Raw genomic sequence first — 230,686 nt, 5'->3', positions numbered from 1 at the left:
TTGCACGATCCACTGGTTCTCCTTGTGTCGGCCTTGCGAGCGGTAGAACCCCATCGTCTCGTTCAGCACGGTGAGCAGCCCGGCGTCATCGCCGGCGTTCTCCGCGTCGATCATGGCCTGCTCCAGGTACGGCCCTGCCTTGGCGGCGGCGTGCGCGTCGAAGATCGCGTCGAGCCCGGCGAGGAACCGTTGCGTGTCAAAAGGCTGCTCGGAAGGTCGGGGTTCGTCCCCGGCTTGGTCCGGTGCCGCGTCATCGTCGAACGCGGCCATCAGCTTCGCCATCAGTGCATCATCGTCCATGTCATCTCCTTGCCATGAAACCGGTTTCTACCAGTCTAGGAAGCCTTGGTGATGACGTTTTCGGCGTGTGATGTGAGCTATATAACAAACCCCCGCTCTCAAAACTCGCAGATATACCGGTGATTCAGCGAAATTCCACTTGTATCTGCGAGTTTTGAGAGCCTATATCCCGCGAAACTCACACCGTGATCTCGCGCATACGCTCCAGCGCGTCGGTGTGCGTCTCGTGACGCATGGAGTATATGGTCAGCAGCGCCACCGCGATGACCGCCAACGGCACGCCGCCCAATGCGGTGAAGTGGTAGTTCATGCCTGACAAGTTCAGCATGCCGCCGCCGACCATCGAGCCGACCGCGTTGCCGAAGTTGAACGCCACCTGCACGGCCGCGCCGGCCAGCAGCTCGCCGCCGCCCTTGCCGGATTCGGTCATCAGCAGCTGCTGTGGGGCGGAGATGAAGAACAGGCCGAACGCGATCCAGAACGTGAAGATGGCGGCGCTCACATGGTTGCCGGGCACCAGGAACACCAGCAGCAGACCGACGCCGGAGATCGCCTGCCCGAGGGCTGCGGTTCCCGCGTGACGCCAGTTGTCGGTGATGCGCCCGCCGATGATGCCGCCGACCACCATGCCGAATCCGGCGAGCATCATCAGGAACGGCACCATGTCGCTGTCGTATCCGCCGGTCTTCTGCAGCCACGGCGACACGTAGCTCCACCAGCAGAACACGCCGGCGTTGCCGGTGAACACCGCGCCCAGAATCAGCCACGGTCCAGGCTTTCGGAGGAACCTGAACTGGCCGGCCAGACCGACGTCCTTCACCGGCGCGATGGCGGGAACCCAGGCAAGCGCGAGGAACACGGTCATCGCGGCCCAGACGCTGAGCACGATGAACGCAAGCCTCCATGACAGGAACTCCGACATCAGCGTGCCGGCCGGCACGCCGATCATGTTGGCGACGGTCTGACCGGTGACCATGACGGAGACGGCCTGCGCCTCCTTGCACTTGTCGGCCACGGTCTTGGCGATCAGCGTGGCGGTGCCGAAGAACGCGCCGTGGGGCAGTCCCGAGATGAAACGGGCAGCCAGCAGCATGGGCGCATTGGCGGAGAACGCCGACAGGGCGTTGCCGACGAAGGCGATCGCCATGAACATGATGATCAGCTGCTTCGGCGGGATCTTGCGCCCGAACACCAGAATCAGCGTGCCGATGCACACGCCGATCGCATAGGCGGAAATGAAATGGCCGGCGGTCGGGATATCGACGTGCATCGCCTCGGCGGTCTGGGGCAGGATGCCCATCATCACGAATTCGGCCGCGCCGAGGATGAACGCGCCGGAAGCCAAGGCAAGCAGGCTTTTCTTCATGGTTCCCTCTTCATCACATCTCGCGGGCGTGCCCGCGCGTGGGTGTCGTTTGTTGTGATTGTCGCTGATGGTTGTGGTGGTCCCGCAGTGTGAGACTGCGGGAGCTGCCAAGCCACCGGTAAGAAGAAGGCCAGACCGCTGATGCGATCTGGCCTTCATGTTGTCGGGCTGGCGGGATTTGAACCCGCGGCCTCTTCGTCCCGAACGAAGCGCGCTACCAAGCTGCGCTACAGCCCGTTTTGGCAACGCAGGCTATAATACAACGAAATCCCGGACAAGCCAAACCGGCGTGGCGTGGCATCCCGAAAACCGCGGAATATCAACGGACTCTCGGCGTGTATCGCCGTCTCATTACACTGTGACATTATGAGTCAGACGCAAGAAACCCCCGAATCCCTGAACGACGACGAGACGGCGCCCGCTGTTCCCGTCATGACCACGGTCGAACGTGCCGAGATGCTGCTGCGACAGGACGCAGCCATCCGCGACCGCATCGGCGCCGGCGCAACTTTGGACGAGGCCGTCGATCCCTCCAACAAGGAGTTCGGCCCGCTCGCGCACCCCGAGCAGGTGCAGATGCGCGTCGCCAAGCGCGCGATGATGCTTGAGGCCGGCATGCAGCCCTACCCGGTGCACCTCGACGTGACCGACACCATCGAGGCCGTGCGCGCCAAGTATGACGGCAAGCTTGAAGCCGGTCAGGAGACCGAGGACGTGGTCGGCATCGCCGGGCGTGTCCTGTTTCTGCGCAACGGCGGCGGCCTGTGCTTCGTGCAGCTGTCGGCCGGCGACGGCACGAAGATCCAGGGCATGATCTCCAAGAAGGAGATCGGCGCTGACTCGCTCAAGCAGTTCAAGCAGCTCGTGGACCTCGGCGACCACCTGTACCTGCGCGGCCGCGTGATCGCGTCCAAGACCGGCGAGCTGTCGGTGTTCGCCACCGAATGGGCCATCGCGTCCAAGGCGCTGCAGCCGCTGCCCGCCCTGCACAAGGACCTGAACGACGACACGCGCACGCGCAAGCCGTACATCGGCATGATCGCCGATGAGAAGGTGCGCAACATGGTGCGCAACCGGTCCAAGGCCGTCGCCTCGCTGCGCCGCACGTTCGATGACCACGACTTCCTCGAGGTCGAGACGCCGATGCTGCAGACTATCCACGGCGGTGCCGCCGCCCGTCCGTTCACCACGCACATGAACGCCTTCGACTTGGATCTTTATCTGCGCATCGCGCCGGAACTGTTCCTCAAGCGCTGCCTCGTGGGCGGCATCGACCGCGTGTTCGAGATCAACCGCGACTTCCGCAACGAGGGCGTCGACGCCACGCACGCCCCCGAGTTCACGATGGTCGAGGCCTACCAGGCGTACGGCACCTACGACACCATCGGCCAGCTGGTCAAGGAGCTCGTGCAGAAGACCGCGATGGACGTGTTCGGCTCCCATAAGGTCACGCTGCTCGACGGCACCGAATACGATTTCGGCGGCGACTGGAAGACCATCAGCATGTATGATTCGCTCTCCGAGGCGCTCGGCGAAGAGATCGTGCCGAACGGCGGGCCGGACAACCCCGGCACTTCCGTGGAGCATCTGGGCGAGATCGCCGACAAGCTCGGCGTGGAGCGTGACGACGTTGAGAACCACGGCAAGCTCGTCGAGCACCTGTGGGAGCACTTCTACGAGGACAAGCTATACGAGCCGACCTTCGTGCGCGACTTCCCGGTCGAGACCTCCCCGCTGGTCAAGGGCCACCGCAACAAGGCCGGCGTGGTGGAGAAGTGGGACCTCTACGTGCGCGGCTTCGAGCTGGCCACCGGCTACTCCGAGCTCAACGACCCGATCGTGCAGCGCGAGCGTTTCGTGGCTCAGGCCAAGGATGCGCTGGCCGGTGACGAGGAGGCCTGCGACATCGACGAGGACTTCTTGGAGGCCCTCGGCGTGGGCATGCCCCCGGCGGGCGGCATGGGCATGGGCATCGACCGACTGCTCATCGCCCTGACCGGTGCCACGATCCGCGAGACCATCACCTTCCCGCTGGTCAAGCCGCTGGCGTTGCAGTAAACGTGCGGCGGGCCGCTGCCGGCCTTGCGTGCGGACTGCGGCGATGACCGATTGAAATGATATGGCGGGGCTCCACGCGTGTGTGCGTGGAGCCCCGCCTGTTTATGTATCGATGCTGTGCCGACAGCCCCCCGCCAGCGGGACGTGCTGATGTCGGCGGATGATCATGACGACATATCCACGGAATCCGTGAAAGGCACGTACACTGGACTGCATGACTGTGAAACTGTGGATATCCGGCGCACGCCCGAAAACCTTGACGACCTCCCTGTCCTCCGTGGTGGTGGGCGCATGCTGCGCGTATCCGGTGATCGTGGGCGATCTCAACTGCGCGCAGACCCGGTCCGACACGTCGCAATGCGCGGCGGTCACCGCCGATGCGCAGGCGATGATGTCTCGGTTCTGGCTCGTCACGCTGCTGTGCGTGTGCGTGGGCGTGTTACTGCAGATCGCGGTGAACTACGCCAATGACTATTCCGATGGCATCCGCGGTGTCGATGAGGGCCGCGGCGGCAGTGAGAAGAAGACCAAGAAGCCCATGCGGCTGACCGCGTCCGGCCTGGTTCCGGCGAAGCATGTGCTCGTCGCCGCCGTGGTGAGCGCTCTGCTGGCCTGCGTGTGCGGCCTCGTCGCCGTCGTCCTGTCACAGGCGTGGTGGCTGCTGCTGGTCGGCGTGCTTTGCCTGCTGGCCGGCTGGTTCTACACCGGAGGCAAGCATCCGTACGGATATGCGGGATTCGGCGAACTCTCGGTGTTCCTGTTCTTCGGTTTGGCCGCCGTGCTTGGCACGCAGTATGCGCTGAGCGGTTCGGTCAGCGTGCTCGGCGTGTTGTGCGCGGTCGTCGCGGGGCTGTTGTCATGCCAGATACTGATGGTGAACAACCTGCGTGACATCAACGAGGATCGCCGGCATGGCAAGCGCACGCTCGCAGTGCGCATGGGGGAGCGTGGCGCCCGCGTGATGCTGGGCGTCTGCTGCGTCGTCGCATGGGCGATCGGCGTGTGGGTGGTGATGCTGCTGTGGACGCCGTGGGGCGGCATCCTCATGCTGTCCGGCATCGGCGTGCCGTGGCGCATGGTGACCAGCACGGGCCGTAAGGAATTCCGCAAAGCGCTGTCGGACGCCTGCTTCCAGCCCCCGTTCTTCGCCGTCATCCTGCTGATTTCGCTGATGGTGTGAGTATTCCTGCGCAAGCGCTCGGCGAAACGGTGGACAAAGGCTCGAATTTGGCCGGGCTGAGCGGTAGACTGCGAGTTATGACTTACAAACTAGTACTGCTCCGTCACGGACAGAGCGCATGGAACAAGACCAATCAGTTCACCGGATGGGTGGACGTCCCGCTGACCGAGCAGGGCGAAGCCGAAGCCAAGCGTGGTGGCGAGCTGCTCAAGGAGAAGAACGTCCTGCCGGACATCGTCTTCACCTCCCTGCTGCGTCGTGCCATCAACACCGCCAACATCGCACTGGATGCCGCCGATCGCCTGTGGATTCCGGTTCAGCGTGACTGGCGTCTCAACGAGCGTCACTACGGCGCTCTGCAGGGCAAGAACAAGACCGAGATTCGTCAGGAGTACGGTGACGAGAAGTTCATGCTGTGGCGTCGCTCCTACGCGACCCCGCCGCCCGAGATCGACCCGAACGACCAGTACGCGCAGAACCACGACCCGCGTTACGCCGGTGACCCGGTTCCGGAAGCCGAGTGCCTGGCCAACGTCGTCGAGCGTGTCAAGCCCTACTTCGAGTCCGCCATCGAGCCTGAGCTGCGCGCCGGCAAGACCGTGCTGATCGCCGCCCACGGCAACTCGCTGCGTGCCATCGTCAAGATGCTCGACAACCTGTCCGAGGACGAGATCGCCAAGGTCAACATCCCGACCGCCATCCCGCTGCTCTACGAGCTGGACGAGAACTTCAAGCCGGTCAAGCCGCGTGGCGAGTACCTGGACCCGGAGGCCGCCGCCGCCGGTGCCGCCGCCGTCGCCGCTCAGGGCCAGAAGTGATTCTCTGACCCGGCATTAGCCTGATGCATAGGGCCGTTCCCTCATGGGAGCGGCCCTTTTGCGTATCCGGCCACGAGCCGACGTGTGTGATGTAGGCCGAGGGGGCGTCTCCTCGGTATGCGAAACGCTGCTCGGCGTATTCGGCGCCGTGGCACCGGTCGTGGTCGGCGGCGTGTTGCGGTTCGTGCCGGGCGGGTTCACGCTGATCGCCGCCGTGGTGTGCGCGCTGGCCACGGCGGGCATGGTCGTGTCCGTCTTCTCGCCGATTCGCACCATTCCCGCTTCCGCTGACTGGGAGCGCAGCGAAGCGTGACTCGTGCGGGGTGCCACGCTGCGAGGGCGCGCGCGGTGACGCAACTCACGCACGGTGACGTCGCGATGGAGTCTATGATCCGGGTTCCAAGCCGCGCACCGCCCGTCGGGGCATACAAAAACGGCGAGCAGCCGTGGCCGTCTCGCCGTTCATGGGACTCTCCGTGGAGAGAAGTTCAGTTATGGCGGAATGCCGGTGACGGCATCGCCGCGGTCGTCGTCACTCGACGGCGCCGTCCTCGTCGCGCGATGGCTCCTTGCTCGGATCGAAGCCGGACACGATGTACACGACGCGGCGGGAGGCTGACACGGCGTGGTCGCCGAGACGCTCCATGAAGCGGCCGAGCAGCACGACGTCGATCAGCTGCTGACGGCTGCCGGTCCACTTGTCGGACAGAGCCAGGTCGAAGGTCTTGTGGTGCAGCGCGTCGAGCTTGTCGTCGTCGAGGATGATCTCCTCGGCGGTTTTGGCGTCGCGGTCCTGCAGCATGACGACGATGCGGTCGGCGGTCATCGACAGGAACTGCTGCATCTCGGTGAACAGCTCCGTGGCCTCGGCCGGCAGCGCCGGTTCGGGGTAGATGCGGCGTGCAGCTTCGGCGATGTGCTTCGCCAAATCGCCCATGCGCTCGAAGGTCGCGGCGAGCCGCAGCGTCGATACGACGACTCGCAGGTCGGTCGCCACCGGGTTCTGCTTGGCGAGCAGACGGATGCACTGGTCGATGACGCTGGATTCGAGGGCATCGATCTCGATGTCGCCGTCGATGACGCTCTGGGCGGCTTCGATATCCTGCTTCAGCAAGGCGTCTCCGGCCCCGTTGATGGCCTTGCGCACGTCTTGCACCATGCGATCGAGGTCATCGGCAACGGCCTTGAGCTCCTCGTCAAAAATAACGCGCATTGTTGTAGCCTTTCATGCTATGTAGTTGCTCTTGATGGAACCTCTATCAAGTGTAAGCCGCATAAGTTGTGTTTGCCTAGCGCTTGGCGGTCAGGTTCTTGAAATTGTCTCAAAATTCATTGGCTAGTTCACCCGGAATTCACGTTCGCCGCATGTCGCCTCTCGGTGTGAGACAATGGAACCATGCCTCAGTTTCAGCCGTCGGTATGGATTTTTGTAGTTTTCGCGCTATTGGCGCTGGCCGCATTGGCGGGAATCGGCTTTTTCATCGCGGACCGGCTGCAGCCCGTCATCATGAACGCGCTGCGCAGCAATGACCGCTTGCCGTCGTTGCAGTCTCGGCGTCGCGGCGCGCGCCGCCGTCAGGAGGATGACGAGCCGGCCGATGATCTGGATGACTCCACCCAGCTGGTGCTGTCGATGCTCTCGCTGGCGTCGGTCGTGGTGGACGATCAGGACGAGGTGGTCCGTGCCAATCCTGCGGCCTATAGACTCGGCTTGGTGCGTGATGACACGCTGATCGAACCTACGTTGCTTGACGCGGTGCACAAGGTGATGAAGGACGGTTCCCGGTGCTCGTTCGACCTGGAGACTCAGACGCCGGAGCAGTTCATGACGATGAACGGATTCGGTGCCGCGGCTGCCGATGACGGCCTGACCGCAGAGGCCTCGTCTCGGCCGAACTGGCTGAAGGTGACGGTGGGACGCATCGGCGACCATCTGGTGCTCGTGCTGATCAACGATGTCAGCGAGTCGATCCGGTTCGCTCAGATTCGAGACTCGTTCATATCGAACGTCTCCGAACAGCTGCTGCAACCGACCCGCGCGCTGGAGCGGCTGGCCGATTCGTTGGAGAGCGCGGACGTGAGCCACGAGCAGCTGGCGAACCACGCGCGGCAGGTGCGGCATTCCTGCGTGCGGCTCGACCGCATGATCTCTGACCTGCTGATGCTGATTAAGGCTCAGGAGCCGGTGACGGCTTCGGAGGCGAACCGTTGCGACCTGTTCTCGCAGGTTTCCGGGGCCGTGGATGATCTTGCCGGCGCTGCGCGGGATGCCGGGGTGCAGGTGCGGGTCGGCGGCAAGAGCCCCGTGATGATTCACGGGGAGGCCGATCAGATTCGCATGGCCGTGCGCAAGATGGTGGAGAATGCGATCGTGTATTCACACCCAGGCGGGGCGGTCGGCGTCTCCGTCGCCCTGTCTCCGGACGGGAAGAACGCCGTGGTGCGTGTCATCGATCATGGCGAGGGCGTGCCGAAGGCCGATCTGCCCCGTATCTTCGAACGGTTCTACCGCGGTTCCAACCAGAACGAGCGCACGGCCGACGGCATCGGTCTGGGATTGGCGATCGTCAAGCATGCGGCGCTCGCCCATCACGGCGATGTGACGGTGTGGAGCGCTCCCGGGCAGGGCAGCACGTTCACGCTGTCGCTGCCGGTGGGGGACTGATACGGCTCAGTTGCCGAGACGCCGGTAATCCCAGCGGTCGAAATGCTCCCATACCAGCATCATGACGCCGATGACCAGTCCGGCCGCGCACATGATGAGCAATTGCAGCACATCCAGCCCGCACGCGAGCAGTATCGCGCTGACGATCAGCGCGACCGACCACAGCACGCAGCCGATGAGGAACGTCTTGCGCAGGTCGACGCGCACAGGTTTCGGTGCCGGCTTGCGTACTTCAGGATTGATGATGGCTGCGAATTTCATACCTATATACCTTAGCGCATGGGATGAATCGGGCGGGTGGCGGTACATACACCGGCACCCGCCCGAGCGTTCAGTCCTTGATGATCGGGCGGCTCTTGCTGCCGCGTCCGTCACAGGTGCTCGACGACGTAATCGATGCATGCGGTGAGCGCGGCCACGTCCGACGGCTCCACCGAGGGGAACACGCCGATGCGCAGCTGGTTGCGCCCGAGCTTGCGGTATCCGGACGTGTCTACGATGCCGTTCTCGCGCAGCGCGGCGATGACCTGTTTGGCGCTGACCGCGTCATCCAGGTCGACGGTGACGACCGCATTGGAGCGCGAGCCCGGGTCGGCGACGAACGGCCGGGCGTATTCGCTGCGCTCCGCCCACTCGTACAGCAGCGCGGCGGACTGCGCGCAACGTGCCGTGGACCAGGCCATGCCGCCATTCTCGTTGAGCCAGCGCACCTGGTTCTCCAGCATGATTAGCGTGGCGACCGACGGCGTGTTCAGGGTCTGATCCTTGCGTGCGTTGTCGAGCGCGGAGGTCAGCGAGAGGAATGGCGGAACCCAACGGCGGGAGCCTTCGAGCTTGGCTTCGCCCTCGACCTGCTGCGCACGTGTGATGGCGCGCGGCGACAGCACCGCGATCCACAGGCCGCCGTCGGAGCCGAACGCCTTCTGCGGGGAGAAGTAGTACGCGTCGGTCTGGCTGACATCCACCGGCAACGCGCCGGCAGCGCTGGTGCCATCGACCACGACGATCGCGTTCTGCTCGTCGCTGCCTTCCACGCGCCGCACCGGTGCCGACACGCCGGTGGAGGTCTCGTTGTGCGCCCACGCGTAGGTGTCCACGCCGTCGGTGCGCTCGGGGAGCCGATAGGTGCCCGGCTCTCCCGCGAAGATGACGGGGTCGTCGAGGAAGGGCGCGCTCTGCGCCGACTTGGCGAACTTCGTGCTGAATGAGCCGTATGTGCCGAATGCGGCCTTGCCGGCGATGAGCGACGCGCAGGCGATGTCCCAGAAGGCGCTTGCGCCGCCGTTGCCGAGCGCGATCTCATATCCGTCGGGCAGGGAGAAGAACGAGCCGAGTCCTTCACGGATGGAGGCGACCAGGGATTTCACCGGCGTCTGCCGGTGTGAGGTGCCGAGGAGCGTCTTGCCGCCGCGTTCGAGCGCGTCCACCTGCTCGGGGCGGATCTTGCTGGGGCCGGAGCCGAATCGTCCGTCTTCGGGCTTCATTGAGGACGGGATGTTCACGATATTGTCCATATGCTCAACACTAGCCAATGATGCGGATTGATAGGAGTCGGCGTTCATGTGTCGGATGCGGTCGGGTTGCCGATGGCCGCACCCCGCGGTAAGCTGGTCAACCGTGATGAACGTGCGGCGTCTTCGGAAGGCCGCATCGCGATGATATTAAAGGAGCAAAAAGTATGAGGCATGCTGCGCATAAGGCCAATAAGGATTCCGTTCAGCGCACCAGCCCCTCGGCGTTATTCCGCTCCTCCCGGGGTTCCCACACGGCCAGGGCCGTGCGTGCCGTGCAGGCGGCCAACGGCGATGCCGTGGCGCTCGCCATCGACCCCGTTTTTGCAGCCAAGCTGAACGAGGTCGCCCCGATGACCCGCCGGGCCATCCGCGAGACCGCGAAGGCCGCGCAGCGCAAGTCGTACATGATGTCATCCGCATCCCTTGCGGCTCTGGTCGGCACTGCGGCCACCGCCTTGGCCTTTTCCAATATCCAGCAGTCGTCCAACTCTCGTCTGCTGGCCGACGATCCCGCCACGACGACCACTCAGCTGGCCCGCGTGACCGGTTCGACGGTCTCGCGTTCCGAATCCCGTACCGAGCTCGGCCCCATCGCCTCCGACCAGACCGCAGCCGCGGCCACGAGCGGCGCGGCCGACGCGAAGACGAGCAACACGATCGCCGACGCCAAATTCGTGCAGACCACCAATAACGGCAACTGGGAGCTGAACGACAAGAACTCCGCCATCGACGTGAGCCAGCTGTCCCGCTCCCTGGCGAACAACCCGCAGGTCGCGGTGCTGGTCGACCAGGATGCCGGCAAGCTGCCCGAAGGATTCAACCCGAACCATGCCACGGGCGACAGTGGTCTCGCCTATGCGTTCAGCCAGTGCACGTGGTGGGCGTACCTGCGTCGCCATCAGCTCGGCCTGCCCGTCGGATCATATTTCGGCAATGGTCAGGACTGGGCGAACTCCGCTCGTGCGCACGGCTACTGGGTGGACAACACGCCTCGCCACAAGGGCGACGTCATGGTGTTCCGCGCGGGCCAGGAAGGCGCGAGTTCCGTGTATGGCCATGTCGCCATCGTGGAGAGCATCAACGCTGACGGCACGGTCACCGTCTCGGAGTGCGGCGCTTCGCTGAACGGCAAGCCGGCATCCCGCACCCTTTCCAACGTGAACGACTTCCAGTACATCCACTACTGATTTTCGGCGGGTCTTCGGTCCCCGCCAGTGAGATTCATCTCTATTATTCTCCCGGGAGTGTCGCGCCGGTCGTGTGAAGATTGCCGGTTTTCCCGTGATGTCGCCGATATGGCGTGATTTCCTATCGTGAATGTTCTCAGGCGAAGATGCATGCCTGTGTGCTACAATCATGCCTCGATGATGATTTGCAAGAAGATTATTTCGACTATCACCGCCGCAGCAGCTGCGGTGGCGTTGTTCACGGTATCGGTGCCTGTCGCCTTGGCCGGTTCCGATAATGCGAGCAGGAAGGCGATTACCTCTTCTCGCTCGTTCCCGAAGATGAACACCGCGCGTAAGGATCTGCTCAAGGAGATCGTATCGGTCAGCTCCGATGACAGCGAAAGCTGGGGCGGTGTGGAATCCCTGAACGTGCCCGAAACCAAGTCCACGGCCGAGAAAAAGGCCGAGGAAGAGGCCAAGAAGGCCGAAGAGGAGCGCAAGGCCGCCGAGAAGGCCGCCGCCGAAGCCTCCCGCCTGCAGGCGGCGGAGGTCAGCCGTTCCCGCGCATCGGCCGCGACCAGCAGCACCAGCTCATCGTCCGTCTCCAATGACGGTGCGGTCGATGCCCCGGTCAGCGCCAATGGTGCCGGCGTGGTCGCCTACGCCTCCCAGTTCCAGGGCGTGCCCTATGTGTACGGCGGCACCACGCCGTCGGGATTCGACTGCTCGGGCTTCACGCAGTACGTGTACTCCAAGTTCGGCATCAGCCTGCCGCGTATCGACTATCAGCAGCGTGTGTGGGCTCAGGCTCACGGCACGACGGTCAGCGATCCCCAGCCGGGCGACCTGATGTGGAGATCCGGCCATGTGGGCATCTACGTCGGCAACGGTCTGATGATTCACGCGCCGCGCCCCGGCAAGAGCGTGTCCATCGTGCCCGTATACGCTTCCTTCGAGTATTATCGAATCATCTAAGCCGGTTGCTTCCGGTCGAAGAGTCTTCGAACGATATTTCGCACTGCACAGCGCCTCCATTGGGGCGCTGTCGTGCTTTTTCGACAGGTGATGCGGCGACGATGCCGTGCCCGCTTCCGCTGCGCTGCCGCGCGTTATGACACACCGACGCCAGGAATGTGGCATTGTTCTCAATCGGCAAAATGACTGATGTTCATCCCGCATCCTGACGCGTACGCGGTATTCTAGGAACTATGACCCGATGCGCCGCTGCATCGGTGTTACCTTAAGGAGGTTGCCATGATCAACGAAAAGGCGATTCTGGTTGGGGTGGACGGTTCTCATGCCAGTTACAAGGCCACGTGGTGGGCCGCCAATTTTGCCAAGCATGCGGGATTGACGCTGCAGATCGTATGCGCGTATTCGCTGCCCAGCTACGCCGCAGTGTCGTTCGACGCCACGTACACCGCGATGGGTGATGACAACGCGGCGCACAGCGACGCACAGGAGATTCTTTCCAAGGCCAAGGCCATCGCCGATGAGCAGGGCGTCGAGGCGGCGACGCTGATCGTCACCGGTGACCCGGCATCCGTGTTCGTCGAGCTGTCGCGCAACTACAATCTCATCGTCATCGGCAATCGCGGCAAGGGCGGACTGGCCGAGCGCCTGCTCGGCACCACCAGCTCGTCGCTGCCCGCGTACGCGTACTGCCCGATCGTCGTCGTGCCCTATACCGACGACGACGGCAACCTGATGCACCTGAACAACACGATCACCAAGGTGGCGGTCGGCTCCGACGAGTCGAAGTGGGGTCTGAAGGCGCTGGACATCGCCGCCTCGTTCGCCAACATGTGGGGTGCCGAACTCGACGTGATCTCCGCCGCGCCGAAGGTGCAGGGCTCGGACGGCGACAAGGCCGTGATGGAATCCTTCATGGAGGATCTTGAGGTGCGTATCAAGCCGATCGAGGAGTCCTACCCCGATCTGAAGATCACCCGCACCGTGGTGCCGGGCAACGCCGTGCAGGCGCTGACCAAGGCCAGCTATGACCATGACGTGGTCGTCGTCGGCTCCCGCGGCCGCGGCGGGTTCACCGGCCTGCTGCTGGGCTCCACCAGCCAGGGACTGATCCAGCACGCCGTCGGCCCGGTGTATGTCGTACCCCGCAAGTACGTCGAAGCCGCGGAATCCCGTCTTGACACGGTTCCGAGCTCGCCGGCCGATGTCGAGCCGAAGCCCTTGGAGTCCATCGGCGGTGTCGAGGAGCTGCCGGTGCCGGCCGCGCAGCCGGAGGTCGTCGAGCAGATCGATTCGGTCATCGACCCCGAGCACAAGGCCTGATTCGGCTCTGATACATGCAGTGGCCCCGCCGGACTCGATGCCCGGCGGGGCCACGATGTTGTTGTGCCGGCGCTCGTGCCGCGGACGCGGTAGCATGAACTCCTCCGTGCCGTTATATGACAGGGGAGGAGCCCCGCGATGCCTCAGCGGCGAACCGTCACGTCCATGCGCACCGGCGTCTCCTGCACATAGGTGTGCTTGACGGTGCAGCCCTTTTCGATGTGGCGCGTGACACGCTCCTTGAGCTTGTCCGCATCCTCTTCGCTCAGCTTCGCGTCAGTGGCATCCACTACGACCTGCTCGTTGAAGTTGATGTAGGCATCGCTGTCGGCGTCATATGTGCCGTCCACGACGATCCTCGCGCCCTTGCCGTCACCGAGTGTGTGCTCGATGGCGAACTGGCTGGACAGCGCGGCACAGCCCGCCAGCGCGATCTTCATCAGGTCTCCGGGGGTGAACACTCCGCGGCCCTTGCCGAACTTGATGTGAGCGCCGTCATCGCTGAACGCATCCCATGAACCATCCTTGTTGCGCTCGACCCAAAGTCGCTTGCCCATGCGTATCTCCTCGTGTAGTCGTCATGACGCGCCTGCCGCGTCACACATACCTCTAATGTAGACCACAATCGTTCGCCATGGGTCGTGATGCGCGTTCGGCTGGACGCCCCTCCGGCCCGAGCACGTCTGCTCGATGGGTACTTTGGTCTGATCTGGGTCTGGTTTGGGGCGTCTACCCCCGTCTCGTCCGGCGTTTCATCTCCGAATCGCCTGTGCATGCCATGTTTCGGCGTCACGCTGTGCGGGTACCGTCACGCTGTGCGGGTTCGCGGCGTGACGGTTTCTTGGAAACCGCTGGAAACACTGGGGTTTGTGGTACCGTCACTGTGTGCGAGGGCGCACACAGTGACGGTACCCGCGCAGCGTGACGCTACCGCATCCATCGCACGCTGCCGTCCGTCGTCTCCGCCACTCGCGTCGGGCTGTTAGCCGCTGTCGTTACACTGGGGGCATGGCTTTGACACCGGAACAACTCGCAGATATCCGCACCCGTATCCCCGCCCGTCCTCACAGTGACGTCCCCACGCCGTACGAGGATTTGGTGCGCCGGATCATGCTCGAAGGCACGCTCAAGTCCGATCGCACCGGCACGGGAACGATATCCCTGTTCGGGCAGCAGATGCGTTTCGACCTGTCAGAAGGATTCCCGCTGCTCACCACCAAGACCGTGTTCTTCAAGGGACTGGCATACGAGCTGCTGTGGTTCCTCAAGGGCAGCAGCAACGTGCGCTGGCTGCAGGAGCACAACGTGCACATCTGGGATGACTGGGCGGACGAGAACGGCGACCTCGGTCCCGTGTACGGTGTGCAGTGGCGCAGCTGGCCCGCGCCGACCCCCGAAGACCCGAATCGCACCATCGACCAGATCGGCAATGTCCTCGACCTGATCCGCAACCACCCCGACTCCCGTCGCATGGTGGTCAGCGCATGGAACCCGGCCGAGGTCGAGAATATGGCGCTGCCGCCCTGCCACGCCCTGTTCCAGTTCTACGTGGCCGACGGGCGGCTCAGCTGCCAGCTGTACCAGCGTTCGTGCGACATGTTCATCGGGGTGCCGTTCAACATCGCTTCGTATTCGCTGCTGACGATGATGATCGCGCAGCAGGCCGGCTTGGAACCGGGCGAATTCGTCTGGACCGGCGGCGACTGCCATGTCTACGACAATCACGTCGACCAGGTGCTGGAGCAGCTGTCGCGCGAGCCGTACCCGTATCCGAAGATCGAGATCCGCAAGGCCGATTCGCTGTTCGACTACCAGTACGAGGATTTTACGATCGTCGACTACCGGCACCATCCCACCATCAAGGCGCCGGTTGCGGTCTGAACCGACCGTTACACTATTGTCCCAGTCCGATTCAAGGAGTGAATGAAATGGAGCATGATAGTAGCCGCAACGGCTATCACGAACCGGAGCCCGGGTTCGCCGGGCAGGAGAAAGCCGATGATTGGGGTGATGACTTTCCCAAGACGTTTTCAGTGAACCTGATTTGGGCCGAAGCTGACGACAAAGACGGCCGTCCCGGTGCCATCGGGTTCGACGGCGGCATGCCTTGGCATCTGCCGGAGGATATGAAACGTTTCAAGGAGCTCACCGTCTCTCACCCGGTGATCATGGGACGCAGGACATGGGAGTCACTGAACGTGAAGTACCGTCCGCTGCCCAATCGTGACAACATCGTGGTATCGCACAATCCCCAGTATCTGGCGCTGGGTGCCACGGTCGTCACCGATCTGGATGCGGCGCTCGACATCGCGCGGCAGGAGGCCATTCCCGACGACGGGCTTGACCGCAGCGAGATCTGGGTGATCGGTGGAGCGCAGGTCTTCCAGGAGGCGCTGCCTTTCGCCAGCAAGGCGTTCGTGACGAAGATCCAGACCTCAGTGGACGCAGACACGTATGCGCCCGATATGGACGCTCTGGTCGACGCCGGCCTGTGGGAAGTCGCCGACCCCGGCCATTGGAAGAGAACGCAGAAGGACGACAGCGGAATCAAGCGGTACCGCTTCGTCACCTATCGCAAGATCGGCTGAATCGCCGCGCGCGCAAGTTCACCGGGCGCCTTACGCACAGGCACCCATCGGAAACCATCAGGAGCCATCATGACACAGCAGCACCCATACACCGTGATGACCGTGTGCACGGGCAACATCTGCCGTTCGCCCATGGCGGAGATCATCCTTCGCGCCGAATTCGAGTCGCGTGGGATAGGGGAGGACCGCGTGCGCGTCCTGTCCAGCGGCGTGAGCGACGAGGAGTACGGCCATCCTATCGACCCGCGCGCCGTGCGCGTGCTGCGGGCCGACGGGTATGATATCCCCACGCATCATTTCGCCCATCGCGTCACGCGCGAGGAGATCGAGGAAACCGACCTGTTCCTGCCGATGACGGCCTCGCATATGCGCGCGCTGCTGCGGCAGCTGCCGTCCTCCAAGCGCGCCGAAGTGCACATGTACCGCAGTTTCGACCCGAACCTGCCCAAGCCGGCGGCCGGCCGCGAGGACTCCATCGACCTGGTGGATCCCTGGTATGGCGGGTCCCGCGAGTTCCAGGTGGCCATCGGCCAGATTCAGGAGGTCGCGCCGTACATCGTCGATTGGGTGGAACGGCAGATCGGATGACGGCATGCGGCCGGCCGCCGGAGCGCGACGGCACGCGACGAGATGCGATGAAACGCGACGCACCTTGGCATGACTGCCGGGCGCGTCGCGTCATATTCGCCGGATTGCGCCGCGGCGAGCCGGGGCGGATACCGTTCGCCGGATTATTCTGGTGCATTGACAGCCGGTTTCGCGGGGATACCCGCGTATTCCATCGGAACATGTATCGGAACGTTCGAGGAGGAATGATGAGCAGACTGAACGGCAGACGTGCCGAGGCCGAAGCGCAGGGGTTGCGCGTCAACGTGGCGATTCTGGGCGCCGGGCGCATCGCGCATTCGATGGCGCGAACACTGGTGGCGATGGCGGCGGACCCGCGGTATGCCGGTCTGGTAGCGCCGTATGCGGTCGCCGCGCGTGACGGGGGCAGGGCCGCGGCGTTCGCGGCCGAATACGGGTTCCCGGTGTCGTATGGCTCGTATGACGAGCTGCTGGCCGACCCGGACGTGGATCTGGTGTATATCGCCACGCCGCACAGCCTGCACGCCGAGCAGGGCATCGCCTGCCTGAAGGCCGGCAAGAACATCCTGGTCGAAAAGTCGTTCACCGCGAACGCCGCGCAGGCCCGTGCGCTGCTCGATGCGGCCGATGGCAGCGGTCTGCTGTGCACGGAGGCTATCTGGACGCGCTACATGCCGTCGCGGGCCATCGTCGACCGGATCGTGGCCTCCGGCGCGATCGGCGAGCTGCGGTCGATTTCGGCGAACCTGTGCTATCCGGTGTCGGGCAAGGCGCGTATGAGCGATCCCGCGATGGCTGGAGGGGCGCTGCTCGACGTCGGCGTGTACCCGCTCAATTTCATCGACATGGTGATGGGCGGCCACGGCGAGGTGCCGGTCGAGCGCGTCGAGACGTCGATGACGCCATACGCCCCGACCGGCGTGGACGCGCAGAACTCGACCACGCTGTATTACGCCAATGGCGTGATGGCGGTGTCCACGTCGTCGATGCTCGCCTGCTCCGACCGTGCGGGCTGCATTTGGGGCGACAAGGGGTACGTGGTGTGCCGCAACATCAACAACATCGAAGCGATCGACGTGTACGGCGCCGACCATGCCGTGGCGGAGCATTACGATGTGCCGGCGCAGCTGACCGGTTACGAGTATCAGGTCGCCGCCGCGGCGAACGCGATTCTCGACGGGCGCGAGGAGTGCGCCGAGATGCCGCACGCCGATTCGCTGCGCATCGTCGAGCTCATGGACGAGCTGCGGGCAAAGTGGGGGCTGAAGTATCCGTTCGAGTGACGGTTCTGCGGCAGGTTGGGCGGCGGGTTCCTCATCCATCCTTGACGGGACTCGCCGCCAGGCATGCTCCTAGAACACCAGCTGTATCAGCAGCATATACACCGCGGTGCCGCCGGCGGTCGAAAGCAGCATGTTGCGCTTCCACAGATGCAGCAATGTGATGACGGCACAGGCGATGAGTTCCGGAATGCCGTGCGAACCGGTCAGGATCGGCGTGTTGCGTAGCGCGTATACCACCAGCAGGCCGGTCATGGCATAGGGGAGCGCCTTGCCGAAGTATTCGACGAGCTTGGGTGGTTGCTTGGATTCGGGGAACACCAGAAAGGCGGATTCTAGCGGTGGTTGCAACACCAAAAAAAACACCAGGTGTTGCAACCACCGCTAGAATCCGCCAGAAGTGATATCGTCGAACTCGCCATGTCGACGCCCCGCGTCGAAATCGCCCTCGCCGGGCACTTCATCATTCATCACTGGCATGGTTCCATTATCACGACATTATGTCGCAGAACGAATACGGCACCCCGGCAACGCGAGTGGTCGCCGGGGTGCCGGAGCGCGGGGTGCCAGAATGCCGAAGCGGTGTATGGGTGCCGCCCGGCCCAGGTGGGTCACACCCGGGCCAGTTTCTTGCTCCTGAGACGCAGCACGACATCGGCGGAGTCGGCGACGCGCTTGGAATGCGTCACCACGATCACGCATTTGCCGAGCTGATGGGCGGCGTGCTGCAGCAGATGAATCACCTCGTCGGTCATCTTCGGGTCGAGGCTGCCCGTCGGCTCGTCCGCGAGGATCGCGCGGCCCGGGGCGACCAGCGCGCGGCCGACCGCCACCCGTTGACGCTGGCCGCCCGACAGGTGCATGATGTTGCGCTTGGATTCCTCACGGCTCAAACCCAGTTCCTCGAGGATCTTCATATCGGCCTTGGTGCTGACCAGCCGCAGGTTCTCTTCGGGGGTGAGGTAGTCGATCAGGTTATGGTCCTGGAACACCAGGGACACGTGCTCTCGACGGTGCTTCGCATAGCCCGATGTGGCGATGTCCTCCCCTTCGAAGCGGACCACTCCCCGGGAGGGGGCGTCCAGGCCGGCCAGCAGCGACAGCAGCGTGCTCTTGCCGGCGCCGGACGGGCCTGTGATCGCATACATCTTCCCGGATTCGAAATCCGCGCTGACATCCGAAAGAACAAGGATCTTCGCCGCGCCGTAAGCGTAATCGACATGGTCCAGTTGCAGACAGTTAGACATAATTGGTGACTCCTAACGCATAGAGGAAAGAATGGATTTCGGGGATTTGGACAGCACGGCGGCGCATGACACGGCAAGGGCCACGGCGATGACCGCGCATCCGAGCAGCAGGATGAGCAGCGTCTGCTCAGGCGGCAAGGCCTCCACGTGCAACGATTCCAACGGCGCGACGCCCGAATCGCGCAACAGTCGGGAAGACACGTATCCCGACAGCATGGCGCCGGTGCCCAGCGAACACAGGGCGGCGACCGCCGCCATGAGTCCGGTTTCGATGGCGAGTTGTGCGACTATCCGCATCTTGTCGATGCCGAGGGCCAGAAGCGTGCCTATCTCATGGATGCGTGAGCGAATCCAGAAGACCAGCGCCATCGCCAGCACCAGTACGTCCGCGAGGCAGACGGACAGCAGCACCATGCGCACCAGATCACGCACCGTCTGCACGGATTGCAGGACGCCGGAGAGCCGGGCCGAATCGTCGGTGACGTCGTACTTGCCACCGGCCATGGTCTTGGCCTGACTGACCGCCGCGGACAGGTCCTGCGGATTATCCGACAGGCATCGGATCATGTCGATCCGGTCGTTTCCGGTCAGAGCGGAAGCTACTCGCCTACCCGAATAGATGAGGTTCTCGGAAGTGTCCGAGGGCAGGGGGCTTTGGGCCTGCACGTTGCCGGAGAAGATCCCGGCCACACGCACCGTGGCGTTGCGCCCCTCCTGCCGGAGACGGAATGTCGAGCCGATCGATAGGCCGTTCTGCAGCGCGAAGTCGCGGTGGACCAGCACATTGTCGCCGTCGCCAGAGATATGGCGGCCCTGCTCCAGGCGGTACAGGCCGCTCTGGAATTCCTCTGACAATGAGGAATCGGTGGTGCCCAGCACGCTGACCTGCATGGCCAGATCGGAGTCCAATCGGGGACCCTGCCGGGGCACGACCGGGCGTGCGCCATCCACCTGCGCCAAGGTCTTCGTCGCATAGGCGGTCTTCGTCACACCGGGGATACGCGAGAACCGGCTCGCCTCCTCGGCGCTGATGGGATTCTCGCCGGCGCTGACGGTAAACCCTATGCCCATGCCCGCGCCGATGCTGTCGGACATGGTGCGCAGGGCCGTCGAGACTCCGACCTGCGCCACCAGGCTCGTGAAGACCATCAGCATCAGCAGACCGATGATGCCGCTGCGTACCGGCTTGCGTACGATCGCCAACGTGGCACGCTTCCACACATTCATGCTCATCATCGAATCTCCGACAGGTCTCGCGGCGATTTGCGCAGCATCGGTATGCACGCCACCGCGACGCACACCAGCATCACCGCCAACAATCCGAGCGCCACGTACAGCATGGCGGTCCCGTCGACCGACACCGTGAGCGAATCCAGGGTGCGCACCGACATGCTGGATTCAAGATCGCCGCCGACCTGCCCCATGCTGCTCAGCTCCTTCGCCGCGGAGGCGTTCACGGAATGGAGCGCCGTGGTGCCGAGCCATTGGGCCATTCCCTGCGCGCACAGCCAGCCGAGGGCGAGGGACGGCAGACCGATCAGCACCATCTCGGTGAGGTATTGGGCGACCAGGGAGGGCTTGCCGACACCAAGGGACACCAGTATGCCCATCTCCTGACGGCGGTCGTTCATCCACAGCAGCAGCATGAGACTGAGCACGAGCACGGCCGAGACGGTCACGCCGATCAGGGCGCCGCGCATCATGGAGCGCACGCCGCGGGCGGCATGCAGCATGCTCGACGAATACTGGTCGTTGCGTGTGATCTGATAGTTGTTCCAATCCACCGGGAGTTTCTTTGCGGCGTCCATGGTCTTCTCCACGTCAACGCCCTTGGACAGCACGAAGGTGGCGTCCTGGTATATTTCCTTGCTGTCCTTGTACTGGTACAGATCGCGTGTGGTATCCAGATCGGTGTAGATGGTGTTGGCGGTGAGTTCCGCTCGGCTGGATACCTTTCTGGCGCTGTCGCCCTTGAATATGCCCACGATGGTGGTCTTGACGGTCGCCGTCGAATGTGATTCGTTGTCGGCGTCGTAGGCGTTGGCCTTGAGCGTGAGCGTGTCTCCGACTTTGAGCCCGTTGGCTTTGGCGAGATCCTCATGGATCATCGACGTGTACTTGTCGGAGGCCTTCAGATGCCGTCCTTCGGCCATGCCGAGCGTGCGCGACGTGAACACGTTGAGTTTCGACGAATCATTCGTGCCTATGACGTTGGCGGCGTTGCCGAACTGCTGCTCCTTGGTCGCATCGTAATCATCGCCGCCGGGGACCTTCGCCACATTCGCCCCCACGAGATCGGCAGTGGCGTTCTGACGGACCATATACGAATCGACTCCGGGCAGTTGGGCGATCCTGCGCACGTCGGCGGGACGCACCATGCCACCTCCGCGAGGCGTGAGCATGCTGCCCTGCAGGTTGCTGGCCAGCACGAATCCGCCGACCGCTTCCTTCTCGATTCGTCCGGCGGCCTGTTGAGCTGCTCGAGAAACCGCGATCGTGGATAGCATGCTCGCTGTTATGATGGTCAATACTATGAGGAGCACTATGGTTCGCACTCGTTTTCTGAGCACATAGCGCACCGACCGTGCAACGAACGTCATCAATACCTCCTGTGGGCCTTGGGCTTTTCGCCCAGAATGCGAAACATGCCGCGTTTCGCCGGTTAGTTAGCCGCGACAATACATGATGCACCTCAAGATACGGGTAGATATACGCCTTGGGCGAAAGACGGAACAGCGGCGAATGTCGGTTATTCTGGATTTTGGTCCATCTCGGGGCGCGTCGATGCGTCGGCCCGCGAGGAATCAGCGCTCGCGCCTCGCCTTCGAGGCGGCGAACACGAGGAGCGGCAGGGCGGCGAACGCATAGTTCTCGCATTGGATGTACAGGTATGCGACCAGGACGAGCCAGCAGATGACGGTCTTGTGCCAGACGTCGGATTCGCCCGAACACGCGCCGGCAACGCCATCATCACTATTACCCCCGGCAACATCAGCAACGTCGGCAACGTCGGCGACACAAACACCGTGCGCCAGCCCGTCGGACGATGCGCCATCCGCACCGCCACGGCATACCGTCCGCCCGCGCGTCATGCAGACCAACGAGGAGCCGATCAGCATGGCCAGCCCCCTACCTCGATGTGGCCGCTAGATGTCTTACGCTCCCTTCGTGAGAGCATTGATAAATGAAAACGGCAGCCTATGAATCGAGTAGGCTGCCGTGCTGATAGTGTCCGCCGACGATGATGAGGATTTCGGAATATACGGATCACGTACCCCATCATTGGCCATTTGAGTCTGCAGGCGCGGCCGGAAGGTGGATTGAGAATCCTAATTCTTTTACCTGACACGCTATAAGAATCGTAAGGTGACGGGAATGTTGCTGCACATGCCCGCCACCCCCTATGCATTGCCCCTGTTGCCGGAATATGTGCAGTCTACCAGTCATGGGTAAACTTCCACGCCGCCAATGCCGCTAACCCCGCCTTCCCGGGTTATGCTGTAGTAAAACCCTTTACTAAAGTTTGCGGGGAGGATGTCATGGCCACGCTCAAGGAAGTCGCGGGACGGGCCGGGGTGTCGCAGAGCACGGTGTCACGCTTGTTGAACGACCCGTCGTTCTCCATCAAGGAGGAGACGCGTCGGCGTGTGTTGCGCGTGTGCGAGGAGATGGGGTATCGCAACGTGTTCCGTCCCGCGATCGCGGTGTTGGATGCGCCTCCGTCCGGGGAGGAATTGCAGGACGCGTACTTCGCCGATCTGCGGAAGGTTCTTGCGGAGCGTGCGGAGTCGTTGGAATTGGACCAGCTCACGTTCATCCGGTCCATACACGAGTTGACGGAACGCGCAACGGAGTTTGATGGGTTCATCACCGTGGGAGCCACGGTGTTTCCCGAAGCGGACCTGCGCGCCCTGCATATGGTGCTCCCGCATGGCGTGTGCATCGACACGAATCCGGCGCCGCGCCTGTTCGACTCCGTGCGTCCCGATCTGTCGCAGACGATGCTGGACGCCTTGGACGCGATGATCGCGGCGGGCCGCAGTCGTATCGCGTTTCTCGGCGGCGTGGGCAGCATCATGGGCATGCATGACTATCCCGAGGACATTCGCGAGCTGTCGTTCCGTCAGTGGGCCGCGCATCTGGGATTGGAAACGGACGGATTGGTGTATTCGTCCGGCACGTTCACCGTGGAGAACGGCTATCGTCTCGCGGAGCAGTTGGTGGCTGACCATCGTGAGGCCGGCAGCATGCCCGATGGTTTGATCGTGGCTGCCGACGTGCTTGCGGTGGGGGCGTTGCAGGCGTTGAACGCACTGCGCGTGGAGGTTCCCGACGAGTTGGCCGTGGTGAGTGTGAACAACCAGTCGATCGCCCGGTACACGTCGCCGCCGCTGAGTTCGTATGCGATCGATCAAAGGGAGTTGGCCCGCATGGCGTTCTCCACCCTGATCGATGGGTTGAAGCATGAGCGGCGGGTGCATCGTCACATCCTGCTGACGACCGAACTGGTGCCGCGCGCAAGCTTCGTTCCTCAGGCGTAAGACGTCGTCTCGAAGACGGGCGGCACCGGCGTCGATTTTGCTGGAAGGAGTTTACTCCACCTGGCGGCCGGCGCACCAGACGTGTTGGGCGGTCCAGTCGGTGGGGTCGAGATGGTGATCTGGCGGATGCAGCCGAGCTTGCCGGCGGCGAGGTCGGTGCCCGAGGTGTCGAGCATGCGGTCCACGAGTTCGGGCACCGGGTCCTTGAGGCAGTTCGGCTCGTGCGCGCCCTTGCACTTGAGGGCGAGGAACGGGCCTTCGAGGTGGCAGCCGAGGATGTCGGGGCGGGTTGCCATCTTCTCGCGCACGGTGCGGATGTTGCGGCAGATCACGTCCATCGGGTTGGTGATGAGCGAGAGGACCTGGCGGGTTGATGCCGACCGTGCGGCAGGCGTGCTCGAACGCCTCCTCGCCGGTGCCGTCCGCGGCCGCAGCGCCCGTGGCCTCGATCGCCGCGTCGTAGGCGGGGCCGGCGGCGGCATGGTGGTGCATGCCGCCGCCCGTTGCCGGTCAGATGAGTTCGAGGTTCACGTCGAGGGTGAGCGGCCTGCCGGCGGGCAGCTGGTAGACCGTGTGGACGGGGGCTCCCCAGGAGTCGTCTCCGCCGACGCCCATCTGGGCCGCGAGCAGGCGCAGGTAGTTGTGGCGCGGTTCGGGCAGGTCCTCGTGGCGGCGCGCGGCCTCGATCATGTAGGTGTTCCAGGGCAGCAGGCTGGCCGTGAAGTGACGGTCGCCGCGTTGGGTGACGCGCAATCCGTGGCCTTGGATGTCGGTGGCTTCGAGCCAGCGGACGTCCTCGTGGCTGCCGGTTTCCTGCACCATGAGATACGGCGCCATGCTCGCCTTCGCGGTGGCGTCCCAGATGCCGAGCTTGCCGCCCTGCTTACGGTCGCGGTAGGTCTCCTCGGGGCCGGGGCCGTAGTAGCGCAGACGATCGTATTCGCCGGGCAGCTCCCATTCGATGCCGAACGCGGGCAGACTGGCCATGTCAGTGGCGTTCCCGGGATATTCGACGGTCAGTTGCATACGCATATCGGAGTTGACATGGTAAGTGACGGACACGGGCGTGTGGTTCGGATCGGCAAGCTCGTACTGGTATTCCGCTACGAGACCGTCATCGCTTTCATGGATTTTCGTTTCGGTTACGATGGCGTATCGGCCGGCCGCGAACCATGCGGCACGGTCGAAACCGGAATGGTTACCGCGATCGTTGTCGGTCAATGGGCGGAACGTGACGAGTTCGGGGCGACGGATGACCATTTCCCGGTCGTCGCGCTTCCAGGAGACGATGCCTCCCTGAGTGCGTGACAGGAGGATTTCCTCGTCGTCGCGGCGGATGCCGGCGTTCCATCGGCTGAGCGTGCGAGTTGCGCGGCCGTCGTCGTCATGGCTGGTCTCGGTGATGTCCTGTTCGGGGTTGAGCGTGCCGGTGAGTTGGCCGAACGCGAGCTCGTAGCCGGCCGGCGCCCATGCGGTGGCTTCGGCGAGCAGGAGATCGACCTCGTAGGTGACTTCGCGCGTATCCCCGTCCGCGTCGATGTCCGGGAAGGCGATGTCATGGTGTTGGGTATCTCCTGCGGCCACGTCGAAACGGTAGTCGGCATGCCAGATCTCATGCCCGTCTTCGAGGAGCCGTGCGGCGAACACGTAGCCGTCGGTGCCGGCGAACAGGTTGCGGTTCTCGATGGTCACGCCGTGCCCGTCGGGGGCGAGCTTGACCGGCGAATACAGCTGCTTGACCTCCTGCGCCTTGGGGCTGGGCGTGCGGTCGGCGAACACGATGCCGTTGCCCACGAATTCGTAGTCGGTTGGACGGTCGCCCCATTCTCCGCCGACGCTGAGGCGTTCGCTCCCGTCGGGCAGACGCTGGACGAGCCCCTGGTCGATGTAATCCCAGATGAACCCGCCGGAGTAGCGCTCGTACCGTTCGAGGTCGATGAACTCGCTCAGACCGCCGCACGAGTTGCCCATGGCATGCATGTACTCACAGCTGACGAACGGCTTGCTCGCCTCGCCCCGTTCGTCGCCGTGTTCGAGCCAGTCTTGGATCTCGGCCGGCTTGGCGTACATACGGCTTTCGAAGTCGCTGATCCCGTCGTAGGCATGGTTCCAGTTGACACCTTCGTAGTGGACGGGACGACCCGGATCAAGTTGGTGCGCGTGCGCGCTCATGGCCTTGAGGACTTCGCCCGCGTAGGATTCGTTGCCCAGCGACCAGACGAGCACGCTGGGATGGTTGCGGTCGCGCAGGATCATGCTGTCCAGCCGGTCGATGCACGCGCCCAGCCAGGCCTCGTCGTCACCGGGGACGGAGGTTCCCACGGGGATGTCGCCGGGGCTGTTCCAGCTGCCATGGGTCTCCAGATTGGTCTCGTCGATCAGGTAGATGCCGTATTCGTCGCACAGTTCGTACCAGCGTGACTGGTTCGGATAGTGCGAGGTGCGCACCGCGTTGATGTTGTGGCGCTTCATGAAGCGGATGTCCCACAGCATGTCCTCTTCGGTGATGGCCCGGCCGCGCCGGCAGTCGAACTCGTGGCGGTTGACGCCGCGGAACACGAGGCGCTTGCCGTTGAGCTTGAGGATGCCGTCCTCGATGGCCACATGCCGGAAGCCGATGCGAGTGCGAGCGGTCTCCAGGACCTTGCCGTCCGCGTCGAGCAGGGTGACGGATAGCTCGTACAGGTCGGGGCGTTCGGCGCTCCATGGTGCCGCGTCATCGATCTCGGCCTCGGCGTGCAGCGTTCCGTCCGCTTTCGTGACGATGTGCCAGACGATGGTGCCGTTCTTGTCCCATAGTGCGAAGTCGGCCGTCGCGGCGTTCGCGGCACCGTCGATCAGCACATCCAGCGAGAGCGAACCCCTTGATGTGGCGAGATCCCAGTCGGCGTCGGCATGGAGGTCGGCGACGTGGGCGGCGGGCCTCGCGTTGAGTTCGACGGAGCGGAACAGGCCGTGCAGACGCCAGAAGTCCTGATCCTCCAACCAGCTCGCGCTCGAATACTCGTAGCAGGCGACCGCCAGCACGTTGCCGTCCACCTTGATCGCGTCCGTCACGTCGAACTCGCTGGGTGTGAAGGAGTCCTCGGCGTAGCCAATGAACGAGCCGTTGAGCCACACGTAGATGGCTGTGGCCGCGCCCTGGAAGGTAAGCGTCACCGGGCGCCCTTCGCGCACGGCCTGGGCGACTTCGCCATCTGCGTCGAACTCGCGCCGGTAGACCGCCACATGGCCGTGCTCGGGGATGGCCGGGGCCTTCGGGTCCTCATGTCCGTCCCACGGGTACTGCACGTTCACGTACTGCGGGGCAAGCAGCCCCGCAGTCTCCAGATGCGAGGGCACCTGCACGCGTGAGAACGACGAATCGTCGAATCCGGGCGCGGCGAACAGAGGCGACACGTCGCTGATCCAGTCCGGCCCGTCGCTCGTCCCATCGGGGAAACGGCCCGTCGGCGCCGTCTCGACGCGGACCCGCCATTCGCCGTCAAGGCTCTGCCTGAGATCCGTGCTCTCGCCGTCGACTGGGGAGCGAGACCAGCACGCATGATCGGAATGGGCGTCGAGCCGGTGAACCGCGTACACGCGCGGGTCGGCGAGCCATGCCGTCGTCGGTATGGACGGGGAGACGATCGGATCGCCGTTCTTCCGCTGATCGTCGGTTGTGTTCATGATGTCCTCGCTTTCGCATCGGATTGCGTCGCGTCGTTGCCGCCGCAGTGAGGGAACCTCGTTGAATCGGGTTCCTTGTACAACAAGGATAAATACTGTTACTTGATTGCGCAAATTCTTTCCAGCATTTCGCGGCACAAGGCCTGCAACATGCAAAATACGTGGATTTCTTAAGATTCAAGCACATCAAGCAGGCTTCAAACCTTACTCATCCACACGGAGTGCCGGTTGCAGAACGTTGGCATGATTTGCGACACGCGGTATAGTTTTCTACTTTTTCAAGAAAGTTCTATACTCACGCTTTGCGGGATCGGAGCGGTTCACGCGCACGGATTCTTTACAGGTCGCAAGGAGGCCACCACACCATGAGCGGATCCACCACACAACACACGGAAACGACCGGAAGGCCGCAGCCCACGCGGAACACGGGTCAGAAGATCGCATACGCATTCGGTAACCTGGGCCAGGCCGCGTTCTACAACACGATGAGCACGTTCTTCATCACGTTCGTGACCACCGCGCTGTTCATCGACGTGGACAAGACGCTTGCCAAACGCCTCATCGCGGTGATCACCGGACTCGTGGTGGTCATCCGCATCGCGGAGATCTTCCTCGACCCGCTGCTCGGCAACCTCGTGGACAACACGAACACCCGATGGGGCCGGTTCCGCCCGTGGCAGTTCATCGGCGGCATCGTGCCCGGCATCCTGCTGATCATGGTGTTCACCGGCCTGTTCGGCCTCGTGGACGTGAACACCGGCGTGTTCATGGTCCTGTTCGTCATCGTGTTCATCCTGCTCGACGTGATCTACTCGCTGCGCGACATCTCCTACTGGGGCATGATCCCCGCGATCTCCTCCGACTCGCACGAGCGCAGCACGTACACCGCGCTCGGCGCGTTCACCGGATCCATCGGCTACAACGGCGTCACCGTCATCGTCGTGCCCGTCGTCAGCTGGTTCACCTGGAAGTTCACCGGCCAGTGGGAGCAGGGCCGCACCGGCTGGGCGGCGTTCGCCATCATCATCGCCGTGCTCGGCTTGCTCACCGCGTGGAGCGTCGCGTTCGGCACCCGAGAGAACCAAGGCGGGCTGCGCGCCAAGGCCGAGGCCAACGGCAACCCCATCGAGGCGTTCAAGGCCATCGCCCAGAACGACCAGCTCCTGTGGGTGGCCCTCAGCTATCTGCTGTACTCCGTGGCCAACGTCGCCACCACCGGCGTGCTTTTTTATCAGTTCAAGTACGTGCTCGGAGCTCCGGACAGCTTCTCCATCGCCGGCATCATCCCGGTCATCACCGGACTGGGCACCACGCCCCTCTACCCGGTGCTCAACCGCCGCATCCCGCGCCGCTGGCTGTACACCGCCGGCATGGCGCTCATGATCGCCGGCTACACGCTGTTCATCATCGCGCCCATGAACTTGCCCGTCGTCATCGTCGCGCTCGTCCTCTTCTACCTTCCCGCGCAGACCATCCAGATGACCGCCATCCTGAGCATGACCGACTCCATCGAATACGGCCAGCTCAAGACCGGCAAGCGCAACGAGGCCGTCACCCTCTCCGTGCGCCCGATGCTCGACAAGATCGCTGGCGCCCTGTCCAACGGCATCGTGGGCTTCGTGGTCGTCGCCGCCGGAATGGTCGGTAACGCCACCGCCGCCGACATGACCGCCGCGAACATCCGCACGTTCAAGACCTGCGCCTACTACCTGCCGCTCGCCGGCATCGTCGCCAGCCTCGTCGTCTTCCTCCTGACCGTCAAGATCGACGAGAACATGCACGCCCACATCGTCGAACAGCTCGAAGGACGACTCGCCTCCGAGGAAGCCGACAAGCAGTAGGGTCGAGCTGAGGTGAATCATGCAGGATGAAGCGTTCATGATTTCCGAAGTAAATGATCCCGATATCTGCACCGCATACCGCGTTGGTGGCGGCTGATAAAAGGATTATGGCGGGCTCCTTGTCAAAGGAGCCCGCCGTTCTTATTTGAAGGAAATAGAAGGTGAGAAAATTGGGCGCTATTGCTGTTCTCGTGGGTGGGGTTTCTCCGTTGGGTTGTTGGGGGAGTAAGAGAAGAGCGCTTTTTGGGTAGGATATTTTCGACCAAGATAAGCAAACAGCCGCAAAGCGCCTGATGAACGGCTTCGCGTCGCCGGGACGGTGCTCGAACTCCAGCGACCACAGGTAGTCGGACCATGGTTGCGGGAAGTCGCGGCATTCGCTGGCCTTCTTCCGCGCCTCAAGATGCTGCCCGTCCCCGCTCATGGCCGCACCGCCTCTGCCTGTGCGCCGGCTTTCGCCTTGCGCCGTCCGGCGATGCCGTGGGTGGCGTGGTTGCGTTTGTCGTATGCGCATACCGGGCATGCCTCCTGCGAGATGACGCCTTCGATGTGTTCCTGACACAACGAGGTGCGCAGCAGCGCCGCCCCGTAGATCGGTACGCCCAGTCCATCGTCGCGACGATCTCACCGTACGGCCTGTCGATCAGCAGCGAGTGGACGGCCTTGCGATCGGCCATGGTCGCCGGAACGGGTTCGGGCTTCGGATCAGCGACCGGCTTCGTGGAGGCTGATTCGGCGTTGAGGGGAGCATCCCCGAAGGGGATGAGGGGAGAATTGTTTATCACTTGTCTATTGGGTGACTTTCTGTCCAAGATTCCGGGACAATTTGTCTTCGGCTCCACGTCCCTCACCGCGCACGGCCTGTCCCAGACGGCGCTCACGGAGCCTCTGAAGATGACCAGGGGCGGAGTCAGCGCGAAGATGAAGAACAAGAACACGTGGAGCATCCCCGACATCGCGGCGCTGGCCGACTACTTCGGCGTGCCCGTGATGTCCCTGCTGGACGACACGCTCATGCGTCAGATGCTGGGAGAGAGGAACTTAGGTGCATCTTTGGTGGCAGCGACCACCGCGCGATTTCCTGTTCGAGCAGCTGAAGGCCAAGCTGATGGCCTGAAACCGTTGGAAACAAAAGACTCCGAGCCACGATACCTCGTGGAACCCGGAGCTGGTGAGTACCCCCAGAGAGAGTCGAACTCTCGTTGTCAGATTGAAAGTCTGGTGTCCTAACCGTTAGACGATGGGGGCTGACAACTCGATATACATTACGTGAGCTGCGGAGATAATGCAAATCCGCGACACGCCGTAATCGGCGTCACACCGCGATATAGGTGAGGTCGTGGATGACCCGGCCCGCGGCGAGTCCCTTCTTTTCGAAATTGGTGAGCACCCGGTCGTCGAATCGCTCCGATTCGGTGAAATCGGCGTGCGGCATGTCGTCGGCGAGCTCGGCGTTGCCCTTGCCGACGTGCCCGGTGGGCAGGCTGACGGCGATCGTGCCGGCGTTGCGGAAGTCCGTGCGCCCGTCCATCACCTCGTGCACGTGCAGGGCGTAGTCTTCGATGTCGGTCGCGATGCGCCACGCCCCGCCGTCGGCTAGCGCGCCGTGGATGGACTGCGCGAGCTGCGGCTGCACGATGCGGCGCTTGTGGTGCTTCATCTTCGGCCAAGGGTCGGGGAAGAACGTCCAGACCTCGGCGATGGAGCCGGGGGCGGTCGCGGCGAATAGTTCGGGCGCGTTCACCTGCGCGATGCGAAGGTTGCCGAGCCGCTGCTTGCCGGCGAGCAGCAGCGTGTGCGCGACGCCGGGGTCGTACACCTCCAGCGCGAGGAAGTTGACGTCGGGGTGCGCGGCCGCGGCGGCGACGATGTTCTCGCCTTGTCCGGTGCCGATTTCGACGATCAGCGGATTGGCGTTGCCCCAGGTCACGGCGATGGTGTCGCGGTCGAGCGTGAAGTCGTCGCGCACGTCCAGCGACCCCTCGCCGTCGTTGATGTCCAGCAGATACGTGTCGGCGTAGTTGTCCCACGCGCGTTGCAGCCGCGCGTCCAGACGGCCGGATCGCCGCACGAACGACAGTACCGGACGCGGGGTGAAAGTCGGCTGTTCGATCTGCTCTGGCACGGTTTCCTCGTTTCTGGTCGGTCGTGGTATGTGCCATATTATCCCGGGGCCGTTGACCTCCTTCGTGGCCGCCGTGCTTCGATGGGCCGTCTCGCCTGTCATCTGTGCATGGTCTGGAATGTCGGTAATGTTTCAATGAACATATTTTGTTCTCTTATGTTCATGTGCTACGATAAAACTGTTCGGAAAAATAACAAAAGCGAGCATAATCAAACATTCAACTATCGTTAACCATTGGTTATGGTCAGTCGTCGCGGATGCCGATGGTTATGCTCGCGGTCACGAAAGGACAGACATGACAGTTCTCGTTACCGGTGGGTGCGGATACATCGGTGCCCACGTCGTCCATGCGCTCCATCAAGCCGGCGAACGCGTTGTCGTCGTCGACGATCTGAGCTACGGAAAGCCCGCCCGCATCGAAGGCGCGCGGTTGTATGGCATGGATATCGCCGCGCCGGGCGCCGGCGACCGCCTCGCCGAGATCCTCGACGCCGAAGACGTCGATTCCGTCATCCACTTCGCCGCGCGCAAGCAGGTCGGCGAATCCGTCGAGAAGCCGCTGTGGTACTACCAGCAGAACATCAACGGCATGCTCAACGTGCTCACCGGCATGACCCAGTCCAAGAACGCCAAGAAGCTCGTCTTCTCGTCCTCCGCCGCCACCTACGGCGTGCCGCCGGTCGACGTGGTGCCCGAGGACGTCGTCCCTATGCTGCCGATCAACCCCTACGGCCAGACCAAGCTGTTCGGCGAGTGGATGGCCCGCGCCTGCGAGCAGCCGTTCGGCATCCGCTTCTGCGCGCTGCGCTACTTCAACGTGGCCGGATGCGGTCCGGTGGAGCTGGAGGACCCCGCGATCCTCAATCTCATCCCGATGCTGTTCGACCGCCTGAAGAAGGGCAAGGCGCCGGCCATCTTCGGCGACGACTACCCGACCCCGGACGGCACCTGCGTGCGCGACTACATTCACGTCTCCGACCTGGCCGACGCTCACATCGCCGCGCTGAAGTACCTTGACCGCGACGAGCGCAAGTACGACGCCTTCAATGTGGGTACCGGCGAGGGCACCTCCGTGCGCCAGATCGTCGACGAGGTCAAGAAGGTCACGGGCCTGCCGTTCACCGAGGCCGTGATGGCCCGTCGCGCAGGCGACCCGCCACACCTGATCGGCTCTCCGAAGCGCATCAACGAGGAGCTGGGCTGGCACGCCAAGTACGACGTGGAGGACATCGTCAAGTCCGCGTGGGATGCGTGGCAGGCCAACCCCGAGCACCACATCGACGTCGCCACCTGGAAGCAGGTCGGCTGAACGGGTGGCCGGGTGACTGGGTGGCCGGTCGGGCTGCTGGGCGTTGACGGTCGGCTTATGGCCGGACGTACCGCCGTCTGAATGATGACTCGACCGAATACGGGGCCGGTTCGCGTCGCTTCGTCTGCGGATGGGGCGGTGCGGTCGGCCCTGGTCTGTCCGATCGTATTGCGCCGGTTCGGGGATGGCGCTGTGATGCCTTGGCGTTGAGATGAAAGCGTTGACAGGATATACTGGGCGTAGCGCCGGGCGGTGAGCGGCGGCGGGAACGATAGCGACCGAAGGAGTCCTGAGATGTCATCGAATACGCCAAGTGCCATGCCGACTGACGGTAATGACGGGCAGGTGCCGACGCAGGCCGGGTATGAGCAGGCGGGCGATGGTTCGTGGGCTCCGGGTGCCGGTGCCGCGGATGGTCAGGTGCCGCCGTATGGTCAGGGTGAGTATGGTCAGACCGGATATGGCCAGCCGGATTATGGTCAGACCGGGTACTCGGGCCAGCCAGGGTATGGCCAGCCTCAGCACAGCCAGGCCGGCAGCTATGGAGCACCGGGGTATGGCGCCCAGCAGCCACAGTACGGGGCTCCCTATGGCGCTGCGCAATATCCTCCGTATCCTCTGTATGGCGCGAACCCCTATGGCGTGCCGGCATACTATGCGCCGAACGATCGATGGAACACGATGTCGATTGTCGGGTTCGTCCTGTCGTTCGTGTTCTGCCCGGCCGGACTGATTCTCTCGATCATCGCCCTGCGGCAGATCAACCGCACGCAGGAACGCGGCAAGGCGTTCGCCATAGCGGGCATCGTCATCAGCGCGATTGCCATCGTGATCGTTATCATCACCATCATTCTTGCGATCGCGGTGGGGGTATACATGGTGAATCATCCGGAAATCTGGAACGGGTCGTACTGCATCAACGGCGATTGTGTCTACAAGGATTACGGCGACTCCGCCTTCACCAGTCTCGCGATCATGCCGTTGGCAGCGCTGATAGGGTAGGTGCGGGAAGTGCTGGAAATACTGGGAATCGCGTTCATCCTCGGTGGTGTTCGGGCCTGTCTGGGAGGCTCTGCGGGCGCTGCGACACGCCGAAGTTGCATATCGCCCAGAACTCTGTAATATATCTACTCGTTGCTTACAAACAAGCATATGGCCCCGTAGCTCAGTTGGTTAGAGCGCCGCCCTGTCACGGCGGAGGTCACCGGTTCAAGTCCGGCCGGGGTCGCTGGAATGTGAAGACCCGGTTTTCGCCGGGTTTTTATGTTCACTGGCTCTGTAGCTCAGTTGGTAGAGCGAGCGACTGAAAATCGCTAGGTCAGCGGATCGATGCCGCTCGGAGCCACCACGGAAAACCCGTCACCCTTTGGAAACATTGGGATGGCGGGTTTCTTGCATCTGGTCAAGAAGTCGGGCGGGTCATGGGTCTTACCCGATTGCGTGGGCTAGGGTCAGCATGCGTCTCGGTCCTGCATGCCCCCAGCACCCTCCCTCCTCCCGGTCTCTTCCCCCTCCCTCACTCTTCCCGAAATTACGGGTTGAAATCGCCGCAATCCGTGATTCCCCGTGCCAAATCGCCGTTTCTGGACCTTAAAACGGCGATTTGGCACGGGGAATTGCCCGGAACGGCGATTTCAACCCGTAATTTGCACCCGGTGCTGGTTGAAGGCGTTACCCGCGCTAGAGTAAACCCGTGAGCATGATTGAAGAAGGCAAGAGCAAGCGTGGCGCGGGCGGAAATGTCAGACGGCGCCGTTGGGCACGTTGATCGCCGGGCTGATTTCGCCGCGTGTCGGCTCGCTGCTGTTCGCCGCATGGCTTGCATTGCTGGCCGTACGCGGCGCATGGACCGCCATCAAGGTGACGAGTGCCGTGCATCATTCCTGAGCGGAGCGCAGCCGGGCGTCTGATTGATGTGCAGGCATGAAAGCGCCTCTTTGCATCGTCCCCAGCATGAGCATTCTGGCCACGTCGTCCGTGTGTGGTCCCATCCGCGCCGCGCCAAACGGGATTTTGGCCGGATGGGGGTGTCGTCCGAGTGTCTAGTCCGAGCGATGTCCCGTTTCAGCCCGTGCGGATGGGACTTTGGCGGGATGAATGAGGGCGGCGGGATGCGGGGCGGCTCATAATGTGGTACGGCGTGTACTGCTTTGTGGGACTTGCGATGAAGAAACTTACGCGGTGACAAATGGGATTTTTCGTAGGGGTAAGGCCGCGGGGGCGATTGTATGCTACAGCGCTATACCGCAACTGTTCTCTGCTGTGTTTGCGTTACCTTCCCAGCATGTTTCCAGTTTTCGAGGTACGATAGGAATTGTCATAGCAGATACGCCGAGCGCAACGCCCGCGCGTCATTCAAAGGAGAGCCAGCATGGTATATCGCATGATCTTCAATCAGACCGCGTATTTTGGCCGTGGAGCCATCAAGGAGATTCCGGCGGTCGCGAAGTCCCATGGCTTCACCAAGGCGTTCATCGTAACCGATCCGATCCTGCTGAAGACCGGAACTGTCAAGAAGGTCACCGATGTGCTGGACGAGGCCGGCCTGCCGTATGAGGTGTTCGACAACGTCAAGCCGAACCCGCCGGTCGAATGCATCCAGGACGGCGTCAAGAAGTTCGCCGAATCCGGCGCCGACTTCCTGATCGGCCTGGGCGGCGGCTCCCCGCAGGATACCTGCAAGGGCATCGGCATCATCACCGCCAACCCGGAGTTCGCCGACGTACTGTCCCTTGAGGGCGTGGCCGACACCAAGAACCCGTCCGTCCCGATCTTCGGCGTGCCCACCACCGCCGGCACCGCCTCTGAGACCACCATCAACTACGTGGTCACCGATACCGCCAACAAGCGCAAGTTCGTGGCCGTCGACCCCCACGACATCCCGATCGTCGCATTCGTCGACCCCGACCTGACCGACACGATGCCGCGCGGCCTGAAGGTCGCCACCGGCCTGGACGCCCTGACCCACGCCATCGAGGGCTACATCACCCCGGGCGCATGGAGCCTGTCTGACTGCCTGAGCATGCAGACCATCCGCATGATTGCCAAGAACTTGGCCAAGTCCGCCGACGGCGACGTGCCGGCCGGCGAGCAGATGGCCTACGCCTCCTACATCACCGGTATGGCCTACTCCAACGTCGGCCTGGGCCTCGTGCACGGCATGGCCCACCCGCTGGGCGGCCGTCTCGGCGTGGCCCACGGCGTGGCCAACGGCATCCTGCTGGCCCCGGTCATGGAATACAACAAGGACTTCACCGGCGAAAAGTACCGTGACATCGCCGACGCGTTCGGTATCGAGGACGCCTACACCGGCGACCTTGAGAAGGTGCGCGAGGAGGCCGTGCAGGCCGTCCACCAGCTGACCGTGGATCTCAAGAACCCGACCACGATTTCCGAGGTGGGTGCCACCGAGGCCGACTTGGCACCGCTCGCCCACGACGCCTTCAACGACGTGTGCACGCCGGGCAACCCGCGCAAGGCCACCGAAGAGGACATCCTGAAGATCTACACCTCGCTGATGTGATAGAGCGACACGGGACCGGTCCGCGGCGGCGCGTCCATCCGCCGGCCGGCCCCGTGAGCGGGAGAAAGCCGCGATAATCCGCAACGGATACGGCTAACAGATGATGGTGGGGTTCCGGCACATACCGTGTTGGAACCCCACCATCATCTGTCGGCTGGCGTCAGCCGACGTCATTCAACGTCATTCGACGGCGTCCACCTGCTCGGGATTGTCGAAATGGCTCTTGACGAGCTTGATCTGCTCGTCGAACCAGATCTTCTCGGCCGGGTTGATGTCCTTCGCGGCCAGATGCTGCTGATAAATCGGGTACAGCATGTGCAGCCACGGGTAGAGCGCATACAGGCGCCGCTCGGTGTGGTGCTCGCGCCAATGGTCGGGATGTGCGGCGAATGTGTTCTTGAACCGTTGCATGTACCGGTGGAACGACGCGAAGGACGTGTCCATGCGCCGTGCGGAGATGCCGCAGATCATGCACTGTGAGTACACCGTCTTGAAACCATGGTTGAGCAGATGCAGCGACACGTCGATGTCCTCGTGCATCACGTCCTCCGGGTCGCGGCAGACCTCGCCCGAGATGGCGTGCCATGCTGAGGCGCGAATCGCCATGTTCGAACCGAACAGCAGCACCTGATCGTTGTCCGCCCGGTACGTGTGCCGGCGGATGTGGTCGTCGCCGGCGAGCCCGGCACCCTTCGCGGGCATGTCGTAATACACCACCGGTCCGGTCGCGCCCATGGCGTCCGGATCCTCGGTGAAGATGCCGGACACGACCTCCACCCAGTCGGGTTTGAGCATGCAGTCGGCGTCGATGCGTCCCAACACGTCGCCGGTTGCGGCGTTCAGACCGAAGTTGCGGGTCGGGATCAGTCCTTGATCCTCGTTCTGCTGCAGCAGGATGACCGGAGCTTCGGGATGGTCGCGCTGGAACTGTTCGACGATGTCGCAGGTGCGGTCCGTGGAACGGTTGTTGACGACGATCACTTCATGTGGTGCGACGGTCTGGCGCGTGGCGTTCATCAGGCAGTCGGCGATGCGCTCCTCCTCATTCCACGCGGGGATGATAATCGAAACGTTGAGCATACTTACAGGATAAGCACCTGTGCGTACACTCCCGCTGGCTACAATAGGGTCTCATGAGTGAAACGGATGATCAGAAACTGGATTTGGCGTCGGTGTTCCCCGCCAAAGGGGATTCGCGTCGACCGCCGGATTGGTGGGGGCGCGCGCTGTTGTACACGGTCATCGCGGTGTTCGCCGCGATTTTCGTGTGGACATCGTGGGGCAAGATATCGACCATCGTGCTGGATGTCGTCATCTCGATATTCATCGCGCTGGCGGTCGAGCCGCTGGTGGTCTCGATGGTGCGACACGGCTGGAAGCGTGGCCCCGCGTCGGCGGTGAGCCTGATCGGCCTCGCCGTGATCGTCATGGCTTTGCTCACGCTGTTCGGCAACATGTTCGTGCAGCAGCTGATCTCCATGGTGAAGGGGCTTCCGTCGATATACACGGAGATCGTGGACGCGGTGAAGCAGTACACGTCGTTCGACATGCCGAAGATAGAGAACCTCGGCATGGAGATATTCAAGAACGTGCAGACGTCGTGGATCACCGATTTCGCCGGTCAGGCGTTGACCACCACGATGGGCGTGTTCAGCTTCCTGTTGAATCTGCTGACCGTGTTGATGGTGACGTACTATATTTCGGCCGCGGGCCCGAAGATGCGCCGTAGCCTGTGCCAGTGGCTCGGACCGAACACGCAGCGCCGTTTCCTGCTCGGCTGGACGGTGGTGCAGGAGCAGATTTCCGGCTTCCTGTTCTCCCGCTCCATCCTGGCCGCCATCAACGCCACCTGCACGGCCGTTTTCCTGGAGATTATCCACGTGCCATATTGGCTGCCGCTGGCGTTGTTCTGCGGTATCGTGTCGCAGTTCGTGCCGACGGTCGGCACGTATATCGGCGGCGCGCTGCCGGTGCTGTTCGCCTGGGGGTCGAATGGCCTGTGGTACGGGGTCGGTGTGCTGGTGTTCATCATCGTGTACCAGCAGATCGAGAACCTGATTCTCTCGCCGAAGGTCTCGCAGCGCACGATGGACCTCAACCCATGCGTCGCGTTCCTCGCCGTACTGGTGATGGGCGCGTTGTTCGGCGCTCTGGGCGCGTTCCTCGCACTGCCGGTCACGGCGAGCATGCAGGCCATCTTCAAGGTGTACACGAAGCGCTATGCGCTGGTGGAGTCGCCGCTGATGAGCGATCCGGTGCCGGGGAAGAAGTCTAAGGTCGTGGAGGGCGCCGAGGCGTTCAGTGAGCGCGTGATCAAGCCGATGAGCGACCATATGCCGCGCGCCGCCAAAGGATCGAGCGCCCATGTGCCGATCAGCGACGAGCTACGTGCGCTGCGCGACCAGATATATGACCTTGACGAGGCCAACGAGACCGAGGATTCCGAAACGATTGCCATACCGAAGGACGTGCTGTCGCGCAGCGTGCGCGAGGGGGCGAAGTCGGGCAACGCCGTGAAATTGCGCGGAGTCGGTGACGGTACCGCACAGGCGCATGGCGATGATGGTAGCAGCGACGGCTCTGCAGAGCCCGGCGCCGCGAAGACCTCCTCCGATAGACCGTCCGACAGCGAATCATCCGGCACCGCCGCGAAGCCGGCAGCCGACCGTCCCGCAAAGACCGCCCGCCCACGCCGTGGTGACGGGTCTACCGACAATCCGCGAAGCAGGTGGCGCTAATGGCATTGCTGACCGTAATCGACGTGCTTATGATGGTGGTGGGCGGCGTCGGCATCATCTACCAGGCCATCTGCGTCATCATGTCTCTGTTCTCCAAGCCGGTGCACTTCCCGGACGCGCCGATGGACAAGCGCTACGCTGTGTTGATCTCCGCGCGCAACGAGGAGAACGTCATCGGCAACCTCATCGACTCGCTGCACAACCAGACCTATCCGAGCAAGCTGATCGATATCTGGCTGGTGGCCGACAACTGTACCGATCGCACCGCCGAAGTCGTCCGCGAGATGGGATGCCATGTCGTCGAACGCCACGACACGGAGCTGATCGGCAAGGGATACGCGCTGTCGTACCTGCTGAGCACCATGATTGACTCGGGTGTGGCCGACGACTACGATGCCTATTTCGTGTTCGACGCCGACAACCGGCTCGACCGTCATTACGTCGAGGAGATGAACAAGGCCTTCCAGTCCGGTTTCCGCATCCTGACCAGCTACCGCAATTCGGTCAACCTGGCCGACAACTGGGTGTCGTCCGGTTCGGCCCTGTGGTTCATCCGCGAGTCGCGATTCCTGAACAATTCGCGCATGATCCTCGGCTCCAGCTGTCATGTGGGCGGCACCGGATTCATGTTTTCTCGCGAGGTGATGCGGCGCAACAGGGGATGGAAATTCCATCTGCTGACCGAGGATCTGGAATTCACGATGGACTCCATCCTGCACGGCGACCGCATCGGATACTGCGGCACCGCCATGCTGTACGACGAGCAGCCGGTCACGTTCCAGCAGAGCTGGCGTCAGCGACTGCGCTGGAGCAAGGGATTCCTGCAGGTGTTCCGGTATTACGGCATGGCGCTGATCAAGCGGGCCGTGCGTGAGCGTGATTTCTCGTCCGTCGATTTCACCCTGCTGCTATGCCCGTTCACGGTGCTGGGCGTCATCCGCATCGTACTGGGCCTGCTGTTCGTGGCGTTCGGATTCGTGACGTGGCAGAGCCAGCTCAGTGCGATTGCGGGATGGGCCTTTGACATCGTGCTGGCGGTCGTGACGATGATGGCGCTGGCCGCATTGACGATCGTCGCGGAACGCGACCACATCGGCGCCACCAACAAGGAGCTGTTCGCCTATGTGCTGAGTTTCCCCATCTACATGCTCAGTTACATGCCGATTTCGTTCCAGGCCATCTTCTCCAAGGCTCAGTGGAAGCCAATCGTGCATAAGGGCTGAGCGGGTTTGGGCCGTGCTTCGACCGGCGTTCGGCAGCGATGTCTGACTCCGCCGGCCGGGCCGATGCTGGCTGCCGCCGACCCGTCATCGATCTGCGGGATGATTGGTCTATACAACTGCATGGTCTATGCTTGAGTCATGAGTATAGACAATCAGCCGCAGATTGGCGGTTTTCCCGCGCGTGCGGCATCGTCATCCGTCCCCTCCCGTCCCGCGGTTGCGACACTGCCGCCGCCCGACCCGCGCGCGGCGGTCTCCATTCGCGGCCTGTACAAGCGCTTTGACCGCAAGATTGCGGTCAACGGACTGTCCCTCGACATCCCGGTCGGCTCGTTTTTCGGCCTCGTCGGCCCGAACGGCGCGGGCAAGACGACCACGCTCAACATGGTGACCGGCCTGCTGGTCCCCGACGCCGGTACCGCGATGATCCTCGGGCAGGACGTGTGGCAGGACGTCAACGCCGCCAAACGTGAGATCGGCGTCATGCCGCAGCCCGACCAGATATTCGACCGGCTCACCGGAATGCAGCTGCTGATCTATTCGGGCATGCTGCGCGGCATGAAGCGCGATGTGGCGCACAGTCGCGCCGGCGACCTGCTGAACGCCTTCGATCTGGTTTCCGCCGCGGACACGATGGTGTCCGATTATTCCGCGGGCATGACCAAGAAGATCTGCCTGGCGTCCGCGATGATTCACAGCCCGCGCATCCTGGTGCTTGATGAGCCGTTCGAGTCGGTCGACCCGGTGTCCAGCGCGAACCTCAAGGACATCCTCGCCGAGTACGCGTCCACCGGCGGCACGGTCATCATCTCCTCGCACGTGATGTCGCTGGTGGAGAAGATGTGCACGCACGTCGCCGTCATCAACGCCGGGCAGGTCCGCGCGGCGGGCACGATAGAGCAGGTGTCGGCCGGCGAGGACCTTGAGGAGCGGTTCCTGCAGCTGGTCGGCGGCCGGCATGCCGCGGCCAAGCTGTCGTGGCTCGACGGCGGATACGCGGCGAACGGCGTCGCCCCTGCCGACTCGTCTGCGCCCACCGCCCCGTTCCCATCGCCCGAGGAGTCATGATGGAAGTCGTTTTGACCATGGTGCGTCTGCGCTGGGCGCTCACCCTTGCCACCCTGCGCAAGTCGACGTGGCAGACCATCGGCTATGTGCTCGGCATCGTATTCGGCATCGGCGCCCTTGTGGGAGTCGGCGCTCTCGCGTGGTTCCTCGGCGGCCCCGTATTCGATATGGCGGGTCATCACATCCCTGCGGGGTGGATGTACGGGGTGCTGCACGTCGCGGTGATGTACGGGTCGACGTTCGCCGGCTTCATCATCCTGTTCATTCAGTTGATGCTCGTCGGCGACGGCTCGACCATGGCTCCGCACCGGTTCGCGCTGTACGGCATTCCCGACCGGAAACTGCAGCTCGGCATGCTGCTCGGCGGCCTGAGCGGTCTGCCTGCGATCTGTGGCACGCTGGCACTGATGCTGTGGTCCCTCGCATACCGGTGGATGAGTGTGGGCATGGTCGTCATGCAGCTCATCGCCGCCCCGCTGGCCATCATCACGATGATGTCGCTGGCCAAGCTGGTCATTTCGGCATCGACGACGCTGGTGCGCTCGAAACGTGGCAAGAACGCGTTCTACCTCATCGCGATGATCGTGTTCATTGTGCTGTGCCAGCTGCCGAACATCATCGTCAACCCCGCCGATTCCGGCAGTCTGTATGATTTTCCGTCATTGACGGATCTGAGCGTGGCCGACGCTCTGAGCTGGACCCCGTTCGGAGCCGCGTTCCAGTTGCCGTACGACCTATTGACCGGTAACCCGCTCCTGTTCGTGGCGCGTCTGGCGATCCTGGCCGTCACGTGGGTGGTGTGCTTCGTCGGCTGTGTCTGGTGCCTGCGTCATGACCGCGTGACCGCGGGTGCGCCCGAGCGTGCCGCGAAGGTCCGCGGCATCGGCGCGTTCGGCTGGATGCCGGACAGCACGTCCGGCGCGATGTCCGCCCGTCTGCTGACGTATCTGCGCCGCGACCCGCGTCAGATCCTGCTGTTCGTGATGCCCGTCCTGTTCGTGGCGTTGTTCGCGCTCCAGTCGCGTGGCATCACGATCGTGATCTGGCAGGGTCTGATCTGGGGCGGATGGATGATGCAGATGACCGAGGGCAACGGCCTGGCATACGACGGCCGCGGTTTCACGATGGAGGTGCTGGCCGGCGTGCGCGGCTGGGACGACCGTCGGTCCCGCATGCGGGTGTTCGCGTCCATCAACGTGATATATATGGTGGTGCTCGGTCTGGCCTGCTTCGTGTTGACCGGCGATTGGCGCACGGCTGACGGCCTGCTCCTGGGCGTGACGTTCATCTGTCTGGCGTTGGGTGTCTCGTTCAGCAGCATCGGCGTCGCGGAGATCACCAACTGCTCGCTGATGTATCCGGTGCCGTCGATGGACAAGCCGTTCTCCACGCCGCAGGGCCGTGCCGTCGCCCAGGGATTGTTCCCGTTCGTGCAGCTTTTCGGCTGTCTGATTCCGATGCTGCCGACGATTCTCGTCGCGATCGTGCTCGTTGTGGCCGATATGGGCGGTTGGCTATGGGTCATGGCGCCGGTCGGTCTCGCCAATGGCGTGGCGGCCATGGTCATCGGTTCATGGCTTGGCGGTAAGCTGTTGGATGCGCGCGCGATCCGTGTCGTCCAGACGTTGGATTCGTTCGCGTCGCTGCAGCGCTGAGCCGGTTCGGGCGGCGCCCTTGCGGCGATGATGTAACGTCTGTCTAAGGAGTTCGCTCGTGGCATCAAAGGCTGCGGCCCGACATCATATGATTCGGCATCTGCCGATGACGCGGCGTACCGTCACCGTCGCGGTGTCCGCCGTCGTCGCCGTTGCGGTGATGGCGGGGTATTTCGTGGCTGACATCTATGACGTGGCACCTGGCATCCTGACGTTGCGGGGAGTGGACAGCGTCGCGATTCCCGACCCGCAGGACGCGCTCACGGGCGGCACGGTCGCCGCCGGCGTCGACGCGTCCATGCCCGTCGACGCCCAGGCCGCGAAGACCATCCTCGACGAGTTCTCCGCCAGCGAGGGCGTGGGCAAATCCTTCTCGCTGGCCATCGCGGACGGCAAGGGCAACATCGTAGCCGAGCATGACGCCATGATTCCCCGCCAGCCCGCATCGACCCTGAAGACACTGACCGCGTTCGCGGCGGCGACCACGCTGGACATGGGCTCCACGCTCGACACCAAGACCTATCTCATCCAGGGCGACGACAACCGCAAGACCGTGGTGCTGCAGGGTGAGGGCGACATGCTGCTGTCGGACGGGGAGAGCGATCCCTCGCACATCAACGGCCATGCCGGGCTGGGCACGCTGGCGCAGCGCACCGCCGAGGCGTTGAAGCAGCGCGGCATCACGCAGGTCGACCTGCTGTACGACGATTCGCTGTTCGGGCAGGATCGTACGCCGGCTGGCGTCACGGAAAACAACGCGGAGCACCGGTACTATACGGCGATCTCCACGATGGCCGTCGACGGCGGACGCACCTGGACCGACATGGTCAAGCCGGCCAATCCCGACGATTCCAGCCAATACCCGGTGCTGTCCCAGCAGCCTGCGCTGGACGCGGCGACGACCTTCGCGAAGCGGCTCGCCGACAACGGCATCACCGTGATGTCCGGGCCGACCGCGGGCGCGGCGCCAAGCGGCACTTCAGCGCTGGCCTCGGTCAGCTCGGCGCCGCTTAACGAGGTCATGGCGTTCATGCTGAGGCATTCCGACAATACGCTAGCCCAGCTATTCGGCCGTCTGACGGCGCTCAAGCGTCAGGCCGGCAACAGCATCAAGACCGACACGCAGGCCGTCGCCGACACGCTCGCCGAGCAGGGCATCGACACGTCCGGCCTGCAGATGGCCGACTGCTCCGGTCTGACGCCGGGATCGAAGGTCAGCGTGACCACGCTGATCGAGATGCAGGAGCGCAATCTCACCGCCGGCATCGCTACCGCGGCGGCGGAGGGACTGTCCATCCCCGGCCTGGTCGGCACGGCGAGGAACCGTATCGTCACCGGCCCGGACAACGGCCTGTTCCGCGTGAAGACCGGCAGCCTCGACGCCGTGACCTCGCTCGCCGGCAACGTGTCCCGCGTCAAGGGCGGCGTGCTGTCGTTCGCCGTGATCGTCAACGACCCGGAGAACCAGTGGTCGGCCATCGAGGCGATCAACGTGATGGCCGCCAAACTGGCCAAGCTGTAAAGGTTTCGACCCATGCCATATACCGCTGTGATGCGTGCCGCGATCGGCCGGATGCGATCCATGCTGGTCGATCTGGGACTACCTAGGCAGGATCCGCGCTTCGCCGAGCACGGCGATCATACCCCCGCGCCCGATGCCCCGCTGGTGCTGGTGGCCTGCTCGGGCGGTCGCGATTCGATGGCGTTGGCGGCGGTGGCCGGCATCGTGTGCGCGTCGTGGGGCATCAGATGCGGGGCCGTCGTGGTCGATCATCGGCTGCAGGAGCATTCGGATGAGGTGGCTCAGTCGGCGGCACGGCGATGCTGCGGGCTGGGGCTCGCCCCGGTCACGGTGGTGCCGGTCGAAGTGTCGGGGGACGGTCACGGCGTTGAGGCCGCGGCCCGCGACGCGCGATACCGTGCGCTGGCCGATACGGCCCGACGGGAATCGGCCGCATGCGTGCTGCTCGCCCACACCGGCGACGACCAGGCCGAAACCGTGCTGATGGATGTGCTGCGGTCCTCCGGACTGGATTCGCTCGCGGGGATGCCGCGGATCGTCGAGCGTGACGGCGTGCGGTTCGCCCGCCCGTTCCTGCGTCTGACCCGCGCGGACACGACCGGCATCTGCGAGGACCTCGGGATCACATGGTGGGATGACCCGACCAACGGCGACCATATGGCTGCGGACGAACCGTTGCCGGACGATTTCCCGTTGCGCTCGCGCGTCCGCCACACGCTGATTCCCTATCTGAACGCGTTCGCCGGCGGCGATATCGTGAGCAGGTTCTGTGACGGTGCCGAACTCGCATCCATCGAGAAGTCGTATCTCGACGGTATCGCGGAATCGGTTGCGGCGCACGCGGTGACGTTCGCCGGGGATTCGTGCGGGAGCGTCGACGGAGACTGCGAGCTGCTGCGGATCGACGCGAAAGCGTTGGCGCGGGAGCCGCGGGCGATCAGATTGCGCGTGATCGCGCACGCGCTCGCGGCGGTCGGCATCGAGGCCGGGTTCCGTCACGTCGACGCCGTCGACCGGCTGATCTCGCAGTGGCACGGTCAGGGTGCCGTGGCACTTCCCAGCGGTCATTCAGCATTTCGTCGGAAACACGTCATTCGCGTGTGCCAAGATGGTCTCCATGCAAATCGCTGATGTTCAAGACGAGATCGACCATGAGCTGATCACCAAGGCTCAGATCGCAAGCAAGATACACGAGGTGGCGGCGCAGGTAAGCAAGGACTATCAGGGGCGTGACCTGCTGCTGGTCGCGGTGCTCAAGGGTGCCGTGAACACCATCGCCGCGTTCTCGCAGGCGCTGAGCATTCCCGTGCAGATGGATTTCATGAGTCTTTCGAGCTACGGGTCGGGCACCGAATCGAGCGGGACGATCGCCATACGGCAGGACCTGTCCTGCGATGTCCGCGGTCGGCACATTCTTATCGTCGAGGATATCGTTGATTCAGGGCGTACCTTGGCATGGCTCGTCGAGGAACTCAAGCGCCGCGGCGCGGCGTCGGTGGAGATATTCGCGCTGCTGGAGAAGCCGTCGCGCCGCGAAGTGGACGTCGACGTGCGGTATCGCGGCTATGAGATTCCCGATGAGTTCGTGGTCGGGTTCGGCCTGGACTATGACGAGCGATTCCGCAATCTTGACTCCATCGCCGTGTTGAAGCCCGAAGTGTATCAAGGAGAATAATCAGGTATGAGCTATCCTCAAGGCCCTCAGCAGATGCCGCCGAGTGGCAATGGCAACCGCGGCAACGGCAATCCGTTCAAACGCAATTCGCCCAACGACCCCAACGGCAACCAGAAGGGAAACAACTCAGGCGGCCCGCAGCCGTTCTGGAAGTCCCCGTGGCTGTGGGGCGTGCTGCTGGTGGTCATGGCGGTCGCCGGCTTCCAGCTGTTCGCCGGCGCCGGCACGCAGACCATCGACACCAAGGACGGCTTCGCCCTGCTCAAGACCGAGAACGTCGCGTACGCCAAGATCATCGACAACAAGCAGCTGGTGCAGCTTGAGCTGAAGAGCAACTTCACGAAGACCGATCCGGACACGAACAAGCCGCACAACTACGGCAAGAAGGTGCAGTTCTACTATACGTTCGCGCAGGGCGCGCAGGTCGTGCAGGCGGTCGAGAAGGCCGACCCCTCCAAGGGGTGGACCTCTAACATGCAGCAGACCAGCATGGTCAGCTACCTGATCAGCTCGATATTGCCGTTCATCATCATGATCGCCGTGTTCTGGTTCCTGATGAGCCGCATGGGCGGCGCGTCCGGCATGTTCGGCATGGGCGGCAAGAAGAACAACGGCAAGCTGCTCGAAGGCCAGACGCCGTCCACCAAGTTCTCCGACGTGGCTGGCGAGGACTCCGCCGTGCAGGAGGTCGAGGAGATCAAGGACTTCCTCAAGGATCCGTCGAAGTACAAGGCCCTGGGCGCCCGCATCCCGCGCGGCGTGCTGCTGTACGGTCCTCCCGGAACCGGCAAGACGCTGCTCGCCCGTGCGATCGCAGGCGAGGCGGGTGTGCCGTTCTATGCGATGGCGGGCTCCGACTTCGTCGAGATGTTCGTCGGCCTTGGCGCCTCCCGCGTCCGTGACCTGTTCGATGAGGCGAAGAAAAACGCCCCGGCCATCATCTTCATCGACGAGATCGACGCCGTCGGACGCAAGCGTGGTTCCGGCATGAGTGGTGGTCACGACGAGCGCGAGCAGACGCTGAACCAGCTGCTCGTCGAGATGGATGGCTTCGACAGCGACACCAACCTGATCATCATCGCCGCGACCAATCGCCCCGACGTGCTCGACCCGGCATTGCTGCGCCCCGGCCGCTTCGACCGTCAGGTGTCGGTGGAGGCGCCGGACCTCGAAGGCCGCGAGGCCATCCTCAAGGTGCATGCCAAAGGCAAGCCGTTCGTGCCGGACGTCGATCTGCACATGGTCGCCGTGCGCACGCCGGGCTTCACCGGCGCCGATCTGGCCAACGTGCTCAACGAGGCCGCGCTGCTGTGCGCCCGTGCCGGCGCCCAGCTGATCGACAACCGTGCCATCGACGAGGCCATCGACCGCGTCCAAGCCGGCCCGAAGCGTCAGTCGAAGGGCATGGCCCTCAATGAGCTGCGCAACACCGCATACCACGAGGGCGGCCATGCACTGGTCGCCGCCGCACTGCACAACACCGATCCGGTGACCAAGGTGACGATTCTGCCGCGTGGCCGTGCGCTCGGCTACACCGCGGTCATGCCGACCACCGACCGTTACTCGCAGTCGCGCAACGAGCTGCTCGACCAGATGGCGTACGCGATGGGCGGACGCACCGCGGAGGAGGTCGTGTTCCACGATCCGACCACGGGCGCGTCGAACGACATCGAGAAGGCGACGAAGATCGCCCGCACCATGGTCGTGGAATACGGCTTCTCCTCGAAGCTCGGCGCCATTAAGTGGGCCGACACCGACGACCAGAGCGCCGATTTCGATGGTCTTGCGCCGCACAAGTACTCCGAGCGCACCGCCGAGGTCATCGACGAGGAGGTGCTCGGCCTTGTCGAGACCGCGCACACCGAGGCATGGAACATCATCAACGACAACCGCGATGTGCTCGATGAGCTGGTTCGCCAGCTGCTCGTCAAGGAGACGCTGAATGAGAAGGAACTGGCCGCGATCTTCGCGAACATCAGGAAGGCTCCGGAACGTCCGGTGTGGCTGTCCGACCAGCGCCGTCCCGATTCCGACAAGCCTCCGGTGGAGATTCCGGAGTCGCTCAAACGTTCCGTCGGCATGAAGCCGGGGGAGCGGTGATTTCGTGCCCGTGCGCCCGACGGTCCCGCAAAGGGGCTCGCCGGGCGCACGGGTGTTTGCCGTTTGACGGCAAACGGTGTGCCTGCCCCGGTTCGGCGGGCATGACGACTATATAAGTGGTGAGGGAAGCTGGAGGATATATGGCGATTGACGAAGAGGGCGTGCGCAAGGCCGTACGGCTGTTCCTGACTTCGATCGGCGAGAATCCCGATCGCGAGGGTCTGCTGGAGACGCCTGACCGTATCGCACGTGCCTGCGAGGAGATTTTCTCAGGGCTCGGACGCAGCCCGCAGGAGGTGCTGTCCAAGCGTTTCCCGGTCGAGACCGATGAAATGGTGCTGGTGCGCGACATCGAGCTGTTCTCGGTGTGCGAGCATCATCTGCTGCCGTTCCACGGCGTCGCGCATGTCGGCTACATCCCGTCCAACGGGCAGGTCGTCGGATTGAGCAAGCTCGCCCGACTGGTGGAGCTGTACGCGCGTCGCCCGCAGGTGCAGGAACGCATCACCCAGCAGGTCGCGGACGCGCTGATGGAATACGCGGACGCCAAGGGCGTCATCGTCGTGACCGAATGCGAGCACATGTGCATGGCGATGCGGGGCGTGAACAAGCCCGCGTCGCGAACCATCACATCGGCGGTCCGCGGCGTGATGCGCACCCCGGCCACCCGTGCCGAGGCGATGAGTCTGATCATGGCCAAGCACTGATCCGGCTCATCGCCGTGACTGGTCGGCATCGCCGCCGTTTCGGCGATTGACGGATAGGAGAATTCATGACTGAACTGCAGCGGTTGCATGATACCGACTGCACACTGCTGATGGGTGTGCTCAACATCACCGAGGACTCGTTTTCGGATGGTGGCCTGTGGCTGGATCCGGGCAAGGCCCGCGACCACGGCGACGACATGCTGCATGCGGGAGCCGACATCATCGACATCGGCGCGGAATCGACGCGCCCCGGCGCCAAGCGCGTCAGCGAGAAGGACGAGCTCGACCGTGTGACCGGTGCCGCGAAGGCGCTGATCGCCCACGGAGCGGTCGTCTCCATCGACACCACACGCTCTGCCGTGGCGCAGGCCGCGCTGGATGAGGGCGCGCAGATCATCAACGACGTGTCCGGCGGACGACTGGACCGAGATCTGCCGCACGTGGTGGCCGACCATGACTGCCTGTACATCGTACAGCATTGGCGTGGCTGGCTGGCCGGGTCGAAAGGCGGCGCCGCGCCGGACGCCGACACCTCGCACTACGAACACGACGTGCTCAAGGACGTGTATGACGAGCTGATGTCTCAGGTCGATGCGGTGCTCAAGGCCGGTGTCGCCCCGGAGCGGGTCATCATCGACCCCGGTCTGGGATTCTCCAAGCCCGGCATCGAGCATAATCTGCCGCTGCTCGTCGGACTGGATCTGTTCAAGCGGTCGGGATATCCGGTGCTGATCGGAGCCTCCCGAAAGCGGTTCGTTTCGGCGGCGTTGAACGATGCCGGCATAGGCGAGCCGACGATGGACGACCGTGACAATGCCACTGCCGCATTGTCGGCCCTGTGCGCGGAACACGGCGCCTGGGCGGTCCGCGTGCATGACGTGCGCCGCAGCCGCGCCGCCCTGACAATCGGCTCCCTCTGGCGACAATACCAAAACTAACCCTCCTCCCTCAGCCGGAGGGCCGTCGGCGAAACTGACTGGGGTGGTCACCCACCACCAACCTAAACGAAAGGATGCAATCGTGGACACGATTCGCCTCACCGGCGTTCAAGGCATGGGCACGCACGGCGTGCTGGACTACGAGCACCAGCGCGCGCAGCCCTTCATCGTCGATGCCGTGCTGCATCTCGACCTGTCACGTGCCGGTTCCAGCGATGACCTGCATGACACGGTTGATTACGGGCGCGTCGCCAAACGGATCGTATCCGTCATCGAAGGCGAGCATGTCGACTTGATTGAGCGGCTGGCGGCTCTCATCGCTGACGCCGTGATAGCCGACCATCCCGCAGTCCAAGGCGTAACCGTCACCGTGCATAAGCCCAAAGCTCCGATCACCGTGCCGTTCGCCGACGTGAGCGTCACCATCGAGCGATGGCGGAGCGGACGGAATACGGACGGCAAAACTGGTCGAGCTGATGAAGGCCGTGTCACGCCCATGCACCACGCCGTGATCGCACTCGGCGGCAACAAGGGCGACGTCGCGGCGTCGATGCGGTCCGCGATCGCGGATATCGACGGCCTTGAAGGCACACAGGTGACTGGGATATCGCCGTTGTACCGCACCGCCGCATGGGGCATGCCGGATGGTACCCCGGATTTTCTCAACGCTGTCATCGAGGTCACGACCGAACTGGACGCGGCGAGTCTGCTTGGCCGCCTGCAGCATATCGAAGTTGCTCATGGACGCACGCGGGAACAACATTGGGCGTCGCGCACACTGGATCTTGACATCATCGATGTCGATGGCCTCGTCAGCGAGGACCCGAATGTGACTTTGCCGCATCCGCGTGCGTGGCAGCGGGCGTTCGTTTTGGCACCGTGGCTGGCTCTTGATCCGGCCGCCCGGCTCGCGGGCCCGCACGGGGGAGAGATTGCTGATTTGCTGCACGAGGCCGGTGACCGCGAGGACGTACATCGCATCGACGACAGTTGGATGACCGGCATGGCCGACGATGCCCTGGTGCAGCCGTCCGGCAGCGCAGCCGACATACCGCAATTCGATGGAACCGTCGACGGTTCGGCGCGGAAACCGGGCGACGGCGATACCGCTACCGTTCAACCGGCCATGCACACGGCCGTCATCTCGATGGACAGTTGCAGTAACGAGGCCGAAACCCTGTTCCGCACGGCGATTGTCGCATTGGAGGGCATTCCCGGTGATCAGGTCGAGGGCATCTCGCCGCTGTATCATGTGAGCCATCTGCATGGGTCGGATGCCATGTCGGCTGTCATGCAAATGACGTGCCGGATGGACGCGAAGGCGCTGATTGCCACGCTCGGTTCCGTTGAGGAGTCGTTGAACGGGGATGTCGACCTCGATCTGGTGGATATGCCGGGAACGGTCTGCGATGAGCCGGACTGCCGGGTGCCGTGGCCGTCAGCCCGCACCCATGCTTCGGTGCTCGCACCGTGGATGGACATGGACCCGCAGGCGCGGCTCGGCGGCGACCCGGTGTCGTATCTGCTGGCCATGGCACCCGACGCCGACCGTGTGGGACTGCTGTCCGACACTTGGATCGTAGGGAGTACGGAATGAAGATACGTCGCACCCCATGGTGGCAGTATGTCGTCGCGCTGCTGCTCGGTCTGATCGCGGGCTGTCTGCTTGTGCAGGTCAGTGAGTCCTCGGGGCTTTCGTTGTTGGGGGCGCCATGGTTCGTGTCCGTGGTGCTCCTGTTGCTGGGCATTGTCGTGCTGGTGATGGCGCTGCAGGTGCATCAGTACGCCACCACCGATCCGCAGAAGCGGGCCCGACTCAAGCCGCTCGACCCGACCAAGGCCGTGTACACGCTTATGCTGTCGAAGGCGCTGGGGCTGACCGGCGCTGCGCTGGCCGGCTGGTATGTCGGGCAGATTCTGCTGGTACTCGATCATATCGAGGCGGATTACTATGCGACGGCCGTGGCGCAATGCGCCGTCGCCGCCGTGATATGCCTGGCGGACATGGTGATCGGTATCGTCGGCGAATGGCTGTGCCGGCTGCCGCCCATGGAGGGCCCGGAGAACCCCAAGATGAAGGCCGCCAAACGCCGCCGCGGCATCGCCTCCGCCACCGCCAAAACCCGCCACTAAGCCCCTTCCCGCTGGCGGGAGGTGCCGCGTAGCGGCTGAGGGTGGTCCGGTGCCAATCAGGACTACGGATCCCGCACTCTGATCACCGGCAATCTCCGTGCCCCTTCAATAGGTGAACACCCCCGTCCGCGATAAACGGAGGTTTCGCAGGTGCAGGAATAGGATCGCCATGGAGAGAGCATGGAATCCGCGGTTCCGCTGATCGGAACGCACATTCTGTGATGGGCCGTATCCGAGAGGGAAAAGCATGAAGTCCTGCATGCACTGTGGGCAGTGCACTTGAAGCAGACGCCAAATTCTGCGCGAAATGTGGAACCAAGGTCGAGAATGCCGTACCGGTGTCTGGCCCGGCTGCCCAGACCGGTCCGGCAGTTCAAAATGGCACACCAACGACGGTTCAGCCTCATTATCAGCCGCAGCCTCATTATCAGCCTCAACCGGGATACTGGCCGCAGCCGCAATTCCCGGCACCGAACCAGTCTCAGCCCCAGCCTCGATACCCGCCCGCACTCATCGTCCGTGGCCTCACTGCTGTGGCACGCGGATCATGGCCTCCTGCGCCATCGCGGCGACGAGCTCGCCGTCCTGCGTGTACACCTTGGCCACGCCCAGTCCACGCCCGTGCGCGGCGGTCGGCGTATCCTGCACGTACAGGTGCCACTGGTTGATGTCCACGTCGCGATACCACCACATCGAATGGTCGATCGACGCGTACGAGATGCCAGGCGTCGAGATGCTCAGCCCCGCCCTGCGCAGCACCGGTTCCATCATCACCTGATCGCAGCCGAGCGCCAGCATCGCCCGATGCATTACCTGCGGCACGTCCACCACGCCGTCGGCCTTCATCCACACCAGCTGCTTGCCTGAGTCGTGCGCCGCGCTGTCCTTGTCGGCGCCGAGCATGATGGTCGGCGTGACGTGGCGGATGTCGAACGGCGACTTCTTCGCATAGAACTTGGCGAACGGCGATTTGTCGGCATATGGTTCCATCAGCTCCTTGGCACTGGTGAGCGTTTCGGGTGCCGGCACGTCCTGCGGCATCGTATCGGAGAACTCCACTCCGGACTGCCCCTGTTCCTGGAAGCTTGCGATGGCGGTCAGGATCGGCCCTTCGGACTGCGTCACGTTGACCCTGCGCGCCGAGAACGACCGGCCGTCCCGCAGGGTCTCCACGTCGAACAGCAAATCCTGGCGTATATCGCCCGCCGCGATGAAATACCCGTGCACCGAATGGGGGAGCCGGCTGGGCGAGACCGTCTTCGACGCGGCGATCAGCGACTGCGCGATCACCTGCCCGCCGTACACGCGTCCGGTGGGGAAGTACAGGCTCTCCCCGCTGATGTAGGTATGTCCGCGGTATTCGGAAGGGTCGCCCAGTCTCAATACCTTTACCAGATGATTCAACGGTGTCGTTCCGTCTTCGTGCGTCATTGCCGCTCCCTTCCAGTGACGTGCCGGGACGTATATCATGCGGTATATATACGGTCCGTTTATATGTTCATGCTTTCGCTCGGCTCCCAGCCGGTTTCGGTACTCACAGCAGTGTAGCGTGACCAGGTAAATTCGGTCGGCCGGTTTTGTAACGAGCGTAAGCCGATGATGAACGCGATGTGACGTGGAATATGGGTGCCGGGCGTGGAAAAGGCTGGAACGCAAGGCGACATTCATGCATCTTGCTAATTTTGTTAACACAGTGTACGTTTAATCGGTGATGATGTTGTGACGGCTTTGTCTTGCTTTGCCGGCTCGGCATCCATTGGAGACGATGAAGCTCTCCTGTCATAACCGCAACAAGAGAATAAAGGAAGTTTCAATGGAGAAAAGCTCCAATAGACGTTTCGGTGTGCGTACCGTTGCGGCCATTGTAGCCGGCCTGATGGTCGGTGGCATGTGCACCGCGATGACGGCCAGCGCCGCCGACGATAGTGCAGCCGGGTACAGTGCCACGGCTCCCGTGAATCTCACCCGCCCGGCCACCGTCCCGAGCATGGACGGCTGGACCGACGGCACCGGCGCATGGACGCTGGGTGAAGGCACCCGCGTCGTGTCGAGCGATGCACTGGCCGCGCGTGCGCAGAGCCTGGCATCCGAGCTGACCAAGTTCACCGACGTGGACATCAAGGCCGCGACCGGTTCAGCGACGGGCAAAGACATCTCGCTCACGTTGGATGCATCGAAGAAGGCCGAACTGGGTGATGAGGGATTCAAGCTGAACATCGGCTCGAAGGGCCTTGAGGTCATCGGCGCGACCGACATCGGCGTGTTCTACGGCACCCGTTCCGTCTCGCAGATGCTTCGCCAGGGCCAGCTGACCCTGCCCGCCGGCACGGTCGCCACGAAGCCGAAGTACAAGGAGCGCGGCGCTACGCTGTGCGCCTGCCAGATCAACATCTCCACTGACTGGATCGACCGTTTCCTGTCGGACATGGCCGACCTGCGCCTCAACTACGTGCTGCTGGAGATGAAGCTCAAGCCGGAAGAGGACAACACCAAGAAGGCCGCCACATGGTCGTACTACACGCGCGACGACGTCAAGAAGTTCGTCAAGAAGGCGAATAACTACGGCATCGACGTGATTCCGGAGATTAACTCCCCGGGCCACATGAACGTCTGGCTGGAGAACTACCCGGAGTACCAGCTTGCCGACAACTCAGGCCGGAAGGATCCCAACAAGCTCGACATCTCCAACCCGGAGGCCGTGAAGTTCTACAAGACGCTGATTGACGAATACGACGGCGTATTCACCACGAAATACTGGCACATGGGCGCCGACGAGTACATGATCGGCACCAGCTTCGACAACTACAGCAAGTTGAAGACGTTCGCCGAAAAGCAGTACGGAGCCGGCGCGACACCGAATGATGCGTTCACCGGCTTCATCAATGACATAGATAAATACGTCAAGGCCAAGGGCAAGCAGCTGCGCATCTGGAACGACGGCATCGTCAACACCAAGAACGTCTCCCTGAACAAGGACATCGTCATCGAATACTGGTATGGTGCCGGCCGCAAGCCGCAGGAGCTCGTCCAGGACGGATACACGTTGATGAACGCGACCCAGGCCCTGTACTGGTCCCGTTCGGCGCAAGTGTACAAGGTCAACGCCGCAAGACTGTACAACAACAACTGGAACGTCGGAACCTTTGACGGCGGACGACAGATCGACAAGAACTACGACAAACTGACCGGTGCGAAGGTGTCCATCTGGCCCGACAGCTCATACTTCCAGACCGAGAACGAGGTCGAGAAGGAGATCTTCGACGGCATGCGCTTCATCTCGCAGATGACCTGGTCCGATTCCCGCCCGTGGGCGACGTGGAACGATATGAAGGCGGACATCGACAAGATCGGCTACCCGCTGGACATCCGCGAATACGACTACACCCCGGTCGATGCCGGCATCTACGACATCCCCCAGTTGAAGTCGATCTCCAAAGGTCCGTGGGAGCTCATCACCACGCCTGACGGCTACTACCAGATGAAGGATACAGTGTCCGGAAAGTGTCTTGCGCTCTTCACCGGAAGCAAGCATCTCGATGTCGTCACCCAGGTCGGCGCGAGGCCGGAACTGCGCAACTGCGCCGACGTGTCCGTCGGTCAGGATCAGCGCAACACCGCCAATGAGCGTAACACGCAGAAGTGGCAGATCCGCGCCGACAAGGATGGCAAGTACACCATCTCCCCGGCGCTGACGCAGCAGCGTCTCGCCATCGCCACCGGCAACGAGCAGAACATCGATCTGGAGACCCATCGTCCCGCCGCTGGCACCGTCGCTCAGTTCCCGGCTGACCTGGTCAGCGACAACGCGCTGTTCACGCTCACCGGCCACATGGGCATGTCCGCCACCGTGGACTCCAAGACCGTGAACCCGGCCTCCCCGTCCAAGATCACCGTCAAGGTGAGGGCCGCATCCAACGCGAACACCGGTGACGTCACCGTCACCCCGGTCGTGCCGGAAGGCTGGGAGATCAAGCCCGGAAGCGTCAGCCTCAAGTCGATTCCGGCCGGCAAGGCCGCCATCGCCTACTTCAACGTGGTCAACACCACTGGGACGGGCGACGCCACCGTGCAGTTCAAGCTCACCAACACCAAGACCGGTGAAGAGCTCGGCACCACCAGCGTGGCGCTGACCGGCAGCCTGACCAAGGACGTGGAAGCAAGCGACTACGCGGCGAGCTCTCAGGAGACCACCGGCGAGCATGCTCCCGTGGGCAACGCCTTCGACAAGAACGCAAACACGTTCTGGCACAGCAAGTACTCCAACCCCAGCGCCAATCTTCCGCACTGGCTGGCGTTCAAGGCGTCGCCCGGCGAGGGCAACAAGATTGCGGCCATCACCCACCTGTACCGTCAGGACAAGCTGAACGGCCCGGCCAAGAACGTCGCAGTGTACGTGGTGGCGGCCAGCGACGCCAACAGCGTTGCCGATGTCACCAACTGGGGTGAACCCGTCGCCACGGCTGAGTTCCCGTACACCAAGGAACTGCAGACCATCGCGCTGCCGAATACCATTCCGTCCGGTGACGTGTACGTCAAGTTCCAGATCAACGACGCATGGGGCCTCACCGAAACCAGCGCAGGCGTCACCTGGGCGGCTGTCGCCGAGCTGGCTGCGACGGCCAAGGCCACTCCGGTCGAGCTCACCGAGCCCGAGCAGCCGAAGGACAACCCCGAGGTGACGGAGACTCCGGAGGCTACGGGTGTGACCGTTTCTGGCGATGGTGTTGCCAATGGCGCGCTGTCGCTGAAGAAGGGCACCACCGCGCAGCTGACCGCGAAGGTCGCGCCGGATGACGCGGACCAGGCGGTGACGTGGGCCTCCAGCGATGACAAGGTCGTGACGGTCGACAAGACCGGCAAGGTGACCGCCGTCGCGAAGGGCGTGGCGAAGGTGACCGCGACCACGGCGAACGGCAAGTCCGCCTCTGTGACCGTCACCGTCACCGAGGACTCTGAGGTGCCCGGCCCGACTGGCCCGACCGAGCCGACCAAACCGGGTACGGAGAAGCCGACCACGAAGCCGACCACGAAGCCGAACGACGGCAAGCTCAGCGCCACCGGCGCCGACACGGCGGTGCTCGCCACCATCGCGGCTCTGTTCGCGCTGGCCGGCGGTGCGGTCGTCGCGGTTCGTCGCCGCAGCGTCCGCTGACGCTGATCGGTTCTGACCGATCAATAGCCACAGGAGGCCCCTCACCAACCGTGAGGGGCCTCCTCGTATATGTTATGCGCCATGGTCTCGCCCCCCCGGCGCTGCGCGTCACCTCCCGCCAGCGGGAGGATATTTGGCGAGGGGCCGAAAACGCGAGAAGCCCCCTTGCGGGGGCTTCTTCATGACTTAATCAAGTGTCACACGCGGGTCAGCTTCTTGTGCAGGCGGTGCGGGCGTGCCGCGTCCTCGCCGAGGCGGGCGACACGATTCTCCTGGTAGGCCTGGAAGTTGCCTTCGAACCAGTACCACTTGGCCGGGTTCTCGTCATCGCCCTCCCACGCCAGGATGTGCGTGGCGATGCGGTCGAGGAACCAACGATCGTGGGAGATGACCACGGCGCAGCCGGGGAAGCCAAGCAGCGCGTTTTCAAGGGATTCCAGCGTCTCGACGTCCAGATCGTTGGTGGGCTCGTCGAGCAGCAGCAGGTTACCGCCCTGCTTCAGGGTCAGGGCCAGGTTCAGTCGGTTGCGCTCACCGCCGGAGAGTACGCCGGTCAGCTTCTGCTGGTCGGAGCCCTTGAATCCGAAGCTCGCCACATAGGCGCGGGTCGGCACTTCGACGCCGGCCACCTCGATGAAGTCGAGTCCGCCGGAGACAGCCTCCCACAGGTTCTTGTTCGGGTCGAGGCCTTCACGGTTCTGGTCGACATAGCTGATCTTCACGGTGTCGCCGATCTTCAGCTCGCCGGATGTCAGCGGCTCCAGACCGACGATGGTCTTGAACAGTGTGGACTTGCCGACGCCGTTCGGACCTATCACGCCGACGATGCCGTTGCGCGGCAGCGTGAAGGACAGGTCGTCGATGAGCACGCGGTCGCCGAAAGCCTTGTGCAGGTGCTCGGCCTCCAGCACCACGGAGCCCAGACGCGGGCCGGCCGGAATCTGGATCTCGGAGAAGTCGAGCTTCTTGTTGTTGCGCGCCTCGTTCTCCATCTGGTCGTAACGCTCCAGACGCGCCTTGTTCTTGGCCTGACGGGCCTTGGGCGAGCTGCGCACCCATTCGAGCTCGTTCTTGAGGCGCTTGGCGAGCTTGGCGTCCTTGGCGCCCTGGATCTCCAGACGCTTCGCCTTCGTCTCCAGGTACGTGGAGTAGTTGCCCTTGTACGGGTACAGGTGGCCGCGGTCGACCTCGCAGATCCATTCGGCCACGTTGTCCATGAAGTAACGGTCGTGGGTGACGGCGATGACGGCGCCCTTGTACTGGTGCAGGAACTGCTCCAGCCACAGAATCGACTCAGCGTCGAGGTGGTTGGTGGGCTCGTCGAGCAGCAGCAGGTCGGGGGCTTCAAGCAGCAGCTTGCACAATGCCACACGGCGACGCTCGCCACCAGAGCACACGGAGACCGGGGTGTCCATGTCGGGGCACTGCAGCGCGTCCATGGCCTGTTCGAGCTGTGAGTCGAGATCCCAGCCGTTGGCCGCGTCGATCTCGGTCTGCAGCTTGCCCATCTCGTCCATCAGCGCGTCGAAATCGGCGTCCGGGTTGGCCATCTCCTCGCCGATGGCGTTGAAACGCGCGACCTTCTCGGCGATCGGTCCGAACGCCATCTTGATGTTCTCGCCCACGGTCTTGGTGTCGTCCAGCGGCGGCTCCTGCTGAAGGATGCCGACCGTGAAGCCCGGTGTGATGTAGGCCTCGCCATTGCTGACGGTCTCCAGTCCGGCCATGATCTTCAGCAGCGTCGACTTGCCCATGCCGTTCGGGCCGACCACGCCGATCTTCGCGCCCGGCAGGAAGCTCAGGGTCACGTCGTCGAGGATCACACGGTCGCCGTACGCCTTGCGAGCCTTGATCATCTGATATACGAATTCAGCCATATAATACCTAACCATTCACTAAACGTTGAAATTCCAACGTTTTGCTGGACCCTGATCCGGTAATGACACAACCGGTTTCGGGGGTGTCCCGAACGGCAGTCATTCGTGTCATCCGCCCGGCCGTTTCCGTGTCGCCACGGCCGTTCCGGTCCACGCAAAAGCACCTTGTGGATTATCCCATACGCCATCGTCATGGCGCAACAGCGCGAACGCGTGCATGCGGCGTGTCCCGACGCCGCCAGAATGAGTCCACGGGGGGGAGGGAATGTCATGAGGCGTTTCGGAAAGGCCATGGCGGCGTTGGCCGTGGCCGCATGCACATTGTTCGGGGGCGTCGCCACCTCGAACGCGGCGGATGTCACGAATAAGGACAATCCGATCACGTTGTCCAACGTGAGGGTGTCGGATGTGGGAGCGCAGACGGCGAACGTGTCGTTCGACTACAAGATCGACCCTGCGCAGGTGGACGAGATCAAGGACGTGTGCTTCTCTATCGAGGTGCAGCGTATCACCGACATCACCCCGATAGAGAAGGCGAACTCAAGTGCGAATACCATCGGGGGTACTGGATTCCCATATATCATGGATTGCAGCACGGGCGTTTCCGATGATGAGCTGACCGCAGGCTCGTACGACAGCATCTATGGCTTCCATGGCGATAAGGAGTACAAGGGCGTCTTTAACGACAATGACCTATCGACTGATGGGAGCAAGGTGGCTTTCAAGGCCTCTGGCCAATGGTTCGCCAGGTATTTCAACAAGAACTCCTGGAATGGCAAGGCTTCCGGCAGTTTTGATTTCCCATTGATTGGCTTGACTCCCAACACCGCGTATACGAACAACGCAAAGGGCTCTGATTTTCCTTCGTACCCCTATCAGGAAGTCGTTCAGGACACGTCGAACGAATTGCTGCGTAATGGCGTGCATGTGAAGACCCCGGTGGATATCCGGCAAGTCGCGCTGTACGCGCAGCCCATCTACAAGGATTCCAATACCAAGGTGAGCCATTGGGTGGAGGACAACGAGAACGCGTTGAAGTTCGTCCCCGATTTCACGACGAAGTCCGTCGCGGCTGCGAAGCCTGCTGAGACGTTGCCTGATAAGACTGACGTGAAGGCTGAGGTTGCCGGTGGCAAGGTCGAGCCGGGCAAAACCGCCCGCGTGTACATCGATAACCTGAAGGATGTGGCGAAGGGCAAGGCGGATGCGAACAGCCTGTTCTGGTACGCGTACATCTATTCCACCCCTCAGGCGTTGACCGGCCCGGACGGCGCCCCGTTCGTGACGGTGAAGAAGGAGGAGAAGACCGGCAAGTACTACTTCGACGCGCTGATCCCCTCCAACCTGCCTGACGGCGAGCACAAGATCAGCGTTCAGGACGAAAACGGCACCGTGCAGGCGTGGACCCCGGTGACCGTGGGCGACACTTCTCCCACTCCGACTCCGGTTGACAAGTCCAAGCTGAACGCGGCCGTGGGTGACGCCGCCAAGCTAGCTGAGAAGGATTACACCAAGGATTCCTGGGCTCCGTTCGCGAAGGCGCTGGCCGACGTGAAGACTGTCGCCGGTAAGCAGGATGCGTCCCAGGCTGACGTGGATGCTGCCGTGAAGGCCTTGGCTGACGCGCAGTCCGGGTTGAAGAAAGCGGAGACCGTTCCCTCGAAGCCAAGCAAGCCGGACAATGGCGACAACGACAAGCAGTCCGACAGCAACAAACCGGCTGCAACCAAGCCGTCTGCAAGTGACAAGAAGGCCGATTCCAAGAACGATGGCAAGAAACAGAGGTTGGACAAGACCGGCGTTGACGTGCGGTCGTGGCCGGTGCGCTGGTCGCCCTGGCCGTGCTGGGTGCCGGTTTTACAGCGGTGAGGAGGATCCGCTGCTAAACACGTAGCCGGTTTGCCGAACCACTGACATCAGGGGTGGGCATGTCCTTTCATGGCATGCCCACCCTTTCGTCGTATGCGGGCTGAGTGTTTTTATGCAAGCGTCTGTTGGAAACGATGCGGGAGATGGCGGTTATTTTGCTTGTTTGCGGCGTAACGCTTTGAGGTAGTTCTGTTTGAATGAGCGCCAGTCTCCGAACATTTTGTGATCGGTTTCGGTGTTTTCTCCGGCTTTGAATTTCAGCGCGGTCAATTCGATGGCGCACATGAGATCGGCTGCTTGTTCGAGGCGGTAGTCTTTAGGGTCGGCTTTGCGGTAGATGACCGCTTCCTTGGAGAGTGCATAGCCGATGGATGCCTTCAACGCGTTGGTAACGACCTGCTGTCCGTTGTCGTAATAGATCTTGATGGTGTCGTACGACTGGAATCTGTCGAGGTGTGTCAGCAGATAGTTCGCCAGGTCTCGCCGCAGCTGAGCCTCGAAACGACGTTTGTCGTTGTCGAACTCGCTTTTGCGGTGTGCGAACGTCACGTAGGTGAAGGGCAGATTCCGTGCGAGGGTGAAGAACGCGACGAACAGGCGCTTGCGGTCGGCCATGCTGAGGGTCTCGTAGTCGGCGTGCCCGTTGAGCAATGGTCCTGCGTGGAAGGGAATGTCTGGCAGTGAGGCATCCGCGAGGTGTTGCTCATAGCGTTCGATGTGGGGCATGACCGGTTCTGACTGGTCATGGAACACGAGCGTGATGAGATAGTACTTGGAGAGTTTGCCCCATTCGCCGGACTCGTCGACCATGATGCTCAACTCGCGCATCGCCGGCCTCCCCGGATGAAAAAGAAGTGCCGGGGGAATACCCCCGGCGGCTTGGAGCCTTCCTTATTGCTAAGAGAAAGCAAGCCTAGTTTACTGGTCTTGTGTGACGATGTCAATCCGTTCTCTGGGTTCAAGGGAGGCGGTGATGGTCACGGGTGGGCCAACGATGGTTTCTGGTCTGGGGTGAAACGATGAGGTTTCTGATTTTGATTGAAGCTTGTTTCGGTTTCGCCGTTGGTTCGGGGATTGGTCTGTTGAGTAGGCTGTGCCCGTGGCTGAATGGGATAGGTATGCATTTATGCTTACGGTGTTGACGTGAATCAACGGAGCAACGGGCCAGGACATGTGTCTAGTGTCATCCGTTCCGAACGCAGTGAATTGCATGATCATCTGAATGGAATCCGACTGATTGATGACACAACAGGTGACACAGTCTTGACACAAAACGCTCGGGAACCACCGGGTTGGTTCCCGACACACTTTTGTGTCAGCGGACACGCCAAGGAAACGTTGAAATAGCAACGATCACGAAGGCTGACCCATCTGAACAATAAATGCGAACCTGTTCGACCGGGTGTTTCCTCACCCGACGGTCGTCGTGGATCCCAGCGGCGAATGGATCGTGTGCGATCCCGACGGTCGGCTTCCCGATAAGTGATTCGGTCCATCTGCAGTGTGCCGACGAACCCATGAGCGGGCTCGTCGGCGGGCTGATATGTCAGTGGTTTTCGACGGGTGGGCGTGATTAGTGGGTTTCGCCCATGATGTCGGTGGCATCCTCATCGACGCTCACTGCGGCTTCGATCGCGGCCTCGATGGCCTTGGCCATTGTCGCGATTTCCATGGTGGGCGTGCCGCTCGGCTTGCCCACGCCCTGCGCGGTCGCGTACGGCACGTGGATGAAGCCACCCTTGACTCCGGGGAACCTGCGGTCGAGCAGGTACAGCACGTTGTACATGATGCTGTTGCACACGTAGGTGCCAGCCGTGTACGACATGAGCGCCGGGATGCCGCTCGCGTTGATGCGCTTGACCATGGCCTTGACCGGCAGCGTGGCGAAATACGCGGTGTCGCCATCCTCGCGCAGCGGGGTGTCGAATGGCTGCTCGCCGTCGTTGTCGGGGATGCGGGCTTCGGCCAGATTGATCGCGACCTTCTCCACGGTCACGGCCGAACGGCCTCCGGCCTGACCGATGCACAGCACGTAATCGGGCTTCTCGCGTTCGATGGCCTCCTCGACCACCATGGCGCTGCGCGTGAACACGGTCGGAATCTCCAATTTGACGACGCTCACGCCCGCGATGGATTCGGGCAGCAGCTTGACCGCTTCGAATGCGGGATTGACCGGCTCGCCGCCGAACGGATCGAATCCGGTGACCAGGATCTTGCTCATAATGGCTCCTTTGCTTGAAATATACGGATGGAATACGGTGTCACTGGGCGATGAGCATGTACACGATCTGCACGACGATCATCACCATCGCCGGCAGCACCTGCTTCTTGATCACGCCCATGCGGTCCTTCATGTCGAGCATCGCAACGGGCACGATGTTGAAGTTGGCCGCCATCGGCGTGCACGAATGGCGCGCCGCAGTAGCCGCAGGTCAGTGCGAGGATGCCAATCGCCGCCGGGTCGGCGCCATAGGCGAGCACGAACGGCGCGCCGATGCCCACGGTCATCACGGTGATCGCGGCGAACGCGTTGCCCATGATCATCCACGATGATGATCAGGATCGCATCGAGCTTGAGGGCGAACCCTATGATCACGATGACGATTCCCAGCAACACGAGATAATTCGGTTCCATATGGAAATCCTTCCTGTACTGTACACGCATGAGGTTGCGGCAGTGTGCCCGAGGCGTGTGAATAGGACAAATCTACGATTATAGGGCATCGCACATGCGGGGGGGGAAGAGACGGTGGTGGATGGCCGCCGGCGTAAGTGGTACGGCCGCAGGTTCCGCGGTATAGTGACGGGTCTCAGCGCATCGTCGAGAAGACGATGACTGGTGGGGAAGGCCGGAATGAATTTCGGCATGACGTTGGCGTCGTTGGCGGCGCTGCTGGCGGCGGCCATTGTGGGCTGGTGCGTGCTCTATCCGGCGCTGTTGATCATGGACGCGCCGCGATGGCTGCTGTCCGTCTCCTCGCTGGTCACTTTGGAAGGTGTGTGGTTCTTCTTCTCGTTCGCGGCTCTGCTGGTATATTCCACGCTGTACCGCCTGCTGCCGCGCAAACGTGTGTATGACTACATCATCATCCACGGTGCCGGGCTCATGCCGGACGGTGCGCCGACCCCGCTGCTGCGGGCGCATCGATAAGGCCGTGGCGTTGTGGGAGAAGCAGGGCAAGACGGGCGTGTTCGTCGCCTCCGGCGGACAGGGGAGCGACGAAGTGGTGTCCGAAGCCGAATCGATGCGGCGGTACCTGACGGAAAGCCGCCATGTTCCCGCCGACGCGGTGCTCATGGAGGACCGTTCCACCACGACCATGGAGAATCTTCGTTTTTCGAAGGAGATCATGGATGCGCGCAGCGGCGTGCAATCGGTTCCCGGGCGCCGTGGCCTCGCCTACCGTTGCGCGCTGGTCACCAGCGATTACCATGTGTTCCGAGCCAGCGAATACGCGCATCATATCGGGCTGAAGGCGGATGGGGTCGGCAGCCATACGCGTGGCTACTACTGGCCCACGGCGTTCATCCGGGAGTTCATAGCCGTTGCCAAGGCGCATTTGTGGCCGTACTGTGCGCTCGCCCGGCCGGGCATTGACCGGTTGCCGTGTGCGACCGGTCTTTATCGGGCGCTTGGCCGCGACACGCCCGTGGTCGAGTAATCCTGTATTATATTCTTTTGTGCCCGATGACGGCACGAACGGCCCCGTAGCTCAGTTGGTTAGAGCGCCGCCCTGTCACGGCGGAGGTCACCGGTTCAAGTCCGGCCGGGGTCGCTTTTTCTTTTTCTGCTCAGTTTTTTCTCCGCACTGCGGCTGATTCCATCTTCAATTACGGGTCATGGAACGGGAGTATCGTCAAATCAAACCCGGGGCGGCACAAGGAGCGATGGCGATGACGGGACTGGATGAAGCGCGTCCGACGCGACGCAATGACGAGCGCACGGTCGCAGGGCGGCATCGCATGATGCGCCGCGCCGATCGCGAGGTGACCGATTGCGAACAGATCGAGGGAATCGTCGCCGCATGCCGTATCGTGCATGTGGGCTATGCGGATGCCGAGGGACTTACGATCGTGCCGCTGAATTTCGGATACGAATGGCAGCAGGATGGGGACGCCGGCACCGGCGACGAACTGGCCGGATTGACCCTGTACATCCACTCGGCGTCGATCGGCCGCAAACTCGACGCGATCCGGGCTGCGGGAAACGCGTTGGATGTGGCGTTCTCGATGGAGACTGATTGTGAGGTCATCGCCGGCCGCACCCCGTGCAACTGGGGCGAGGCGTTCAAGTCGGTGATCGGCAACGGCGTGGCCAGCGTGATCGACGACCTGGACGAGTGCCGCAAAGGGCTGCGGCTGCTGATGGGGCAGCAGGCGGGCATGCCGGATATCGAGTTCACCGATCAGCAGGTGCGCAGCGTCACGGTATGGAAGATCGAAGTGCGCCATCTCACCGCGAAGATCCATACCAAGCCTGAGCCGCGGAACGCGCGGCGTCAAGCTGCCGGTGAGTGACACTGCCAAGTTGCCGCCGTGGTTGCTGCCAATGGGCTGTTCCGCGGCGTCACCGTGTGAGGGTACCGTCACGCTGCTAGGGCACGCACAGTGACGGTACCCACGCACAGTGACGCAATAACCCACGCACGGTGACGGCGCACAGCCAAGGCACAGGCGCGGGATATGCGCGAATGGGCCGGTGAACCTCCGACAGCAGCCTTTACCTCGCGTCGAACGCGCGGCGGAGCCAGTCGAAGGCGAGCCGCGGCCAGATCTGCACGGCCGGCACGACGTTGTTGAGGTCGCCCTCGCCCGGCGAACCGGCACGTGCGGTGTCCACGGTGGCGAGTGACAGTCCATGCCCGCCCTGCGGGAACAGGTGCGCCTCGGCGCTGACGCCGGCGTCACGGCAGGCATGGATCATCAGCAGTGAATTCTCCACAGGAACGGCCTGATCGGTGATGGTGTGCCAGATGAACACCGGCGGCATGGTCGCGTCGACATGCTTCTCGATCGACAGCAGCTCCAGCAGCGACGCATCGTCTTTGCCGTCACCCAGCAGGTTGTCGAAACTGCCGCGGTGCGCGAACCGGCCAGACGTGATTACCGGATAGCACAACAGCAGCGCGTCCGGGCGCACGGCAGCCGGATCATATCCGGCGTCGCGCAGCTCGGCATCGCTGGAAACCGTCGTCAGGTTCGCGGCGAGATGACCACCGGCCGAAAACCCGATGGCCGCCACGCGCCCGGCATCCACATGCCATTCGTCGGCATGCCCGCGAATCATCGACATCGCCTCGGCCATCTCCAGCAACGCCACCGGGTACCGGCTTGGCACGCAGGAGTATTTCAGTACGAACGCCTGATATCCGGCCGCGAGGAATTGCAGCGCGACCGGTTCGGATTCGCGGTCGGATCCGATAGCGTACCCGCCGCCGGGAATGATCAGGATCGCCGGCCGGCGCCGGTCCGGGTCCATCTCCGGACTGTTGTCGATCACATAGCCGACGAGTTCGGCCCGCGAGCCGTCGATGCCGTCGATGACCTGGGTGAAATGCTGCATGGTCTCCCTTCCCTGTCGCCGCTCGGTCTGGCGCGAGCGAGGATTCGCCGCGTCCTCTACCAGCATGATACGCGCACGATACGCGGATGCGACTTATGCGGATTTGCAAATCGTGCTACGGTGACGGCTGTTTCAAAACCGCATGACATTCGTCGAATCGGCTCGCCCGATGCCAGTCATGCGGTTTTTCGTTGCCGTCGCAGGTCCGGACGTTAGGGACTTCTCGACGTGTACGCAGGGCCCGGCCGTGCGCGCCGCTCGCTCGACGGGGACGGGAAGAGTACAAGAGAGGTCATGTTGTCCGCGATCCAGACAACTTCAAAAGAAACAACCCTGCAAGAATACGCGGCCGCAGAACACGGCTCCGCACATGATATTCCCGCCGAATCCCCGAAATTCAGGCATCCGCACAAGGTGATGCTGGGACTGTACATCGGCGCGTTCCTGGGCATGCTGTCGGAAACGTCGATGAACATCGCGCTGCCGGTCTGGTGGACGAGTTCTCCGTGTCATCCGGCACCGCCCAATGGATGGTCGTCGGCTATATGCTGGCCATCGGCGTGGCGCTGCCATGCGTCGGCTTCCTGCTCAAATGGGTCAAGGCCAAGACGCTGGTCATGGCGGCGTCAACTGACCGTTAGTTGCGCGCCGCCGAGGCCGTCCGAATGCAGCGTCCAGCGGATGGATGCGGCGCACTCCAGGAATCCCTCGTCGTGAGAGACGAGCAGCAGCGCGCCGGGGTATCCGGCCAGCGCGTGGGCCAGCGCCTGAATCGAATGCAGATCCAGATGGTTGGTCGGCTCGTCCATCACGATCAGATGCGGGTGATCTCGCAATCCCAAGCACAGCAGCAGCTTGCGCAATTCGCCCGGCGACGGGTTGCCGCCGGCGAGGAGGCGGCTTGGGTCGACGTTGAGCTGCGCGAATGCCGACAATACATCACCGCGGTCGGTGGGCGTCAACGCCGTGAGCCGGCGCATCGCCTCCCGGGCATCCTGATCCGTCGTGTTCTGCGTGATCGTCAGCCGGGGGAGCGGGACGCCGGAATACTGCTCCCGCATCGCGATCGTGCGCAGCAGCGTGCGGACCAGCGTGGTCTTGCCGGTGCCGTTCGGCCCGCTGATGCCGATCCGGTCATGCGGTCCGACGGTCAGCATCGGTATCTCCAGGCCCGCTGTCTCCGATATCGCTGCCGCGCCGACTCCATCCGGCGATTGCGGCGCGTACGGGATGATCTGGGGCTCCAGCCGCACAAGCTCCCGTCGGTTGCTTGATTCGGCATCCATCCAGATGTCTCCGTCATAGCGCTTCGTGGCGGTGACGACGGCTGCGGCCCGTTCCCGGGCGGCGGCCACCTGTGCGTCGATGCGGGCGCTCGCGGGGCCGAGTCGGCTGGGGTTATGGCTTTTCTTGATGCGGCTGCGCGCGTCATGGTCTTTCGGATTCACGAGCCGGTGCGCTTTGGGCGCGCCGGCTATCTCGCTCGTCGCCGCCCGTCGGCGCTGCTCCTTGACCGCGTCGATGCGCGTGGATTCGCGCCGGGCGTCGCGCGCCATGTCTGCCGCCGCCGCCCGCTCCCGTTGCGCATCCATGGATGCCGCGGAGTAGTTTCCCGGCCGCACGCGCACCACGGTGATGTTACGACCGCGCACATGATCTCGTTCGAACAACGCGCAGCTGCTCGCCACCGCGTCAATCAAGGCCACGTCGTGCGAGACGAGGATGCCGATGCCGTCATACGAGCGCAATGCCGCGATGATGCGCTCGCGGGTCGGCCGGTCTACGTGGTTCGTCGGCTCGTCCAGCACCAGCACGTCGGGATCGGTCGCCAACGCACATGCGATCTGCAGGCGTTTCGCCTCGCCGCCCGACAGGGTGCCGGGCCGCCAAGGCCAGTCGTCGCCGATGCCCAGTTCACGGCGTATCTCCATGGCTTGCGGTGACCAGTCGCAGGCGAAGTCCTCCAGATTCTCCGGTGTTTCGTCGGTGTTTTGTGGGCAGTAACCGGTATGCAGGCGGTTCGGAGTCGGCGATATGCGCCCGGCATCTGGCGAGAGCCGGCCGATCGCGAGCTTGGCCAGCGTCGTCTTGCCGATGCCGTTGTCGCCGAGCACGGCGGTCCATCCGCGTGCGAAAGTGACGTCGATGCCGTCAAGCAGCGGCTCCGATGTGCCCGGATAAGTGAAAACGATGTTCGTCAGGGTCAGTGCAGGTATCATTGGGTTCCTTGTTCTCGATGAAATGGGGGGGAATTCACATAAAGCGCGGATGCAGAAACCGGATCGGCGCAATCTTGCCGATGCGGTTTGCGGATCTGTGATTGGTGTGAGTTGCGATCGCGTACGCCGAGGCACGGCTTCGCTCATGAAGCCACTCGGCGACGCTCATCGAGAAATCAAAACGATACTACCTTTGCAACGCGGCTTTCCTGGCATATCGGAATGCCGCCCAATATGAACGACAGCAAGACTACCACATGCTGTGATGCGGCTGGGCCGGAGGGTGTGGCGAGGGAGGATACGGCGATGCTCGAACGCTGCTGGTGATTCGGCAATTTTCTTGTTGTATCGTGCAAGATTTTTCCGGGACGCGAATAGAACTGCATGGGAGGCCCAATTACTAACTTGTCTAGTATTCGGTATCCTTTGTTTCAAGCAATGAGACAAGTCGGATATTTCATGCCACGAACCGGCAAGAACCCACGTTTTCGACATTTCGTGGCATTTCCCACCGCGAACGCGCATTGTCTTAGGGTGTCGGCCGTTGTCGGTCAAGGTAAACGGGATCTGTGATCCGTGTCCGGTGCAAATCTCGCATAACGGCAGGCACCGCGTTCGGCTTCATGCGAGAGGTGGAGATGAAAGGGACGTGATTCGGTCCGGAGGTCGTTGCGAAGGTCTTTTCGAAGGGGACCTCGTGTACAACGTGCGCATATCGGGCGAATGCGGCAGTTGTGCACGAGGCGCCTTGGGAGACCTATGCATGTAGATGTGTGTCTTGTTGGAATTCCAACGTTTCTGGAATTGCGGTTGGTGTACAACAGTGGATGAAATCGTTGTCATGCACTGTTGTACACGTCTGGCGTTGGACAACGCGTGCATTATGCCGTTTCGCGGGAGTTGTGCACGTATCAGAACCCGTAAGCCCGCGTGCGGTTCATGTTGGGATGTTGCACGCGTCGCGATTGCGTCTGATCGTCATCTCTCATCGCGCGTCTTAGCGCAGTGCCAGGTTGGCGGCGCCGATCAGGCCGGCGTCCTGCCCGGCGGTGGCGGCGACGATGCTCGCGTGGCCACGGTATGCGCTGCCCTCCAGGAACCGCTGGTAGTTGTATCGCGCCGGCTCCAGCAGGATGTCGCCGACCGCCACTACGCCACCGCCGATCACGAAGACGTCCGGGTCGAGCACCGCGGCGGTGGCGGCCATCGCGCGGCCGAGCCATTCGCCGATTTTGCCGAAGGCGTACAGGCCGAGCACGTCGCCCTCCTGTGCGGCCTGCGAGACCATCGGGCCTTCGAGCTTGTCGACGTCGCCGCCGCACAACTCCATCAGGCGTTCGGCGTCCTGCGGGCGTCGGCGCACGGCGGACTTGGCGAACCGTTCCAGCGCGCTTCCAGACGTGTAGCGTTCCGCGCAGCCGCGAAGCCCGCATCCGCAGGTGTCGCCGTCCGGCACCATCGGCAGGTGTCCGAGTTCCGCGGCCATGCCGAACGATCCGCGGTACAGCCGTCCGTCGATGACGATTGCTCCGCCCAGTCCGGTACCTACGGTCAGCGCGACCATGTTCGAGCTGCCCTGGCCCGCACCGTGCACGTATTCGCCCCAGCCGGCGCAGTTGGCGTCGTTCTCGACGACGACCGGCACGGCATGGTCGATGAGCGCGCCGATGTGCTCGGACAGGTCGTAGTTGATCCACGCGGGGATGTTCGCGGCGAAGGTGAGGGTGCGGCGGTCCGCGCCGACGTTGCCGGCCGCGGAGATGCCGATGGCCTGGATGTCGTCGTGGCCGGCGGCGACGGCCTCATGGTAGATGTTGGCGATGTGGTGGTTGATGGCGTCGGCGTCCATCGGTGTGGGAACGCGCCAGCGATGTGTGATGGCATCGTTTTCATCGCATACGGCTGCGGCGATTTTGGTTCCTCCGATATCAATGGCTAGCGTGGTCATGAGATCTCCTGTGATGTTTGATGGTGAGTAAGTATGGCAGATATGGTATCGAGCCGGTATGACCATTCTGCCGGGCGTGTTTTGCCTGGTGTATGTACCCTGTATGCCGGGCTTTACGGGGTGACGTGCCGGATCGTGCATCATACCGCTCCTGTGCTGAGAACGGTGTCATCTACTCAACGAACCCAACGGGCAGTCGGTCGGCACCGCACGGGAATGCGATGTAAGCGCGTTCCTCGGCGTCACCACGCCGAGCGTCACCAAACTGGTCAACGACATGACTTCCATCGGACTGCTCGACAAGCACGCCGACCCCTCCGACCGCCGTGCCGTCACACTCACGCTCACGGCGCGGGAACTCGACCTGCGCCGAACCTACGTCGAGGAGTACCACGCGCATCTGGGCGACGTACTCGCCGAGACGACGGCCGGCCCGATCCCGCGGCCGCAGCCCATCCGCCGCGCATCCGGCCGCATCCGGGTACCGGAAATCAAGGAAAGGACACAGTGAGCACATCAACCGCACGCCTGCCCCGCGGCGGCAAAGAGCCGGTCGCCACGAAACTCGTCATCGTCGTGGTGTCTTTGGCCATCCTGACGTTCCTCGGCATCCTGTCGGAAACGTCGCTGAACAACGCCTACTCCACACTGATGGAGGAATTCTCGATCAGCGCATCGGTCGTGCAATGCCTGACCACCGGCTACCTGCTGTTGCTGTCGGTGTCGATCCCCAGCTCGCCGTTCATGGTGCGCAAGTTCGCCACGAAGACCCTGTTCATCATGGCGATCGCGATCTTCACCGCCGGCACGGTGCTGGGAGCGCTCGCCCTGTTGCCCGGCGCGGTGCTCGGCGCCGTGTCGGCCACGGTGGTCGGCGGCATGCTGAAGCGTCATTCTGTATCCGATCACTGTGGTTCAGCCGCTGCCGGCCGGGTCGCGTGCCACATGGCAGGCGGATCACCAGATCAACGACCTGCTCATCGATGAGAACTTGGACATGGTGGAGCGGCTGCGTGGCGTCGCCGACGAGCTTGGCACGAACCTGCCGGTCCTGTCGATGGCATGGATCCTGCAGCATCCTGAAATCAGCTGCGTGATCGCCGGGGCGAGCAAGCCCGGCCAGCTGGAGAACAACCTCAAGGCATCCGGCTTCCAGATCCCCGCCGACGACATGGCCGAGATCGACCGCATCACCGGCTTCCACCGCTTCGAGCGCCACGTCGGCTGACGTGATTGGGCTTCCCCGCTGTCTGGTGCCGGCTCGCGAAGCGGATCCGGGAGAGCGTGTCCGAGAATGATTTTGCGAGCCGGCTGAGCGAAATCGATGATTGATCAGAGCACGGCGTCCATGGCCTGCCTGAGGTCGGCGATGATGTCATCGGCGTTTTCGATGCCGCAGCTCAGGCGTACCAGGTCGATGCCGACGCCGGCCTCCTCAAGCTGCTCCTCGGTGAGCTGGCGGTGGGTGGTGCCTGCCGGGTAGAGCGTGCAGCTGCGCGCGTCCGCCACGTGCGTGGCGATCGAGATCATCCGGAAATGGTCGAGCAGCGAGGAAACCGTGTCGCGCCCGCCGGGCACGCCGAAGGAGATCACGCCGCACGTGCCGTTCGGCATGTACTTGGCGGCCAGCGCATGGTTGCGGTCGCCTTCCAGCCCCGGGTAGCTCACCCATGAGATGCGCGGGTCGGCTTCGAGGAACCTCGCCACGGCGAGTGCGTTGGCGCAATGGCGTTCCATGCGCACGGCCAGCGACTCCAGGTGCATGCCCATGATCCACGAGTTGATCGGCGCCGGCGTGGAACCGAAGTCGCGCATGAGCTGCGCGGTGGCCTTGATGATGTAGGCGGCCGGGCCGAAGTCGGTGGCGTAGGTGACGCCGTGGTACGAGTCGTCGGGCGTGGTCAGTCCCGGGAACTTGTCGGCGTGGGCCATCCAGTCGAAGCGACCGGAGTCGACGATCGCGCCGCCCACGCAGGAGCCGTGGCCGTCCATGTACTTGGTGGTCGCGTGCGTGACGATGTCGACGCCGTAGTCGAACGGGCGGCAGTTGACCGGCGTGGGGAACGTGTTGTCGACGATGATCGGCACGCCGTGGTCGTGCGCGGCGGCGGTGAACTTGTCGAAGTCCAGCACGATGAGCGCCGGGTTGGAGATGGACTCGCCGAACACGGCCTTGGTGTTCGGCCGGAACGCGGCGTCCAGCTCCTCGGGCGTGCAGTCGGGGCTCACGAACGTGCATTCGATGCCCATCTTGCGCATCGTCACGTTGATGAGGTTGAACGTGCCGCCGTAGATCGCGGACGAGGCCACGATATGGTCGCCCGCGTTGCAGATGTTGAACAGGGCGAAGAAGTTCGCCGCCTGGCCGGAGCTGGTGAGCATCGCGGCCGCGCCGCCTTCGAGCTCGCAGATCTTGGCTGCGACCGTGTCGTTGGTCGGGTTCTGCAGACGGGTGTAGAAGTAGCCGGATTCGGACAGGTCGAACAGTCGGCTCATCTGCTCGCTCGACGTGTACTTGAACGTCGTGGCCTGGATGATCGGGGGAGTGCGGGACTCCCCGTTGCCTGGCTGGTATCCGCCCTGGACACAGGTGGTGTCGATGTGCGTCATAGTGCTCTCCTTCGCGCTTGAAACCGCTTGGCGTGCATGGGATGCATGCGTAATGTTGACGTGACCAGACCATTGTAGTGCGTGTCGGCGCGTGCCAGGCGGCCGGGGCGTCGCGTGTGAAGGGGAGCGCGTAGAATCGATGGCATCACGGGAGGCCGCCATGGGGAACATCGTCGATGACATCCGCGCGAACGAGGACACGTTCGCCGACCGTCCGTTCAACGAGGTCGACAGTCTGGCGCTCGCGCAGCTGTCATACGCGCGGATGCCCGTCAACGTGCCGAGACTCGATGCGGAGGCGACGGACGTCGACCTCGCCATGGTGAGCGTCAGGGACCTGCTACGCGCGGAATGCTATGACGACATGTTCGGCAAGGTGTGGTCGCCGTCGATGAATGTCGACCTGTTGCGGGCGATGTGCGAAAGCCCGCGCTGGCGGGATCTGCGCGTCGGCGGCTACGTGGACGAGTTCGACCCCGAGACCACCAAGCAGTTCTCCGCCTGCGTGTTCGACGTCGGCGACGGCTCATCGTACGTCGCGTTCCGCGGCACCGACAGCACGATCGTCGGCTGGAAGGAGGATTTCGCGATGGCGTTCCGTCGTCCGGTCGCCGCGCAGGAGTCCGCCGCGCGGTATCTGGCCGACATCGCGGGGCGCCGGGACGGCCCGCTCATGGTCGGCGGCCATTCCAAAGGCGGCAATCTGGCGGTGTATGCGGCCGCAAACGCGCCTGCCGCGGTGCAGGAGCGCCTTATCGCCGTGTTCTGCCATGACGGGCCGGGCTTCGACGCCGACTTCTTCGATACTCCCGGTTATGCGCGGGTCGCGCCGCTCGTCGACAAGTCGGTGCCGGAATCGTCGATCGTCGGCATGCTGTTCGAGATGCGCGAGCATGTGGAGGACGGCTATACGATCGTCTCCAGCGACGGCGCCAGCATCATGCAGCATTTCGCGTTGAACTGGCAGGTCGAGCGCGGCGAGTTCGTGCACGCCGGCGGCCTGTCCGCGAGCTCCCGGTATCTGGCGCGCACGATCAACGGGTGGATGGCGAAGTTCGATGACGAGCATCGCCGCCGGTTCATCGAGAACCTGTTCGCCGTCCTTGAGGCCGGCGGGTATGACACGTTCGGCGAACTCACCTCGCATTGGACGCAGTCGTTGCCGGTCATGCTCGCCGCCGTCCGCGGCATTGACGCCGAGGACCGTGACGTGATGGCAGACGTACTCAAGGGGTTCGCCGCGACAGCCGCGACGTCGGTGATCGCGACGAAGCAATGACCGCCGCCGTGACGGCGGTCGCCCGCGCGGCGGCGACGGGGAGGCGGCCAGGCGCATGCGCGGCGCCGGGTACGCCGTATTGAAGGACCCCGACAGGCTGACCGCCGGGCAGTCGGAGGCGTTCAGCAACAGGATCAAGGTCACCGTCCACATGGCCTACGGCTTCCACCGCGTCACCAACCTCATCGCCCTGGTCATGCCCAGATGCGGCGGACTCGACATCCGACTGCCACAACCCGCAATCTAACCCACAAAAACATCAGAAGCCTCAGAGAAGATCACCGTGATCCATGGGGGCGGTGGAAGGGGGCTGTTATGTCGGAACGTACCTGCAATATCGCGGGATGCCATAATCCTGCGGAAAGTAATGGTCTGTGCGCGCACCATTTCACGCGGGCGCTGGGGTACGGGCAACTGCGCGTGGCCAATCATGCGGCGTCCTTGTCGGGCGCGGTGCCGCGCGGGGAGGCCTGAGCACTCGGATCGCTGTAGCGCGGGCCATCGTGCGACCGCGTCGCGCATCGTGATTCATGTCCGCTATGTTGACGAGCGGCTGCGGGCCGTGCCGCTTTGACGTATTCTCCCTGAGTCGGGATGTCCATATATGCGGGGAGTTGATGCGGTGGTGATTGCCGGTTTTTCGCTGATGACGATGCTGCTGATCCTGCTGGCCGGCATCGGTGCCGGATTCGTGGGATATGCGGTCGGCGCGTCTTCGCTGGTATCGTATCCGGCCCTGCTGGCGCTGGGTATTCCGCCGGTCCTCGCCAACGCGAGCAATACCGTCGGCGTGATCGGCACCGGCATCGGTGGCGTGCTGGGCGCCCGCAAGGAGCTGCGCGGGCAGCGGCTGCGTTCCATCACCTACGTAAGCATCGGCGCGGTGGGAGGCGTCGCCGGCGCTGCGCTGCTGCTCAGCCTCGACCCGAAGATCTTCGAATTCGCCGTTCCGCCGCTGATCCTGTTCAGCTCGCTGATCATTGCAGTCAATCCGCGCGGCCGCATGCAGGCGCGGCAGGCCGCGGCGGACGTCATGGCCCAGGCCAGATCCCTGACGACGCCGCAAGGGCAGGGGAGCGACGGCGCGCCCGCGTCGGCTCCCGCATCGACGCAACCCATGTCCAAGGACCCATGGTGGATATGGCTCGGCGTCGCGTTCGTGGCGGTATACAGCGGATATTTCGGTGCCGGTGCCGGCACGTGCGCGCTCGCGGTGCTCGACGCAGGCAAGATCGGTCCGTTCCATCAGATCAATGCGCTCAAGACGCTGATCGGCACCGGTGCGAACATCAGCGCGTCGGTCATCTTCATCGTGCGCGGCGTCGTGGACTGGCCTGTGGCCATCCTGCTGTGCGTCGGCTGCTTCATCGGCGGATACATAGCGTCGCCCGTCACTCGCAGGATCCCGGCCCGGATCATGCGCATCGCGGCTGTGCTCGCCGGCATCGTACTCACCGTTGATCTGGCGATGAAAACCTACCTGTGACGAATCGGAAGCCGTCGAATGCGACAGTATCCGGCATAATATCGCATTTCTCCGTTCAGAGAGTTTTCAGAAAAGAGCCAGACAAGATTCGACGGTCGTGGCGTTCTCTCTTAGCGTCATGATGATGACCTCCGGCGACTTCACGCTCACCGGCTTCTCGTCGGACACCGCCATCGCCAACGCGGCGAACGGCACGTTCGCGATGTCGTCCGGCGAAGTGTTCGGCTATGGCGAGTCAGACAACGGCAAGGTCATCATCTCCAAGGCGCTCGCCGACTTCAACGACCTGAAGGTCGGCGACGAGATCACCGTCACCAACCCGTTCGACACGTCGACGACCTACACGTTCACCATCAGCGGCATCTACAAGAACAGCACGTCCAGCAACACCAGCGCGATGGGCCCGATGGGCGGCACCTCGCAGGACGCCGACAACGCGATATACACATCCGTCTCCACGCTTAAATCGCTTGGCTTGGACGCCGACACCACCGCGAACGACGATGACAACAACACCACGACCCAGCTGAGCTACACCTACGTGCTCGGCAGCGCCGACGACTACGAGACCTTCGCTCCGACGTCCGGAAGGCCGGACTGGACGACACCTGCACCGTGCAGTCCGCCGACGTGGAGAACCACGAATCGAGCCTCGTGCCGCTCGACAACCTCGCCAAGTTCGCCCTCACGCTGCTCATCGTCGTACTGGCGGTCGGTGCGGTCGTGCTCAATCTGTTCAACATCTGCGAACGCAAATACGAGGTCGGCGTACTCACCGTCATCGGCGTGAAGAAGGTCAAGATGGCGGCGTAGTTCGCAATCGAGCTGCTGATCGTGACGATGTGCGGTATCGCGCTTGGCGTGGCCGGCGGGGCCGTGGCGTCGGTGCCCGTGTCGAACCAGCTGCTCGCCGCGCAGGAGACCCAGACCGCCAGCCAGGAGGAGCAGTTCGGTCGCGGCTCCGACATGCGGCGCTCCGGGCAGCAGCTCTGATTCGGGTGGTTCCGATTCGACTGGTACGAGCGGCGACTCCGGCAGCGCGTCGCCATCGCGCGGGCGTTGAGCTATGGTCTGTCGATTGTCCTCGCCGACGAGCCGACCGGCAATCTCGACATGGCCACGCAGGAAGGAGGGCAAGTGCGTGACCAGTCCAGAAGTCGCCGCGGCCTCCGACGAGGTCTATCAGCTCGCCAAGTTGCGTCGCCGCTGACCGCACGATTGCATGCGACACGCCCGGAATGCGTAGCACAATCGCAAGGTGCGAATCGAAGAACGGCGCAATGGCAATGCATGGCCAGTGACGATTCGATGATTGTGCTACGCACTCCGGGCGTGTCGCACGGTGGTGTGGTGTCGCACGGTGGTGTGGTGCCGTGTGGTGGCACCACTACCGCGCCTTGCGGCCGACCCGCTCCAGCAGACGCCCGTTGAGCCGGATCTGCGACACCAGTATCGCCAGGAAAATCAGCGCGAATCCGGTCGCCGCAGCACCACTGACAGTCTCTCCATAGAACAGCACCGAAAACACCATGCTGAACACGGTCTCCAGGCACATGATGATCGACGCCTGCGAAGGCGGGGTCACCTTGAGCCCGACGTTCTGCATGATCTGAGCCAGCATCGTCGCGCCGAGAAACAGGTAGACCAGGCATGCGAGGACGCCCGGCGCAAGCCATGAGGCGTTCGGCGCCGGTTCGCTGAACGACGCGCCGACTATGAAGCACACGCCGGCCGTCACGAACTGCGCGAACGTCAGCGCCACCGGGTCGATGACGCGGCTCCACTTGCCCAGACACACCAGATTGAACGAAAAGATCACCGCGCACAGCAGCGTCAACAGGTCGCCGGTGCCAATCGTGAGCCCGCCCAGCCCGGACCCGAGCGACACGAAGCCGACGCCGGTCAGGCACAGGGCGGCCGCGACGATGTTGCGCGCCGCAGGGCGCTGCCGCATCAGCAGCCATGAGACGAACGGCACCAGCACGCAATACGCCGAGGTCAGGAATGCGCTGCGGCCGGGTTCGATCATCGTCAGGCCGACCGTCTGGCTGATCATCGTGCCCCAATACGTGAGCCCGGTCACCAGCCCCGGGATGATGATGGATTTGTTCAGATACGGTACGATTCGCTTGCGAAACAGGATCAGCATGATCGTCGACGCGCCGACCAGCCGCAATCCCATCAGCCATTGCGGCGTGACGACACCCATCGCGACCTTGGCTATGGGATAGCTGCCTCCCCACAGCATCGCGCAGCACAGCAGCATGACCCGCCCCATCGTCGGGGACAGTCCTTTCTTCATCGTTGAACCTCTCTCAATGAGTCGATATGGCATTGGCGCGCATTGGCACGTCATCGGCGGCCCGATAACATGGTAATAGCGAAACCGCCGCGCCGCGCCGCGTCCGGCCCGGCATCCTGGGGAGGGGGTGCTGATATGGTGGACACTCCGTCAGAAGCCGCGTAAGTGATCGGCTTCGTTGTTGAAAGGCTATTGTGCCGAAACGTCACCATGATTTCGCGGCTGGTTCCGCTGCGCGTTCCGTTATGCATACCGATACGGACACTGTTGATATAGATGATATCGATGCCGCCCTTGATGCTTCCGCAGATGACAAGGAGCAGGATACCGCTCCGACGTTCGCCGAGCTCGGCGTGCCCAAGCCGCTGGTGCACGTGCTCGCCATGGACGGCAAAGTCACCGCGTTCCCGATTCAGGCGGACACGCTCGCCGATTCGCTGAACGGCGTCGATCTGCTCGGTCGCGGGCAGACCGGCTCCGGCAAGACGCTCGCATTCGCCATTCCGCTGGTCGCCCGCTTGAGCGAGCGCAGCGTCACCGAAGTGGCCATGAAGGAATTCGAGCAGATTCGCAAGGCGTCCGACGAGAAGGCCGCGCGGGAGCAGGCGTCACTGCCGCGTCCGCGCGGACTGGTGCTCGCGCCGACCCGTGAGCTCGTCAACCAGATAGACGAGGTGATTCAGCCGCTCGCCGAGGCGTACGGCATGAGCACCGTCACCGTGTATGGAGGCGTGAGCTACGCCCGTCAGGTCGCGGGGCTTCGTGCGGGCGCCGATATCGTCGTCGCTTGCCCGGGACGTCTTGAGGATCTGCTGCGTCAGGGCAAGCTGTCTCTGGATGCCGTGGAGATCACGATTCTCGACGAGGCCGACGAGATGGCCGACATGGGATTCCTGCCGCCCGTCACGCGTCTGCTGGAGCAGACCGATTCACGCGGTCAGCGTATGCTGTTCTCGGCGACGCTCGACCACGGCGTGGACGCGCTGGTCAAGCGGTTCCTGCCGGATGCGAAAGTGCATGCGGTCAGTTCCGTCGTCTCGCAGGTTGACACGATGACCCATCACGTGTTCGAAGTGTCGCAGGGCAACAAGCATGAGGTGATTCGTCTGCTGGCCAGCGGCACCGGCAAGCGCATCCTGTTCACGCGCACCAAGTTCCAGGCCAAGAAGATGGCGAAGAAACTGATCGACGAGGGCATTCCCGCGGTCGATCTGCAGGGCAACCTCAGCCAGAAGCAGCGTGACCGCAACCTGTTGGCGTTCGAGAAGGGCCTGGTACGCGTATTGGTTGCCACCGACGTGGCCGCTCGCGGCATCGACGTCCATGATGTGACGCTGGTCGTGCAGACCGATCCGCCGGCCGACCCCAAATCGTTCCTGCATCGTTCCGGCCGCACTGCGCGCGCCGGCGAACAGGGTGACGTGGTGACGCTCGTCCTGCCGAATCAGGCCCGCAGCACTCGCCAGATGATGAAGCGCGCCGGCATCCGAGTCAAGTCGGTGGCAATCACGCCGGCGTCCGAAGATCTGACCGAGTTGGTCGGCGAGCACGCGCCGGTCGTCGAGGGCTGGTCGCTGGACAAGGCGCTTGAGGCTTTGCGCCGTTCCGAGCGCGCCGGCCGCTCCGATCGCAAGGGCGGTCGCGGTGGTGAGGCGCGCGGCGGGCGGGGACGTTCCGGCCGCAAGTCCCGCGCCCGTGGCGGCGAGCATGATTTCTCCCGTCCGTCCGCACGCCGTGACGGCCATCGTCATGACGGCGCCGAAATGGAGGGCCGCGAGAGCGCCCAATACCGGTTCGACCATCGGGACGAATCGCAGATGTCGATCATCGGCGAGGGCAAGCCGCACGGCAAGCGCAAGCACACCACCAAGCGGGACCGTTTCGACGGATACGGGCGCTCCGGCTTCGATGACGGCCGTTTTGACGACCGGCGTCAGTGCCGTGACGCTGAGGGTCGCAAGGGCGGCAAGAAGCGCCGCGGCAACGACTTCGGCGACGATTTCAACACGCCGTTTGACGGTCGCGAGGCCGATCGCCGCAGCAACCGTCGCAACGGGCGTTTCCACGACACGTCGTTCGAGGACCGCAAGGGCGGCTCGCACAACAACGACGGTGACAACCGTCGTGACGGGCGGAACCGCAGGAGCCAGAGCGGGCCGAACCGTGCCACGCGCAAGGCCGCGGGATTCCGCAAGTCGCACGGCAAGCGCAACGCGGCGCCGTTCCGCCGTGGTCGCTGAGCAATCATTGACCGGACGGGCGTCGGCGGCATTGACGTACCTGTCGATACTGCCGACGTCCGGCCGTCATATATGACCTGTCTTAGCCGTGCCATGACGGGTGACCAAGGTGTGGATGCTCGCCCCTGACTAGCTGCGTTCGGGGGGTTACAATGGGGGCGTCGATGTGAGCAGTCGGGGAGGTGCGCGATGGCAAAGCATATGCGCCCGCCGCGGCGCAGGACGGGACGTATCCTGCGCGGCATCGTGCCGCATGCCGGCGGTCGTGTCGGCCCTCGTCGGCGGTCGAACCCGCCTGGCGGCCGAATAATATCCACCCGTGAGCTGACGTATGTGCGCCGCCGTCTGACGGTGCTGATCGCGATGTTCTCCGTGGTGACGATGGTGGTGCTATTGTCCGTGCGTGGGTGCTCGAACGATGGCGATGGCTCGTCCGGCAGCGTTTCATCAGCCGGTGCGGCCCGGTCCGGTGCCACGGTCGACCCCACCGACGGCAGTGTCGCCGATGACGGCTCCTCCGACGAAAGTTTCTCCGACAAGTCGGGGTCCGGCAGGGTTCGTTCCCAATCGGCGTCTCGGAGCATGTTCAAGGCGGCCGTGCCGGCTCCGGCCCAGCCCGAACGTGACCTGACTGCCCAGGCATCCGCCGCGCTGGCCGGTGTGTTTTCCGGCGCGAGATATTCCGTCTCCGTGGTCGATCTGAGCAATGCCGGCACACTCGTCGACATCGATTCCTCCCAGGTGTTCGCATCGGCGAGCACGTACAAGCTGTTCGTGGCGCATTCGATGGTGACGGCCGTGGAATTAGGCGAGATGACATGGGATTCGCCGCTCAACGGCATGACGCTGCAGCAGTGCCTGACCACGATGATCGTTGATTCCGACAACGAATGTCCCAAGGCATGGCTGATGCGCGATAACGGCACCGGCTACGACAAAGTAACGCAGCAGGCGAACGCGCTCGGCGCGAAGAACACGACATTGCATTATCTGGACGTGCGCACGACATCGGCCGATCTGGCGCTGATCCTGACCAAACTGTATCGGGGCGAGATCTGGAACGACGACGACCGGGACATGGTGATCGGCCTGATGAAACGGCAGCAGTACCGCAGCGGCATACCGGCCGGCATCGGCGGCAACGGAACCGTTGCCGACAAGGTCGGATTCCGCGACTCGTACCTGCATGATGCGGGCATCGTATATTCCGGCAAGGGCGACTATGCGTTCGTCATCATGACTTCCGGCTCGTCGTGGACGGCGATAGCCAACGCCAGCGCCGCGCTGTATCAGCTGCTGTGAACGGTTGCCGCCGGAGATGGTGACGGCCGCCGGCAGATGCGGCGGCCGTATGAATGAATCGGTTTTTCAGCGGTTCTCGACGCTGATGCGCTGCGTGAGCGCGTGCGATTCGCCGGGAGCGAGCTCGATGGCATACTCGCGGCAGGCGGCTGCCTCGATGGCTACGAAATCGCGCCATTCGCCGGGCTGCATGTCGCCGATTTCGGTGTCGGCCGCGGTTCCCGGGTTCCATGTGACGGTCTGCTTCGTGCCATGGGCCTCGATGACGATGACGCGATCCCATGCCGGGTCATCCAGACGCAACGTGTCGGTGGAGTAGTAGATGCGGTCGACCGTGGTGCCGTCGAAGGTCACCGGCTCATCGGGCTGCACGCGGGGAGGGTACCCGGCGACCGTGGCGTCGAGATAGTCGGAGCCCTCCAATCCGTGTAGGCTCACCTGGGTCAGGTCGCCGACATGGAAGTGCGTATGCAGCGCGGTCTCATAGCGCAGCGGCTCGGTACCGTCGTTGGTGACGGTCAGCGTCATGGTCAGCTCCTTGCCGACTTCGATGTCGTAGACCGCATGGAACCGCGGGGAGGCCCCGGAATGCAGCTGGGCGAGCAGTTCGGGCGTCGCGTCGGCGTCGGACAGCGTGTATCGGATGCGTCGGTCGTCGGTCGCGTCCTCGTCCACATGCCAGACAGTGGTGCGGGCGAACCCGTGCTTCGGCTTCTTACCGGCGATTTCGCCATGCTCGAAACCGAGTGCGAACCATGGCAGTACCACGGGCACGCCTCCGCGGATCGGTTTGCCCAGATAGACGGCCTTGGGCTGCCATACGGCGGGATGGCCGCCCGCGGGCGTCCAGGAGAGCACGTGAGCGCCGAAATCGCTGATCTGCGCGGCACCGTCTTCATTGGCGACGTTGCGAATAGTAAACGTAGTAATCATAGATCACAGTATATGCCGATGCCGGCCTTTGAAAATACTTACCTTGGTCATAGCTGTTTTTTATATAAAATGTTTGAACACCTTTGAACACTTTATGATGAAATACCAAGATTCTGAAAAGTAAGCCTGTTATTCTTCCTCTTATTGACATTGTGAAACAGACAAATCGGGATTTGTGGAGGTAAAGAGAATGATTACAAAGCATGTTGTTGTGCTACCTTATGATAAAACACTGGGCGCGGGATTTTTGTGAAATCAAGAGTGAAATTCAGGAAGCTCTTGATCAACTGGCTCTTGCAATAGAACATGTTGGCAGCACTTCAGTGCATGGTTTATCAGCGAAACCGATTATTGATATTGATGTCGTCATTAAAGATTACTCCATGCTTGACGCTGTAATCTCTGCCTTAGAAAGAATCGACTATCACCATGAAGGAAACCTTGGTATTGCCGGACGGGAAGCATTTAAATATGAAGGCAAAACCCATTTGCGGAAGCATCATCTATATGTATGCCCGCGAGATTCTGAGGAACTGAAAAGGCATATTGCTTTCCGTGAATATTTGCGTTCTCATCCGGAAGCTGTGCGTGAATACAGTAGAATTAAAGAAGAAGGCGCTGCGCTCTATCCATTTGATATTGAGAAGTATATCGAACATAAGTCACCGTTTGTCGAAAAAATCTACTCAGAAATAGGGATATGACAAATTTCAGTTTGTATGCAACAAACGTTTGAACACTTTTTGAACACCGCAACCGTGATGAAGTCTTCAAAGCCCCTTTCTATCAGTATTTGAGATTAAGTAAAACGGTTCGATTCCGGTCTGTGGCATTGATGAAAAGTGAGAGAAACGTTGAATTTACAGCGTTTCTCTTATTTTGTTATTGTATAAAATTGTAAAACTAAGATTGCATTTCAGATATGGATTTGAAACCCCTCATAGCTGAAAATACCATTCCCTTGTTTTAATTTCCCTTCATTTGACAAGTTGTGAAAAGCTGTCTCTATCTTGTCAATTATAGTAACTGGAATAGATAAATGATGATGTCCTGGCAAAATTCGACTTATCTTTAAAGATTGAATTTTTCTAACAGACTTCCAAAATTCTTGTGGGTTTGTTGATGGATAAAAAGCATCAAGGCAACCGCTATATATCAAATCGCCGGAATACAGATATTTTCTATCCGCTTCATAGAAACAACAATGTCCGGGAGAATGACCGGGCGTGTGAATAACTACCAACTTTCTGTTTCCTAAGTCAATACAATCTTCATCATGTAAAATCATTTGCGGAACCCCTTGAAAAATCTGATATTTCTCTACATTAAAATCCGAGGGGAAATCACATGGATTGCACATAATATTGTTTTTTACCACTTGCAAAGGTATAGGGAATTTGACCGATAGCCATTCTTTTTCTGCTTCATGAACTGCAATAGACCGAAAATATTTATGTCCACCGATATGATCCCAATGAACATGAGTAGTGATTACTGTAACGGGCAGTTTCGTCAATCCATCAATAACCTCTCTGATGTTGGAAACACCTAAACCTGTATCAATCAGAATGGCTCTTTTTGTCCCACACAATAGATAACAATGTGTTTCTTCCCAGTGTCTGTATTCGCTGATGACGAATGTATCTTGGTCTATTTGTTCGACGGTAAACCAACTGTCCATATACTATTCTCACTCCCTAAAAATTCTTTAGGTTAGAATCGATGATGGGGTAAACGAAAAAGCAGTTTTGGCATTCCAGTGAACTGCCCCTTCGTTTACACCATTTTCGATTTGACCTAATTGAACAAAGTGGGCGTCCGTGTAGCTGCTACCTATGGACTTTCAATCTTTTGTTCTTATACATGATTATACAGGATTTCCTGTGCAGAAGTTACAGAAATCAAGTGTTTTCAGATAAATAGGTACAACAACAAAACCTCAAACATTGAGGCTTCAGAAAACATATGAAAGAACAAGATTTTAACATCTTTGCGGTACTCTAAGCTGTGGTTTTCCAAGATGCCCACCACAGGATTTACATACACAAATGTTTATCTCATAAAGTTGTTTTAATATTTCCGGCATTTCCTTACCACGCAGCTTTGAGAGATACTTTTGGCAGCCAAGAAGATTCCGGCACAAAGTAAGTTTCTTGCTTTTAGTACGAGAACATAACAAACCATAATGCCGAATTCTGACAAAACGTTTTGGCGGTACGTGCATCAGAAACCGTCGTATAAATTCAACACCGGAAAGGGTCAGTTCTTTCCATTGTCCTTTGTTCCGGTAATCTTTTACAGAAAAACGGCTGTTCTTTACTCAATGCTCTGTCGACGGCGAAGTTGGCGCGGATTCACTGCATGCTGGACATCGGAGACTGATATGAAAAAAAATAATCGACGGATCAATCAGCCGACCGGTCTGGCCGCTGATGAATACCGTTGCTGAACTGTGATTGAAAGATATATCCGTATGCCTCAGGCATATGACATGAGTTACGTGAGGAGCTGTTACTGATGAAGCAGTCAAACGTCATCAAGGGCACGCTCGCCGTCGTGGCGCTCGTTGCGGCGCTGGTGGTAGGTGTCGCCGTGCATATGCATTCCGTCGGCTCTCCGACTGCTGGCCACTCGACGCAGAATACGGCGAAGACCGCGACGGAGACCACGGCGAAGACCGCAAAGTCCATCACCGCCGACTATCCCGGCTACTCTTCCGTCGAAGAGGGCGTCAAGGCCGCCGGTCTGGTGGTCACCGGTGTCCCGCTCGACTCGCGCGAGCGCATCCTGTATCCCGAGATCGATTTCACGTCCGGAACGCCTGAAACGAACCCGCAATACGGGCTGACGGAGGACGACATCGACATGGACGCGCTGGGCGTGCCGGAGACCGTCACCCGGGTGCGTGTCACCAAAGTCATCAAGGGCGACGCGAAAGTCGGCGACATCATTGAGGTCGCGCAGGTGGGCGGCGTCGACAAGAGCGGCATCGTTCGACGCGAGACGTCAACCACGCTGCTGAACGAGGCGAAGGCGAGTGGCACCGCCGAGTTCCTGCTGCTACTCAACGAATATGACGTCGTCTACAATGCCATCAACCCAATCTCCGGAGTGCTTGACGTCGATACCGATGGGCACGTCACCGCGTTGAAGTCGTCTGGCGAGTCCGGCGGCATCGGCGAATCCCTGAAGGAGTACACGAACGCCGTCTCATGACGGCTGGTCCGGGATCATCCTGAAAACCGCGGCCCCGCTGGCCGCGTTCCGATTCACATGCGGAATGCGACTGGCGCGGCCGCGCTGTCCATATATATCCGCCAAATGCTCGCTTTCAGAGTGACCGGTCACATAGTGGTTGCCCGATGCATGCATAGTGAGCGTTTTTGTTTCCTCGCAGCGCGAAAAATGACGACGCGGGACTACAGTGACACGGTGATTGCCATATCCGGCAAGTCGCAGTCGTTGGGAAAAGAGGCGAAACATGGGCAGTGGAAAAACCATGTTGGTAAGTGAAATGGCGCAGGCGGTCCTCAGAGAGGACGCGCCGGTGTGCATCGAAGCCTTCGACGGATCGACGTTCGGGCCGGAAGACGCCGACCTGCAGGTCCGGGTCACCAGTCCTAAGGCCATCTATCAGTTGGCGAGCAACCTGAACGAGATCGGTTTGGCCCGCGCATACATCCTGGGCTACTTCGACATCGAAGGACTGGACGTGGCCGACCCGTATCCGCAGCTGCGCAAGCTCGTCGAACTGGCATCGTACATCCGAAAGCCATCTCCGCTCGAACTGGCGCGCATGGGGGCGGCCGTTCTCAGCCACGGCTACCACAAGGTGGAGGTGCCGCAGTCCGAAGGCCCCTCGAAATTCGAACGCATCAAGTCCGGTCTGTTCCCGCACACCGAAAAGGCCGACTCCGAGACCGTCAGCTTCCATTATGACCTGTCGAACGAGTTCTACGCCGACTTCATCGGACCGTCGATGACGTACACGTGCGCGGTGTTCGACACGCCCGACATGAGCCTGGATGACGCGCAGCGCAACAAAATCGACCTGGTGCTCGACAAGCTGGACCTCAAGCCCGGCGACCGCATGCTCGACATCGGATGCGGCTGGGGCGCTCTGGTCATCGCCGCAGCCAAGCGCGGCATCAAGGCACTGGGCGTATCGCTGTCGCACGAGCAGATCGAGTACGGTCAGGAGTGGATCAGGCGCGAAGGGCTGGAGGATCTGGCCGAGCTGCGCGTGATGGACTACCGCGAAGTGCCGGAACGAGACTTCGACGGCATCACCTCGGTGGGCATGATGGAACATGTGGGCGCGAAGAACTACCGCCACTACTTCGATGAGATGTTCAAGCTGCTCAAGCCGGCCGGCCGCCTGCTCAACCACCAGATCACGATCTCCAAGGACAAGCCGAACAACCGGCCCGGAACGGACGAGTTCCTCGACCGATACATCTTCCCCGACGGCGACCTCGCCTCGCCCGGGTTCATCGAGTCGGCGCTGCACGACGCCGGCTTCGAGGTCGTCAACCAGGAGAACCTGCGGCAGCATTACGCGCTGACGCTGCATCATTGGAACGCCAATCTCAAGGCCAACTGGGCCGACGCCGTCAAGCAGGTCGGCTACGAGCGGGCGAAGGTGTACGGCCTGTATCTGGCCGCGTGCGAGTTGAACTTCGAGCTCAACGGCATCCAGGTGCATCAGTTCCTCGCCGTCAAGCCCGACAAGGAGGGGCTGCCGAAGGGCAACTGGTACCCGCTGCGTCCGTGGTGGGCGGCCTGAGCCTGGACGTGTCGCCCTGTTGGCGTCATAAATTTCCGCCAGCAGGATGCACGCATTGCCCCCGCTGGCGGGCTGAGCCGTTGAACAAACGGCGGATTACCGGTACAGCGCCGGCTGCTCGTTGAGCGTCACGGGGATGCGCCCGCCGTGGTGCAGGCTGTCCAGCGCGGCGTCGGCAACCACGTTCGCCACATAGCCGTCCCATGCGGTCGCCTCCTTGCCGCCCGGCTGCCGGTCGGCCTCGATATTCGCGAAGAACCGGTCGAACTCGCGGTCGTATGCCTCGATGAATCGGTCGAACCAGGCGGACGAGATCGCGTGGCTGATCTGACCGGCCTTGCGCACCTCCGGCGTGGAGACATCCGGCAGCGAGATGATGCCGGACTCGCCGACCAGGCGGCATTGGATGTCGTAGCCGTACTGGCAGTTGACGTTCGCCTCGGCTGTGGCGAGGGCTCCGTCGGAGAACTCGACGATGGCCAGCTGCGGTTCGCGCAAGGACTCCCCGTTCGGGTTGAGCGTGTTCATCCGGGCGAACTTCATCTCAACGCTGGTGATGTCGCCGTCGAACATGTAATGCAGCATGTCGAAGTTGTGGATGAGCGTGTCGTTGATGACGTTGTCGGTGCCGTAGTAGCTCGTGGATGCCTGCGCGTTGTAGTGACGCATGCCGGCCATCAGCAGGGCGCCGATCTGTCCGTCGCCGACGAAGGTCTTCATCGCGTCGTAGCCGGGGTCGAAGCGCCAGTTGAAACCGACCTGAATGGTTTTGCGGCCCTTGGCCACCTCGGCTTCGACGACCTTCCAGCTGTCGGAGCCGTTGATGGTCATCGGCTTTTCGGTGAACGTCGGCTTGCCGATCGCGATAGTGTGCAGCAGCGGGTCGAGATGCACGTCGTTGCGGCTGGCGATGACGACGGCGTCGACGTTCGGATCGTCGATCAGTGCATCGGCCGAATCGTAGATCGTCGCGTCGAGGCGGTTGTCTTCGATGGCCTGCTTCGCGTTGCCGAGCACGGTGTCGTATACGCCGACGACCTGCGCGTTGCCGCATTTGTCCGTGATCCGACGCACGTGGTCGCGGCCCATGGCGCCGCATCCGATGAAACCGACATTGATCATGGTTGATACTCCCTTGTTGACTTGTTGATGATGTGATGGTTGATGATGCGCGGGCGGCGGTCATGCGTTCTTCGTGATGCCGATCAGGATGCCGCCGAGCGCGATGAGAATCATGCCGGCGATGACGAACGCCATCTCCTTCTTGGTCTTCTTCTCCTTGAGAATGAACAGGCCGCCCAGCGTGGCGACGATGACGTTCATCTGCGATAGCGTCCAGCCGACCGCCAGACCGTTCATCTCATTGGACAGCATCACGGTGAGGTTCGCGGTGGCGAACAGGGCGCCGGTGCTCATGTTCATCCAGCTCTTCTTGCCGAACACGCCGATTTCGGGGTCCATCGCGTCCTTGCCGCTCATGCAGAAGGAGATGATTGTCGTGCCGAGCACCATGAACACGGCCTGCGGGAACAGCATGTCCCAGCTGGAGACCGAGAAGAACTTGCCGGCGGCGGCGTAGCTGGTATACAGCAGTGAGGAGATCAGGGTGATGAGCAGGCCGCGCTTCAGGTTCGACGGACCCTTGTCCTCGCTCTTCTCCTGGAAGGCGGTGCAGGCGACGCCGACGATGATGACGACGAGCGCGCAAATGCCGAAGCCGAACTGCCAGCCGTGCGTCCATTCATGGAAGAACAGCGCGCCGAGCAGGGTGGTGAACACCAGCTGCATGCCAGTGGACAGCGGCATGGCGCGGGCCACGCCCAGATAGTCGAAGGACTTGATCTGCAGTATCTGCGCGATGCTCCACGGGATGCCGTTGATGGCCGCGGCCGCGATCAGCGTCCACGACCAGTTGATCGGGTGGAAGATCAGCACCACGATACCGAACAGCAGCGTGGTGAGCACCATGCCCATCTGCTTGTTGGCGGTGGTGCCGCCGACCTTCTGCATGACAATGCCCTGAAAACCCCAGCCGAATGCGGGGACCAGGGCCAAGAGGATAGGCCACATGTTCGTATCCTTTCATCGCGCCGGCATGACACACATCCGCGTCTGTCATGATGGCGTTAACAACAATGTTTCAAGTCCGAGTCTAAGCGTCGGTCGCGGGAAAACCGGGTGCCGATGCGGTCGGTTCGCGCCAAATATCGGTAAGAACGCGCCACTTTGCCCCGCCGATGGTTCAGCGAATCATTCTCAATAAGAAAAGTGTGAGGAATGCGCACAGTACCGAACAAAACGAACACAGAGAGATCCGCGTCATGTGGCCGGTATCCGACTCCTCATGTTCGTTTCGCCGGCCAGCGGGCTCACACGTTTTCCGTCGGACGCAATTCGGTGCGCAAAAAATCCTGACGATACCGACTCGGACTGACGCCGAACGCGGCGGAGAAATGCTTGCGCAGCGAATCCGCGTTGCGCAGTCCCGTTCTCAGCGCGATCTGCTGCATCGGCAGATCGGTGAGCTCCAGCAGTTCCTTGGCGGCGTTCAGACGCTCCGTCAGCAGCCAGATGCTCGGCGGCACCCCCATGACCTCGCTGAACCGGCGCTGGAACGAGCGCGTGGAGGAGTGGGAGGTCTGCGCAAGCGTCGTCAGCGTCCAGTCATAACTGAGATGCTCGCGGACTCTGCGGGTCAGCGCGATGATCTCGTCACTCTGCCGGGACGGTCGCGGCAAGACGGACGGAGCGCCGTCGCTGCGCCGGGTGGCCACCGAACGGGGGTAATGCATCATCAGCATGTTCGCCTCCGCCGTCGCCAGGGACTGCCCGGCATGTTCGGCGAGCAGCGCGATGCACAGATCGAGACAGATGCTGCCGCCGGCGGACGTCCAGATGCGCTGCTTCGCGTTGTGCGTCAGCAGACGGTCCTTCTGCACCAGCGCCTTGGGAAACTGCGCGGCCAAATCGTCGAGGAACGGCAGGTGCGTGGTGCATTCCACGCCGTCGAGCAGACCGGTCCATGCCAGCGCGAACACGCCCGTGCACATGGCCGCGATCTCCACGCCCTCGCGGTGGGACGCGACCAGCCAGTCGCGGATGGCGAGCGCGTCGGCGGGATCGGCTGTGAACAGCCATGCCTTGGCGTTCCCGGTGCGCCTGTCGGTGGCGATCTCATGCGGGTTGGCGAAACCGGGGATGATGATCAGATCAGGTTTCTCGTGGTAGTCGCGCAGCGCGGTGGTGGCGATGGACATACCGTGGTCGAGTGCCTTGGAGCTTGCATTCGCGATGAAGTCGATGACCGGACGGTCGGACGAGCCGTACATGACGGAATCGTCGTCGAAGATCTGGATGATGGAGATGACGTCGAACGCCCACATCGTGCCGGGCAGCGGTACCGCAATGCGCATGTGCGTTCCTTTCCGCGTGTCCCGGCCCGATTGCCGGCCCTGCCGACATGATAGCCGTGGCAGACGATGGGCGGCTGGGAGGGTGTCGCAAGTCCGATGGTCTGCTATACAATAATATGGTTGGCCTCTTCGCCAACGTGGGGCTGTAGCTCAGTCGGTTAGAGCATCGGACTCATAATCCGCCGGTCCAGGGTTCAAGCCCCTGCGGCCCCACTGAAATCCATGCCTCGGCGTATACTTCTGTAGGTTCCGGTTCACGCCAGCCATCGGGGCGCGGCGACCCGGGTCCCCCGAATCCTCTAGGAGACAAAACCATGCAGCAGGGTATCCATCCTGATTATCATGCCGTTGAAGTCCTGTGCTCATGCGGCAACACCTTCGTCACTCGTTCCACCTACAAGGGCGACCACATGACGGTCGACGTGTGCTCGAAGTGCCACCCCTTCTACACCGGCAAGCAGAAGATTCTGGACACCGGTGGCCGCGTCGCTCGCTTCGAGAAGCGTTACGGCAAGAAGACCAAGTAGCGTATCTGACGCCAGTCCCGCACGGGTTGGGCGCGCTTCGGCGCACCCGCTCGGGGGACTGGCGTTTTTGTATCTGTAATGGCGTCGCGACAGCGATGATGACGCGGTGCCGACCGTTGTTACTATCCGGAAGGACAAGCCAGACATGGCAGTCGAGCAGTTCCCCGCGGCACAGACCGCGTTGGAGGAATACCAATCCATCGAACAGCGGATGGCGAGCCCCGAGGTGGTGACGAACCCCGATAAGATGCGCAAGCTGGGTCGTCGTCATGCCGAACTCGGCGCGATTGTATCCGCGTATCAGTCATACACGGCCGTGCGCGACGACCTTGAGGCCGCGCGCGAGATGGCGGGGGAGGACCCCGAATTCGCCGATGAGGCCAAGCGGCTCGAAGCCGAGCTGCCGGCGGCCGAGGAGAAGCTGCGGAACGCGCTGATCCCGCGCGACCCCGATGACGCCCGGGACGTCATCATGGAGATCAAGGCCGGTACGGGCGGCGAGGAGGCGGCGCTGTTCGCCGGCGACCTGCTGCGCATGTATCTGCGATACGCCGAGAAGCGCGGCTGGGCCGTCACCGTGCAGTCCGAGAACACCACCGAGCTCGGCGGCGTCAAGGACGTGCAGATCGCCATTCGCGCCAAGGGCACGCCCGCGCCGGAGGACGGTGTGTGGGCGAGCCTGAAATACGAGGGCGGCGTGCACCGCGTGCAGCGCATCCCCGTCACCGAATCGCAGGGCCGCATCCAGACCTCCGCGGCCGGTGTAATCGTGTTCCCCGAGGCCGACGAGGACGACGACGAGATCGAGATCGATCCGAAGGACCTGAAAATCGACATCTTCATGAGCTCCGGTCCAGGCGGACAGTCCGTGAACACCACGTACTCCGCCGTGCGCATGACGCACATCCCCACTGGCATCGTGGTGAGCATGCAGGATGAGAAGTCGCAGATCCAGAACCGCGCCGCCGCGTTGCGGGTCCTGAAATCGCGCCTGCTCGCCATGAAGCATGAGCAGGAGGCCGCCGAGGCCGCCGATATGCGCCACTCGCAGGTGCGTTCGCTCGACCGTTCCGAGCGCATCCGCACCTACAACTTCCCGGAGAACCGCATCGTCGACCACCGCACCAACTACAAGGCGTACAACCTCGACGCCGTGCTCGACGGCGACCTGCAGGCCGTGATCGACTCCGACATCCAAGCCGACGAGGCCGAGCGGCTCGCCAACCAGCAGTGACCGGCCATCGGCGGGGTCAGAGTGATGGTTCCCTGGGGAATCGCACCCCCGTTGATGTCTCTGCGTCGCTAAGTGCGCGCCGAAACGACAAGTGCGCGCACTTAGGAACGGAAAATCCGTGGTTTGCGTCGCTATGTGCGCGCGTACTTCGTTTCGGCGCGCACTTAGCGACGCAACGGCGAATATGCCGGCAGACGCCCCGGTGCGAAACGCCGTGATATGAACGCCCTGAGACGATGAGCCACCAACGAGCGGAAGGACACCATGACATCCGAATCCATCCATGACGTGACAGACGTGATACGCTCCGCGGCGCGGACGCTGCATGACGCCGACATCGACACGCCCGAGCATGATGCCAAGTTGTTGCTCGCCGAGGCGTGCGGCCGCGACCTGCGCGACATAGACAAGGCGATGTTGATGGGGGAGCCTCTGGACGGCCTGCCACACGAGCATGCGAGTTTTGATGCCCCGGATGCCGGCGCCGCGAGCTCCGACAGCTCCGACACTGTGGGCGATGCCGTCACCACGGCGCTCGCCCGATTCCACGCCATGATCGCTCGGCGGGCCGCACGTGAACCGTTGCAGTACATCACAGGCCATGCCCCGTTCCGCTACCTCGATCTGGAAGTCGGTCCGGGCGTGTTCATCCCGCGCCCGGAAACCGAGACCGTGGTGCAGGCCGGCATCGACTGGCTCACGCGCGAACGGCTGTCCACCCCGCGTATCGTGGATTTGTGCGCGGGCAGCGGCGCCATCGGACTGTCCCTGGTCACCGAGGTGCGCGGCGCGCAGGTGTGGGCGGTCGAGAAGGTGCCGCGCACCTATGACTGGACGATGCGCAACTGGCGGAGGATATCACGTCTCGACCCGCTGGCCGCCGATAATTATCATCTCGAGCTCGGCGACGCCACCAGCGGCACGACGCTGACCCAGTTTGACGGCACCATCGACATGGTGGTCACGAATCCGCCGTACATCCCCGAAGCGCAGATCCCCGAACAGCCCGAAGTGCGCGACCATGATCCGAAGGTGGCGCTGTATGGCGGCTCCGCCGACGGCACGCTGATACCGGAGCGGATCGTGATGCGAGCGGCGGGATTGCTGCGCCCCGGCGGCGTGCTGGTGATGGAGCATGACATCTCTCAGGGGCCGCGGCTGGTCTCCTTCGCACAGGCCAACGGGTTCGGCCAGGCTCATACCGGCGACGACTGGACCGGCCGGCCCCGGTACCTGTTCGCGGTCAGATCCTGACCCAGGATCTGATGCCGTGGCCGGGCCGAGCCGGCGCCGATCACGCAGCCCTCGCTGATCGTCACGCCGCCGACCACCGTCACATTGCCGCCGAACCAGCAGTTCGACCCGATCACGATCGGCTTGCCATACTCGTAGTCGTAATACGACCCGTCAGCCGCACGCCGCACGTTGCGGTCCTGGAACCGGATCGGATGCATCGGCGGCAGCAGCTCGTCCAGTACCGCGGCTCGGCCGGCATGGTCTCCCCGAGGCAGCGCGTTGAACCGGGTGCACAAGTCGCCTGCGCGCTCTCGCATAGCGGAGAGCTCGGGGCCGGCGGGATTGTAGAGTTTGCCGGCGAGCATTTCCTCGCGCTCGCGGGCGGATACGGTCGTGTCTCTCGCCGTACCGTCACATGAGGCCCGTCGTCGCCGGCGCCGGCCAGCGCCAAGTCGTGGCGCAATGGTGCAATGGGAAGCCGTGTCCAGGCCGGCCCGCGCGACGCGGGGGAGAGCGAACCCGTGGCGTCGGGCCATGCACCGGCCTACCATCGGTGTGGCAGGACGTGCCATAATACTTGGATAGCGGTATTCGGATACGCGTGGCGGCATGTGACCGCCGCGATGGGCGTGATACGCGATACGGGAGGTCTGATGAGTGCGGTTCGCAAGGTGAATGAGGAATCCCTCGCCGAGGCGGCGTCGGTCATCGCAGGCGGAGGCTTGGTGGTCATTCCCACCGACACGGTGTATGGCGTGGCCTGCGACCCGCGCAACGAGGCCGCAATCGACCGCATCTATCAGGTCAAGAGCCGCCCGCGCTTCAAAGCGCTGCAGGTGCTGCTGGCATCCGTCGACCAGTTGGACGGGCTCGGGCTCGACTTGCCGTCGCCGCTGAACCGGCTGGCCGCGCAGTTCCTGCCTGGTGCGTTCTCGCCGATCGCGGTGGCCCGCGAGGACTGCACGCTCGCCACGGTCAGTGCCACCCCGCAGGGCAGGCGTACGCAGGGCATCCGCGTGCCGAATTCGGCCCTGACCCTGCGCATATTGAATGAGCTCGGTCCTCTTGCCGCGTCGAGCGCGAACCGTTCCGGCGACGAAAGCGCGCAGACGGTCGAAGAGGCCGTGCAGGCGTTCGGCGACGATGTGCAGCTGTATCTTGACGGCGGGCCGACGCAAGGCCATGTCGCCAGCACGGTGGTCGCCGCCGACCCTCATGAGCGCGACGGCATCGTCATCCTGCGAGAGGGTGTCATCCCTCAGCCCGTCGTGCGCAAGGCCGTGCACATGAACGGTGGTGGTCTGGGCGCATGAGGATATATCTGCTGATCGCCGCCATCGCAGGCGGCGTCACCTGGCTGGTCACGCCGCTGATTCGCCATGTCGCCATCCATATCGGCGCGGTCGGAGAGGTTCGTGCGCGCGACGTGCACACCATCCCGACGCCGCGCATGGGCGGACTGGGCATGCTGATCGGATTCGCGTTTGCAATGATCTACTCCAGTCGCATCGCATTCACGACCGGACTGTTCGAGAACAACAACCAGGAGTGGGTGATCCTCGCCGGCGCGGTGCTGATATGCCTGCTGGGCATGGCCGACGACCTGTGGGATCTGGACTGGATGCTGAAGATGGCCGGGCAGCTGCTGATCTCGGTGTTCGTGGCGTGGGGCGGCCTGCAGATCATATCGCTGCCGATCGGCTCCCTGATCACCGCCAGCCCCAGTATCTCGGTGACGATCACCGCGATACTGATCGTCGCGTCGATCAACGCGGTCAATTTCGTCGACGGCCTGGATGGCCTCGCGGCGGGCATCGTCGCCATCGGCGGCGTCGCGTTCGCCGCGTACTCCTACATCATCGCGCGCAATTCGCCGTCCTACGCCTCGATGGCGACGCTGATCGACGTGGCGATGGTCGGCATCTGCATCGGGTTCATCCTGCACAACTGGCATCCGGCCAAGCTGTTCATGGGCGACTCCGGCTCGATGCTGCTCGGGTATCTCATCACCTGCGCGTCAATCGTGATGACCGGCCGTCTGGATCCGGCGTCGATTCATGCCAGCGTGTACCTGCCGGTGTTCATGCCGATCCTGCTGCCGATCCTGGTGCTGTTCCTGCCAGTGCTGGACATGTGTCTGGCGATCGTGCGCCGACTCAGCCACGGGCAGTCGCCGATGCACCCGGACCGTATGCATCTGCACCACCGCATGCTGCGCATCGGCCACACCGTGCAGGGAGCGGTGCTGATTCTGTGGGGGTGGGCGGCTCTGATCGCGGTCGGCTCGATCATGACGTTGTTCTTCAAGGTCCATTATGTGCTCATCGGCTTCGTCATCGCCGTGGTGTTGCTGACGGTGGCGACGATGTACCCGTATCTGAAGCGTCGCCTGCCGGAGATCGCCGCGGAGAACCAGTCGTATGCATCCGCGCGGCGACGGGCACGTCATTCGTTTGACGAAAGCGGTGACGGGAAAAAACGGCGCCCGTGACCTGCCGATGATGATGGTCGAGACCATGTTCGTGTCGCATTCGTCGCATTACGCTCATATAGTGAATACATGGCTACAAATTCTGAAGCGAATATGCAATCCTATGCTCCCGTCCCCCCGATTTTCTCCAAGCTGGGCCTCGCGTATGACGATGTGCTGCTGCTGCCGAACGAGACGGACGTGATTCCCTCCGAAGTCGACACCACCACTCATCTGACCCGTGAGATCACCATGAAGGTTCCGGCGATCTCCGCGGCGATGGATACCGTCACCGAATCCGAGATGGCCATCGCCATGGCCCGCAACGGCGGTATCGGTGTGCTGCACCGCAACCTGTCGATCGACGACCAGGCGGCCCAGGTCGATGTGGTCAAGCGCTCCGAGTCCGGTATGATCACCGACCCGCTGACCGTCAACCCGGACGTCACGCTCGCCGACCTCGACAAGCTGTGCGGCAAGTTCCACATCTCCGGCCTGCCGGTCGTTGACGAGGAGAACCGCCTCGTCGGCATCATCACCAACCGCGACATGCGCTTCATCCCGTCCGAAGACTACGACCACCTCAAGGTCAAGGACGTGATGACCAAGGAGAACCTCATCACTGGTCCGGCGAACATCTCCAAGGATGACGCCCACCGTCTGCTCGCCCAGCACAAGGTCGAGAAGCTGCCGCTGATCGACGACAACGGCAAGCTCGCCGGCCTGATCACCGTCAAGGACTTCGTCAAGACCGAGCAGTACCCGGACGCCACCAAGGACGAGCAGGGACGTCTGCGCGTGGCCGCCGGCATCGGCTTCCTCGGCGACGCCTGGCAGCGCGCCTCCGCTCTGATGGAGGCCGGCGTCGATGTGCTCGTCGTCGACACCGCCAACGGCGAGGCCCGTCTGGCGCTCGACATGATCAGCCGCATCAAGCGCGACCCCGCCTTCCGCGGCGTGCAGGTCATCGGCGGCAACATCGCCACCCGTTCCGGCGCCCAGGCCATGATCGACGCGGGCGTCGACGCCGTCAAGATCGGTGTCGGCCCCGGCTCCATCTGCACCACCCGCGTGGTCGCCGGTGTCGGCGTCCCGCAGCTCACCGCCGTCTATGACGCCGCCCAGGCATGTAAGGCCGCCGGCGTGCCGTGCATCGCCGACGGTGGCATCCACTACTCCGGAGACATCGCCAAGGCGCTCGTCGCCGGTGCCAACACCGTCATGCTCGGCGGCACGCTGGCCGGCTGCGAGGAGGCTCCGGGCGAGAAGGTCCTGCTGCACGGCAAGCAGTACAAGCTGTACCGCGGCATGGGCTCGCTGGGTGCCATGGCCCCGCGCGGCAAGAAGTCCTACTCCAAGGACCGTTACTTCCAGGCCGACGTCACCTCCAACGACAAGGTCGTTCCGGAAGGCGTCGAGGGCGAAGTGCCGTACCGCGGACCGCTGAACGCCGTGCTGTACCAGCTGATCGGCGGCCTGCACCAGTCCATGTTCTATGTGGGCGCGCACAACATCGCCGAGCTGCAGGAGAAGGGCCGCTTCATCCGCATCACCGACGCCGGCCTGCGCGAGTCGCATCCGCACGACATCGTGATGACCACCGAAGCGCCGAACTACACCGGCTTCCACAACTGATAGGCCGATGCCGATCGGTTCATAGGATTCGGCTCATATGAATATGATGGCGGGCTCCCCTCACGATTTGCGAGGGGAGCCCGCCATCTTGCATATAGGCCCGGCCGCGTCGAATCGGCTCCGCCGCCCGCATCGTGGCTGGCGCGGGCAGGCCTACCGCAGCCGCATCCAGACGGACGTATCCTGCGGCAGCCGGCCGTCATCGGTGAGCGGCGCGGACGAGAGCAGCACCTCGCCGTCGGGCAGCGAAACCGGTGTGGCTCCGAAATTCGTCAGATTCGCCCAACCGTTGGCACGACGGTAGGCGATCACGCCGCCGGGCTGGCCGTCGGCGCCGTCGCGCATGCCGCTCGGACGGTTCTCGGGAAGCAACGTGCAACTGGTGTCCGGAGTCTGCATCTCGTGACGCAGCCGCAGCACGCGACGATAGAAGTTCAGCATGGAGCCGTCGTCGGCGTCCTGGATGTCCATGGCGAAATCCTTGAACCACGCGGGCTGCGGGAGGTGTGGTTCGGCGTCACTGACGGCAGGGGAGAACCCGAACGAGCCGGCATGGACGTGCCTCTTGCCGGACGTGTACGTCTCGGGCACGTCGGACGCGACCCAGGGCAGCGGCACGCGGCAGCCGTCACGGCCCTTGGTGGACTGCGCCCGCGAGGTGCGCAGGCCGGAGGGATCCTCGATGCGGTCCCATGGAATATCCGCCACCTCGAACAGGCCCAGCTCCTCGCCCTGATACACGTAGGCCGAGCCGGGCAGCGCCATTTCGAGCATCAGTGCGGCGCGTGCCCGCAATGCGCCGGCCTGGCGATCCTCGATATAGGTGGTGCCGTCACGCAGCAGCCAGTCGTTGGCGATCTGATGGTATTCGCCGGTCGGCACTTGCGGCAGCGCGTAACGCGTGGCGTGGCGCGGCACATCATGGTTGCTCATCACCCAGGTGGACGTCGAGCCCGACATCTCGGCGCACGCCAGCCCCTCGTCGATGGCTTTGCTCATCGCGTCGAAGGTCCAATCCGCCTTGGCGAACTCGAAGTTGAACACCTGCCCCAGTTCATCCGGTGACGCGTACAGGTACTGGCGTTCCGGCCGGACCCATGCCTCGGCGACCGCGAAGCGCGGGGGATCGTAGCGGTTGAACACCTCGCGGCGCCACTCACGGTAGATGTCGTGCACCTCGTCGCGGTCGAGCACTGGGTGGGATCCGTCCGCGGGCATGTCGTTCGTGCTCATCACCACGTAGTCGTCGAGGTCGTCGCGGTCGAGGTCCTTGGCGAGCCCGTGCGCCACATCGATGCGGAACCCGTCCACGCCGTGATCGCACCAGAAACGCAGCGTCTCAAGGAAATCGGCGCGCACGTCCGGGTTCCTCCAGTTCCAGTCAGGCTGCTCCTTGGTGAACATGTGCAGGTACCATTGGCCGTCGTCCACGCGCGTCCATGCCGGACCTCCGAAATGGTTCTGCCAGCGGGTCGGCGGCTCGTCGCCGTTCGGGCCCTTGCCGTCGCGGAAGATGTACCGGTCGCGCGCGGGGGAGCCGGGGCCGCCCGCCAGCGCCTGACGGAACCAGGGGTGCAGGTGGGAGCTGTGGTTGGGCACGATGTCCACCACCACTTTGATGTCTGCCGCATGCGCGGCGGCGGCCAGCCGGTCGAAGTCGTCCATCGAGCCGAGCTTCGGATCCACGTCACGGTAGTCGGCCACGTCGTAGCCGCCGTCCGCGAGTTCGCTCGGGTAGAAGGGCGACAGCCAGATCGCGTCGACGCCCAGCTGCCGCAGATAGGGGATCCGCCCGGTGATGCCATTGATGTCGCCCAGACCGGAGCCGGTGGTGTCCTGGAAGCTGCGCGGGTAGACCTGGTAGACCACGGCCTGCCGCCACCACAGTGCCGGGTCGATCTCGGCGTCGTGCCGCGTCGTGATAGATTGCGTTTCCTCTGCCATGTAGTCCTCCTGGCCGTATGCATGTACCGCTGCCGTTCCTGCGCTGCCGTAATGGCGCGCGGCCGGCCGCGTCCCGAATGTCCAAGATTATATCCGTCCCGTTTCCCCCGGGACGATGACGGCACCGCGCACCAAGGGTACGGGCTCGGCCTCGCGCTCGCCCGTGACGTGGCGAACCGTATGGGGGCTCGGTCGCGGTGGAGTCCTCATCCCCGTCCGGCACTACGATGCTGCTCTCTTTCCCGCTGGCCTGACGGTGCGTCCCCGGTCTGCTATAGCCTGTAACGTTCCCTAGGAAAACACAGCAGGAAAGGCGGCTTGCGATGGTCGACAGCCATGATGCGGAAACGTACAGCGCGAAGGATTCGCGCCTGATCTGGATTGATTGCGAGATGACGGGACTTGACATCTTCGGTGGCGACGAGCTCGTCGAGGTGTCAGTGGTGCCTACCGATTTCGACCTCAACGTGTTGGACGAAGGCGTGGACTACGTCATCAAGCCGTCCGACGCCGCCGTCGCGCACATGAACGACTTCGTGCGCGCCATGCACACCCGTTCCGGGCTCATCAACGAATGGGAGCACGGCCTGAGCCTCGAAGAGGCGGAACGCAAGGTCACCGAATACGTGCTGCGGTTCACGCCGGACGGAGTCAGGCCGCTGCTCGCGGGCAACACCATCGGCTCCGACAAAAAATTCCTCGACCATTACATGCCGGGTCTCATGAGCCATCTGCACTACCGCAGCGTGGACGTGAGCACGCTGAAGGAGCTCGCGCGCCGCTGGTACCCCGCGGTGTATGAGAACCGCCCCGCCAAGAACGGCGGGCACCGCGCCCTCGCCGACATCATCGAGTCGCTGGACGAGCTTCGCTACTACCGTCAGGCGTTCATGGCGCCGGCTCCCGGCCCGAACGAGGCCGAGTCGAAGGCCATCGCCGACCAGATCGTCGCCACCAGCCTGCTGAATAAGTAGCCGGCCGGTCTCGAAAAACAGAAAACGTCACGCACACGACTGAGAGGAACGACACCATGACCGCGAACGATTGGACCGCCATCTGCGACAAGCCGCACGACATCCGCCTGATCGTGGCGGACATGGATGGCACGCTGCTGGACGGCGACAGCAACATCCCCGATGACTTCTGGCCGCTGCTCGACGAGCTGCACGCCAAGGGTGTCGAGTTCGTGCCGGCTTCCGGCCGCCAGCTCGCCACGCTGCGCTCCATGTTCGCGGACCGCGTCGACGGCGCCATGTCGTATATCGCGGAGAACGGCAACGTCGTGGTCGCCGGCGACAACGTCATCGACGTGCACGGGGTGAGCTGGGATATCACGCGTACGCTGATCGATCTGGTGGACGCCGCGGTGGCGTCGGGCTCGCATGACATCGGACTCGTGATATGCGGTCTGAACACGGCGTACATCCATCGGCAGGACAGGCCGTTCGTCGAGGAATGCTCCAAATACTACAAGGCGCTGCGCATCGTGGACGACCTGCACGAGGTGCTGGAGACCGAGGACGAAACCGTGCTGAAACTGGCGATCTTCGATTTCGGCGACGCGCAAGGCATGGCCGCGGACCTGCTGGGCGATGTGGAACGCACCCATCAGGTGGTGGTATCCGGAGCGCACTGGGTCGATATCATGAATCCCGGAACCGACAAGCGGCAGGGTGTCGTCGCGCTGCAGCGGCATCTCGGCGTCACGCCCGCGCAGACGGCGGTGTTCGGCGACTATCTCAACGATTTGCAGATGCTCGACGCCGGCGAATGGTCGTTCGCCATGGCCAACGCGCATCCGGATCTGAAACGCGCGGCGCGGTACATCGCGCCGGCCAACACCGAGCACGGCGTGCTGCAGGTGGTCCGCCGGCTGGTCTGAGCCCGCAGGCGAGCGATGTCATACGCCAGGGCGCGCGGATCGTGCGTGATGCATGAGCTTAAGGAGGGCATATGCGGCAGTCTGAGGCGCTCGCGATTCTGAACGCCGGCGCGAACGTGTTCCTGACGGGTGCGCCCGGCGCAGGAAAGACGTACGTGCTGAACGAGTTCATCCGGCAGGCGCGCGCAGACGGCGCGAACGTGGCCGTCACCGCGTCAACGGGCATCGCCGCCACGCATATCGACGGCCAGACCATCCACTCGTGGAGCGGCGTCGGACTCGCCAACGTGCTGACGCCAAATCTGCTGAAGACCATCAAGACCCGTCGTCGGCGCAAGATACAGGCGGCCGACGTGCTCATCATCGACGAGGTGTCGATGATGCACGCTTGGCTGTTCGACATGGTCGATCAGGTGTGCCGTGAAGTGCGGCATGATCCTCGGCCGTTCGGCGGATTGCAAGTGGTACTGTCCGGCGACTTCTTCCAGCTGCCGCCGGTCTCCGTGTCCGGGCGCGACCGCGACGTGCTGCCGCCCGGCCCGGATTTCGTGGCGTCCCGCGAACGGTATGCGAAGGCCGGACTCAATCCGGAAGGATTCGTCACCGAATCGCTGGTGTGGGGCGAACTCGCGCCGGTCATCTGCTATCTGACCGAGCAGCATCGTCAGGACGACGGCCGGCTGCTGCACGTGCTCACCGACATCCGCGCCGGATGCGTGGATCAGGATGACCGTGACGCGCTCGTCACGCGGCTCGGTGTGACACCGAAGCCGGGCGAGGTGGCGGTCCACCTGTTCCCCGTCAACCGGCAGGCCGATAATCTCAACGATTCCAGGCTCGCGCGGATAGGCGAGGAGCCGCACGAGTTCCATGCCGAGCAGATGGGGCCGGCCCACCTGGTCGAACGGCTCAAGCGCAACATGCTGGCGCCGGAGTGCCTCGTGCTCAAGACCGGTGCCGCCGTCATGGCACTGCGCAACGACGCCGACCACCAGTATGTCAACGGTTCGCTCGGTACCGTGCGCGGCTTCGCCAACGAGAACAAGGGCGGCTGGCCCATCGTGGAATTCGAGAACGGCAACATCGTCACGATGAAGCAGGCCACGTGGGAGATGATGGACGGCGACACGGTGATGGCGTCCGTGGCGCAGGTGCCGTTGCGATGCGCATGGGCGATCACCATCCACAAGTCGCAGGGGATGACCCTCGACCGGGCGGTGATGGATCTGAGCCGCACGTTCGCGCCCGGCATGGGATATGTGGCGCTCTCGCGTGTGGAACGCATGAGCGGATTGTATCTTGCCGGCGTCAACGAGCGCATGTTCGCGGTTTCGGCGGATGCAGTGATGCTCGACGGCGATTTGCGCGGCAGGTCACAGGCCGCCAGCGCGCGGCTGGGCGACGAGGGCGTGGCTGCGTTCCGGCCGCAAACGCCTCACGAGGACGAGCCTGCTGGCGAATTCGAACAAGCCGAGCTGTTCTAGCGGTGGCTGCTTTCGGATATGGGACTGTTATTGGGCGGAGGAAGACATCAATCCCGCGAAAGTCCCATTTGAGATGGTGCTGATGGGACTTTCGCCGGGTAGCGGTGCGCTAGCGCAGCTGTGAGATGCGTTTTCCGAGCGATTGCACCGATTCGAGGCTTGCCTCGTAGCGCGCGGCGGCACCGAATATCCAGCGCAGGTTGCGGGTCGCGCTGTCGGCCATCGGATGGCATGTACGCAGCCATGCGGTGGCGGCCAATGCCGGCAGCAGCACATATGCGGCAATCGCCACGAGGTTTTTCTCAACCATGCGATTGCTGAAATCGGCGATCGCGATGACGGTAAGGCTCAAAGCGCTGATGAAGGCGACGATGATGCGCTCGGCGACATATTGCCCGGGCCGATAAGACAGGCGGCTCCCGCGAGCATAGTGAAGACAGCCACGCTGACGGCTTCGGACATGTATCTCGGCAGCATCGGCAGGTCGCACAGCAATCAGCGACACGGGCAAAGAGAAAGAGGCGTACAGGGACCATGCGCGCAACGGTTGACGGCCTTTCTGATGAACCGCCCGCAGTGCTATCGTCACGCAGCCCAGACCGAACAGCACCGCGCCGGGCGGCAATGAGCAGAACAAGCCCGGTACCGTGCCGGGTGGCACGTCGGGTGATGGCTCGCCTTCCGCCAAGCCGGGCGCGAACACGGGCGTAGTTGCCGGGGGCAAGACGTCCGCGGCCGATTCGCTGGCCCATACCGGTATCGACATGTCGCTGGTGACCGTCCTGGCGATGGCCATGCTGGCGGCCGGCATTACCCTCGAACGGCTGCGCCGGATGACGCGATAAGCGCGGCACGGCTGCGAGGCCAATACGAAGGCCGCTCGCTCGGTGAGCTCCGGGTGGGTGGCCTTTTTCGATACTGCGGGTTTGCCGAACTGAACCGGGCCCGCAATGTCCCCGAACGCGAATACCTTGGAACCCATGAGTTCCAAAGCACTTCGAATGTCCACCATGTTCCTGCGCACGCTGCGCGAGGATCCCGCCGACGCCGACACCGATTCGGCGAAACTGCTGCTGCGCGCCGGCTATGTGCGCAAGGCGGCTCCCGGTATCTGGACCTGGCTGCCGCTGGGTCTGAAGGTCCTCAACAAGATCGAGGCCATCGTCCGCGAGGAGATCGACGGCATCGGCGCCCAGGAGGTCCACTTCCCGGCGCTGCTGCCGCGCGAGCCGTATGAGGCCACCCACCGCTGGGAGGAATACGGCGAGAACCTGTTCCGTCTGAAGGACCGTCACGAGGCCGACTACCTGCTCGCCCCCACGCATGAGGAAATGTTCACGCTGCTGGTCAAGGATATGTACTCCTCGTACAAGGACCTGCCGGTCACGCTCTACCAGATCCAGACCAAGTACCGCGACGAGTTCCGCCCGCGCGCGGGCCTGATCCGCGGCCGCGAGTTCATCATGAAGGACGCTTACTCGTTCACCATCGACGAGGAGGGCATGAAGAAGGCGTACTACGACGAGCGCGGCGCCTACGAGCGCATCTTCCAGCGTCTCGACCTGAAGTACGTGCCCGTGTTCGCGATGTCCGGCCCGATGGGTGGTTCCGCGTCCGAGGAGTTCCTGGCCCCCATGGCGATTGGCGAGGACACGTTCGCGCTGGCGCCCTCCGGCAAGGCGTGGAACGTCGAGGCGCTGACCACCCCAGAGCTGCCGGCCGTGGACAGCTCCGCCGTGCCCGCGATGGAAAGCCGTGAAACCCCGGATTCCAAGACCATCGAGGATCTGGTCGCCACCGCCAACCGTCTGTACCCGCGTGAGGACGGTCGCGAATGGACTGCCGCCGACACGTTGAAGACCGTGGCCGTGACTGTGCTGCACCCCGAGGACGATGATCATGAGGGGCCGTGGCGCGAGGTCATCGCCGTGGCGCTGCCCGGTGACCGTCAGGTCGATATGAAGCGTCTTGAGGCGCAGTTCGCGCCCGCCGAGCTGGAGGAATCCACCGAGGACGATCTCAAGGCCCATCCCGAGATGGTGGCCGGCTACATGGGGCCGATGGTCTTCGGCAAGCAGGGCGAGGCCGCGGGCGTCGCCGAACCGGTGCGCTTCTTCATCGACGCGCACGTGGCTGAGGGCACTGAGTGGATCATCGGCGGCGACGAGGCGGGCAAGCACCGCTTCCACGCCGTGTACGGCCGTGATTTCAAGGCCGACGGCACCGTCGAGGCGGTCGAGGTGCGCCATGGCGACATGAGCCCGGATGGTTCCGGCCCGCTGAGCTTCGAGCGCGGCGTGGAGATTGGCCAGGTGTTCCAGCTTGGCCTCAAGTACTCCAAGGCGCTTGACCTCAAGGTGCTCGACCAGAACGGCAAGACTGTGCCCGTGTGGATGGGCTGCTACGGCATCGGTGTCTCCCGCGTGCTCGCCTGCATCGCTGAGACGCATCATGACGAGCGCGGTCTGGCATGGCCGACCGTCATCGCGCCCGCCCAGGTGCACGTCGTCGCCACCGGCAAGGATGCGGCGGCGTTCGACGCGGCCGAGAAGCTGGTCGCAGAACTGGAGGAGCGCGGCATCGAGGTCATTTACGACGACCGCAAGAAGGTCTCCCCGGGCGTCAAGTTCAAGGACGCCGAGCTGATCGGCGTGCCGCTGATTGCAGTCGCCGGCCGTGACACCGTGAATAACGGAACAATCGAGATCCGCAACCGTGACGGCTCCGATTCCGCCGCCGTGCCGGTCGCCGACGCTGCGCCGACGCTGGCGTCGCGTCTGGACACGCTGCTCGGCAAGTAGTCCGACAGCTTTCCTGATCGCTCGAAGTGGGGTCTTTCATGCGAAAGACCCCACTTCTGCGTTTTATCCCGGGAATCCAAACGACCAGTGTCAGGAACGCCAATACCGCCAGCAGGATATTGGTCTGCTTGTTGCGCAGAGATGCAAGCATTATGCAGATCGCTATGAGCAATGCGACGAATTCCAGGCAGGATAAGATGTACGCGATGATGCGCAGACGATTCATCGCCGTGCCGTTCTGCCTTGCGCTGCTCGCCACAGTGACAGCGGCCATGATTACGGCAAGCGTCAGGGCGATACCGGCGGTGATGAGACCTGGAATTCATGTCTGCGGTGAGCTGGAGACATACAGCTGCTCTGCTGCGCGGCCGGTGGTCGAATCGGTCAGTCCCGGCACATGCGGACCGAACGTCAGATACATGGCGAAGTGTCCGATGGAAGCGCCCAATGCGTTGATGATGATGAATTGCAGGACGAGAACATTAGCGATGGCGACGATCCAGGGCCGATTATTGAAGGCGCCGCCCAATATCCATGGCATTATGCCCCCGGGGCCGAACAGGATGGGCAGAACCGCGATCGGCCGCCAGTCGCCCGCCAGGGTGATGCCGAACATGTGCAGATACTATTCCCCCATCCTCGCGCTGTCACGGGTCTGTCGCATTCATGGCGGTCTGCCCCATGATATTCCCCTTGCTGTTCGTCTGCGATACCGAACCCAGCATAGCCGGTCATGAATGAGCCGGGCATTGACGGCGTGATTGTGGATAACCGGTTTTCTATCCACATGCTGTCCACAACACGCCAAAGGGGTAGCCTTCGACCACATTGTCCGAAAACCATGTGATGCCGGCGGGAAATCTGCGATAGTGAGTACACCGCCGAAGGGGGATCGGCGGTCCAACGTCAGTACAGGGAAGGAAAGGAGGCCGACATGGCCATACAACAGGGGACGGTGACCATCACCGGGTTCGTCGGATCGATGCCGGTGCCGTTCGGGCGCAGCGGGGGAGTCGAGGGATGCTCGTTCCGGATGGGCAGCACGCGGCGGTACCGGGACGGCGGAACCGGCGAATGGCACAACCTGCCGACCACATGGATTACCGTGAAGGCGTTCAGGACGCTCGCGTCCAACGCTCGCATGTCATTGCACGTGGGGGAGGCGGCGATCGTGACCGGCGTGCTCAGCACGGAGGAATGGACGACCCAGAACGATGAGAGGCGCTCCCGCATCGTTGTGGAGGCCACCAATATCGGCCACGACATCAATTACGGGGTGTCGGAACTGAAGAAGTTCCAGAAATCGGATCGTGACGCCCCGGCGCAGGGGAACGGCACGCCGGCGAATCCCGGCCTGCCGCCATCTCCGGGCGGCGGCACGGCAACGGCGGACGCGGGACAGCAGGCGGATGCGCGCCCGGTGCATCCAACGCCGGTGACGTTCGATAATCTGGGCGAAGAAACCCCGACCAATAATCCGCAGGCCTCACAGACGCAGGAGACCTCACAGGCGCAGGAGTTCGGTTCGGGATTCGCCGAATCGCCGCTCGATGAGTCGACGACCGGGGACATGCGGCCGGCGGGAGAAGCCGAATTTCGATGATCTGCCGGCAGGCAGGTGCGGTTCAGCCTGCCTGCCGGCAACGGATTACCAGATGCGTACGCGCTTATCGGGGTCGAGCCACATGGCGCTGTCGGGCGTCACATCAAACGCACGGTAGAACAGGTCCACGTTGCGCACGATGCCGTTCGTGCGGCATTCGGCGGGGGAGTGCGGGTCGATCTGCAGGTATTTCTCGGCGAGCTCGTCACGGTTCTTCGAGCGCCAGATCGAGGCGTAGCTCAGGAAGAAACGCTGCAGGCCGGTCCATCCGTCCATCACCGGGGCCGCGGACAGCGACTCCTCGATAGCCTTCGCGGAGCCGTCCTTGTCGCGTCCCGCGGCCTCGTCGAGCGCGAACGCGTAGGCCTTCAGCGCGATGTTCACGCCGCCGAGGTCGCCGATGTTCTCGCCGATGGTCAGCGCTCCGTTGACGTGCGGCGCCTTGTCCGGCTCGTCGGCGTACTTCTCGTCCAGCTGCGTAGGCACGAAGGCGTTGTACTGCTCGATGAGCGCCTTCGTGCGCTTCTCGAAGTTGGCCTTGTCGTCGGCCGTCCACCAGTCGTTGAGCACGCCGTCACCGTCGTACTGTGCGCCCTGGTCGTCGAAGCCGTGGCCGATCTCGTGACCGATCACCGCGCCGATGCCGCCGTAGTTCGCGGCGTCCTCGGCATCCGGGTTGAAGAAAGGAGGCTGCAGAATGGCCGCCGGGAACACGATGACGTTCATGCTCGGCTCGTAGTAGGCGTTCACGGTCTGCGGGTTCATCAGCCACTCGCCCTTGTCGACCGGCTTGCCGGCCTTGGACAGCTGGAAGCCCCACTCGTAGAGCGCCGCGGCCTGCATGTTCGCCACCAGGCCGGCGTCGGCATGCACGTCGAACGCGGTGTAGTCGCGCCAACGCTCGGTGTAGCCGATCATCGGCGTGAACTTCGACAGCTTCTCCAGCGCCTTGGCCTTGGTCTCCTCGCCGAGCCAGTCGCTGTTGGTGATCGACACGCGGTAGGCGTCGATCAGGTTGCCGACCAGCTGCCCCATACGCTGCTTGGAGCTTTCGGGGAAGTGACGCTTGACGTATTCGCGGCCGACGTCCTCGCCGCAAACGCCGTTGACCAGGGAGACACCGCGACGCCAGCGGTCGCGCTGCTGGGTGGTGCCGGACAGCACTTTGCCGTAGAAGTCGAAGTTGGCGGCGTCGTAGTCGTGGCTGAGCAGGCTCGCGGTGCCGATGATGACGTGCACGCGAGCCCACAGCTTGAGGTCGTCAAGGTCAGCGTTGTTCCAGAAGGCGTCGAAGCCCTTGAGGAAGCTGGGCTCGTGGACGATGGTGTGCTGCAGCGCGGCCGTCAGGTCCACCGGCTGGGTCTTCGCCGCCGGCGTGGCGTCGTAGGCGCCCTGCCAGGCGTCGGCCCACGCCGCGATGTCGAAGTGGGCCAATTCGTCGCTCAGCGTGGCGAAATCGGTCGGGTTGTAGGTCTTCTGCGAGTCGCGCGTGGCGACGTTGTCCCAGTGGTTCGCGGCGATGCGGGTCTCGACATCGAGGAAGCGGCCCGCCTGTGCGCGGGTGGTCTCCTCGTCGCCGTAGCCGGCCAGACGCAGCTGCTTGGCGACCATGTCGACGTAGGCTTCGCGGATCGGGGTGTAGTGGTCCTCGCGGTAGTAGGCTTCGTCGGGCAGGCCGATGCCGGACTGTTCGAGGTGCACGACGTTCGTGTCGGGGTTCTTGGGGTCGCCGAATACGGCGATGTCGAAGACGTCCGGCCCCATGTCGATGGGCTTGAGGGCTCCGATGGTGCGGGTCAGCGCCGCCTTGTCGGCGGCGTGGTCGATGGCGTCGAGGGCGGGCCTGATCGGCGTGGCACCGGCCGCCTCGATGGCGTCGGTGTCCATGAACGAGCGGTACAGCGCCTGCGACTTGGCTGCGGGGCAGTCCTCGTCCTCCAGGATGTCGCGGATCTGGCTCTCGGCGTCTTCCGCGAGCTTGTCGAAGGAACCGTAGCGCGCCTTGTCGTCAGGCAGCCGGTACGTGTCGATCCAAGGGCCGTTGACGAAACGGAACAGATCGTCGGATGGTTTGATAACAGAGGAAAAAGCGGCCGTATCGAGGCCGGACGTCAAATCTGTGGTCATGATCTCATACTATCCGGGTTCGGTGACGTTCCTTCTGACCTTCCGCGGCCCGTCTTTTCCCATAGCGAACGACACGCAAGGTATTGGACGGAACGGCGGGTTGTGTTGATGGCATGAATTGGACAACTTGTCTAAAATATGGTGGTGACGGTGACGATATCGAAGTGGCCCGCTTCGGATGCCCGCACACGGTTGACGGCAGGCCGCATGAACGGTGAAGGAGTCATGATGAGCACATACGATGGCGGGCCTTTCCCGCACAGCGACGGACATGGCGACAACGGGCGCGGTGACGGCGGACAGCCCGGCGGGAACGAACAGACCGGCCGTGCCGGAGAGCCGGAATACGGAGCCTACGCGCCTCAAGGCCAGCCTGCGGGCCAGCAATACCCGTACGGGGGAGCGCCGCAGGACGGCGCCGCATCCGGCCAATACCAGACGCAGCCAGGCGTCGCATCCGACCAGCCAGGCCGCCCGTACGGCCAGCCCTACGCCTACCAGTCGCCGTTCGGCCAACAGCAGCCCGGCCAGCAGCAAGGGCAGGGCGGCTGGGAGGACTTCAGCCCGTTCCGGCTGATCGAGGAGATGCTGCCGCAGAAGGCGAAGAACGCGATCCGCGGCCTGTACGGCATCATCGGCGTCGCGGCGATCGTGCTCGGCGTCGCGCTGCTGATCTGGCCCGGCAAGACGCTCGGCGTCGCGGCCGTCGCACTCGGCATCTACTTCGTGGTCTCCGGCGTGATCCGCATCGTCAGCGCCATCGTCACATTGGGACTGCCGGCCGGATGGCGCATCCTGGACATCCTCATCGGCATAATGCTGTCGGTCGGCGGCGTACTCATGCTGAAGAACGCGGCCCTGTCCGGACAGGCTCTCGCAGTGTTCATCACGATGGTGGTTGGCCTCGGCTGGATGATGGAAGGCGTGATGGCGCTCGCCGAATCATGGCGCTTGCCGAGCTCCGGCTGGGCGGTGCTGTACGCGATCATCTCGATTATCGCCGGTCTCGTCGTACTGGTCTCGCCGGTCTCGTCGATGCTGTTCCTGGTGATTTTCTGCGGATGTGCGCTGATCGTCATGGGTGTTTCCTCGATGGTCCGCGCGTTCAAGTTCGGCCGTCCGAGGCGTAAGTAACCCCCGCACAGTAGGCTGGGTTGCATGATCGAACTGAAAACCGCTAAGGAAATCGAGGAGATGAAGCCGGCCGGTCGTTTCGTCGGCGAGATTCTCAAGGAACTCAAGGCCATGACGAAGGTCGGCACCAACCTGCTGGAGATCGACGAGTACGTGCACAAGAAGATCGTCGACCGCAAGGGCGCCGAATCGTGCTACGTGGATTATGCGCCGGACTTCGGCACCGGCCCGTTCGCACACTACATCTGCACGTCGGTCAACGACGCAGTGCTGCATGGCATCCCGTTCGACTACAACCTCAAGGACGGGGACCTCGTCAGCCTTGATCTGGCCATCAGCGTCAACGGCTGGGTCGGCGACTCCGCCATCAGCTTCGTGGTCGGCAACGACCCCGACCCGAGCGACCTCAAGCTCATCAAGTGCACCGAGGAGGCGCTCGCCGCCGGCATTGACGCGGCCCGTCCGGGCAACCGTCTGGGCGACGTGTCCTCCACCATCGGCGACATCGCCCGTTCGTACGGCTACCCGATCAACTTGGAATTCGGCGGCCATGGCGTCGGCCACATCATGCACGGCGACCCGCACGTCGCCAACGACGGCAAGGCCGGCCACGGCTACCGCCTGCGCCCGGGTCTGGTCATCGCCATCGAACCGTGGTTCCTCAAGACCACCGACGAGATCTACCAGGATCCCAAGGACGGCTGGACGCTGCGTTCCGAGGACGGGTCGCGTGGCGCCCACAGCGAGCACACGATCGCCATCACCGAGAACGGTCCGGTTATCCTGACCACCCGCGACTGACCGGCAACCGGTCGTCCATCGCCCACGGCCTGTATCGGGCGATGCCGTCGCCGCTTTGGCATGTGATGATGTCCACGTGCTGGAGCGGCGTTTTTGGTGGAAACATGCACGCAATATAGTGTGTCCAATACAAGGCACCGGGACGACGAATTCGATAATTTCGACGACTTGACAATTCGAACGACTCAATCAAGGGATTAAGGAGCGTGCATGGCGACAGCTGAACTTCATGTGGATTCGAATCAGTACACGCTGCCGGTCGTCAAGGCTTCGGCCGGCCCGGATGGCATCGTGGTCTCCAAGCTGCGCAACGACGGCTGGGTCACGCTTGATCCCGGCTTCCTGACCACGGCGCAGTGCGAATCGAAGATCACGTTCATAGACGGCAATCGGTCGATCCTGCGCTACCGGGGCTACCCCATCGAGCAGCTGTGCGAGCATTCCGATTTCCTTGAGGTCGCGTGGCTGCTGCGACACGGCGACCTGCCGACGCAGGCGGAATACGACCGGTTTTGCAGCGACATCAACCACAAGACCATGGTGGGCGAGGATTTCCGCACGTTCATGGGCTCGTTCCCCCGTGCCGCCCATCCGATGAGCGTGCTCGCTGCGGCGGTGAACGCGCTTGCGGCGTTCTACCCCGACACCACCGACATCACCGACTCCGACCAGCTGGATGAGGCCGCGAAGATCATCATGGCGAAGGCGCGCACGGTGGTCAGCTACATTTTCCGGCGCCGCCGCGATGAGCCGATGCTCTACCCGGACCTCGCCCGCGGCTACGTCGACGATTTCCTGCGCATGTGCTTCGCCGTGCCATACGAGCGGTTCGATTCCGACCCGCTGTACGTGCACGCGCTCGGCCGTCTGCTCATCATCCATGCCGACCATGAGCAGAATTGCTCCACGTCGGTGGTCCGCATCGCCGGCTCCGCCCACGCGAACCTGTATGCGGCGATCTCCGCCGGCATCAACGCGCTGTCCGGGCCGTTGCATGGCGGCGCGAACGAGGCCGTGTTGCGTCAGTTGAAGGCGATCCGCGACTCCGGCAAGTCCGTCCGCCAGTTCGTGGAGGACGCGAAGGCCGAGGGGCATCGCATCTCAGGCCTGGGGCATCGCGTGTACAAGTCGTATGATCCGCGTGCCGCGATCGCGCGCCTGTATCTGGAAAAGATCATCGCGCGTGAGGATACCCGCAAGCTTCCCGCCGACGAGCGCGCCCTGTTCGACGTCGCGGTCGAGCTTGAGGACATCGCACTCAACGACGAGTATTTCGTGTCACGTCACTTGTATCCGAATGTCGACTTCTACACCGGCCTGATATACCGCGCGATCGGTTTCGATCCGGCGATGTTCACCACGCTGTTCGCGCTTGGCCGCATCCCCGGATGGATCGCCCAGTACCGCGAGATGCTCGCCGACCCGAACACGAAGATCGGTCGTCCGCGTCAGGTGTACACCGGCGAGGTGGAGCGCGCCTACATCCCCCTGAATCAGCGCTGACGGAAGCAGAAAACTGCGCCGATGGCATTGGGCGTTGGCGGGCGGCGTCAGAGACCGCGCGCCAACGCCCAATGCCATCAGTCAGCTCGCTCCGCTCTCAGCAGTCTCTGCGACGCTGCTCGTCGCGCATGTATTCGAAGCACATCTGCGTCTGCTCGGCGTCCGACAGCGCGCGGTGCTCCTCGACGTCGGCGATGTCGAAACGCTGGATCAGGTCGACCAGCCGGTGTCGGTTGTACTGCGGGTACATGCTCCGGCTCATCTGCAACGTATCGATGATGCGGTTCGGCACCGCATGGTGCAGGATGCGCTGCGCCGCCAGATCGATGAACTTGATGTCGAACCGCATGATGTTGTGCCCGATCATCGCGTCGTCGCCGCACCAGCGCAGGAAGTCGGGCAGCACGGTGTCCAGCGTCGGTGCCGGTTCGAGCATGTCCGGCGTGATGCCGGTCAGCTGCGTGATGAACGGATTGAGGTTGCGCATCGGATTGATCAACTGCTGATAGGTGTCGACGGGCTTGCGGTCGACGACCTTCACCGCTCCGAACTCGATGATGGTGTCCCGATACCAGCTGACACCGGTGGTTTCCAGATCCAGTACGACATAATCGTCGGGCAGTGTCCCGTCGGGCAGCATCGGTGTCTCCTCCCGGCGGCATGAAGCCGCCTCGTAATGGTCGTGGCGAACTCACTACTGTACATCACCATTGCGATACGATTCGCCGTCGTCGGCTTTCCGGTGTCGCAGGCTCCGAAGAAAAGGAAACCCGGCCCAAAAGGGCCGGGTGAGAAGGAGAAGAGAGAAGGGGGTTTCAATTGTGGGGTTACCTTGAGTGACCTCGCCGGCTCTTGCCGACAACCTCCATATCACTCCACCATCCTGGAAGCTGTGCTGTGATTGGCATGAATATATGCCGGTACGTTTCCTTCCGGTACGCTGGGAGCCGTTTCCGGATGCGACTTCCAGCGGTATTCGTCACTGCATGGAGATCTCATCGATGGCTTTCAGCTCCTCGTCGCTGAAGTCCGTGTTCTTCAGCGCCCCGATGTTGTCGATGATCTGCTGCGGCTTGGATGCGCCGGCGAGCACGCTGGTCACGGCGTCGTCGTGCAGCAGCCAGGCGAGCGACATCTCGGCGAGCGTCTGCCCGCGCTGCTTGGCGATCTCGTTCAGGGCCATGATCTGGCCGTGGACGCGCGTCACGTCGTCGGCGTGCAGGAAGCGCGGATCGTGCGCCACGCGCGAATCCGCGGGGATGCCGTTGAGATACCGGTCGGTCAGCAGACCCTGCGCGAGCGGGCAGAACGTGATGAGACCCTTGCCCAGGTGCTTGGCGGTGTCCTTGAGCCCGTTGCGCTCGACGGTGCGGTCGAAGATGTTGTATTTGTTCTGGTTGATGATGAACGGCACGTGCAGTTCATCGAGGATCGTCGCCGCCCGCTCCAGCTGTGGCCCGTCGTAGTTCGACAGGCCCACATAGAGCGCCTTGCCGCTGGCGACGGCCTGGGCGAGCGCGCCCATCGTTTCCTCCAGAGGGGTCTCGGGGTCCGGACGGTGATGGTAGAAGATGTCGACGTAGTCGAGTCCCAGGCGTTCCAGGCTCTGGTCGAGTGAGGCGAGCAGGTATTTGCGGCTGCCCCAATCGCCGTACGGGCCCGACCACATCTCGTAGCCGGCCTTGGTGCTGATGACCAGTTCGTCGCGGTGGGCGGCGAGGTATTGCCGGATCAGCCGTCCCGCGTTCTTCTCCGCGGCGCCGGGTTCGGGGCCGTAGTTGTTGGCTAGGTCGAAGTGCGTGATGCCGTGGTCGAATGCGGTGAGCACCAGGGCCTTCATCTGGTCGTAGGGCGTGATGTCGCCGAAGTTGTGCCAGAAGCCCAGCGATATGGCCGGGAGCTTCAGGCCGCTGGCGCCGCAGCGCTTGTACAGCATGGTGTCGTAGCGCGTCGTGGCGGGCGCGTAGGTGCCGGTGGGTTCGAACATGGGTGCCTCCAGGTGTCGTCGATCGGTCCGATGTCTCCATTGTCACGCTTCAAGTTGGCTTGAGCGCAAGGGCGCCGGCGTGTCATCCTCGCGGCTACGATGTCGAGCATGGAACGATGCACAATCCGCGAGGTCGCCGACATGTCCATCGAGGACCTCAAGCGGTTCTTCGCGTTCGAGGCCGACGAGCCGGAGCATATCGACGACATCGTCGCGCTGCTTGAGGACCGGCGCGCCGCCATCGAGGAGCAGCGCAGGACGCTGGACGAGGCCTATGCACACGTGCTGCGCAAGCTGCATTATTACGGGATCCGGCCGATCTCGGCTGCCGCTGCCAGACCGCCGCTGCGGCCGTTCGGCGACACAGCCCCTGCGGGGATTCACGGAGAAGCAATGAAACCGCATACTGTCTATCGTCCCTGTGGACAACACGACTGCTGCCGCTCCCGCCGAAAGTCCAGGCGCATCTGATGCCAAGCCACGCCGGCATCACGGGGAATCGCTCGCCGGTCAGCGCCGGGACCGCAGCCATGCCCGCTGCGCCGCGATGATCGCGGCGGTGACGGCCATCATCACCACGAACGCCACCGCGAACCATGCCCACATCGGGCCGGTCATCGCAACCACTTCGAACAGGTGCGGCAGGATGAGCAGCGCGAACGGGGCACCCAGCACCATCGTCACGCAGACGAACACGCGGATCTTCGTGAACGGCACGCAGCTCTTGATCACGGCGACCATCGACGCGGCGACCAGCAGCGCGAACATGACCGTGCGGTTCTGCGTCTCGCCGAACGGAGCGATGAGGCTGAATGCGATGATCATGCCGGTGACGACGATCGCGAACGGCGCCGCCTTGCCGAGCGCAGTGGGCAGGAACCGGCCGCGGATGCGTCGCGTGTCCGATTCGAATATCGTCAGGAACGACGGCCACGCCTCGATGCAGGCATCGACAAGCGTGATCTGGATCGGAATGAACGGGAACGGGACGTTCAAAGCCAGGCAGAAGAACGACACCAGCACCGAGTAGATCGTCTTGATGAAGAACACGGCGGCCGTGCGGGTCACGTTGTTGACGACCTTGCGGCCCTCCAGCACCACCTGCGGCAGGTAGGTGAAATCGGAGTCGAGCAGCACGACCTGCGAGATCTGGCGCGCGGCGTCCGACCCGGAGGCGATGGCGATCGAGCAGTCGGCCTCGCGCAGGGCGAGCAGGTCATTCACGCCGTCGCCGGTCATCGCGACCTGATGCCCGGCCCGCTGCATCGCCTGCACCAGCTGGCGCTTCTGCTTGGGGGTGACGCGAGAGAACACCGTGTATCGGCCGGCGACGTCGTTGAACGTGGAATCCGGGGCGTCCGCCGGCACCGAGGTCATGTCGATGACGTCACGCCAACGCTCCAGGCCGGCCTGCCGGGCGACGGCGGCGACGGTGTCGGGATGGTCGCCGGAGATGACCTTCACGTCGACGCCCTGGTCGCGGAAGTACGCCAGCGTCTCCTTGGCCCGCGGGCGGATGTTGTCGCGCAGCGCGATCAGGAACATCGGCTGCAGCGCATCCGGCAGACGCTCCTCGTCCGTCCACGTGCCGGGCAGGTATCCGACGGCGATCAGACGCAGTCCCTGACCCATCAGCGCGGCCGCCTCATCGGGCAGGTTCGCGCCAAGGATGCGCTCCGGGGCGCCCAGGAACACGGTTCCTGTCGCAGCCGCAGCCGACTCGCCCTCCTGCGCGTGGCGAGGCGCGTCTGCCGCACCAGCCGCTGCGCGCATCGTGATGGCGCCCCATTTGCGCTTCGATGAGAACGGGATGATGGCCTGCGCGGCGAAACGGCCGTCACCGGCGGGCGCCGCGGGCTGCCCGGCATCGGCGGTGGAGTCGTCGGCACCGAAATGGGCGCGCAGCGCCGCGATGGTCACGTTGTTGTCCTCGCTGGCGTCCAGGTAGGCGCGCAGCAGCGCGTCGGAATCCTCGGCGGCACCGCGCTCGCCGAGCGGCACGATCCGGTCCACGCTCATGTTGCCGTCCGTCAGCGTGCCGGTCTTGTCGAGGCACAGCACGTCCACATGCGCCAGCGTCTCCAGCGAATAGATGTTCTGCACGAGGATCTTGGCCTTCGCGAGGCGGATCACGCCGGTGGCCAGCGACACGGAGATCAGCAGCACCAGTCCCTTCGGCAGCATGCCGAGCAGCGCCGCGGCGGACGACACCACGGCGTCGTACGTGCCGGAGCGCCGCAGGAACATCGCCTCGACGAACAGCAGCACGCCCAGCGGGATGATCAGGAAGCTGGTGAACCGGGTGACCTTGCGCATCGAATCCAGCAGCTCGGAGTGCACGCGCTTCTCCTGGCGCACCTCGTTGATCAGCGAATTCGTGTAGTTCTCGTCGCCGACGTGCGTCACACGGGCGTACGCGCGGCCGGAAATCACCGAGCTGCCGGAATACAGCTCGCTGCCGGCGGTCTTGTCGATGGAGTCGCTTTCGCCGGTCAGCAGCGATTCGTTGACTTCCAGACGGCCGTCGATGACCACGGCGTCGTTGCAGATCTGCTTGCCGGAATCCAGCACCATGACATCGTCCTTGACGATGTCGCCGGCCTCGATGGTCGTCTCCTTGCCGTCGCGCAGCACCACCGCGTGCGGCTGGTTGAGGATCGTCAGCTCGTCGACGAGTTTCTTCGCCTTGAATTCCTGCACGATGCCGATGACGATGTTGAGGATGATGATCGCGATGAACAGCATGTTGGAGTACGCGCCGACCGCGAACAGCAGTATCGCTATAGCGAAGTTCAGTGCGTTGAACAGCGTGCAGATGTTCTCGCGCAGTATCGCGCCTGTCGATTTGGTGACGCTTCGCGCCCCGGTTTCGCCCTCGCCTCGCGCGCGGCGTTCTTCGACTTCAGATGTAGTGAGTCCTGTCATGGTTTCGACTGTATGGGAAAACTGCTGAGGGGGGCGCTAAAAAAACGCAAAGCATGCTTGATACACACACTTGACGCGCGAGGGCCGTCACGGTTCCGTCATGTCAAAGCGACGCAAAGTCGTTTGTTGTCGGTTTTATTCCCCATGCTTGCGGTGAATCACGAGGCGCTGGGGGAACGGGTCGGATACAGTGGGGTCATACCGCAAATCATGGAGACATACGACGAACCACCCATGGGTAATAAGGGGAGCATCGTGCTGCAGATCAAGTCGATTTCCAAGCAATACAAGACCGGCGATTTTGTGCAGAAGGCGTTGGATGACGTCAGCCTGAACCTGCGCGACAGCGAATTCGTGGCGATATTGGGCCCGTCGGGTTCCGGCAAGACCACGCTGCTCAACATCATCGGCGGCCTGGACCGGTACGACAGCGGCGACCTGATCATCAACGGGGTCTCCACCAAACGGTACAAGGACCGTGACTGGAATTCGTACCGCAACCACACGATCGGCTTCGTGTTCCAAAGCTACAACCTGATTCCGCACCAGACGATTCTGTCGAACGTGGAGCTCGCGCTGACGATCTCCGGCGTATCCCGTACCGAACGGCGGGAGCGTGCCCGCAAGGCCCTCGAACAGGTCGGGCTGGGCGACCACATCAACAAGAAGCCGAACCAGCTGTCCGGCGGGCAGATGCAGCGCGTCGCCATCGCCCGCGCCCTGGTCAACGACCCGGACATCGTGCTGGCCGACGAGCCGACCGGAGCGCTCGACTCCGACACGTCCGTGCAGATCATGAACCTGCTCAAGGAGGTGGCGAAGGACCGTCTGGTGGTCATGGTCACACATAATCCCGAGCTCGCCGAGCAGTACGCCACCAGAACCGTCCAGCTGCGCGACGGCGTGATCCGCAGCGATTCCGACCCGTACGAGGTCGAGGAGGGCGCGTCCGAGGCACCCGTACACAAGAGGCTGGGCAAGGCCTCGATGTCGCTCGCCACGTCCATCGCGCTGAGCTTCAACAATCTGAGGACCAAGAAGGGCCGTACGCTGCTCACCTCGTTTGCCGGGTCTATCGGCATCATCGGCATCGCCCTGATCCTGTCGGTTTCCACCGGCGTTAACGCGTACATCGACAGCATCCAGCGCGACACGATGACCGCCTATCCGATCACCATCGACTCGCAGACCTTCGACATGACCAGCATCATGGGCGCCCAGGCGGGCGGCAAGGAGACCGGAGGCAAATCGGCGAAGAACGACGGCATTTACCCGGACGACCGCAGCATCAAGCAGACCTCCAGCCTGACGAGCAGCATCACGAAGAACAACCTCACCGATTTCAAGAAGTATCTGGACGACCCCAACAGCGAGGTTCGCCAATATGTCGGCGAAACCGGCATCCAATACACGTACGACGTGAAGTTCTCCGTGTTCAGCCACGATCCCGACGGCACGCTGGTCACCGCGAACGGCGTCACCATCGGTGCCAAGTCCGATTCGACATCGAACGCTGCGCGGATGAGCTCGATGGGCCAGTCGTCGAGCATGTCCGACATGACGAGCATGCAGATGACGATGCTGACCGGCAAGACCGACACGAGCGCGTCGCCCAACTCGTTCCATGAAATCATGCCGGGGGCGAAGGACGATCAGCTCATCAGCAAGGTCATCACCGACAACTACCGCGTGGTCAAGGGCGCATGGCCGACCGGCAAGGACCAGGTCGTGCTCGTGCTTGACGACGACAACAAGGTACCGCTCACCACGCTGTATGAGCTGGGCCTGCTCAAGGCCAGCGACTACACCGACATGATGAACAAGCTCAACGACGGCGAGACGGTCAAGACACCCACCGGCAAGATCGACTACGCGACGGCGATGGGGCAGAAGCTGGCCATGATACCCGCCGCAGACCAGTATGTGAAGGACGCGAACGGCGACTACACGTACATCGGCGACGACGCGGACGCCATCGCAGAGCGCTTCGACTCGGCGGAGCAGCTGAAGATCGTGGGCGTGGTCAAGCCGATCAAGGACGCCTCCGCCACGCCGCTGGCCACCGGAATCGGCTACACCCGCGCACTGACCGACGAGCTGATCGACCATGCGAACTCCAGCGCCATCGTCACCGACCAGGAGAAGGACAAGACCCGCGACGTGCTCAACGGCCTGGCGTTCTCGCCGTCGGACGACGCGGCGAAGGCCGCTGATGCCAAGACCTATGTGGCCTCGCTCGGCGTGAGCGACAAGGCGAACATGGCCAAGGCCATGATGCAGTCGCAGTCAGCGCAGTCGGCTCAGCCCGGGCAGGCCGGGCAGTCAGCCGCGGGCGGGCAGTGGACGGCGGCGATGAGCGAGCAGCAGCTCGCCGACAGCTTCGACCAGTACATCGCCACCGCCTCGCAGGACGTGCTGGTCAAGATCTACGACCAGTACGTCTCGACCGGCACGTATGACGACAACCTCGCCGCGTTCGGCGTGGTGAGCCGGGACGTGCCCTCGACGATCAACATCTACACCGACAGCTTCGAGGACAAGGACCACGTGTCCAAGGCCATCACCGACTACAACAAGACCGTGCCCAAGGCCGACAAGATCGTCTACACCGATTACGTCGGCCTGATGATGAGCTCGGTGACGACGATCATCAACGTGATCTCCTATGTGCTGATCGCGTTCGTGTCCGTGTCGCTGGTGGTGTCGTCGATCATGATCGGCATCATCACGTACATCTCGGTGCTGGAACGCACCAAGGAGATCGGCATCCTGCGCGCGATGGGCGCCTCGAAGCGCAATGTGTCGCAGGTGTTCAACGCGGAGACCGGACTCATCGGCCTGTGCGCCGGCCTGATCGGCATAGGCGTGACGCTGCTGCTGCTCATACCGGGCAACCAGGTGCTGCACCATTTCATCGGCACCAACGACGTGAACGCCGCGCTGCCGGTGGCCGGAGCGGTGATCCTGGTGGTGCTCAGCATGGTGCTCACCCTTATCGGCGGCCTGATTCCGTCGCGCAAGGCCGCCAAGCAGGACCCGGCCACCGCGCTGCGCACCGAATAGCAGGCGTGATCCGGCGATGCGATACCTATGTGCGCCTGATTCCTTCAAGGAGAGCCTGACCGCCGCCGAGGCGGCACGGGCCATGGCCGAAGGCATCCGCCGCGGTGACCCCGGCGCCGAAATACGATGCCTGCCCATGGCTGACGGGGGAGAGGGAACCGCGCGGGCGCTGGCCGACGCCACCGGCGGCACGATGCTGACGGCCAGCGCGCACGATCCCCTCGGGCACCCGGTGCAGGCCGGGTTCGCGCTGCTCGGCGACGGCCGCACCGCGGTCGTGGAGACCGCCGCCGCCAGCGGACTGGCGCTGCTGCGCCCATCCGAACGCGACCCGAAGGCCACGACGTCATACGGCACGGGCGAACTGATCCGGGCCGCGCTCGACGCCGGCGCCGAGACGATCATCGTCGGGCTCGGCGGCAGCGCCACCAACGACGCGGGCTGCGGTCTCCTGCAGGCGTTGGGGGTGCGGCTGCTTGACCATGACGGGCGTGACGTGCGGCCGGGCGGGGCGGCGCTCGCCGAAGTGGAGCGCGTTGACCTGAGCGGTCTGGACAGACGGCTTGGCGACGTGCATGTCATCGCCGCCTGCGATGTGACCAATCCGCTGACCGGCCCCGAGGGCGCCAGCGCGGTGTTCGGCCCGCAGAAGGGCGCGAGTCGCGAAGACGTGACGCTGTTGGACGGCGCCCTGCGGCACGTCTCGTCGGTCATCGAACGTGCGCTCGCTGAACAGGTGCCCGCCGAACGGAATGGCGATGGCGGAAAAGTCGAAGCGGCCGTGGCTGAATCATCGTCTCCTGGCCACCGTTCCCGTCCTGACCACCGTACCCGCACGCCCATCGCCGATCATCCCGGAGCCGGGGCGGCGGGCGGCATCGGCATGGCGCTGCTCGCCGTGCTGCACGCCGATTTTCGCCCGGGCATCGACTTGGTGATCGAGCAGTCCGGGCTGGATGCCGCCGCACAATGGGCGGACATCGTGTTCACCGGCGAAGGTTCGATTGACGCGCAGACCATGTTCGGCAAGACGCCGGTCGGGGTCGCCTCCGTGGCGAAGCGGCACGGCAAACCGGTGATTGCCATCGCCGGCCACGTCGGCGACGGCATCGAGTGTCTGCACGGGCGCGGCATCGATGCGGTCTTCGGTGCCGCGCCGGGTGCCGCGAGCCTCGATGAGCTGCTGCGCGACGCCCGTGCGAACGTGGCCCGCACCGCCGAACAGGTCACGCGGCTGATGCGAATCGTGTGCTCGCATTAGCCGCGGATACGAGAACCGGAATGGCCGTTTCCCAATGATCGGGGCTTTCGCGTCCGCGTTGAGCGCGAGTCAACGATTGGGGTCAGCTTTCGGCCACTGCCTGAATGGCCACGGCTCCGACGAAATTGATCGGTTGGCTGAAGTTCGGCTGGAAGAACAGGTCGGCGCCGGCGAGCTGATCGATCGTGAACCCCGCCTGAATGGCCACGGACACGACGTTCGCCGCCTGCGAGATGTCATGCTTCGACAGGAACTGCGCACCCAGGATGCGCCGGGTGACCGGGCTCCACACCAGCGTGGTCGTCACCGGCGTGGTGGTGAGCATGAAATCGGGGCGGTAATCCTGCGTGATCGTCGTCGATTTCGCGGCGATGCCTCGGCGTTTCGCGCCGCCGGCGGTGAGTCCCGTGGCGGACATCGCCAGATCGTACAACTGCACTGCGCTGGTGGCCTGCGTGCCGGGATACCGCTTCGTCGCGGCGACGATGTTCTCGCCGATGAGCAGCCCCTGCCGCACCGCATTGGTGGCGAGCGGGATGTAATCGTCCGCGCCGGTCGGGTTGTATCGGACCGTGGCGCTGTCGCCCGCCGCGAACACGTCGTCGAGCACCGTGTTGTCCGGCAATGAGGCGCGCATGTAGTCGTCGATGACGATCGCCCCGTTCTTCAGCATACGCAGCTGATCCGCGAACAACGCGGTGTTCGGGCGGAATCCGGCGCCCAGGATCGCCACATCGGCCGTGTACTCGCCCTTCTCGGTGACCACGGTCACGCCGGAGCCCTCGATCCCGTCGCTGCCGGCCGCCGGCCGGAACGCCGTCACCTTCTGGCCGAGCGCCAGGGTCACGCCATGCTCGTCGAACGCCTGCTCCACGTCATCGGTGATGGTCGCGTCGAAATTGTTCGCCAGCACGCGGTCCAGCGCATCCACCAGCGTGGTCTTCACGCCGATTTCGCTGAACTGCTCGGCGATCTCCGCGCCGATGTACCCCGCGCCGATCACGACGGCCGATTTCGCGCTGCCCGCGCGCTCCTTGATCGCCATCGCATGGTCCCAGTTCTTGCACAGCAGCACGCGTCCCGATTCGAGCGCCTCGTCCAGCCCGTCGATCGGCGGCACCACGGGCGCGGAACCGGTGGTGATCACCAGCTTGTCGTATCGGTATTCGCCGACTTCCCCGGTGCTCATGTCACGGGCGCGCAACACCTTGCCGGCGACATCCACATCGAGCACGTCGTGGCGCATGTGCATCGTGGCGCCGGCTTCGGCGAGGGCCTTCGGCGACGAATAGAACATGCGCTTCGGATCGGACACGTGGTCGCCGACCCACAGCGCGATGCCGCAGGAAAGGAACGACAGCGAGTCGTTGCGTTCGAATATGTGGACCGTCCAGTCGGGATGCTGCTTGAGGATGGATGTGGCGGCGAACGTTCCCGCGTGAGTGCATCCGACGATGGCTACGGTGGTCATGGGCGAGCTCCTTTGCTTGGGTCCCTCCGGCGCGTGAATCCCGCCGGCGTCACTCCAGCATATCGCCCGGTTCCGATGCCAGGGTGAGACCAAATGCCCTACAGGGCCCGGATGTGACGAACATCACGATGGCCGATGGGTCGTAGCGTCGGTTTCTGCGCGAAGCCATGTCGCACTTAGTCGCGCCTTGGTTGCCGCCAGAACATTCCGAGCGTGTCGCAAATGGCTCTTGCCGGTCGTCAAAGATGCCGTGCAAGTCGTGAAAATCCAGTGTTTGCAAGGGTTTTGAGCATCCTATAAATAATGTGTATGCCGTCCGGGTTGCGGGGCCGCCGGCCGCTGACTACCTTCATAAGGGTCACGCGGGGTTCATCGGGAAACCCGCCAAAAAAACCGCAGGGGGTGCTCATGACGAGGTTCAACACTCAGCTGGTCCACGGATTGCCGGTCAACGACAACAACACCGGAGCCGTCAACCCGCCCATCTACAACTCATCCACATACGCTGTCGAATCGGTCAACGCCATGCCCCGCTGGGATTATGCGCGCAGCGGCAACCCGACCCGCGACTTTCTGGAAAAGCAGATCGCCCAGCTGGAGCACGGGACTCGCGGCTTCGCGTTCGCGTCCGGACTCGCCGCGATTCACGCGGTGCTGTCCATCTTCAAACCCGGGGACCGCATCGTGGTCGGCAAGAACATCTACGGCGGCACGTATTCGCTGTTCAACGAGTACTTCGCCGAGCGCGGGCTGGAGTTCGACAGCGTCGACACCGCCGACTACGAGGCGCTCGACGCCGCGATCAGCGGGCGCGACAGAGGCGGCCGCGCGGCCAGCGCCGTATATTTCGAGACGCTGACCAACCCGCTGCTGCAGATCAACAACGTCAACCGCATCTCGGCCATCGCGCACCGATACGGCGCGCTGTCCATCGTCGACAACACGTTCGTCACCCCGTACCTGCAGCAGCCGCTCGATTTGGGCGCGGATATCGTCATCCATTCGGCCACCAAATACCTGGCAGGCCATTCCGAGGTGAACGCCGGCCTTGTGGTGGTGTTGGACGATGAGGTCGGCAATGGCATCTACTTCGCGCAGAACCGGTTCGGCGGCGTGCTCGCCCCGACCGAATGCAACGACGTGCGCCGTGGCATCCAGACGTTGGCGCTGCGCATGGAGTGTCAGCAGCGCAACGCGCAGGCTGTGGCGGAATACCTGCTGGCGCATCCGCTCGTTCGGGCCGTGCATTACCCGGGCGTGTATGGCGACCGCAACCGTCTGCTCGCCGAGAATGGACTCAAGGGGTTCGGCGGCGTGCTGTCCTTCGAAGTGGTGCCGGGGGTCGACCCGTCCATCGTGCTCGACAACCTGCACGTGTTCCATCTCGCCGTCAGTCTGGGCGCGGTGGAAAGCCTCGCCGAGCTGCCATGCCGCATGACGCATTTCGAGCTGCCTCGCGAGGAGCGTCTCAAGGTGGGCATCACCGACGAGCTGGTGCGTCTGTCGGTGGGCATCGAGGACGTGTCCGACCTGATCGAGGATCTGGGGCAGGGCTTCGACAAGGCGTTCGAGGCGCTGGACATCGACGGCGTAAGCGGTCAGGTGCTCGACCGGCTGACGACGGAAGTGGCCGCATAGGGTCGCGTACCGTGCCTATCATGCGGTGCGGGCCGTGCGGGCGTCGACGTTCATGGCGATGACGCCCGCACTGTCGTGTCTTGAAGAAATATGGCGGTCGGTGTTCGTTGTTTTGGCGGTCATGCGGATGAAAGGGATTTGGAAATGACTGATTTCAGCACGCTTGCGGTTCATGGCGGGTATAATGCGAACCGCAACGACGATGCGGTCAGCGTGCCCATCTACGCCTCCGCCGCCTTCGATTTGGAGAACGCCGCTCGTGGCCGTGATCTGGCCGCCGGTGAGATATCCGGGTTCGAGTATTCCAGAGTCGCCAATCCGACCGTCGATGCGCTCGAACGCCGGCTCGCCGCCCTGGAGGGTGGCGTCGGCGCGGTGGCGGTGTCGTCGGGCATGGCCGCGGTGTCATACGCGCTGATGTGCGCGGGGGAGGGCGGTGGCCGCATCATCGCGCCGACGAACCTGTATGGGGCGTCAGTCGATGCGCTCGGCGACTTCCTGCCGCAGTTCGGCATCCACGCTGATTTCGTCAAGGACATCAACGACCTGCATGAGATCGAGTCTCTGATCGGTCCCGCGACCCGTGCCATCTTCGCCGAGACGGTCGCCAACCCGAACACCGCCATCACCGATATCCGTCCGCTGGCCGATCTGGCGCACCGGCACGGGCTGGCGCTGATTCTCGACAACACCGTGCCGACGCCGTACCTGCTGCGCCCGATCGAATTCGGCGCCGACATCGTTGTGCATTCGACCACCAAGGGCATCACCGGGCATGGCAACGCCATCGGCGGCGTGATCGTCGACGCCGGACGGTTCGACTGGGCGAACGGCCGTTTCCTGCAATTCACGCGGCCTGAGCAGGTCATCGCCGACATCGACGGCAACCGGCGCAGCTTCTCCGGGGCGTTTGGCTCCGAAGCGTTCATCAGGCGCATCCGCGTCAAATACCTGCGCACGTTCGGTGCCGTGCAAAGCCCGTTCAACGCATACCTGCAGCTGATCGGACTGGAGACGCTGCCGCAGCGGGTCGCCCGCCAGGTCGAAACGGCGACGGCCATCGCCGGGCACCTCGAACACACGCCGCATGTCGTGTCGGTGAATTATTCAGGGTTGCCGGACTCGCCGTATCATGCGCTCGCCGGGAAATACTTCCCCCGAGGCGTCGGCCAGATCCTCTCGTTCAAGGTGGAAGGCGGCGCGGACCGTGTGCGTCGCATCCTCGACGGCGTGAAGCTGTTCTCATACGTGCCAAATATCGGCGACGCAAGGTCGCTGATCGTCGACCCCGCGAACATCACTCACCGCGAGGTGCCGGAATCGTATCGCAAGGCCGCCGGTGTGAGCGACGATTTGATTCGTCTGTCCATCGGTCTTGAGGACGCGGGAGACCTGATGGCCGACCTTGACCGGGCCATAGCCGGCGCATACGGGGAGTAGACGTGGGCATGCCGCCGTCCCGTACGGTGAGACGAAGAAGGGCCACACGGCGAACAACTCTTGAATTCTATGTGAGCTTTCACTGAAAGCCCGTCGTTTTCGGATAGGATGGAATAGACATCGCGCCCGAGGTAGGGTGCGGCAACACCAGGCAAGGAGGAATGATGGGTGTTCTGGTGGGAATGACGGGTGCTCTGATCATGTTGGGCGTCATCGTCGTCATCGTCCTCGCCGTGCTGTGCGCCTCGATTTTCATCGTGCCGCAACAGCAGGCATACATCATCGAACGGTTCGGCAAATACAATAAGGTCCAGTTCGCCGGCATCCACGCCAAGATCCCGTTCGTCGACCGCATCTCGACGAAGACGAACATGCGAGTCTCCCAGCTGAACGTGCAGCTGGAAACCAAGACGCTCGACAACGTGTTCGTCACGGTCGTCGCTTCGACGCAGTTCCGTGTCAATCCTGAGAACGTCGCCACCGCATACTACGAGCTGCGCGATCCCGCCGGACAGCTCAGGAGCTACATGGAGGACGCACTGCGTTCCGCGATCCCGGCGCTCAGCCTCGATGACGCCTTCGCCCGCAAGGACGACGTCGCCTTCGACGTGCAGAAGACGGTCGGCGCCGAGATGGCGCGCTTCGGCTTCACCGTCGTCAAGACGCTGATCACCGCCATTGACCCGAGCCCGCAGGTCAAGAGCGCGATGGACTCCATCAACGCCGCGCAGCGTGAGAAGGAGGCCACCCGCCAGCGTGCTGAGGCGCAGCGCATCCAGATCGAGACGCAGGCCGCTGCGGACGCCGAGAAGACCCGACTCCAGGGTGAGGGCCAGGCCAACTATCGTCGTGAGATCGCAAACGGCATCGTCGACCAGATCAAGAGCCTGCAGGCCGTGGGCATGGACATCAACGACGTCAACAACGTCGTGCTGTTCAACCAGTACCTTGATGTGATGCGCTCGCTGTCCGAGTCGAACAACGCCAAGACCGTCGTGCTGCCCGCCTCCACGCCCGGCGGCTACGAGGATCTCTACCAACAGGTCACCAAGGCCATGCTCACCACCAACGAAGCCAAGTAACAAGTCCTACTCATCGATAAAGCCCCTCATCGCGAGGGGCTTTTACATTAGGGTCTGTTAGACCAAAGTGTGCTTTTCTGACTTACATAGTAACTACAATGTAATTACAATGGAGTTATGAGCAAAGTGGAGCAAGGCGGCAAAACTGGTCAGCGGGGTCCGGGACGGGCTTGCGCTGCTGGATGGCGACGAGCGCCGTAGGGCGATTGAGGCGTTGCGTTCCATCGTGTACGAGGACGTGTTCGGCATGGGTTCGCAGGAGCTGCCCGCCGACGCCTGCGTGAGGTGCGGCTCCATCAGCATCGTCCGCAGGGGACGTACGGGAAGCGGCAGCCAGCGCTGGTACTGCAAGGATTGCAGGCGTACGTTCACGGCCAACGTCGGTCGTGTGCTCGGCATGTCCAAATTGCCGGTGGAGACGTGGATGACCTACGTGGAGGCGTTCATAGACCAGCTATCGCTGCGCGACTGCATGGACAAGTGCGGAGTGGGTCTGCGCACGGCGTGGTTCATGCGCCGTCGCATCATCGAGTGCATCCAACGCTACAATCCCTCGTTCAACGCCGTCGCCGGCGACCGAGTTGAGATTTACGAGACGTACTTCCGCGACAGCTACAAGGGCTGCCGCAAGGGCACCATGCCCCGCCCGGCCCGCAAGAGCGGCAGGAAGGCCGCGAAGCGCGGTCTGAGCAAGCAGCAGGTGTGCGTCGTCACCGGCATAGACGACGTGGGTGCGTCGTTCCTCGTGGTGTCCGGGAGCGGCATGCTCGGCAAGGAACGCGCCTACAAGGTGCTCAACGGGCGCATCGGCAAGAGCGCTCTCGCCGTCACCGACAAGGCCGGCACCTACCCCGCCTTCCTCAACCACCTCGGCGCGACGCTGGAGCGTACGGACGCGTCTGGGCGCGCCATCAACCGGGTCAACAGCCTGCACGCCCGGCTCAAGGACTTCATGCACGGCTTCAAGGGCGTGTCCACGAAGCACCTCCAGTCCTACCTCGCATGGTTCCAATGGACCGAGGCGTTCAAGAGCGGCCCCGCCGAACGGCGGGGCGTCATCGGACGTCAGATCCGCAACGGCGTGTACCGGCTCACCCGGCGCATGTACGTGCGCATGCCCATGCCCGTGTGACAGGCGATAGCATGCTCCTTATCAATCGGATGGACTACGATGTAACTACCAATCCGATTGGAGGACAACCCTGTGAGCGTGCCGACCACCACCATGAGAATCGACCCCGAACTCAAGGACGAGGCCAACAAGGTCCTTGGAGAACTCGGCCTGAGCCTGTCCGGGGCCGTCACCATCTTCCTCAAGGCCGTCGTACGCGAACAGGGATTGCCCATTGACATGAGCATCAAGCCGGGCAAAACCGACGAGAGCGACCGATAGAAGGAGTAGACTCCCCATGATGATAAGCAAGCGGGGGGGGGGGCAAGCGCTAATGGCCTGCTGACCCCGACCGGGACAGACATCACCACCACCAAAGAAGGTGGTGAGTGATGGAACGTTTCGACATCATCTCCACCATCGGCGCGAAATACCATGTGGGCAACATAGAGAATGGCGAGTTCAGCTACGCAAAAGCGTTGAAAACAGTCGGGAAAGACATCAAGGACTATCAAAAAGCAACTGAGGGAACAAAACACCAGAACCTTGACCTGCGATTCGAGAATGAACGTCTTGCGGTATTGATCGAAACCAAGAATCGCTTCTCCAAATGGCATCAGGATGAGATTTACGCCCAGTTGCAATCATACGTGCGATTCGAGAAGGAATACTCGGACAAGAGGATTGTCGCCATACTTGCGGAGACGGAAGGTGACGAAATCCGCGTATGGCATGGGCAATCCGTGATTATCGATGACGAACATCTCGATGAAGACGAACACTCGCTGAGACCATTCAACGAGTATGAGGACATGTGCTTTGGCAAGGTCAACGACAAGATAGCGGTCGTAGACAGCATCAACGTCCTCAACAAAATGCTCCACGCGGATGGAGTCAACGAACATCTGAGAAGCCAGTTCGTAGGAACATGCCTTCTCGCGCTCAAAAACGGGCTGTCGTACAAAGACGCTAAAGAAACCTTAGGCAAGGACGGCCAGACGCTGACTAAGACCCGTGTTGTGTTGCGAAACATCACCGACATATTGACCGGTCTGCTGGAACGCGATTTCACGGAAGCCGACGATTCAGAATCCAAGATGAACAAGGCGGACAAGCTCAGCCTGCTGAACCGGAAAGTCCTTGAGACCCAAGACATCCAGAACCTGCCCTACGAAGACCTCAAGAAAATCCTCGAATACATCGAGTTTCACGTCGTTCCCTACATCAATGACAAGAACACCGCCGGTCAGGACCTGCTGAACCTGTTCTTCACCACGTTCAACAAGTACGTGGGCAAGTCCGACAAGAACCAGGCGTTCACGCCGGACCACATCTGCGATTTCATGAGCAAGGTCGTGGGCGTCAACAAGAGTTCGCGTGTGCTGGACCCCTGCTGCGGTTCCGGTGCGTTCCTTGTAAGGGCCATGACCGACGCGATGGACGACTGCGACGCCGACGAGGAACGCAGGCAAGTCAGGGAACATCAGGTCTACGGCATCGAATACGAGGAGGGCGCGTTCGGTCTTTCCTCCACGAACATGCTCATCCACGGTGACGGGAACAGCAACGTCGTCAAGGATTCCATGTTCAACCGTGCTGCTTGGATACAGTCGAAAAACATCGACGTGGTGCTGATGAACCCGCCCTACAACGGGACGAAGAATCAATGCGACCCGAAATACGTGCGTCAATGGTCAGCCAATACGAAAACCGACCCGTCCAAAGGGTTCCACTATGTTGAATGGGTGGCGCGGCAGATAGCGTCGGCCAAGGACGAGAACGAACACGTCAGGCCGACCCACTGCCGCATGGCGGTACTTCTTCCCATGCAATGCGCCATCGGAAACAGCGCGGCGGTCAAGGACTTCAAACAGCGGATGCTTGGCCGTTACACGCTTGACGCCGTGTTCTCACTGCCCGCGGACGTGTTCTACCCCGGCGCCGCTGTGTCGGCCTGCTGCATGGTATTCGATCTGAGCCGAAAGCATGAGAAGACCGACCGGAGCACGTTCTTCGGCTATTTCAAGGACGATGGCTTCATCAAACGGAAAGGCGTCGGCCGCGTCGAGACAACCGATGCGAACGGCAACAGCAACTGGGAGCGCATCGAACGCGAATGGCTCACCCTGTACCGTGAACGCATATCCAAACCCGGCCTGTCCGTCACCCGCAAAGTCACCTATAAGGACGAATGGCTCGCCGAAGCATACATGGAAACCGACTACGGCAGACTTTCTCAAGCTGACTTTCAACAGACCGTGAACGACTATCTCGCGTATCTCGTTCAGGAAGGGAAAATCCATGAGGACTGACACTCGCTCATGGGCGGACTATCGCCTTGGCGACTTATTCGACATCAAGAAAGGCAGACGACTGACACGGGAGGACATGAATCCCGGCCCCCACAATTATCTGGGAGCCATCAGCTCGAACAATGGAATCCGTGACCATATCACAGTGGACGACGAAAACCAGCTGTTCGCCCCGAACTGCATCACCATCAACTACAACGGAAGCGTAGGCGAAGCGTTCTATCAGAGCGAACCGTTCTGGGCGTCCGATGACGTGAACGTGCTGTATGCAAAAGCGGAGTGGCGACTCGACCCTCTGATAGCCCTATTCATCATCACGGTCATCAAAGCGAACAAATACAAATTCGCCTACGGCCGTAAATGGACGGTAGAGAAGATGAGGGAATCAACCATTCTCCTGCCCTCACGGAATGGCGAACCCGACTGGGAGTGCATGCGCAAATACATCACCAAACTGCATTACCAACGAATCACAACCAGCAATAAGACGTTCGATGCTCCATTGAATCCCGCAGAATGGAAGCCCTTCCTGTTATCCCGACTGTTCGATGCGGGCATGGGCAACGGAATTGACGCAGTGACCACCAGTACCGACAATCCCAAGTACAACTACGTGTCCAGAAACAGCAACGGGAACGGCGTGACTATGCGAGTGGACGAGATAGAAGGCGAGGAGCCGTTCCCTGCCGGTTCGCTGACACTTGCATTAGGCGGCAGTTATCTCGGTGCTTGTTTCATGCAAAACGAGCCCTTCTATACCGCGCAGAACGTCGCCGTATTACGAGACACTCATTCCATGCCCGTCGAGGCCAAACTGTTCATTGCAACACTGGTCCGATTTGAATCCGACACCAAATACCAGGCATTCGGCCGTGAACTCAACGCCCATTATAAGAAAGATTTCACTGTAAGATTGCCCGTACAAAAAACGGCTGACGGCAGTCCCCGCATGGATGAAAAGCGCGAGTACAGCGATGAAGGATACATGCCGGACTGGGAATACATGCGCGACTACATCAAACATCTGCCCTATGCAGACAGGTTTCCCCGAATGACCGCTTAATCAGATAGCATACGGGATGCCCACCGTTGCGCGAACGGTGGGCATCCCGTCTTTAATCAGAGAAGCACATCTTGGACTAACAGACCCTTACATTATGCCCCCGTTGACGGGCTGAGCCGTCAAGCAAACAGCGGTGCGGTTTGTAGGCGAAGAGCGAACGACAGCGAGCCAGCGGAACAGTCATGCCTAGCCCGTCCATAATTGCAGGGCCCGAAGGGCTGTCGGCGGAGACGACTGGAGCACTGTAACGCCCCCGCTGGCGGGGCTGTCGGCCGAGCCGACTGGGGATGGTCACCACCCACCGGCGCTGCGCGTCATCTCCCGCCAGCGGGAGGTGCGCCGTGTCCCGCTACCGCACTCTCGGCGTATGGCTGACCGCCGAAATCAGTATCTTCTTCAAGCCGTCATACGGCGGATACACCAGCGAAAGCGTATCCGGCACCGCGGGCTTGCCGACCACGGTCTTGACATGACTGAACTCCAGGAACCCGGCCTTGCCGTGATATGAGCCCATGCCCGAAGCTCCCACGCCGCCGAACGGCAGCCGACTGGAGATCAGATGGCCAAGCGGCAGGTTGAATCCCAGCGCTCCGCAACTGACTTCGCGCTCGAACATCCGCCGTACCCTCTTGCTGCCCGTGAACGCGTAGGCCGCCAGCGGGCGTGGCCGGGCGTTGATGAATTCCACTGCGGCTTTCGCGTCGGCGACTTCCAAAATGGGCAGAATCGGGCCGAATATCTCCTCCTGCATCACCGGCGCATCGGGTTTGACGCCCAATAGCACGGTCGGTGCGATGTAGAGGTCATCGCGTCTGGTATTGCCACCGCATACCGTGCGTCCGGTGGCGGGGCTCTTCGGATCGGGCAGCAGCGCAGTCAGCCGGTCGAAATGCCGGGCGTTGATGATGCGTCCGAAACTGTCGGAATGTTGCGGGTCTGAGCCGAAGAACCGCGTGACGGCCTCGGCGATCTTTCCGGCCAGCGGCTCGATGACGTCGGACGTTGCGAGCACATAGTCGGGTGCCACGCAGGTCTGCCCGGCGTTGATGAACCGCCCCCAGGCGATGCGCCGCGCGGCGACGTCGAGGTTCGCGGTACGGTCGACGAACACCGGCGACTTGCCTCCGAGCTCCAAAGTGACCGGTGTGAGATGCTTCGCGGCGGCGGCCATGACTATTGAACCGACTTTTCCTCCGCCGGTGTAGAAGATGTGATTGAACGGCTGCTCCAGCAGCTTTGTCGTCTCCTGCGGTCCTCCCTGAACCACGCGGAACGCCTGCGGGTCCATGTACCGTGCGATGAGGTCCGCCATCACGCCGCTGGTGTGCGGAGACAGCTCCGATGGTTTCATGCACACGCAATTGCCTGCGGCGATCGCGTCCGCCATAGGCTCGAAACTGAGCAGCACCGGATAGTTCCACGGCGAGATGATGAGCGCCACGCCTTTCGGCTCGGCGACTGTCCAGCCGACTGCGGGCTGCAGCAGGTAATGCATCGGCTTGGGATGCCGCGCCGCCCACCTGCCGAGGCGTGGCTTGATGAAGCGAATCTCATCGAGCACCAGCCCGATTTCCATCAGCGCGGTCTCCGCGGCGGGTTTGCCCAGGTCGGCGCGTACCGCACGGGCGATGACGGTGGCATTCTGCCTCAGCATTCGGGCCATCGCGTCGAGTTGCGCCTTTCGCCAGCGCAGTGGCCGGGTGACTCCTGAGCGGAAGGTCGCGTCCAGTTGCGCGAACGCCCGTTGCCGGGCGGCCGCCTGCTTCGTCGTGGTCGCCGCCGCCGTTTCCTTTGTAGTCATCGTCGTCCTCCTGTTGGCATGGTAGCCGAAGAATCCGCGGAACGTAATCGACGATTTCCGCCCTGACGTCGTATTGGAGTTGCATGCTGGCTCCTGCTGGCGGGAGCTGTCGGCGGAGCCGACTGAGGGTGGTCTGGGTCTTTAGGTGGCGATTGTGCCCTTAAGCGCAATCGTTCTCGATGATCGTGCCCGACATATGATGAATGCACCGAACCGGCACATCGCAACTGATCGGTGACGGCTTGGATGGCATAAGATGGGCGCCATGAAGGATTTTCTGATGCGATGGCTGGTGCTGACGGTTGCGGCCGCGGTGATGGTGGTGCTTCTGCCCGGCATGACCGCGGTGGGGCAGCCTCCGATTTTGGGAATCGCAGTGTTCGCGCTGTTCATGGCGCTGATCAACGCCTCGATCAAGCCGATGACGCAGCTGATCGCGCTGCCGTTTTCGATTCTCACGTTCGGGCTGCTGTATCTGGTCATCAACTGGCTGTTCATGCGGCTCGCCTCATGGTTGGCAATCAGTCTGTTCGGTGTTGGCGTGCTGGTGCACGGGTTCTGGTGGGCGGTGCTCGGCTCTCTCATCATGTCCATTGTCTCGGGGATCGTCGGCAGCATCGTGCGCGATTGAGCGTCGGCGTACATCCGGCATGATGGTCGGATTTCGGGCCTCGCATGATTGCCTGGGCGCGAGCAGACGGCGTTCGCGGGCACCCCGGTTCCGTCGGCCACACACCGTGCTAGGATATGCACCGAAGTCAAGGCGATGATCCGTTATCAGCGGGGAGTCTTCGGAAGAAAAGCTTCATGACGGTCGATCGAACGTCGACGGCACGAAGCTGAGTAGAACCGACGGGATCGGCCCGTCACAGCCGAACACAAGCGGTCGCGAGTTTTCGCCGTCTTAGGATGGCCGGATGCGAGCGACAAGCGAGGTGGTACCGCGGTGGCGGTCGGCAGCCTGAGGGCATGCCGCCGATCATCGTCCTCGTAGGCGGGAATGGCCATGACGGCCGTTCCGGGCGGAACAAGGGTTCCGGCCGCGAGGACATCGCCGGCGCATATATGCCGCCGGTGTGGCGAACGGCCGTCTCAATCCCTGTTCTTCCCGTGAATGGTTCGCTATAGCCAGCTCCCGTAGGACCAGTGCAATGCGACATCGAGGAGAGCAATGGTGAGCGAAACCACCAATTCCCACGTGTATCCCAAGGCGAACGAGGGCGGCGAGACCGCCAGCGTCGCGCCGAACCCGAGTTTCCCCAACATGGAGGAAACCGTCCTGAAGTATTGGGACAAGGACGACACCTTCAACAAGTCCGTTGAACGCAACCCTTCCGGCGACCATAGCCAGAACGAGTTCGTGTTCTTCGACGGCCCGCCGTTCGCGAACGGCCTGCCGCACTACGGCCACCTGCTGACCGGTTACGCGAAGGACGTGATCCCGCGCTACCAGACCATGAAGGGCCGCAAGGTCAACCGCGTGTTCGGCTGGGACACGCACGGTCTGCCCGCCGAGCTGGAGGCGCAGAAGGAGCTCGGCATCGACTCGGTCGACCAGATCGAGAAGATGGGCATCGACAAGTTCAATGACGCCTGCCGCGCCTCCGTGCTGAAGTACACGCACGAATGGCAGGATTACGTGCATCGTCAGGCCCGCTGGGTCGACTTCGAGCACGGGTACAAGACGCTGAACATCCCGTACATGGAGTCGGTGATGTGGGCGTTCAAGCAGCTGTACGAGAAGGGCCTGGCGTACCAGGGCTACCGCGTGCTGCCGTACTGCCCGAAGGATCAGACGCCGCTTTCGGCGCACGAGCTGCGCATGGACGCCGACGTGTATCAGGATCGTCAGGACACCACCGTGTCGGTGGCCGTGAAGCTGCGCGACGAGGAGGACGCCTACGCGGTCTTCTGGACCACCACGCCGTGGACCGTGCCCACCAACTTCGCGATCGTCGTCGGCGCTGACATTGACTATGTCGAGGTGCGCCCGACGCAGGGCAAGTACGCCGGCAAGAAGTTCTACTTCGGCAAGCCCCTGCTCTCCAAGTACGAGAAGGAGCTCGGCGAGGATTACGAGGTCGTGCGCGAGCTCAAGGGCTCCGAGATGGCCGGTTGGCGTTACTGGCCGGTGTTCCCGTACTTCGCTGGCGACAAAGCCGAGTCTGAGGGCAACGTGCCGGGGTCCGAAGGCTACCAAATCTTTACCGCGGACTACGTAGACACCGTCGAGGGTACCGGCCTGGTTCACCAGGCTCCCTATGGTGAGGACGATATGAACACGCTGAACGCGCACGGCATCAAGAGCACTGACGTGCTCGACGCCGGCTGCCGCTTCACCGCGCAGTGCCCCGATTACGAGGGCATGTACGTGTTCGACGCGAACAAGCCGATCCTGCGCAACCTGCGCAACGGAGACGGCCCGCTGGCCGAGATCCCGGCCGAGCATCGCGCGATCCTGTTCCAGGAGAAGAGCTATGTGCACTCCTACCCGCATTGCTGGCGTTGCGCCACGCCGCTGATCTACAAGCCTGTGAGCTCCTGGTTCGTGTCGGTGACGAAGATCAAGCCGCGCCTGTTGGAGCTCAACCAGCAGATCAACTGGATTCCTGAGAATGTCAAGGATGGTCAGTTCGGTAAGTGGCTCGCCAACGCGCGCGACTGGTCGATCTCCCGCAACCGCTTCTGGGGTTCGCCGATCCCGGTGTGGGTGAGCGATGACCCGAAGTACCCGCGCGTCGACGTGTACGGTTCGTTGGAGGAGCTCAAGGCCGACTTCGGCGACTACCCGCGCGACAAGGACGGCAACGTCAACATGCACCGTCCGTGGATCGACAACCTCACGCGCGTCAACCCGGACGACCCGACCGGCAAGAGCCACATGCACCGTATCAGCGACGTGCTCGACTGCTGGTTCGAATCCGGTTCGATGTCGTTCGCGCAGTTCCACTACCCGTTCGAGAACAAGGAGAAGTTCGAGCAGCACTTCCCGGCCGATTACATTGTCGAATACATCGGCCAGACTCGCGGCTGGTTCTACCTGCTGCACGTGATGGCCACCGCGCTGTTCGACCGCCCGGCGTTCAAGAACGTGATCTGCCACGGCATCGTGCTCGGTTCCGACGGCCAGAAGATGTCGAAGCACCTGCGCAACTACCCGGACGTGAACGGCGTGTTCGACAAGTACGGTTCCGACGCCATGCGCTGGTTCCTTATGTCGTCGCCGATCCTGCGCGGCGGCAACCTCATTGTTACCGCTGAGGGCATCCGCGACACCGTGCGCCAGGTCATGCTGCCGGTGTGGAGCTCCTACTACTTCTTCACGCTGTATGCGAACGCGGCCAATGGTGGGGCCGGCTTCGACGCCCGTCAGCTGCGCGCGGACGAGGTGGCGGGTCTGCCCGAGATGGACCGTTACCTGCTGGCCCGCACCCGCAGGCTCGTAGAGCGTGTAGAGAAGTCGCTCGACGAGTTCGCGATTTCTGACGCGTGCGATGCGGCAAGTGACTTCATCGACGTGCTCACCAACTGGTACATCCGCAACACCCGTGACCGCTTCTGGAAGGAGGACGCGAACGCGTTCAACACGCTGTACACCGTGCTTGAGGTGTTCATGCGCGTTCTCGCGCCGCTCGCCCCGATGGAGTCCGAATCCGTGTGGCGTGGCCTGACCGGCGGCGAATCCGTGCATCTGGCCGATTGGCCGTACGTCTCGGACGAGAAGACCGGTGAGGCGACCGAGCTTGGCCGTGTGCTGGTCGACGACCCGGCACTGGTGGACGCGATGGAGAAGGTGCGTGAGATCGTCTCCGGCACTCTGTCGTTGCGCAAGGCCGCCCAGATCCGTGTGCGCCAGCCGCTCGCCAAGCTCACCGTCGTGGTCGAGGATGTGGACGCCGTCAAGGCGTACGACGAAATTCTCAAGTCAGAGCTTAATATAAAGGATATTGAGTTCTGCACGATGGAGGATGCCGGTTCGCAGGGGCTGAAGATCGTGCACGAGCTGAAGGTCAACGCCCGCGCCGCCGGCCCGCGCCTCGGCAAGCAGGTCCAGTTCGCCATCAAGGCGTCCAAGACCGGTGCCTGGCATGTCGATGCCGCGACCGGTGCTCCGGTCGTCGAGACGCCGAACGGCGAGGTTGCGCTGGAGGCCGGCGAATACGAGCTAATCAACCGTGTGGAGGAGGAGAACGCCGCCGAGGCCGACGCTTCCGTGTCGGCCGCTCTGCCTACCGGCGGTTTCGTGATCCTCGATACCGTGCTGACCGCCGACTTGGAGGCCGAGGGCTACGCCCGCGACGTGATTCGCGCCGTGCAGGACGCCCGCAAGGCCGCCGACCTGGACATCGCCGATCGCATCGCCCTGGTGCTGACCGTGCCGTCCGTCAATGTGGCCGATGCCGAGCGGTTCCGCGATCTGATCGCCCATGAGACGCTGGCCACCTCCTTCGCGGTGAAGGAAGGCGCCGAACTGGGTGTGGAGGTCGCCAAGGCGTGACGCCGTGGTGAGCCGACCGCGCCCGCTGCGTGACGCACGGGCGCGTGGAATGCATGAAGTGGTCCTGCCGTTCAACGGCGGGACCACTTTTTTGTTCCGCGGTATGCTTGCGCTGCGACGATGGCGTTGCGATACGGAGCGATTGACGAGGTGATGATAACGTGTGCGACGTACTATGCGAGAACCAGCGATCATGGGTATGAGACCTGCGACAAACCCAAGCCTCCGCTGTCGGCGACCGGCGCGAACGTGACCGCGATATCGGTCGCGGTCATGGCGCTCGCCAGCGCTGCGACGGTGCTGCTGACCATCAAGCGCCGTAGGGGCTGAACATGACCGGTGCCGGAGAGTCCGATGCTCTCCGGCACCGTCATATGTCGAGCTCCTGCATAGGGTACCTTAAATCAGCCTGATCTGATAGACTGTCTGCGGGAATCTGAACACTTGGCGGAACGATGTCGTGCCTCCGAGGCAAAGATTCCGGCAAGAAGTACAAGAATGTTCAAAATCATAGAGGATTGAAATATGCTACACACAGCATCAAGAGGATGCTCGCGTTCGTGGCTGCGCAGACTCACCGCATTGATAGCGGTCTCGGCGCTCGCGTTCGTGGCATTGCCGAACGTCGCGGTGGCGGCGGATCCGATGGAATACCTCGATGTGTCGTTCGGCGGCACGTTCGCTGCAGACACCTACACCACAGGTGGCGACGAGGTGGCGAAGGGCCCCGTGACCAAGCACGGCAGCATACCGACCAAGCTTGACGGCGGCGGCATCACCCTCGCTGGCGGCACCAACGGCGTGACATTCACCTCGACCGCGAGCTTCAGCGAGAGTGGGAAGGTGAACAAGGGATTCCGCGCCGAAATGGAGTACCGTACGACGCAGACGCCCAGCAACCTCGCCACATTGTTCTCCGCCATGGGCAACATCTTCGTGCGGGCGAACGGCAGCAACCTCGAATACGGCTTCTCCACGAACCCTTCCGGCAGTACATGGAACGACTACACAAAGTCCGTGACGCTGCCTTCCAACAATGTGAAGCACATCATCCAGCTGACATATCTGCCGGGAGCCGACGGCGCTGCCTCGACGTTGCAGTTGTCGGTGGATGGCGTGGCCGGCGAGACCGCCACCTCCGCGGCCGGCGAGCTCGCGGCCGTCAGCGATTCCGTCGGGAACAAGTTCGGGATCGGCTACGAGGTGAACCCCGCTTCCGGCGCGGCGAGCCGCGGTCTTGCCGGTGACGTGTTCCGCGCGCGTGTCGCCGATTCGGACGCCCCGTGGGAGATTCTTGACGCATCCCAGCTGCTGCATGTCAATTTCAACGGCACGTTCAGCGGCACCTCATATACCGCGGCGAGCGGCGAGCAGATGCTGGGCTCGCTGGTGTCGCGCTCGGCCAATCCGTCCATCTCGAACTCCGCCGTCACGCTGGGCGGCGGCACGGCCGGATTCGATTTCACGCCCACGGACTTCACCCTCGGTGACAACGAGGCCATCACCCGCCCGCTGGTCGCGGAGCTGCGCTTCACCCCGACGCAGACCGGCGACAACCAGACCCTGTTCGGCGCGGGCGGCAACCTGTTCCTGCGCTACGAGTCGAACAAGCTCGTGTTCGGCGCCTCCACCAAGTCCGGCGATAATTGGACCGACCACAAGATCGAGTCCGCGGCCGCCACGGGTGCGGAGCACGTCGTGTCGGTGGCGTACGTGCCCAATAAGGCCGGCACCGGCGCGAAGCTTGTCATGCGCGTGGATGGCGGCGACGCCCAGACCAAGGACATCACTGGTCTGGCTTACCTGAATTCGAGCATCAAGGGCAAGGTCGGCTTCGGCAACGACGTGCATACCGACGCGCTCAGCCGCGGCTTCGTCGGCTCGCTGAGCGAGATCCGCCTGGCCGAAACCTCCGCGAACTTCACCACCAACGAATTCAAGCTGGTCTACTCTCAGGTCAGCTGCGACACGTCGGGCATCAAGGAGGCGAATACCTTCGACGTGGAGCCCGCCGAGTGCGAGGCCGCGCTTAAGACCAAGCTGTCCAAGCTGCGTCCGACCGAAGGGCAGGCCGACTACATCGACTGGGGTCAGATCGGATTCCTCCATTACGGCATCAACACGTACTACAACCAGGAGTGGGGTCACGGTAACGAGGATCCCTCCCGCATCAACCCGACCGGCCTCGACACCGACCAGTGGGCGAAGTCCTTCGCCGACGGTGGCTTCAAGATGATCATGGTGACGGTCAAGCACCATGACGGTTTCGAGCTGTACGACTCGCGGTACAACACCGAGCACGACTGGGCAAACACCGCCGTCGCCAAGCGCACGGGGGAGAAGGACCTGTTCCGCAAGATTGTCGCCTCGGCGAAGAAATACGGCCTGAAGGTCGGCATCTACTATTCGCCGGCCGATTCCTACATGGAGAGGAAGGGCGTCTGGGGCAACAACTCCGCACGCGTCGAGCGCACGATCCCCACGCTGGTGGAGAACGACGACCGCGCCGGCAAGGTGGCTTCCGGCAAACTGCCCACGTTCAAGTACAAGGCCACGGATTACGGCGCCTACATGCTCAACCAGCTCTATGAGCTGCTGACTGAGTACGGCGACATCTCCGAGGTCTGGTTCGACGGTGCCCAAGGCAACACCGCAGGCACTGAGCATTACGACTATGGCGTGTTCTACGAGATGATCCGCCGGCTTCAGCCCCAGGCAATTCAGGCCAACGCCGCATACGATGCCCGATGGGTGGGCAACGAGGACGGCTGGGCCCGTCAGACCGAGTGGAGCCCGCAGGCGGCATACAACGACGGCGTGGACAAGGTGTCGCTCAAGCCTGGCCAGATGGCCCCCGACGGTAAGCTTGGCAGCATGTCGAGCGTGCTGTCCGAGATCCGCAGCGGCGCCGCCAACCAGCTGCACTGGTATCCGGCCGAAGTCGACGCCAAGAACCGGCCCGGATGGTTCTACCGTGCCAGCCAATCGCCGGCGTCCGTAGCCGAAGTCGTGAAGTACTACGAGCAGTCCACGGGACGCAACTCGCAGTATCTGCTGAACGTCCCACCGTCCGATACCGGCAAGCTCGCCGATGCGGATGCCGCGGGACTTAAGGGGCTGGGCGAGGAGCTCGCCCGACGCTACGGCACCGATCTTGCCCTGGGCAAGAGCGCGACCGTCGCCGCGTCCGCGAACGACACTGCGGTAGCGGCCCCGAAGCTGACCGACGGTTCGAAGCTCTCCTCCGACAAGGCCGTGGGCAATACGCCGACGTACACCATCGATCTGGGCAGCACTGTCGCCGTGGATGCAGTGAAGATCTCCGAGGACGTGCGCAATGCCGGCCAGCAGATCGAAAGCGCCACTCTGCAGGGACGAGTCAATGGAACATGGACGAATCTGGCGACTATGACGACGGTCGGGCAGCAGCGCGACCTTCGCTTCACGTCCCAGAACATCGATGCCATCCGTCTGGTGGTCAACTCCTCCCGCGGTCCGGTGCGTCTGAGCCGTCTTGAGGTGTTCCACACCGAATCCGAGATTCAGACCGGCGCCCGCGCCTACTACATCGATCCGACGGCGCAGACCGCGGGAGATGGATTCACGAAGGACAAGCCCATGACGTCGATCGAGCAGCTGCACGATGTGACCGTCGCGCCAGGCTCCGTGATCTTCGTCAAGGCGGGCACCGAGCTGACCGGGGACTTCGCCGTCTTCGGCTACGGCACCAAGGACGAGCCCATCACCGTGACGACATACGGCGAAAGCGACAAAGCCACCACCGCGAGCTTCGACGGCATGACCGCCGGGCTGACGCTGAAGCAGGCGCTGAAGGCGCTCGGCAAGGACGACGCCGGCTGGGTCGTGGCCGATTCCGCCACTGCACCGGCCTCCCGCGTGTATGTCCCGCAGGATGAGATCAGCGTGCACGCCCAGTCGTCGCAGAACTCCGGCGCAGAGGCGGCGAGGGCGCTCGACGGCGACTCGTCGACGAGCTGGCACTCCCAGTACAGCCCGACCACCGCGTCTGCTCCGCATTGGGTGACTCTCGATCTCGGCAAATCGCGTGAGAACGTCGCCTACTTCGACTACCTCGCCCGTATCGACGGCAACAATAACGGTGCCGCCAAGGATTACGAGGTGTATGTCTCCGACGATCCCAACGATTTTGGAGCCCCTGTGGCCTCGGGCACGTTGAAGAACGTCGCCTACACGCAGCGCATCAAGCTGACCCCCAAGAACGGACGGTACGTCAAGTTCGTCATCAAGACCGATTATTCCGGATCGAACTTCGGCTCCGCGGCGGAAATGAATGTCGAGTTGCTGCCCACGGCCGTAGAGGAGGACAAGGTCGCCACCCCGCAGAAGCCGACAGTGGACGATGATGCCGATACATACACCATCCCCGACATCGAGGGAGTCGTGTACAAGGTCGACGGCAAGGTGTTGGCCGCTGGTTCCGTAGTGAACGTGGGCGATGAGGACGTGACCGTCACGGTCACCGCCGAGCCCGCCGACGGATACCGCTTCCCGGATGGTGTGACGTCCCCAGTCACGTATGAGCTGACGTTCACCAAGAAGGGTGGCGAGAAGCCTCCGACCGAAGTCAACAAGGACAAGCTGCACGCCACGATCACCAAGGCTCAGGCGATCGACCGTTCCGCCTATACGGACGAGTCGCTCAAGGTGCTTGATGACAAGCTCGCCGCAGCGCTCAAGGTCTATGACGATGACAAGGTGAGCCAGGATGATGTCGATGCCGCCGAGGCGGCTCTGTCTGCGGCGATCGACGCGCTGAAGACCAAGCCGACGACCCCCGGCGGTGAAGGTGAGAAGCCTGGTGAAGGTGAAAAGCCCGGTGACGGCAACAAGCCCGGTGACGGCAAGAAGCCCGGCGACGTGATCGCAAAGACCGGCGCCTCCACAATGGGCGTTGTCTTCGCTGCACTCGCGATGGTAGCGGGTGCGGTCGTGACGCTTGAAGCCAAGCGTAAGTCCAACCGGTAACATCGGTTCTCCGGCCGTCTGATGCGCCGGCCCGTCTCCTAGAAAAGACGGGCCGGCGCATCGTCATTTTTACACCGGCGTCGCGGCAATATTCCATGCGCCTACAATGTCGATATATGCCCGTCAACAAGGGGAGCGGCGATGGCACGATGTCGGCCGTGCGCTGAGCGTGCGCGGCTCCACGGTGCTGGTGGCCGGCACCGGGGACATCGGCTCGCATTTCGCCAGCATATGCAAGGCCATGGGCGCGAACACGCTGGGAGTGCGTCGTGACCCGACCCGCACGGCGGAAGGCATCGACCGGATGTATCGCATTGGAGAACGTAAGGCGTTATGTAGCCGGCGAACCCCTGACGAATCGCCGGCGCTGAACGGATAATGGCCTCGGCTTCGCCCGTTCGACACCGGCGAGGCCGAGGCCATTATCGCTTGAGATTCGTCGTCTAGGATTCCAGGTCGCGCACCGACCCGCGTTCCACCAGCTCCGCGGGAACCACGGTCTTCACGCCCGAAGGCACTCGAAGGCCCTCGCACAGACGCTTGGTCATGAAGAACGCCTCGCGTCCGATGTCGTTGAATTTCATGCGCATGGTGGTCAGCGACAGCCGTGGAATCGTCCCGCTCAGCGAATCGTCCACTCCGACGATGCTGACGTCTTCCGGCACGCGTTTGCCGGCGGCCTGCAATCCGAGCATCGCGCCATACGCCATCTGGTCGTTGGCCGCATAGATCGCGGTGCAATCGGGGTCGTGAGCCAGCGCGAGTCCGGCTTGATATCCGCTGTCCGCCTCCCAGTCGCCCATATAGGTCGGAGGGATGCGCAGCCCCAGTTGGTCGAGCGTGTCATGCCACCCCTGCGCGCGGCTTTCCGCGGCTCGCGACGAGGACGGCCCGGCGATGTGGTAGACGGTCTTGTGCCCCTTGCTGAGCAGATAGTCCACGACGGCGGCTGAGCAGCCGTACTGGTCGGCATCGATGGTGGGGCAGTAGTTCGCGGGATCCTCGGAGATGATGACGACCGGCAGCTCCTTGGGCGGGCGGAACTCCGAGAAGTCCGTCACGTGCTCCTCCATGACGGCGATGACGCCGTCCACGGGAAGCTGCTTCATACGCTCGATGGCGGCATGCAGGGTGCGTTCCCGATTGCGTCCGAAGGACTGCATCGTGATGGCGTAGCCATTGCTGTTCGCCGCGTCGGCGATGCCGCCGAGGATACGCGCGTTGCCATAAGTGAGCATGTTGAACAGCACGACGCCGACATCCTTGAACTTGCCGTGCTTAAGCGCCCTGGCCGCATAGTTGGGCCGGTAACCCAGCTTGGCCATGGCGGCTTCCACACGCTGCCGTGTTTCCGGTCGGACGGCATTGCTTCCGTTGGCGACTCGTGAGACCGTCTGGGGCGACACGCTGGCGGCTTTCGCCACGTCCTGCATGGAAGCGGGTTGCGAATGATCCATGGTTCCTGCTTGTTTTTTTGGCATTTCTATGTTTTGGTTACCATCAGTATAGACTATTTCCTGATGACTTGCCGTACCCTCAAGTTGACAATTCCAACAATATTGATATTATGGTAACGCAAACATTTATAGAGGGTGCATTTCGCGGAACAAGTTCAATGAGCTGTTGCGTTGTGGCAAGCTATGTGCGGTGTGCTTCGCTTCGAGCCCTTCGAAGGAGAGGGGTATGACATCGGTGAGTGTGTCGCCTTTGGCTCGTGTGAATAAGCACAAGCGGGATTGGCGTGGTTGGAAGTTCAGGTGGCCGTTCGCGTTGGTGTTCGTGTTCATCGTGCCGATCTTCGCGGTCTGCTGCCTGTTCCCGTTCGTCTCCATGCTCATCAACGCGACGAAGACCCAATCGGACTTCACGAGCGCGTTCGGCCTGGGCTTCGGCAAGACGTTCGCGCTGTGGGACAACATCGTGACGGTGTTCACCTATGACGCGGCATCTTCGCGCGCTGGCTGGTCAACACGCTGATCTACGTGGTGGTGGGCGCAGGCGGTGCAACCCTGCTGGCGATCATGGGCGGCTACGCTTTGGCGAAGTTCCGCTTCCCGGGCCGCAAGGCCGTGTCCGCGGTGATCATCGGCTCGATCTCGGTGCCGGGCATCGCGTTGGCGGCCCTGTTCACGATCGTTGCCACGTGGAACGACTGCTTCCTGCCGCTGATCATGTTGAAGGACTCGGACTGGTTCCCGCTGACCATCGGTCTGAACCAGTGGAAGGACCAAGCGTCCACTGCGGGCGGCCAAGCCATCCAGAACCTGGTCATCACGGGCTCGCTGATCACGATCATCCCGCTGGTCATCGCGTTCCTGTGCCTGCAGAAGTACTGGCAGTCCGGCCTCGCCGCCGGCGCCGTCAAGGAGTGATCTCGCGGGAGGGCCAGTGTCCGCTTGCAGCATGCGTCACGTTCGTCTGACGGTCTTGACGTGCGCCTAGCGGCTGGCTCTCCATACGGAACATGTATATGATATGGAGGGACGCTCACCGTGTGCGATGCGGGCTGGCGCGATATGGCACCAGCCCGCTCGCATGTCACAGTTGATTTTTCGTCGATGCGACGGTTCGGCCGGGGGCGTCAGACAATGAACAAGTAATGGAGCGGAACATGAGTAAACGCAGAAAGCACAGTTGGCCGCAGCCGCTGAAGGGCGCCGAATCCCGTCTCTGGTATGGCGGTGATTACAATCCCGACCAATGGCCGGAGGAGGTCTGGGACGATGATATCCGTCTGATGAAGAAGGCCGGCGTCAACCTTGTATCAGTCGGCATCTTCTCATGGGCGAAGATCGAGCCGGAGGAAGGCAAGTACGATTTCGACTGGCTGGACCGTGCCATCGATAAGCTCGGCAAGGCGGGCATCGCCGTAGACCTCGCCTCCGCCACCGCCTCCCCGCCGATGTGGCTGACCCAGGCCCATCCGGAGGTGCTTTGGAAGGACGAGCGCGGCGACACCGTGTGGCCGGGCGCCCGTGAGCATTGGCGCCCGACGAGCCCTGTGTTCCGCGAGTACGCGCTGAACCTGTGCCGTCGTATGGCCGAGCACTACAAGGGCAACCCATACGTGGTGGCCTGGCACGTGAGCAACGAATACGGCTGCCACAACCGCTTCGACTACTCGGACGACGCCATGCGCGCCTTCCAGAAGTGGTGCAAGAAGCGCTACAAGACCATCGACGCGGTGAACGAGGCCTGGGGAACAGCGTTCTGGGCCCAGCACATGAACGATTTCTCCGAGATCATCCCGCCTCGCTACATCGGTGACGGCAACTTCATGAACCCGGGCAAGCTGCTCGACTACAAGCGGTTCAGCTCCGACGCGCTCAAGGAGCTCTACATCGCCGAACGTGACGTGCTGGAGTCCATCACGCCGGGTCTGCCGCTGACCACCAATTTCATGGTGTCCGCCGGCGGCTCGATGCTTGACTATGACGACTGGGGTGCGGAGGTCGATTTCGTCTCCAACGACCACTACTTCACGCCGGGCGAGGCCCATTTCGACGAGGTTGCGTACGCCGCGTCGCTGATGGACGGCATTTCACGCAAGGAACCGTGGTTCCAGATGGAGCATTCCACCTCCGCGGTGAATTGGCGTCCGATCAACTACCGTGCGGAGCCGGGCTCGGTCGTGCGCGACTCCCTCGCGCAGGTCGCCATGGGTGCCGACGCCATCTGCTATTTCCAGTGGCGACAGTCCAAGGCCGGCGCGGAGAAGTGGCACTCCTCGATGGTGCCGCATGCGGGCGAGGATTCGCAGATCTTCCGTGATGTGTGCGAGCTGGGTGCCGATCTGGGACGTCTGTCCGACGAGGGTCTGATGGGCACCAAGACGGTCAAGTCCAAGGTCGCCGTCGTGTTCGACTACGAGTCCCAGTGGGCCACCGAGTACACCGCGAACCCGACCCAGCAGGTCGATCATTGGACCGAGCCGTTGGATTGGTTCCGCGCGCTTGCCGACAACGGCATCACCGCCGACGTGGTTCCGGTGCGGTCCGATTGGGATTCCTACGAGATTGCCGTGCTGCCGTGCGTGTATTTGCTGTCCGAAGAGACGAGCCGCAGGGTTCGGGAGTTCGTGGCGAACGGCGGCAAGTTGTTCGTGACGTACTACACCGGATTGAGCGACGAGAACGACCACATCTGGCTTGGCGGCTACCCGGGCTCGATTCGTGACGTCGTCGGCGTGCGCGTCGAAGAGTTCGCCCCGATGGGCAACGACATGCCGGGCGCATTGGATCACCTCGACCTGGACAATGGCACGGTGGCGCATGACTTCGCCGACGTGATCACGTCCACGGCCGACACGTCCACGGTACTGGCCTCCTATAAGGCGGAACGCTGGACCGGCATGAACGAGGTGCCGGCCATCGTGGCCAACGGGTATGGCGACGGGCGGACCGTATATGTCGGATGCCGTCTGGGCCGGCAGGGGCTTGCGAAGAGCCTGCCGGCGATGCTGGGTTCCATGGGGCTGTCGGACCTCGCCGGTGATGGCCGCGTGCTGCGTGTCGAACGCGCCGACGCCGCGGCGGCGAACCACTTCGAGTTCGTGTTCAACCGCACCCATGAACCGGTGACCGTCGACGTTGAAGGGGAGGCCATCGCGGCTTCGCTCGCGCATGTCGACGACGGTCGGGCCACCATCGATCCGACGGGCGTTGTCGTGCTCAGACGATAATCGTTGGAAACACTGGGCTGTAAGGGCTTAGGAAAGGCGTATGTTTGCGGTGACACGCGACATACGCCTTATGGGAAAGAAGGCGCTGGCGCTTACCGGGCTGCGGCGATGCTGGTCAGCGTCGCTGCGTGCGGCAACTCAAGCAGCAGCTCCGCTCCGAAGCAGGAAGGCGACGTCAAGGAAATCACCGTGTGGGCTTGGGGGCCTACGCTGACTCAGGTGGCCAAGGACTTCAAAAAAGGAGACCGGCATCAATGTCAACCTGGTGAACACCGGCCAGGGCGACAAGACCTGGGACGAGTTCTATCAGGACGCCAAGAAGATTCACACCCTTGGCGACAACTACTACATCACGTCCGACACCGGTGGCGCCGGCTTCTACGACTCGATGACCTGGCTGGCCAGTGCGACGCCGTTCTCCACCGAAGGCGAGACGGTCACCATCAACCTGACTGGCGACCCGAAGGTCAAGGCCCGCGGTATCTTCGGCGACTACCTTGGCAAGTCCTACACCGGCAACCAGAAGCTGAGCGATGGCGTCGCCGCTTGGGAACAGGCTCTGAAGGACTACGCGAAGGATCAGGGCTACACCGTCAAGTAACCTTCGCAGTCAAACAATCTGGCGTGGTAATGACCGGAATACGGTGACCTTCGGTCATCCCTTCACGTATCTTCACCTGTTGCAGCGCGCGTGTAGACTCTACGATGAGCGATTTCTTCCCGATACATCGAGCACGCTAAGGAGATGACATGACGATATCGGCACGGTTGCGGCGGCTGCGTCTGCGTATCTCGGCGTTGCTCACGATCTGTGCGATGACGCTGGCGGTCGCCTCCTGCGGGCAGCCGGACACACGCACCGTCATCACCGTCTGGTCGTGGGAACCCAGCATGACGACGCTGATCGCCGATTTCGAGAAGGCTAATCCAGACGTCCGCGTGAAGCTGAACAACATCAGCGGCTACGGCCACCTCAACAACGCTATACAGGACGGGTACGGCACGCCCGACGTGGTGCAGCTCGAATACTATGCCCTGCCGCAGTACGCGGTGAGCGGCCAGCTGATGGACCTCACCGGTCGTGTCGGCAGCTACAGCTCGTTCTTCACCCCAGGCACCTGGGCGTCGGTGCAGCTCGCGCAGCGCACGTACGCGCTACCCATGGATTCCGGGCCTATGGCGTTCTTCTACAACGATGACGCATTCCGCCAGGCCGGTGTCGACGCGACCAAGATCACCACATGGGATGATTATTACGAGGCCGCGAAGAAGCTGAAAAGCATCGGCGTGTACATCGCCGCAGACGCCGGTGACGCCAGCTTCTACAATGCGATGATATGGCTCGCGGGCGGTCGGCCTTTCCATACGTCATCCGACGGCAAGACCGTGACCGTCGATCTCAAGGGCGACGCCGGAACCAGGACGTTCACCGAATTCTGGCAGCGCATGATCGACGAGGGACTGGTCAACACCCATCTCAAAGTCTGGTCCGAGGATTGGAAACGTGCGCTGGGCGACGGGTCGGTCGCCTCCGTGTTCGCCGGAGCTTGGATGCCGTCGCTGCTGCTGGCCGACGTGCCGGGCACATCGGGACTGTGGCGCGTCACGCGCATGCCGACTCAGGACGGCACGGTCACCAATGCCGAGAACGGCGGCTCCGCGCTGGGCGTGCTGCACACCACACGCAAGCCTGAAGCGGCATTCCGTTTCGTGGATTATGTCTGCCACAACAAATCCGGCATCAAGACCCGCGTCGATGGCGGCGCCTTCCCGGCCGACAATGCGACGTTGAACAGCGGCGAATTCCTCAACAAGACCACCGTCACCAGCGAGCATCACGTCGAGGTGGAGTATTTCGGCGGGCAGCGGTTCAACGAGGTGCTGTCCGAGGCAGCGGAGTCCGTGTCGGTCGGATACCAGTACCTGCCGTTCGAAGTGTACGCGCGCAGCGACTTCCGCAGCGCCACCGCAGACGCATACACGTGGTCGGCGGCCAAGCAGGCATACGACCGGGCCAAGGCGCGCAAGGACGCAGGACTGACCAATGACGATGGCGGTCCGATTACACTGCCGGACCGACCCGGCAAGAAGATCACGCTGATGAGCGGCATCGCCGGATGGCAGCGCGACCTCAAGGAGTACGGCGTCAATCAGGGCTTCACCATCAAATGACCTGCGCCGGCGTGGCCGATGCCGAAGCCGGTCACGCGAACCCGTTGCCTGCCCGCGCGATTCAGCGATGCGAGTTGCGGCTGTGGATCAGCGCCATACCTTTGAAGATCAGATCGGGGTCATACACGTCGATCAGCTCCGTGTCATCCTTGAACACGCGGCCCAGGCCGCCGGTCGCCACGACGGTGAACGGCTCGTCCAGCTCCATGCGGAACTGCCGGATCGTGCGTTCGATGCCGCCGAGGAAGTTGTAGTAGAGTCCGGCCTGCATCGCGGTCTTCGTGCCTGTGGCGAGAATGGATTTCGGCTTGGTGATTTCCACCTCGGGCAGCTGGGCCGTCTCGCCCCACAAGGCTGCCGCGGCCGTGCGGATGCCCGTGGTGATCAGGCCGCAGGTGATCACGCCCTCGTCATTGACGTAGTTGAACGTCGTGGCGGTGCCGAAATCGGCGACCAGCACCGGACCGCCGTACGTGTAATACGCGCCCACACAGTCGGCGAGGCAGTCCGAACCCAGCGACTTCGGGTCGTCGATGCGAATGTTGATGCCGGTTTTGATTCCGGGGCCGACCACCATGGGATTGATGTTCAGGAACTTGATGATGCTTGCACGGAACGAGTGCATGACCTTCGGCACGACGGACGCGATGATCACGTCATCGATATCAGAGGGACGCAGACCGCTCAGCGCGAGGAACTGCGTGATCATCAGGCCGTACTCGTCGGACGTGTGGTTCGATTTCGTCGTGATTCGGTAGGTGCCGATGATGTCGTCGCCGTCCAGGAAGCCGAGAACGATGTTGGTGTTGCCGATGTCGACCGCTACGAGCATGCGAATCCCCTTATGAATCGTGATGCGTGGGCGCATCATGAACGGATGCCTCCACCCATGATAGAACGCCAGCGCGGCATCCGCGCGAGTCAGGTTCGACCTGACGCTACAATGTCCTGTGGCGGACGACCCGCAAGGGCGGCCAGCCGCAGTATCACAATACAAATGAAGAGGAATCATGACTGAAAACCATGGTGCGCACGGCGACGCCGGCGCAACCGACAACGAAGATCTGAACACACAGGAAACCGCTGCGACGAACGAGAGCGCCGCGGCCAGCATGGACGCGCAGCTGGAGAGCCGCGCCAAGAACGCCGCCGGGCACCGGCGGGCTACATGGTGGATCGTCGCCATCGTCGCCGTGATCGCGGTCGTCGCCGTCGTCGCGGGATGCATCGCAGCGTTCGCAGGACGCAAAAACGACACGACGGGCGCCAAGGCGAACGATACGGTCACCATCGGGTTGAAACTCGCGCCCACCAACCTCGACATCCGCAACACCGCCGGATCGGCCATCGACCAGGTACTCATCGGCAACGTCTACGAGGGACTCGTGGCGCGCGACGAGCACAATCAGGTCGTACCAGCCATCGCGAAGACATGGGATGTCAGCGACGACGGCACCACATACACGTTCCATCTCAACGACGGCATGACGTTCTCGAACGGAGACAAGCTCGACGCCGACGACGTGGCATGGTCCATCAACGAGCTCGTCACGAAGCAGTACCATGACGCCGATTCGCTGGTCAACTTCGTCTCCGTCAAAGCAAGCGACCCGAACACCGTCGAACTCAAGCTCAGCGCGCCGTACGCGAACCTGCTGTGGGTGCTGACCGGCCGTCCCGGACTCGTGTTCGACAAGGACGCGAAATACGACGCGAAGACCCAGGCGATCGGCTCCGGCCCGTACACCGTCGAGAAGTTCGTCACCAACTCGTCCATAACGCTCAAGGCGAACCCCAACTACTGGGGCGCCAACAAGGCGAAGACCGACACGGTCGTCGTGCGGTATTTCACCGACGACAACGCGGCCGTGAACGCGCTCAAGTCCGGCGATGTGCAGGTGCTCGCGCCGATCAGCGAGAACCTGGCCGAACCGTTCACCAAGGACAGCGACCATTACGTGGTCAAGGCCGGCGACGATACCGACAAATTCGTGCTCGCGTTCAACGGCACCGGAGCGAAGACCTCCGACAAGCGCGTGCGCCAGGCGATTCGCTACGCCATCAACCATAAGGAGATCATCGCCTCGCGCGGCGGTTCGGACACCGCCCTCGGCGGCCCGATCCCCTCCCTCGACCCCGGCTACGAGGACCTGACCGGCATCTACCCGTACGACCTTGACAAGGCGAAGTCGCTGATGTCCGAGGCGGGATACTCCGAATCGAAGCCGCTGCAGCTGAGCCTGACCTACGCGAACATATACGGCACCGAGATCGGCGACCAGCTGCGCAGCCAGCTCAAGAAGATCGGCATCGACCTGAAGGTCAACGTGGTCGAATTCTCCACGTGGCTGCAGGATGTGTATACAAACAGGAATTACGACATCTCGCTCGTTGACCACAACGAAAGCCACGACTTCTACCAGTGGGCCGACCCGACCTACTACTACAACTACGACAACAAGGAGGTCCAGGCCCTGTACGCCAAGGCCGTCGCCGCCACGAACGACGACGACCGCGACAAGCTGCTCGCCGAAGCCGCACGCAAGGTGTCCGAAGACGCCCCCGCCGACTGGCTGTTCAACTACCGCGTCACCACCGCGTACGCGAAGGGCGTCACCGGCTTCCCGATCAACCTCAACCAGACCCTGTTGCCGCTGTACAACGTCGCCTACACCAAGTGACGGCTGAAATCGCCGCGTATCCCGGCACAGGCGATTCCGGCCGTCGAGGTCGGGGGCTGTGACGGGATGCGCGGCGCTCTCACCGGAAGGAGTCCACTTGCGATTCGTCATACGCCGTCTGCTGCTGTTCGCGGCGGCGCTGTTCGGCATCTCCATCATCGTGTTCGCGGCATTGCGCGTGCTGCCCGGCGACGTGGCCTCGGTGATGGCCGGGCTGAATTCCCCGCCGGAACGGGTCGCCGCGCTGCGCTCGCAACTCGGTCTGGACCGGCCGCTGATCGCGCAATACGCCGACTGGATCGGCGCGTTGCTGCACGGTGATTTCGGCACCTCCATTCTGACCGGCCGCTCCATCAGCGCCCAGGTCGGCGAGCGGGCATCGGTGACGTTCCCGCTGATCGTCCTCGGGCTGCTTATCGCGATGGGGCTGGGCATTCCGCTGGGATGCGAGGCGACACTGGCCCGCAGCCGCGCCGCTCGCGGCATGTTTCACATGGTCGCCATCATCGGCGGCGCCGTGCCCGCGCTGTGGGGCGGTCTGCTGCTGATCCTGCTGTTCTCGCGCGGAACCGGACTGATTGGCGTGTTTCCGTCGCAGGGATTCCCCCAAGGCGGGTGGTCCGATTTCGGTTCGGCGCTGATGTCGCTGGTGTTGCCAGCCTGCTCGGTGGGCATCATCGTGGGGGCCGGGCTGATGCGGTACACCCGCTCGGCATTGGGCGGACTGGCATCCTCCGGTTACATCGACATGGCCATGTCCTGTGGCATGACCCACCGGCAGGCGGTGCTGCGCGTGGGATTGCGCCTCGCCATGCCGCAACTGGTCTCCGTCATCGGACTGACGTTCGCGGAGATGGTCACCGGCGTCATGGTCATCGAGAACCTGTTCGCGCTGCCGGGCATCGGCAACGGTCTGGTGACCGATGTCGGCAACCGTGATCTCATCGCCGTGCAGAGCGAGCTGTTCATGCTGGCGGCTTTTTTCCTGCTGATCGGCCTGCTGGTCGACCTGCTGCATCGGGTGCTTGACCCGCGGCTGAAGTCGGCTGACGATGTCACGGAGGTGAACGCATGACGCGACCGATCGATGCCAAGACTCAAGCCGGAGCCGGAAAACCGTCTTCCGGGAACAGCGCGACGACGGCGCAAGACCGTGCCCGCACTGCCCGCGGCGTGCGCGCCGCACGTGTCGTTCTGAGTACGATGTGGGGCCACGCCGCGGGCAAGTTCTCGCTGATCGTGCTCGGCCTATGGCTGGCATCATCCGCGGTGTCGCTGGTCTGGACCCCGTATTCGCTGTGGAGCACCGACGGCTACCATGTGTGGGCGAAGCCGTCGCGCGACCACTGGCTGGGAACCGACGGCACCGGTGCCGACGTGTTCAGCTGGTTGCTGGCCGGCTCCCGCACCAACCTGCTGATCGTCGTGCTGACCGTGGCTGTCGCTGCGGTGTTCGGACTGGCCATCGTGGCGTTGATGGTGTCCAGGCACGCGGCGCTTTCGGCGGTATCGGTGGTCGTCGTCGACGCGCTGATATCCATTCCCACGGTGCTGATCGCGCTGATTCTCGCCGTGCCGCTCGGTCCGTCCGTGGCCGTCATCGTGATCGCGTGCGGATTCGGATACGGGTTGAATCTGGCGCGCGTGTCCCGCCCTCAGGCGATGCTCGCCGCGCGTTCGTCCTATGTCGAGTCGGCGCTGTCGAACGGCGCTTCGGGACTGAACGTGCTGGCGCGCCATATCCTGCCGAATATCTCGCCTGTGCTGACGGTGCAGCTGTCACTGTCGGCAGGCACCGCGGTGTTGGCCGAAAGCGGTCTGACGTACCTTGGCATCGGCGTGCCGTCGGGCGTGCCCAGTTGGGGGCACTCCCTGGCCACGTCCGTGAAGTTCATCAACGTGTACCCGCTGACCGTGCTGTGGCCGGGGCTGATCGTCACGCTCGTGGTGGTCGCGTTGAACCTGTTCGGCGACGCGCTGCGCGACGCCGCCGACCCATTGACGAATCCCCGATTGCGAGGTGCGCGATGAGCGTGACGGTTCGTGACCTGAACATTGCCATCGGCGGTGCGCCCATCGTGCGCGGCGTCGACTTGGATATCGCCGACGCGCAGCGCGTCGGCCTGGTGGGGGCATCGGGCTCCGGTAAGTCGATGATTTCCAAGGCGATGCTCGGCCTGCTGCCGACGCATGCCGTGGTGTCCGGCTCGGTAGTGATGGGCGGCATGGAGACGGTCGGTACGGATGACAGGTGTCTTGCCGACATCCGTGGCCGTTACGCCGGCATGGTGTTCCAGAATCCGGCCGCATCCCTCAATCCGGTGATGAGTGTGGAGAAGCAGGTCGGACTACCGCTGCGGCTCCATTATGACCTGACCGCCGTCGAGCGTCGGGAGCGTGTCCGTGCGATGATCCGCAAGGTCGGGCTGCCGGACGACGTCCTCGGCAAATTCCCCCACGAGTTGTCCGGCGGGCAGCAGCAGCGCGTCGGCATCGCCACTGCGCTGATTACCTCTCCGCGTTTCATCATCGCCGACGAGCCGACGACCGCGCTTGATTCGATCACCCAGCGGCAGATCGTGCGCCTGCTGGTCTCCCTGGTCGATGACATGGGCGCGTCACTGCTGTTCATCACCCATGATTTCGCCGTGCTGGCCCACGCGACGACACACTGCTATGTGCTTGACGAAGGGCGGATAGTGGAGTCAGGGCGCACCGCCGACGTGCTCGCCTCGCCGCGCGACGAGCGGACGCGGCGGCTGGTCGGGGCTGCCCGGGAACTGACATTGCATGCCGGGGATGCCGGGGATAAGGAGCAGTCATCGTGAGCGATTTCCGTATATCCCAAGTTGCCGCGTCACCCTCCATGACGGAACCGTCAACAAGTGGTTCCGAGCGGAAACTCGACAGGCCCGCCGTCGTATTGGGCGCGCGGTCGATCTGCAAGTCGTTCGGCCGCCGCGCCGCCGCGCATCAGGTGCTGTTCGACGTGGACGTGGACGTATATGAGGGGGAGTGCCTTGCTGTGATCGGCGGCTCCGGCTCCGGCAAGTCGACGTTGACCCGCATCATGCTGGGGTTGGAGAACGCCGATGGCGGCACTGTGGAGTACCGCGGCACGCCGGTGCTGCGTGGCGGCTCCGGTCTGCGGCGGCTGCGCCACGATTCCGGACTGATATATCAGGATCCCTACGGATCACTGGACCCCAGATGGACGGTCGGCGATATCGTCGCCGAGCCGTTGTCCCTGCGACGGCGGGGGAGCAGGCCCGACCCCGCAGGCATTCGCGAGAACGTGCACGCGGCGCTGGAACGGGTCGGATTGGATGCCGGCGTGTTCATCGACCGATATCCAATGGATCTGTCCGGCGGCCAGGCGCAGCGCGTCGCCATCGCCCGCGCGATCATCACCGAGCCGGACGTGATACTCGCCGATGAGCCGATGAGCGCCATCGATGTGCCGGCTCGCATGCAGATCCTGGAGACGTTCGCCGCGATCCGACAGGCCAGGCCGTCCACGGCGCTGATCATGGTTTCGCACGACCTGGGCGTCGTGCAGCATATAGCGGACCGTATTCTCGTGCTGCACGACGGTCATGTGGTGGAGGTCGGCTCCACTGCAAGCATTCTGGGCGATCCCAAGTCCGAATATACGGCTCGTCTTATCGAAGCCGCCTCACTGTAGCGGTGCCGCGGCAAGCGCCGCCACAGCTGACTGGTGCTACAGCACGGCGTTATAGTCGCCGCCAGTGAAATACGAGGCCACCGCGTCGATCACCTGTCGGGTCAGATTGACGCAGGCCTCGTCGTCGCGCCATGCCACATGCGGCGTCAATACGACATTGTCCAAGGAGCGCAGCGGGTCGTCCATCGGCAGCGGCTCATGGTCGAACACGTCGATGGCCGCACGCACGTCGCCTCGTTGAAGCCGGCGGGTCAACGCCCCCGGTTCAATGATTTCTGCGCGGGCGGTATTGACGATCATCGAACCGGGGCGCATCCGGTCGAGCTGCCGAGACGTGATGATGCCTGCGGTGCCGTCGAGCAGCGGCAGATGCAGGCTGATGATATCCGACTGCGCGAACACCTCATCCATATCGTCAATGAGGGTGATGTCCAACCCATCGATGCCGTGCACATGGCTGTTCCATACCAGTGTCTTCATGCCGAAACCATTGGCGATGCGGGCGACGGTCCGGCCGATGCCGCCGAATCCGACCAGACCGAGCTTCTTGCCGTGCAGCCCGATGCCGTCGATGCCTCCCCAGTCGCCGCGGCGCACCTGCGCGTCAAGCCGGCCGACCTGTCGGGTGAGCTCCATGATCAGGGCGAATGCGTGCTCGGCCACGGCATGGTCGCCGTAATGCACGACGTTGCACACGCGGATGCCACGCTCGCGCGCGACGGGAAGATTGATGTAGCTGGCGACGCCGGTGCCGCCGAACGCAAAGCACGAGACATGGCCCCGAACGGTCATCGCGTCCAATATGTCATCGGTGATGTGGAAGCCGATGACGATGACGGCTTCGGCATCCTTGGTGCGTTCGAGGATGGTGTCGGTGTCCAGCGTGAAATCGCAGTGCATGCGGATGCGGGCGATATCGTGCAGCAGGGGGAAGTTGGCGGCGAACGGCTCGATCATTGATTCGACGATCACGGGAATCACGATGAGCGGCAGATCCGTGCGCTCCGGTTGGGTTTCGATGATGTTTCGTTCGTTCATACTGAAACATTAGGACGCGCTGTACCCGGCATGCGGCGACGCGGACGCGGTGAATGGGCGGTGAACAATCCGCGACACGCCGAAATACAGTGAGTGTAGTGCCGTGTGGAGCGGTATTCGAGGTCTATTCTGGTATCAGAAGGCCAAAAACAGGCTTTTGCGACACGCCGAAGGAACCGCGTCATTGCAACGGTTCCTAGCTTTCCTGCGCCCATCGGTTTGCGTTGTTCGCCCATCCCGTGTATGTTTATCTCTTGCTGCTCAGCACGGCGGACTTCTCCTCCTGAGAACGAAGCTTGTTGATGTGTGGTGGTTTGAGAACTCAAGAGTGTGTTTGTACTACTTTTTTGGTTGATTTTATGCCAGTCCGGTTCCCGCCTGCGGGTGTTTGCCCGTGGGTGCGCGAGGGCGCTTGATGGGGGCCGGGGTTTTTCGTGCGGACTTCTTTTCCTTATTAAGAAGTCGCGTCAATTTTTGGGGTCATCAATGGTTCCCTTTCGTTTTTTTGTGGAGGGTTCGATTCTGGCTCAGGATGAACGCTGGCGGCGTGCTTAACACATGCAAGTCGAACGGGATCCATCGGGCTTTGCTTGGTGGTGAGAGTGGCGAACGGGTGAGTAATGCGTGACCGACCTGCCCCATGCTCCGGAATAGCTCCTGGAAACGGGTGGTAATGCCGGATGTTCCACATGATCGCATGTGATTGTGGGAAAGATTCTATCGGCGTGGGATGGGGTCGCGTCCTATCAGCTTGTTGGTGAGGTAACGGCTCACCAAGGCTTCGACGGGTAGCCGGCCTGAGAGGGCGACCGGCCACATTGGGACTGAGATACGGCCCAGACTCCTACGGGAGGCAGCAGTGGGGAATATTGCACAATGGGCGCAAGCCTGATGCAGCGACGCCGCGTGAGGGATGGAGGCCTTCGGGTTGTAAACCTCTTTTGTTTGGGAGCAAGCCTTCGGGTGAGTGTACCTTTCGAATAAGCGCCGGCTAACTACGTGCCAGCAGCCGCGGTAATACGTAGGGCGCAAGCGTTATCCGGATTTATTGGGCGTAAAGGGCTCGTAGGCGGCTCGTCGCGTCCGGTGTGAAAGTCCATCGCTTAACGGTGGATCTGCGCCGGGTACGGGCGGGCTGGAGTGCGGTAGGGGAGACTGGAATTCCCGGTGTAACGGTGGAATGTGTAGATATCGGGAAGAACACCGATGGCGAAGGCAGGTCTCTGGGCCGTCACTGACGCTGAGGAGCGAAAGCGTGGGGAGCGAACAGGATTAGATACCCTGGTAGTCCACGCCGTAAACGGTGGACGCTGGATGTGGGGCACGTTCCACGTGTTCCGTGTCGGAGCTAACGCGTTAAGCGTCCCGCCTGGGGAGTACGGCCGCAAGGCTAAAACTCAAAGAAATTGACGGGGGCCCGCACAAGCGGCGGAGCATGCGGATTAATTCGATGCAACGCGAAGAACCTTACCTGGGCTTGACATGTTCCCGACGACGCCAGAGATGGCGTTTCCCTTCGGGGCGGGTTCACAGGTGGTGCATGGTCGTCGTCAGCTCGTGTCGTGAGATGTTGGGTTAAGTCCCGCAACGAGCGCAACCCTCGCCCCGTGTTGCCAGCACGTTATGGTGGGAACTCACGGGGGACCGCCGGGGTTAACTCGGAGGAAGGTGGGGATGACGTCAGATCATCATGCCCCTTACGTCCAGGGCTTCACGCATGCTACAATGGCCGGTACAGCGGGATGCGACATGGCGACATGGAGCGGATCCCTGAAAACCGGTCTCAGTTCGGATCGGAGCCTGCAACCCGGCTCCGTGAAGGCGGAGTCGCTAGTAATCGCGGATCAGCAACGCCGCGGTGAATGCGTTCCCGGGCCTTGTACACACCGCCCGTCAAGTCATGAAAGTGGGCAGCACCCGAAGCCGGTGGCCTAACCCCTTGTGGGATGGAGCCGTCTAAGGTGAGGCTCGTGATTGGGACTAAGTCGTAACAAGGTAGCCGTACCGGAAGGTGCGGCTGGATCACCTCCTTTCTACGGAGATTTCAGGCCACTGTCTGGTGGCCGGTGTGTGCCCCCTTGCCCCGGATGTGCCGGGTGCGCGGGGGTTGCTGGTGTGGAAGAGTGGAGTCGGCCTTCGGGCGTGCCGGTCGTGCGGTGCGTCCAGGAGTGGTGCGGGCATGCTTTTGGGTTCCCGGACCGCCACCCCGCGCCGTTTGGCGTGGCTGGTGTTCCGTGCCCCGTGCCGGTCGCCCGTCCCCTGGTGGGGTGGGTGGGCTCGCGTGCGGGTGCGTGGTGGTTTGAGAACTGGATAGTGGACGCGAGCAGGGGACGCCCTTTTCGGGGGTGTCTTCTGCTGTTGATTTCGCCGGACTCTTCGGAGTCTGGTGTTTGATCGTTTTGTGTGTGATCATTTGTGTGATGATTTGTGTTGCCAGCGGAGTTTTTGCCGTGGGCTTGCGGTTTCCCGCCGTTCCCGGATGGGTCGTGCGGGTTGCTTGCAAGGGCGTATGGTGGATGCCTTGGCAGACAGTACCGATGAAGGACGTTTGAGGCTGCGATATGCCTCGGGGAGCCGCCAGCAGGGCTTTGATCCGAGGATTTCCGAATGGGGGAACCCGCCGGCCGTCATGGGCCGGCACCGCGTTCGCGCGGGGGGTACGCAGGGAAGTGAAACATCTCAGTACCTGCAGGAAAGGATGTTCCGTGAGTAGTGGCGAGCGAAAGCGGATCAGGCCAAACCGCGCGCGTGTGACAGGCGCCAGCCGTTGCGCGCGTGGTGTTGAGGGAGCGTGTGTCCGGGTCCTGGCGGGCCCGGCCGGAGTGATAAAACGGCGTGTGAGGCGAACCGGATTGAATGCCGGGCCGCAGAGGGTGATGGCCCCGTAGCCGAACGCGCGTCGTCTCCGGATCGTGTCTCCCAAGTAGCGCGGGACTCGTGGAATCCCGTGTGAATCCGCCCCGACCGTGGGGTAAGCCTAGATATACCTGTCTGACCGATAGCGAACTAGTACCGTGAGGGAAAGGTGAAAAGCACCCCGGGAGGGGAGTGAAACAGTCTCTGAAACCGTGCGCTTACAAACCGTCGGAGCCTTTCGGGGTGACGGCGTGCCTATCGAAAAATGAGTCTGCGAGTCAGTGGCACGTGGCGAGCGTAACCCGTGTGGGGTACGCGTAGCGAAGGCGAGTCTCAAAAGGCGTTTGAGTCGCGTGTCCTGGACCCGAAGCGGGATGATCTAGCCCTGAGCAGGTTGAAGCGCGGGTAAGACCGCGTGGAGGACCGAACCCACCTGGGTTGAAAACCGGGGGGATGACTTGGGGTTAGGGGTGAAAGGCCAATCAAATTCCGTGATAGCTGGTTCTCTCCGAAATGCATTTAGGTGCAGCGTCGGGGATTACGTCCGGGGGGTAGAGCTACTGGATGCTTGAGGGCCCGTATCGGGTACCGACAGCAGCCAAACTCCGAATACCCGTGACGCGTATCCCGGCAGTGAGTCGGCGGGGGATAAGCTCCGTCGTCGAAAGGGAGACAGCCCAGATCGTCGTCTAAGGTCCCCAAGCGCGTGCTAAGTGGGAAAGGATGTGGAGTCGCATAGACAGCCAGGAGGTTGGCTCAGAAGCAGCCACCCTTGAAAGAGTGCGTAACAGCTCACTGGTCTAGTGGTTCCGCGCCGACAATGTAGCGGGGCTCAAGCACGCCACCGAAGACGCGGCAGCGTCCGTTTGGATGCTGGGTAGGAGAGCGTCCCCATCGGGGCGAAGCGGCGGCGCAAGCCTGCCGTGGACCGTTGGGGAGTGAGAATGCAGACATGAGTAGCGAGAGGCGGGTGCGAATCCCGCCCGCTGGATGACCAAGGGTTCCGGGGCCACGTTCGTCGTCCCCGGGTGAGTCGGGTCCTAAGGCGAGGCCGACAGGCGTAGTCGAATGGATGAACGGGCTGATATTCCCGTACCGGCAGCGAACCGAAACAACCGAGGCCTGGGGCGCTAACCTCCGGGTCCGTGCCGTCTCCCCTTTCGGGGGGTCGCGGCGCGGGCGCGTTGGGATCCCCCCTCGTAGTAGGTCAGCGCAGGAGTGACGCATCAGGGCAGCCGGCCGCGGAGGTGGTTTTCCGTGGTCAAGCGTTCGAGCCCGTCCCGCAGGCAAATCCGCGGGGCGTCGGGGCGAGGCGTGATGATGGGGGCCTTACGGCCCGAATCCGGTGATCCGTGGTGCCGAGAAAAGCTTCGGCGTCAGGCGCGTTGCCGCCCGTACCCCAAACCGACACTGGTGGTCAGGTAGAGAATACCAAAGCGATCGAGCGAATCCTGGTCAAGGAACTCGGCAAATTGCTCCCGTGCCTTCGGCATAAGGGAGACCCCCTGCGGTGATGAGCGGCGGGGGGTGGCACAGGCCAGGGGGTAGCGACTGTTTACCAAAAACACAGGAGCGTGCGAAGGCGCAAGCCGCTGTATACGCTCTGACGCCTGCCCGGTGCCGGAAGGTTAAGAGGATCCGTCAGCTTTCTGCGAAGCGGTGAATTCAAGCCCCGGTAAACGGCGGTGGTAACTATAACCATCCTAAGGTAGCGAAATTCCTTGTCGGGTAAGTTCCGACCTGCACGAATGGCGTAACGACTTCCCCACTGTCTCGACCAGGAGCTCGGCGAAATTGCAGTACGAGTAAAGATGCTCGTTAAGCGCAGAAGGACGAAAAGACCCCGGGACCTTTACTATACCTTGGTATTGGCATTAGGCGCGGATTGTGTAGCATAGGCGGGAGGCTTCGAGGCGGGTGCGCCAGCATCCGCGGAGCCGCAAGGTGAAATACCGCTCTGTTCTCGTTTGATGTCTAACCTCGAACAGTCATCCTGTTCAGGGACAGTGCCTGGCGGGTAGTTCAACTGGGGCGGTTGCCTCCCAAAGAGTAACGGAGGCGCTCAAAGGTCCGCTCGGCCCGGTTGGCAATCGGGTGTCGAGTGTAATCGCACAAGCGGGCTTGACTGCGAGATCGACGGATCGAGCAGGGACGAAAGTCGGAGATAGTGATCCGGTGCCGGCGCACGGGCGCGGCATCGCTCAACGGATAAAAGGTACCCCGGGGATAACAGGCTGATCATTCCCAAGAGTCCATATCGACGGGATGGTTTGGCACCTCGATGTCGGCTCGTCGCATCCTGGGGCTGGAGCAGGTCCCAAGGGTTCGGCTGTTCGCCGATCAAAGCGGCACGCGAGCTGGGTTCAGAACGTCGTGAGACAGTTTGGTCTCTATCCTCTGCGCTCGTTGGAATCTTGAGGAGGCCTGCCCATAGTACGAGAGGACCTGGGTGGACGAACCTCTGGTATGCCGGTCGTCACGCCAGTGGCGCGGCCGGTTGGCTACGTTCGGAAGGGATAACCGCTGAAAGCATCTAAGCGGGAAGCCTTCTCCAAGATAAGGATTCCATGCGGCCCCGAGCCGCTGAAGACCCCATGCAGAACACGTGGTCGATAGGCCGGACGTGGAAGCCCCGCGAGGGGTGGAGCCGACCGGTACTAATGGTCGAGAGGCAACCCACATCCACACGCCCGGGAGGCGTGTGGCGCAGGACCCGGCAGGGCCCCGCGAAGGCGCACAGGGAGCACGGTCCTCACACGCGCACGATCAGTCAACAGCAACCGCGTCCATTGTCCGGTCCCCGAACCGCCACACGCCGGCGGGAAACCCCTGTTTCCCGGCCGATAACCCAAGATTTGCGGCGGCCATGGCCCAGGAGAGACGCCCGGTCCCATTCCGAACCCGGAAGCTAAGACCTGGCACGGCGATGGTACTGCACCCGACAGGGTGTGGGAGAGTAGCACGCCGCCGCACCACACGACAAGGACCCCCGGACGAGGCCAACAACCCCCGGGGGCCCTTCTTGTGTATGTTTTTGCTTTCTTCTTATAAATCGAGTATTATAAATTAATAACAGCATAGGTTGCTGTGTTGCTACTTCACGGATATAAATCTTGTCTCTGTAACTTTCCGTTCTTATCAGAAAGGTGCGAAGATGTCTAAGCTGCAACGCTGCAGGAAGTGGCCAATAAGTTTAGTATCAACGCTATTGTCATTCTTATTTTTGATGAGCATGGTGCCAGTCGCGAGTGCCTATTCTTATAGCAAGAGTCATTGGCTCAATAAGAACCAGGTTGTAATGCTTATGGCCACGGTGAAAGGCAATTACTTGACTTCGGCCAAGCAGGCTGTCTCCAATATTAATTCAGCAACGAAAGTTGGATTCTCGACCGGAACGCGGATGGTTTGGCAGGCAACTTCTCAGAATTTCGGCAAGAATGGGTGGGAAGGACAATCGGCCTATACATTTTTAGCGTCCGGGTATACTAAAGACGCGGTTTCGCGTGTAAATACCTATTATATGAAGTCATCTTACCCGGTTGCCCGCATGAGAGTGCTTTGGCTTCATGAGTTTTCTCATTGTTGGGGATTGGGGCATTCTACGATCAATACAGTGATGTACAAGAGTGCATCTGACGCTTACAACAATGGTGTCAGATATCTCACGTCAGATGATATCAAAGGTATTAACAGTAGATATTGAGGTGACACGATGAAGAAGATTTCAAGGATTAGATGGCTAACGACCCTTATGGGGTTGGTAGTGTTGATGTTTACGTGCGCGGGTTGCGGTCAGACAGCGGCACAATCTAATGTTCCCAAGCCGGATGCTTCTCAGTCGCGGGTACGCATTTATGAATCCATGGTAGAACTTGAGGACGATAGTCCCCTGATTATTACCGGAGAAATATCGAGAACTTCCGTGATTCGGGATATTGATGATATTACTGATTTCACGTTACTTGACGTGAAGGTCTCGCAGACGCTTAAGGGAACCGTCAACAGTGGCAGCATTATTGTACGTCAGACTGGTTCCGCGGAGCAGGGGAGCGCGGAGACTCTGCTGCAGACCGGTGACGTGGTCATGTTGTTTCTTACGCCGACCGATTTGCCTGGAGAACAGTCATCTCAGTACTATGTGACCGGTGCGACTGCCGGCGTATACCGAGTGACCGACGATACGCAACAATCGTGGAACGTTTTGCGGTCTCAACATGGTAACGCTTCTGATGCATGGCAGCCGGTATTTGAGCGAGTCAACGTAGATTCGGGGGATGAGCTTCCATCAGAGCTGACACCTGCGCAAGTGTACGAACAGGTGAAAGACTAGCCGGTACGTGAGTGGATTCGTCGAAATGACATTCGATGGGTCCACTCACGCCGCTATGCAATTTATGGGCTAGCGCAATGACGGCAGTCATCTGATATCACATTGTGGATGCGCTGTCGCGTGTCTTTCTGAGATGCTGATACTATGTCAGGCATGACGTATCTTTCATGTTGTTGTCGCTGACCGACGCCTGCGGGCGAACGGTTGACGACGCATACTTGAAATACGGTTCATTCTTGATGATTCCCCGATGTCGCATGATTGGCACAACAATATCTGTAGCAGGTCATACAACGGGACGGCAAAGACCAACACCATCATCGACGATCACCATCCACCTGTTTCAACTGCGTTCAACCCATCTGCCCGGTATACGAAACCGAATAACGCACCAATCGAAACGCAGAAGGAAACAGGATCCACGATGACCATTCACAACAGTCTTTCCGAACTCATCGGCAACACGCCACTCGTAAAGCTTCATCACGTCACTGACGGCATCAAGGCGACCATCGCCGTCAAAGTGGAGTATTTCAATCCCGGTGGATCCTCCAAGGACCGCATCGCGGAGCGCATCATCGACGCCGCCGAACGCTCCGGACAACTCAAGCCCGGCGGTGTGATAGTCGAACCGACCTCCGGCAACACCGGCGTCGGGCTCGCGCTCGTCGCACAGCAGCGCGGCTACCGTACGATCTTCACGCTGCCAGACAAAGTCTCCGAATCCAAGCGTGCCGTGCTGCGCGCATACGGCGCCGAAGTCGTCGTCACCCCCACCGATGCGGGCCCCGACGACCCGCGCTCCTACTATCAGGTCGCCGAGCGCCTTGCCAACACGATTCCCGGAGGATTCCGCCCGAACCAGTACGACAACCCCAACGGACCGTTGAGCCACTACTACACCACCGGCCCCGAGATCTGGGAAGCCACCGACCACAAGGTCACGCATTTCGTGGCCGGCATCGGCACCGGCGGCACGATCTCAGGCACCGGCAAATACCTCAAGGAGGTTTCTGACGGCGCGGTCACGGTCGTGGGCTCCGATCCGGAAGGCTCCATCTACTCCGACCCGAGCGACGTGCACCAATACGACATCGAAGGCGTGGGGGAGGACTTCTACCCGAAGGCGTTCGACCGGAACATCACCGACGATATCGTGCAGGTCACCGATCGCGAGGCGTTCGAGATGACACGTCGCCTGGCCGCGGAGGAAGGACTGCTCGTCGGCGGCTCGTCCGGCATGGCCGTCGTCAGCGCCCTGAAATACGCGCGTGAGCACGATCTGGACAGCAATCAGGTAGTCGTCGTGCTGCTGCCGGACTCCGGCCGCAGCTATCTGGAAAAGATCTTCAACGACGACTGGATGCGCGAGAACGGCTATGGCGACATCGTCGAGCGGACCTCCAGGCCGTCACTTGCCGAACAGTACCTGTAAGGCCCGGCCAAAGCCCCTCCTGAACCGCGTCCGCGAACCCGAACTTCAATATTTCAATATCGAATCAATACAGCAAACTGCAATATAAGGAAACAACCATCATGACCATCACCATCTCCACCAACGCCGCAGCCCTCGCCAACACCACGCTCGCCACCCGTGCCATCCACGCCGGTCAGGAGCCCGACCCGACCACCGGCGCCGTCGTCACGCCGATCTACATGACCTCCACGTTCAAGCAGGACGGTGTGGGCGGACTGCGTAACGGCTACGATTACAGCCGGTCCGTCAACCCCACGCGAAACAGCTTCGACGCGCAGCTCGCCGCCGTCGAAGGCGCGAAATACGCGCTGAGCTTCTCTTCCGGACTTGCCGCGATTGACGTGCTGCTGCGGGCCACGCTGAAGCCGGGCGACAACATCCTGCTCGGCAACGACGTGTACGGCGGCACCTACCGTCTGCTCGCCAAGGTGTTCGTGCCGTGGGGCATCGGGCTCGACGTGGTCGACATCACCGACACGGCCGCCGTCGCCGCCGCGCTTGAAGCCAAGCAATACAGGTACATCTGGGTGGAGACGCCCTCCAACCCGCTGCTTAACATCACCGACATCGCCGCGACTGCCGACGTCGCGCATCGGCACGGCACCAAGGTCGTGGTGGACAACACGTTCGCTTCCCCGGTGCTGCAGCATCCGCTCGACGACGGTGCCGACGCGGTCGTGTATTCGACCACCAAGTACATCGGCGGGCATTCCGATGTGGTCGGCGGCGCGATCGTGCTCAACGACGAAGAAACCCGCGACGCGGTCGCGTTCCTGCAGAACGCCGCCGGCGCGGTGCCATCCCCGTTCGACTCGTGGCTGGACATCCGCGGTCTGAAGACCCTGGCCGTGCGAGTGCAGCGCCACAGCGAAAACGCGCTGAAGATCGCGCAATGGCTGGAAACCCGTCCGGAAGTGGAGCGCGTGTGGTACCCGGGACTGGAATCCCACCCGGGTCACGAGATTGCCGCCCGTCAGATGCACGGCGGCTTCGGCGGCATGATTTCCGTGCAGCTCACGGCCGGTTTCGAGGCGGCCAAGCGGTTCGCCGGCGCCACGCAGATCTTCACGCTCGCCGAGTCACTGGGCGGAGTGGAGAGCCTGATCGAGCACCCGGGCGCGATGACCCACGCCTCAGTGGCCGGCACCACGCTGGAGGTGCCCGCGAACCTGGTGCGCCTGTCCGTCGGCATCGAAGGCGCCGACGACCTGATCGCCGACCTGGAGCAGGCCTTCGCCGCCATCTGATTCGGCGGCACGCCGACGGGCATGCATGCAAGGCCCGGTTTGCGTCCATAAGTGCGCGCACTTGTCGTTTCGGCGCGCACTTAACGACGCTTTTGGGACGACGGAGAAGGAAAGAGAAGGGGAGAGAGGCAGCCCCGACGCTGTACTCGAAGGAGCGGTGGCCGGAATGCGGTAATGTTGGGAGGCATGACAGATCAGGTGGCGGCGCTGGGGGCGCTCAAACGGTATTTCGGCTATGACTCGTTCCGACCGGGGCAGTCAGGGCTCGTCGACGCGATCCTCGCCGGGCGCGACGTGCTCGGCGTGATGCCGACCGGCGCTGGAAAATCCGTGTGCTACCAGATTCCGGCCACGTTGCTGCCCGGCGTCACCATCGTCATCTCCCCGCTGATCTCCCTGATGCGCGACCAGGTAGACGCGCTCAACGACGCCGGCATCCCGGCCGCATACGTCAACACCACCCAGGGCGGCGACGAGCAGGCCATGGTGCTGGCGCAGGCCGCGCAAGGCGACATCAAACTGCTGTATGTGGCCCCCGAACGACTGGAAACCGAACGGTTCCGCAACTTCGCCACACGCGTGCCGATCTCGCTGGTGGCCGTCGACGAAGCCCACTGCGTGTCGCAATGGGGACAGGATTTCCGTTCGTCGTACCTCGGCATCGGCGAGTTCATCGCCGGCCTGCCGGCCCGGCCGACCGTAGCCGCGTTCACCGCCACCGCCACCGAGCGCGTCCGCCGCGACATCATCGGTATCCTGGGGCTCAACGCCCCGCAAGTCACCGTCACCGGATTCGACCGGGAGAACCTGTACTTCGATGTGCTCAAGATCGAGACCAAATACAAGGCGGCATGGGTCGCACGATACGTAGCCGAGCATCCGGACGAATCCGGCATCGTCTACTGCGCCACGCGCAAGGAGACGGAGGCACTCGCCGCGGCCCTCAACCACACCGTGCCGGCGTTGCGCGGAGCGGCGGGCGGCAATGCGGCAGACTCCGTCATGCGCGATGGCCCCGTCGCGGTCGCCTACCACGGCGGAATGCCGGCCGACGTACGCAACCAGGCGCAACGCGACTTCGTCACCGACGCCGTGCCGGTAGTCGTCGCCACCAATGCGTTCGGCATGGGCATCGACAAGTCGAACGTCCGCTACGTCATCCACCACAACATGCCGGAAAGCATCGAGGCATACTATCAGGAAGCCGGTCGCGCCGGCCGAGACGGGGAGCCGAGCCGATGCACGCTGCTGTGGAACGAATCCGACATCGTCACCCGTCGGCGCCTGCTCGACATGGACAACGACAACGAACGGCTGACCCCGGAAGAGCGCGAGACCGTGCGCATGAGCAAGCGCCGTCTGCTGGACGGCATGATCGGCTACTGCCGTACCACCGACTGCCTGCACGTCTACATGACCCGCTACTTCGGCGAGAACACGTCAAGAACCGGCACATGCACGGGCGGTTGCACGAATTGCGACAGCACGTTCGAAACCCTTGACGTGACCGACATCGCGCGGTCAATCAGCCGATGCGTGCACGATGCCATGTACGATTACGACGATCAGGGGCGACCGACGTGCGGCCCCGTGCGCCAAGGCCTCGGCTCGGGGAAAATCGTGGCGATACTGCGCGGCTCCAAGGCAAAGGACCTCATCGCGCGGCATCTTGACAGGTGCCCGAGCTACGGTCGTCTGCACGATGCGCCCGAAGCCCGAATCCGCGACGTGCTCAGCCAGATGGCCACCGACGGATTCCTCTCCATCGCCGAAGGGCGGCTGCCGATCGTCGGCTTCGGGCAGCGCGCGGCGGAAACGGTCGCGCCCGAATTCCGATATGAGATCAAACGGGTCGAGCGCAAGGCCGCCGGCGCCGGAACGGGCGTGACGTCACGGACCGATTCCAGTTCGAAATCCGCGGCGTCGGACGGCCCGGCATTGGGCTCGTACGCCCCCGACGACGAGAACGAGACGTTGTTCCAGAAACTGCGCGAACTGCGTCTGTCCATCGCCCGCGAGAACAGCCTACCCCCATACATGGTGTTCAACGATCGCACGCTGCGCGACATGGCCCGTCTCCGTCCCATCACCGACGCGCAGTTCCTCGCCGTCAACGGCGTGGGTGACAGCAAGCTGGCCAAATACGGCAAGCGATTCATGGAGGCCATCGCCGGCTTCGACGATTGACAGCGCCGTTACATCGCACCGGACTCGCCTCGTGTGCCGTATATGCCGTATATGAGGAACGCCTATAGCCAAGAATGCGGCGAGACGCGCGCGATAGTGAGACAATGGTCGATGGAATGCCGGCTAACGGTTGTACGCGCCGGCGTCATATCGAGCAAAAGGAGTCTGCGATGGCAGAAGAAAAGCCGATTGTCGAAAGTTTCCAGCTGGATCACACGAAGGTCAAGGCGCCGTACGTGCGTTACATCGACACAGAGACCGGCCCCAACGGCGACGTGATCTCCAACTATGACCTGCGTCTGGTACAGCCCAACGAGAACGCGATTCCGACCGCAGGCCTGCACACCATCGAGCACACCATCGCCGTGCTGCTGCGCGAACGCATCCCCGGCTACATCGACTGCTCTCCGTTCGGCTGCCGCACCGGCTTCCACCTGCTGACCTGGGGCACGCACTCCACCGAGGATGTGGCCCGCGCCCTCAAGGAATCGCTGGAATTCATCGCATACAAGGCCACGTGGGACGACATTCCCGCCACGACCGTCGAAAGCTGCGGCAACTACCGTGACCACAGCCTGTTCACCGCCAAGGAGTGGTGCAAGGACATCCTCGCCAAGGGCATCAGCTCCGACCCGTTCGAGCGCAAAGTCGTCTGAGGCTGGGACTGGCCGACACAGCCGTATTCCCGGCATTGGCCCGGGTTATGGGATGAGGGCGGCATCGGTATCGGACCGGTGCCGCCCTCATCGTTGTTTCGTCACTACCTCATGCGTCGACTATTCCACGCGGAAGATGTTGCGCCGCGGAATCAGCTGGACCGAATCATCATACGGATTATCCTGCCACAGCGTCTTCACTGCATCCTCGGCGCTCGCCCGCATCACGATGATGTCCAACGGCTTGCCGTCGCGCTCGATCGCATGCTGCATTCGGTCGATCTCCCGGAAGCCACGTTCCGCGAACATGTGACGGGCGCGAAGGTTATGAGCCGCCACACGCACCGTGATCGTGGCCACTCGCATGTCATGCAGCCGGTGCAGCGCGATCGTCAGCGCCTGGCTGCCATACCCATGCCCCTGATAGTACGGTCCAACCATGATCGACAGCGTCGCGTCACGCTCGGGATCGGCAATACCCCAGGCGCTGATGCAGCCGACGCACAGCCCCTCCTGATTGCGAATCGCATACCCGAAACCGGAATCCGACTCCTCATGGCACCAGATGCGGAAACGCTCGATGTTGTCCTCCACCGGCAGCGGATCCACCTCCTTGCGGCATCCGTCCGCAATCTTGCAGTTGTTCCACCACTGCGCGAACAGCGCAAGGTCATCCTCCGACGCCGGTTCCAGCGAGACCGTATACGTACTCATCGCTTGCTCTCCTTCGATGAATGTCATCCGCCCTCATCATAACGACTCCCGGTAAACGGCACATGCACTCCAATCGGACGAGTGCCCATGATAGCCTTACGGCCAGTTGTCCAACACACGAACATGAGGTGACCGGTGACTGACAGTGCTTCCCAGCGGCGATTCCGACACGCGACCATGCGCGACTACCCGCACATGCAGAAGAACTACGCGCGCGCCCGCGAGCTGATGGCACGCAACGGCAACCCCACCCAATGGGGCGACACCTTCCCCAAAGACGACGTCGTACGCGACGACATCGCGCAGCGACGCGCCATGCTGCTCGTCGACGAAGTGGGCGGACACGAGCGCATCCTCGCGCAATTCGCGCTATGCCCCGGCGAAGACCCCACCTACCATCACATCGACGGCGCCTGGCTCGACGACGATTCCTACGTCACCATCCACCGCATCGCGTCCTCCGGCCTCGTCAAGCACGCCGCCCGCGACTGCATCGCCTGGGCCCTCAAGCATTACGGCAACGTCCGCGCCGACACCCACCCCAACAACAAGGCCATGCAGCACGTCCTCGAAACCAGCGGATTCGCCCGCTGCGGCCTGATACAGCTGCTTGACCGGCCCACCGATACGACAAGGATCGCATATCAGCGTCACGAGTGGTAACGCCCGGCACGAAACAACGGCGCGTCGCCTGCGTTGCTCCTCAGTCGCCGAACATGCTCCCGCTGGCGGGAGCTGTCGCGCGCAGCGAGACCGAGGGTGGTCTGATGCACTACTGGCCGTGAAGACCACCCCCAGTTGCTTCGCGACAGCCCCTGCCAGCGGGAGCACGTTATTCCGCGTCGGATGCGTTCAGCTTGGAGCGCTTGCGGCCGTAGGCGAAGTAGACGATCAGTCCCAGGCCGAACCAGACCGCGAACCGCACCCAGGTCTCCCAATTGAGACCGGCGATCAGCACCATGCAGAATGCGATTGCCAGAATCGGTGTGAACGGCACGCCCGGAGCGCGGAACCCGCGATGCGCGTCCGGCTGGGTCCTGCGCATCCACATCACGCCGGCCGACACAATGATGAATGCGGACAGCGTACCGATGTTCACCAGCTCGAACAGCACGTTGATGTTGATGAAGCCGCCCGCAAACGCGGTCAACAGTCCGAAGAACCACGTCCCCTTGAACGGGGTGCGGTACTTGTCATGCACGTCGCCGAAGAACTTCGGGAACAGGCCGTCACGGCTCATCGCGTAGCAGATGCGCGACTGGCCGTACAGCTGCACCAGCATCACCGTGGTCATGCCGATCAGCGCGCCGAGGTTGACGATCACCGCCAGCCAGTTCATGCCGGTCTTCAGGATCACGCTGGCCACCGGCGCGTCGATGAACTGCGCGAACTGCTCATACGGCACCACACCGGTCATGATGAGCGTCATCACGATGTACAGGATCGTGGAGATGACCAGCGAATACAGGATGCCACGCGGCAGCGTCCTGTTCGGGTTGACGGTCTCCTCGGCCGACGACGACACCGCGTCGAAGCCGATGAAGCTGAAGAACACGATCGACGCGGCCGGCACGATGCCATACGGCTGCGTCGAACCGGGCTGGAACTGGTAGATGCCGTACGGCGCGAACGGCTTCCAGTTGGACGGGTTGACATACCAGATGACGCACACGATGAACAACACGATGATCGCGAGCTTGATGAGCACCATGATGTCGTTGGCCTTCTTCGTCTGGTTGATGCCGATCGACAGCACCCAGGTGATGAGCAGCACGATCACGAAACCGGGAAGATTGAAGTATGTGGTCGTATTGGGGTTGGTGCCGTACGCGGCGGTCAGCTCGACCGGCAGATGCAGTCCGAACCCTTCGAGCAGCTTGTTGAAATAGCCGCTCCATCCGGCGGACACCGTGGCCGCCTGCAGCGCGTACTCCAGAATCAGGTCCCAGCCGATCACGAACGCGATCAGTTCCCCGAACGCGAGATAGGCGTACGAGTATGCCGAGCCGGAAACCGGTGCCATCGACGCGAATTCGGCATAGCACAGGCCGGCGAAGCCGCAGCAGACCGCGGCCAGCAGGAACGACACCATCAACGCCGGGCCGGCGGTCAGCGCGCCCTTGCCGGTGAGTACGAAGATGCCGGTGCCGATGATCGCTCCGATGCCCAGCATCGTCAGGTCGAACGTGTGCATCGTGCGTTTGAGCGGGGTGGATTCGGCGACAAGCTGATCCACCGATTTCTTGCGAAACAGATCCATGGTCTTCTCTCAATGTATGGAATGGATTGGGCTGTACCGGACGGCGTTCCGGGACCCCGGCACGCCTCAACGCCGGGAATCTGATGCGGCGGCGGTCGACCGCGGACGCCGCGAATATGCGTCGTATAGCATACGGCAATGCGCCGGACAACGCCACTGCCGGCTGAGGTCGGATTCGTGCCGTCATGCGACGCGCTCCGGCATTCGTCATCATGCCGCGCCACAATAAGAGCCATGACTTTGAACGCAGCATCCGAATTGCAGTTTTCATCCCCGGCTGGCGAAGCCAACTACCGGGCGGCGCGACGCCGGTACCCCGCGCAGGCGATCGTCGACCTGGCCACGTTGAGGGACAACATGGCCCACTTGGTCGATGTGGTGGGCGGCCCGCATTCCGGCACGGCGGTGATGGGCGTGGTCAAGGCGGACGCCTACGGGCACGGTCTGCTGCCGGCCGCGCTGGCGGCGCTCGCGGGCGGCGCGACCTGGCTGGGCACCGCGCAATCGCATGAGGCGCTGCTGCTGCGCAAACTCGGCATCGGCCCGGACCGCTGCCGCATTCTGACATGGGTGTACAACGGCATGGATGTGCCGTTCGACGAGCTGATCGACAACGACATCGATATCTCCGTCGGCTCGCTGGCGGGCATCGACGCGCTCGCCGACGCCGCGCGCCGGCTCGGCAAACCCGCACGCGTGCATGTCAAGGTCGACTCCGGCTTCGGCCGCAACGGCTTCACGCCGGCCGGATTCGACGCGGCCCTTGCCAAGCTGGTGCCGCTTGCGCATGAGGGCGTGCTGCACATCGTCGGCCAGTGGAGCCATCTGGCGGTCGCCGACTCGCCGGATGTGCCTGAATTCGTCGCCTCCACCGACCGGCAGATCGAATCGTTCACGGAATTCACCCGTCGCATGGAAGCCGCGGGCATCGCGCCCGAAATACGCCATCTGGCAAACACCGCGGCCACGCTCAACCGTCCCGAGATTCATTTCGAACTGACCCGTCCGGGCATCGGCCTGTACGGCTACGAGCCCGACCCGGCGATGGGCACGCCGCGTGACTGGCATCTGAAGCCCGCCATGACATTGCAGGCGCAGCTCGGTACGGTCAAGGACGTGGAGGCCGGGCACGGCGTCTCATACGGTCGCACGTACCTGACGCCCGACAACACCAGCACCGCCATCGTGCCCCTCGGCTACGCCGACGGCATCCACCGTTCCGCGTCCGGCTTCGACATGCAGGGCGCCAAGCATGTCGAGAAGGCCGGCGGTCCCGTGCGTGTGATGACCAGCGCCGGCCCGCGCCTGCTGCACGTGTGCGGTCGCGTGTGCATGGACCAGTTCATCGTCGACCTGCACGGGTCGGCCGCCGAGCTTGGCGTCCATGAGGGCGACACCGTGGAGTTGTTCGGACCCGGTCGCGGTGAGCAATACGGCGAGCCGACCGCCGACGACTGGGCGCGCGCCGCCGACACGATTAGCTACGAGGTGTTCACCTGTCTGCGCAATCGCATCCCGAGGCTCTACCTGCATGCCGCCGACGTGCTGCCCGCCGCGGACCTCGCCAAGCTCGATCCGGCGAGCCTGCTGTAGACCCGCCGCGCGTCGCGCACATTGCACGCATTGCGAGGACGGCGTGACCGGCTCCGTCCAAGGAACCCTTTGCTAAACTGGATACCGGAACGTGGCGACGGCAAGGGAGGTCCCATGAAATCCGAGGACAGCGGCGAACGCATACCAGCAGGGGAGGGGTACACCGCATTCGACGAGCAGCGCTGGGCGGGCGAGCCGCCGAAGTCGAAATCGCGCACTGCCTTCGAGCGCGACCGCGCCCGTGTCGTGCACTCGTCGGCGCTGCGCAGGCTCGGCGCGAAGACGCAGATCCTCGTGGCGGGCACCGACGATTTCGCCCGCACCAGGCTCACCCACACGCTTGAGGTCGCCCAGATCGGACGTCAGGTCGGAGCCATGCTCGGATGCGACCCGGATGTGGTCGATTGCGCGTGCCTGTGCCATGATCTTGGCCACCCGCCGTTCGGTCATAACGGCGAACGGGCGCTCGCCGACATCGCCGCCGACATCGGCGGATTCGAAGGCAACGCGCAGACGCTGCGCCTGCTCACCCGGCTGGAGCCGAAGGTCTTCCACTCCGACGGCCGGTCGGCCGGCGTGAACCTGACCAGGGCTTCGCTGGACGCGGCCGTCAAATACCCGTGGACCCTCGCCGAAGCGGCCAAGTACGACGGTGGCCGCGGCGTGAAGTTCTGCGTGTACCCGGATGACGAGGACGTGTTCCGCTGGCTGAAGACAGGCGCTCCCGAAGCCCGCAAACCCATGGAATGCCAGGTCATGGACCTGTCCGACGACATAGCCTACAGCGTCCACGACGTCGAGGACGCCATAGCGACCGGCGCGTTCAACCCACTGGTGCTCGCCGACCCGCGAATGATCGGCCGCATCATCGAGGCGACGCGCTCATGGTACGGCTCGAAATGGGATGCCGACGAGCTGGAGCGGGCGTTCGGAAGGCTGCGGCGGCTGCGCATGTTCCCCGACCACTTCGACGGGTCGCGCCAGGCGCTGGCGCAACTGAAGAACATCACCTCGGACCTGATCGGACGCTTCGCATGGTCGGTGGAGAACGCGACCCGCGACACGTACGGCGACGGGCCTCTGACCCGGTATTCGGCGAACGTGGTGATCCCCGAGGAGACCAGCTACGAAATCGTGGCGCTCAAGGGCATCGCCGTGTACTTCGTGATGGCTCCTCGCGAGCACGAGCCGTTCCACCAGGAGGAACGCCAGATCATCAACGATCTCATCGACGTGCTCATGGCCGATTCTCCGCGCCCCTCCAGTGCGCTTGAGGCCGTGCTCCTGCAGGATTGGGACGAGGCGACGAACGACGGCGAGCGCCTGCGCGTCGCGGTCGACCAGGTGGCCTCCCTCACCGACAGCTCCGCCCTTGCGTTGCATTCGATCCTGTGACGGCCGCGGCGGCCTCAGGCACGGCTGACGTTAGACTGGTGGGCTATGGCTGGAATGATTCTGAAGGAAGACGTGGAGAAGGTGCGCGCCGCCGCGGACCTGTACGACATCGTGTCCGCGAGCGTGACGCTGCGGCCTTCCGGCACCGGCACGTTCGTCGGCCTGTGCCCGTTCCATGACGAGAAGACGCCGAGTTTCTCCGTGCGGCCTGCGCTGGGCGTGTGGCATTGTTTCGGCTGCGGTCTCGGCGGCGACGTGTTCGGCTACGTTGAGCATCAGGAGAACATCGATTTCCGCGAGGCGGTGGAGCTTCTCGCCGACAAATACCATATCGAGCTGCATTACGAGAATTCCGGTGGGCGCACCGAGCATTCCGGGTCGAAGCGGGCCAGGCTGATCGAGGCCAACGAGGAGGCTCAGCGTTTTTTCATGTCGCAGATCATGAGCAAGGAGGCTCTGGCCGCGCGCAAGCTGCTCGGCGGACGCAATTTCAGCCGGGCGGACTGCGAGCGTTTCGGCTGCGGGTACGCGCCTCAGGGGTGGGACAATCTGGTTCGCTATCTTGCGTCCAAGGGGTTCACGCAGCAGGAGATGCTTGACGCCGGGCTTGCGAGGCAGGGACAGCGCGGCGTGTACGACTATTTCCGCGGCCGCGCCACATGGCCGATTCGTGATTCGACCGGGCGTACGCTCGGCTTTGGCGCGCGCAAGCTGTATGACGACGATCAGATCGCCGCGAAGTACATCAACACGCCGGACACCCAGCTGTACCGTAAGACGCAGGTGCTGTACGGCATCGACTTGGCGAAGTCGTCCATCGTGAAGAAGCGTCAGGTCGTCATCGTCGAAGGTTACACCGATGTCATGGCGATGCATCTGGCCGGCATCGATACGGCGGTGGCGACCTGCGGCACGGCGTTCGGCGCCGAGCACGCGAAGATCGTGCGGCGGCTGGTCGCCGATGATTCGCTGGGCGCGGTGCAGCTGGTCGGCCCGCTGAACGTTCCCGGGCAGGCATTGAGCTCGCGCATCGTGTTCACGTTCGATGGCGATGCCGCGGGGCAGAAGGCCGCGCTGCACGCGTTCGGATTGGATTCGGCGTTCCTGTCGCAGACGTTCGTCGCCGTTGCCGACGACAATCTCGACCCGTGCGATCTGCGCATCAACCGTGGCGATCAGGCGGTGCGCTCGCTGATCGAGCATGCGAAGCCGTTGTATGATTTTGTGATCGATGCCGCGATTGGCCGGTTCAACACCACGTATGCCACCGGGCAGATGGGCGCGGTGAAGGCTGTGGCGCCGCTCATCGCCCAGATTCGCGATCGTTCGCAGCGTGACCTGTATGCGCGCAAGGCGACGCGCCGCATCGGGGTGGATCTGGACATCATGCAGCGCGAGGTGCGTTCGGCGCACGGCCAGCTGCATGTGCGCGACGAGGACGCCTATTCGCTCCGGCGTCGTTTCGGCGCGGGCAACGGCGAGGGCGCAGGCCAGCCTCGTGTCGAGCCCGGCTCGAATCCGTATGCGAATCCGGCCGAACGCCGGGCGTTGGAGCATCGAGCTGCCACAGAGCAGTCGTATTTCCGCATCGACGATGCGGTGTTCATCTGCGAGCAGCAGTTCATGGCCACGCTGATTCAGATTCCTCGTGCCATCAACCGCACGATGTTCGCGTCGCTCAACGAGGACTCGTTCGTCGCCCCGGTGTTCCGCGCGTTGTTCCTCGCCATTCAGGCCGCGGGCGGATTGCCGCCGGATGATGCGCCGCAGGGGTTGTGGATGCATAATCTCAACAAGGCCGGCGGATTGACGCTGACGACGGTGATCAATGAGCTCGCGGTGCTGCAGCTGCCCCTGCCTCCGTCAGATCAGGATCGGGCCGTCGCCGGATCCGGCGTGCCGGGCGCTGCCAATGCGGCGGCCGTGCAGCTGCGTCCGGCGAGCCCCGCCGAGACCCGGTACGCCGCCGAACTGTTGGCCCGTCTTCTGGACATGGGATACATGCGGCGCATCGCCGCGGCGCGCCGGCGCATGGCCGGCATGCCCGAAGGCTCGGAAAAACTGGAACTGCTCGGCGAAATCACCAAATTGGAGACCTCTCGCAAGGACCTGCAAGCGCAGGTCTACGGTAACACCGTCGGCTGAGTCGAGCATATTTCGTCGTTTGTCTTCCGTCGCGCCGCCTGATGCGGCACCATTGCGTGTGATGCCTATGGCATCCCGTCCGGTGTTCAGTTGTGTCACGGACGAACTTCTCGCCGTGATTCCATCATCGGCTCCCGCGGGGCGGCCGGATTCCGATCTGGTGGAAAGTTGGGGGAAAGGAGAGTGGACAACGAGTTCGATTACGGCTGATGCACGTAGTTCTGTAGTTTGCGGGGGGGGGTGGAATGGGCTGGGCGTCACGGAGCCCCACGCGAGCCTTCATGGAACCTTGCGGATATGCGGATGATGGCGGTCAGCCGCGGAACTCGCGGTCGGCGATTATGCGGCCGGAACGGTCGAGCTCGGTGGAGAATCGGCCGTAATCGCTGAGGATCACGCTCATGTACAGCATGTCGACGGTGATGCTGTGCGCCACGCGCGAGAAGATGGCGTTGCCGTAAATCGCCATGTCGCCGCGACCGGTGAGCAGCGTCACGTCGGCCCAGTTGGCCAGCGGGGTGCCGGTGTTGTTGGTGACAGCGATGGTGTGCGCGCCGGCGGATTTGGCGAGTTGCAGCGCTTTCACGGTGTCGGCGGAGCTGCCGGAGTGAGAGAACGCGATGGCCGTGTCGTCCTTCGTCAGATGCCCCGCGCCGATCTGCTGCAGGTAGGTGTCGGCGTTGAACCGGCATTGCAGTCCCAGATAAGTGAGTTTGGTGCACAGGTCGAGCGCCGGAGACATGGAGTTCTCCACGCCGTAGATGTCGATCATCCTCGATTGCGCCAGCAGCGTCGTCGCCTTGTGCAGCGCCTTGCCGTCCATGGCCGAATGCAGCTCGTCGATGAGCGTCTTCGCCCGGGTCATGGCCTTGCCCGGCACGTCGTCGGGATTGTCCCACGGATTGAGGTCGAAGCCTTCGAGCGGGTCGAAGGTCACCGAGCGTTCCTCCTGCGGGTGCCGCAGCACGTATCGCAGCTCACGGTATCCGCCGAAGCCCAGTTTGCGGGCGAAACGGATGACGGTGGGCTGACTGACCCGGGAGATTTCTGCGAGCTGGCCGACCGTCAGCCCCGCGGCCTCGTCAAGGTGGGAACGCACGTATCGTGCGACCGCCTGTTCCGCCGGACGCAGGGAAGGATACACATGATCGATGCGTTCGCGAACGCCCACCGAGGATTGCACGGTACTATCTCCTTGTTTCGGAACCAGCCTTGAGACTACTGTGCCGAGTTGAGGGGATGACTGCCTGCGGTTGGAGAGCAGATGAACGGAAATTGAATTTTCGGTGGGGGAGTCTCCGCCGGCGCCCGCGTCAGGGCATGCTGTAGCGTGTGGCCCGGGATCTGCCGCGTTTGAGGACCCGTCCCTGCTCGACCAGATGATGCAGCACGTATGTCATCTGGTTCTTGGTCGCGCCGAGATTGTCGGCTATCTGCTGGCGGCTCAACGGCACGCCGGCCTGTGCGATGCAGTGCAGGGTCACTTCTTCGAGCGTCTGTCCGGCGTTCGGCGGCAGTTGGGCGGTTGCCGCGGGGGATGTGATGCGTCTCGGCGCGATGAGCGGCGACGTGCGCAGCGCCGACCCGTCCGACAGGCGCACGGGGACGCACCCGATGACGCGTGTGCCGGCCAGAGCCACGGTCGGATCGCTGGTGGCCGTCGTCATGATGGTGGGGAATGCGTACATCTTCGCGTGGCCTTGGGCGGCGTCGTGCCCGTCGGCGCCTTGTGCGGAGCCGCCCTTTGTGGCGTCGCCGCGCGTGCGCGATCCACCCGGCGACGGCTGCGACGGCAACGGCAGCACCATCACCACCGAGGACGTGCCCACGCGGATCTGCGGGTTGTCGGAGGCCTCGTCGTATTCCTCCATGATGCGGCGGATCCCGGTGCCGTAATTCTCGCTGAATCCCAGTCTGGTGAACAGTTCGGCCAGCCGGGGGTTCCTCGGCTGGCTGATGCCGTTGAGCAGGTCGTTGATCTCGATGCCGTCCATCAGCCCACCCAGTGACACGATCTCGACGCGGCTTGGGAAGATGTTGACCAGAGTCGGGCCGGGGAATGCGTAGTCGCGATGCAGCACGGCGTTGACCAGCGCCTCGCGCAGCGCGTCCGGCGGGCATTGGCGGCCGTCGTCGCGTCTGTTGTGCCCGTTCAGGAACGTCATGGCGTCATTGAGCTGTCCGATCATGGAGCCGCTCAGTTCGATGCGTTCGCTGATGGGTGCCTTGACATCGCCGTCGAACGTCGCGCATTTGATGGTGAACGGGCATTGGTCGGAGATGATCAGCGCGGTGTTGGTGAACATGCCGCGCTCCTTGAGATGCAGCGCGTCATGATCCGGATCCCACGGGATGTTCGCTGAGGCGAATGATTGCTCGGCGTATGAGAACGTCAGATGCTGGTTCGATGAGATCTCATGGTCGAACGGAACGATGCCGTGCGCGAAAGAGGGTGTGGCATAGGGAGCGGCGGCGTCCGGGCTGCCGCCGGCCGTACTGCCGCCCGAGCCGTCGTTCGCCGCGGCCGGCATTCGTCCTGTGTCATTCCCCATAGTCTGATAGTAACGTTGCGAGGAGACACGCTGAATCATCATCGAAAATCAGCGCAGTTCGGCGTATTTGGCCGCATTAGGGCCTTGCAGGGGTGGAGGCTTGGCCGCCATGCGGTGTTCGCGCGCGGCCTGCGCGACGTTGTCGGCCGGTTTGCGTCCCTAAGTGCGCGCCGAAACGACGACCGTGCGCACTTTGATACGCAAACAGGATCATTTGCGTTCCTATGTGCGCGTACTCGTCGTCTCGGCGCGCACTTAGCGACGCAACAGGAGATGCCGGTTCCGTCCGCGGCTCGTGCGGGGAGTCGTGCAGGGCCGGCCACGTCCCCGTAGCCGTTGACGCCGCGCGAGGCTACGATGGAGATAGATGTGAGGAGGCGTCATGATGATGGTTGTTTCCGATTCCGGCAAGGAGGCCGGCACCGTCCGCCCGGCCGCCGTAGCCGGCGCGTTCTATCCGGCCAACGCCGGCGAACTGCAGGCCATGATTGACCGGCAGATGAACCATGCGCGCAGACTGGTGTCGTCCCTCGCACCGCGTCTGCCGCAGGGGGCTCCGAAGGCGGTGATTGTGCCGCATGCCGGATACGTGTACTCCGGTTCTGTCGCCGCCCTCGCCTACGCGCTGCTGGAGCGGACACCACATTCTGCCCGGCGTGCGGGGCGAGCCTGATCGTGCGCGACTGGTACGCGATACTGTCCGACCGCATCGGACCCGACGGATGCTGCCCCGACTGCGGCGCAGTGGTTCCCGGCCACTGGTGAGGGGGCGGCGGATATGACTTGCCGCGCCGTCCGCGGACACATATCCCTGAACGTGCCGCGGTGATGGTACACTGTTCTTTCGTTGTTCGGCCCCGTAGCTCAGCTGGATAGAGCATGTGACTTCTAATCTCAAGGTCGACGGTTCGAGCCCGTCCGGGGTCACGGTGAAGCCCGTTGGAATCAATAAGGTTCCAACGGGCTTTCTGTTCCTTTTCGACGTCCTTGTGGGCCTGACGGGGCCTGATAAGCGCGGCTTTCAGCCTCGGCTCTCGCTGCGGATGCGCGCGGTGATGTTGCCGACGGTCATGCCATAACGCTCGTTGAGCGCGTCGAGCGGCACGCGATCGGTGAACTCCTTCGCCGCGCCGAAATTCAGCACGCACATGTCGCGCAGCCCGGCATTGGCGTAGAAGGCGGTGACCTTGTCTCCCCAGCCGCCTTCGAGCTGTCCATCCTCCAGCGTCACGATGATGCGGTGGCGCCCGGTCAGCTCGGTCAGCGTCGCGGCATCCAGCGTGGAGAACTGCTGCGGATCGATCAGTGTGGCATCAAGGGGATGCCGGACATCCGAAGCCAGAGCCTCGACCACGCGCCATCCCAACGGCAGCGTGTTGCCCAATGCCAGGACCGCCACAGTCGTGCCGCGGCGAATCGTGCGGTAACGGGACCACGGGCAGGTGGCTGTTCCATCGGCCGTGGTCTTTTCGCTGCACGCATTACTGCACGTATCGTCCGCGGAGCCCATGTCCGTGACGTACTGCGCGTCGCCGGGCAAGTCGCCCGAGCGCTCCCGGTTGAGAATCGTGTCGCCCGGCACCCGGATGACGACCGGAGAGGTGTTGCTCTGGCTCGTCGACCAGGCGAGCATGTCGAGGAACGCGCGGCCGCTGGTCGGTGCCAGGCAGGTCAGCCCGGGGATGTTGCCGAACATGGCGATGTCGAATGCGCCCGAATGCGTGTTGTCGGCTCCGGACAGTCCGCCGCCGAAGTCGAGCAGCGTCACTGGGGTGCCGTTCAGCGACAGCTCCTGCTGCAACTGGTCGAACGTGCGCTGGAAGAACGTCGCGGAAGTGGCCAGCACCGGTCGTCCGCCGGCCCGTGCGATGCCCGAGGCGAACGCCACGGCGTGCTCTTCGGCGATGCCGGTATCGACGTAGTGCCGTCCGGCCCGTTCCCGGAACGCGCGGGTGATGCCGTTCGAGCCCGGCGTCGCGGGGGAGATGACCACCAGTCCAGGTTCCGTGGCGAACCGCGGTTCCAATGCCGCCATCGCCATGCTCCCGTAATGCTTGCGCGCTCCCAAAGGCCGCCCGGTCGTGCTGTCGGGATCCTGCCAATGGTTCGCTTCATGTCGTCCTTCGAAGACCATCGAGTCCTCGGCGGCGACCGCGGCGTCACCCTCCATGGGAATCCCGGAGTCGCGGGCTTCCGCGGATTCCTTGGCGGGCGGCAATCCCAGACCCTTGCGCGTGTGGATGTGCACGACGACCGGATGATCGGTGTCCTTGACCTGTTCGAACGCCTCGATCAGAGCGAACACGTCATTGCCGGCCTCGACATACCGGTAGTCCAGTCCGAACGCCATGAACAGGTTCGGCCCACCCTTGCCGCCGGTAGCGCGCAGACGGGCGAGCGTGCCGTACATGCCGCCGTGATCCTCCGCGATCGACATCTCGTTGTCGTTCACGATGATGATGAGGTTGCCGCCCTGTTCGGCGGCGTTGTTCAGCCCCTCGAACGCGATGGCGGAACTGAGCGAGCCATCGCCGATCACGGCGATCACATTGCGTATGCCGCTGCCGCCGTCCATGCCGCCCGTCAGGTCACGGCTCTTCGCCAGGCCGCACGCCAGGGAAATCGACGTGCCGGTGTGCCCGAGCACGAACTGGTCATGGGCGGATTCGGCGGGATTGGTGAAACCCGTCACCGAGTCATGATGCGCCGGGTCGAGATACGCGGCGGCGCGGCCTGTCAGCATCTTATGCACGTAGCTTTGATGCGACACGTCGAATACGATGCGGTCGCGAGGCGAGTCGAATACGCGGTGCAGGGCGACAGTGGCCTCGACCATGCCGAGGTTCGATCCGATGTGCCCGCCGTGGACATGGCCGTACCTCACCAGCGTCGTGCGGATCTCACCGCACAGCGCCGGAAGCTCCGCGGCGTCGAGGGCATGCACGTCGGCTGGTCCGTGAATCGCACTCAATATGCCGACGCTCATACGCATATGTCCTTTCCTCGGATGTTTCAAAAGCGACATGATAATCGATGCCGTCGCATCGGGCCGCCGGCACGAGAAAATGCCCCCAACATCTCCGTATACGGCAGGAGTCCTGGGAGGCATTGCGGCTCCGTTCCGCCTGTACCGTCTGTCGCGTCCCGCTCCCGTTGCGCATGCCGCGCCCGGCCTCCGCGCGGGCGTGTGCGCGTGGTTGAATGGTATCGACGATGGATATCCCCGAACAAGGAGGGGCCAATGAAGGCCGTATTTGCCGCAACGATCAACAATGCCGACCCCTTGGCCGCGCTGGAGGTGGGGGAGCTGCCCGAGCCGCAGCCTCGCCCGTTCTGGTCCACCGTGTCCGTCAAGGCCGCGACCGTCAACCATCATGACATCTGGAGCCTCAAGGGCGTGGGGCTCGCAGCGGAGGCCACGCCGATGATCCTCGGTACCGACGCCGCCGGCGTGCTCGACGAGGACATTCCCGTGCGCAAGGGGCTCAAGGCCGGTGACGAGGTCGTGCTGTACACCGTGATCGGCGCCGATGGGGCCGGCGTGATGCCGGGGGAGCGGCGCACGATCCTCTCCGAGCGGTACCCCGGCACGATGGCCGCGAAGACCCAGGTGCCCAGCGCCAACGTGTTCGCCAAGCCCGCGAACCTGACGCTCGACGAGGCCGCCGCGCTCGGCACCAGCTGGCTGACCGCCTACTCGCTGGTGTTCGCTTCGGCGGGCGTCAAACCGGGCGACACGATTCTGATTCAGGGAGCAGGCGGCGGCGTGTCGACCGCTGCCATTCAGCTCGCCCACGCCGCCGGGCTGGAGGTGTTCGTCACCTCGCGCGACGAGACCAAGCGCGAGCGTGCACTGGCCCTCGGCGCGGACGCCGCGTTCGAGGCCGGAGTGCGCCTCCCGCGCAAGGTCGACGCCGTCATCGAGTCGGTGGGCGCCGCCACATGGGGGCATTCGGTGCGTTCCGTGCGCCCCGGTGGCACGATTGCGATCTGCGGTGCCACCACCGGCGACCAGCCGGGCGCCGAACTCACCCGCGTGTTCTTCCAGGACATCCGCGTGCAGGGCAACACGATGGGCTCGCGCGAGGATTTCGCCCGCCTGCTGCGCTTCGTGGAACATGCCGACATACACCCGGTGATCGACTCGACGTTCGGGCTCGCCGACGCCCGCGCGGCCTTCGCCAAGGTTCTTTCCGGCGACGTGTTCGGCAAGGTCGTGGTGAGGATATAGGGGATTGTACAGTTGTAACGGTATCCAAGAGGAGGTTCTTCTTATGACAGACAGCAAGCCCGAAGTCGCCGTGATCATGGGATCGGCCAGCGACTGGGAGACGATGAAGCACGCCTGCGACATGCTCGACCAGTTCGAGGTGCCCTACGTCAAGCAGGTGATCTCCGCCCATCGCACGCCCGAACTGATGGCCGAATTCGCTCACGGCGCCCGTGTCAACGGTCTCAAGGTCATCATCGCCGGTGCCGGCGGCGCCGCGCACCTTCCCGGCATGGTCGCCGCCCAGACCACGCTGCCGGTGATCGGCGTCCCGGTGCGCTCGCATGCGCTCTCCGGCTGGGATTCGCTGCTGTCCATCGTGCAGATGCCCGGCGGCATTCCGGTGGCGACCACCGCCGTCGGCAATTCCGGCGCGACGAACGCCGGCCTGCTGGCGGTGCAGATCCTGAGCACGACCGACAAGCGTCTCGCCGACGCGCTGCAGGAATACCGTGACGCTCTCAAGGAGAAGGTGGCCGAATCCAATGCCCAGCTTGTCTGAGGAGACCCATGGCGCGGTGAAGATGCTGCAGCCCGGAGCGACCATCGGCATCATCGGCGGCGGACAGCTCGGCCGCATGATGGCATTGAGCGCGAAGTACATGGGCTTCCGCATCGGCGTACTCGACCCGACGCCGGACTGTCCGACCGCGCAGGTGGCCGATTTCCAGGTCGTCGGTGAGTACGACGACAAGACCGCCATCCATGATCTGGCGGAGAAGTCCGACGTGCTCACCTATGAGTTCGAGAACGTCGACGCCGAATCCATCGACGAGGTGCGTCACCTGGTCGCGGCCCCGCAGGGCACCGACCTGCTGCGCGTTACCCAGGACCGCATCCACGAGAAGACCTTCATCAACAGGCACGGCATCGAGACCGCACCCTGGCGTGAGGTCAACACCTTCGAGGAGCTTGACGCCGCCATCGATGACCTGCATTACCCGTGCGTGCTCAAGACCCGCTCCGGCGGATACGACGGGCACGGCCAGCATGTGCTGCGCAATGACAGCGACCTGGAGAAGATTCGCGCCCGCGGCGACCGCGGCGGCGGCTTCCCACCGTCCATCCTGGAGGGGTTCGTCGATTTCGCGTTCGAGGCGTCGATTCTCGTGTCCGGCAACGGCAAGGATTACGTCACGTTCCCGATCGTGCGCAACGACCACCGCAACAACATCCTGCATATGACGATCGCCCCCGCCGAGGTGAGCCCGGAGATCGCGCGCACCGCTCACGAGATGGCGCTGGCCCTGGCCCGCGGCTTCGAGCTGGCTGGCACGCTCGCCATCGAGCTGTTCATCACCAAGGACGGTCGCGTCGTCGTCAACGAGCTGGCACCGCGCCCGCACAATTCGGGGCATTACACCATCGAGGCGTGCTCGATCGATCAGTTCGACGCGCACATCCGCGGCATCGCCGGCTGGCCGCTGATCCAGCCGAAGCTGCTCAGCCCGGCGGTCATGGTGAACGTGCTCGGCCAGCATGTCGCGCCCACGAGGGCGCTGATTGCCGACCATCCCGAGTGGAACGTGCACGATTACGGCAAGGCGCAGGTGCGTCATAACCGCAAGATGGGTCATATCACCGTGCTCACGGATGACACTGCGGCGACCGTCGAGGCGTTGGAGGCCACCGGCTGCTGGGATGACCTCAAGTAGTCTCCGGTAGTTTTGGCGGTTCGGGAGCGAGGGGCGTGACGCTGCGGCGTCCGCCCCTCGTTTCGTTGTATGTGCGGCGTGCTCGCATGTCGCCGTGGATTGCGCTATTATCATTAATGGTTGTTAAATGATAATACTTGAGGAGCGTGTGATGGCGAACGGGCCGGTGAGGCATACGAAGCAGAAGGATGCCGTGATGGCGCAGCTTCGCGGCTGTGATGATTTCATTTCCGCGCAGGAGCTGCATCGCAAGCTGGTGGATTCCGGACTGCGCATCGGCCTCGCCACAGTGTATCGGCAGTTGAACTCGCTGGTGGATTCCGGAGCGGCGGATACCGTGCGCATGGATGGGCAGCAGCTGTTCCGCCTGTGCGGCGATGATGCCCACCATCATCATCTGGTGTGTCGCAAATGCGGCAAGACGATCGAGATCGATCCGCCGAGCGAATCCTGGGTGCGCAAGGTGGCCGACGGGCATGGGTTCACGGTGGAGTCGCATACCCTTGAGGTGTTCGGCCTATGCCCCGATTGTCAGGAAAAACGCTGACCTTTCCGCGGATTCGCCCCTGCTGGCGGAGGGCTGTCGGCCGCGGGCTGACTGGGGTGGTCCGGCGGCGTGGCACTCGTGCGCGGAGGAGCCGATAACGACGAATGGCGGCGCGGAGGGATGCCACTCGGTCCCTCCGTGCCGCCATTCGCCGTCATTCGCCTATATCATGCGGCCAGTTCGGTCTTGAGTTCCTTGAGGTCGGCGAGGATTTCCTCGTGGCACTTCTCGCTGGTGTCGAAGGCGAGGTGGCAGAAGGCGCACTCGTGACTTTCGCGGTTCTCGTGGCAGGTGTGCACGCAGGCCTTGCCCTCGCACTCCTCGGTGGAGCCGTGCTCGCAGTCGGAGTCGTCGTAGCAGTCACCGGTGACGCAGCAGCCGCAGCAAAAGCCGACCGTGCTTTCGGTGGCGGGGATTGCCGCCGAAAGCACGGTCACTGCCAGTAGAAATAGCCGGTGGGCGCGGCTTTGGCGGTGTGCAGCGACGTGATCTTCAGCATCGGCCCCTGCCGCGTATGCCCGGCGATGCCGTACGTGCCTTGTACGAGCGTCGCGTCGACGCTCACCCAGTCATGCTCCTGAAGGTGCGCGGTCTTCGCATAGTGCGTGGTGAATCCGAACGGCGTCATATCGAGGATACAACAGGACATGAATTGCCGTGACAGCTCGAACTCATGGGCGCCGAGCGTGGACGGCTTGTAGACGAAACCGGTGAGACGCACCCGATAGCCGATGTATCGCTGCGGATTGTGGTCGATGTGGGAGAACCACGAGCCGAATTCGTCATCGCTGATGGTGATGGTCTTGCGCTCCTCGTCGAGCCCGTGGAGATGAGCGAATCCCGCCGGCTTGTGCGCGTCCCGGCGTATGGCGATGGCCCGTCCTGCGGCGTACGTGTCGAAACCGGTGCCGTTGCCGGGTTGGAACGGCACGGCGATGAGCAGCGCGGGGATGACGAGCGCGACCAGGAAACGAAACGAGGATCGCTCGTCGGCATGGAACACGCCGAGCCACGCGGCGACGGACAGGGCGAACAGCAGTATCGCGCCGACGATCAGATACGGCAGCGATCGGGGCGTGGTGAGCGTGATATACGAGCCGCTCGTAGTCGAATACACGATGGCCGCGCCCAGTGCCGCGAAACAGATCGCCTCGATACGGTCGGGAAGCGCGGGAGCATGCCGTGCCGCCGGGGCATGCCGGTCGGAGCCGGGAAAGTTCAGAGTATTCGTCATTGCATCACGCTCCCGTCGTCAGATGGATGGCGACGGCGACCAGGAAGCAGGCCGCCGCGACGGTCACTACAAAGCGGATGATGAACCGCGGACGGCATTCCGTGACCAGCATCAACGTGTTCTTGAGATCCAGCATCGGCCCGAAAAGCAGAAAAGCGAGCATGGCGGAAGCCGGCAACACGCCGGTCATACTCGCGGCGATCACCGCATCGGACGTGGAGCACAGCGAGCAGAGGAAGGCTATCGCCATCGCCGCCGCAATCAGCGTCACGGCACCGATGCCGTCGATCGTGCCGGAGTCGTCGGTCAGCGGGGACAGCGCGGTGCGTACGATGGATGCCGCAATCGTGCCGGACAGCAGAATCGGCATCATGCGCATGACATCGTCGTGCGTGTGCCTGAGGAAGTGCACGAAGCGGGAACGCCCATCCTGCCCCGCATGTTGTACGGTGCAGCCATCACAGGCCGTCGTCCGGCCCCTCGTCAGCGGAAGGTCCCGTACGGCGGGGGAGCGGGACGGGCGGACGGCGAACGACAATCCCACGGCGCTCGCCACCAGCATGCCCAGACCCACGCGGGCCGCCACCATCCATGGACTGCCCGTGAACGCGAACCACGTGGACCAGATCGCCATCGGGTTCATCACCGGGGCCGCGCACAGCAGCGCCGTCGCGTACGGCAGCGGCAGCCGCTTGCGCACCAGATTCGCGAACGTGGGCACCACCATGCAATCGCATACCGGCAGGCACAGCCCGCCGATCATCGCCATCGCCAGTCCGCCGGCCAGCGATTTCGGCACGTGCCGCTCCAACGCATCGGCGCTGACGAATGTGCTGACCGCTGCCGACATCATCGCGCCCACCAGCATGAACGGGATCGTCTGCAATATGAGCCCGGCGGCGCCGGTGCCGATGCGCACCAGTGGAATCGGCAGACCGCGCGATTCGAACATGGCGGACGCGGCGATGAGGAACGCCACCAGCGGCGTGCCGATGATGAGAAAAAGGTAATGCGCCGAATGGTCGCGTCCATCGGCGCTGTTGGCGTCAATGGGACTGCCGCCATCGGCGTGGTGTCCCCGTCCGGTGCCGTCATGAACCGTGCCGGTGTGATGTCCCCATGACATTATGACGCTCCTTGAATTGCCGGCATGGGCTGTCGGTATGGGATGATGCCGCCATATCGTACCACGGTGATAATGGTTCAAAGGTGCCGCCTCTCGTCTTGAGAAGCGGCACCCTGCATATAAGTCCCTGCTGAGGCCATGTCACTGGTCTTGGCGGCTGGCTCGCGTGGATTGACCCATCACGCATCGGGTCGCGGGTCTACCGCGGCTTCACGTATCCCTTGCGCACGGCCTTGACCAGACTGTGTGACACGTGCACCACCTCGCCATCGGGCATGTGCACGGCGATCAGCTGCGCGGTCTGAGCCTTCCATTGTGACCTGCGCGCATGCGTGTTCGCGCGCGACGTTCTGACTTTCGGCAGTGCCATCAGCCTTGCCTCGCTTTCCAGTGGGGGTTCTTCTTGTTGATTACATAAAGATGCCCGCGGCGGCGCACGACGTACGAGCCGTCCTTGCGTGCCAACGAGCGTATCGACGATTTGACCTTCATATCGTTGCTCCGTTTCGTGTTTTCGATGGGTTTATGCAGTGTTGGTGGGTTTATGCAGTGTTGATGTATGGGCTGCGCCGGTCGGCCGACCACCCTCAGTCCCGCTTCGCGAGCCAGCTCCCGCCAGCGGGGGCTTCCGCGTAGCGGGTGGGGGTGGTTCGCGCATTGGGATGCCGGCATTCGCCGGCCCTGTCAGCTCCGTCCGTAGCGCTTGTTGAATTTCTGCACTTGGCCGGCCGTGTCGAGCACGGCGTTGCGGCCGGTGTGGAACGGGTGGCTGTAGCTCGACACCTCCACGTTGACCAGGGAATAGGTGTTGCCGTCCTCCCATTCGATGGTCGGCAGGCTCGCGGCCTTCGCGACCAGCGTGGACCGCGTGAGGAACGCCTTTCCGGTGGACCGGTCGCGGAATACCACGTACCCGTATTGAGGATGGATGTTGTCTTTCATATGATGATGCCTTTCTGATGATGCGATGTTGGTGCGCCGCGCTGGATCACCAGCTGCTCTTCACCACGCCGGGAAGCTCCCCGCGGTGCGCCTTTTCCCTCAGGTTGATACGGGACAGTCCGAATTTACGGTTGAAGGCGCGCGGTCGGCCGTCGATGCTGTCGCGGTTGCGCAGCCTGGTCGGGCTGGCGTCGCGGGGGATCGCATGCAGTCGGCGCATCGCCTCGGCGCGTTCGTCGGCGGTCAGGTGCGGGTTGACCGAGTCCCTTTTGCACTGTGCCCGTCGCTGCGCGTATTTGGCGACGATCTGCTCGCGTTGCAGTTGCTTGTTGATTTTGCTGGTCTTTGCCATTGAGGCTCCTTGATGATGGCTGTGTGCCGAGATGACGCTCGGACGGCCGCGGTTCGTGCGGGTCGTCGGAACGGATTCAGCGGGTCTCGCGGAATGTGACCCGCTTGCGTACGACCGGGTCGAACTTCGTCAGTTCCAGACGGTCCGGCGTGTTGCGGCGGATGCGTGCCAGGGCCGCTTCGATGCCGATGCGGTCGGTGGTCTTCATTCCTTTGACACTGACGGTCAGCGTGACGTGACGGCCGAGCGAGGGAACCCAGTACCGCTTGGTCTGCAGGTTCGGGTTGAAGCGTCGGCGTGTTTTCCTATGCGAGTGGGATACACGGTTGCCCGTTGAGGCGCGCGTGCCCAGAATTTGACATTGTTTGGACATGGATGCCAATATATCATAATGATAATCATTATCAAAAAGAAAGGCGATCATGATTCATCCGACATTGCAATCACGGGGAAACGCGGATATGGCGGTGGTGCTGCTGACGGGCGCCGACCGGCTGAGTCTGGACTCCGTGGCGTTCTCCCTGGCCGACTCGTATGCGTCCGTATGCGCGATCTCGTACGATGTGCGCCCGAATGACGAGGCGGATGCCGGTCTGAGCATCGTCAGGCGTGTCAGCCGCCCGGTGGGGCGGGGTGTCGGGGTGGGCGACGTGGAAATCTTCGATCTGTCGGATTGTTGTCTGGGCTGCTCGGTCAAGCACGACGCGGGCGGGACGCTCGCCTCTCTGCGAGGTCAGGCCCGTGTGTTCCTGGTGAGTCTTCCGGTGGGACTGGAGGCGACGCCGGTCGCCCGGTATCTCGAAGACATGATGCGCCTTGATTCGTGGGGTGATGGCATGGGCGTCGCGGCCGTGGTCAATGCGGTCGGTCTGGACGAGTTCGAGGAGCGGTTCTTCGACGACGACCGTCTGTGCGTGTATGGCACGGGTGACGAGGATGGCGTATTCGACGAGCGGTCGACCGGCGCGGTGGTGTCGCGCCTGATCCGGGAGGCGACGCATGTCCTTGAGCTGCCGGTGGTCGGCCGGGGCTGCCTGTCGCGGCATGTGGATGCCGACGGCGAATGCGCGTGCCGCGACATCATCCGCGCCGTGGCCAGACGGGACGTCGTGGTGGTCGAGGATGCCCATGAGGCGGACCTGTGCGACATCGCCGGCCTGTATGAAGTCGAGTCGTCCGTCGGTGCGTGATCGGCCGCGCGACACGCCCATTTGATAACGATAATGATAATAAATCTCAATAACGTGTATACTGTGAACCGAAAGAACGGGAGAAAGCCCGTCATCATCCGGAGAGGAACGGAATAACAAATGCAGATTTCATCTATCATCAGGCGCGCCGTCGCGGGTGTGGCGGCCGCCTCTATGCTGGTGGCCGTCGCGGCATGCGGAACGAGCAAGGACAACAAGACCGCCGGGGGAGAAGGCGGCAGCGGCACCATCGAAGTCGTCGCCAGCATCAACCAGTGGGGCTCCGTCGCCAAGGACCTCGGCGGCTCCCATGTCGACGTCACCAACATCATGACGAAGACCAACGTCGAGGCGCACGACTACGAGCCCACCAGCCAGGACGTCGCGAAGTTCGGCACCGCGAAGGTCGCCGTCGTGAACGGCGCCGACTACGATCCGTGGGCGTCCAAGGCCGCATCCGCGACGAAGGCCACGTTGGTCACCGCAGCCGAAACCGCCGGCATCAAGGAAGGCGACAACCCGCACGTCTGGTTCTCCGCCAAGGTGCGCAACAACACCGCCGACGCCATCACCGCGGCCTATCAGAAGGCCGACCCGAGCCACAAGGACGACTACGCCAAGCTCAATAAGGAATGGCACGCCAAGGAGGATCAGCTGGAAAGCAAGATCAAGGACGCCTCCGCCAAGACCAAGGATGTGCCGTACGCCGCGACCGAATCCGTCGCATGGTACCTCGCCGACGACCTGGACATGAAGGACGCCACCCCGACCGGCTACGCGCAGGCCTCCGCCAACGAGAGCGAGCCCACCCCGTCCGACATCAAGGCGTTCCAGGACGCCCTCAAGGGCGGCTCCATCAAGATGCTGGTATTCAACACGCAGGAAGCTAACTCCACCACCGATCAGATCACCGGTGCCGCCAAGAGCGCCAACGTCCCGATCGTCGAGCTCACCGAGCAGATGCCGAAGGAATACACCAACCTGCTCGATTGGATGAGCGCCCTCGTCGACCAGTTCGCCAAGGCGTGATGCCGGCGCGCTGATTCTATCTCTATCTATATCCCCTTCAACGGCGGGGCCTCCTTGCGGGGCCTCGTCGCTTCTGCGCATGGAGGGGCATCATTCCGTGATGGGCTCTTCGGAGCAGTCTCCGATTGCTTCGCGACGGGCTCCGGGGAGCGAATCATCCGATTCGGCCGGGCTGGAATGGCGTCATTTTCACGATGTGGATGCCGTTTCGTCTGATGGATGATCTGGCCGTCACTGTGCGTGGGTACCGTCACTGTGCGAGGGCTCGCACAGTGACGCGGGCGGTAGAAACCCTTATTTTCCAATGATTCCCGTGACGCAGTCACACTGCGAGGGCACGCACGGTGACGGTACCCACGCACAGTGACGCTTGACCCGTGTAACAGTTGAGCTCGTCCGCGATGGAACTGCGAAATCCCGCCGGACGCATATACGGGCAAGATGATGGACACGCCGACCGTATCCGGATTCACGCGGCGGGTACACGATCATCGTCATCGGCCGAACATGCGTCTTATGGGAGACACGCCCAAATGCGTCGCAGGGCTGCCGGGGAGGACGGTTGGGATGGTGAAATCCTGCGATTGTTGTTTTTTATGCGTGGCAACCCTGCCGTGCACACAGGCGCGTCACGGCGATTGTCCGGAACCCATGAAGGGCCGGATGACCGGCTACCGCTGCAGTGTGCGCAGCATGCCCATGGCCTCCTTCGCCGTCAGGGACGGCACGTAGGCGCGGACGACCGCCAGCCCGATTTGGGCCAGCACGGCCGGATCGGGATAGCAGATGTACACCGGCTCCTCGGTCGGCTGGAACTTGCGTTTGAAATTGAACAGCGAGTGGAATCCGTATGCGGGTTCCATCCAATCCGCCACGATCTGCAGCGCATGCTGCAGCATGACGGTGCCGGTATCCATATGTCCGGTCTCGTCGGCATTGTCGCGCTGCGGGTTCATGCCGGCCAGCGGTGCGGCGGACAGGCTCATGAACTCGACGGCGCACTCGGGGTGCTCCAGCCCCTCGTCACGCAGCCGCTCCGCCATGCGCGCGATCAGGAACTCCATGATGCCGTTCGGACTGTCGGTGCGATGCCGCATGAAATCAAGCGTCCAGCCGATGATGCGCCCGTCGCGCCACGTCGGCAGCCAGCTGGTCACGCCTAGCACCGTCCCCTCGGCATCGATCGCGTACAGGATGCGCACGCGCGGGTCGTGCAGCTCCTCGACGCCGCCCAGCGTGAACTTCATCTCCGGCAGCGCCTTGAGCTGCGCCCACTGCTCGGAGATCTCCTCGATCTGTTCGCGTATGTCGTTCGGGGCCTCGTTGAAGGTCGACATCACGTCGCTGATACCGGAACGTTTCGCCTTGTTGATGGCGGTGCGGATGTCCTGCCATTTCTTGCCGGTCGTCTTCCATTGCCGGGGATCGACCACCATCTCGCTGCCGACCTCCAGCGAATACCAGCCCATGGCGGCAAGCTGGTCGCGCTGCTCGCGATGCACGCTGTATAGCACGGGCGACCATGACTGCTGCATGCTGAACCGAGCGAACTCGCGCAGGTCGGACGACCATTCGCCACGGTCGCCGAACGGGCCCGTGGTCGTCAGCGCGATGCCGTGGATCACCCGGTATGCCATGGCCGACCGTCCGGTGGCGGAGAACCAGTAATGGTTGCCCTCCCACGTGGTCATGAAGCTCATCGACTCGCCATCCAGCTCCACCAGGCGGCCGGCGTTGGCGCGGGCGCGTCCGTCGACCAGCAGGATCTCACGCATCCATCGGACCGCGACGACCAGCACCACGAGCCAGAAGACCAGTCCCACGGCCTGATCGACCACCGATGCGGCCACGGTGCGCGGCAGGAACGACGGCCTGCTGCGGTTGAGGAACCCGATGGGAATGAACCGTGACGGCAGCTCATGCATCAGGCCATGCCATGTCGCCGGAGGCCGGAAATCGCCGGGGCGCAACAGTCCGAAGCCCAGATACGCCGCGATGCAGACGGCCAGGGCGATGACGACCGCCGCGCTGCCTCGCCGCAGACGCCCCGCGTCCGTGCGGATCGGGAAGTGGTGCATGGAGCAGGCGACGGCGATGGCGAACACCATTGGCAACAGCACGTTGGCGATGCTCGCCGGAATCGCGCCGTGCAGCAGCAGGGAACGCAACCCCTGCGGCGCGTGGGACAGAGGCGCCACGAAATAGTACAGCATCGCGATGCAGGATTCCCCCAGCCCGACGATGATGAACGCCCACGCGGCGAGACGCCTGCCACGATACAGGCCCCAGGTCATGATGAGCATCACCGCGGTCGGCAGCAGGGAACGCAGGACCGCCCCAGGCATGGACACCCGCAGCAGATTGAACTGGAAGAAGCAGCCGGTGCGGGCCATGCCGGCAAGGCAGGAGGCGAGCTTGCCGTCATCGGGTGAGGCCGGGCTCATAATTAGTCCCAATGAGCTCAACGGGCCGATATGGGTTGGTGAGGAGATCGCGATGATCGGGCCGAGCGTGAGTACCAGCGCGATGGCCGCGAACACGCGACGGGTCTCGTACGACGTGCTCAGCTGCCAGTGCAGCGGATCCGCCGCCGAAGCGGCGTCCAGCTGTCGGACGGTCTTCCGCTTGGATGCCAGCGCGCCCAGTACATGGCCGCATCCCGCCGCCGCGAGCAGGCAGTAGTCACCGGGATTACCGCTGAACATCACAACCATGATAATGGACACATAGCCGATCAGACGGATGCGCCGCCTCCACAGGCGGCGGGTGAACGCGCTGGCCGCCATCATCGCGCCCACGCCCAGCGTCAGCGGGCTGAGCGCGAAACGGATGCGGCCCACCACCGGAGTGCCCTGCAGCAGTTGGGCGATGCCTCCGCACAGCAGCAGTCCCAGGGCCGTCCCGGCGAGCGTGCAGATGAAGGCCGCCGTCAGGGTGCGGCGGCGGCCCAGCAGCGTCTCGGCGATGGAGAACATCACCAACAGCGCGATCGTGTCGACGAGCAGCTGCAGGATTCCGCGTGTCAGCAGCAGCGTGGCCAGCAGATGCAGCAGGTTGAACTCCTGCAGGCTGGTGCGCAGGCTGCGCAGAGGCAGTGGATGGCCGGCCAGCGCGAAGCCGATCCACATGGCGATGTTGAGACCCGCGAACGTGCAGGACAACGTCACTGCGAGGCGATGCCCGTGAATCCAGACGCTCACGTCCTGCACCAAGGCATGCATCCTGCCGTGGGTACGGCATTTGCGGCGGCTTTCTTTGCCGCTCTCCGGTTCGACTTGCGTGTCGCTCATTGCAGAACCTCAATTCTCGGATAGTCGGACCATGTCAGGCCCGTTTCGCCCAGACCCCAGCGGTGCGCACACAGCCAGGGGACGGCCGCCTCCAATGTCGCGTTGACGGAATGCCAGTCATGGCCGGTGTCAGGCACGACGATCTTCACGACGTGCATGCCGGCCTTGACACCGGCCTGGCCGTTGACGATGACATTTTTTATGGATCTCGCGTCGCGCTTGCCCGCCCCCAGAATCATGATCTGGTTGGAAGGCGCGTGGTCGGCGATGGCGTTGGCCGGCACTTGAGCCTCATAGGCGCTGCGGTCGCCGTTGAAATATTCGGCGACCATATGCTCCACGGATCCGGCGGTGGGCTTCAGCTCGCCGTCCACGGCGATGATGGAGCCGAATATGTCCGGGTGCCGCGGTCCCAACTGGGTGGCACACGTGCCACCCTGCGAGAACCCGCCGATCGCCCAATCCCGCGCCTGCCGGGACACGGGCAGATGCGCTTTGATCCACCGTGGCACGTCGACGGTCAGATACGTCTCCGCGCGTCCGACCTTGGTCGTGTCGGCGCACAGGCTGTTCACCGTGTTGTCGCCGTTCTGGTCGGGCGAGATGACGATGGGCGCCAGACCGTGATGCGCCTTCGCATACTGGTCCAGGATCGCGGCGATGCCGCTGGCCGAGAACACGCGGTCCGGATTGCCTGGCTGCCCGGCGAGCATGACGAGTACCGGCAGCTCTGGCGGTGTGTCGCTCAGGGCGGCTGGCGGCATGTAGACGGCCGCGGTACGCGCGCGGAATCCGGAGGCTGTGTTGGATATGTCCACCGAATAGACCTTGCCGTGCGCGGCGGCGGGCGGCAGTTTGCCATCGAGCACCTCGCGCAGCCATTCATCGACGGTCAGGGTCCCCTTCTGCATGTGCGACGTGCTGAGCGGATGATATGACGAATAGCCGATCAGCGAGCCGATGGTCTGATACTCCCCGTAAATCGAGTCGATACGGAGCGCGGTGGAGACCAGCACGAATGGGATGAGCACCGCGGCCATCAGGCGCCGGGCGCGCCGGGCGTGCACGATGGTCGTCACCAGCAGTCCCAACAGCGCGCAGCACGCGGCCGCAGCCATGATGACGGGCCAGCCCAGCGATACGCCGAATACCATGAATTTTTCGGAAAGCAGCCACATGACCAGCAGGCCGAAGCCACCGCAGACAAGCATGATGGGCACCTGCCTCGCCAGCTTGGACCGATCGCTCCTGAAGACCTGCCACAGCAGCAATATCGCCACTCCCACGCCGACAATCACCCATATCGTGGTTGGCAACGGGCCTGAGACGAGTCGTATATGTAGCAACCTCGTCACCCAACTCGGCAACGATTCCATGCGATCATCCCCCTTGTAAGTGTCATCGGTCGATGTTACCCGGTATGACCCGGCGCCTTTCGTCCGTCTCAGGGATGATATTGCCCGATGCTGTATGCGGGGCCCACTTATGCGGATCATGCGGGGCTCTTCCGCGCGGATTCCAACGGGCGGCGAGTGGCCCATACGGGTCTCAGACTGGTCTCATACGGGGAGATTCAGGGAAATATCAGTGAACGTGATGTACCATTGTCGTCGTTTCTTTACTAGAATGTCATTCGGTATTCATCATGGCGGCGCATGGCCGTTCCCTTCCGCGCGTGACGCGGCGGAAGAACCATGATGACGTGTATATGGCCGATAACGAATTGGGCATGGGTCGGATGGCGCCATGCGAATCACACGAAGTGCGGGTATATGAGCGACGAAATAAACGACAAGAACGACGACGGTACGAACGTGGCCAATGCCGTCAGTCCGTCCGGCGAGATCGAGGTGCTGGATATCAAGCGGGCCGACTCCTCTTCCGGCAGGAACGGCGGCAAAGGCGGCAGAAACGGCGGTCGCCGTGAGTATAAGCCGTTCCCCGGCTGGCTGTACGGTGTCCTGTTCGTGGTGTTCGACATGGCGGCGGTCGCTGCGCTGCAGTGGGGCGTCAGCCAGTCCGGCACGCGCGTGCAGCTGTCCAGTCCCGTCGTGGGCTGGGGTTTCGTGTCGAAGATGTGGACCAAGGGCAACTTCGTGTTCGTGCTGAACCTGCTGCTCATCGGCGCGCTGTATCTGGCGCTGCTCATGCTGTTCAACCGGTTCTGGATAGCCACGCCGGTGCTGCTGGCCGTGGCCATCATCGTGGGCGTCATCGAGCATTTCAAGGTGTCCATACGCTATGAGGCGATTCTGCCGTCCGATCTGGGCTTCCTCGGCTCGAATACCGGCAATCTGATGAGTTTCACCCCTCCGGGGGCCCATTGGATCATCCTCGGCGCACTCGCGGTGTTCCTGGTGTTCGTCGCACTGTTCGTGGTGCTCAACCATGTCGATGGCCGGCATGGTCGCATGATCCGTTTCGACAACAAGGGGTTGGCCGCCGGAATCCGTCTGATGGTGTTCCTGCTGCCGTCGTTGTTCTTCGGCCTGTACTGTGACCAGGTCAGCACCGTCGGCTCGTGGGCGAACGGTTTTTCCAAGGCCCTGGGCGACACTCCTTCGATGTGGGATTCCGTGTATGACGCGCAGCGCAACGGTCCGCTGGTCTCGTTCACCCGGCAGCTCAACCCGACGATCATGGATGAGCCGAGCGATTACAGCGAGGCCACGATGAAGGAGGTCGTCAAGAGGTACGAGGCCGCCGCCGAGAAGATCAACGCCTCGCGCACGAAGAACATGACCGATTCGACGGTGGTCTACGTGCTGTCTGAATCGTTCTCAGACCCCGCGCGCGTACCCGGTGTGAAGCTCAACAAGGACGCCATTCCGGAGGTCCGTGCCATCAAATCCGGCACGACCAGCGGTCTGATGCTGTCGTCCGGATACGGTGGCGGCACCGCGAACCTGGAGTATATGGGATTGTCGGGCCTGAGCATGGCGAATTTCGACTCGTCTCTGACCAGCCCGTACCAGCAGCTGGTACCGGGGCAGCATTGGACGCCGACGATCAACCAGATGTGGGGGGCTCCGAAGAACTCCATCGCCTTCCACCCGTATGAGCCGTCGATGTATTCGCGCGCGACGAACTACAAGAAGTTCGGATTCGCGCATTTCTACACGCTGCAGGGCGACGACATCATCAAGCATCGGGGCAAGATCGACCGTTCCCCGTACGTGTCCGACAAGGCCACGTATCAGAGCGCGTTGGAGGACATCAGCTCGACCGATTCGAACCAGTTCATCCAGATCATCACGATGCAGAACCATATGCCGTACAACGACTGGTATGCCGACAACGAGTTCAAGGCCACCGCGGCCGACGGCGCCGATTCCCTCGGCTCCGACGAAGTGACGGCCATCGACACGTATGCGAAGGGCGCGAGCATCACCGATACGGAGACGAAGAACTTCCTCGATGAGCTCAACAAGCTCGACAAGCCGGTGACGGTCGTGTTCTATGGCGACCATCTGCCGGGCATCTACGAAACCGCCAGCCAGGATACGAACAATTCGCTGGCGCTGCATTTGACGGATTATTTCATATGGTCCAACAAGGCGTCCGGCTCGCAGGGCAAGAAGGTCGACAACAGCGTGTACTCGTCGCCGAACTATTTCGTGGCGCAGACTGCGGAGCACATGAACGCGAAGGTGTCGCCGTACCTGGCGTTCCTGACGCTCATGCACAAGAAGGTCTCCGCCATGGAGCCGCCGGTGGTCAACAAGATCCAGGGATGGGACCGCATCCCCGAGGGGCAGGATATCTATCTTGACGCGGCGGGCAACCCGATGGCCGAGGACGAGTTCGACGAGCAGACCAAGCAGCTGATGACCGATTACAAGCTCATCCAGTACGACATCACGGCCGGCAAAAACTATCTGAAAGACACCGACTTCATGGATCTGCCGTAAGGCCTCACAAAATAGCAATTGCCCCCGCTACTAGCGGGGGCAATTTCATAGGCATGCCATACACGGCTTTTTACCGCCTGAAGTGAGTTGTGTGGTGCAGATGCAAGGCGCGGAATGCGACGACGTACGATGGTACTTCGAGCGTTCCGCAACGCAGCAGATGCGCCGCACAACTCACTTCAGCGCTTTGGCACCGATGTCGTGGCGGTAAAACATTCCCTCCGTGTCCAGCTTGTCGATGATTGCGTAGACCTTGTCTTGGGCGGACTTGAGGTCGGGGGCGGTGGTTTCGATGAGGAGGACGCGTCCGGAGGAGGCGACGAGGCCTTGGTCGCTGTTGGAGACGCCGGCGTAGTAGACGTGGGAGGCGTCGTCGACGGGGATGGAGGGGATTTTGGCACCCTTGATGACGTTGACGGGGTAGCCGTTGGAGGCGAGGACGACGCCGAGGGTGGCGTTGTCGCTGTCCCAGGTGAAGGCGGGGGTGCCGCCGTCGAGGATGGCGCTGATGGCTGCTCCGAGATCGCTGGTGAGCTTGGGGAGGACGACTTCGGTTTCGGGGTCGCCGAAGCGGGCGTTGAATTCGATGACCTTGGGGCCGTCGGCGGTGGCGATGAGGCCGGCGTAGAGGATGCCGGTGAAGGGGGTGCCTTCGGCGGCCATGGCTTCGACGGTGGGGCGCACGATGGTGTCGATGGCGGTGTCGATGACGTCCTGGCCGATCTGGGGAACGGGGCTGTAGGCGCCCATGCCGCCGGTGTTGGGTCCTTCGTCGTTGTCGTAGGCGCGCTTGTGGTCCTGGGAGATGGGCATGGGCCAGAATTCGGTGCCGCGGACGAAGCTCATGAGGGAGAATTCCTGGCCTTCGAGGAAGTCTTCGATGACGACCTTGGCGCCGGCCTTGCCGAAGCGGTGGTCGATGAAGATATCGTCGAGAGCGGTGATGGCGGTGTCGACGTCCATGGCGACGGTGACACCCTTGCCGGCGGCGAGTCCGTCGGCCTTGACGACGATGGGGGCGCCGTGTTCGCGCACGTAGGCGACGGAGTCTTCGAGGTTGTCGAAGGTGCGGTATTGGGCGGTGGGGATGTTGTGGCGGGCCATCAGCTGCTTGGCGAAGTCTTTGGAGCCTTCGATCTGGGCGGCGGCCTTGTTGGGGCCGAAGGCCTTGATGCCGGCCGCGGCGAAGTCGTCGACGAGTCCTTCGATCAGGGGGACTTCAGGGCCGACGAACGCCCAGTCGTACTGGTTGTGCTGCATGAAGCTGATGAAGGCGGCGTGGTTTGATTCGTTGATTTGGGTGGTGCGGATGCCGTCCAGTTCCATGCCGGGGTTGCCGGAGGCGACGGTGACTTCGCTGACGCTGTCGCCGCGCAGCAGCGCGTGCGCGATGGCGTGTTCGCGTGCGCCCGAGCCGATGACCAAGACTTTCTGACCCATGATGTGTCCTTTCTTCAGGCCCCGCTGGCGGGGCTGTCCGTTGCAGACGGACTGGGGGGGCTTGCCGGCCACCCCCGGATTCGCTTGTGACCGCACTCCCCATCAGTGGGGAGTGCGGGAGTGGATGCTTACTTCAGCGTGATCTGCGTGCCGTCGGTGTCGGGGACGATCGTGCCGATCGCATATCCGGCTTCGCCGTTGTCCTTGAGCAGGGCGAGCGTCTCGTCGGCGCGTTCGGCGGAGACGGCGAGCACCATGCCGATGCCCAGGTTGAAGATGTTGTACATCTCCTTGTGGTCGATGTCGCCGGCGCGTTCCAGGACGTCGAAGATGGGAAGGACGGGCCAGGATCCGAGCGTGATGTCGGCGGCGAGGCCGTCGGGGATCATACGGGGGATGTTCTCGATGAAGCCGCCGCCGGTGATGTGGGCGACGCCCTTGACGACGCCTGCCTTGAACAGGGGCTTGAGTGTCTTGACGTAGATCTTGGTCGGGGTGAGCAGCACGTCGCCGAGCTTGGCTCCGCCGAGTTCGGGGAGCACGGTGTCGACGGTATAGCCGGCCTGCTCGAACAGGGCCTTGCGCACGAGGGAGAAGCCGTTGGAGTGCACGCCGGTGGATGGCAGTCCGATGAGCACGTCGCCGGCGGTGATACCGGAGCCGTCGACGATGGCGGACTTTTCGGCCACGCCGACCGCGAATCCGGCCAGATCGTATTCGTCTTCGTCATACATGCCGGGCATTTCGGCGGTCTCGCCGCCGATCAGACCGGCTTCGGACTGCACGCATCCGTCGGCTACGCCGGAGACGACCTGTTCGAGCAGCGCCGGATCGTTCTTGCCGCAGGCGATGTAGTCGAGGAAGAACAGCGGCTCGGCGCCTTGGGCGGCGATGTCGTTGACGCACATGGCCACGCAGTCGACGCCGATGGTGTCGTGCTTGTCGACCATCTTGGCGACGACGAGCTTGGTGCCGACGCCGTCGGTGCCGGAGATCAGCACGGGCTCCTTGTAGCCGAGGGACGCGAGGTCGAACAGGCCGCCGAAGCCGCCGATGCCGCCGACGACGCCGGGACGGTTGGTGCGGGCGACGTGCGATTTGATGCGCTTGACGACCTCGTAGCCGGCTTCCACGCTGACACCGGCGTTTTCATATGCTTGTGGCATGACGTACCTTTCTTGGATGATGCTTGTTGGGTTGTTTCGGGATTGGGATTGGTCTGTGATGCTGGAACGCCGTTATTGCTGCGTCGGCGCGGTGGTGTACTCGTTGCCTTCGTACTTGCTCTTGTAGAGCGCGAATTCGGGCAGACGGACACGGTCCTCGGGGGTGAGGGACTTGAGGAAGTCGGTCTCGTAGTCGTCGAGCGCGGTCGGGTAGTCGCCGTTGAAGTAGGCGACGCACAGTCCGCCGTAGGGTGCCTGCGCGTTGAGGCCGATGGATTCGACCAAGCCGTCGAGCGACAGGAAGGCGAGGGAGTCGGCGCCGATGAAGTCGCGGATCTCCTCGACGGATTTCTTCGCGGCGATCAGCTCCTTGGTGGTGGAGATGTCGATGCCGTAGAAGCACGGGTATTTGAGCGGCGGCGAGCTGATGCGCATGTGCACTTCGGCGGCGCCGGCTTCCTTGAGCAGCTGGACGATGCGCTTGGACGTGGTTCCGCGCACGATCGAATCGTCGATGACGATGACGCGCTTGCCGCGCACGACACCGCGGACGGCGGACAGTTTCATGCGCACGCCCTGCTCGCGCAGCTCCTGCGTGGGTTGGATGAAGGTGCGGGCCACGTACTGGTTCTTGATCAGGCCCATTTCGTTGGGCAGGTGCGCGGCCTCGGCGTAACCGGACGCGGCGGACAGCGACGAGTTGGGCACGCCGATGACCATGTCGGCGTCGACCGGGGATTCCTCGGCCAGGCGCGCGCCCATGCGCTTGCGGGCGGAGTGCACGTTCACGCCGTAGATGTTGGAGTCCGGGCGGGCGAAGTAGATGTATTCCATGGAGCAGATGGCCAGCTGCGTCTTGTTGGTGTACTGCACGATCTTGTAGCCGTGGTCGTTGACCACGATGATCTCTCCGGGACGGATGTTGCGTACCAGTTCGGCGCCGACGACGTCGAGAGCGCAGGTCTCGGAGGCGAGCACGTAGGCGCCGTTCTTCATCTTGCCGAGGGACAGCGGTCGGAAGCCGTTCGGGTCGAGCGCGCCGATCATCGCGTCCTCGGTCATGATGAGGTAGGCGAACCCGCCGTGCACGGTGTTGAGCGCCTCCTTGAGCTTGTCCATGAAGGTCGGCTTGGAGGAGCGGCGGATCAGGTGCATGAGCACTTCGGTGTCGGAGTTGGAGTGGAAGATCGCGCCTTCGTCCTCCAGCTTGCGACGCAACGACACGCAGTTGGTGAGGTTTCCGTTGTGCCCCAGCGCCACGTCGCCGTCGTGGAACCGGAAGATGAACGGCTGGATGTTGTCGGTGGTGCCCGATCCGGCGGTGGCATAACGCACGTGGCCGATCGCCTTGTCGCCGGTGAGCCGTCCGATCTCGCGCTCGTCGCCGAACACCTGGGTCAGCAGTCCGAGGCCGCGGTGCCCGATGAGATGGCCGTGGTCGTTGGAGACGATGCCGGCGCCTTCCTGACCGCGGTGTTGCAGTGCGTGGAGTCCGAAATACGTCAGGCGGGCGGCGTCCGGGTGACCCCATACGCCGAAGATGCCGCATTCTTCGTGAATGTCTTCGAGTTCAGCTGACAAGCCAAAGCTCCTTCCAAAACATGGGAGACAGGGGATTCGCTACCTATCCACAGTACCAATCGGCGGCTACATCCGCGCTTGGGGGTGTGGCAGATGGGCCTCATGGGCGGCGACATACTATCGAACATATGTCTCATAATGATTGTACTCTGAAACGAAAGCGCGAAAGGGGGTGGTGACGATGGTTCGGGGCGAGCATGTGTATCTTGCCATAGACCTGAAGTCTTTTTACGCTTCCGTGGAGTGTCACGACCGTGATCTCGACCCGCTGCGCACGCATCTGGTGGTGGCGGATGAGGAGCGTACGGACAAGACCATCTGCCTGGCCGTGTCTCCTTCGCTGAAGGCGTATGGCATTCCCGGACGCGCACGTTTGTTCGAGGTTCGGCAGCGCTTGGCATCGGTGAACGCCGAGCGGGCGATGCTGGCTCCTGGCGGACGGCTGTCCGGTGAATCCTGTGATTCTCGGGATCTTGAACATTCCCCGAGATTGAAGGCGTCGATGGTGATTGCCAAGCCGCGAATGGCGCATTACCTGGAGGTGAGCGGCAGGGTGTACGGCGTGTACCTGCGATATGCCGCGCCCGAGCACATCCATGTCTATTCGATCGATGAGGTGTTCATCGATGCCACGCCCTATCTGCGCGCGCTGGGCATGGGCCCGCACGAGATGGCGAGGGCCATCGTGCGTGACATTCTCGCGCAGACGGGCATCACCGCCACGGCCGGCATCGGCACCAACATGTATCTGGCGAAGGTGGCGATGGACATCGTGGCCAAGCACATGCCCGCCGATGAGGATGGCGTTCGTGTGGCGGAGCTTGACGAGATGTCGTATCGGCGATTGCTATGGAACCATCGTCCGCTTACGGATTTCTGGCGGGTCGGTCGCGGCTATGCCCGGAAGCTTGAGCATGCCGGCCTGCTGACCATGGGGGACGTCGCCCGATGCTCGATCGGCCGGGCCTCCGACTACTACAACGAGGATCTGCTCTACCGCATGTTCGGCAGGAACGCCGAACTGCTCATAGACCATGCGTGGGGCTGGGAGCCGTGCACGATCGCGGACATCCAATCATATGAGCCGGATGCGCACAGCATCAGCAGTGGGCAGGTGCTCACCGGGCCCGCCGACTATGCCACGGGACGGCTCATCGTCAAGGAGATGGCGGACGCGCTCGCCTTGGATCTTGTCGGCAAGCGGGTGCTGACGAATCGTCTGACGCTCGCGGTCGGCTACGACATCGGCAGCCTTGACTCGACCAAACTGGATTCCTGCGCGGATTCGGCGATGAAACGGGCCTCCGATCAGGCGGGCAAGAGCTATCGCGGGCCGGTGTCCGTCGACCGGTATGGGCGGCGGGTCCCCAAGCCGGCCACCGGGTCGATCGGACTGGGGGAGTTCACCTCGTCTTCCACTCGCATCCGTGAGGCGATGACGATGCTGTACGAGCGCATCGTGGATCCGCGTCTGTTGGTGCGCCGGCTCACCGTCATCGCCGATGATGTGGCCACGGCGAATGAGCTTGCGGCCGGCAAACGCTACGAGCAGCTTGATCTGTTTTCCCGGATCGATTCGTCCGCGGAGGAGGGGGACGATGGCCATGCCGGCATTTCGAACAGTGATGTGCGGCGTGAGCATGACATGCAGACTGCATTGCTGGAGGTCAAGAGGAAATTCGGCCGCAATGCCGTCATCAAGGCGATGGACATGGAGGACGGCGCCACCGGCCAGGACCGCAATCGGCAGATCGGAGGCCATCGTGCATGAGCGTATCGAACGTATTGCGCTATCGGGCGTGAAAAGGAGTCCATATGGCATTACATGAGACGCATAAATATGACGACATCATCGATATGCCGCATCACGTGTCGCGCAGGCATCCGCAGATGTCCCGTCGTCAGCGGGCCGCCCAGTTCATGCCGTTCGCCGCGTTGACCGGCTACGAGCGGGTCATCGAACAGGCCGCATGCGATGCCGAGGCTGCCGTGGCCCGGGCCGACGCCGCCGGCGACACCGATTTCGGCGCCTGAAACGGGGCTTTACCCAAAGCTGATATTCACCCGCGTCACGAGCGATGCAAGGATAATGGAATAGTCATCCACATGGTCATAGGAGGTTCATCATGATCGATCACATCGGACTGTTCGTCGCCGATGCCGCCAAGCGCGCCGATTTCTACGAGAAGCTGCTGGCGCCGCTGGGCTATGTCAAGAAGGCCGCATACCCGACTGCAGTATGCTTCGCCAACGACGAGGACGGCGACGGCATCTGGCTGGAATCGCCGAAGGACGGCAATCCGGTCGTGCCGTCACACGTCGCGTTCCGCGCCAAGACCGCCGACGCCATCAAGGCGTTCCATGAGGCGGGTCTCGCGGCCGGCGGCACCGACAACGGCAAGCCCGGTCCGCGCCCGAACTACGGGCCGGGCTACTATGCCGCGTTCGTCCATGATCCCGATGGCAACAACATCGAGGCCATGCTCAACGACTATCAGGCGTGATCCGACGGTTCCGGCCGGAATCATGCCTGTCAATGGTTGCTGATGCTCCGGTGGAGCGCAGTCGATGAAATCATCGACCGCGCTCCACCGGTAGTCGCAGGCGGATATGCCGAAGCTGATCGCGTATGAGGTTCCCGGCCCGCAGCCACGGGAGCGAATCCGGCGCGGCGGAACAGCATGTCGCCGATGCGTCCGTCGATGTCCTGCGGATTGCCCAGTAGGAACGGGCAGCGCTCCAAGGATGACAGGTCACCGGCGCCGATGGCGGTCTCATCCGGCGGCGTCCCGCCGCCGGCGAGATCCAGTCACAGCGAGTTCGCGATGACCAACACCATACGTTCCTGATAGAAATTCACCAGCTCCACGCCGGTCGGCATGCCGGTGAAGTCCGCCACCGCCACATCGAGATTGCCGTCCGCCAGCCAATGCCGCAATTGATCGTTGCGTCCATCAGTTGTGCTCCGGCGCATATCATTCGGCTGAGGCTGACGATTCGGGGCGCCGTTCCTGTATCTCATCCCGGTCTGCCGGTTGGGCGCGTCGATTGCCCGGCACCGCCGTCCACGCCGCGATCGCGTCAGAGACCAGTGACCGTTTCATCCGCCATTTCAAGAGCGCCTGCGCTCTGGAAGGCCAGTCGGTAGGCTTCGATAAGCGCCGGCAGCCGCATCGAGGCGTTGGCCGGACTGGTGGAGGGGAGCGGAGTCATGCCGATGGTGATGCCGGTTGCGGCCAGTCGTGGTTCGATGAGTCTGCGATAGAGTTGCGCCGACTTCGCTCCGGTGGTGAATATGCGAGCGATCGGCGCATCGCGCAGCAGGGGCGTCAGATCGTTCGGCGTGGCGTTGCGGATGCTGGCGTCACTGGCCCCGGTGATGTCGCAGGACGCGATGACATCCCACAAGGCGATATGGTGGCGCATCGCGAATGCGCGGCGGGATTGCAGCGAGTCGCCGGTGACATCAGACGGATCCGCCGGGTCGGCGAACAACGCCTGCATCACCGGCCAGAAGCGATTCTGCGGGTGCATATAGTAGAACGCCGCCTTCCGCGATTTCGGACTGGGCATCGACCCCAGTATCAGAATCCGCGATTCGCTGTCCCACACCGGGCCGAACCCATGCTCCACATGCTCGCTCATATCCCACATTGTACGTTCCCCGCCAATCACTGCTCCGGCCTTCGCCCCTTTCCGCCGGGCAGCCAAATCGGTGGCAAAGCGCATGATGCGCGCCCCTGTATTCGACGAGTCTTGTGCAGACAGCGTTATCTTCGACTCGTCACCGCTGCCGTTCACGGTTGCTGTCAGAACATCGTCGCTGTCGTAAGGAGTGAATGTCGTTTTCATTTCGGTGTCATTTGCTTCGCGTAGTGAGAATGCGGCGCTGCATGGCAACATGGATCGGACGGCTTCGTGCAATTTCGCGGGAGATACTGGGAAATCGAACTTCTCGGTGATGTCATTGTCGTTCCCTTCTTATGCGGCTCGTGTTGATGCCGACCGGTGCATGATGGTTCGGCAACGTTGCCAGCACAAGGATCATAACCAAGCTCAGATATAGCATTATGTCGCAATATTTACGTTATACTTATTGTGTTGCTGATTGTGCATCGCTAATGTGTTGCATAATCGGTGAGAACCAGCTCGAATTCAGTCGACGACTGATGTCTCGTCGCGGTTTTGCCCATACATTTTGTAGACGTATGCCAGAACTGGATTGCATCAGATGCCACATGAATTGAGATGACGAGAGTATGAAAGAGAAAAGGTGAAAAATGCGCGCACGCGTCGACAAAGATGGCTCATCATTCAAGATGAGCCTGAAAGCAACAATCATTCTGGCGGTCGTCGTCGCCGTCATCTTTATGTTCGCCGGAGGATGGATTCGTGGTGCCATCACCAAGTTCTTCAATCCTCAACAGGAATTGACCAATGAAGTCGTCGTTAAGCAGCTGGAGAAGATTCAGGATCTTACCACGGCTAAGGAAACGGATTACGGCTTCGAGAAATACGAAGACGGTGGTATTGCGTTCCTGAACAAGAAGCAGTTCACGATGTTCTACACATACGAGGTGCGCGCGGGGGTCGATCTGGCCAAGGCCCAGATAAAAATCGACAAGGACTCCAAAACAGTGTCTATCACGCTACCTGCACCGAAAATCCAGTCGGTGGCCGTCAATCCCGATTCACTGCGTTTCTTTGACAAGTCTGATTCCTTCTTTAACGCAGCGGATGTAGAGGACACTAAAGCTGCGATGGAAGACGCCAAGAAAAAGACCGAAGCTCGGCTAGACCGAACACAACTGCTGAAAATTGCCAATAAACAGGCTAAAGATGTCATCGAGCGCTTGTATGAGCCTACTGCTGAAGCCGGAATGTACACGGTGACCGTGACGACGACCAATCCCAAGTGATTGATACCCGATGACTAAGCACTTCGTGCACAGTATCACGTGCACGGTCACAACCCGTCATCAAACATGATACGAGAACACAGGAAAGAAAGGTGACAATATGGGAGATATAGCACAAGGCCAACAGGTCTCGAAGAAGCTCCCCGCCAAGCAGCTCATTCCGTATGTGCTGTTGGTGGTCGGCGCAGTGGCGATGGCGGTGTCGTTCTTCCTGCCGTTCGCCTCAGCAAAGGGCGATTATGCAGAATACCTGAAGCAGTATGGTGATCGGGTATACACCGCGGAAGCCGGTCTACACAACAAGGATGTGGTGGGGCTGTCGCTGCTGACATTCCTGCGCATCTACATCGCGGGTCTCCAGTCCGGGAAGCTGCTCGGCGGCATGTACCTGGAAGCTGTCATATGCATTACGCTCATGGTGGTCATCGCGGTGTCTTCGCTGCTTATTCTGCTGTTCGGAGTGTTGAAGAAGCCGATCGCGGCCATCGTATTCTCGGTGCTTGCTGTAGTCGCTTTCTATGCGCTGCGTTGGGATTTTGACGATCGTGGCGTACTGCCTTCCTCGCAGTATGGATACGGAATCGCTGAGTATATCTATCCGATTTCGTTTGTCGTGGTTGTCGCCGGGGCGATTTGGTTCATGGTCAGCCGTCACATCGCGAAGACCGTGCATCAACAACTGGCCAACAACACTGTTAACAGCGCTCCTGTGGCGAACGGTGCGGCGGTCGCAGAACCTGTCGCGCCCTCAAAGGCCGAGTAATCCATACCGCCGCGTATCGCGCGGAGGCCATACTTCATCAATAACAGACTGGGGCGGGAACCCGAGAAGGTTCCCGCCCCAGTCTGCTATCAGTCAGCCATCACCGTCACGCGGCGAAGTACTCGACGCCGGCCTCGAAGATCGGCTGGTACTTGTCGCCGGGCACATTGACGTACAGGCCGTTGCCGGAGCGCTCCGAGTGACCCATCTTGCCGAAGACGCGGCCGTCCGGGCTGGTGATGCCCTCGATGGCGAGCAGCGAGCCGTTCGGGTTCACGGTCAGGTCCATGCCGGGCACGCCGGCCTCGTCCACGTACTGCGTGGCGATCTGTCCGTTGGCCTTGAGCAGGTCAAGCACCGGTTCGGCGGCGACGAAGCGGCCTTCACCATGCGAGATGGCCACGGTGTGCACGTCGCCCACGGCCGTGCGCGACAGCCACGGCGACAGGTTCGACGCGACACGAGTGCGCACCAGACGGCTCTGGTGACGGCCGATCGTGTTGAACGTCAGCGTCGGGCATTCGGCGGTCATCGGCACGATGTCGCCATACGGAACCAGACCCAGCTTGATGAGCGCCTGGAAGCCGTTGCAGATGCCGAGCATCAGGCCATCGCGGTTCTTGAGCAGGTCGCGCACGGCCTCGGTGACCGCGGGCGCGCGGAAGAACGCGGTGATGAACTTCGCGGAGCCGTCCGGCTCGTCGCCGCCCGAGAATCCGCCGGGGATCATCACGATCTGGCTCTTGTTGATCTCGTCCACCAGCGCCTGCGTTGATTCGGCGACGGCGGCCGGCGTCAGGTTGTTGACGATCAGCGTGGTCACGTCCGCGCCCGCACGTTCGAAGGCGGCGGCGGAATCATACTCGCAGTTGTTGCCGGGGAACACCGGAATCACGACGTGCGGCTTGGCGACGCCGGCGCCCGTGTACACGGTCTTCTTCGGCGCGTCGAATGTGATGGTTTCGACGCTCTTGCCGGCTTCGTCGCTCTTGGAACGGTATGGGAACACGGATTCGATGCCGGACTCCCACGCCTCCTGCACGTTCGCCAGATCCAGCGTCTCGCCCGCCGCCTTGAACACGTACTCGGCGGTGGTGGTGCCGATCTCGCCGACCTCGACCAGGTTGGAGGCCGCCGGGATTTTCTCGTTGTCCGCCAGCTCGATGATGAACGAGCCGTATGCAGGCTTGAACAGGTCGTCCGCGGCGATGCTCTCGTTGAGCGTCAGGCCGATGCGGTTACCGAGCGTCATCTTGAACAGCGCCTCGGCAGTCGCGCCGTAGCCCGGCGTGGAGACGGCCAACGCGATGTGATGCGACGGGTCGGTAAGCTCCTCGACCAGCGAGAACGCCTCAAGCAGCGCATTCTTGTCCGGGGTCAGGCCGTCGGCCAGGTAACGCGGCGCGATACGCACGATGCGGTGGCCGGCACCCTTGAACTCGGGGGAGGTGGCGCGCTTCATGCTGCCTACGGCCACGGCGAAGGAGATCAGCGTCGGAGGCACGTCGAGGTTCTCGAACGAACCGGACATGGAATCCTTGCCGCCGATCGCGCCGGCGCCGAGGTCGACCTGCGCCATCAGCGCACCAAGCACGGCGGCCGTTGGCTTGCCCCAGCGTTCCGGCTCGTCGCGCAGCTTCTCGAAGTACTCCTGGAAGCTCAGGTACGCCTTCTCGTGTTCGAAACCGGCCGCGACCAGCTTCGACAGCGACTCGACGACCGACAGGTATGCGCCGGTGAACTGGTTCTTCGACATGATGTACGGGTTGAAGCCCCACGCCATGGCCGAAGCGGTCGTGGTCTCGCCGAACACAGGGAGCTTGGCGACCATGGCCTCGTTCGGGGTGAGCTGCTTGCGTCCACCGAACGGCATGAGCACGGTTCCGGCTCCGATCGTCGAATCGAAACGTTCGGACAGACCCTTGTTCGATGCCACGTTGAGGTCGGTGACGACCGCGTTCATGCGGTCGGCCAGCGAGCCTTCGCGCCACGAGGCGGGCACCTCGTACGCCTCCTGCTCCTCGACGCGCACGACCTGATGCTTGGAGGCGCCGTTGGACGCCAGGAACTCGCGGCTCAGGTTCACGATCTTGTCGCCGTTCCAGGTCATCACCATGCGCGGGTCCTCGGTCACGGTGGCGATCACCGTGGCTTCGAGGTTCTCCTCGCGGGCGTACCCCAGGAACTCGTCGACGTCCTTGGCTGCCACGTCCACGGCCATGCGCTCCTGCGATTCGGAAATCGCCAGCTCGGTGCCGTCAAGTCCCTCGTACTTCTTCGGAACGGTGTTGAGGTCCACGTACAGACCGTCGGCCAGCTCGCCGACCGCCACGGACACGCCGCCGGCACCGAAGTCGTTGCAGCGCTTGATGAGTCGGCAGGCGTCGCCGCGGCGGAACAGGCGCTGCAGCTTGCGCTCGACGGGCGCGTTGCCCTTCTGCACTTCGGCGCCGTCGAGTTCCAGCGACTCCACGTTGTGAGCCTTCGACGAGCCGGTGGCGCCGCCGATGCCGTCACGGCCGGTGCGACCGCCGAGCAGGATGATCCTGTCGCCGGGGGCCGGGGTCTCACGGCGCACATGGTCGGCCGGGGTGGCGGCCACGACCGCGCCCACCTCCATGCGCTTGGCCACATAGCCGGGGTGGTAGATCTCGTCGACCTGGCCGGTGGCGAGCCCGATCTGGTTGCCGTACGAGCTGTAGCCGGAGGCCGCGGTGGTCACGAGCTTGCGCTGGGGCAGCTTGCCTTCAAGCGTTTCGGAGACCGGCACGGTCGGATCGGCGGCACCGGTGACGCGCATCGCCTGATACACGTAGGAACGGCCCGACAGGGGGTCGCGGATGCATCCGCCGATGCAGGTGGCCGCGCCACCGAACGGCTCGATTTCTGTGGGGTGGTTGTGCGTCTCGTTCTTGAACAGGAACAGCCAGTCCTCGTCCTCGCCGTTGACGTCGACCTTCACCTTGACGGTGCAGGCGTTGATCTCCTCGGACTCGTCGAGACCGGTGAGGATGCCGTTCTTCTTGAGCCACTTCGCGCCGATCGTGCCCATATCCATCAGGCACACGGGCTTGGCGTCGCGGCCGAGCTCGTGACGCATCTCCAGATAGCGTTCGAAAGCGGCCTTGACCGCGGCGTCGTCGATGTCGACCTTGTCCAGTTCGGTGCCGAACGTGGTGTGGCGGCAGTGGTCGGACCAGTAGGTATCGATCACCTTGATCTCGGTGATCGTGGGCTCGTGTCCCTCTTCGGAGAAGTACTTCTGGCAGAACTCAAGATCGGCCAGATCCATGGCGAGCCCGCGCTCGTCGATGAACTTCTGGCCGGCAGCGGCGTCCATCTCGTTGAAGCCGGCGATGGTCTCGACCTTGCCGGGGGTGGGCACCTGGGTCTTCAGCGTGGTCTTGGCTTCCAGCGACGCCTCGCGGGCCTCGACAGGGTTGATCACGTAATGCTTGATGGCAGCGACGTCGGCCTCGCTGAGCGTGCCTTCGAGCGCGTACACCTTGGCGGAGCGCACGGTCGGACGCTCACCCTGCGAGATCAGCTGGATGCACTCTGCGGCGGAGTCGGCGCGCTGGTCGAACTGTCCGGGCAGGAACTCGGTGGCGAACACCGTCGCGTCGCCGAAGTCAGGCAGGTCCGCGGAGGCGTCATCCACCTGCGGCTCGCTGAACACGGTAGGCGTGGCCTGTTCGAAGAGCTCCTGGGAGATGCCCTCGACGTCATAGCGGTTGACGATGCGCACCTTGCGCAGGCCATCGATGCCGAGGATGGTCTTCAGTTCGGTGCCGAGCTGCTGGGCTTCCACGTCGAAGCCGGGCTTCTTCTCCACGTACACGCGAAAAACCATGAGAATCCTTTCTTAAGAAGTTATTCAAAAAATGAAGAGGCGTGGTGAAAGAACTTGGCTCCCCTCTGGAGGGGAGCTGTCAGCGAAGCTGAATGAGGGGAGATGTCATGGCAGTGAACGCCTTAACCTCCCCTCAGTCGTCTATCGGCGACAGCTCCCCTCCAGAGGGGAGCCAACATTATGTTCTGCTACTTGCGCTTGGATGAATTACTCGGTGACCTCGATGCCCTCGGACTTGGCGAGCTCGGCAAGCCGCTCCTCGATCTCCTCGTAGGCGGGGATGATGCTGCCCAGGCCGCGGCGGAACAGGTCCTTGTCAAGGTGCTCGACCTTGCCGGAGTGATCCTTCTGATCCCACAGGCGGCAGGAATCCGGGGTGATTTCGTCAGCGAGCAGCAGCGTGCCGTCGGACGCGCGGCCCATCTCGATCTTGAAGTCCACCAGCTTGACGTCGATCTTGGCGAAGATCTCGATCAGGGCCTCGTTGATCTTGCGGGCGAGCGGCGCGATCTCGGCGAGGTCCTGACGGGTGCATACGCCCAAGGCGACCAGATCGTCGTCGTTGACGAACGGATCATGCAGGTCATCGTTCTTAATGAAGTATTCGAGCACCGGCTCCTTGAGGGGCAGGCCTTCCTCCACGCCTAGACGGGAGCAGAAGTGGCCGGCCGCGACGTTGCGCAGCACGATCTCCAGCGGGAACATGTTCACCTTGCGCACCAGCTGGCCGGTCGCGTTCACGCGCTTGATCAGGTGGCTGTCGATGCCGCGCTTCTTGAGCAGGTCGAAGATGATCGTGGTGATGAGGTTGTTCAGTCGGCCCTTGCCGGTGAAGTCCTCCTTCTTCTCGCCGTCGCCGGCCGTGGCGGTGTTCTTGTATTCGACCCACAGGACCTCCGGGTCGTCGGTCGCGTACAGCTGCTTGGCTTTGCCCTCGTAGAGCTTTTCCAATTTCTCCATAATCGCCTTCCAAATCATGCTTGAGGAGCGGAATTTCTGGGTGAACTAACGGTAAAAGAATACCAATGGGCGGCTACATGCGCAGCGCTAACACGCTCGCTGCGGCTGCTATCCGCGCATGATCCCACCTGTACCGTCCGAAACGGGACTCTGGCGGGATGAAAGAGGCCTATGGCTGTGTACTTGGTCGCGTGTTTGGTCGCGCGTTTGGCTGTGTGTTCAGCTGCGTGTTATCCGGCGAAAGTCCCATTGGAGTCGGCCCGGATGGGACTTTCGCCGGATAGAGATGAAAGATGTGCCGCGGTCTTCGTGTGGCGCTAGCGCACGGTGATGGTCAGCGCATCGGCGACATCGGCGGCCTTGCGCCGCGCGTCACCGGCGTCCGTCCCGATGGCCAGCGACACGGCCATGCGGCGGTGTCCATGCACTCGCGGCTTGGCGAAGATCCGCAGGTCGGTGTCGGGCTCGGCCAGCGCGTTCTCCACTCCGGTGAATTCCGCCTCGCCGTCGCCGGCGACCACGATGGCGTGGCTCGCGGCGGTCTGCCCGTCGCCCATCGCCAGCGCCACATGCCCTTCGGTGACGGGCAGGCCGAGGATCGCCCGCGCGTGCAGCGCGAACTCGCTCAGCCTCTGGGAGATCAGCGTCACCATGCCCGTGTCATGCGGGCGGGGGGAGACCTCGTTGAACAGGATCGATCCATCGGTCAGTACGAACAGCTCCACGCCGAACACGCCCCATCCGGTTTCGCCCGATGCCGTGGCCTTGTCGACCAGCCCCTGCACCGCGGTACAGGCGATGGCACGCGCCCTTTCCAGCACCTCGCCATCGGCCGCCGCGGGCTGCCAGGATTCCCGGTAGTCACCGCTTTCCTGCCTCTGCCCGATAGGCGCGCACGTGACCACGCCGGCCGACGAGCTCACCGTCAGCACCGTCAGCTCATAATCCAGCGGCGCCAACGCCTCGACGATCACGCGCGACACGTCGCCCTCGTCGGCGGCGCGCCGACCCTCCTGCGCCTCGACCCATGCGGCGTCGATCGCGTCCGCCCCGCGCACGACCGACTGCCCATGCCCGGACGAGCTCATCACCGGCTTGACCACGCACGGGTACCCGACCTCCCGCGCCCCGGCGCGCAGCTCCTCCAACGACCCGGCGAAACGGTACGGCGTGGTCGGCAGCCCCAGATCCTCGTGCGCGAGCACGCGCAGCCGCTCGCGGTCCATGCAGATGGCGGCGATTTCGGCGCTCGGCACCACCTGGACGCCGCGCGCCGCGGCATCCGACAGCTCGCCGGTCGCGATCGCCTCGACCTCCGGCACGATGATGTCGGGGCGCACCTCGTCGAACAGCGCGCGCAGCCGGGCCGCGTCGGCCATATCCAGCACGCGTGCCTCGTTCGCCACCTGCTGGGCGGGCGCACCGGCGTACGAGTCGGCCGCGCACACCCATGCGCCGAGACGCATCAGCTCGATGGTGACCTCTTTGCCGAGCTCGCCCGAGCCGAGGAACAGCACGCGGGTGGGATGTGCCCCCAGCGGCGTGCCCAGCGGGCGATGGGAGGGGAGGGAACTTGCAAAAGCGCTGGTTTCAGTCATGGTCTCATTGTGCCACCGGGGGGATACCGTATTTCGACGTTTCGACGCCGTGTCTTAATGTAATGCCAATATAGTTTACATAATCAGGAGCCGTAAAAATCATGGATGATACCTGTGCGGTTCCGTCTGCGGCGTGAGGACGGCATAGAGGTCGCCTTCCTTGCCGCGCCTGTCATAATCGACAACCCCTGAGGAAAGGAAGCACCATGAGTCGTGCTGGATATAGGAGAGCGTATAGGAGAGCGGCCGGGGGGGGGTGACGGCGGCCTTAGCGGCGGCTCTCATATGCCTGGCGCCGTTGTTCTCCACGAACACCGCGCAGGCGGCCGGAGGAGACGTCGTCTCGGTCGCCGATTACGGGGCCGCCGCCGATAGCGGCGAAGACAGCGCCCCCGCAATCATCAAGGCGGTCGACAAGGCCAAGGAACTCGCCGCCGAAGGTAAGAACGTCACCATCGCGTTCCCCAAGGGGCGCTACGACATCTATCCCGACAAGGCCGAGCGGCGCACCCTGTACGTATCGAACACCGTCGGCACGAACTCGTCCTACAAGGACAAGAAGATCGGCATCCTGCTTGAGGACACGAAGAACATCACCGTCGACGGCCAGGGTTCGGATTTCGTGTTCCACGGCAAAATGACGACGTTCGCGGCCATCAACAGCCGGAACGTGACGTTCAAGAACTTCAGCGTGGACTTCCAGGTGCCGACGGTCATCGACCTGACCGTCGAAAAAGTGGATGCGGGCGCCAAGACCGCGACCGTGTACGTGCCCGAGGAATACAACTACAGGCTGTCGGGCTCGAACATCGAATGGTATTCCGATTCCAGCCCGTACACCGGCGCCACGTACTGGACGGCAAGCAACGCCCTGCCGTACGTGCAGCTCTATGACACGAAGACCGGACTGACCGTGCGCGGCGACGTATGGACCAACCCCATATTCCAGAACGTCACCGGCATCACCGACGCCGGCAACCACCGGCTGGTCTTCTCGTACTCGTCGATGAGCGACAAGCTCGCCAACGCCACGGGCATCAGCTATCAGATGCGACAGACCACGCGAGACCACCCGGGCGTGTTCCTGTGGAAGGACAAGGACGTCACGCTCAAGGGCATCGACTTCCGCTTCCTGCACGGCTTCGGCGTGGTCGGCCAGTCGACCGACACCATCACGATGGACGGGCTGCACTTCGGTACCGGCGAAGGCACCGGCCGCAGCACCGCAGGATACGCCGACTTCGTGCAGATGTCGGGCTGCAAGGGTGTCATCACCGTTGCGAACTCCAGCTTCTCCAACCCGCATGACGACCCGATCAACGTGCATGGCACCTTCCTGCAGGTGGTGGAGAAGATCTCCGACACCAAGATCAAGGTGCGCTACATGCACAACGAGACCGCTGGATTCCCGTCGTTCTTCGTCGGCGACCAGGTCGAGTTCATGACCAAGGGCGACATGCTCCCGGTCTCCGACTCCGTGCGCACCGTCACCGCCGTCGACGGGCCCGACGGCCAGGGCGGTGACATGGGCGCGGGGTCGGGCAGCCTGACCGACATCGTCCTCACGCTCGACAGCGCCATCCCCTCCGCCGTCGCGGTCAACAGCCACGTGGTGGAGAACATCACGTACACGCCCGAGGTCAACATCCACGACAATGTCTTCAAGGAGACGCCGACCCGCGGCATCCTGGTCACCACCCGCAAGAAGGTGACCATCGAGAACAACCTGTTCGACGGCATGGGCATGGCCGGCATCTACATCTCCAACGATGCGCAGAGCTGGTACGAATCCGGCCCGACCCGCGACGTGACGATCCGCGGCAACACGTTCCGCCGCAGCGGATCCGACGCGATCCTGGTGGAGCCGACGAACCCGACCGTGTCCACCACCGACACCGTGCACAAGAACATGACGATCGAAGGCAACACCTTCTACGTCAACGGCAACCGGGTGCTCAACGCGAAGAGCGTCAGCGACCTGACCTTCCGCGACAACAAGATCTACCGTGAGAACCCCGACGATACGGTCACGCTGGGCGGCGACGCGGACGTGGCGCTCGCCGTCGGAGACACCCGCCGAATCGATGCGACCGCGTCGGTGAGCCAGGTGTCGGGATCGCGCCTGTTCCGTCTCAACGGATGCAAGCAGGTCGTGTTCGGCGGCAACACGTACGACGTCGGCGTCAAGGCCGGTATCGACCTGGCCAATATGGGTGCCTCCGAGGTGAACGTCAGCGACGATTCGGCCAAGGTCGGCGCGGACGGTCTCGTCCCCGTCACCGGCAGCATCGCGTACGTGTCCGACGACGCGGCGGTCGCCTCGGTCGACCAGGACGGCACGATCACCGCGGTCGGCGAAGGCGAGACAACGGTCCGCACCTACGTCATCGCCGGCGCCCGGCGCATGCCCGGCTCCGTCGTCAACGTACGGGTGAGCGCCTCGACCGCCACGGCGCCGACCCCCGGCACGTCCGCCGACCCGCTGGACGGGCACCCGTCCTCGGTGGCCACGCTGTCGTCCGCCACCATCGACGGCCTGTCCAAGTCGTTCGACTTCAAGCCGGGCACGCTGTACTACTTCGGCGCGGACTCGGCCCTCACCGCACGCGCGGCGTTCAAGGCGACGGATGCCGATGCCAGCGTCAAGGCGACGTTGAACGGCAAGGCCATCGACGCCACGGGCGCCGACGTGAAGCTGGCGCGTGGCCGCAACGTCATCGAAGCCACGGTCACCGCGACCGACGGCATCACCGCCAACACCTACCGTTTCGTGATCGACCGCATTGGCGGCGTTGACACGGGTCTGGCAGCGCTGTCGGTCGGTGGCAACGCCATCTCGGTGGAGCACGGACGCCTGCAGTATACGGCGTCGACGATGCGCTCCAAGACGCAGGTCGTCGCCTCGTCCTTCGACCCGACTGCCACATTGCAGCTGATGCGGGTGAACGGCTCGAAGAGGGTCCCAGTCGGCGATGCGCAGCAGGGAAGCCTCACCCGGGACGTCACCGTATACCAGGGCGACAACACGTTCGAGCTGGACGTCACGTCCGGCGGCAGCACCGTCTCCTATAAGGTTGCCGTGACCGGCACGGACAGCGTCTACGCCTCCGATCTGGCGTGGGAGTCGGCCACGTCCGGCGACCCCAACACCAACCCGGTGCGCAAGGACAAGAGCTGCGGCAACAACACGATCACGCTGTGGGACGGCGAGAAGGAGCAGACGTTCGACAAGGGCATCGGCACCCACGCGGCCTCGCGCATCGTGTACGACGTGTCCGATCTCGGGGCGATCCGCTTCGAGGCGTACGTCGGCGTGGACCGCGAGCTGACCGGCGTCGACCGCGACCACGCAAATGTCGACTTCCAGGTGATGATTGATGGTGAGGTCGTCTTCGAGAAGACGGCGATGCAGCACGACACGCCGATGGCGAAGGTCTCCGTCGACATCCCCGAAGGTGCCAAGACCATCACGCTGGCCGTCGGCGCGGGCAGCGAGACGTGGGGCGATCACGCGGATTGGGCGGACGCCCGGTTCGTCGGCGTTGAGATGCCGGAGGCGCCTCAGGTCACCGGCCTCGCCGTCACCGGCGAGGGAGTCAAGGACGGCAAGCTGGACATGACCGTCGGCCAGAGCGTTGGTCTCGGTGTCACGGTCACCCCCGAGGATGCCGTCGACCAGTCGGTCACGTGGACGGTCGCAGGTGACGCGGTCAGCGTCGGCGAGGACGGCACGGTGAAGGCGCTGAAGGCCGGTACGGCCACAGTCACCGTCGCATCCGTCGCGGTGCCGTCGGTGACGGCCTCGGTGACGGTCACGGTGGCGGAGAAAGCCGATCCCGACCCGGATCCGAAGCCTGATCCTGAACCCGATCCTGACCCGACGCCGAAGCCTGATCCTGACCCGGATCCCAACCCGAATCCGGGTCCGGGCGACGAGCCGGGTACGACGACTCCGGGCGACGGCCAGAAGCCGAACACCGACAAGGATGCCGACAAGAACGCCGGCAAGGACAAGAACCAGTCCATCGCCGCGACCGGCGCCTCGATCGTGCCGGTTGGCGTGCTCGCGGTCTCGATGATGGCCGCCGGCTGCGCGCTGACGGGGCGCAAGAGGCGCGAGTCCTGACGGCAAACCGTTCTCCGGGCACGTATCGCACGGCTCGAGGAACGGCGTGTCGGTAAATGATGCCGACGTCCGGACATCCTCCGGACGTCGGCATCGTTCGTCATGATAGGCGGTCATAGATTTCCCGTATGACCGGACGCTTGCGTCGGCAATCCGCCCGCGTGACAATAGTTCTTACCGGGCGGTTAACCCGCGCCGGGCCAACGTTCAGGGGGGGCGAGTACATTGCGTCAACGAGGACGCGGCCATGGAGACATGCGGCGAAGGCATGTGGCCGGCCACCGTGCGCGTCTCGGTCGTGATTCGCGAGACTGCGAGATAGGATGAAACAATGCGAGACAACAAGAACGAAGAACCGCACCCCCAGGACAGGTCGGTCTTGGATCGCCCCATGACCATCGTGCTGGTCATGGACACCATCGGCAACAAGGGCAACGGCACGTCGAACTCCGCATTGCAGTATGCGCACGAATTGGAGCGGCAGGGTCACCATGTCAGACTCGTCGGCATCGGCGCCCCCGAATATCCGGCACGGGTCAACAAGGTGCCGCTGGTCTCCTGGGTGGCCGCCAAACAACAGATGCAGTTCGCCAAGCCAAGCGATACGCTGTTCCGCACGGCGTTCGCCGGAGCGGATGTCGTGCATCTGTATCTGCCGTTCAAGTTCGGGCGGTGCGCGTACAAGGTCGCGCGGAGCATGGGTATTCCCGTGACCGCGGGATTCCACCTCCAGCCGGAGAATGTCATGTATTCGGCCGGTCCGCTGAAATACCTGCCTGGGATGTCGGGTTTTCTGTACGCCCTGTTCCGCTTCTGGCTGTACCGGCGCATCGGCCATATCCACGCGCCCACCGAAATGATCGCCGGACAGTTGCGCGCGCACGGGTACAAGGCGAAGCTGCACGTGATATCAAACGGCTACGTGCCGCGGTTCACCCCCAAACGGCAGCGTTCGGACGGAGCCCCCGCGCCGGTGCCGTTCCGCATCGTCGCCTCGGGGCGTCTTTCCCATGAGAAGGACCAGATCACGTTGATCAAGGCGATTTCTCGCTGCCGTCACGCGAAGGACATCGAACTGATCATCTGCGGAACCGGGCCGTTGCAGCATTACCTGCGGTTCCGCGCCGACCGGCTTCTGGAGCGCAAGGCGCAAATCGGGTTCCACAAGAACGCCGAGATGCCGGCGCTGCTGCGCTCATGTGACCTGTTCGTGCATCCGTCGATCGTGGACATCGAATCGTTGAGCGTCATCGAGGGCATGGCGTCGGGGCTGGTGCCTGTGATCGCATCCGCCGAGTTGAGCGCGGCGAGCCAGTTCGCGTTGTTGGACGAGTCCCTGTTCCCGGCTCGCGACGTGGCGATGCTCGCCCGGCGCATCGATTGGTGGATCGATCATCCGCACGAGCTGGCCGTTTGGGGCGGACGGTACGCCGAACACGCGAAGGCCGATTATTCGGTCGAGGCGTCGGTCGCGAAGTTCGTCGCCATGGAGCGCGAGGCCATCGCCGACGCGAAGGCCTAGGCCCGGCGTCGGCCTCGCGGCTGTTCACAGCAACGCGATGAGCTGGTCAACCTGCTCGTCGGTCGTCGCCCAGCTGGTGCACAGGCGCATCACCGTATGCTCGTTGTCGGCCTTCTCCATGAAGCCCATGCGTACATGGGCCTGCAGCCGTTCGATGGTCGGATGGTCCAAGGTGACGAAGACCTGGTTCGTCGGCGCCTCGAAGGTCAGTGTGTAGCCGCGCTCGCGCAGCGCCTCGCGGATCCGGTCCGCCTGCCGGTTCGCGTTGGCTGCGATGCGCAGGTACAGGTCATCGGTGAACAGCGTGCCGAACTGAAGCCCGAGCAGCCAACCTTTGGCCAGCAATGCGCCGTGCTGCTTGATCTGCGTGAGAAAATGCTTCGGCGTATTGCCCTTGGTGAAGACGACGGCCTCGCCGAACAGCGCGCCGACCTTGGTGCCTCCGATGTAGAACACGTCGGCGATGCGGGCGAGGTCCGGCAGCGTCACGTCGGTGCCGGCGGCGGTCAGTCCGTAGCCGAGTCGTGCGCCGTCCACGAACAGCGGCATGCCGTGCCGGTGGGCGGTCTCGGCGATGGCCTCAAGCTCGGCCTTGCCGTAGATCGTGCCGTACTCGGTGGGGTGCGAGATGTAGACCAGTCCGGGGAACACCATGTGCTCGTGGTTGTCGTCGGCATAGAAGGTGGCGCAATAGTCGTCGAGCTCGGCGGCGTCGAGCTTGCCCGCGTGATGGGGGAGCGTGATCACCTTGTGGCCGGTCGACTCGATGGCGCCGGCCTCGTGCACGTTCGGATGGCCGGAATCAACGGTGACGACGCCCTCGTACGGGGCGAGCATGGTGTCGATCACGGTCTGGTTGGTCTGCGTGCCGCCGACGAGGAACCACACGTCGGCGTCGGGCGTCTCGCATGCTTCGCGGATCCTGCGCTTGGCATCTTCGCAGGCCGCGTCGCTGCCGTATCCGGGGAACGCCGTGTCGTTGGTCCGCGCGAGACGGTCGAGGATCTCGGGGCAGGCCCCATAGGAATAATCGTTTCCGAAAGACAGCATGTCGGCTCCTTGTCGCGCTGTGTCGTGGTGCGGATGCATCAGGGTATGTAGCGAGTGTACCGCGCATGGGTCATGTACGGCCGCGTGACGCAGGCCGCGTTCCGCAGACCGCGCGTCATAAACAAGGGCGCCGGATGTGGATCAGCATCCGGCGCCCTTGCGAAAGGAGTCTCTTCTGTTATGAAAGGTGTGGTCACGTTGCAGCAGAGCCGGCATTGTGCCGCTTCCTCGTCAACTGCGGCCGTAGCTGCGTTGCCGGCTCTGCGGATTCTCTGCCTCTTCGCTGTTGTACTCTTCCCGTCTGCGGCTCACAACTACCGCGGATATCTCAGGCTGAGCTGCTCAGCGTAATACGCTCCACACTGTGTCGCCGAACGATGATGTCGTTGCCGTATGGCGATGTCTTCTGATGGCGTACTCATCATCGTGTCGCTTCGCACTGCTTCGCTTGCGTGCTGCATTGTTTCTGTTTGCCTCGGTATTTAATTATCGTGAAGACGTTGCGCTACTGCTTTGTGCGCTTCATTGCAATCAACAGGGTTCCCCTGCTGATAACAACTCCGGCCTTCGTGTTTCATTGTACCTGTGGAAACGAACATATTCAAGTTTGAGGGCCGTAAAAAACATAATGTTTGCAGGTGTTTTCATGTGCCCAAAAATCGCACAGAAATGAACATATCGCCCGTCTGTCGAGGTGGAAACGCACAAAATCGCGCAGTGAATGATACTGGGCGGCTGCGCGACACGCCGCGGTGACGCGGCTTGATATTTCGTGTATAGTATCCCTCTGTTGCGTTAATCTAGTTCGCTGGAACGACTCACATGGTGGATATAGCTCAGTTGGTAGAGCATCTGATTGTGGTTCAGAAGGTCGCGCGTTCAAGCCGCGTTATCCACCCCACTGAAAACCCTCCCATGCGGAGGGTTTTCGTTTATCTGCCTGTCTCGTCTGCCGTCACGACAAGCGTGTCGTTGTCCGCGGTGGAAGTAATATAGATACTTGTGTGTGCCAGTGGTGCGCCTTATGTGATAGGAGTACGCGCTGGGATATCCCGGATCTTGATTGGATCGCGCGCAGCAATGCGGACTGTGAAAGAGATACGGGCCATCGGGCCGGTGGACTGTGGCTGCTTATGACGATTCATGGTCGTGGGCGTGGGCTGCAGTGCGGCGGCTTCACGAAAAGGAAGAAACCACTGAATCGGAGAATTCAAGTTGCCTACTATTGAACAGCTCGTCCGTAAGGGACGTCAGGCAAAGCCGAAGAAGTCGAAGACTTTGGCTCTGAAGGGCAGCCCGCTGCGCCGCGGCGTGTGCACCCGTGTCTACACCACCACCCCGAAGAAGCCGAACTCGGCTCTGCGTAAGGTCGCTCGTGTGCGCCTGTCCTCGGGCATCGAAGTCACCGCCTACATCCCGGGCGAAGGCCACAATCTGCAGGAGCACTCCATCGTGCTCGTGCGCGGCGGCCGTGTCAAGGATCTGCCGGGTGTGCGTTACCACATCGTGCGTGGCGCGCTCGATACCCAGGGTGTCAAGGACCGCAAGCAGGGTCGTTCCCTGTACGGAGCAAAGAAGGCGAAGTAAGAGAAATGTCACGTAAAGGACCTGCTAAGAAGCACCAGCTGCTGCCCGATCCGATCTACGGCTCGACCGTCGTGGCCCAGCTCATCAACAAGATTCTGCTTGACGGCAAGAAGTCGATCGCCGAGGACATCGTGTACTCCGCGCTCGACATGGTCAAGGAGAAGACCGACCAGGAGCCGGTCGCCGTTCTCAAGCGCGCTCTTGACAACATCCGTCCGTCCCTCGAGGTGCGTTCCCGCCGTGTCGGTGGCGCCACCTACCAGGTGCCGGTCGAGGTCAAGCCCGCCCGCGCCAACACGCTGTCGCTGCGCTGGCTGACCGACTTCTCCCGCGCCCGTCGCGAGAAGACGATGGCCGAGCGTCTCGCCAACGAGATCCTCGACGCCTCCAACGGCCTCGGTGCTTCTGTCAAGCGCCGCGAGGATACTCATAAGATGGCAGAGGCCAACAAGGCCTTCGCTCACTACCGCTGGTAATTTCGAGATCGAGAGCAAGGAACAGCAATGGCACTAGACGTGCTTACGGATCTGCGCATGATCCGCAACATCGGCATCATGGCACACATCGATGCCGGTAAGACCACCACCACCGAGCGCATCCTCTTCTACACCGGCAAGAACTACAAGATCGGTGAGACCCACGACGGCGCTTCGACGATGGACTTCATGGCTCAGGAGCAGGAGCGCGGCATCACCATCCAGTCCGCCGCCACCACCTGCTTCTGGAACCGTCAGTCCCACGACACCAAGGAAAAGTTCCAGATCAACATCATCGACACCCCCGGCCACGTGGACTTCACGGCCGAGGTTGAGCGCTCCCTGCGCGTGCTCGATGGCGCCGTCGCCGTCTTCGACGGCAAGGAAGGCGTGGAGCCCCAGTCCGAGACCGTGTGGCGTCAGGCCGACAAGTACGGCGTGCCGCGCATCTGCTTCATCAACAAGATGGACAAGCTCGGTGCCGACTTCTACTTCTCGGTGCAGACCATCAAGGACAAGCTCGGCGCCAAGCCGCTCGTCGTGCAGCTGCCGATCGGCGCTGAGAACGACTTCGCCGGCGTCGTCGACTTGATCCGCATGAAGGCGTACGTCTGGAACGACGTCTCCACCGATCAGGGTGCACACTACGACACCGTCGACATCCCCGCCGACCTGCGGGACAAGGCCGAGGAATACCGCGCTCAGCTGCTGGACGACGTCGCCGAGGCCAGCGACGAGCTGACCGAGAAGTACCTTGAGTCCGGCGAACTGACCGAGGACGAGATCCGCGCCGGTATCCGCAAGCTCACCATCGAGCGCAAGGCGTACCCGGTTCTGTGCGGTTCCGCGTTCAAGGACAAGGGCGTGCAGCCGATGCTCGATGCCGTCATCGACTTCCTGCCGTCTCCCAAGGACGTTCCGTCCATCAAGGGCTTCAAGCCGGGCGACGAGTCCGTCGAGATCGACCGCAAGCCGCTGACCTCTGACCCGTTCGCGGCCCTGGTCTTCAAGATCTCGACCCACCCGTTCTACGGCAAGCTCGTGTTCGTGCGCGTCTACTCCGGTGCCGTCAAGCCCGGCGACAACGTGCTCGACTCCACCAAGGGCAAGAAGGAGCGCATCGGCAAGATCTTCCAGATGCACGCCGACAAGGAGAACCCGGTCGACGCCGCCGAAGCCGGCAACATCTACACGTTCGTCGGTCTGAAGAACGTGTCCACCGGTGACACCCTGTGCGACGAGAAGGCCCCGATCTCCCTTGAATCCATGACCTTCCCGGATCCCGTCATCCAGGTGGCCGTGGAGCCGAAGACCAAGGCCGACCAGGAGAAGATGGGCATCGCCCTCGCGAAGCTCTCCGACGAGGATCCGACCTTCCAGGTCACCACCGACGAAGAGTCCGGCCAGACCCTGATCGCAGGTATGGGCGAGCTCCAGCTCGACATCATCGTCGACCGTATGCGCCGCGAGTTCAAGGTCGAGTGCAACGTCGGCAAGCCGCAGGTCGCCTACCGCGAGACCATCCGCAAGCCCGTGCTCAACGAGGTCTACACCCACAAGAAGCAGACCGGTGGTTCCGGCCAGTTCGCAAAGGTGTTCATGAACTTCGAGCCCCTCGACACCGAGGCCGGCGAGACCTTCGAGTTCGAGAACAAGGTTACTGGTGGCCACATCAGCGCCGAGTTCATCGGGCCCATCGAGGCCGGTGTCAAGGAAGCCATGGAATCCGGCGTGCTCGCCGGCTTCCCGGTGGTCGGCGTCAAGGCCACGATCTACGACGGCCAGATGCACCCGGTCGACTCCTCGGAAATGGCCTTCAAAATCGCCGGTTCGATGGCGTTCAAGGAAGCCGCTCCCAAGGCGAAGCCCGTCATCCTGGAACCGATCATGGCCGTCGAAGTCCGTACTCCGGAGGAGTACATGGGCGATGTCATCGGCGATCTGAACCAGCGTCGTGGTAACATCCAGTCCATGACCGATGCCACCGGCGTCAAGGTCATCGACGCCAAGGTCCCGCTGTCCGAGATGTTCGGCTACATCGGCGACCTTCGTTCCAAGACCCAGGGCCGCGCCATGTTCACCATGCAGATGGACTCTTACGCCGAGGTGCCGAAGTCGGTCTCGGACGAGATCATCAAGGCCCAGCGCGGGGAGTGACACGCGCAGCTGTTTTGAAGCCGTAAGTGTCTCCAGTCAGCGGTAAAATCATATACCGCTGACTGGGTTCTGGCTCCAAAGTGGCAAGAAACCCAGAAACCCAGTACAATGTAGCGAGTGTCTTGTGCCGCAAGCGCAAGCCAACTACACGAGACGTCCAGGAGGACAATTACATGGCAAAGGAAAAGTACGAGCGTACTAAGCCGCACGTTAACATTGGTACCATCGGCCACGTCGATCACGGTAAGACGACCCTGACCGCGGCCATCTCCAAGGTGCTGCACGAAGAGTACCCGGATCTGAACCCTGAGTACGACTTCAACCAGATCGACGCCGCTCCCGAAGAGCAGCAGCGTGGTATCACCATCAACATCGCCCACATCGAGTACCAGACCGCGAAGCGTCACTACGCTCACGTGGACTGCCCGGGCCACGCCGACTTCGTGAAGAACATGATCACCGGTGCTGCCCAGATGGATGGCGCCATCCTCGTTGTGGCCGCCACCGACGGCCCGATGGCCCAGACCCGCGAGCACGTTCTGCTCGCCCGTCAGGTGGGTGTCCCGCGTATCCTCGTCGCCCTGAACAAGTGCGACATGGTCGAGGACGAGGAGCTCATCGAGCTCGTTGAGGAAGAGGTCCGTGACCTCCTCGACGAGAACGGCTTCGACCGCGACTGCCCGGTCATCCGTACCTCCGCCTACGGCGCTCTGCACGATGACGCTCCGGACCACGACAAGTGGGTCCAGACCGTCAAGGACCTGATGGACGCCGTCGACGAGTACATCCCGACCCCGGTTCACGACCTGGACAAGCCGTTCCTGATGCCTATCGAGGACGTCTTCACCATCTCCGGCCGTGGTACCGTCGTCACCGGTCGTGTTGAGCGTGGCCAGCTGGCCGTCAACACCCCGGTCGAGATCGTCGGCATCCGCCCGACCCAGACCACCACCGTTACCTCCATCGAGACGTTCCACAAGACCATGGACGCCTGCGAGGCTGGCGACAACACCGGTCTGCTGCTCCGCGGCATCAACCGTACGGACGTCGAGCGTGGTCAGGTTGTGGCCAAGCCGGGCTCCGTCACCCCGCACACCAAGTTCGAGGGCGAAGTCTACGTGCTGACCAAGGACGAGGGCGGCCGTCACTCGCCGTTCTTCTCCAACTACCGTCCGCAGTTCTACTTCCGCACCACCGACGTCACCGGCGTCATCGAGCTGCCGGAAGGCGTCGAGATGGTTCAGCCTGGCGACCACGCGACCTTCACCGTTGAGCTGATTCAGCCCATCGCTATGGAGGAGGGCCTGACCTTCGCTGTGCGTGAAGGCGGCCACACCGTCGGCTCGGGCCGTGTCACCAAGATCCTCGCCTGATTCCCATCAGCGAAGAACTCGACACGCTTGAACTAGCGTTCTGAGTGGGTCCTGAAACCTTGCTTGAGGTTTCAGGACCCACTTTCGTATTCCAGGGACCCATACAGGCGAATTCCATACAGGTGGACAACGATGTCGCCGTCTTTTCATGTATCGTTCATCTGCAGACGCGTGATTATTCCCCTTCCCGATACCTTGCAGAGCCAGCATGGCCATGTGAACGGTAACGTTCGGAAGGGAAAACCATGAACAAGAGAATAGCCGCGGTGACGGCGACGACATGCATGCTGTTCGCATCCGTCATGATTCCAGCGGTATCAGCCGAGGGCACGACTGATATTGGCGCACAGAATCAGGTCAAGGCCGTTGCCTACAACGATGCGCTGGACAAGCTCGATTACAAGGGGATTCGAGTCGGGGGACTGTCGGGTCTCACGTGGGACAAAACCGCGGATTCATATGTGGCGCAATCCGACAACCATGGGAGTGACGAATCTCGGGTGTGGTTCCTCGGCAAGGACCTGCACAACCCGTCCATCACGCGTGATCCGGTGACGTTTACCGATGTTAATGGGACGCCCTATAACGGCAACACGACGGACAACGAGGGCATAGCGGTGCTGCCCGACGGCGATTTCGCCATCAGCTCGGAAGGCATTCCCCCTGCGGGCAGGAATCAGGCCGAACACCCGACAATCAGGATCTTCGACGCCAATGGGCGGCAGAAGGGGGAGCTTGAGGTTCCGCAGCTGTTCGACATCAACACGCCCAAGGGTCAGGCGTCGCATAACCTTACGCTGGAAGGATTGAGCCTGTCTCCGACAGGGCACGAACTCGTATCGGCCATGGAAGGCACGCTCAAGTCTGACGTCTACCAGAACCGGAGCGACGCGCGGCGCTTCCTCGTATACCGTGACGACGTGACGGGCAAGGCCGGCCAGTGGACGCTCGTCAAACAGGTGGGCTTCCACACGGTACCGGGACTGGACATCTCCGATATCGTCCTCGATTCCGAAGACTCCCTGTACGTCCTGCAACGTTCATGG

General features: G+C 62.8%; 181 protein-coding genes, 8 tRNA genes, 3 rRNA genes and 7 pseudogenes (2 of these 199 running past the window's edge). 127 read left to right on the top strand and 72 right to left on the bottom strand.

Annotation, left to right across the window (positions count from 1 at the left end):
• From MMB49_RS07660 to MMB49_RS07650, 3 genes are all read right to left on the bottom strand, one after another.
• A protein-coding gene (locus MMB49_RS07660) for a DUF4037 domain-containing protein (RefSeq protein ID WP_047270797.1) crosses the window boundary here: on the bottom strand, positions 1–300 show its beginning. It extends 1,764 nt beyond the left edge of the window; the window shows 300 of its 2,064 coding nt (coding positions 1–300); it begins with the start codon at positions 298–300; the stop codon falls past the left edge of the window.
• Positions 301–478: 178 nt separating this feature from the next.
• Positions 479–1,666 (bottom strand): MFS transporter, encoded by a 1,188-nt coding sequence (locus MMB49_RS07655; protein WP_047270795.1) that lies wholly within the window; start codon positions 1,664–1,666, stop codon positions 479–481.
• Positions 1,667–1,829: 163 nt separating this feature from the next.
• Positions 1,830–1,903 (bottom strand) — tRNA-Pro (locus MMB49_RS07650).
• Positions 1,904–2,032: 129 nt separating this feature from the next.
• On the opposite strand from MMB49_RS07650, the gene lysS reads away from it, so the two are divergent.
• From lysS to MMB49_RS07630, 4 genes are all read left to right on the top strand, one after another.
• The gene (gene lysS, locus MMB49_RS07645) at positions 2,033–3,724 is read left to right on the top strand and encodes a lysine--tRNA ligase (protein WP_047270794.1); all 1,692 of its coding nucleotides are present in this window, start codon (positions 2,033–2,035) and stop codon (positions 3,722–3,724) included.
• Positions 3,725–3,938: 214 nt separating this feature from the next.
• The gene (gene menA / locus MMB49_RS07640) at positions 3,939–4,904 is read left to right on the top strand and encodes a 1,4-dihydroxy-2-naphthoate octaprenyltransferase (RefSeq protein WP_014760590.1); all 966 of its coding nucleotides are present in this window, start codon (positions 3,939–3,941) and stop codon (positions 4,902–4,904) included.
• Positions 4,905–4,981: 77 nt separating this feature from the next.
• Positions 4,982–5,722, top strand: coding sequence for a phosphoglyceromutase (locus tag MMB49_RS07635; RefSeq protein ID WP_003814666.1), 741 nt, complete (start codon positions 4,982–4,984; stop codon positions 5,720–5,722).
• Between the two features lie 82 nt (positions 5,723–5,804).
• A complete protein-coding gene (locus MMB49_RS07630) occupies positions 5,805–6,035 on the top strand; it encodes a hypothetical protein (RefSeq protein WP_225840953.1) in 231 nt (76 codons plus the stop codon).
• A 219-nt stretch (positions 6,036–6,254) separates the two neighbouring features.
• Here the strand turns inward: MMB49_RS07630 and phoU are convergent, their stop codons facing one another.
• Entirely contained in the window at positions 6,255–6,935 is a 681-nt protein-coding gene (gene phoU, locus MMB49_RS07625; protein WP_013363821.1) for a phosphate signaling complex protein PhoU, read from the bottom strand.
• A 183-nt stretch (positions 6,936–7,118) separates the two neighbouring features.
• On the opposite strand from phoU, the gene MMB49_RS07620 reads away from it, so the two are divergent.
• Entirely contained in the window at positions 7,119–8,387 is a 1,269-nt protein-coding gene (locus MMB49_RS07620) for a sensor histidine kinase (RefSeq protein WP_013363820.1), read from the top strand.
• Between the two features lie 6 nt (positions 8,388–8,393).
• Here the strand turns inward: MMB49_RS07620 and MMB49_RS07615 are convergent, their stop codons facing one another.
• Positions 8,394–8,648 carry a hypothetical protein gene (locus tag MMB49_RS07615; protein WP_003818615.1) on the bottom strand — a complete coding sequence of 85 codons (255 nt, stop codon included), beginning with the start codon at positions 8,646–8,648 and terminating at the stop codon, positions 8,394–8,396.
• Positions 8,649–8,758: 110 nt separating this feature from the next.
• The gene (gene serC, locus MMB49_RS07610) at positions 8,759–9,901 is read right to left on the bottom strand and encodes a phosphoserine transaminase (RefSeq protein WP_047270791.1); all 1,143 of its coding nucleotides are present in this window, start codon (positions 9,899–9,901) and stop codon (positions 8,759–8,761) included.
• Between the two features lie 164 nt (positions 9,902–10,065).
• Here serC and MMB49_RS07605 point away from each other — a divergent pair, with 164 nt between their 5' ends.
• The 3 genes from MMB49_RS07605 to MMB49_RS07595 all read left to right on the top strand — a co-directional run bounded on the left by MMB49_RS07605 (position 10,066) and on the right by MMB49_RS07595 (position 13,365).
• Entirely contained in the window at positions 10,066–11,088 is a 1,023-nt protein-coding gene (locus tag MMB49_RS07605) for a CHAP domain-containing protein (protein ID WP_013390193.1), read from the top strand.
• A 177-nt stretch (positions 11,089–11,265) separates the two neighbouring features.
• Positions 11,266–12,045, top strand: coding sequence for a C40 family peptidase (locus tag MMB49_RS09550; protein ID WP_269800527.1), 780 nt, complete (start codon positions 11,266–11,268; stop codon positions 12,043–12,045).
• 279 nt (positions 12,046–12,324) lie between these two features.
• Positions 12,325–13,365 (top strand): universal stress protein, encoded by a 1,041-nt coding sequence (locus MMB49_RS07595; RefSeq protein ID WP_022173468.1) that lies wholly within the window; start codon positions 12,325–12,327, stop codon positions 13,363–13,365.
• Between the two features lie 143 nt (positions 13,366–13,508).
• On the opposite strand, the gene MMB49_RS07590 is transcribed toward MMB49_RS07595, so the two are convergent.
• Positions 13,509–13,922, bottom strand: coding sequence for an OsmC family protein (locus MMB49_RS07590; RefSeq protein ID WP_003814687.1), 414 nt, complete (start codon positions 13,920–13,922; stop codon positions 13,509–13,511).
• A gap of 451 nt (positions 13,923–14,373) precedes the next feature.
• Between MMB49_RS07590 and MMB49_RS07585 the strand changes: the two genes are divergently transcribed.
• The 4 genes from MMB49_RS07585 to MMB49_RS07570 all read left to right on the top strand — a co-directional run bounded on the left by MMB49_RS07585 (position 14,374) and on the right by MMB49_RS07570 (position 17,824).
• Positions 14,374–15,246 (top strand): thymidylate synthase, encoded by an 873-nt coding sequence (locus tag MMB49_RS07585; protein ID WP_013390190.1) that lies wholly within the window; start codon positions 14,374–14,376, stop codon positions 15,244–15,246.
• A 47-nt stretch (positions 15,247–15,293) separates the two neighbouring features.
• The gene (locus MMB49_RS07580; protein ID WP_003818243.1) at positions 15,294–15,953 is read left to right on the top strand and encodes a dihydrofolate reductase; all 660 of its coding nucleotides are present in this window, start codon (positions 15,294–15,296) and stop codon (positions 15,951–15,953) included.
• A gap of 69 nt (positions 15,954–16,022) precedes the next feature.
• Positions 16,023–16,541: a low molecular weight protein-tyrosine-phosphatase gene (locus MMB49_RS07575; protein ID WP_047270787.1), complete on the top strand. Its 519-nt coding sequence runs from the start codon at positions 16,023–16,025 to the stop codon at positions 16,539–16,541.
• Between the two features lie 227 nt (positions 16,542–16,768).
• The gene (locus MMB49_RS07570; protein WP_013390188.1) at positions 16,769–17,824 is read left to right on the top strand and encodes a Gfo/Idh/MocA family protein; all 1,056 of its coding nucleotides are present in this window, start codon (positions 16,769–16,771) and stop codon (positions 17,822–17,824) included.
• 69 nt (positions 17,825–17,893) lie between these two features.
• On the opposite strand, the gene MMB49_RS07565 is transcribed toward MMB49_RS07570, so the two are convergent.
• The 6 genes and pseudogenes from MMB49_RS07565 to MMB49_RS07540 all read right to left on the bottom strand — a co-directional run.
• Positions 17,894–18,187, bottom strand: a complete 294-nt coding sequence (locus tag MMB49_RS07565; protein ID WP_022173470.1) for a branched-chain amino acid transporter permease — start codon at positions 18,185–18,187, stop codon at positions 17,894–17,896.
• A gap of 21 nt (positions 18,188–18,208) precedes the next feature.
• Positions 18,209–18,301, bottom strand: a pseudogene (locus tag MMB49_RS07560) (DUF4916 domain-containing protein); the annotation flags it as partial.
• Positions 18,302–18,432: 131 nt separating this feature from the next.
• Positions 18,433–19,068 (bottom strand): ABC transporter ATP-binding protein, encoded by a 636-nt coding sequence (locus MMB49_RS07555; RefSeq protein ID WP_013390186.1) that lies wholly within the window; start codon positions 19,066–19,068, stop codon positions 18,433–18,435.
• 12 nt (positions 19,069–19,080) lie between these two features.
• Positions 19,081–20,304 carry an ABC transporter permease gene (locus MMB49_RS07550; protein WP_047270783.1) on the bottom strand — a complete coding sequence of 408 codons (1,224 nt, stop codon included), beginning with the start codon at positions 20,302–20,304 and terminating at the stop codon, positions 19,081–19,083.
• Positions 20,301–21,668 carry an ABC transporter permease gene (locus MMB49_RS07545; RefSeq protein ID WP_047270782.1) on the bottom strand — a complete coding sequence of 456 codons (1,368 nt, stop codon included), beginning with the start codon at positions 21,666–21,668 and terminating at the stop codon, positions 20,301–20,303. The genes MMB49_RS07550 and MMB49_RS07545 overlap by 4 nt, the downstream gene beginning before the upstream one ends.
• 149 nt (positions 21,669–21,817) lie before the next feature.
• Positions 21,818–22,196 (bottom strand): annotated as a pseudogene (locus MMB49_RS07540) (hypothetical protein); the annotation flags it as partial.
• Positions 22,197–22,607: 411 nt separating this feature from the next.
• On the opposite strand from MMB49_RS07540, the gene MMB49_RS07535 reads away from it, so the two are divergent.
• Positions 22,608–23,609, top strand: a complete 1,002-nt coding sequence (locus tag MMB49_RS07535; protein WP_047270776.1) for a LacI family DNA-binding transcriptional regulator — start codon at positions 22,608–22,610, stop codon at positions 23,607–23,609.
• 107 nt (positions 23,610–23,716) lie between these two features.
• Here the strand turns inward: MMB49_RS07535 and MMB49_RS07530 are convergent.
• Positions 23,717–23,983 (bottom strand): annotated as a pseudogene (locus tag MMB49_RS07530) (N-acetylglucosamine-6-phosphate deacetylase); the annotation flags it as partial.
• A gap of 136 nt (positions 23,984–24,119) precedes the next feature.
• Positions 24,120–27,278 (bottom strand): glycoside hydrolase family 2 TIM barrel-domain containing protein, encoded by a 3,159-nt coding sequence (locus MMB49_RS07525; protein WP_047270774.1) that lies wholly within the window; start codon positions 27,276–27,278, stop codon positions 24,120–24,122.
• 365 nt (positions 27,279–27,643) lie between these two features.
• Between MMB49_RS07525 and MMB49_RS07520 the strand changes: the two genes are divergently transcribed.
• Positions 27,644–29,119, top strand: coding sequence for a glycoside-pentoside-hexuronide (GPH):cation symporter (locus MMB49_RS07520; RefSeq protein ID WP_003814741.1), 1,476 nt, complete (start codon positions 27,644–27,646; stop codon positions 29,117–29,119).
• Between the two features lie 1,176 nt (positions 29,120–30,295).
• Here the strand turns inward: MMB49_RS07520 and MMB49_RS07515 are convergent.
• Positions 30,296–30,367 (bottom strand) — tRNA-Glu (locus MMB49_RS07515).
• A gap of 67 nt (positions 30,368–30,434) precedes the next feature.
• Positions 30,435–31,346: a tRNA (guanosine(46)-N7)-methyltransferase TrmB gene (gene trmB / locus MMB49_RS07510; protein ID WP_014760568.1), complete on the bottom strand. Its 912-nt coding sequence runs from the start codon at positions 31,344–31,346 to the stop codon at positions 30,435–30,437.
• A gap of 193 nt (positions 31,347–31,539) precedes the next feature.
• Between trmB and galE the strand changes: the two genes are divergently transcribed.
• The 6 genes from galE to fucO all read left to right on the top strand — a co-directional run bounded on the left by galE (position 31,540) and on the right by fucO (position 36,076).
• On the top strand, positions 31,540–32,553 hold the full coding sequence (galE, locus tag MMB49_RS07505; protein ID WP_003818197.1) for a UDP-glucose 4-epimerase GalE: 1,014 nt from the start codon (positions 31,540–31,542) through the stop codon (positions 32,551–32,553).
• Positions 32,554–32,847: 294 nt separating this feature from the next.
• On the top strand, positions 32,848–33,555 hold the full coding sequence (locus MMB49_RS07500) for a DUF4190 domain-containing protein (protein ID WP_047270770.1): 708 nt from the start codon (positions 32,848–32,850) through the stop codon (positions 33,553–33,555).
• A 152-nt stretch (positions 33,556–33,707) separates the two neighbouring features.
• Positions 33,708–33,781: transfer RNA gene (locus tag MMB49_RS07495), tRNA-Asp, on the top strand.
• Positions 33,782–33,825: 44 nt separating this feature from the next.
• Positions 33,826–33,901, top strand: a tRNA-Phe gene (locus tag MMB49_RS07490).
• A 407-nt stretch (positions 33,902–34,308) separates the two neighbouring features.
• Positions 34,309–34,440 carry a hypothetical protein gene (locus MMB49_RS07485; protein ID WP_003816289.1) on the top strand — a complete coding sequence of 44 codons (132 nt, stop codon included), beginning with the start codon at positions 34,309–34,311 and terminating at the stop codon, positions 34,438–34,440.
• Positions 34,441–34,924: 484 nt separating this feature from the next.
• Positions 34,925–36,076 carry a lactaldehyde reductase gene (fucO, locus tag MMB49_RS07480; RefSeq protein ID WP_003816288.1) on the top strand — a complete coding sequence of 384 codons (1,152 nt, stop codon included), beginning with the start codon at positions 34,925–34,927 and terminating at the stop codon, positions 36,074–36,076.
• A gap of 180 nt (positions 36,077–36,256) precedes the next feature.
• On the opposite strand, the gene MMB49_RS07475 is transcribed toward fucO, so the two are convergent.
• Positions 36,257–37,156: a glycosyltransferase gene (locus tag MMB49_RS07475; protein ID WP_003814755.1), complete on the bottom strand. Its 900-nt coding sequence runs from the start codon at positions 37,154–37,156 to the stop codon at positions 36,257–36,259.
• A gap of 53 nt (positions 37,157–37,209) precedes the next feature.
• Between MMB49_RS07475 and MMB49_RS07470 the strand changes: the two genes are divergently transcribed.
• The 12 genes from MMB49_RS07470 to MMB49_RS07415 all read left to right on the top strand — a co-directional run bounded on the left by MMB49_RS07470 (position 37,210) and on the right by MMB49_RS07415 (position 51,835).
• Positions 37,210–38,814: an AI-2E family transporter gene (locus MMB49_RS07470; protein ID WP_047270767.1), complete on the top strand. Its 1,605-nt coding sequence runs from the start codon at positions 37,210–37,212 to the stop codon at positions 38,812–38,814.
• Positions 38,814–40,037 carry a glycosyltransferase family 2 protein gene (locus MMB49_RS07465; protein ID WP_003814758.1) on the top strand — a complete coding sequence of 408 codons (1,224 nt, stop codon included), beginning with the start codon at positions 38,814–38,816 and terminating at the stop codon, positions 40,035–40,037. Before MMB49_RS07470 ends, MMB49_RS07465 begins: the two co-directional genes overlap by 1 nt.
• 138 nt (positions 40,038–40,175) lie before the next feature.
• Entirely contained in the window at positions 40,176–41,105 is a 930-nt protein-coding gene (locus MMB49_RS07460; protein WP_047270765.1) for an ABC transporter ATP-binding protein, read from the top strand.
• Complete coding sequence (locus MMB49_RS07455; RefSeq protein ID WP_047270763.1) at positions 41,105–42,760, top strand: hypothetical protein; 1,656 nt, start codon at positions 41,105–41,107, stop codon at positions 42,758–42,760. Before MMB49_RS07460 ends, MMB49_RS07455 begins: the two co-directional genes overlap by 1 nt.
• A 58-nt stretch (positions 42,761–42,818) precedes the next feature.
• Positions 42,819–44,282, top strand: coding sequence for a D-alanyl-D-alanine carboxypeptidase/D-alanyl-D-alanine-endopeptidase (locus MMB49_RS07450; RefSeq protein ID WP_022173721.1), 1,464 nt, complete (start codon positions 42,819–42,821; stop codon positions 44,280–44,282).
• 12 nt (positions 44,283–44,294) lie between these two features.
• Positions 44,295–45,413 (top strand): tRNA lysidine(34) synthetase TilS, encoded by a 1,119-nt coding sequence (gene tilS / locus MMB49_RS07445; RefSeq protein ID WP_047270760.1) that lies wholly within the window; start codon positions 44,295–44,297, stop codon positions 45,411–45,413.
• Positions 45,400–45,957 carry a hypoxanthine phosphoribosyltransferase gene (gene hpt / locus MMB49_RS07440; RefSeq protein ID WP_003816281.1) on the top strand — a complete coding sequence of 186 codons (558 nt, stop codon included), beginning with the start codon at positions 45,400–45,402 and terminating at the stop codon, positions 45,955–45,957. Before tilS ends, hpt begins: the two co-directional genes overlap by 14 nt.
• Positions 45,958–45,963: 6 nt before the next feature.
• Entirely contained in the window at positions 45,964–48,057 is a 2,094-nt protein-coding gene (gene ftsH, locus MMB49_RS07435) for an ATP-dependent zinc metalloprotease FtsH (RefSeq protein WP_003814772.1), read from the top strand.
• Between the two features lie 140 nt (positions 48,058–48,197).
• On the top strand, positions 48,198–48,764 hold the full coding sequence (gene folE / locus MMB49_RS07430; protein WP_003816279.1) for a GTP cyclohydrolase I FolE: 567 nt from the start codon (positions 48,198–48,200) through the stop codon (positions 48,762–48,764).
• 65 nt (positions 48,765–48,829) lie between these two features.
• Positions 48,830–49,702, top strand: a complete 873-nt coding sequence (gene folP, locus MMB49_RS07425; protein ID WP_013363793.1) for a dihydropteroate synthase — start codon at positions 48,830–48,832, stop codon at positions 49,700–49,702.
• Between the two features lie 82 nt (positions 49,703–49,784).
• The gene (folK, locus tag MMB49_RS07420) at positions 49,785–51,299 is read left to right on the top strand and encodes a 2-amino-4-hydroxy-6-hydroxymethyldihydropteridine diphosphokinase (RefSeq protein WP_047270756.1); all 1,515 of its coding nucleotides are present in this window, start codon (positions 49,785–49,787) and stop codon (positions 51,297–51,299) included.
• Positions 51,296–51,835, top strand: a complete 540-nt coding sequence (locus MMB49_RS07415; protein WP_047270753.1) for a DUF3180 domain-containing protein — start codon at positions 51,296–51,298, stop codon at positions 51,833–51,835. Before folK ends, MMB49_RS07415 begins: the two co-directional genes overlap by 4 nt.
• Positions 51,836–52,360: 525 nt before the next feature.
• On the opposite strand, the gene MMB49_RS07410 is transcribed toward MMB49_RS07415, so the two are convergent.
• Positions 52,361–53,266: an acyl-CoA thioesterase gene (locus MMB49_RS07410; protein ID WP_003814782.1), complete on the bottom strand. Its 906-nt coding sequence runs from the start codon at positions 53,264–53,266 to the stop codon at positions 52,361–52,363.
• Positions 53,267–53,648: 382 nt separating this feature from the next.
• Here MMB49_RS07410 and MMB49_RS07405 point away from each other — a divergent pair, with 382 nt between their 5' ends.
• Positions 53,649–56,987 carry a family 20 glycosylhydrolase gene (locus MMB49_RS07405; protein WP_047297638.1) on the top strand — a complete coding sequence of 1,113 codons (3,339 nt, stop codon included), beginning with the start codon at positions 53,649–53,651 and terminating at the stop codon, positions 56,985–56,987.
• 197 nt (positions 56,988–57,184) lie between these two features.
• Here MMB49_RS07405 and ettA read toward each other — a convergent pair whose 3' ends face one another.
• Positions 57,185–58,864: an energy-dependent translational throttle protein EttA gene (ettA, locus tag MMB49_RS07400; RefSeq protein ID WP_003814786.1), complete on the bottom strand. Its 1,680-nt coding sequence runs from the start codon at positions 58,862–58,864 to the stop codon at positions 57,185–57,187.
• A 270-nt stretch (positions 58,865–59,134) separates the two neighbouring features.
• Here ettA and MMB49_RS07395 point away from each other — a divergent pair, with 270 nt between their 5' ends.
• On the top strand, positions 59,135–60,733 hold the full coding sequence (locus tag MMB49_RS07395; RefSeq protein WP_229940956.1) for a hypothetical protein: 1,599 nt from the start codon (positions 59,135–59,137) through the stop codon (positions 60,731–60,733).
• 150 nt (positions 60,734–60,883) lie between these two features.
• Here the strand turns inward: MMB49_RS07395 and MMB49_RS07390 are convergent, their stop codons facing one another.
• The 3 genes from MMB49_RS07390 to MMB49_RS09685 form a co-directional block, all read right to left on the bottom strand.
• Positions 60,884–61,561 carry a DUF3800 domain-containing protein gene (locus MMB49_RS07390; protein WP_003814794.1) on the bottom strand — a complete coding sequence of 226 codons (678 nt, stop codon included), beginning with the start codon at positions 61,559–61,561 and terminating at the stop codon, positions 60,884–60,886.
• A gap of 745 nt (positions 61,562–62,306) precedes the next feature.
• Positions 62,307–62,954, bottom strand: a complete 648-nt coding sequence (gene pcp / locus MMB49_RS07385; RefSeq protein WP_003816272.1) for a pyroglutamyl-peptidase I — start codon at positions 62,952–62,954, stop codon at positions 62,307–62,309.
• Positions 62,955–62,994: 40 nt separating this feature from the next.
• A complete protein-coding gene (locus MMB49_RS09685; RefSeq protein ID WP_014760551.1) occupies positions 62,995–63,129 on the bottom strand; it encodes a 5-oxoproline transporter, DUF979 family subunit in 135 nt (44 codons plus the stop codon).
• A 458-nt stretch (positions 63,130–63,587) separates the two neighbouring features.
• Between MMB49_RS09685 and MMB49_RS07375 the strand changes: the two genes are divergently transcribed.
• The 4 genes from MMB49_RS07375 (at position 63,588) to MMB49_RS07360 (ending at position 65,251) form a co-directional block, all read left to right on the top strand.
• Positions 63,588–63,884, top strand: coding sequence for a hypothetical protein (locus tag MMB49_RS07375; RefSeq protein ID WP_054828686.1), 297 nt, complete (start codon positions 63,588–63,590; stop codon positions 63,882–63,884).
• A complete protein-coding gene (locus MMB49_RS07370; protein ID WP_229940957.1) occupies positions 63,808–64,395 on the top strand; it encodes a YdcF family protein in 588 nt (195 codons plus the stop codon). Before MMB49_RS07375 ends, MMB49_RS07370 begins: the two co-directional genes overlap by 77 nt.
• 40 nt (positions 64,396–64,435) lie before the next feature.
• Positions 64,436–64,509: transfer RNA gene (locus MMB49_RS07365), tRNA-Asp, on the top strand.
• A 112-nt stretch (positions 64,510–64,621) separates the two neighbouring features.
• Positions 64,622–65,251 carry a pyridoxamine 5'-phosphate oxidase family protein gene (locus tag MMB49_RS07360; protein WP_163112900.1) on the top strand — a complete coding sequence of 210 codons (630 nt, stop codon included), beginning with the start codon at positions 64,622–64,624 and terminating at the stop codon, positions 65,249–65,251.
• Positions 65,252–65,453: 202 nt separating this feature from the next.
• On the opposite strand, the gene MMB49_RS07355 is transcribed toward MMB49_RS07360, so the two are convergent.
• The gene (locus MMB49_RS07355; RefSeq protein ID WP_047270746.1) at positions 65,454–66,296 is read right to left on the bottom strand and encodes an alpha/beta hydrolase; all 843 of its coding nucleotides are present in this window, start codon (positions 66,294–66,296) and stop codon (positions 65,454–65,456) included.
• Positions 66,297–66,802: 506 nt separating this feature from the next.
• Between MMB49_RS07355 and MMB49_RS07350 the strand changes: the two genes are divergently transcribed.
• Positions 66,803–66,937 (top strand): hypothetical protein, encoded by a 135-nt coding sequence (locus MMB49_RS07350; protein ID WP_265067854.1) that lies wholly within the window; start codon positions 66,803–66,805, stop codon positions 66,935–66,937.
• Here the strand turns inward: MMB49_RS07350 and MMB49_RS07345 are convergent.
• Together MMB49_RS07345 and MMB49_RS07340 are read right to left on the bottom strand one after the other, a co-directional pair.
• Positions 66,923–68,515 (bottom strand): ATP-binding cassette domain-containing protein, encoded by a 1,593-nt coding sequence (locus MMB49_RS07345; RefSeq protein ID WP_047270744.1) that lies wholly within the window; start codon positions 68,513–68,515, stop codon positions 66,923–66,925. The two genes, MMB49_RS07350 and MMB49_RS07345, sit on opposite strands and share 15 nt — an antisense overlap.
• A gap of 997 nt (positions 68,516–69,512) precedes the next feature.
• Entirely contained in the window at positions 69,513–70,463 is a 951-nt protein-coding gene (locus MMB49_RS07340) for an ROK family glucokinase (RefSeq protein ID WP_003814816.1), read from the bottom strand.
• A 277-nt stretch (positions 70,464–70,740) separates the two neighbouring features.
• Here MMB49_RS07340 and MMB49_RS09680 point away from each other — a divergent pair, with 277 nt between their 5' ends.
• Genes MMB49_RS09680 through MMB49_RS07325 form a run of 3 tightly spaced genes read left to right on the top strand, consistent with a single transcriptional unit; the run spans position 70,741 to position 71,691 of the window.
• Positions 70,741–70,974 carry a hypothetical protein gene (locus MMB49_RS09680; RefSeq protein ID WP_021647802.1) on the top strand — a complete coding sequence of 78 codons (234 nt, stop codon included), beginning with the start codon at positions 70,741–70,743 and terminating at the stop codon, positions 70,972–70,974.
• Entirely contained in the window at positions 70,971–71,450 is a 480-nt protein-coding gene (locus tag MMB49_RS07330; RefSeq protein ID WP_047270742.1) for a permease, read from the top strand. The genes MMB49_RS09680 and MMB49_RS07330 overlap by 4 nt, the downstream gene beginning before the upstream one ends.
• A 10-nt stretch (positions 71,451–71,460) precedes the next feature.
• Positions 71,461–71,691 carry an aldo/keto reductase gene (locus MMB49_RS07325; protein ID WP_047270741.1) on the top strand — a complete coding sequence of 77 codons (231 nt, stop codon included), beginning with the start codon at positions 71,461–71,463 and terminating at the stop codon, positions 71,689–71,691.
• A 104-nt stretch (positions 71,692–71,795) separates the two neighbouring features.
• Here MMB49_RS07325 and MMB49_RS07320 read toward each other — a convergent pair whose 3' ends face one another.
• Positions 71,796–73,073 (bottom strand): O-acetylhomoserine aminocarboxypropyltransferase/cysteine synthase family protein, encoded by a 1,278-nt coding sequence (locus MMB49_RS07320; RefSeq protein ID WP_003814823.1) that lies wholly within the window; start codon positions 73,071–73,073, stop codon positions 71,796–71,798.
• A gap of 160 nt (positions 73,074–73,233) precedes the next feature.
• On the opposite strand from MMB49_RS07320, the gene MMB49_RS07315 reads away from it, so the two are divergent.
• From MMB49_RS07315 to MMB49_RS09540, 6 genes and pseudogenes are all read left to right on the top strand, one after another.
• Positions 73,234–74,352 (top strand): DUF2974 domain-containing protein, encoded by a 1,119-nt coding sequence (locus MMB49_RS07315; protein ID WP_047270740.1) that lies wholly within the window; start codon positions 73,234–73,236, stop codon positions 74,350–74,352.
• A gap of 55 nt (positions 74,353–74,407) precedes the next feature.
• Positions 74,408–74,599, top strand: a complete 192-nt coding sequence (locus tag MMB49_RS07310; protein WP_047270738.1) for a transposase — start codon at positions 74,408–74,410, stop codon at positions 74,597–74,599.
• Positions 74,600–74,956: 357 nt separating this feature from the next.
• A complete protein-coding gene (locus MMB49_RS07305) occupies positions 74,957–75,838 on the top strand; it encodes a sulfite exporter TauE/SafE family protein (protein ID WP_047270737.1) in 882 nt (293 codons plus the stop codon).
• A 97-nt stretch (positions 75,839–75,935) separates the two neighbouring features.
• On the top strand, positions 75,936–76,628 hold the full coding sequence (locus MMB49_RS07300) for an ABC transporter permease (RefSeq protein WP_229940958.1): 693 nt from the start codon (positions 75,936–75,938) through the stop codon (positions 76,626–76,628).
• Positions 76,629–76,672: 44 nt separating this feature from the next.
• Complete coding sequence (locus tag MMB49_RS07295; protein ID WP_229940959.1) at positions 76,673–76,831, top strand: hypothetical protein; 159 nt, start codon at positions 76,673–76,675, stop codon at positions 76,829–76,831.
• Between the two features lie 39 nt (positions 76,832–76,870).
• Positions 76,871–77,048, top strand: a pseudogene (locus MMB49_RS09540) (ABC transporter ATP-binding protein); the annotation flags it as partial.
• 177 nt (positions 77,049–77,225) lie between these two features.
• Here the strand turns inward: MMB49_RS09540 and MMB49_RS07285 are convergent.
• Positions 77,226–78,140, bottom strand: a complete 915-nt coding sequence (locus MMB49_RS07285) for a DMT family transporter (RefSeq protein WP_047270735.1) — start codon at positions 78,138–78,140, stop codon at positions 77,226–77,228.
• Positions 78,141–78,334: 194 nt separating this feature from the next.
• On the opposite strand from MMB49_RS07285, the gene MMB49_RS07280 reads away from it, so the two are divergent.
• Both MMB49_RS07280 and MMB49_RS07275 read left to right on the top strand, forming a co-directional pair.
• Positions 78,335–80,380: a DEAD/DEAH box helicase gene (locus MMB49_RS07280; RefSeq protein WP_047270733.1), complete on the top strand. Its 2,046-nt coding sequence runs from the start codon at positions 78,335–78,337 to the stop codon at positions 80,378–80,380.
• A gap of 189 nt (positions 80,381–80,569) precedes the next feature.
• Positions 80,570–81,682: a serine hydrolase gene (locus tag MMB49_RS07275; RefSeq protein WP_022173689.1), complete on the top strand. Its 1,113-nt coding sequence runs from the start codon at positions 80,570–80,572 to the stop codon at positions 81,680–81,682.
• A gap of 66 nt (positions 81,683–81,748) precedes the next feature.
• Here MMB49_RS07275 and MMB49_RS07270 read toward each other — a convergent pair whose 3' ends face one another.
• Positions 81,749–82,615 (bottom strand): D-hexose-6-phosphate mutarotase, encoded by an 867-nt coding sequence (locus MMB49_RS07270; RefSeq protein ID WP_047270731.1) that lies wholly within the window; start codon positions 82,613–82,615, stop codon positions 81,749–81,751.
• 203 nt (positions 82,616–82,818) lie between these two features.
• On the opposite strand from MMB49_RS07270, the gene MMB49_RS07265 reads away from it, so the two are divergent.
• Complete coding sequence (locus MMB49_RS07265; protein WP_229940960.1) at positions 82,819–83,319, top strand: GrpB family protein; 501 nt, start codon at positions 82,819–82,821, stop codon at positions 83,317–83,319.
• Between the two features lie 212 nt (positions 83,320–83,531).
• On the opposite strand, the gene MMB49_RS07260 is transcribed toward MMB49_RS07265, so the two are convergent.
• Positions 83,532–84,296 carry an MBL fold metallo-hydrolase gene (locus MMB49_RS07260; protein ID WP_010723735.1) on the bottom strand — a complete coding sequence of 255 codons (765 nt, stop codon included), beginning with the start codon at positions 84,294–84,296 and terminating at the stop codon, positions 83,532–83,534.
• A gap of 300 nt (positions 84,297–84,596) precedes the next feature.
• A pseudogene (locus MMB49_RS07255) lies at positions 84,597–84,911 on the bottom strand (transposase); the annotation flags it as partial.
• 221 nt (positions 84,912–85,132) lie between these two features.
• On the opposite strand from MMB49_RS07255, the gene MMB49_RS07250 reads away from it, so the two are divergent.
• Both MMB49_RS07250 and MMB49_RS07245 read left to right on the top strand, forming a co-directional pair.
• The gene (locus MMB49_RS07250) at positions 85,133–85,831 is read left to right on the top strand and encodes a hypothetical protein (protein WP_047270729.1); all 699 of its coding nucleotides are present in this window, start codon (positions 85,133–85,135) and stop codon (positions 85,829–85,831) included.
• Between the two features lie 265 nt (positions 85,832–86,096).
• Entirely contained in the window at positions 86,097–87,401 is a 1,305-nt protein-coding gene (locus tag MMB49_RS07245) for an SAM-dependent methyltransferase (protein WP_047270727.1), read from the top strand.
• Positions 87,402–87,497: 96 nt separating this feature from the next.
• On the opposite strand, the gene MMB49_RS07240 is transcribed toward MMB49_RS07245, so the two are convergent.
• From MMB49_RS07240 to MMB49_RS07230, 3 genes are all read right to left on the bottom strand, one after another.
• On the bottom strand, positions 87,498–88,523 hold the full coding sequence (locus MMB49_RS07240; RefSeq protein ID WP_047270725.1) for a Gfo/Idh/MocA family protein: 1,026 nt from the start codon (positions 88,521–88,523) through the stop codon (positions 87,498–87,500).
• A 60-nt stretch (positions 88,524–88,583) separates the two neighbouring features.
• Entirely contained in the window at positions 88,584–89,471 is an 888-nt protein-coding gene (locus tag MMB49_RS07235) for a GRP family sugar transporter (RefSeq protein ID WP_003814851.1), read from the bottom strand.
• Positions 89,472–89,770: 299 nt separating this feature from the next.
• Entirely contained in the window at positions 89,771–90,814 is a 1,044-nt protein-coding gene (locus MMB49_RS07230; RefSeq protein ID WP_047270723.1) for a GlxA family transcriptional regulator, read from the bottom strand.
• Positions 90,815–90,953: 139 nt separating this feature from the next.
• On the opposite strand from MMB49_RS07230, the gene MMB49_RS07225 reads away from it, so the two are divergent.
• The 4 genes from MMB49_RS07225 (at position 90,954) to prmC (ending at position 93,829) form a co-directional block, all read left to right on the top strand.
• Positions 90,954–91,027: transfer RNA gene (locus MMB49_RS07225), tRNA-Ile, on the top strand.
• A 101-nt stretch (positions 91,028–91,128) separates the two neighbouring features.
• The gene (rpmE, locus tag MMB49_RS07220; RefSeq protein WP_003814855.1) at positions 91,129–91,341 is read left to right on the top strand and encodes a 50S ribosomal protein L31; all 213 of its coding nucleotides are present in this window, start codon (positions 91,129–91,131) and stop codon (positions 91,339–91,341) included.
• A gap of 145 nt (positions 91,342–91,486) precedes the next feature.
• Positions 91,487–92,575 carry a peptide chain release factor 1 gene (prfA, locus tag MMB49_RS07215; RefSeq protein WP_047270721.1) on the top strand — a complete coding sequence of 363 codons (1,089 nt, stop codon included), beginning with the start codon at positions 91,487–91,489 and terminating at the stop codon, positions 92,573–92,575.
• A gap of 264 nt (positions 92,576–92,839) precedes the next feature.
• The gene (gene prmC / locus MMB49_RS07210) at positions 92,840–93,829 is read left to right on the top strand and encodes a peptide chain release factor N(5)-glutamine methyltransferase (protein ID WP_047270719.1); all 990 of its coding nucleotides are present in this window, start codon (positions 92,840–92,842) and stop codon (positions 93,827–93,829) included.
• On the opposite strand, the gene MMB49_RS07205 is transcribed toward prmC, so the two are convergent.
• On the bottom strand, positions 93,772–94,176 hold the full coding sequence (locus MMB49_RS07205) for a maltose acetyltransferase domain-containing protein (RefSeq protein WP_081111283.1): 405 nt from the start codon (positions 94,174–94,176) through the stop codon (positions 93,772–93,774). The two genes, prmC and MMB49_RS07205, sit on opposite strands and share 58 nt — an antisense overlap.
• Before the next feature lie 288 nt (positions 94,177–94,464).
• On the opposite strand from MMB49_RS07205, the gene MMB49_RS07200 reads away from it, so the two are divergent.
• The 3 genes from MMB49_RS07200 (at position 94,465) to guaB (ending at position 97,916) form a co-directional block, all read left to right on the top strand.
• Positions 94,465–95,124, top strand: a complete 660-nt coding sequence (locus MMB49_RS07200) for an L-threonylcarbamoyladenylate synthase (protein ID WP_003814862.1) — start codon at positions 94,465–94,467, stop codon at positions 95,122–95,124.
• Entirely contained in the window at positions 95,121–96,302 is a 1,182-nt protein-coding gene (locus MMB49_RS07195) for an MraY family glycosyltransferase (protein WP_047270717.1), read from the top strand. Before MMB49_RS07200 ends, MMB49_RS07195 begins: the two co-directional genes overlap by 4 nt.
• A 69-nt stretch (positions 96,303–96,371) precedes the next feature.
• The gene (gene guaB, locus MMB49_RS07190) at positions 96,372–97,916 is read left to right on the top strand and encodes an IMP dehydrogenase (protein ID WP_033509872.1); all 1,545 of its coding nucleotides are present in this window, start codon (positions 96,372–96,374) and stop codon (positions 97,914–97,916) included.
• A 153-nt stretch (positions 97,917–98,069) separates the two neighbouring features.
• Here the strand turns inward: guaB and MMB49_RS07185 are convergent, their stop codons facing one another.
• A complete protein-coding gene (locus MMB49_RS07185) occupies positions 98,070–99,860 on the bottom strand; it encodes a glycoside hydrolase family 13 protein (protein ID WP_047270714.1) in 1,791 nt (596 codons plus the stop codon).
• 323 nt (positions 99,861–100,183) lie between these two features.
• On the opposite strand from MMB49_RS07185, the gene orn reads away from it, so the two are divergent.
• The 3 genes from orn to MMB49_RS07170 all read left to right on the top strand — a co-directional run bounded on the left by orn (position 100,184) and on the right by MMB49_RS07170 (position 103,226).
• On the top strand, positions 100,184–100,834 hold the full coding sequence (gene orn, locus MMB49_RS07180) for an oligoribonuclease (RefSeq protein WP_003814872.1): 651 nt from the start codon (positions 100,184–100,186) through the stop codon (positions 100,832–100,834).
• Positions 100,835–100,890: 56 nt separating this feature from the next.
• Positions 100,891–101,742, top strand: coding sequence for a Cof-type HAD-IIB family hydrolase (locus MMB49_RS07175; protein WP_047270712.1), 852 nt, complete (start codon positions 100,891–100,893; stop codon positions 101,740–101,742).
• A gap of 71 nt (positions 101,743–101,813) precedes the next feature.
• Entirely contained in the window at positions 101,814–103,226 is a 1,413-nt protein-coding gene (locus MMB49_RS07170; protein WP_047270710.1) for a DEAD/DEAH box helicase, read from the top strand.
• A 109-nt stretch (positions 103,227–103,335) separates the two neighbouring features.
• On the opposite strand, the gene MMB49_RS07165 is transcribed toward MMB49_RS07170, so the two are convergent.
• A complete protein-coding gene (locus MMB49_RS07165; protein ID WP_163113263.1) occupies positions 103,336–104,238 on the bottom strand; it encodes a hypothetical protein in 903 nt (300 codons plus the stop codon).
• Between MMB49_RS07165 and MMB49_RS07160 the strand changes: the two genes are divergently transcribed.
• Positions 104,228–106,027, top strand: coding sequence for a proline--tRNA ligase (locus MMB49_RS07160; protein WP_047270705.1), 1,800 nt, complete (start codon positions 104,228–104,230; stop codon positions 106,025–106,027). The two genes, MMB49_RS07165 and MMB49_RS07160, sit on opposite strands and share 11 nt — an antisense overlap.
• Before the next feature lie 322 nt (positions 106,028–106,349).
• Here MMB49_RS07160 and MMB49_RS07155 read toward each other — a convergent pair whose 3' ends face one another.
• Positions 106,350–106,643 (bottom strand): hypothetical protein, encoded by a 294-nt coding sequence (locus MMB49_RS07155; protein ID WP_225841035.1) that lies wholly within the window; start codon positions 106,641–106,643, stop codon positions 106,350–106,352.
• A gap of 318 nt (positions 106,644–106,961) precedes the next feature.
• Between MMB49_RS07155 and MMB49_RS07150 the strand changes: the two genes are divergently transcribed.
• Positions 106,962–107,630 carry a single-stranded DNA-binding protein gene (locus MMB49_RS07150; RefSeq protein WP_047270704.1) on the top strand — a complete coding sequence of 223 codons (669 nt, stop codon included), beginning with the start codon at positions 106,962–106,964 and terminating at the stop codon, positions 107,628–107,630.
• Between the two features lie 45 nt (positions 107,631–107,675).
• Here MMB49_RS07150 and MMB49_RS07145 read toward each other — a convergent pair whose 3' ends face one another.
• A complete protein-coding gene (locus MMB49_RS07145) occupies positions 107,676–109,757 on the bottom strand; it encodes a M13 family metallopeptidase (RefSeq protein ID WP_021647828.1) in 2,082 nt (693 codons plus the stop codon).
• Between the two features lie 228 nt (positions 109,758–109,985).
• Between MMB49_RS07145 and MMB49_RS07140 the strand changes: the two genes are divergently transcribed.
• The 3 genes from MMB49_RS07140 to MMB49_RS07130 all read left to right on the top strand — a co-directional run bounded on the left by MMB49_RS07140 (position 109,986) and on the right by MMB49_RS07130 (position 113,195).
• Positions 109,986–110,891, top strand: a complete 906-nt coding sequence (locus MMB49_RS07140; RefSeq protein WP_047270938.1) for an HdeD family acid-resistance protein — start codon at positions 109,986–109,988, stop codon at positions 110,889–110,891.
• 24 nt (positions 110,892–110,915) lie between these two features.
• On the top strand, positions 110,916–111,692 hold the full coding sequence (gene map, locus MMB49_RS07135) for a type I methionyl aminopeptidase (RefSeq protein WP_003814888.1): 777 nt from the start codon (positions 110,916–110,918) through the stop codon (positions 111,690–111,692).
• 210 nt (positions 111,693–111,902) lie between these two features.
• Complete coding sequence (locus tag MMB49_RS07130) at positions 111,903–113,195, top strand: citrate synthase (protein ID WP_003818001.1); 1,293 nt, start codon at positions 111,903–111,905, stop codon at positions 113,193–113,195.
• A 97-nt stretch (positions 113,196–113,292) separates the two neighbouring features.
• On the opposite strand, the gene MMB49_RS07125 is transcribed toward MMB49_RS07130, so the two are convergent.
• Complete coding sequence (locus MMB49_RS07125) at positions 113,293–113,835, bottom strand: PolC-type DNA polymerase III (RefSeq protein WP_047270699.1); 543 nt, start codon at positions 113,833–113,835, stop codon at positions 113,293–113,295.
• Between the two features lie 339 nt (positions 113,836–114,174).
• Positions 114,175–115,182 (bottom strand): aldo/keto reductase, encoded by a 1,008-nt coding sequence (locus tag MMB49_RS07120; RefSeq protein WP_013363756.1) that lies wholly within the window; start codon positions 115,180–115,182, stop codon positions 114,175–114,177.
• Positions 115,183–115,290: 108 nt separating this feature from the next.
• Between MMB49_RS07120 and MMB49_RS09675 the strand changes: the two genes are divergently transcribed.
• Complete coding sequence (locus MMB49_RS09675; RefSeq protein WP_148222418.1) at positions 115,291–115,653, top strand: hypothetical protein; 363 nt, start codon at positions 115,291–115,293, stop codon at positions 115,651–115,653.
• A 39-nt stretch (positions 115,654–115,692) separates the two neighbouring features.
• Here MMB49_RS09675 and MMB49_RS07110 read toward each other — a convergent pair whose 3' ends face one another.
• Complete coding sequence (locus tag MMB49_RS07110) at positions 115,693–118,107, bottom strand: cation-translocating P-type ATPase (protein WP_047270697.1); 2,415 nt, start codon at positions 118,105–118,107, stop codon at positions 115,693–115,695.
• Between the two features lie 255 nt (positions 118,108–118,362).
• On the opposite strand from MMB49_RS07110, the gene MMB49_RS07105 reads away from it, so the two are divergent.
• Positions 118,363–121,170 carry an ABC transporter ATP-binding protein/permease gene (locus MMB49_RS07105; protein ID WP_003820850.1) on the top strand — a complete coding sequence of 936 codons (2,808 nt, stop codon included), beginning with the start codon at positions 118,363–118,365 and terminating at the stop codon, positions 121,168–121,170.
• A gap of 16 nt (positions 121,171–121,186) precedes the next feature.
• Positions 121,187–122,431 (top strand): glycerate kinase, encoded by a 1,245-nt coding sequence (locus MMB49_RS07100; protein ID WP_047270695.1) that lies wholly within the window; start codon positions 121,187–121,189, stop codon positions 122,429–122,431.
• A gap of 82 nt (positions 122,432–122,513) precedes the next feature.
• On the opposite strand, the gene MMB49_RS07095 is transcribed toward MMB49_RS07100, so the two are convergent.
• Complete coding sequence (locus tag MMB49_RS07095) at positions 122,514–123,902, bottom strand: FAD-dependent oxidoreductase (RefSeq protein ID WP_003823451.1); 1,389 nt, start codon at positions 123,900–123,902, stop codon at positions 122,514–122,516.
• 408 nt (positions 123,903–124,310) lie between these two features.
• Between MMB49_RS07095 and MMB49_RS07090 the strand changes: the two genes are divergently transcribed.
• The 7 genes from MMB49_RS07090 (at position 124,311) to MMB49_RS07060 (ending at position 132,548) form a co-directional block, all read left to right on the top strand.
• Positions 124,311–125,540, top strand: coding sequence for a trans-sulfuration enzyme family protein (locus tag MMB49_RS07090; RefSeq protein WP_013363750.1), 1,230 nt, complete (start codon positions 124,311–124,313; stop codon positions 125,538–125,540).
• Between the two features lie 144 nt (positions 125,541–125,684).
• Positions 125,685–126,980 carry an O-acetylhomoserine aminocarboxypropyltransferase/cysteine synthase family protein gene (locus tag MMB49_RS07085; RefSeq protein ID WP_013363749.1) on the top strand — a complete coding sequence of 432 codons (1,296 nt, stop codon included), beginning with the start codon at positions 125,685–125,687 and terminating at the stop codon, positions 126,978–126,980.
• Positions 126,981–127,162: 182 nt separating this feature from the next.
• Positions 127,163–128,062, top strand: coding sequence for an SPFH domain-containing protein (locus MMB49_RS07080; protein ID WP_163113276.1), 900 nt, complete (start codon positions 127,163–127,165; stop codon positions 128,060–128,062).
• A 214-nt stretch (positions 128,063–128,276) separates the two neighbouring features.
• Complete coding sequence (locus MMB49_RS07075; protein WP_229940961.1) at positions 128,277–129,194, top strand: IS1595 family transposase; 918 nt, start codon at positions 128,277–128,279, stop codon at positions 129,192–129,194.
• A 72-nt stretch (positions 129,195–129,266) separates the two neighbouring features.
• The gene (locus MMB49_RS07070) at positions 129,267–129,455 is read left to right on the top strand and encodes a type II toxin-antitoxin system RelB/DinJ family antitoxin (RefSeq protein ID WP_229940962.1); all 189 of its coding nucleotides are present in this window, start codon (positions 129,267–129,269) and stop codon (positions 129,453–129,455) included.
• Between the two features lie 110 nt (positions 129,456–129,565).
• A complete protein-coding gene (locus MMB49_RS07065; RefSeq protein WP_047270689.1) occupies positions 129,566–131,485 on the top strand; it encodes a class I SAM-dependent DNA methyltransferase in 1,920 nt (639 codons plus the stop codon).
• Positions 131,475–132,548 (top strand): restriction endonuclease subunit S, encoded by a 1,074-nt coding sequence (locus MMB49_RS07060; RefSeq protein ID WP_047270688.1) that lies wholly within the window; start codon positions 131,475–131,477, stop codon positions 132,546–132,548. The genes MMB49_RS07065 and MMB49_RS07060 overlap by 11 nt, the downstream gene beginning before the upstream one ends.
• 349 nt (positions 132,549–132,897) lie before the next feature.
• Here the strand turns inward: MMB49_RS07060 and MMB49_RS07055 are convergent, their stop codons facing one another.
• Positions 132,898–134,349 carry an aldehyde dehydrogenase family protein gene (locus MMB49_RS07055; RefSeq protein ID WP_047270686.1) on the bottom strand — a complete coding sequence of 484 codons (1,452 nt, stop codon included), beginning with the start codon at positions 134,347–134,349 and terminating at the stop codon, positions 132,898–132,900.
• A gap of 265 nt (positions 134,350–134,614) precedes the next feature.
• Here MMB49_RS07055 and MMB49_RS07050 point away from each other — a divergent pair, with 265 nt between their 5' ends.
• The 5 genes from MMB49_RS07050 to MMB49_RS07030 all read left to right on the top strand — a co-directional run bounded on the left by MMB49_RS07050 (position 134,615) and on the right by MMB49_RS07030 (position 144,233).
• The gene (locus MMB49_RS07050) at positions 134,615–134,980 is read left to right on the top strand and encodes a phage holin family protein (RefSeq protein ID WP_047270931.1); all 366 of its coding nucleotides are present in this window, start codon (positions 134,615–134,617) and stop codon (positions 134,978–134,980) included.
• A gap of 543 nt (positions 134,981–135,523) precedes the next feature.
• Positions 135,524–138,847, top strand: a complete 3,324-nt coding sequence (gene ileS / locus MMB49_RS07045; RefSeq protein WP_080959260.1) for a mupirocin-resistant isoleucine--tRNA ligase — start codon at positions 135,524–135,526, stop codon at positions 138,845–138,847.
• Positions 138,848–139,000: 153 nt separating this feature from the next.
• A complete protein-coding gene (locus MMB49_RS07040; protein ID WP_185021803.1) occupies positions 139,001–139,177 on the top strand; it encodes a hypothetical protein in 177 nt (58 codons plus the stop codon).
• A gap of 195 nt (positions 139,178–139,372) precedes the next feature.
• On the top strand, positions 139,373–143,854 hold the full coding sequence (locus MMB49_RS07035; RefSeq protein WP_047270681.1) for an alpha-L-fucosidase: 4,482 nt from the start codon (positions 139,373–139,375) through the stop codon (positions 143,852–143,854).
• Between the two features lie 106 nt (positions 143,855–143,960).
• A complete protein-coding gene (locus tag MMB49_RS07030) occupies positions 143,961–144,233 on the top strand; it encodes an NAD(P)-dependent oxidoreductase (RefSeq protein WP_047270679.1) in 273 nt (90 codons plus the stop codon).
• A gap of 64 nt (positions 144,234–144,297) precedes the next feature.
• Here the strand turns inward: MMB49_RS07030 and MMB49_RS07025 are convergent, their stop codons facing one another.
• Entirely contained in the window at positions 144,298–145,311 is a 1,014-nt protein-coding gene (locus tag MMB49_RS07025) for a LacI family DNA-binding transcriptional regulator (protein WP_013363741.1), read from the bottom strand.
• Between the two features lie 226 nt (positions 145,312–145,537).
• Here MMB49_RS07025 and MMB49_RS07020 point away from each other — a divergent pair.
• The 4 genes and pseudogenes from MMB49_RS07020 (at position 145,538) to MMB49_RS07005 (ending at position 150,707) form a co-directional block, all read left to right on the top strand.
• A pseudogene (locus MMB49_RS07020) lies at positions 145,538–146,226 on the top strand (carbohydrate ABC transporter permease).
• Between the two features lie 239 nt (positions 146,227–146,465).
• Entirely contained in the window at positions 146,466–148,535 is a 2,070-nt protein-coding gene (locus MMB49_RS07015; RefSeq protein ID WP_047270929.1) for a beta-galactosidase, read from the top strand.
• Between the two features lie 265 nt (positions 148,536–148,800).
• On the top strand, positions 148,801–149,136 hold the full coding sequence (locus tag MMB49_RS07010; protein WP_229940963.1) for a sugar ABC transporter substrate-binding protein: 336 nt from the start codon (positions 148,801–148,803) through the stop codon (positions 149,134–149,136).
• A 149-nt stretch (positions 149,137–149,285) separates the two neighbouring features.
• A complete protein-coding gene (locus tag MMB49_RS07005; RefSeq protein WP_047270678.1) occupies positions 149,286–150,707 on the top strand; it encodes an ABC transporter substrate-binding protein in 1,422 nt (473 codons plus the stop codon).
• Between the two features lie 61 nt (positions 150,708–150,768).
• Here MMB49_RS07005 and MMB49_RS07000 read toward each other — a convergent pair whose 3' ends face one another.
• Complete coding sequence (locus MMB49_RS07000) at positions 150,769–151,539, bottom strand: type III pantothenate kinase (protein ID WP_047270926.1); 771 nt, start codon at positions 151,537–151,539, stop codon at positions 150,769–150,771.
• Positions 151,540–151,717: 178 nt separating this feature from the next.
• Here MMB49_RS07000 and MMB49_RS06995 point away from each other — a divergent pair, with 178 nt between their 5' ends.
• The 5 genes from MMB49_RS06995 (at position 151,718) to MMB49_RS06975 (ending at position 157,073) form a co-directional block, all read left to right on the top strand.
• A complete protein-coding gene (locus MMB49_RS06995; RefSeq protein WP_013363735.1) occupies positions 151,718–153,388 on the top strand; it encodes an ABC transporter substrate-binding protein in 1,671 nt (556 codons plus the stop codon).
• A 97-nt stretch (positions 153,389–153,485) separates the two neighbouring features.
• Positions 153,486–154,463: an ABC transporter permease gene (locus MMB49_RS06990; protein WP_013363734.1), complete on the top strand. Its 978-nt coding sequence runs from the start codon at positions 153,486–153,488 to the stop codon at positions 154,461–154,463.
• A gap of 128 nt (positions 154,464–154,591) precedes the next feature.
• Positions 154,592–155,419, top strand: coding sequence for an ABC transporter permease (locus MMB49_RS06985; protein ID WP_229940964.1), 828 nt, complete (start codon positions 154,592–154,594; stop codon positions 155,417–155,419).
• Positions 155,416–156,216 (top strand): ABC transporter ATP-binding protein, encoded by an 801-nt coding sequence (locus MMB49_RS06980; RefSeq protein WP_047270676.1) that lies wholly within the window; start codon positions 155,416–155,418, stop codon positions 156,214–156,216. The genes MMB49_RS06985 and MMB49_RS06980 overlap by 4 nt, the downstream gene beginning before the upstream one ends.
• A gap of 38 nt (positions 156,217–156,254) precedes the next feature.
• On the top strand, positions 156,255–157,073 hold the full coding sequence (locus MMB49_RS06975; RefSeq protein WP_185021806.1) for an ABC transporter ATP-binding protein: 819 nt from the start codon (positions 156,255–156,257) through the stop codon (positions 157,071–157,073).
• A gap of 36 nt (positions 157,074–157,109) precedes the next feature.
• Here the strand turns inward: MMB49_RS06975 and MMB49_RS06970 are convergent, their stop codons facing one another.
• Positions 157,110–158,111: a D-2-hydroxyacid dehydrogenase family protein gene (locus MMB49_RS06970; RefSeq protein ID WP_013363730.1), complete on the bottom strand. Its 1,002-nt coding sequence runs from the start codon at positions 158,109–158,111 to the stop codon at positions 157,110–157,112.
• A 504-nt stretch (positions 158,112–158,615) separates the two neighbouring features.
• Here MMB49_RS06970 and MMB49_RS06965 point away from each other — a divergent pair.
• The 9 genes from MMB49_RS06965 (at position 158,616) to MMB49_RS06925 (ending at position 170,864) form a co-directional block, all read left to right on the top strand.
• Positions 158,616–160,144: ribosomal RNA gene (locus MMB49_RS06965) — 16S ribosomal RNA — on the top strand.
• 456 nt (positions 160,145–160,600) lie between these two features.
• A 23S ribosomal RNA gene (locus tag MMB49_RS06960) occupies positions 160,601–163,648 on the top strand.
• Between the two features lie 175 nt (positions 163,649–163,823).
• Positions 163,824–163,940 (top strand): 5S ribosomal RNA (gene rrf / locus MMB49_RS06955).
• Together the 16S, 23S and 5S rRNA genes form the textbook arrangement of a ribosomal RNA operon.
• 181 nt (positions 163,941–164,121) lie before the next feature.
• Entirely contained in the window at positions 164,122–164,670 is a 549-nt protein-coding gene (locus MMB49_RS06950) for a matrixin family metalloprotease (protein WP_080545182.1), read from the top strand.
• A gap of 159 nt (positions 164,671–164,829) precedes the next feature.
• The gene (locus tag MMB49_RS06945; protein ID WP_021648653.1) at positions 164,830–165,297 is read left to right on the top strand and encodes a hypothetical protein; all 468 of its coding nucleotides are present in this window, start codon (positions 164,830–164,832) and stop codon (positions 165,295–165,297) included.
• A gap of 424 nt (positions 165,298–165,721) precedes the next feature.
• The gene (locus MMB49_RS06940; protein ID WP_013363729.1) at positions 165,722–166,732 is read left to right on the top strand and encodes a pyridoxal-phosphate dependent enzyme; all 1,011 of its coding nucleotides are present in this window, start codon (positions 165,722–165,724) and stop codon (positions 166,730–166,732) included.
• Positions 166,733–166,833: 101 nt separating this feature from the next.
• Positions 166,834–168,021, top strand: coding sequence for a cystathionine gamma-synthase (locus tag MMB49_RS06935; RefSeq protein WP_047270672.1), 1,188 nt, complete (start codon positions 166,834–166,836; stop codon positions 168,019–168,021).
• A gap of 186 nt (positions 168,022–168,207) precedes the next feature.
• Positions 168,208–170,208 (top strand): RecQ family ATP-dependent DNA helicase, encoded by a 2,001-nt coding sequence (locus MMB49_RS06930; RefSeq protein WP_047270670.1) that lies wholly within the window; start codon positions 168,208–168,210, stop codon positions 170,206–170,208.
• A gap of 170 nt (positions 170,209–170,378) precedes the next feature.
• A complete protein-coding gene (locus MMB49_RS06925; protein ID WP_014760494.1) occupies positions 170,379–170,864 on the top strand; it encodes an S-ribosylhomocysteine lyase in 486 nt (161 codons plus the stop codon).
• 120 nt (positions 170,865–170,984) lie between these two features.
• Here the strand turns inward: MMB49_RS06925 and MMB49_RS06920 are convergent, their stop codons facing one another.
• A complete protein-coding gene (locus MMB49_RS06920) occupies positions 170,985–171,578 on the bottom strand; it encodes a GNAT family N-acetyltransferase (RefSeq protein WP_022173885.1) in 594 nt (197 codons plus the stop codon).
• Between the two features lie 177 nt (positions 171,579–171,755).
• Between MMB49_RS06920 and MMB49_RS06915 the strand changes: the two genes are divergently transcribed.
• Positions 171,756–172,241 (top strand): hypothetical protein, encoded by a 486-nt coding sequence (locus MMB49_RS06915; protein WP_003817915.1) that lies wholly within the window; start codon positions 171,756–171,758, stop codon positions 172,239–172,241.
• A gap of 169 nt (positions 172,242–172,410) precedes the next feature.
• Here MMB49_RS06915 and MMB49_RS06910 read toward each other — a convergent pair whose 3' ends face one another.
• Positions 172,411–173,838, bottom strand: a complete 1,428-nt coding sequence (locus MMB49_RS06910) for an APC family permease (protein ID WP_265086104.1) — start codon at positions 173,836–173,838, stop codon at positions 172,411–172,413.
• A 234-nt stretch (positions 173,839–174,072) separates the two neighbouring features.
• On the opposite strand from MMB49_RS06910, the gene alr reads away from it, so the two are divergent.
• From alr to dnaG, 3 genes are all read left to right on the top strand, one after another.
• Positions 174,073–175,431 carry an alanine racemase gene (gene alr / locus MMB49_RS06905; RefSeq protein ID WP_003817919.1) on the top strand — a complete coding sequence of 453 codons (1,359 nt, stop codon included), beginning with the start codon at positions 174,073–174,075 and terminating at the stop codon, positions 175,429–175,431.
• Positions 175,432–175,545: 114 nt separating this feature from the next.
• Complete coding sequence (locus tag MMB49_RS06900; RefSeq protein ID WP_022173884.1) at positions 175,546–176,826, top strand: deoxyguanosinetriphosphate triphosphohydrolase; 1,281 nt, start codon at positions 175,546–175,548, stop codon at positions 176,824–176,826.
• Between the two features lie 45 nt (positions 176,827–176,871).
• Positions 176,872–178,971, top strand: a complete 2,100-nt coding sequence (dnaG, locus tag MMB49_RS06895) for a DNA primase (RefSeq protein ID WP_047270664.1) — start codon at positions 176,872–176,874, stop codon at positions 178,969–178,971.
• Between the two features lie 313 nt (positions 178,972–179,284).
• Here the strand turns inward: dnaG and MMB49_RS06890 are convergent, their stop codons facing one another.
• Both MMB49_RS06890 and MMB49_RS06885 read right to left on the bottom strand, forming a co-directional pair.
• Complete coding sequence (locus MMB49_RS06890) at positions 179,285–180,154, bottom strand: MurR/RpiR family transcriptional regulator (RefSeq protein ID WP_047270662.1); 870 nt, start codon at positions 180,152–180,154, stop codon at positions 179,285–179,287.
• A gap of 130 nt (positions 180,155–180,284) precedes the next feature.
• Positions 180,285–181,502 (bottom strand): ATP-binding protein, encoded by a 1,218-nt coding sequence (locus MMB49_RS06885; protein WP_047270661.1) that lies wholly within the window; start codon positions 181,500–181,502, stop codon positions 180,285–180,287.
• A 403-nt stretch (positions 181,503–181,905) separates the two neighbouring features.
• Between MMB49_RS06885 and amrB the strand changes: the two genes are divergently transcribed.
• Positions 181,906–182,196 (top strand): AmmeMemoRadiSam system protein B, encoded by a 291-nt coding sequence (gene amrB / locus MMB49_RS06880; protein ID WP_003813955.1) that lies wholly within the window; start codon positions 181,906–181,908, stop codon positions 182,194–182,196.
• A 180-nt stretch (positions 182,197–182,376) separates the two neighbouring features.
• Positions 182,377–182,450 (top strand) — tRNA-Arg (locus MMB49_RS06875).
• A gap of 94 nt (positions 182,451–182,544) precedes the next feature.
• On the opposite strand, the gene MMB49_RS06870 is transcribed toward MMB49_RS06875, so the two are convergent.
• On the bottom strand, positions 182,545–184,509 hold the full coding sequence (locus MMB49_RS06870; RefSeq protein WP_047270922.1) for a 1-deoxy-D-xylulose-5-phosphate synthase: 1,965 nt from the start codon (positions 184,507–184,509) through the stop codon (positions 182,545–182,547).
• A gap of 255 nt (positions 184,510–184,764) precedes the next feature.
• Here MMB49_RS06870 and MMB49_RS06865 point away from each other — a divergent pair, with 255 nt between their 5' ends.
• The 4 genes from MMB49_RS06865 (at position 184,765) to MMB49_RS06850 (ending at position 187,995) form a co-directional block, all read left to right on the top strand.
• Positions 184,765–185,754, top strand: coding sequence for a zinc-binding dehydrogenase (locus tag MMB49_RS06865; RefSeq protein WP_047270659.1), 990 nt, complete (start codon positions 184,765–184,767; stop codon positions 185,752–185,754).
• 43 nt (positions 185,755–185,797) lie between these two features.
• On the top strand, positions 185,798–186,295 hold the full coding sequence (gene purE, locus MMB49_RS06860) for a 5-(carboxyamino)imidazole ribonucleotide mutase (protein WP_003813948.1): 498 nt from the start codon (positions 185,798–185,800) through the stop codon (positions 186,293–186,295).
• Positions 186,279–187,448: a 5-(carboxyamino)imidazole ribonucleotide synthase gene (purK, locus tag MMB49_RS06855; RefSeq protein WP_013363720.1), complete on the top strand. Its 1,170-nt coding sequence runs from the start codon at positions 186,279–186,281 to the stop codon at positions 187,446–187,448. The genes purE and purK overlap by 17 nt, the downstream gene beginning before the upstream one ends.
• A 151-nt stretch (positions 187,449–187,599) precedes the next feature.
• Positions 187,600–187,995 (top strand): Fur family transcriptional regulator, encoded by a 396-nt coding sequence (locus MMB49_RS06850; RefSeq protein WP_003815543.1) that lies wholly within the window; start codon positions 187,600–187,602, stop codon positions 187,993–187,995.
• A gap of 167 nt (positions 187,996–188,162) precedes the next feature.
• Here MMB49_RS06850 and MMB49_RS06845 read toward each other — a convergent pair whose 3' ends face one another.
• From MMB49_RS06845 to rpmB, 9 genes and pseudogenes are all read right to left on the bottom strand, one after another.
• Positions 188,163–188,426: a hypothetical protein gene (locus MMB49_RS06845; protein WP_229941009.1), complete on the bottom strand. Its 264-nt coding sequence runs from the start codon at positions 188,424–188,426 to the stop codon at positions 188,163–188,165.
• Positions 188,427–188,428: 2 nt separating this feature from the next.
• Entirely contained in the window at positions 188,429–189,229 is an 801-nt protein-coding gene (locus MMB49_RS06840; protein WP_003813940.1) for a TIGR03943 family putative permease subunit, read from the bottom strand.
• Between the two features lie 4 nt (positions 189,230–189,233).
• On the bottom strand, positions 189,234–190,355 hold the full coding sequence (locus MMB49_RS06835) for a permease (protein WP_047270655.1): 1,122 nt from the start codon (positions 190,353–190,355) through the stop codon (positions 189,234–189,236).
• 199 nt (positions 190,356–190,554) lie between these two features.
• Entirely contained in the window at positions 190,555–190,725 is a 171-nt protein-coding gene (gene rpmF, locus MMB49_RS06830) for a 50S ribosomal protein L32 (RefSeq protein ID WP_047270653.1), read from the bottom strand.
• On the bottom strand, positions 190,725–190,847 hold the full coding sequence (locus tag MMB49_RS06825) for a 50S ribosomal protein L36 (RefSeq protein WP_003813936.1): 123 nt from the start codon (positions 190,845–190,847) through the stop codon (positions 190,725–190,727). The genes rpmF and MMB49_RS06825 overlap by 1 nt, the downstream gene beginning before the upstream one ends.
• A 192-nt stretch (positions 190,848–191,039) precedes the next feature.
• Positions 191,040–191,297 (bottom strand): type B 50S ribosomal protein L31, encoded by a 258-nt coding sequence (locus tag MMB49_RS06820; protein WP_047270651.1) that lies wholly within the window; start codon positions 191,295–191,297, stop codon positions 191,040–191,042.
• A 46-nt stretch (positions 191,298–191,343) separates the two neighbouring features.
• The gene (rpsN, locus tag MMB49_RS06815) at positions 191,344–191,649 is read right to left on the bottom strand and encodes a 30S ribosomal protein S14 (RefSeq protein WP_003813933.1); all 306 of its coding nucleotides are present in this window, start codon (positions 191,647–191,649) and stop codon (positions 191,344–191,346) included.
• 76 nt (positions 191,650–191,725) lie between these two features.
• Entirely contained in the window at positions 191,726–191,812 is an 87-nt protein-coding gene (gene rpmG, locus MMB49_RS06810) for a 50S ribosomal protein L33 (protein ID WP_373159293.1), read from the bottom strand.
• Positions 191,810–192,022 (bottom strand): annotated as a pseudogene (gene rpmB / locus MMB49_RS06805) (50S ribosomal protein L28); the annotation flags it as partial. The pseudogene rpmB and the gene rpmG, both read right to left, overlap by 3 nt.
• Before the next feature lie 49 nt (positions 192,023–192,071).
• On the opposite strand from rpmB, the gene MMB49_RS06800 reads away from it, so the two are divergent.
• Complete coding sequence (locus MMB49_RS06800; protein ID WP_047270649.1) at positions 192,072–192,839, top strand: hypothetical protein; 768 nt, start codon at positions 192,072–192,074, stop codon at positions 192,837–192,839.
• Between the two features lie 120 nt (positions 192,840–192,959).
• The gene (locus tag MMB49_RS06795) at positions 192,960–193,868 is read left to right on the top strand and encodes a metal ABC transporter solute-binding protein (RefSeq protein WP_047270648.1); all 909 of its coding nucleotides are present in this window, start codon (positions 192,960–192,962) and stop codon (positions 193,866–193,868) included.
• A 671-nt stretch (positions 193,869–194,539) separates the two neighbouring features.
• Here MMB49_RS06795 and MMB49_RS06790 read toward each other — a convergent pair.
• Both MMB49_RS06790 and MMB49_RS06785 read right to left on the bottom strand, forming a co-directional pair.
• Positions 194,540–197,158, bottom strand: a complete 2,619-nt coding sequence (locus tag MMB49_RS06790; RefSeq protein WP_047270645.1) for a bifunctional lysylphosphatidylglycerol flippase/synthetase MprF — start codon at positions 197,156–197,158, stop codon at positions 194,540–194,542.
• A complete protein-coding gene (locus tag MMB49_RS06785; protein ID WP_013363710.1) occupies positions 197,155–198,534 on the bottom strand; it encodes an alpha/beta hydrolase in 1,380 nt (459 codons plus the stop codon). The genes MMB49_RS06790 and MMB49_RS06785 overlap by 4 nt, the downstream gene beginning before the upstream one ends.
• A 318-nt stretch (positions 198,535–198,852) precedes the next feature.
• On the opposite strand from MMB49_RS06785, the gene MMB49_RS06780 reads away from it, so the two are divergent.
• Positions 198,853–201,069, top strand: coding sequence for an LTA synthase family protein (locus tag MMB49_RS06780; protein WP_047270643.1), 2,217 nt, complete (start codon positions 198,853–198,855; stop codon positions 201,067–201,069).
• A gap of 174 nt (positions 201,070–201,243) precedes the next feature.
• Here the strand turns inward: MMB49_RS06780 and purD are convergent, their stop codons facing one another.
• The 3 genes from purD to purF form a co-directional block, all read right to left on the bottom strand.
• A complete protein-coding gene (purD, locus tag MMB49_RS06775) occupies positions 201,244–202,509 on the bottom strand; it encodes a phosphoribosylamine--glycine ligase (protein ID WP_003813917.1) in 1,266 nt (421 codons plus the stop codon).
• A gap of 128 nt (positions 202,510–202,637) precedes the next feature.
• Positions 202,638–203,675 (bottom strand): phosphoribosylformylglycinamidine cyclo-ligase, encoded by a 1,038-nt coding sequence (gene purM / locus MMB49_RS06770; protein ID WP_047270641.1) that lies wholly within the window; start codon positions 203,673–203,675, stop codon positions 202,638–202,640.
• A gap of 72 nt (positions 203,676–203,747) precedes the next feature.
• Positions 203,748–205,256: an amidophosphoribosyltransferase gene (purF, locus tag MMB49_RS06765; protein WP_003813913.1), complete on the bottom strand. Its 1,509-nt coding sequence runs from the start codon at positions 205,254–205,256 to the stop codon at positions 203,748–203,750.
• Between the two features lie 181 nt (positions 205,257–205,437).
• Between purF and MMB49_RS06760 the strand changes: the two genes are divergently transcribed.
• From MMB49_RS06760 to MMB49_RS06750, 3 genes are all read left to right on the top strand, one after another.
• Entirely contained in the window at positions 205,438–207,027 is a 1,590-nt protein-coding gene (locus tag MMB49_RS06760) for a type VI secretion protein ImpB (RefSeq protein ID WP_047270640.1), read from the top strand.
• Between the two features lie 44 nt (positions 207,028–207,071).
• Positions 207,072–207,290 (top strand): hypothetical protein, encoded by a 219-nt coding sequence (locus tag MMB49_RS06755; RefSeq protein WP_003813910.1) that lies wholly within the window; start codon positions 207,072–207,074, stop codon positions 207,288–207,290.
• A 92-nt stretch (positions 207,291–207,382) separates the two neighbouring features.
• Positions 207,383–207,760 (top strand): VOC family protein, encoded by a 378-nt coding sequence (locus MMB49_RS06750; protein ID WP_013363705.1) that lies wholly within the window; start codon positions 207,383–207,385, stop codon positions 207,758–207,760.
• Positions 207,761–208,065: 305 nt separating this feature from the next.
• On the opposite strand, the gene MMB49_RS06745 is transcribed toward MMB49_RS06750, so the two are convergent.
• On the bottom strand, positions 208,066–208,194 hold the full coding sequence (locus tag MMB49_RS06745) for a LysR family transcriptional regulator (RefSeq protein WP_065434225.1): 129 nt from the start codon (positions 208,192–208,194) through the stop codon (positions 208,066–208,068).
• A 143-nt stretch (positions 208,195–208,337) separates the two neighbouring features.
• Positions 208,338–208,901, bottom strand: coding sequence for a DNA-deoxyinosine glycosylase (locus tag MMB49_RS06740; protein WP_041775393.1), 564 nt, complete (start codon positions 208,899–208,901; stop codon positions 208,338–208,340).
• A gap of 635 nt (positions 208,902–209,536) precedes the next feature.
• Here MMB49_RS06740 and MMB49_RS06735 point away from each other — a divergent pair.
• Together MMB49_RS06735 and MMB49_RS06730 are read left to right on the top strand one after the other, a co-directional pair.
• Positions 209,537–210,175 carry a DUF4230 domain-containing protein gene (locus MMB49_RS06735; protein ID WP_003821830.1) on the top strand — a complete coding sequence of 213 codons (639 nt, stop codon included), beginning with the start codon at positions 209,537–209,539 and terminating at the stop codon, positions 210,173–210,175.
• Between the two features lie 100 nt (positions 210,176–210,275).
• Complete coding sequence (locus MMB49_RS06730) at positions 210,276–210,938, top strand: hypothetical protein (protein ID WP_013363702.1); 663 nt, start codon at positions 210,276–210,278, stop codon at positions 210,936–210,938.
• A gap of 106 nt (positions 210,939–211,044) precedes the next feature.
• On the opposite strand, the gene MMB49_RS06725 is transcribed toward MMB49_RS06730, so the two are convergent.
• The 3 genes from MMB49_RS06725 to purT form a co-directional block, all read right to left on the bottom strand.
• A complete protein-coding gene (locus MMB49_RS06725; protein WP_047297702.1) occupies positions 211,045–214,791 on the bottom strand; it encodes a phosphoribosylformylglycinamidine synthase in 3,747 nt (1,248 codons plus the stop codon).
• Between the two features lie 207 nt (positions 214,792–214,998).
• On the bottom strand, positions 214,999–215,751 hold the full coding sequence (gene purC / locus MMB49_RS06720; protein ID WP_003813894.1) for a phosphoribosylaminoimidazolesuccinocarboxamide synthase: 753 nt from the start codon (positions 215,749–215,751) through the stop codon (positions 214,999–215,001).
• Between the two features lie 317 nt (positions 215,752–216,068).
• Positions 216,069–217,349 (bottom strand): formate-dependent phosphoribosylglycinamide formyltransferase, encoded by a 1,281-nt coding sequence (gene purT, locus MMB49_RS06715; RefSeq protein ID WP_003815504.1) that lies wholly within the window; start codon positions 217,347–217,349, stop codon positions 216,069–216,071.
• A 298-nt stretch (positions 217,350–217,647) separates the two neighbouring features.
• Between purT and MMB49_RS06710 the strand changes: the two genes are divergently transcribed.
• Both MMB49_RS06710 and MMB49_RS06705 read left to right on the top strand, forming a co-directional pair.
• Positions 217,648–221,475 carry an NPCBM/NEW2 domain-containing protein gene (locus MMB49_RS06710; RefSeq protein WP_229941006.1) on the top strand — a complete coding sequence of 1,276 codons (3,828 nt, stop codon included), beginning with the start codon at positions 217,648–217,650 and terminating at the stop codon, positions 221,473–221,475.
• A 331-nt stretch (positions 221,476–221,806) separates the two neighbouring features.
• Positions 221,807–222,997, top strand: a complete 1,191-nt coding sequence (locus MMB49_RS06705) for a glycosyltransferase (protein ID WP_013363698.1) — start codon at positions 221,807–221,809, stop codon at positions 222,995–222,997.
• 24 nt (positions 222,998–223,021) lie between these two features.
• Here the strand turns inward: MMB49_RS06705 and MMB49_RS06700 are convergent, their stop codons facing one another.
• Positions 223,022–224,047, bottom strand: a complete 1,026-nt coding sequence (locus MMB49_RS06700) for a threonine aldolase family protein (protein ID WP_014760469.1) — start codon at positions 224,045–224,047, stop codon at positions 223,022–223,024.
• 825 nt (positions 224,048–224,872) lie between these two features.
• On the opposite strand from MMB49_RS06700, the gene MMB49_RS06695 reads away from it, so the two are divergent.
• The 6 genes from MMB49_RS06695 to MMB49_RS06670 all read left to right on the top strand — a co-directional run.
• Positions 224,873–224,948 (top strand) — tRNA-His (locus MMB49_RS06695).
• A 314-nt stretch (positions 224,949–225,262) separates the two neighbouring features.
• A complete protein-coding gene (rpsL, locus tag MMB49_RS06690) occupies positions 225,263–225,634 on the top strand; it encodes a 30S ribosomal protein S12 (protein WP_003813881.1) in 372 nt (123 codons plus the stop codon).
• A gap of 5 nt (positions 225,635–225,639) precedes the next feature.
• Positions 225,640–226,110: a 30S ribosomal protein S7 gene (rpsG, locus tag MMB49_RS06685; protein ID WP_003813834.1), complete on the top strand. Its 471-nt coding sequence runs from the start codon at positions 225,640–225,642 to the stop codon at positions 226,108–226,110.
• 27 nt (positions 226,111–226,137) lie between these two features.
• Positions 226,138–228,267, top strand: a complete 2,130-nt coding sequence (gene fusA, locus MMB49_RS06680; protein WP_047270623.1) for an elongation factor G — start codon at positions 226,138–226,140, stop codon at positions 228,265–228,267.
• A 173-nt stretch (positions 228,268–228,440) separates the two neighbouring features.
• Entirely contained in the window at positions 228,441–229,640 is a 1,200-nt protein-coding gene (gene tuf, locus MMB49_RS06675; protein ID WP_003815489.1) for an elongation factor Tu, read from the top strand.
• A gap of 245 nt (positions 229,641–229,885) precedes the next feature.
• Positions 229,886–230,686: the 5' portion of an esterase-like activity of phytase family protein gene (locus MMB49_RS06670; protein ID WP_047270621.1), read on the top strand. 1,689 nt of this gene lie beyond the right edge of the window; the window shows 801 of its 2,490 coding nt (coding positions 1–801); its start codon is at positions 229,886–229,888; the stop codon falls past the right edge of the window.

Origin of the sequence: Bifidobacterium sp. SKU, from assembly GCF_026016405.1 — a bacterium.
Taxonomy (GTDB): domain Bacteria; phylum Actinomycetota; class Actinomycetes; order Actinomycetales; family Bifidobacteriaceae; genus Bifidobacterium; species Bifidobacterium bifidum.
This window is presented reverse-complemented; position numbering and strand designations above follow the sequence as displayed.

Excerpts from the sequence above, each read along its gene's own strand:
- MMB49_RS07465 (WP_003814758.1), top strand. The coding sequence starts at position 38,814 with ATGGCATTGCTGACCGTAATCGACGTGCTTATGATGGTGGTGGGCGGC.
- MMB49_RS06785 (WP_013363710.1), bottom strand. The coding sequence starts at position 198,534 with ATGGAATCGTTGCCGAGTTGGGTGACGAGGTTGCTACATATACGACTC.
- MMB49_RS07110 (WP_047270697.1), bottom strand. The coding sequence starts at position 118,107 with ATGACAGGACTCACTACATCTGAAGTCGAAGAACGCCGCGCGCGAGGC.
- MMB49_RS07355 (WP_047270746.1), bottom strand. The coding sequence starts at position 66,296 with ATGCAGCATTTCACCCAGGTCATCGACGGCATCGACGGCTCGCGGGCC.
- MMB49_RS07035 (WP_047270681.1), top strand. The coding sequence starts at position 139,373 with ATGCTACACACAGCATCAAGAGGATGCTCGCGTTCGTGGCTGCGCAGA.
- MMB49_RS07455 (WP_047270763.1), top strand. The coding sequence starts at position 41,105 with ATGGAAGTCGTTTTGACCATGGTGCGTCTGCGCTGGGCGCTCACCCTT.
- MMB49_RS06865 (WP_047270659.1), top strand. The coding sequence starts at position 184,765 with ATGAAGGCCGTATTTGCCGCAACGATCAACAATGCCGACCCCTTGGCC.
- MMB49_RS07545 (WP_047270782.1), bottom strand. The coding sequence starts at position 21,668 with ATGACGTTCGTTGCACGGTCGGTGCGCTATGTGCTCAGAAAACGAGTG.
- MMB49_RS07460 (WP_047270765.1), top strand. The coding sequence starts at position 40,176 with ATGAGTATAGACAATCAGCCGCAGATTGGCGGTTTTCCCGCGCGTGCG.
- MMB49_RS07415 (WP_047270753.1), top strand. The coding sequence starts at position 51,296 with ATGAAGATACGTCGCACCCCATGGTGGCAGTATGTCGTCGCGCTGCTG.
- guaB (WP_033509872.1), top strand. The coding sequence starts at position 96,372 with ATGGCTACAAATTCTGAAGCGAATATGCAATCCTATGCTCCCGTCCCC.
- MMB49_RS07000 (WP_047270926.1), bottom strand. The coding sequence starts at position 151,539 with ATGCTCGTAGCGGTCGACATCGGCAACACCAACATCGTTCTCGGCTTC.
- purM (WP_047270641.1), bottom strand. The coding sequence starts at position 203,675 with ATGCCACAAGCATATGAAAACGCCGGTGTCAGCGTGGAAGCCGGCTAC.
- MMB49_RS07130 (WP_003818001.1), top strand. The coding sequence starts at position 111,903 with ATGGCGACAGCTGAACTTCATGTGGATTCGAATCAGTACACGCTGCCG.
- MMB49_RS07265 (WP_229940960.1), top strand. The coding sequence starts at position 82,819 with ATGTTGTTGTGCTACCTTATGATAAAACACTGGGCGCGGGATTTTTGT.
- MMB49_RS07520 (WP_003814741.1), top strand. The coding sequence starts at position 27,644 with ATGAGCGGATCCACCACACAACACACGGAAACGACCGGAAGGCCGCAG.
- MMB49_RS06975 (WP_185021806.1), top strand. The coding sequence starts at position 156,255 with ATGACGGAACCGTCAACAAGTGGTTCCGAGCGGAAACTCGACAGGCCC.
- MMB49_RS06725 (WP_047297702.1), bottom strand. The coding sequence starts at position 214,791 with ATGGTTTTTCGCGTGTACGTGGAGAAGAAGCCCGGCTTCGACGTGGAA.
- MMB49_RS06985 (WP_229940964.1), top strand. The coding sequence starts at position 154,592 with ATGTGGGGCCACGCCGCGGGCAAGTTCTCGCTGATCGTGCTCGGCCTA.
- MMB49_RS07525 (WP_047270774.1), bottom strand. The coding sequence starts at position 27,278 with ATGAACACAACCGACGATCAGCGGAAGAACGGCGATCCGATCGTCTCC.
- MMB49_RS06800 (WP_047270649.1), top strand. The coding sequence starts at position 192,072 with ATGATTCATCCGACATTGCAATCACGGGGAAACGCGGATATGGCGGTG.
- MMB49_RS07615 (WP_003818615.1), bottom strand. The coding sequence starts at position 8,648 with ATGAAATTCGCAGCCATCATCAATCCTGAAGTACGCAAGCCGGCACCG.
- MMB49_RS07405 (WP_047297638.1), top strand. The coding sequence starts at position 53,649 with ATGGAGAAAAGCTCCAATAGACGTTTCGGTGTGCGTACCGTTGCGGCC.
- MMB49_RS06930 (WP_047270670.1), top strand. The coding sequence starts at position 168,208 with ATGACAGATCAGGTGGCGGCGCTGGGGGCGCTCAAACGGTATTTCGGC.
- rpmF (WP_047270653.1), bottom strand. The coding sequence starts at position 190,725 with ATGGCACTGCCGAAAGTCAGAACGTCGCGCGCGAACACGCATGCGCGC.
- MMB49_RS07345 (WP_047270744.1), bottom strand. The coding sequence starts at position 68,515 with ATGATACCTGCACTGACCCTGACGAACATCGTTTTCACTTATCCGGGC.
- MMB49_RS07150 (WP_047270704.1), top strand. The coding sequence starts at position 106,962 with ATGGCCATACAACAGGGGACGGTGACCATCACCGGGTTCGTCGGATCG.
- MMB49_RS07185 (WP_047270714.1), bottom strand. The coding sequence starts at position 99,860 with ATGGCAGAGGAAACGCAATCTATCACGACGCGGCACGACGCCGAGATC.
- map (WP_003814888.1), top strand. The coding sequence starts at position 110,916 with ATGATCGAACTGAAAACCGCTAAGGAAATCGAGGAGATGAAGCCGGCC.
- purC (WP_003813894.1), bottom strand. The coding sequence starts at position 215,751 with ATGGAGAAATTGGAAAAGCTCTACGAGGGCAAAGCCAAGCAGCTGTAC.
- MMB49_RS07205 (WP_081111283.1), bottom strand. The coding sequence starts at position 94,176 with ATGCTCGCCGGCAAACTCTACAATCCCGCCGGCCCCGAGCTCTCCGCT.
- MMB49_RS06920 (WP_022173885.1), bottom strand. The coding sequence starts at position 171,578 with ATGAGTACGTATACGGTCTCGCTGGAACCGGCGTCGGAGGATGACCTT.
- MMB49_RS07240 (WP_047270725.1), bottom strand. The coding sequence starts at position 88,523 with ATGATCAATGTCGGTTTCATCGGATGCGGCGCCATGGGCCGCGACCAC.
- MMB49_RS09685 (WP_014760551.1), bottom strand. The coding sequence starts at position 63,129 with ATGGCGGCCAACTTCAACATCGTGCCCGTTGCGATGCTCGACATGAAG.
- MMB49_RS07500 (WP_047270770.1), top strand. The coding sequence starts at position 32,848 with ATGTCATCGAATACGCCAAGTGCCATGCCGACTGACGGTAATGACGGG.
- MMB49_RS06835 (WP_047270655.1), bottom strand. The coding sequence starts at position 190,355 with ATGTCATGGGGACATCACACCGGCACGGTTCATGACGGCACCGGACGG.
- rpmE (WP_003814855.1), top strand. The coding sequence starts at position 91,129 with ATGCAGCAGGGTATCCATCCTGATTATCATGCCGTTGAAGTCCTGTGC.
- MMB49_RS06780 (WP_047270643.1), top strand. The coding sequence starts at position 198,853 with ATGATGACGTGTATATGGCCGATAACGAATTGGGCATGGGTCGGATGG.
- MMB49_RS07155 (WP_225841035.1), bottom strand. The coding sequence starts at position 106,643 with ATGTTCGGCATCACCCTGGCGGGCGACTGGCGGCCGATCGCGGTTCTG.
- rpsG (WP_003813834.1), top strand. The coding sequence starts at position 225,640 with ATGTCACGTAAAGGACCTGCTAAGAAGCACCAGCTGCTGCCCGATCCG.
- MMB49_RS07310 (WP_047270738.1), top strand. The coding sequence starts at position 74,408 with ATGCGCGGCGCCGGGTACGCCGTATTGAAGGACCCCGACAGGCTGACC.
- MMB49_RS06760 (WP_047270640.1), top strand. The coding sequence starts at position 205,438 with ATGGTTCGGGGCGAGCATGTGTATCTTGCCATAGACCTGAAGTCTTTT.
- MMB49_RS07370 (WP_229940957.1), top strand. The coding sequence starts at position 63,808 with ATGACTACATCATCATCCACGGTGCCGGGCTCATGCCGGACGGTGCGC.
- MMB49_RS06850 (WP_003815543.1), top strand. The coding sequence starts at position 187,600 with ATGGCGAACGGGCCGGTGAGGCATACGAAGCAGAAGGATGCCGTGATG.
- MMB49_RS07305 (WP_047270737.1), top strand. The coding sequence starts at position 74,957 with ATGCGGGGAGTTGATGCGGTGGTGATTGCCGGTTTTTCGCTGATGACG.
- MMB49_RS07235 (WP_003814851.1), bottom strand. The coding sequence starts at position 89,471 with ATGTGGCCTATCCTCTTGGCCCTGGTCCCCGCATTCGGCTGGGGTTTT.
- MMB49_RS07325 (WP_047270741.1), top strand. The coding sequence starts at position 71,461 with ATGGTGGAGCGGCTGCGTGGCGTCGCCGACGAGCTTGGCACGAACCTG.
- MMB49_RS07315 (WP_047270740.1), top strand. The coding sequence starts at position 73,234 with ATGGGGAACATCGTCGATGACATCCGCGCGAACGAGGACACGTTCGCC.
- MMB49_RS07585 (WP_013390190.1), top strand. The coding sequence starts at position 14,374 with ATGGCTTTGACACCGGAACAACTCGCAGATATCCGCACCCGTATCCCC.
- MMB49_RS07050 (WP_047270931.1), top strand. The coding sequence starts at position 134,615 with ATGAAGGATTTTCTGATGCGATGGCTGGTGCTGACGGTTGCGGCCGCG.
- MMB49_RS07535 (WP_047270776.1), top strand. The coding sequence starts at position 22,608 with ATGGCCACGCTCAAGGAAGTCGCGGGACGGGCCGGGGTGTCGCAGAGC.
- MMB49_RS07065 (WP_047270689.1), top strand. The coding sequence starts at position 129,566 with ATGGAACGTTTCGACATCATCTCCACCATCGGCGCGAAATACCATGTG.
- MMB49_RS06925 (WP_014760494.1), top strand. The coding sequence starts at position 170,379 with ATGGCAGAAGAAAAGCCGATTGTCGAAAGTTTCCAGCTGGATCACACG.
- amrB (WP_003813955.1), top strand. The coding sequence starts at position 181,906 with ATGATGATGGTTGTTTCCGATTCCGGCAAGGAGGCCGGCACCGTCCGC.
- MMB49_RS06870 (WP_047270922.1), bottom strand. The coding sequence starts at position 184,509 with ATGAGCGTCGGCATATTGAGTGCGATTCACGGACCAGCCGACGTGCAT.
- MMB49_RS07145 (WP_021647828.1), bottom strand. The coding sequence starts at position 109,757 with ATGACCACAGATTTGACGTCCGGCCTCGATACGGCCGCTTTTTCCTCT.
- MMB49_RS07555 (WP_013390186.1), bottom strand. The coding sequence starts at position 19,068 with ATGTCTAACTGTCTGCAACTGGACCATGTCGATTACGCTTACGGCGCG.
- menA (WP_014760590.1), top strand. The coding sequence starts at position 3,939 with ATGACTGTGAAACTGTGGATATCCGGCGCACGCCCGAAAACCTTGACG.
- MMB49_RS06995 (WP_013363735.1), top strand. The coding sequence starts at position 151,718 with ATGACTGAAAACCATGGTGCGCACGGCGACGCCGGCGCAACCGACAAC.
- purT (WP_003815504.1), bottom strand. The coding sequence starts at position 217,349 with ATGACTGAAACCAGCGCTTTTGCAAGTTCCCTCCCCTCCCATCGCCCG.
- MMB49_RS07125 (WP_047270699.1), bottom strand. The coding sequence starts at position 113,835 with ATGCTGCCCGACGGGACACTGCCCGACGATTATGTCGTACTGGATCTG.
- MMB49_RS06940 (WP_013363729.1), top strand. The coding sequence starts at position 165,722 with ATGACCATTCACAACAGTCTTTCCGAACTCATCGGCAACACGCCACTC.
- MMB49_RS06885 (WP_047270661.1), bottom strand. The coding sequence starts at position 181,502 with ATGCCGGCCGCGGCGAACGACGGCTCGGGCGGCAGTACGGCCGGCGGC.
- phoU (WP_013363821.1), bottom strand. The coding sequence starts at position 6,935 with ATGCGCGTTATTTTTGACGAGGAGCTCAAGGCCGTTGCCGATGACCTC.
- MMB49_RS07550 (WP_047270783.1), bottom strand. The coding sequence starts at position 20,304 with ATGATGAGCATGAATGTGTGGAAGCGTGCCACGTTGGCGATCGTACGC.
- MMB49_RS07285 (WP_047270735.1), bottom strand. The coding sequence starts at position 78,140 with ATGAAGAAAGGACTGTCCCCGACGATGGGGCGGGTCATGCTGCTGTGC.
- MMB49_RS07230 (WP_047270723.1), bottom strand. The coding sequence starts at position 90,814 with ATGCGCATTGCGGTACCGCTGCCCGGCACGATGTGGGCGTTCGACGTC.
- trmB (WP_014760568.1), bottom strand. The coding sequence starts at position 31,346 with ATGACAGGCGAGACGGCCCATCGAAGCACGGCGGCCACGAAGGAGGTC.
- MMB49_RS06735 (WP_003821830.1), top strand. The coding sequence starts at position 209,537 with ATGCGCGCACGCGTCGACAAAGATGGCTCATCATTCAAGATGAGCCTG.
- MMB49_RS07095 (WP_003823451.1), bottom strand. The coding sequence starts at position 123,902 with ATGACCACCGTAGCCATCGTCGGATGCACTCACGCGGGAACGTTCGCC.
- MMB49_RS07245 (WP_047270727.1), top strand. The coding sequence starts at position 86,097 with ATGGGCAGTGGAAAAACCATGTTGGTAAGTGAAATGGCGCAGGCGGTC.
- MMB49_RS06945 (WP_021648653.1), top strand. The coding sequence starts at position 164,830 with ATGGTAGAACTTGAGGACGATAGTCCCCTGATTATTACCGGAGAAATA.
- tuf (WP_003815489.1), top strand. The coding sequence starts at position 228,441 with ATGGCAAAGGAAAAGTACGAGCGTACTAAGCCGCACGTTAACATTGGT.
- MMB49_RS07605 (WP_013390193.1), top strand. The coding sequence starts at position 10,066 with ATGAGGCATGCTGCGCATAAGGCCAATAAGGATTCCGTTCAGCGCACC.
- purK (WP_013363720.1), top strand. The coding sequence starts at position 186,279 with ATGCCCAGCTTGTCTGAGGAGACCCATGGCGCGGTGAAGATGCTGCAG.
- MMB49_RS06980 (WP_047270676.1), top strand. The coding sequence starts at position 155,416 with ATGAGCGTGACGGTTCGTGACCTGAACATTGCCATCGGCGGTGCGCCC.
- MMB49_RS07120 (WP_013363756.1), bottom strand. The coding sequence starts at position 115,182 with ATGTTCGAACCCACCGGCACCTACGCGCCCGCCACGACGCGCTACGAC.
- MMB49_RS07620 (WP_013363820.1), top strand. The coding sequence starts at position 7,119 with ATGCCTCAGTTTCAGCCGTCGGTATGGATTTTTGTAGTTTTCGCGCTA.
- MMB49_RS06820 (WP_047270651.1), bottom strand. The coding sequence starts at position 191,297 with ATGAAAGACAACATCCATCCTCAATACGGGTACGTGGTATTCCGCGAC.
- orn (WP_003814872.1), top strand. The coding sequence starts at position 100,184 with ATGGTCGACAGCCATGATGCGGAAACGTACAGCGCGAAGGATTCGCGC.
- MMB49_RS06935 (WP_047270672.1), top strand. The coding sequence starts at position 166,834 with ATGACCATCACCATCTCCACCAACGCCGCAGCCCTCGCCAACACCACG.
- MMB49_RS07005 (WP_047270678.1), top strand. The coding sequence starts at position 149,286 with ATGACGATATCGGCACGGTTGCGGCGGCTGCGTCTGCGTATCTCGGCG.
- MMB49_RS07170 (WP_047270710.1), top strand. The coding sequence starts at position 101,814 with ATGCGGCAGTCTGAGGCGCTCGCGATTCTGAACGCCGGCGCGAACGTG.
- MMB49_RS07470 (WP_047270767.1), top strand. The coding sequence starts at position 37,210 with ATGAGTGAAACGGATGATCAGAAACTGGATTTGGCGTCGGTGTTCCCC.
- MMB49_RS07085 (WP_013363749.1), top strand. The coding sequence starts at position 125,685 with ATGACTGATTTCAGCACGCTTGCGGTTCATGGCGGGTATAATGCGAAC.
- MMB49_RS07635 (WP_003814666.1), top strand. The coding sequence starts at position 4,982 with ATGACTTACAAACTAGTACTGCTCCGTCACGGACAGAGCGCATGGAAC.
- MMB49_RS06790 (WP_047270645.1), bottom strand. The coding sequence starts at position 197,158 with ATGAGCGACACGCAAGTCGAACCGGAGAGCGGCAAAGAAAGCCGCCGC.
- serC (WP_047270791.1), bottom strand. The coding sequence starts at position 9,901 with ATGGACAATATCGTGAACATCCCGTCCTCAATGAAGCCCGAAGACGGA.
- MMB49_RS07340 (WP_003814816.1), bottom strand. The coding sequence starts at position 70,463 with ATGACCACGCTAGCCATTGATATCGGAGGAACCAAAATCGCCGCAGCC.
- MMB49_RS06825 (WP_003813936.1), bottom strand. The coding sequence starts at position 190,847 with ATGAAGGTCAAATCGTCGATACGCTCGTTGGCACGCAAGGACGGCTCG.
- MMB49_RS06900 (WP_022173884.1), top strand. The coding sequence starts at position 175,546 with ATGAAATCCGAGGACAGCGGCGAACGCATACCAGCAGGGGAGGGGTAC.
- MMB49_RS07595 (WP_022173468.1), top strand. The coding sequence starts at position 12,325 with ATGATCAACGAAAAGGCGATTCTGGTTGGGGTGGACGGTTCTCATGCC.
- MMB49_RS06705 (WP_013363698.1), top strand. The coding sequence starts at position 221,807 with ATGCGAGACAACAAGAACGAAGAACCGCACCCCCAGGACAGGTCGGTC.
- MMB49_RS07175 (WP_047270712.1), top strand. The coding sequence starts at position 100,891 with ATGACCGCGAACGATTGGACCGCCATCTGCGACAAGCCGCACGACATC.
- MMB49_RS07655 (WP_047270795.1), bottom strand. The coding sequence starts at position 1,666 with ATGAAGAAAAGCCTGCTTGCCTTGGCTTCCGGCGCGTTCATCCTCGGC.
- tilS (WP_047270760.1), top strand. The coding sequence starts at position 44,295 with ATGCCATATACCGCTGTGATGCGTGCCGCGATCGGCCGGATGCGATCC.
- MMB49_RS07080 (WP_163113276.1), top strand. The coding sequence starts at position 127,163 with ATGACGGGTGCTCTGATCATGTTGGGCGTCATCGTCGTCATCGTCCTC.
- MMB49_RS07570 (WP_013390188.1), top strand. The coding sequence starts at position 16,769 with ATGAGCAGACTGAACGGCAGACGTGCCGAGGCCGAAGCGCAGGGGTTG.
- MMB49_RS07375 (WP_054828686.1), top strand. The coding sequence starts at position 63,588 with ATGAATTTCGGCATGACGTTGGCGTCGTTGGCGGCGCTGCTGGCGGCG.
- MMB49_RS06750 (WP_013363705.1), top strand. The coding sequence starts at position 207,383 with ATGATCGATCACATCGGACTGTTCGTCGCCGATGCCGCCAAGCGCGCC.
- MMB49_RS07275 (WP_022173689.1), top strand. The coding sequence starts at position 80,570 with ATGGCAAAGCATATGCGCCCGCCGCGGCGCAGGACGGGACGTATCCTG.
- MMB49_RS06700 (WP_014760469.1), bottom strand. The coding sequence starts at position 224,047 with ATGCTGTCTTTCGGAAACGATTATTCCTATGGGGCCTGCCCCGAGATC.
- MMB49_RS07200 (WP_003814862.1), top strand. The coding sequence starts at position 94,465 with ATGAGTGCGGTTCGCAAGGTGAATGAGGAATCCCTCGCCGAGGCGGCG.
- MMB49_RS07270 (WP_047270731.1), bottom strand. The coding sequence starts at position 82,615 with ATGATTACTACGTTTACTATTCGCAACGTCGCCAATGAAGACGGTGCC.
- MMB49_RS07055 (WP_047270686.1), bottom strand. The coding sequence starts at position 134,349 with ATGACTACAAAGGAAACGGCGGCGGCGACCACGACGAAGCAGGCGGCC.
- fusA (WP_047270623.1), top strand. The coding sequence starts at position 226,138 with ATGGCACTAGACGTGCTTACGGATCTGCGCATGATCCGCAACATCGGC.
- alr (WP_003817919.1), top strand. The coding sequence starts at position 174,073 with ATGACTTTGAACGCAGCATCCGAATTGCAGTTTTCATCCCCGGCTGGC.
- MMB49_RS06950 (WP_080545182.1), top strand. The coding sequence starts at position 164,122 with ATGTCTAAGCTGCAACGCTGCAGGAAGTGGCCAATAAGTTTAGTATCA.
- MMB49_RS07360 (WP_163112900.1), top strand. The coding sequence starts at position 64,622 with ATGGCGATGACGGGACTGGATGAAGCGCGTCCGACGCGACGCAATGAC.
- MMB49_RS07410 (WP_003814782.1), bottom strand. The coding sequence starts at position 53,266 with ATGACGCACGAAGACGGAACGACACCGTTGAATCATCTGGTAAAGGTA.
- dnaG (WP_047270664.1), top strand. The coding sequence starts at position 176,872 with ATGGCTGGAATGATTCTGAAGGAAGACGTGGAGAAGGTGCGCGCCGCC.
- MMB49_RS06730 (WP_013363702.1), top strand. The coding sequence starts at position 210,276 with ATGGGAGATATAGCACAAGGCCAACAGGTCTCGAAGAAGCTCCCCGCC.
- rpsN (WP_003813933.1), bottom strand. The coding sequence starts at position 191,649 with ATGGCAAAGACCAGCAAAATCAACAAGCAACTGCAACGCGAGCAGATC.
- MMB49_RS07575 (WP_047270787.1), top strand. The coding sequence starts at position 16,023 with ATGACACAGCAGCACCCATACACCGTGATGACCGTGTGCACGGGCAAC.
- ftsH (WP_003814772.1), top strand. The coding sequence starts at position 45,964 with ATGAGCTATCCTCAAGGCCCTCAGCAGATGCCGCCGAGTGGCAATGGC.
- MMB49_RS07590 (WP_003814687.1), bottom strand. The coding sequence starts at position 13,922 with ATGGGCAAGCGACTTTGGGTCGAGCGCAACAAGGATGGTTCATGGGAT.
- MMB49_RS07320 (WP_003814823.1), bottom strand. The coding sequence starts at position 73,073 with ATGACGCACATCGACACCACCTGTGTCCAGGGCGGATACCAGCCAGGC.
- MMB49_RS07090 (WP_013363750.1), top strand. The coding sequence starts at position 124,311 with ATGACGAGGTTCAACACTCAGCTGGTCCACGGATTGCCGGTCAACGAC.
- prmC (WP_047270719.1), top strand. The coding sequence starts at position 92,840 with ATGACATCCGAATCCATCCATGACGTGACAGACGTGATACGCTCCGCG.
- MMB49_RS07060 (WP_047270688.1), top strand. The coding sequence starts at position 131,475 with ATGAGGACTGACACTCGCTCATGGGCGGACTATCGCCTTGGCGACTTA.
- folE (WP_003816279.1), top strand. The coding sequence starts at position 48,198 with ATGGCGATTGACGAAGAGGGCGTGCGCAAGGCCGTACGGCTGTTCCTG.
- MMB49_RS09550 (WP_269800527.1), top strand. The coding sequence starts at position 11,266 with ATGATGATTTGCAAGAAGATTATTTCGACTATCACCGCCGCAGCAGCT.
- MMB49_RS07140 (WP_047270938.1), top strand. The coding sequence starts at position 109,986 with ATGAGCACATACGATGGCGGGCCTTTCCCGCACAGCGACGGACATGGC.
- MMB49_RS06740 (WP_041775393.1), bottom strand. The coding sequence starts at position 208,901 with ATGAGCGAGCATGTGGAGCATGGGTTCGGCCCGGTGTGGGACAGCGAA.
- prfA (WP_047270721.1), top strand. The coding sequence starts at position 91,487 with ATGGCAGTCGAGCAGTTCCCCGCGGCACAGACCGCGTTGGAGGAATAC.
- MMB49_RS06755 (WP_003813910.1), top strand. The coding sequence starts at position 207,072 with ATGGCATTACATGAGACGCATAAATATGACGACATCATCGATATGCCG.
- purD (WP_003813917.1), bottom strand. The coding sequence starts at position 202,509 with ATGGGTCAGAAAGTCTTGGTCATCGGCTCGGGCGCACGCGAACACGCC.
- MMB49_RS07040 (WP_185021803.1), top strand. The coding sequence starts at position 139,001 with ATGATAACGTGTGCGACGTACTATGCGAGAACCAGCGATCATGGGTAT.
- MMB49_RS07250 (WP_047270729.1), top strand. The coding sequence starts at position 85,133 with ATGAAGCAGTCAAACGTCATCAAGGGCACGCTCGCCGTCGTGGCGCTC.
- pcp (WP_003816272.1), bottom strand. The coding sequence starts at position 62,954 with ATGAGCAAGATCCTGGTCACCGGATTCGATCCGTTCGGCGGCGAGCCG.
- MMB49_RS06840 (WP_003813940.1), bottom strand. The coding sequence starts at position 189,229 with ATGACGAATACTCTGAACTTTCCCGGCTCCGACCGGCATGCCCCGGCG.
- galE (WP_003818197.1), top strand. The coding sequence starts at position 31,540 with ATGACAGTTCTCGTTACCGGTGGGTGCGGATACATCGGTGCCCACGTC.
- MMB49_RS07580 (WP_003818243.1), top strand. The coding sequence starts at position 15,294 with ATGGAGCATGATAGTAGCCGCAACGGCTATCACGAACCGGAGCCCGGG.
- MMB49_RS07160 (WP_047270705.1), top strand. The coding sequence starts at position 104,228 with ATGTCCACCATGTTCCTGCGCACGCTGCGCGAGGATCCCGCCGACGCC.
- MMB49_RS09680 (WP_021647802.1), top strand. The coding sequence starts at position 70,741 with ATGACTTCCATCGGACTGCTCGACAAGCACGCCGACCCCTCCGACCGC.
- MMB49_RS06795 (WP_047270648.1), top strand. The coding sequence starts at position 192,960 with ATGCAGATTTCATCTATCATCAGGCGCGCCGTCGCGGGTGTGGCGGCC.
- lysS (WP_047270794.1), top strand. The coding sequence starts at position 2,033 with ATGAGTCAGACGCAAGAAACCCCCGAATCCCTGAACGACGACGAGACG.
- folP (WP_013363793.1), top strand. The coding sequence starts at position 48,830 with ATGACTGAACTGCAGCGGTTGCATGATACCGACTGCACACTGCTGATG.
- MMB49_RS07395 (WP_229940956.1), top strand. The coding sequence starts at position 59,135 with ATGAGGCGTTTCGGAAAGGCCATGGCGGCGTTGGCCGTGGCCGCATGC.
- MMB49_RS07100 (WP_047270695.1), top strand. The coding sequence starts at position 121,187 with ATGCGATACCTATGTGCGCCTGATTCCTTCAAGGAGAGCCTGACCGCC.
- MMB49_RS07475 (WP_003814755.1), bottom strand. The coding sequence starts at position 37,156 with ATGCTCAACGTTTCGATTATCATCCCCGCGTGGAATGAGGAGGAGCGC.
- MMB49_RS07025 (WP_013363741.1), bottom strand. The coding sequence starts at position 145,311 with ATGGATCATTCGCAACCCGCTTCCATGCAGGACGTGGCGAAAGCCGCC.
- hpt (WP_003816281.1), top strand. The coding sequence starts at position 45,400 with ATGCAAATCGCTGATGTTCAAGACGAGATCGACCATGAGCTGATCACC.
- MMB49_RS07390 (WP_003814794.1), bottom strand. The coding sequence starts at position 61,561 with ATGCGCGAGTTGAGCATCATGGTCGACGAGTCCGGCGAATGGGGCAAA.
- purE (WP_003813948.1), top strand. The coding sequence starts at position 185,798 with ATGACAGACAGCAAGCCCGAAGTCGCCGTGATCATGGGATCGGCCAGC.
- MMB49_RS06915 (WP_003817915.1), top strand. The coding sequence starts at position 171,756 with ATGCGCGACTACCCGCACATGCAGAAGAACTACGCGCGCGCCCGCGAG.
- MMB49_RS07260 (WP_010723735.1), bottom strand. The coding sequence starts at position 84,296 with ATGGACAGTTGGTTTACCGTCGAACAAATAGACCAAGATACATTCGTC.
- MMB49_RS07030 (WP_047270679.1), top strand. The coding sequence starts at position 143,961 with ATGTCGATATATGCCCGTCAACAAGGGGAGCGGCGATGGCACGATGTC.
- ettA (WP_003814786.1), bottom strand. The coding sequence starts at position 58,864 with ATGGCTGAATTCGTATATCAGATGATCAAGGCTCGCAAGGCGTACGGC.
- MMB49_RS06970 (WP_013363730.1), bottom strand. The coding sequence starts at position 158,111 with ATGAACGAACGAAACATCATCGAAACCCAACCGGAGCGCACGGATCTG.
- MMB49_RS07015 (WP_047270929.1), top strand. The coding sequence starts at position 146,466 with ATGAGTAAACGCAGAAAGCACAGTTGGCCGCAGCCGCTGAAGGGCGCC.
- MMB49_RS07195 (WP_047270717.1), top strand. The coding sequence starts at position 95,121 with ATGAGGATATATCTGCTGATCGCCGCCATCGCAGGCGGCGTCACCTGG.
- MMB49_RS09675 (WP_148222418.1), top strand. The coding sequence starts at position 115,291 with ATGGAACGATGCACAATCCGCGAGGTCGCCGACATGTCCATCGAGGAC.
- MMB49_RS06910 (WP_265086104.1), bottom strand. The coding sequence starts at position 173,838 with ATGGATCTGTTTCGCAAGAAATCGGTGGATCAGCTTGTCGCCGAATCC.
- MMB49_RS07165 (WP_163113263.1), bottom strand. The coding sequence starts at position 104,238 with ATGGTGGACATTCGAAGTGCTTTGGAACTCATGGGTTCCAAGGTATTC.
- fucO (WP_003816288.1), top strand. The coding sequence starts at position 34,925 with ATGGTATATCGCATGATCTTCAATCAGACCGCGTATTTTGGCCGTGGA.